Genomic DNA, 230,686 nt, shown 5'->3' with positions numbered 1-230,686 from the left:
CCGTAATTGTCTCGATTGACTTTAGTCAGGACTTAATGCGTTCATTGCAACGAATCGGTCCAAACTTTGGGACACAATCCAATCCGTATGTAGTAAAGGCTGGTGACAAAACTCATATCATTTACTCATCTAACCATGACGAGAATCAAAGATCTCTATGGATGACCACCATCAGTCCATTTGAAAGGAATAAGACTGAGAAAATTGCTGGTAGTGGTAGAGCAGGGGGTAACATCATTAAGGTTAAGAAGAACTACTACATTAATAATGCAGGAAAGATCAGCAAGCTGAACCTTGGGTCGAAAAAGCTAACCGCAATCGAGACCAACTTTACTTTCCGCAGATCGATGCGCAATGAATTCGAACAGATTTATTACGAAACCTGGGCGGGAGTAGAAGAGAATTTCTATAATGAAACATTCCACGGACAGGATTGGTCAAAGCTGAAAACACAGTACGCTGCTTTTCTTCCACATCTTAAGTCACGCGCTGAATTGCGTGTTTTGCTCAATGATCTATTGGGGGAGCTGAACTCTTCGCACATGGGTTTCAGCTCGTTTGGTGCTGAAGAGAATACTTTCTACAGAACTCGTAGCCTCAATTTAGGTGTGCTATTCTCTAATGAAGATCCTTATAAAGTAGAGCGAGTTGTCAGTGAAGGGCCAGCTGATTATCCTGATATGGATTTAAGAGCTGGTGACCAGATAATAGCCATTAATGGTGAATCCGTTGATCCGAAGATCAATAGAGAGTTCTACTTGGCTAAGCCATCTATCGATGAAGAGGTGTTCTTAACCGTGAAAAGAGGAAAGGAGACTGTCGAATTAAAGGTGCATCCCGCCAGTGATGGCTTAATGCGAGTTAACCTATATGACGAATGGATTGCGGGTAACCAAAGCAAGGTAGATGCTGCTACAAATGAGAAGGTCGCTTATGTGCATATGAAGAATATGGGAGGAGGATCGTTACAGCAATTCCTTATTGAGATGACATCAGAAGGTTATAATCGCGATGGACTGATTCTGGATTTGAGGTATAACACTGGAGGGAATGTGCATGATGAAGTTCTGAAGTTTCTCTCAAGAAAACCCTATTTGAAATGGAAGTACAGGGAAGGAAAACTCACTACGCAGGCCAATTTTGGAGCAGGTGCCAAGCCGATCGTTTTGTTGATCAACGAGCAAAGTTTGAGTGATGCAGAGATGACGGCTCAAGGTTTTAAAGAGTTGGGCTTGGGAACGGTGATAGGAACTGAGACTTACCGATGGATCATCTTTACCAGCGGTGCTGGTTTGGTTGATGGTTCGTTCTACCGACTACCATCTTGGGGTTGCTATACCTTAGATGGAAAGAATTTAGAGAAGGTAGGAGTAGCTCCAGATATCTTTGTGGAAACTGACTTTAGTGACCGAGTCAATGGGAGAGACCCGCAACTTGAGAGAGCAATTCAAGAAGTAATGAAGCAATTGGGTAATTAATTGTCTAGTGATTGAATCTCTATCTTGTAAATGGTTAAAGATGCTTTGACCCTCTATGTCATCCTCCAAAGGACAATGATATTTTGGCTCTCAAAGGATTGCCATTTGGTCTGAAGAGCGTGTAATTCACATCAAAGGTTAAGACTTGACCTTCAAAATATAGGTTTTCTCCCCAGTTGACCTTCACGAAACTGGGTTCTTGTTTATTGCCTTTTTTGGTGTAAAGTGTTTTTTCGAGAGCGGTCATTTCTGCTGCCATGTCTGTTCTGGCAGCATCGACTATACCGGTGCAATCAATAACCAGATTAAAACTGAGTAGGTGATTGAACTCGATGTGGCTGTTTGGAAGTGTCTGGTCCGGATTTAGCTGCCGATTGAAACCCATGACCTTTTTAGAATCAATCGACTCTGGATTGATCATTACAGTATAAGGTATGGTTTTTAATGGGGTCAAATACTCTGGATCAGAGTACCCGGTTATCTTCATAAACTCCATGGCCTTATTGTCTTACATTAAAATATGTGTAGGCCAATTCAATGGTTTCTATGGCAAGTCTATTCTCATCGGATTTTAGGTCTGAGACCGAATACTTTACTGGATAAGCATTGTGAAAAGTCCATATTACTTGGGCATCACCTTTAGCATTCAGCAAGCTTAGTGTGACGTCCTTCGTCTCAATTCCATTATCTAACCCTCCATCGATTGTTTCTGAACACCAATCAATCAATTTTGAACCAGCTGGAACCAAAGCTCTTTTCAAAACTAAGTTCTGACTTTTAGCTACAGTGGGCAGTCGATAATTAAATCTATTTTCTCCACCGCTCGGAACTTCCTCTAAACCGAGTTCCTTTGAAATTCCGGTTACTTCATGGAAAGCGGCATCCTCACCTTCGAATGAAAGTTCAAAGTAAAAACTAACCGGATAATTAGCCTCAGGCACCATTAGTAATGGTCAGTTTTTCATGGGCAATTTCTAAGGTATCTACCGCAACTTCATTCCCATCTGATTTTAGGTCTGTGCCGCTAATTTTGGTAGGCCATGCATTGTCTAGCTGCCATTGCATAGTCACTTTTCCGTTTTCATCTAAGAGTTTAATGAGCACTGTTCTTCGCGCGATAGTGTTCATTGATATTTCCTCAAACCAGTTCCAGAAGGTATTGTCATTAACAAAAATCCCACGTTTCATGATTACGTTTCCGTACTTCACCAAACCAGGCATCTTCTCGGTTGTAAATTCTTTACTATTGCTTTTTCTATATTCTATTATTTGGGCTTCAGCCTCCATTCCGGATACTTCTTGAAAAGCAACCCCTTTTAATTGTGTACCTAAGTCTACCTCAAACCTAAACTTAGGCATTGGCCACGTTGCATTTTCTACGCTTCCATCTTTTGCCATAATATTCTTTTAAGTGTGTTTAAATAAATGTCCTGAATTTTTCCGAGCTTTTCTTTACCAGAAATATAGCTAAATAGATACTAAGATGAATGGCATGCGGAGATTGATCCAAGTGATTTCCATTTATTGTGATTCGAAAGTGACTATTGGAGCTAGTTTGGCTGTAGGCTCTTAATACCCCCGATTAGTAAAAAGGAATTTTAGGATTCATTTGACTCACGTACTTCCTGAATTCCATCCAGAATCCATGGCATAAGCTCTGAAACTGTAGGGTGTACGAGTACTACTTTTCTGTACTGTCTACAGGGTATTTGAGAGTGTATGATGGTTGCAAACATATTGATGATCTCATCTCCGCCTATACCTAAAATTGAAGCTCCTAGAATCAAGTCTGTCTCAGCGTCAACCAAGAGTTTTGCAAAACCTTTTGTTTCTCCCATTTCTTTGGCTCGGCTGATGCGATTCATTGGTCTTGTTGCCTTCAATACTTTCCTGCCAGAGGCCAAGGCTTCTTTTTCTGTCATACCAACCCTTCCGAGCGGAGGGTCGGTGAACAAACCATAAATTGTATTTCTAGTATATAGTGTTCGATCGCCTCCAAACAATTTGTCCAAGACTATCTCTGCATCATTCACAGCAGTATGCGTGAAACCACCATGACCATTAACATCACCCACGGCATAAACATTCGGCACATCGGTTTCGCAATACTTGTCTATTTTGATATATCCTCGGTCATTGGTTTTAATCCCGGTATTTTCAAGGTCCAGAGTGTCACTATTTGGAAGCCTACCGGCAGCCACTAATAACTGATCTCCAATGAGCGACTTTGACTCACCATTTACCTCAATCATTACTTCCTTCTTACTATCTATCTGACTGACTTTGACGGTATTTGCCCCACAATAAACATCAATTCCCTCTTCTTCAAGAATGTTTTGTACGGCATCCGCAACGTCTTCATCTTCTCTTGGCATGAGGTGCTCGCTGCGTTGGATAATGCTGACTTTGGCTCCGAAGCGCCTAAAGACCTGAGCAAATTCAACACCTATATATCCGCCACCTATTACTATAAGGTGTTTTGGAACCTCTTCGAGATCCAGCAGCCCGGCACTATCTAGCCAATTGACTTGATCAAGCCCGTTAACAGGAGGAGCTGAAGGTTTGGTTCCTACGTTGATGTAGATGTTATCAGCACTATAAATCTGGCCATTCACCGAGACTTCTTTTTCACCAGTAAATCTCGCTCTTCCAATAATCAAATCTACATTGGGCGTATTGTTCATCCATGATGACAAGCCGTTGCTACCCCCATTGCGAATCCCATTCATTCGCTCTCGTACTTTGGAATAATCGAGGGTAAGATTTTCAGCACTGAAGCCATAAAAGTCGCCTCTTTTAGCTTGGTGATAGGCCTTAGCGGAGGCTACTAGCGTCTTGGTAGGGGTGCAGCCATAGTTGACACAACTTCCGCCAACCTTATCTGCTTCAATAACACCGATTGAAGTCTTAGTAGGTATTAATTTTCCGAGTAATGTACCGGTGGCTTGACCTGTGCCAATTATGAGGTGATCAAAGTGTTTCATGATAATGAATTTTGGCTGACCACTGAAGGTAAGAAAATATGGCTTTTCTTGCTCTTCAATTTTGTTAGCTGAGAATTATGACCTTCTTATTTCTCTTTTAAAATCCATTTTGAATCAAGGCTAATGGTTTTATAAGGTCAGTATTGGAATGGCAATAACTACAGCTTTGTATGGCACTTGATTAAAACAGAATGGCGGTGAGTTTAACCTCAAACCGCCATTGTATTTATTCTACTAGCAAGTGTTCGTTTATTCTATATGAGTGAATATTTTATTCACGATTTTCCAGTTATTGTCAATTTTGGTAAGGGACAAATAATCGTAATAATTATAACCCAGCATAGGAACATGTAGTTTTGCCATGGCAATCTTTCCCATAATGTCAATTCCTATGATTTTCATTTTTAAACTCTCGTTTAAATCTTTAGGGCTTTGCCTGTTTTTAACCCCTTCAATATACTCGTTCAAACTTTTGGAATAATCAGCACCCTGGATGTCTCCATAGATATTCACATCTCTATGAAAACAGGCCTCAAGTTTTACCACATTTCCGCTAAAAATACCCTCGAAGTAATTCGTAACAAGACTTTCGATTTCTTTTATATTCTCTTTGTACATAATTTTTTTAGATGATATGACCAACTGTATGTCCACCGGCTACATTAATTGTTTCTCCAGTTATGAAGCTTGATGTAGCCAAATAATATGCGGTTTCTGCGATTTCATTTACTTCTCCAATTCGATTTAACAAGTGTAACCCGGCTAAACTGTCAGCATCTTCAATTCCAATTTTACCCTGTAATGGACTTCGGATAATCCCTGGAGCAATTGTGTTAACTTTAATATTATTCTTTCCAAATTCTGCTGCCAATTGTCTTGTTAAAGAATGAATAGCACCTTTACTGGTTAATGGTGCAGTTGCAGGAAACCCACCTATAGCATGTTCTACCAAAACAGTACCTAGATTTATTATTGAACCATTTTGTTGTTTTATCATTTGAGGGATGGCTGCTTGAGAGGTAAAGAATGTTCCCTTCAAGTTCACGTTCCAATAGAGATTTAAATCTTTTTCTTCAACCTCTAAAAAAGGTTTTGGCGCAAACATTCCAGCATTATTAATTAGAACATCTACAGAATTAAACTTTTCAAGTGCCAGGGCAACAAGCTTTTGACCTGTTTCTTGTTTGCTTATATCTCCAGCCAGGTAAATAGCATTAGAAGGAGAATCAAATTCATTGTAGGCCTCTCTTAATTTTTCTTCATTGGAAGAGTTCATTACAACGTTACTCTCTCGCGCTATAAAATATTTTGCAATTTCTTTACCAATTCCTGTGGATGCTCCTGTAACGATTACGGTTTTGTTTTTCATCTTCTTTATTTTTTAGTTCCTAAATATTGTCTTCCACTGACGCCCCAATTTTCCTTAGGAATTTCATCAATTACTACGTGGGTCGTTTTTGGGTTTTTATCAAGGATGTCAACCACGAGCTGTGTGGCTCCTTCTATTAATTGACGTTTTTGTTCTTTTGTTACTTGCTCGTCAGTGACTCTAATGTTAATGTATGGCATAACCTTTTTATTAAATTTTGTGTCATACAAAAGTCTCGAGAACCGAGTTTTTTGGGAAGGAGGTATGTCACTTCCTTGAAGTGATCCAGGTCACATTTGGTGACAAATGGAAGAAATAGAACTATGTGTTTAATCGACTGAGGGTTTCTCTGGAAACACCTAAATAGGAGGCGATCATTTTTTTCGGCACACGTTGAAAAAGTTTTGGATACTGTTCTAGAAGTAAGTCATAACGCTCTTTGGACGAGTTTTTCAACAATGACAAAATTCTATTTTGAAGTGCTATTCTACCGAGCTTACTTTTCTTTGCCCAGAAGCGCTCCATTTTATGCATTTCTGTTGTGAGTTTTTCTCGATTTTCAAAAGTGATATAGAATAGCTCACTATTTTCGATACAGTCAATAGAGGTTTTAGATGCAGTACGCTTTGTGAATGATTCATAATCGGTAATCCACCAATTTTCCGTTGCAAATTGTAGTATATGCTCTTTTCCTTGGTTATCAACGAAATAACTTTTCAAACAACCTTTTAGTACCCAATATTCTTTAGTGGTAATCTCTCCTTCCTGAACGATATATTGATGCTTACGTTTTTTTGTTTGACCAAAATGGCTCAATATAAATTCGAATTCTTCATCTGTAAGGTCAATTAACTCTTCAATATGTTTTCTGAGCGGATGTGCCATTTTAACAGTTGCCTAATGCTAATGTGGGAATTGCTGTGATTCAAGGTGCCTTTTTTCGGTGTGTCACAATACGACAAAAAAGTACAACCTTCGGGTTTGTACTTTCCTAGTCATTATGACTTGTAGCAAATTTGTTGTATGCTATTTTATTTGCACGGTTCGTATTCTTAAAACATTTATTCGACTAACAAATCTATCATTTTGATTGCAACATCAGAGGCAGATGCTGGATTTTGTCCAGTGACTAAATTATCATCAACTGTAACATAAGGATCAAAAGGTGTTGTGTGAGAAAAATTGGCACCCTGATTCTTTAGTTCAGTTTCAAGTATAAAAGGAATAACATCCCCTAGTGTATGCTTGTCAATGATCTCCTCACTGATTGTAAACGAATTAATATGTCTAGCCTCCAATAAGTTTTTTCCGTTTGATAAAGTGACGTTGAGTAGGGCTGCTGGACCATGGCAAACGGCTCCTATTATATGTCCTCTCTCATAAACCTTTTTGATTGTTTCTTTAATCAGGGGATTGTTGACCATATCTGTCATTGGACCTAGGCCTCCAGGAAAGAAAATGGCGTCATAGGCGTCTACATCTACATTAGATAGCTTATGACTAAAGTTAAGGCGATTAAATGCCTTGCTTTCTCTAAAACCTCTGCTTGATTCTTGAGTTTTATCATAACCTACGTAAGGGGGAGTACCTCCTAAAATACTGGCAAAATCAACAATATACCCACGACTCGTAAATTCAAAGTAAGGATCTGCTACCTCAGAAAATTCATAACCGGCTGCATGTTTTCCTGTACCCGTAACACCACAACTGGTAATGATGAATAGTATATTTTTCATTTCTTCTGTTGTTTTTAATTACTCTTTTTGTTCAAAGGGAGCAGGCGATGCTCCCTTTGTTTGATTCGATTTTCAAGAAATGCTTGCTTATTTTTTTGATGTAGCAATAGTATTTAATGCATTTGCCAGTTCACTTGGAGCAGTTTCTAGAGGTACATGACCATGTTCTAATGTTACAGTTTCTTTGATCCCTGCCTTTTTTTGTACATAGCGCTGATGCTCTAAAGAAATTATTCTGTCTAAGGTAGTTTCTACATATGCTTTCGGAACTCTTCCAAAATTCTTCTCGGTTGTGATAACGCTTTCAAAGAATGGTGCAGTTGGTTCCTGAGCAACAAGTTTTGGTAATACCGCATCTATTTGAGCTTCCGTAGCGCCAGTAAATACTATATTCAAAATAGTTTCCCTCGTCATAGTTGCAGTGGTCTTGTCTTCAGAGAAGATTAGATTTTCAAGAAACTCACTTTCGTTATCCTCTTCAAACACTTCAACTGCCGTTTTTCCATCATAGGGTATAGCTGAAGCTACAAACACTAATTTTTCAATCTTTTCAGGGATTTCTTCAGCGACCTGAGAGAGAACATAGCCTGCAAAACTGTGTCCAACCAGTATTATCTGACCTTCCGTTTTGTTTAACTCTTCCTTTACGCGGTTTACATATAGGCCCAAAGTTATTTCAGAAACAGGTGTCTTGTCATTACCATGCCCAGGCATGTCAATAGCTTTGACAGTGTGCCCGCTTTTTTCTAAATATGATGTTGTGTCTTTCCATGACCATGCGCCTTCCCAAGCGCCATGAACTAGCAAAAATTTTTTATTCGAATTTTCCATGTCTTAACTTTTCAATGATTTGTTTTAATATCTGGATCAAAGCTCGGGCTGTTTTGAAGCTTAAAAGTTGTCATATGACAACCTTTAAGATTGTTCTCTTTTTTTCTGAAAAGTGATGATGTTCCAAGCCAGAGTTTAACCATGCGATCCAGCCTTATTATTTACGCTTAAAAACACGAGCTCTCATTTGTGGTGAGAGCTCGTGTTTATTGGCACAATTGTTTTTGGTTATCCTCTTGAGATAGCCTCAACAATTTGTTCGTTGGTCATGGCAACTCCGCCAAGATTCCATGCACCATCTACAGCATGAACGACATTCACATAGATTTTATCCTTGGGTTGTTTTCCTCCAGATAACTGGTGAATAATCTCTGTGACTTCAGCAAAATGTTGCTTTGTAACATCTTTGTCCGCAAGCGCAAACGAAGGGACTTTCCATTCTGCCCATGCTCCTGAGAATTCCTTTCCCCCGGAGAAGGATGAGCCCTTAGGAACTATGTGCACAGTGGCAGTAACACTAGGTGTCATCACGGTGTTGCCTGTTAAACCATGTGTCTTTAATAAGGAATCCGAAATTTGCTTTACGGCCTCTCCTTCTGAACCTTTAGGCAAAATGCCTTCTGTCAATGTTAATGTAAGTGGCATAATATATATGTTTTTAAATGATGAACTGAAGTGTTCATCAACGGTACAAAGATGCCCTCTTACGAAAGGTTAAAAGTTGTTATATGACAACGCTTTTAGGTGCTGTCTGTATTTATAAGACCCTATAATAATTGACCATACTCAAGTAGTGTGTAAATGAATTGAGTGAGAAGAATTTTGGAAATAATGGAGACAATTGATATCAATTCCTCATGAAATAGTAAGGAGAGGGGGATTGCATTCGTTAGGTAAACCCTACAATTTTGCCCGTAATTTACTTAGTGTAGAGTTTGTCATTCCTAAATATGAAGCTACAGCTTTACTCGAAATGCGTGATAGTAATTTAGGTTCGTGTTCCATAACCCATTTGAGTTTGTCAATTCCTTCCATTCCTAGAAAACTATAAATTCTCATTTGGGAATGAATAAAAGCAAACTCCATGAATTTGTGGTAAACATTTGCAAACTGCGGGATGGTATCAACCAATTTTAGAAAGTCTTCTCTATGTATGACGAGTAATTCAGAAGGTTCCAGAGAAACCAGACAATCCCTGGATGGTTTTTGTAAGATAAAACTAGTGTTCGCAGAAATGATGCTATCTTCTAGTGCAAAGTACCCCGTGACTTCATTCCCTTTGGCGTCTATTTCGTAAAGCCTCAAACAGCCTTTCCTGATGTAATAGAAATGCTTACATACTTGGCCTATGTTGCATAACATTTCATTTCTAGCTGTTTTTATCGGTTTGAAAAGCTTGATTATTTGTTGTAATTCTTTCTCTCCAATACTTCCGTGCCTTTTTATGTTTTGCTCTAATTCTTGATACATATCAAATTTAATATTCATGCTTTCATAGCAGGAATGTAAGAAGTCTTAATTGTGAAGGTATTGTCTTATGACCACCTTTTGTCAATTCCCCATATTTTTTTAATCGTTGAAATGGTCTATTAGAGATTTGGTATTAACTCTCTTTGTTTAAAAATCGGATATGGAGGACTGAATAATTTATTCCTACCAAAGTACCTATTACTTAACCTACACTAAATAATGAGATAGGTAGGCTTGGCTTGAGAAGAAAAATGGCCAATATTTTCTGCCTATACATGCACTCGCCTAACAAAGCCTGATGCTAAAAAACTGTTAGAGTAGTCATACTAAAAAGACTACTCTAACAACTGTTTTACTTCTCCATACTGGCGTAGATCTTTCTCCATTCTGAGGCATCGTAGATCAAATGAGATTCTTGGATGATGCCATCTTCCAGACGGAACCACTCTGTAGCAACATTGGATTCAACACCAGATATTGAAGATTTAAAAATATACATGGCAGCTACCCAGTCATTCGTTTCGGCTATATGCAGTACTTCTACTCCTGTTAAAACTTTTCCAATTTCTTGGGCTAAGGCAATGAATTCCACTTTGGACTTAAGTTCTACCATTGGATTTTTAAAATGATAGTCTTCGGCCAGTAGGGCCAAAGATTCATGGATCTTTTCAGTTTCGTTAAATCCATTTAGAAACTTTTCAACTACTTCTCGATTTGTCATATTCTTTTGATTAGTCTGTGAATAGATGCTGCCGGACAAAGTCAAAATTGCCATCAGCAGAATACTGCTTACTTTTTTCATAATTCATTTTTATTGATGAATCAAAGCACGGTGATCTACTAATCAAAATTCTTGGTATATACCAAGAAGTCAGATATGAATTCGATTAATCAGCTTGCTGAAGTTGGTAGGATCAATGCGTAGATAGGAAGCGAGATCCTTTTGTGGGATTAATTGAAGTAGGTGAGGGCTTCTGCTAACGAATTCCTTAAACCGATCTTCCATACTTAAGGCCATTATTTCATGTTGACGTTGTATAACGCCATTAAGAAAGAATTCAACGGTCTTTCTGAAAAGTGTTTCGATTTCCCTATGATTCTCTATGAAACTATTATGTTGCTCATAGGAGATTCTCAAAAAGTGGCTATCGGTAATTGATTCTAAATAGTATCTCGAAGGCGTTTGGGTAAAGAATGACTCTGGGATCCCACTGAAAGATGGTGCATAGGCAAAGGCTATTACATGTTCTTTGTCTTCATGCATGTAATATGATTTTTGAATACCCTCAATTACATAATAAAGATATTTCTCGGTTCGTCCTGGTACAGTAATTGTCTGTTTCTTAGAAACCTCGTACTCTTTCCAAAGTGAAACGTATTGGTTGAGAGTAGCCTCACTTACCGGGTGTATTTGTTTAAGGAAAGATTTGAATGAATCCAATGGCATGCCTATGTAAGGATGGGTTTATGTTGAATAGGTTATTCGAAGGCTTGAAATTTCTTTATTTGACTATTCTTTCATTATTCGCTCTATGACATCGGCATAAGCTATTTCGATTAGAGAACCGATTTTTTCATCATCGTATTGCCGATCGGGAAAGAGCTTTATATGCCGCATTCTTTTTCCATTTCCCTCAAGCAAGCCTTGTTCATCGGGAAGTTCCGCTCCGTAGAAGAATCCTAGGTTTATATGTGCTTTGTAGACGTTTATATATGCAAAGGGTGTGTTTTCAACACAGGCTACCGGGTGTCCATCATGGAATATGGTGTCAACCAGTTCACCACATTGTTGTATAACCCTAAACCATTTAGTGGCCAGGGGCTGTAAGGCTTTAGGTTTCTGATCCAGCCACTCTTTAAAGTCAATGTTCTCAATGTCATTACCTGTAAATCGAAGTAACTCTGTCATTCAATTATCCAATAGAATAGGTTGCTTTTTTGGCGGAATGACCAAATCCATGTTGTAGTTGGGAAGCATTACTTGCACATTTTGCATTGTTATCTGAGCTGTATCAATAAAGTACCATTTTAGCCCTTTGTCTTCTGAGATAGCTAGGAGATAGCTCTCTGTTTTTATTTTCCCGTTTGGCATCTTCATAACAATCGTTTGTGGTACTAGGCTGAATAGATTGTCATCACCAGTCGTATATATATCACTGGGTTCACCAATGTCGGCTGAAATAAACTCGATCTGTTGCTGTTCCATCATGTTTATTAATACTGATGTCATTTGCTCTTTGCCCCCCACCATTTGAACAATCTTAGGGTAGGTATATTCAATCACCGTATCCCAGTCGGAATTAACTGTTGCTGTGGCTACTTCTGTGGCTTTTTCTTTTATAATCGCTTTGCTGTTCTGAGCAATGGCCGAAGATGAGAATAAGAAAAGGAGGACTGCTATGAGTTGTTTCATGTGATGTTCTGGCTAAACTGTGTTTTAATGTAGCTTAAATTTTGCTGACACCAGTTTCTACTTTTTTTCTTCGCGCAAAATTTTCTCCATTTTACGACCCCTTGCCAATTCATCAATCAACTTTTCCATCTGTCTGCACTGTTTATACAATTCGAATTCATCCTCGATCTCTTCAATTCGATAGCCACAAACCACTCCTTTGATCATATGCGCATTGCGGTGAATCTTGGCTTTTTGAAAAAACTCTCTAAAAGATGCTTTTTCATCAATAAGTGTCTGTAAAGCACCTTGATCAAAACCAGTAAACCATTTAATTACTTGGTCGAGCTCTTCTTTTGTTCTGTCGTTTTTCTCCAATCTATTGAGATAAAGAGGATAGATGGATGCGAATATCATATTGGCAACCTTTTCATTTTTTTCGGCTGTAACCTTCATTTTAATTTGATTTCTGCTGAAGACAAGTTGCTAGGAGTGGGCAAAAGCAGGTCTTTGCCTTTCCTTTTACACATTGCATTGCTTTATAAATTTAAAACTTGTGGCGGACTTACCAATATGCATTTTCGGCTTTACTCCAATTCTAATTTAAAGCACTCTTTTACTTTCTCTCTATAGCTGCGACCGATAGGGATTTGCTCTGTGCCTACATGAATAAAGCCATATTCAATAACATCAGCTTTCTGTACATTGACTATATAAGACCTATGGGTTTGGATAAAATTCAAAGGCCCTAAATAGTCGCATAAATGTGAAAGTGAGTGTAGCGTAATAAGCTGGCCTTTGGCTGTGTGCCAGACCACATATTCTTTCAGACCCTTGATATACAGAATTTCGTCAATATCTATTCGATGAATTTTTTTACCCTCTTTTATCGAAATCTTCTTGTTATCCGTGATTACTGTATCTGGAGGGTTGGTAAATGAGTTTACCTTTTCTATAGCTTTCGAAAATCGTTCAAAATCAAAGGGTTTTAACAAGTAGTCTGTCGCATTTAAATTGAATGCTTCTACCGCATGCTCCGCAAAAGCTGTTGTGAAAACAACCCGACAATGCTTGGGCAACATACCAGCCAGAGTAATACCATCCATATTTGGAAGGGCAATGTCTAATAGGAGTAAGTCATATTCAACATTGTTGGCTTTTTTGATGAATTCTTCTGCACTGACAAACGATGCTACCAGTGTTAGGTGCTTATGATCGTTGACATATAGTTGTAGTTTTTGCCGGGCTAGACGCTCATCTTCTATGATTACACAATTAAGCATCATTCTTGAGAATTAAGAGTTAAAGTAGTTTTCGCCTTGTTCATAGATTTAGTAAAAACGAAGGTATGGGCATTTGGATAATACATGTCCAATCTCTTCTTCAGGCTATCAATACCGAAGCCCTTTTTCTCGCTATCAAATTTTTGCGAAGAAATGGAATTGTTCATTTCCACGTGCAGTGAACCCAGATTTTCTTTCACAATCATATTGAACTCAAAAACCTCTTCTGTACCCATTCCGCTATGCTTAATGCCATTTTCTAAAATCCCGAATATCAGCAATGGTGGAATTTTCAATGCTGAATTTCCTATTGAGACATTGAGATTATCACTTACGATGGAAGTACCGATTCTAAAATCGACCAAAGCCACATATTTTTTAATGAGATCAATCTCTTCGCTCAATGTGATGAAATCCTTATCCGTTTCATAGATCATAAAGCGAAGCAGATCGCTCAGTTTTATGACATAGTCGGATGCCTGTTCTTTGTCTTGCAGGATAAGTGAATGCACATTGTTGAGTGAATTGAATAAGAAGTGGGGGCTAATTTGAGACTGTAAATATTTGATTTTGGTTTGGGCATTTTCCAGTCGCAGCGCACTGGCTTCCTGGTCGTCACGATTTTTTTGCCTGACGGCTAAAAAGATTGTGCTGCTCAACAGCCCCAAGGTATAAGGGGCCGCACCATTCATGATTCTCCAGAAAGAAGTTGGCAAAGCATACACATCAAAACCCAGGTCTTTTTGTTGACGATCCGGATGTAAAAAGTTCATCCATTCCACAATGATTATCTCACCCAAACTAAATATTAGGTAAAGAAAAGTTAGCGCCAAAAAGCTGTATAGCCAGTACCTTTTTGTGCTGAAGTACTTCGGGAAAAGCCAACACCAATTGATGTACACCAGTACAATTGTCGGAAGAACTACGGATAGGTTTCTTATTAAATATTCATCAAGTCGACTTCCTTTACTTGCCCATAATGACATAATAAACCATGAAAACAGCCATACAAGTAGATGTCCGAGAACAACTTGTTGCTTTTTATCAATTAGACTTTTCACTGTTGCAAAATAGCATGATGTCGAATAGGGTTTTTGCTGTTAGTTCCGAAATATTGGTCATTAGTTGAATAAAGATTAAGGCTGAAGCATGTGTCCGTTAGTTTGGAGAAAAGATCCTCAAAACATAGCCATAATGTATTCAAAGTCTCTACTTATCGCACTTTTTGTCATCTCGAACATTGCTGTGCATGCGCAAACCACAAAAGCCCATTCTGAACTTGATGGAAAAATAGATGCCCTTTTCCAGAATTATGAGGGCAGGCCAGGTGTTGCTGTGGCGGTTGTAAAAAATGGCGAGACACTATTTCAAAAAGGCTATGGCCTTTCGAATTTGGAGTATAATATTCCCATTACCCCCCAAACCATATTTGATGTTTCAGCTGTCGCCAAGCAATTAACGGCTGCTTGTGTCTTTCTTTTGGAAAGCGAAGGTAAGCTCAGCCTGAATGACCCCATACAAAAGTTTTTTCCTGAATTCCCAGAATATGCTGAAGGGCAAGTGACTGTTAAAAACCTGATATATCAGACGAGCGGTATTAGGAGCTATCTGGCAATAATCTTTAGCCAGAATAGATATGCCGGAGATAGAATGGATAATGAAGATGCGCGCCATATGGTGATGAAACAACGAAACTTAAATTTTGAACCTGGAACCAGGCTAGACTATAGCAATTCTAACTACGCATTGTTGAGTGATATCGTGGAGCAAGTAAGTGGTAAAAAGCTGACTGAATATGCGAAAGAAAAGCTGTTTGATCCACTGAACATGGTAAACACTAGCTTTGTGGACAGGGCAGAGCAAGTGATTAAAAACAGAGCAATAGCCTACCAAGAAGAGGAGGGTCAGTTTGTACTTAATCACTTTTTTAATTCAGCTGTGGTTGGTGACGGCATGCTATATATCAACCTAGAAGATTTAATCCGATGGAGCAATAACCTAAGTACGGGAGCTGTAGGAGGGAAAGAGCTGATTGCGAAAATCATTACACCAGGTAGGCTGAATTCTGGTGCAGCAACTAATTATGGCGGAGGAATATATAATCAAAACCACTACGACATAGAAGGTTTGCCGAGTATACGCCATGCAGGAGCTTCTGCTGGTTTTCGATCATTGTATTACAAGTTTTTAAATCAAGATGTAGCCTTCATCATTCTGAGCAATAATGCGGATACAAACGTTTGGGCTCATTTAGATGAACTGACACCACTCTTTCTTGAGGACGAGATTGGTGAAGCACAAACATTGGCGGCTGCCAATGCTGTCTCATTGACCACCGCCAGTGTGAAGCTCAATAGAAAGGAAAAACAACGACTTTCAGGAAGTTTCTACAATACCATAAATGGTAATCTTAGATGGGTGGAATTATTAGATGGCAAGTTGTTCTATAAGCGATCTGTTGATGCTCCTGGGACCCCACTGGTCGCTATTAGCTCTAATGAATTGGTGTTTGAAGCGCTCCCTTTTGTAAAGCTATCTTTTAATCAGGGGCATAAACAAATGATTTTTACAGTCAATGACCTGGACCCGATAGCTTTTGATCGATACGAAAGTGTCGCCTATGAGCAAGCTGACTTGAAAGAGTTTGAGAACAATTACTATAACGAAGACTTGGAAGTCACCTACCAAGTTAAATCCAAAGAAGGCCAGCTGCAATTGTTGATAGAAGGAGAAGAGCTGGTAGTACTCACTCCCTTTTCACAAGACATGTTTAGAGAGGAACACTTTGGATATATAAAATTCCAAAGAGATAATTCAGGGCGAATTAGCAGCTTTTCGAGGACCGATAATACATTTACGAATTTGGTTTTCCACCTCTTGAAAAACGCATCCTGATAGCTTGTATGACCAGACGATAAAATGAACAAAATGACTTCAGAGCTTATGAGAAATAAATTATTCTTTTCGTTGATCCTATTTATAGCAAGTGTTCAAATCACAACTGCTATTACCCTCAATGACTTCCCATTTGATCAAACCCAAAAGGATTCAGTCCGCATGGCTGAAATAGATCGTTTTTGGGAGCGATTAAATCAATCTGTAATCGAGGGTGACTTTGAAGCATACAAAAAGTGCTTTCATAAGGATGCTGTCATTGTTTTTGCTTCAGGAGAATACAAGACTTCAGTGCCAATTGCTGTTGCGTTGAAAGGTTGGGAGCAAGGATTTAAAGATGTCAAGGAAGGGAAGACTAAGGTGAATGTAGAATTTCGGTTTTCACAAAGAATGGGGGATGAAACTACAGCTTATGAAACGGGAATGTTTATATATACCTCTACTGACAATGCGAGCAAAGCCACCAATAAGTTTATCATTCCATTTGACATGTTACTTGTAAAGCGAAATAATCAATGGTACGGAATGATGGAGGTTCAAAAACCATTGGCCACTCAAGAAGAATGGGATGCTTTAGGATAAGCATTTTTCAAACCTCTACTAAACTGGTTAAAAAGACTTGAGGATTCCGGCAATACTGATTGAGCATTCACTGCAAGCTGGCTAATGTGAGCGGAGGGCTAATGTCTAGATAAGCTCAGTTTGCTCATTGAGCTTATTGTTTGTTAGCAGCTATTATGTACTTTTTATTTTCTCAAATAAACTTTCAATTTTTGAATCGGGAAATTCTTTAACGGACTCATATTTTTCAGGAAGAAGAACTTCGACCATTTTAAAAAATTCATCCTTATTGTCGCTAATAGCCCAAGCATCAGCAATGGTATTCATTAGGCTTGCCCTTCTCGTATTGAATTCCTGAAATTTTAAAAAAACCCTTATCATGAATAAAATCAATACTAGAAATACCGTTTTATTAACGATTAAAAGTATTACTTCATTAGTTTTCTCCAAATCTATTTCTTCAGGAAAACTTCTCACAAGAAATAAGCCTCCAATGATTATTAAAATGACGATAGCAAGGTTCGCATATTCATAGAAAATGTATTTTTTAGCTCTTTTTTTAAAATGTTTTGCAACTGAATCTTCTTTTAGTACATGTTGTTCGTTCATTTTCAGGCTCCTTGTTGATGCTAACGGTAAATATAAAAAATCGTGGTTTTGGCTGTGTGTCAGCCTTGTGCGACCATGTTTTTTATATAATGTTGTAGCACGTATTAATTTAGATATTTTTCAATTTGTTCTCTTTTCTTCAAATCCACTAGTTCGAGCGAATTCCAATCCATTAAAGGAGTGCTCCATTCTTGACCAATTTTATTAAGGACTTCTATCACTTTTTCATTTTCAGTAGGAATTGGCCCGGCTATCCAAATGCCTGTCACAGTATCAGATTCAAAATCAAAACTCCGACAACTGCTGGTATCCAAGGTGTTACCCTTAATATCCCAAATTGAACATAATGACCTATAAATCCTATAATACTACAAATCAATAAAATAACAGAATGAATTTTAGTCATAGCATAAAAAGAGGGAATTTTTAACTCCCTCTTTTTTGATTTATGCAACCGAATAAACTCGAACATCCGGATTCACTTTTAAATAAGGTTTTAAACCCTCTACAACGTCTTTAACGAATAAATCGCTTGACAGATAGGCATTGGCATTTTCAGCATTATCAAATCCGTGAATTACTTGCACGTCTTCGTCTCTAACGAGAAGTTTTTTTGATTTTGCCCCTGTTATATTATCCAGAAAAGGTTGTTTGTACTTTGAGTAAACGCTAGAGGCAGATGCTCTGTCCGCATTTTCTACTTTTAATGTAATTTCTAAATATGCATTTGGCATAATTTCTAATTCTTAAGGTTAAACAAAAGGATTTTCATCTGCTGATGGTCCATAAATAGATGGAATTTCTACATCGAGCATTTTTAAGTAAGTACTCAATTGTCCACGATGATGGCACCAATGGTTGAGCATTAAAAATCGTAGCAGTGTCGGTCTTGGCCAATCGATGATTTCTTTTCCATCAAGTGTACAAGTCCAGTTTTTAGAATCCCAGTCTGAATCAGAGCCATTCAATATTTCGATAGCTGTTTTTATACTTTCGTCAAAATTGTTCAGAATGTCCTGTTTGTTTTTCGAAAGAGGATGTGCTACTAGAACTTCTGCTGTGGTTTCTCTATTGTTCGCAAATGTGGCGATCCTGCCAGCAATAGTTGCTACGTGTAAGGCAAGCTGACCTAAAGTCATTGCTTTTGGGTGTGGTTGCCAACCGAGCTTATCTTCTGGAAGACGTTCCAAAAGTTTTTGGGTAGATGTTTTTTCAAACTCTATCTCTGCAATTAATTTTTTTGAACTCATTTTCGTATGTTTTAAAATTACAATACAAAGTAAGTTCAAGCGGTTGGCTCAAAACGGTATCAAAAGATACAGAAGAAAAATATTTATAAAAGTTCTATTGCACCACGATTAAGTTTGACTTTCCTATCGAGTTCAAACTGTTTAAGAATTCTCGAAATAACCACTCTTGTTGTTCCGAGTTCGTTAGCCAGTTCAAGATGTGATATTTTGACTTTTTTGTCCTCTTGCCTTGAAACTCGACATTCAAGATATTCCATTACTCTTTTGTCTATTTGGTTAAAAGCGACACTTTCAAAAGTGTTCAAGAGTTCGTCATATCGGTTTCTAAACGTTCGAATTACAAATTGATTCCAAGATGCATATTCTTTTTGCCATTTGGTTATCAGTCTTGTAGGTACAATCAAAACTTCTGTTTTATCAACGGCTACGGCTTGTGATGGGCTTTCATTGTTGAAAAAACAAGCCGATAAAGACATCATGCAGGTTTGTTTTGGCTCGACATAGTACAAAAGTATTTCCCTGTCTTGCTTTGTTTGAAATACTCGGATTATTCCCGAAACTACGATTGGGACAACCTTTACAAACTGACCCTCACGAACGATTACATCGCCTTTTTTAAAAGCTTTGATTTGGCAATTCGCAAGTATTTCCTCCCGAAGTTTAGGCTCGGTGAATAGGTTAATTTTATTTAAAATATCGATTGTTAATGTCATTGTTCAAATTGCACACAACGTCTAGCCAAAGTGCATATACCCACACTTTGCTACTGGCACTAAACTAGGTGATCTGCGCCACACGCACAACTGATTCCAAACACCGCTGCGTTCAGAAAGAAAAATGCCAGAATTGCAAAACTCGCAGAAAGAAACAGTCGCTTGCAGAAGGCGCAGATTGGTGGTCGGATGGCACAAAAGCTTGCTATAAGCACTTTGGTATATGCAGCTTTAGCGCTTGTTGAGTGCCGTCTTAGTCCCAAGTTCCATTACAGTTGCTACACCACCAATATTCCTTTTCAGAATCCTCAAGTTTAGATTTTGACTTGGTGCCACACTCGTTACAGAGTTGTTCCTTGGTTTCATCTTCGAATGCTGTATAGCCGCAGTTTCTGCATGCCCATTTTGTAAGTTGAGATTCTTCTTCATCTATTGACCAACTAAATCGTTCTTGTTCACAAGATGGACACTTGAGTTCAGCCATTTCAGTGTTCAGATTTAAAGGTCACAATCTCAACCTTTGGCTTTTCGTTCGAATATGACTCAATGGCTTGTTGAAGAGCAAGTGTTGCCAATAAGTAGTTTGTCTCCTCGTTTGTTAGTCCAACTGCGGCAACTTTCTCAGTCAAGATTTCAGTTAGTTCGTTAAATGCAGCCTCTAGATTTTCTTCAGGTGTTCCCAGATCAAAGTGGTTATGGAGTTCGTTGATACCAACCATAAACCCGTCTTCATCTTTGGCTATCCAAGTGTTATAACGAGGGTTCAAAAAATTCAGGGTTATGGTAGTCTGATGTTCGTCTGACTCAGTTCTTGCCTTAGTTATCAGTTCTGGAAATCTTCTCTTGAATTCAGTTTGCAGGTTCATATGCGATTTGCAGTTGTGGCATTCAACGTTGAGTGTAAAATGCGTTTTAATGCATTTTTACATAGTGTTGTAGCACGTTTTAATTTAAATATTTTTCAATCTGTTCTTTGTCTTTCAAATCAATCAGCTCAAGAGAGTTCCAATCCATTAGAAGTAAGCTCCATTTATTGCCGATATTATTTAGAGCTTGAGCAAATTCTTCATTTTCAACACTGGGGGATCCAGCAACCCAAATCCCAGTAACAGAGTCAGATTCGAAATCAAAGAATATTCCATTATAGTTTTCACCGTATCCAAAAGTATTTTTGCTTGTCATTTCTCCAGGTCGAATTCCTGTTGAAACCTCTGTATATCTTTTAATGGGTAACTCTGATAAAATCAAATCAAGTTCTCTCGTTTTTATTCCTCGTTGTTTTAGTTTAAATCCATTTTCTTCTCTGACCATCATATCCGTATATCCACCTCCATCAAAATGCTTTTCTGCAAAGTCTTGAACGTTTTCAGCTTGTTTTATCAATTCGCTGAAGTTCTCATCAGGTATTATTTCTACTTGTCTGTAATCATCCTCGTGGTAAAAAATTGAATTGGACATATCAATTTGTTCTTTTTTAGGTTCACTTCCGGATTGAGTGTTTGATGACTTTGAACGCCTCTGAGATAACATCACAATTATTAACCCAACTATGAGAACTGCTATGATTATTACGATTTTCACTCTTTATCGAAGATTTTGGCTATTGTAAAATTTGGATTCCACTCTCGTAGTACATTAATTTCATTATCATCTGGACATTCAATTAGAATTCCAATATTCGGTTTTTCAGGTGTTGAACGAATCCCTTCAATTCCAGTGATCCTTCTTCTTATGAGTTCCCCATTAAATTCGAATTCAATTATGTCACTAAGATTAACAATCCCTTCCATGATTTTTCCAGCAAAAACAATTCCTCTTCCAGTTATTTTGAAAGTATCTTCTATTTGATATGTCGCCTTTGGACTGCTCATTTCATGTGCTACAACGTTTAGTATATGGCAAGTAGGGCAGTAGAAAGCGATAAACTTTCAAGGTTGTGCTGAGCCAAAACGTTGTATTTTGTTTTTAATTTATTCATTCTTAAAAGCCAAATTTTAAATATTTCCCTTCGGGTAATCTAACGATTTGGCGGTGTTGGTAAATAGTACTGGACTTTCGTAAGCTACTGAAAGTCCTATTTGTTGTTTACAGTGTTAGCTACCGTTTTATTATTTTCTTTTTTACAGTTTCTTTGTCAAAGTCTGTCGAATAGGTCATTTCGATTGCATGGTCGCTTGAATTAATTTTCACTGTTTCAAAGTCAATCGGACCTTCGCTTTCAAATTCCCCATAATCTTTTTCAAAAATCAGAAATTGTCTTTCTTTTATTTGATATGAACAACAAGGTGCTATAAAACCTTGAAATGGTGTTGATATAATTATCTCATCATTTTCAAATTCCTTTTCATTTGGAACTATGGGAAAGAGAATTAATGAGATTATTAATGCTCCGAATATTCCACGAAATATTAACCCAATTATTAGAAGTAACGCGGCAGTAGCATAAATTGAGAAGTAGATATTTATTCTCTTAAACGGCTTTAAGTAGAAAAAGAAAAGTGCTAGGCCACTTATTGCTGTTAAAGTCTCAATTCCAAATTCTATACTCCCTTGGAGACTATAAACCGATAGTTTTTTGACAAGAATATTTAAAATCCCAATCGTCAGAGTGACAAGATGAATTCTTATCAATATTTTCAACGGTCTTGTTTTCATATGGTAGCGAACCATTGTAGAAACGGAAATTAGCGAAAACCGATAGATGCCATTAACTATTAATATAAAAAAGCACTATTAGTTTAATGGTGATGATTATTCCACATTTTAAGGAAATACTGGTGGCTAAACGCTATTAACCAAACAAATCAGAACTCAGGTAGCGATCGCCCCGGTCGCAGACAATATGGACGATGAGGCCTTCTTCGATCTCATTGGCAATTTCCAAAGCGGCAGTTAATGCCCCTCCGGAACTCATACCAGCAAGAACACCTTCTTCTTTGGCAAGCCTGCGGGTCATATTAGTGGCGTCTTCCTGACTTACATCAATGACGCGATCTACCCTTGAGGGATCGAAGATCTTTGGTAGAAACTCAGGTGACCAGCGTCTGATGCCTGGGATGCTTGAACCATCTTTGGGTTGTGTACCCACAATCTGAATATTCGGGTTTTGCTCTTTCAGGTAGTGCGAGACGCCCATAATGGTGCCTGTAGTGCCCATAGCTGAGACGAAATGAGTTATCTGCCCGTCAGTGTCTTTCCAGATTTCGGGACCTGTAGTTTTGTAATGCTGGCCGTAATTGTCTGCATTCCCAAATTGATTCAGCATATAATAACCTTCTTCATTGGCCATTTGCTCAGCAAGGGTTCGTGAGTATTCAATGGTCTGTTTGGCGGGGGTGAGGATGACTTTAGCCCCATAAGCTTCCATGCTAAGGACCCGCTCTCTGGTGGAATTATCGGGCATTATCAACGTCATGTCAACGCCCATGATACTGGAAATCATAGCGAGGGCTATACCTGTATTGCCACTGGTAGCTTCCACTAGTTTGTCACCTGGCTTGATATCGCCTCGGTCTAGTGCTCCTTTGATCATACCATAAGCGGCTCGATCTTTCACGCTTCCACCAGGGTTATTGCCTTCTAGTTTACCAAATATCCTAACCTTAGGATTGGGGCTAATTCCTTTGTATTCGACAAGGGGAGTGTTGCCAATTAAATCTTCAATACTCATGCGCTTTCGCCTTTAAATATAATGGTGTCTGTGGTGCCTTCAGAAGTTGACATTTGGGCTTGATAATAGATTTTGGAAAAAGGAGGGATGCTGTTTGTGAGCCAGACATTTCCGCCAATAATTGAATCATGTCCGATTTCTGTATTGCCTCCCAAAATAGTAGCTCCCGCATAAAGGACCACGTTGTCACCGATGGTGGGATGCCTTTTCAGTGTGGCGTCCTTTTTATCAACACTAAGAGCGCCAAGTGTCACACCTTGATAGATCTTTACATGATCGCCAATAACAGTGGTTTCACCTATTACCACTCCAGTGCCGTGGTCTATACAGAAGAACTGACCGATATCAGCTCCTGGGTGAATATCAATGCCTGTCTTGCTATGAGCATATTCAGAAATGATCCTCGGTACAAGTCCAACACCCAAAACATGTAACTGATGGGCTATTCTATGTGCTGCTGTTGCCATAAATCCAGGATAGGTTCTGATTACCTCTGTTCTACTTTTTGCAGCTGGATCACCCTCGAAAAGTGCGGTAATGTCTTGCTCCATTTGTTGATAGGTCGCAGGCAATTCTTCGAAGAAACGTTCTGTCACATGAGCTGGATCTAGTTCTCCCTTGGTTGGGTTCTTGGATAAGATTTGGTCTAATTGAAGTTTCAGTCGCTCGATATAGAGTTCAAATTCTCTTTGGGTATTGAACTGCTGCTTAGCAAAGTCGGGAAATAGCACGCCCAATAACTCGTTGAACCAGTTGGCTACTGTTTCTGGTGATGGGCAGCTAGGACAGGCTTGCTGTCGAATGTATAGACTGTTGATAAAGTCGCGATCCATGTATTTCTAAGTGATGATTTGTACAAACGGTTCCTTTTGAATGTTTAACTCAAAAGGCTTTGTCCTTAGAACGACACGATAAGGAGAGTGTAAGGTTGTCTGTTTTGTCTATAATTTTAGTAGGGTGTTAACGAGGTGTTAATAAATACTGTCCTTTAACATTCTAATAACCTTTTATGAAGCGCGAAAAGCCTCAATTACTCTTGTTAACAAATTGAAGTCCTGCCACAAATGCGGGCGCCATTGATGCCATATGTGAAGCATCAAATTTTTGAGATTTCAAGACGATATCTTGAGCTGCTTTGTTTTTCAAAACCTTGATAAAGGCTTTATAAGCATCTGCAAATGTTTGTTTCTCTTTGGTTCCGTAGGATGTAAACACCCTTGCGGATTTATTAGGAAAGGACTCAATGGAATTAAGTTGGCTCAGAGCATATCCATTGTCTTCATCTACTGAAGGGCTAGTGATAATATAGCCATCGAACATCTCTGGTTTAGTCATCAATGCATACAAGCCAAACAGTCCTGCTGTTGAGTGTCCGTAGATGATTTTTTCTTCCGTGGTTCTATATTTCTCTTTGACCTTGGGAATAAGCTCCTTTTCAAGAAAGGCCATAAACTTATCGGCTCCGCCAGACCCTGGGGCGCTAATTACCTTAGATGGCATATAGTCTCGAGCCCTTTTCTGAATCCAGTTGCCGAAATCTTTGTATCCAATACCCACAATTATCATGGGAGGGTTTTCTGGTTCAAATGATATAAGTGTTTGGATGTCATGTGCCATGCCGAAGGTCACATTGGCATCCAGAATATAAAGCACCTTATAAGTCGTTTCAGATTGTGCATATCCAAAAGGAAGGCTTACCGATATTTCAAAATCGTCATCGACACTGCTTGATTTGATTGTGAATTGCTCGGTGTTTGCCAATTGAACTGGCTTGGTTTGGGCCGAAAGTGTACTTTGACCAAAAAGCATTAAGACCATGCAGCTGAGCACAGCAATTTGAGTTTTCTTTAGTTTCATTTTAGTTGTTTTAGGAGAATCTACGCATGCCTTTCATAAACTGCTTTCTCTCTTTGAACTGGTGGTTTGTCAATATGAAATAATAGAGCGGTCCAATGAATAGGCCATGGAACATGGGGATCTGTTGCTTACCTACTCTCGTTCGGTTGGATTTATAGGCATCTACAAAAATGAAGGCATAGGAGACTAATAAAAGACTTCCAAGGACAATCCAGAGTGTTGTGTTCATAAATAAATTAACGCCTGAATTGGCCAAAGTGTTATGCCGTAGGCATAGAAGCAAGCATCCGATCCAATGCATATACTCTGTGAGTACCTTCTTTTCCTTTGGCTTCGATTTCATAGGTACCACTGATGGTACACCACTTATCGAACTGTCGATAGAGCGCTTCGGAAATAAGAAACTTAGTATTTAAAGCCTTATTGGCTTGCTCTATACGGCTGGCAAAATTCACAGTATCACCAATGGCAGCTTCTTTTTCCATTCCTGTGATGCCGATAGTTCCCCAAATGACATTACCAGTGTGCGCACCAAGCCTGATTTTAAAATCACGATTGACCAAGGCATGTATGTCGTGATCAAACTTATCTACTGCGTCCTGCAAGGCAAAGCCTGCGCTGATCAAGTTGCCTGCATGTTTTGGATCGTCATCAAGACCGAAAATGGCCAAAAAACCATCTCCATAGTAGTCAATAATTCTGCCATTGTACTTCTTGATAATGCTACCCGCAATGTAGAAATATCGGTTTAGTACATGAACCACGTCATAAGCGGGTGTTTTCTCTGTGAAAGCGGTGTAGTCCGCTATATCTACGAAGAGCACCGAGGCCTTTTTTACCTGTCCCAGACTTCTGGGTTTTCCTTCTTCTCCATGCTGGAGAATTACGTCCTCGTCCACTTTGTCCATCACCAATCGTCTGACTTTTAAATCATGCTGAGGTTTTGTCTGGCAGGCCAAACGGATCTCTTCAGGTAGGCCCAGCTGCTTGGCCAAGGCCAGTTCTTTGTCATTTCTTTCTGGCAGTTTATCAAGCCCCTCTTGAACAAGTACGCGACAGGTAGAGCAAAAGGCATTACCACCGCAAGCATGAACATGCGGAATATCATGCTTCAAGGCAGCATCGAGAATCGTTTCTTCCGGATCCGTTTGAATACATTTTTTGTCACTACTGAACTCTAATTTTGCCATGCTTATGCTAATCCTTTTCACCGATAACCTCTAATGACGAGTCGGTTCTATGAAGTTAGCAATTAACGCACGGGGAGTGACAGATTGTTCCCTGAATTCGTGGAATCATCTAAAATTTATCTTCCCCACTCAGGAATGTCTTGCTCAATTTGTATAAGCTCGTTGAGGTAATATTCTCGTCTTACAATAGTTGACTCATCATAAATACTGAAAATGTCACAGTCATTGCACATCATGCTCGCAGGTAAGCCGTTGGGAAGCTTGGTGTTATTAGTTAGTCTGTCGAGCAAAGCTGCTCCAAACTCTCGAAATAAAAAGTTTTCGCGTTGTTGGTCATTTCGAGATTCCCAACAGTCGTCATGTCTCGAAATCTCGATTCGAGCATTGCCCTGATTTTCGTAATTCTCAAAGTGGCGACTACAAACACGCTGTCCGTTGAAGAAAATGTCTGCAATAAAGACCAATTCTACTCTTGATAGATCAAGCGATCCACCCCGGTTACTAACCTCCGCATCGAAACTGTCAAGGTGGACTTTTAATTCCTCATTTTGAAAAGCCGATGTGAAGTCATCAATATCTTCTCCACATGCGAACAGAGACACTAAAATCAAAACTGTGCAAAGGAGGCTAAAAACTCTGTTTGTCGATCGTGTTGTTGTAGAAGTCAAGGTCTAGTCGTTTAAAAAAAAATGATCTGCGCTCTGGTATTAAAAGCTCAGAATTATACACTAAACGACTTTTTCTAAATAAAGAAACACTCCGTCACATCAACTCAGAGAGCTCGAGCCAACGCATTTCTTTTTCATCAATCCGGTTTGTCAGGTCTTCAATGGCAGAAGACCATTGTGTAAGTTCCTCATGATCATTCGATCCTTGGTTGAGTTTTGAAATCAGCTCAGCTTTTTCTTTTTCGAGCGTTGGTATCTCTTTTTCAAGTGCATCGAACTCTCTTTTTTCATTGAAAGTTAGCTTGCGAGATTTAGCCGACTCCTTCGGTAGGGGCTTAGCAACAGGTGCTTCTTTAGTAGGTTTGTTAGTAGGTTTGTTAGTAGGTTTTGACTGGTTCTCGGTTGCTCTGAAGTCGGTATAGTTACCAGGAAAATCCTTGATGTTACCTGAGCCATCAAATACGAAAAGGTGGTCCACCAGTTTGTCCATAAAATACCTGTCATGAGATACAAGCATTAGGCAACCTTCAAAGGCCTCTAAATAAGCTTCGAGGGTATTAAGGGTGATTAGGTCTAAATCATTGGTAGGCTCATCAAGTACTAGAAAGTTGGGGCTCTGAATCAGGATTTGAAGCAGTTGAAGTCTTCGTTTTTCTCCACCACTCAGCTTTCCGATTGGTTTGTACTGTACATCCGGAGGGAAGAGGAAGCGTGTCAAGAATTGAGATACAGGCACAGTTCTGCCTTTTCCCACTTCAACCACTTCTGCGATGGATTTCGCAAAGTCAATGATCGTTTGCTGATTATCAAAGCTCAACTCCGTTTGCTTGTAGTAGCCAAACTTAGTAGTTGCACCTTTATCGATAACTCCTGCTTTTGGTTCGAGTTCCCCCATAAGGAGCTTGATAAATGTTGTCTTACCTGAACCATTAGGTCCGACAATGCCCACTCTTTCCTTTCTGGGGAAGACATAATCAAAATCACTTATTAACAGGTTTTCATCGAAACCATGGCTTAATCCATCTACTTCTAGTACTTTTTTACCCTGTCTCTGCGCTTCGGCCTTAAGTTTGAGGTCTTGTGAGTTCTCTTTGCTGAAGGCCTTGCTTTTCGTATCCTGAAATGCGTCAACTCGGTATTTAGCCTTGGTTCCCCTTGCTTTTGGCTGCCTTCTTATCCAGTCTAATTCCTTTCTATAAAGGTTCTTAGCTTTGTCAATTGACGAGTTTTCTGAAAGCTCACGTTCGGCCTTTTTCTCTAAAAAGAAACCATAGTTCCCTTTGTAGTGGTGTGTCTGCCCCTTGTCTAATTCTATTATCTCATCTGTTACTTTCTCAAGGAAGTACCTGTCGTGCGTAACAAGAATAAGGGCCATGTTAGATTGGCTCAAATAGTTTTCTAGCCACTCAATAGTTTCAATGTCCAAGTGGTTGGTTGGCTCATCAAGAATCAACAGGTCAGGCTTTTGGATAAGCACGCTTGCCAAGGCAATGCGTTTTTGTTGTCCCCCAGAAAGCTTTGAGACTTCTAAGTCAAGGTCATGTAGGCCGAGCTTCCCTAAAATTTGCTTGGCCTGGCTTTCCAGACTCCATGCATCGGCTGCGTCAATTTTCTCTATTAGTGATTCAAGAGCATCACTATCGGAATTGAGCAGGGCCCGTTCATAAGCTATCAGTAATTGTTGCGTTTCATCATTCTCATCAAATACTGCATCAAGTATAGTCTGGCCAGCTTTAAAGGCAGGGTTTTGCAGCAGCGACCTGACTACAATGTCGTTACGAAAAACAACCTCACCAGAATCTGGACTTTCGATGCCTGTCAAGACCTTTAATAAGGTGGACTTTCCTGAACCATTAATACCCACCAGGGCAACTTTCTGGCCTTGGGAAATGCCCATTGATAAGTCATTTAAGATAGTTCTGTCACCAAATGTTTTGGAGATACTTTCGACCGACAAGTAATTCATTGGGTCAAAATTAAGACAGTAACCGAGACTTATTAGATGTCGAGCCAAAGAATATGGAATTGGGGAATTTAGATTGGTTCAAATCAAACAAAACATCGCTTCCGTTCATCCTTATTAAGAGCAGTTTGAATAAATTTTTTGAAGTATTCCTGAATTAGTGTAATGAATCTTCACGAATCACGTACGTAGTTATATAATGTTAAATAAGGGTTAAAAATTATTAATATAATTTGAATAAACTATTTTTTTAGTTAAATAGGCTTCAACTCAAAATCTAAACAACATGAAAAAACGATCGCTCCTCATAGTCGTGGGTGTCTTTATCGCGGCTGTGATATTTTTTATCACAAAGGTCAATAAAAGTTCGGCAGAGACCGGTGAGATATTTGCCACTGTTCAAAGGGGGGAATTCAGGTCTGAAATTATTGCCTCAGGAGAACTCTTTGCTAAAAGCTCGGTTCAAATCAGAGGACCTGGGGGAATGCAGTCTGCTGGTATTTTCCAAACGAAAATCGAACATATCATTGAAGAAGGCACTGTAGTCAACAAGGGTGATTATGTTGCACGATTAGACCAAACTGAATTAGGTACCAGACGCCAGCAGCGGATGTCAGATTATACTGTGAGTACTTCACAGTACACACAAGCTAAGCTCGATTCTGCGATTGAATTGCGAAAGGCCAGAGATGCCATGGATAAACTTTTGTTTGATATTGAGAAGAAGAAGTTGGTTCTAGAAAATTCTGAATTTGAACCTCCGGCAGTTGTAAAGGAGAAGCAGATGGACCTTGATCGTGCCGAGAAGCAGTATCAGCAGGAGCAAGAAAACTATGAACTGCAGAGGCAAAAGTCCGTGGCTAAAATGAAAGAAGCCGAGGCTAAGATGAATGATGACAAAGCAAAACTGGATGCGCTCCTTGAATTGCAAAAGCAATTCACCATTATGGCTTCTGAACCCGGTATGCTGATTTATCGCAGAGACTGGAGGGGAAACAAGTTAGGGGTAGGCGCCCAAGTTAGTGCATGGGACCCTGTAGTAGCTACACTTCCGGACCTGACGAAAATGGTGTCTAAAACTTATATCAATGAAGTAGATATTAACAATGTCAAAAAAGGTCAAAAAGTGGATATTGGTTTGGATGCTTTTCCAGACAAAAGACTTACCGGCCTAGTAATAGATGTTGCGAATATGGGGCAGCAAAGGCCTAATTCTGATTCTAAGGTTTTTGAAATATCAGTTCAAGTTCATGAGTCGGACACTACACTTCGTCCAGGTATGACTACCAGCAATAAGATTATTGCGGAGGTGTTATCTGATGTGATTTTTATTCCGGTAGAGGCAATTCATAGTCAAGGCGATTCCATTACTTATGTTCTTACTAAGGATGGTAGTAGTACTGTACGTCAGGAGGTACTTCTAGGTAAGTCAAACTCTGATGAGGTGGTTGTCTTGAATGGCCTTGATGAGGGCAGCATGATTTACTTGTCAGACCCTGATGGTATGGAAAGTAAACCGCTCAGGCTGATCAATAACGGGAGTAAGGCCATCGCCAAAAAGGATTAAAATGATCCAGAGGATTCTCTTAAATATGGCCATAGCCTCAGAGGCTGTGCTTGCCAATAAGATCCGCTCTCTCTTGACGGCACTAGGTATCATTTTCGGTGTGGCCGCAGTGATTGCTATGCTGGCTATTGGTTCAGGTGCTCAGCAAGAGATTCTGGAACAAATTGAGCTTGTTGGTGTGAATAATATTGTGATTAGCCCTGTGGTCGAACAAAGTGAAGGAGATGTTGAGGCAGAAGAAGGTACCGTTGGAACACAAGAGACCAAAAAGAATCTTTCGCTCGGATTGAATTTTATGGATGTCGAAAGCATTCAGAAAATTGTTCCTGGGATAGAAATGATCAGTCCAGAAATCGTTTTGGATACAGAGGTGACACGTGAGGGCTTTCGAAGAACGGCTAAACTGGTAGGTGTGGATAATACATTCTTTCAGATATCAGGTTTCGACTTGGATGAGGGAGAGTTTTTTAATCAAGAGCAAATACAAAAGGGTGTACCTGTGTGTATTATAGGTAAAGCCATTAAATCCAAGTTTTTTAGCCGAGAGGAGCCGATCGGTAAATACATTAAAGTTGGCAAACACTGGTTAAAAGTGATAGGAGTGCTAGAAGAGAGGGTAATTTCCGATAAGAGTATTACTAACCTTGGAATAAGGGACTACAATATGGATATATATACGCCATTAAGCACTGCTCTAATTCGCTATGAGAATAGGTTAATGGTGACCAATTCATTGATTCAAGAAGCGAGAAGAAACCGTAATCAAGATCAGTCAGGTATTAATTATCACCAGCTTGACAGATTGGTGATCAAAGTGAGCAATACAGACCAGATTAATTCCATTGCCCAGGTGATTTCAAAGATGCTGAGTCGAAAGCATAGCGATGTAGTAGATTATGAAATCACTATACCGGAACTATTGTTGAAACAACAACAACGGACTAAGAATATCTTTAATTATGTTTTAGGTGGTATTGCAGGTATCTCTCTTTTAGTTGGTGGCATAGGTATTATGAATATCATGCTTGCTTCAGTATTGGAACGAATCAAGGAAATTGGCTTGAGGTTATCCTTAGGTGCTAAGAAAGTAGATATCATCTATCAGTTCTTGTTAGAAGCGGTGATGATCAGTTTTTCGGGAGGAGCAGTAGGTGTTATACTGGGGCTTACGATTGCCTTTGGAATAGCCGAATTGGCCGATATTCCTACGATTGTAAGTGGCTTCTCAATCTTACTGTCTTTTGGTGTTGCCGTCACAGTAGGCATTATTTTCGGAATTGCACCTGCTAAAAGAGCTGCTAATCAAGACCCAATTACCTCATTGCGATATGAATAGATGTCACTTTCGACTGCTTATAACGTTGTAGTGACATAAGTCATGATTTCGGCTCTGGCTTGGTTTTTGAACGAACAGTTCTGAAATTGACTTAAATTTGATCGTTATGCATATAAGAACAGTAGTAATCCTAATGCTTTTCACTATGTCATTGAGTGTTCCGGCACTTTATGGACAAAAGACTGAAAAAGCCAAATCAGAAAAACCTTTATCAAAAAAGGAAAAGAGAAGGCTTGCCAAGGCCAAGAAGCTTGAGGATAAAATTCAAGATGTGATTGCGAAAGTTGAGGCACGTGATTTCGTGATTAAAGATGATGGTGTCAGTAGTGGAAGTAGTAGTGGTTTGTATCCACAGTCCGGCTTGGTTAACTTCTTTAGGATCAAGGATGATACAGTTACTTTCCAGCGCCTCGGTGCTAAACCTTTGGGTACGGGTATTCAGGAAGAAGAGGTTATCAATAAATTTCAGGGAATTATCCGCAGTGTACAAGTGGTTGAGGCAAACGCAACAACACCACCAAGGATTGTAATTAGTTACCAAGACCGAATTACTCAAGATTACCGAAGGACAGTCATTTTTATTTTCCCAAGCCGTGTTGAAGCAAGACGTGAAGATGGTACAGGTCTGGTTATAAGAGGAAAACATTATTCTATTGCCAAGGCCAGAGTACGTGAATTGGGAATTAATTCTGATAGGATTTTGGTAGAGACTGCACAACGCTATTAGCTCTTAAATCAATCTGCTTGGAATGGTCTAGTGGAAACTTTATAGGAGTAAGCATGAGAAATAGACGCTGAGATTAATTCAGTTCAAGAAATATTTAATAATCCTCATACGGTTCAGTGTGAGGATTTTTTGTGCACATATGAGACTTTGGAGAAGAATTATCTAAACTTGTGTCAGGTATATTTGTCAATGAGTTGTTATTAATGTAGGGTTAGAAATTTTAAATTTTCTATATTGAGACCTAGATAAATAAAAAAGCTGGTTCTCGTATAGAACCAGCCCTCTAAACAAATTACATACTGACTAAACGAAAGCGAAGTATGTTTCTTTAGTGCTCTTAGAATAGCAGAAAGAGGCCAATTGTAGTCTTTTTCTGCCAAGCACTTATCTCTTTTATTTCTTCGAAGCGTAGTTGTTCGTTTAAGGCACTGAAGTTTTCATTGTGACAGTCATCCAATTCAATAGATGATTTCAATCACCGATTTTTTCTCAGTTAAAACTCTTCTTGAAATACCGGAGTCCTCATAATTCTACTTTCATCGTCAGATTAATTTGTTGATGAGAGATGCTAGAATAACACCCCTCATCAATCCTTTATTTCTTATTCAGATCCGTCAGGGTTTCCAAGTCCACCAAAAGTGTAGTTAGGAATTCCTAGTGCCTCCAACTCAGAAGCAGGAACTGGCAAACTCAATGGAGTACCAGGAGGAAGCTTCAAGTCTTCAACAGTCGTAATCCTTCTCGCCAAATATCCATTAGTGGAAGAATGCCAGCTTAGCTCAACCAAGCGTTCATATGTTACTTCTCTGAGTAGTACATCATCACTTTCTGCACCAGTCAAAGGAGTCAGGCCTCCACGATCTACTCGTGTGGAATTAATCAACTGAGCGGCTTCTGCTTTATTGCCACCTGTTCTAATCAAAGCCTCAGCTCTCAACAAGTTGTTTTCAGTAACTGTGAAGTGAGGCATTGGGCCTACCAAATTGTCATTCACAAAGTAGATATAGCGGCTATAGCTATAGTTTCCGAAAATGTAGAATCCACGATCAGATCTGAATGGTACATTACTATTATAAGTAAAGTCTGTCAAGATTCTCTGATCTCTTGGAGTCGTAATCTCAGGATAGCTCAAGACATTGTCTTGCCATGGATATGGAGCAGTAGGATGATTGGGGTCTGTATCAGCTGGGTTGAGAATATCTCTTCCGCCAGATCCACCTTCCATCATGTTAATCAATCGCTGTGGTATACGAACCCAGCCAGCAAATTGACCATTCCTCAATGCTCTAGTCCACCATTGGTTACCACCGTCACCATTTGGTGCGATGTCCATAGTCAAGCCATTCGTAGTCAATTGAAGTACTTCATTCCAGTCAGTTTCGTTTACTGTCTGGTCTGCATTTCTAGCAGAGAACACTTCAATTTTTGCAGCATAAGACCGTGCAAATCTTGCTGCTTCTACAGCAGGTAGCGTTACACCGTTAAATCCGTTGAATGTAATATCTGGATTAGCATCAAATATGGTGGCAGCTTCTAAGAACCTCGCCTTAGCAGCGTCCGCACATTCCCGGTAGTTCGAAAACTCCAGAGAACCGAGCTCTTCATCCGTTAATTCCTCACTAACAATGAAGCCGCGATCGAAGATCAACGATACCCAGCCGAGTGCAAGACCCTGCATCATTCTCGCATTCGCTAGAACAATAGGGGTATTGTCTTGTCCTGTAACGGGATCAATAGCCTTACCTTCAAAATTGGCGTTCATTACCTTGAGTACATCATTCACAGGACCAATAGAGTTGTAAATTCCTCTCCAAGGGTTTCTGTTCACAAGTCTGGTAGATGCCGTGTTTGAGTTGACAAAAGGTCTTGGCGGTATTCTGCCGCCATCAAACATCGCATAATTAGTCCATGATGATGAGAATACTTGGGCCGCAACGCTCAAGTACATATTAGGATAAGATATCTGCGTTTGATTCCACCACTGCCCGTAAGCCCCCTGCACTAGGGCAGGGAACTCAGCAGGATTAGATAAAACACCATTAATATCTAATGCATTTAAGTTTTCAACTTCTAAGTCTTCGCAACTGACAAATCCGATTAGGAGTACTGCTGCTAAGACTGATTTTATATTTCTTTTAAGTTTCATAAAAGTCTCGTTTAATGTTATCAATTGACTAAAAGTTCATTGAGATAGAACCTGAAAATGTTCTGATCAATGGGAAAGCATAGCCATCAAACCTCGCATTGATTCCACCCATAGTTGGGTCGAAACCACGATACTTAGCAAACAGCAAAACATTGTTTGCGATAAAGCTGAGTTGAACACTCTTGAATACATTGGCCATTCCCAATTTCTCAAGTGTGTTATTACCTAGTTCATAGTTGACAGAGAGTTCTCTCAAACGTACATGAGATGCGTCTTCGACATATTCTGCATTCAATCTTCTACCATTGTAGATAGACTGACGGAAAGCTGTCCAGTGTCTTTGACCTTCTGGTCTGTCTGCCTGGTCGTAGTCAGGACCAAGCCCGTCTCTATCGAGTGCTTGAAGCCCAGAGTTATATACATCTCCTCCGATTTGAGCCTCCCAGAGCATATAGATGTTTACATTTTTCCATCTGAATGCCGTTCTTAAGCCAAGGTTAAGGTCAGGGCGAGCATTACCGATTACAAGCTCTTGCTCTTCTTCGCCATCCTCATTTACTAGTGGTACTACGCGTTCGTTATTAGTAAACTGAGTGCCCGCTGGAATTACGAATCCTAAATCGTTGATTTCATAATCATCAATAGTAGAAGTGTTTCCAAGTCCAGCAAACTGACCGTTTAATACTATGCCGTTCTCGTCCACAGTAAGTTCAGACAAAGATTTTGCGTACCTTCTTCCGTACATCTGAGTCAACTCACTACCTTCTCTCCAAATACCTGCGCCAGCGGCTAATACCTGAGGTGCGTTGAATTCAGTAATGGTTTGAACAGTTCTATCAGCAACTAAGTCAATCTTTAAACCCATATCCTGCTTTTGAATGGCGTTGTAACCAAGCGTAAACTCAAAAGTGTTTGTAGATAAGGTAGCAGCATTCTGTACTTGAGTGGATCTACCACCTGTTGCTGCTACAGAGATTGGTACTGTCAATACCTGATCTCTGTTCTCTTGCTGAGAGTATGAAGCCAAGAAATCAAATCGATCTAAGAACTCACCACTTAAGGTAAACTCTGTCTCAGTAGTAATATTTGGCTTAAGATTCGGGTTTGCTAATTGCTGAGGAAATGAGATTAAACCATCATTTACATTTGCAATTTCAAATCTATCGTTGAATAAAGGTCTACCACCTGCTGTTCCTAATGAAGCTGATAATTTCAGCTCTTGGAAGCTAGGAATGTCAAAGTCTTCTGTGATTCTATATGCAGCAGAAACTCTAGAGAACCATTGCCATCTTTCGTCCTCTCCAAACAGAGAAGAACCATCATAGCGTACTACAAAGTCAAGGATATACTTATTCAAATAATCTCCACCTACTGCAAAGGCATAACTGTCAGATCTAATCTGGATATCTCTTGTGTCTGTAGCTGATAAGAACTGGTAGCCTAAACCGCTTGTATCAGCTCTTGCTGCTGCTAGATTATTGAAGTTGCTAACACCTAAAAAGTCGGCATCAATAGTAAAGCCTTGGTCTTGACGATCCTCATACTGGTACTTCAATGTAGATCTTAGGTTGAAATCTCCAAAGTCCTTCACATATGTCATTGCCGCACTGGCATTGATTGAGAAGGTTTCAGCAAAACCTCTGTCTATATCACCTTGAGCAGGATCACCTACTACTGCCAAGTAACCCGGGCTCTGAAATGCCTGAGAATTGTCCTGACGCGTATCAAAACCAAAGATACCTGTGAATTTCAGGTCATCGGTGATTGCTAAGTCAGCCTGTGCACTACTAATGAATCTTTTTCTTACACGCTCATTGAAATTGTTACTCAATACATAGAACGGATTGAAGAATGAATCTAGAATGAATGAGTTAGCATCATAGTTAAAAGGACTTCCATCTTCTTCATTTGGAGCAAACCAATCTGCATCAGGAGAAGCAAATATCAAACTACCTATATTTCTAGGTCTTCTGTCATCTCTATCCCAGATGTATCTAGCTCTAATTTTCAAGTCAAGACGATCGGAGAAGTTTTGGTCTACGCCAACAGCGAAGTTGTAACGCCTGTTACCCTCATGTAAGTCAATACCACCTGTCGCGTTTTGTTGCTCAAATGAGACGCTTACATTACCATTAACAGTTCTGTTACTCAGTCTTATGTAATTTCTGAAAGATGTACTGCCACCGAAGAAATCCTCCAAGTGATCTCTATAATTTGCAAAAGGAACATCATTGATAGAAGGATTCTTATCTAAAGCAAGTCCATCATTATCCGTAATAATGTTACCATTAGCATCGGTCTGCTTGTTATGGAACCTGGCTTTTTCTGGGTGACGGCCCCTGTATGTATTCTCAGAGATAACCTCACTTCTGAAGAAAACATTGGTTTGACCTACAGCTAGTCCCTGTCCAGATTTGGTGTAAATAGCAATTACACCATTTGCTGCACGAGACCCGTAAAGCGTGGCTGCCGAAGCTCCTTTCAGTATCTCATATCGTTCAATATCTTGAACACTAATATCAGATAAACTGCCTTCCAGGATAGCACCATCTAAAAGCACTAAAGGACCATTGCCGGTTCTTAAGTTTGTGGCGCCTCTTAATAGAATTGCTGGACCAGCACCGGGAACATTACTAGGGGAAACTCTTAGGCCAGCTACTTTACCAACTAAAGCGTTGCCGGCATTTGCTGCAGGTGCTTTGGTAAGTACATCGGAATTAACAGATGCAATGGTAAATGAGAGTTTTTCCTTTGGAGTGGCTGCTGCTACACCGGTAACAACAAAATCATCGAGCTCTTTAGCATCAATCTGCATTACGATGTTAAAAACAGCCAGATTCCCAATGGCAACTTCTTGTGTTTGGAAGCCTAAGAATCTAAACTCAAGTGTTTGCGCATTGTCAGGGACTGTAAGGCTAAAACGACCATCCAGGCCAGTCTGAGTACCTATTGTTGTGCCCTTAACTCTTACCGTAACTGTTGGAAGAGGTTGGTTGTCCTCCGCGCTAACTACTCTACCGGTGAGTGTTTTTTCCTCTACTACAACCACTCTGTCGACATTGTCTCTCGGGTTGTTGATGACTTGAGCTACAGAAATATTCTTATCAATCTGCTTGAAGTTCAGTGCTGCACTTCGAGAGATTGATTCTAGTATATCTGCTACAGTATATTCGCCCTGAGGAAGATTGATTTTTACCTTACGGTTGATGTCTTTCTTCTTGTAGAAAAACTTGAAAGGTGAGATGCCTTCGATGTTTTTAAAGGCCTCAGTAATGCTGACCTCTCGAAGTTCTAAGTTAACTTTGTAATCCCTAATGCTTTGAGCACTAGTACGGTTAGCCATTAGTGATGATATCAAAAAAACTTGTAGCACTACCCCGTAGAGACAGTACTTCACACTTCGCTGCAACGAAGCCATGTATATATTTTTCATATATTTGCTCGTGTTTTTAGTTAAACATATAGATAGTAAGTCCAAGGTAGTCCTACTGCAATAGGCTGCCTTGGCATTTTTTTGGACTAGTTTTTCTTCATTGGCATTCCTTTAGTTTGTCAGCTTAATCATAATTTGTTTTTCGTTTATTGTACTCTCAAAGCCCATTGTATAACCTAGGGTGTTGAGTATATTTTCTAGGCTCTGTCTTTCAAAACTTCCCGTTCCCTCATAGGTCAGTTTTTCAAATCCTTCACCTCTAACTTCAATATTTACATCATACCATCGCTCAAGCGTTCTTATAATGCGAGCAAGAGACATGTCTTCAAAATTCAGACTATTGTCTTTCCATGATAGCACTCTTTCGGGCTGAAAAGTGCTTTTAGACCACTTTTGGGAGGCTTTGATCAGAACAACCTGTTCATTAGGGCTCAAAAATATTTTGAATTTGTTCGTTGGATTTTTACTCCTTTTGACTTTTACCTTCCCTGTAGCCAATGCAATGGAAGCACTATCTTCATCACCATAGTCGCGCACATTAAACGAGGTTCCTAAAGCTCTAGTGATAAGATTTTTGGAGGTCACTATGAAGGGGAGGTTCTCATCTCTGGCTACTTCAAAAAAGGCTTCTCCTTCTAAAGTGATTCTTCGATTGTCGATACCGAAGTTTTCGTCATATGTGATCTTAGTCTCTGAATTGAGAATAACTCTTGAGCCATCTCTTAAATTGACAGTACTTCTATGGCCTCTAGGGGTGTTCTTTTCAATTTGCCCAGCGAGAAAAGGTTCTTGGTCTGTTACAGTATTTTGAGATGTGATAAAGTAACCTGCCGTAATCACCAGCGCAAGTATGGCGGTGATAATTACCCAAGAGTTATTTCTTCTGTTTCTAACGATGACTCTCTTTTTAGGAGTTTTCGTTTGAACGAAACCATTTTTCGAAGCGATTTCAGATCGGATTTTAGTGGTTAGACCGGCTTCGTCAATATCATGGATGTTGCCATCATGAGTTTTCTTCCACAAAGACTTGAGTAGGTCATTAGTGGTTTCCTCATCAAGGTCGCTGATTAACCATTCGTGTAGCTGATCTAATTCCTCTGGGGAACAGTCCTCTTTTAAAAAATGATATATCAGATTTTTATCTTCCAAATGGTTAAAAAATAATGGTACCTACTTATAAATACACTAAGAATGGAGATTGCCGTTACTCTCCACAAATAAAATGTTGTTCACCTATATTGAAATTGAATCAGTATAGATGTGTATTGACTTTATAGCTTTCCTTATTTGTCCTTCTACCGTGTTGATAGAAATATTGAGTCTCTCACTAATTTCTCGATTGGATAGTCCCTGAAAGCGGCTCAACTCAAATATGAGTCTTCGCTTAGGAGGGAGCGCCTCTATGGCCTTATGGAGTGTCTGCTCCATTTCGCGAAAGAGTACGTCTTCCATAGTGCTATTGCCCACTAGCAAGCCATCAGTTACTTCTAATGACCCTTTGTATTTCTGATTATCACGGATTTTATTGAGTGTCAGGTTTTTTGCTATCCTGAATAATAGACCATCCACAGACAAGTTTAAGTCTAGTTTATCTCTATTATTCCAGAATTTCACGAATACGTCCTGACAGACCTCTTCCGCTTCTTCCCTCGATTTTAGTAGGGCATAGCAGAAATTGAAAACCTTAGAAAGGTTTAAGTACACGAATTCATCCAGAGACTTTTCATCTCCGGCTTTTAGTTTTTCTAGCAACCGCTTCATAAAGCCAATACTTTAAGTACCGAGAAATACTACGCTGCTAGTCTGAAGTAATTTGTTTAGAGTGTGTTGTTTGTGTAACGAGTTTGACCAAGAAAAGAACATATGCTGTTGATTGAGTTTTGAATAATTGACCTAAAATGCTAACGCATACTGTAGATTCGAGTTTTACAAAACCTAATATTTCGTCAAACAATCTTTAAAACCTACCTATTCTACACAATTCAACCTATGAACTCCCCTTATGTGGGAAAAAAGAAAGGTCTCGAAATTTCGAGACCTTTGAAACTATCTTTATTTAAATGGTGGTATTATTTCACCTCAGTAATCATTTCGTCAACTTCATCCATGTGAAGTTCTTTTGTGTCGTCATTGATCACTTTAAGATCATCAGCATGTGAACCAGTTCCGGCAATCTCTCCCAAGATAGGAGCGATAACAAGACCAATCAAACAAGTAAGTTTGATAAGAATGTTCATCGAAGGTCCTGAAGTATCTTTGAATGGATCACCAACAGTATCACCAGTTACAGCAGCTTTATGAGCTTCTGATCCTTTGAAAGTCATCTCACCGTCAATCTCAACACCAGCTTCGAAAGACTTCTTAGCGTTGTCCCATGCTCCACCAGCATTGTTCTGGAAGATGGCCCAAAGTACACCTGAAACAGCCACACCAGCCATATAAGCTCCAAGAGGCTCAGCACCCATAGCGAATCCAATGATGATAGGGAAGATGATGGTGATGGCACCCGGAAGCATCATTTCTCTGATAGCCGCCTTAGTAGAGATATCAACACATTTTCCGTACTCAGGTGTTGCAGTTCCTTCCATAATACCTGGAATCTCTTTGAACTGTCTTCTTACTTCTTTTACCATTTCCATGGCTGCTTTACCAACTGACTCCATAGCGAGTGCAGAGAATACAACTGGTATCATACCGCCAATGAACAATGCAGCAAGTACGTCTGCTTTGAATATGTTAATTCCATCAATACCAGTGAAAGTTACATAAGCTGCAAACAAGGCAAGTGCTGTCAAAGCAGCAGATGCAATGGCAAAACCTTTACCAATTGCAGCAGTAGTGTTACCTACTGAATCAAGAATGTCTGTTCTTTCACGAACTTCGTCAGGGCAGTCGCTCATCTCTGCAATACCACCAGCATTATCAGCGATCGGTCCGAAAGCATCAATAGCCAATTGCATGGCCGTAGTTGCCATCATAGCTGAAGCAGCGATACCTACACCGTAGAAGCCGGCTAGTTCGTAAGCTCCCCAGATAGCACCTGCAAATAGAAGGATAGGAGCGAAGGTTGATTTCATACCAGTTGAAAGACCAGCAATAATGTTTGTTGCTGCACCAGTTGATGAGTTTTGAATAATACTCATTACTGGTTTTTTACCTATAGCAGTATAATACTCTGTGAAGTAGGAGATAGCAGCACCTACAAATAGGCCTACAAGGACAGCTCCAAATACTCTAAGTGAAGTGATTTCAACAATACCTTCACCAAACAATCTCATTTGCATTGTGGCAGGTAGCATCATGTCGATAAGGAACCAACATGCAATCGCTGTCAATATAATTGAGCCCCAGTTACCTTTATTCAAGGCTGCCTGAACTTCAGATTCTTTTGCGTCATTATTACTGATTCTAATGATCATTGCACCTAAAATAGAGAAGATGATTCCTGCACCAGCGATAACTAATGGTAATAGAATTGGTCCAATACCACCAAAATCATCAGTAATAGCACCACCCATATCTTGGATCACATAGTTACCAAGTACCATTGATGCTAGCACAGTAGCTACATAAGAACCGAATAAGTCGGCACCCATACCAGCAACGTCACCTACGTTATCACCTACGTTATCAGCAATTGTAGCAGGGTTTCTTGGATCATCTTCTGGAATACCAGCTTCAACTTTACCTACAAGGTCAGCACCTACGTCAGCAGCTTTTGTATAGATACCACCACCAACTCTGGCAAAAAGGGCAATTGACTCAGCACCTAAAGAGAAACCTGCTAGGGCCTCTAATACTACTGTCATATCACCTGTATTGGTCCACTCTCCATCCATGAAGAATTGGAACAAGAAAATAAATAGCATACTAAGGCCGAAAACCGCTAGACCGGCAACACCAAGTCCCATTACGGTTCCACCTGTAAACGATACTTTCAAAGCCTGTGGAAGACTTGTTCTTGCAGCTTGTGTCGTTCTTACGTTAGCTGCTGTGGCGATTCTCATACCGATGTTTCCTGCAAGCGCAGAGAAGAATGCACCAATAACAAATGCTACTACAATAAACCAGTGTGTAGTTTCTACTAGTGTAGAGATGACGCCTAATAAAATTCCAGCAACTACAACAAAAATAGATAGTACTCTGTATTCAGCACTAAGGAATGCAAGTGCTCCCTCACGGATGTAGTTAGCAAGGTCCTGCATTTTTTGATCGCCTGCATCTTGTTTGTTCACCCATCTTGATTTGATGATCATGACTAGCAAGCCGATTAGACCCAGAACGGGTACTGCATAAATTAGATATGACATATTTTAAAGTCGGTTAATTTTTAAGACCCGCAAAGATAAGAGAACCCCCTAAAAAATGAAAACATGTTTCAGATTATATCTTAGACATGTTTTAATGATTTAACTGCTTGATTGAAAGGGAGTTGTGTGTTTTTTACTATGGCTTAAGGGCGCCAACGCCACCATCAATTCCAATGATTTGACCTGTAATCCAGCTAGACTGGTCTGATAGTAGTAATAATGCCGTGTGAGCAAGATCTTCCGGTTGGCCAAATCTGCCAATCGGGTGTCGTTTGTTAGACGCTTCTTTCTTGTCATCATTGGCCAGAAGTCTCTCTGCTAATGGTGTCTCGGTTAGCGATGGAGATAAGACATTTACACGTATCTGGTGCATGCTCCATTCGGCTGCCAGAGACTTACCTAAGCCTTCAATGGCTCCTTTGGATGTGGCAATGGAAGAATGAAAGTTCATACCTAGTTTGGCCGCCACAGTGCTGAATAAGATGATCGAAGAGCTATCGGCTTTCTTCAGACTTTTAAATGCACCCTGCAATACTTTTATGGCGCCCATCAGATTTATATCAAAATCGGCTTGAAAGTCTTCTATCGACAGCCTGTGGAAGGGTCGAAGGTTAATCGTGCCGGGGCAATAAACCAATCCATCGAGAACCTCAGGTATAAACGATAGATCAGGGGATGGCTCAGTGATATCAAGGTTGTGATGGATGACATCAGATAGGTTCGGATTATTTCTGGATGCTGAAATTACTTCTGCACCTTGCTTCAAGAGCAATTCAGCAAGACTTCTACCGATACCAGAGCTGGCCCCAACAATTAATATTTTCTTTCCTATCATATCCTTTTTTTAAAAATCTATTACCACACCGATGGACGGCAAAACACTCGCATTGTCTATTCCCATGATTTCGACTAGACTTCGAGGTGATAGCTCCAGACCATCCATATCTCGGGCGAGACCAAATTCAGGTTCTTCTGGTATCTGTGATCCAAGAATGTTTTGAATCTCTAGGAAGACGTTCAAGGTCCATTTTGAATAATTCCATTTTTTGTCAATTCTCAAATCAACCTGATTGAAAGTATCCAGAGTCTCTGTACCGAGTTGCGAGTAGTCTCTAATAATCGCTGGGTAATTGGCTAGTGTAGCCGCTTGATCTACTGGAGCAAAAGGTGTTCGTCCGAGGTAGCGCATTCTACCACTCAGCTCCCAGTTATTACCGAATTTATATCCACCTGTCAATGTAAGTAGGTGCCTACTATCCCATGAACTTGGCAGGTAAACCTTAGTGTCAAATGCCGTATACTCACTTTTATAAAGGGTGTAAGCAACGATGAGGTAATAGTTATTTGTAAATTTCTTCTGGTAGAGAAACTCCAATCCATAAGTTCTGCCGAGCCCAACACTCGCAATGGGCTCATTACCGAGCACAGAGAAATCCGCACCAAGATTGGCCAAAGAGACTCGATCGGTTATTGAAACTGGGTAGTTATCATACCTTTTGTAAAAACCTTCGAGCGTAAAGCGAGCTGAAGGAGTTACTAGATATTCTAAACCCAATACCGCATGATCGCTTTGAATATACCGTGCTGATTGGTTGACTTGATTTCCGGAATTGTCTGTGAAACCTAAAATCGTATATGGAGGGATTTTGAAGTATCTGCCGAGAGATGCATTCAGTGACCACTTTCTTAGTTTGTCAAAGGTATATGAGCCAGATATTCTCGGGCTGAAGGTTTCAAAGATATTGTTACCATTTTCAGTAAAAGTATTGGCATCTAAGCGTATGCCCACGGATAGGCTCAATCTTTCATCATAAAAGGTTCTGTTCGCCTGACCGAAAAGCCCATAGCGTAGAAAGTCTAAGTCGGCACTGTACTGAAAGTTATTGACCAGGTCAATGGTTTCATTTTCATAATTGACTTGTTGAAGACTCAATCCACCACTTACTGTCCAATCCTTTAAGAATTTGGTATAGTTATATCGCAACTTGGTTTCCATTTCGACAGACTTATTCTGTAGGAAAAGGCCTGTTTGGTTGATGTTGTTCATGAATTGTCGAAAGTCGTTTTCTAGACGGTTACTACTTAAAGTAGTGGTCATAAAGCCTGAGCCATTTTTGAAACGATTTTTCCAACTCACACCAATCGTATTGGTCTGTTGCTTGATGATGGGTACCTGATCTTGTGTAGCCTGTTGCTCTTCGTCAAACTCGTCAAGCTCATTCACCCGAAAGTCATCAACTGAACCCACGCCAGTAACAATCAGTTCGTTGTATTTGTCAAACTTGTGCGTGAGCTTATATTGGTAATCCCAATAATCAGGAAGGATCGGAAGGCCGATTAGTTCGAACAGTAACTGTAAATAAGAGCGTCTAACCGAGGCAATGAACGAAGTGTTGCTCTCTTCTCTACCGCCCTTGAAAAGTGGAGACTCTAAGGTCAGAGCAGTTTCACTACTTCCCACGCGAACATTCGTTTTCATTTCACGATTGTTGCCGTTTCGCTGATCGAATTGAAGCACTCCGGAAAGCACATTGTCATACTGGGCACCGAAAGCACTTGTGGAAAGTGTAACTCCTTCAAAGAAGCTCACATTTAATAGACCTACGGGTCCACCAGCACTTCCTTGTGTAGCGAAGTGATTGATGTTCGGAATTTCAATTCCATCAAGGTAATAGACATTCTCGTTCGGGGCACCACCTCTAATGATCACATCATTGCGAAAACCTCCAACAGAACCAGATACTCCCGGAAGGGATTGTACAACCTTGGCGATATCATTGTTCCCGCCAGGATAAGTGGCGATTTCTTCTCTTGATAGTCTCTGAATAGATAGGGGAGTCTCTTCAATTTTCTCAAAAGGGTTGGCAACGACAACTATCTCGTCTAGCTCAGAGATTGACTCCTTGAGTTCGAAATTTAAATCGGGAATACCTCCTGACTTGATTACGATGCCATATTTGATCACGGTTTCATAACCAACAAAAGATACCTGCACACTATAAGTCTGTGGAGGTATGTTGTTAATGGTGTAAAAACCTTCAGGGTTGGTGTTAGTACCCAATTGTGTATCTAACAAGCGAACCGTTGCCCCAGGGATCGATTCCCCTGTCTTAGCATCTTTGACGTAGCCTGTGAGTTTCCCTTGACCTTGAAACGCAATTGAAAGGTGAAAGCAAATAAGCCCGGCCAGGCTCAACAAATATCTGAATTGCATTATAAGTTAGTATCGTTTACCTCAGTACGACATTAACAACAGTCATGGATTAGAACTGTTTTAAAAATTGTAAATATTATCAATCAATTAAGGCAGGCTTGAATATCCGTTTGTCTGCCACAAAGGTTCCAAAGGGTAGAAGAGAGGCTACCCCGGCTAACATCATGGTTTTAAAAGACCATTTCTTTTCCAGGGTGACGATCAATACAAAAATGCAATAAGCTACAAATAATACGCCATGAGCTAAACCAAGGGGATAGGTAGGCTCCGGAATCTCGAAGATATACTTGAGTGGCATACAGATGCCTACTAAGAGCAGATAGCTTATTCCTTCTAGCACGGCTAGAAGGCGAAGGGTTTTCAATGACTTTGAGGGTGAGTTACTCATGCGTTGGCGAAAATAGTACTAAATTCGGCTCATCGAAAAATCAGTTGAATAATACTATGAAGAAGTCTTTGCGTTCCGTTTTATGCCTAGTGGCGATTTGTTATTCCACGCTGGCCAGCTGCCAACAGGCAGCAGTTATTGATCAGGCCGAAGTGACCAGAATTATTACCACACTCGCCTCTGATGAAATGGAAGGCAGAATGATCTATACACCCGGTATCGAAAAGGCTTCAGCCTTTATTGAATCAGAGTTTGAAAAAATTGGTCTTGAGTACCTAGATGGCCTTAATAGCTACAAACAGCAATTTAATATGTATTCTCTCTCCAGTGAGAGTGCTTCAGTCACCATAAATGGAGAGTCTATCGCAGCGGACAAAGTAGTTGGAATGATAAGTTCAGCATCTATGACCATCAATGCTGTAGCTGATGCCAACATTGTAGTGGTTGGTGCAGCTGATAATATGCAAGCCAAGTTTGGAGAAGCCAGGGGCAAGGAGGGAAAAACTATTATGCTCGTAAACACAGCACATGAAGCCCTTTTTGGACGTTTCAAACAGTTCTTCTCAAGACCAAGCAGTGTGATGGAATTAGATGACACTAATGGAATGGTAATAGCTTTGACAGACTTAAGCGAGGTAAAGTCCTTAAGTGTTGAGGTTAAGAATAACATTGAGACCAAGAGTCTCAACAATGTAGCTGGCCAAATTACAGGTAACCGACCTAATGAAATTGTACTTTTTAGTGCTCATTATGATCACTTGGGTATTCGAGGAGACGGTGAAGATAAAATTTACAATGGGGCTAATGATGATGCCTCAGGTACCACTGCCGTAATGACTTTAGCTAAGTACTTTAAAGACACTGGCAAAAAGCCCGAACGAACCATCATGTTTGTGGCTTTTACAGCTGAAGAGAGTGGAGGGTTTGGTTCTAGACACTTTTCTCAAAAACTTAACCCAGACGAAATTGTAGCCATGTTCAACATCGAGATGATTGGAACTGCTGCCAAGGAAGGTACCAACTCCGCATGGATTACGGGCTTCGATAAGTCTAGTTTCGGAGCGCTTTTACAAAAGGCAGTCGAAGGCACGGGTTATAAGTTCTATGCAGACCCTTACGTCAAAGAAAACCTTTTTTACCGATCCGATAATGCCACGTTAGCACGTCTTGGAGTGCCAGCTCATTCTATCAGTACGACTCAAATTGATGTTGATCCATACTACCACCAAGCTTCTGACGAAGTAAGTACAATTGATCTTGACCATATGACCAATACCATTCGGGCACTTGCCGCTGCTGCTGTTCGAATGATCTCAGGTGAGGACACCCCAACAAGGGTTGACCCCGCTAATGTGAGATAAGCTTCTCCATCACGACATATGACTGCCTGTTCTTGATAAAAGTTCGGGCAGTTTCTTTTAGTCCAAACTTGTGGTAGAAGGAAGTTTTGTCAATTCTGGCATTACACCATACACGATCGATACTAAGCGCTTGAGTTTCTTTCATTAAATGGGAGAGAAGCATTGTTCCGTAGCCATTGCCCTGAGCCCCGACTGCCGTAGCAAGCTTTCTGAATTGAGCCTCTTGGTCATCTGCAAAAAGGGAGACTACTGAAGTCAGTTGCTCACCAACAAAGAGCCCATAGTGAATGCCTTCCTCATCATTGGGAAGTTTGACATAGTCCAATGGCATATCGGGCCACATAACCTCGTGACGAAGTGGCCAGGTTTGAGAAGCTGTGATCTGACGAATTGAGGTTGACATTATGAACTATGAGTTGACGCTCAAATTATGGAAATGACTCCGATAAGCAGCTTATAAATTCGAGTTTTATTAAGTCATCAAATATTCCTCATTGGTTTTATCGGCCTTTATAGGTAAACTCGTCAAATCAATCTTCAACACTATGCCTAACGTATTTCGCATTCGTGCTTTTCTTTCCGTCTTCTTAATTTTTTCGGTAACAACACTTACTGCTCAGCAGATTCCAGCATCAGCTTATCAAAACCTTGAGTATAGAATGATAGGTCCTTTTAGAGCGAGCAGGACCGTTGGGGGAGTTGGCATTCCATCACAGCCCAATGTTTTCTTTATGGGAGTGAATAATGGTGGCGTTTGGAAAACAGATGATTATGGCCGCACCTGGAATCCAATTTTTGATGATGCACCAACCGGCTCAGTAGGAGATATTGCGGTAGCGCTGAGCAATCCAGATATCATTTATGTAGGCAGTGGAGAAGGACTTCATCGACCTGATTTGGGTGTTGGAGATGGTATATTTAAAAGTGTCGATGGTGGCAAAAGCTGGGAGCATGTTGGCCTGAAGGATGTACAGCAGGTCGGACGCCTGATCGTTCATCCAACTGATCCTGATATAGTTATTGTGGCAGGTTTGGGGCATCCTTATGGCGCTAATGAGCAGAGGGGCGTTTTCAAAACTACCAATGGAGGTAAGACCTGGAAGAAGGTACTTTATATCAATCAAAACACAGGCGCTATTCAGGTGGAATTCGACCCGAATAATCCCGAAATCCTTTTTGCCGATATGTGGGAACACCAAGAAGGACCATGGGAGAATGCGAAATTCTCTGGACCAAATAGTGGCTTTTATAAGAGTACTGATGGTGGTGAAAACTGGAGGAAGATTACCAAAGGATTGCCAGGGGCTGAGCAAGGCTTAGGAAGAATTGGAGTGGGCATTGCACCAAGCAATTCGAACATCATGTTTGCAACTGTCGATGCCAGGCAGAATGGAGGGATTTATAAGAGTACCGATGCAGGAGAAAGCTGGGCTTTTCTTCATGGAAATAGAAGGCTGTGGGGCAGAGGAGGAGATTTTGCAGAAGTCAAAGTTCATCCAACTAACCCAGATAGAATTTATGTAGCCAATGTGGCTTCTTACACTTCGGCCGATGGAGGAAAAACTTGGTCATCGCTCAAAGGTGCACCGGGAGGTGATGACTATCATCGTATTTGGATCAACCCGATCAATCCTGATATCATGCTTTTCGTGGCGGATCAAGGGGCAGTGGTTACGGTCAACGCAGGCCGAACATGGAGTTCTTGGTACAACCAACCAACTACCCAACTTTATCATGTAAGCACGGACAATGATTATCCTTATATGGTTTATGGCGGTCAGCAAGAAAGCGGTGCAATCGGTATTGCGAGTAGAGGAGATGGCGGACAGATCAGTTTTAGAGAATTCATGGGTGTTGGGGCCGATGAATATGCCTATGTAGCGCCAGATCCAAAAGACCCAAATATCATTTATGGAGGCAGGGTGATGCGTTTTGATAAGAAAACAGGTCAGGCGCAGAATATCACGCCAGAAGCTGTGCGCTCTGGTGATTATCGTTTTGTAAGAACAATGCCATTAATGTTTCACCCGGCAGACGACAATATGTTATTGTTTGCCACCAATGTGCTTTGGAAGACCATGAACGAAGGACAGAGTTGGGAGATCATTAGCCCCGATTTAACCTATGAGCAGCCAGAAGTGCCACCGAGTGTTGGACACTACAAGACCAAGGCAATGGAGACCATGGCAAGAAGAGGAGTCATCTATGCTGTTGGGCCTTCGCCATTAGATGTTCAGACCATTTGGGCGGGTACGGATGATGGTAGAGTTCATATCACTGAGAATGGGGGTGCAGACTGGACTGAAGTGACACCACCAGCTATGTCGACATGGGATAAGGTGTCTCAAATTGATGCAGGGCATTTCGATCAAGGCACTGCCTATATCGCCATCAATGCTATTAGAAAGGATGATATGACCCCTTATGTTTATCGTACCCATGATGGTGGTAAAACATGGAAACTAATCACCAAGGGCTTGAACCCGAATGGCCCTGTTAATGTGGTGCGAGAAGACCCAAAACAGCAAGGTCTGCTATACGCTGGTACTGAAAGAGAGGTCTATTTCTCCGTAGACGATGGCGAGAACTGGCAATCACTACGCAATAATATGCCTGCAACTTCTATTCGAGACCTGGTCATCCATGAAGACGATTTAGTCGTGGGGACACATGGCCGTTCAGCTTGGATCTTGGATAACATTGCACCCTTAAGAGAAATGGCAAGGTCAAAAGCTGAAGGGGCTTATTTGTTTACACCTTCACTAACGACACGGGTACGCGATAACATGTTCCATGATACGCCACTGCCTCCAGAAGAGCCTACGGGACAAAATCCACCAGATGGAGCCATTTTGGATTATCAGCTTAATGCTAATGCGAGTTTCGTACAGCTTGAGATTTTGAGTACTGATGGAACTGTGATCAGAACATACCGCTCTGATGATAAACCGGAGTTAAGAGATAGTACCACTATGCCACATCCCACTTATTGGATCAAGCCGGAACAGAAATTAGGAACAGTAAAAGGACACCATAGATTTATTTGGGATTTAAAACATGAGCCTCCAAGAGGTTCGAGAAGGCAATTCTCTATTGCCGCAGTGTACAAGAGTACACCAAGTGGACCACATGGACCTCTGGTCAATCCAGGTACTTACAGAGTAAGATTGACAGTTGATGGCAAGGTGAGTGAAAGCCCCCTAACCATTAGAATGGACCCTAGAGTTGTAATTAGTCAAAAGGCATTAAATGTGCAGCATGATTTGAGTATGGAATGTTATTTGGCCTATCATGAGTTGCAAGACATTGTGGAGGAGATAGACGCTATGGCTAATCCATCAAATGGGCAGATGGCTTTTAGAGGAAATGGATCGGTTGGTGATCCAGATACTATGTATGGAAGCATTCGAGCCACTCCCATTGAACGGGAAACACTTGTAAGCTTGCAGAATAAGTTGCTCTTTTTGCACAACGTTATTCAAGCAGCAGATGTGATGCCTACAACTCAAGTGATAGAAGGGGTAGAGGCCTTGATAGCGTCTGTAGAGGGAATGAAGCTGCGGTGGGCGAAGATGAAGTAAGTCACAACTCCTTAGTGTCTCGTCATTCTGAGCGAAACGAAGTGCAGCGAAGAATCTCGTTCAGTAATCATGAAATCAGTGTTGAATGTTCAATTATGAATGAACAATGTTGAATTTGAGAATGAAGTCATTACAATACGTACTACTAATACAACAACTGACCTATCAAACTCTTTTTCGTCATGCTGAACTTGTTTCAGCATCTTATCAAAATGGGCCCTGATCCCGAAGCCTCGGGACAGGGTGACGTACCTTTTTAAATATGGTCATTCCATTTATTCCGTCATTCTGAGGAAGAGCAATTCTTTATAGAGAATTGATCGACCGAGAGAATCTCCTGATCGCGATGAGGAGACTCATTCGGTTCCTCGTGCCTCACAACACTCAGAGTGACGATCCTTATTTAGTTCAGTAGCTGCGAGATGAGCGATACTGAAAATATGGTCAACATAAACCAGCCGATAAAGCCTTGAATAATCGCCAAATAGCGGGGCAGGCCTTTAATGGGAATCTCCCCAAAACCAAGGGTAGTGAAGGTGTTAATGCTTAGCATGAGCGCATTCAGCATTTTGATGAAGATGTCGTAGAGTAAAGCGATCAGAAAAGCTGTGATCAGTAAAAAGGACTTACCACCTTTTTTTGAGTCTTCAGTTTCTGACCATTTGCCTTTGAGTACATCTACTTTAGAGAGCAACCAAGAAGCACTTTTAGTACCGGCTATTGACCAACGATAAAGCGGGAGGGCAGTAGCCATAAAGAACTTAGGTGCCGTTTTGCCTTGTTCTTGCAAATAACGTTTAAAGTCTTCTGAGGCCAGTAATTCAGGTTGCTTTTCGTCCAAATAGACTTCATGCATGCCTGAATCTTTGTTCACATATTTGAGAAAGAAACGATAACGATCCATAATGCGATTCTTCCCATGGCTGTCCCAATGGTTGGGAAAGAAGAGGTAAACAAGTGCAAAAGCCAATACGACATAAACCGACATGGTGATGGCCCGTGCTGGCTCTGTACCATAGCCTGAAAAGAGTTTGAGGAATTGGTTGATCTTCCACTTGAAGAAAGTGGTAAAACCTGGGTTTTGATTATAAAGAAAAGCCAGTCTTTGGGTTTCTATGTCTTTGATCTCTTCATAGACTGCATTGGCAGCTTCTGTTTCGTGTCTGCTTTTGTAATAATTGTAAAATCTACCCCTTAGGGCCAGTTCTGCATTATAGACATCAATGTCTTGCACTCTTACGGTATCGAGATAATGATTTCTATTCTGCTCTCCCCACTTGTTGCCGCCAGGGACGAAGCCTTTCAAGTCAAATACTTCATCATCGTCAAACCAATAGCGATAAATTTCACTATGAATAAGATTATTTTGAAACTGAGTCCATTGAATCCAACTGGAGGCAGCCATCAGGTTATCTACTTCGATTGCTACGGGGCTGTTGAAGTTGTTTCTGGCAACCTTGATGAAATCCACACCATCTGTACTAAAACTTAGCTTTATGACCCCTGAGCTATTAAAACTGTTGTTGATTAGCTCATAGTTACTCAGAATTTCAGATTTGGTTCCACGATAAAAAAGTTCGACTTGGTTTGAGGTCACGTCATTATTTCTAATAACCAGATTACCTCTTGATCCAACCTGGTTAAAAAATGCCGACTTACCATTGACCTTATTGTTATTGATAATTACCGTTGTATAAAATTCAGGTGCAAAAAAAACAACATTGATACTACTCTTAAAAACATTTTCAATCAATAGATTCAGGGTGCTGAAACCATTTTTATCACTATTCAGTATGTTATCTACTCCCAGTTTAAACACATCTTGAAATGTGCTTTTAACTAGAATCGGGTTAAGGCAGTTTTGAAAGTTGACTGTCTCGTGAAATGTCATTAAAGAAAACCCATAGAGTACCTTATCGTTTGGATTAAAGTCAACATTAGTAAATTCAACATGTTTATAAACATGTATTGTATCTACTCTGAACTGCTGTATGTTGTTTATCCCTGACCAAGAAGCGTCTAATCTAAAAAGAGAATCCGTCTGCGAGTCCACTACTATTCTTGCATTCTCTAGCCTAAAGACTGCACTCTCTTCGGCTTCGATCATGTCGAATAGTTGAGTCCAGGAGTATTCTTTAGGCTTGATGCCGGCCTGAGCAGAACAGAGAAACGGAAATAGAAGAGTCAGTATAAGAAGGAGGTATCGCATAAGGTTGATGGTTGCTTTAAGGTAAGCAGAATATCCAAACCTTCGATAAATCTACAGTTGGCGATGAGGTAAACAGGAAATCTATGAGTTAGTGTAGAATGCTTAAGGGTGAATGTTGAGTTTTCGTACATCGTATATCGCAATACCCAATACGCATTACGCTCTACTCCCAAAAAACCATCCGAACAATTAGCACTACTTTTTTCGGCATGAAAGTAGTAGTATTAGGCCACGAAGAATAGAAATGGTATTCCATAAAGTAAAACCTATGAAAACTAAGTATACGCTAACCTTAATGTTAGCAATAGCATTTACTCTTGCAGGCTTCCAAAGTCAAGCCCAAGACAAGCTTAAAAATATGCCTGGCTATGAGCAGTATAGCAAAGTAGCCCCTCAAATCAGAAGATCCGTTAAGCCGGGAATCATTTCTGCTAACTGGGCAGATGACAGTAAGTCTTTTGAGTATATCAAAGATGGAAAGCTCTGGAAGTATGATGTGAAAAAGAAGGCATTCAATGATATGGGTGACCCACCGCCACCGCCACCAAGAAGAAGATTTAACAGACCAGCACGTGGTCGTCAATATGCCTCTGCAGATTCTCCTGATGGCAAGTTAAAAGCCTTCACGAGAGACCGGAACATGTACATCAGTAACCCTGATGGCAGTGGAGAAATTGCTATTACAACTGATGGAAATATGGACAACCTAGTAAAATATGGTATTGCTACTTGGGTATATGGTGAGGAACTGGGGCAAACAACTGCTATGTGGTGGTCTCCAGATAGCAAGAAGGTTGCCTTCTACCGATTCAAAGAGGAGGGCGCTAAGCGATATTATGTATTGCTAGATCAGCTTGCACTTTATGATTCTCTGGAAGTAATGTCTTACCCAAAAGTTGGTGAGCCTAACCTCCCTGTTGACCTCATGGTTTATGATCTTGAGTCAAAGAAGATCACCGAATTTGATGCCCGTGATGGTAAGTCTTTTGCCGATGGCCCATTAGGTACATACTTGTATGGGATGGCTTGGACTCCTGATGGTAAAGAGTTTTTATACCACAGCACTAATCGTAAGCAAGACATTATGGAATACCGTGCTGCAGACCCTAATACAGGAAAAACCAGAACTGTAGTTCGCGAAGAGTGGCTACCAAGTTTCACAAAGAACACTCCAGAAATGAGAGTCTTGGCCGATGGTCAACGCTTTATTTGGGCCTCTGAAAGAACAGGTTTCAACAACTACTATCTCTACAATTTTGACGGCACTTTGATTACCCCGCTTACGCAACATGGTTTCGAAGTCAGTAATATCATTAAGATCGATGAGAAGGCAGGCTACTTATACTACATGGCCAGAAGTGGTGAAAACCACATGAAAATGCAGCTTCATCGAGTGAAGTTGGACGGTTCGAAAGATACTCGTCTGACCGATCCAGCATACAACCACAGAGTGAACATTGCACCTGACGGTAAGCACTTCATCGACATCACACAAACTCATAATATTCCTCCATTTACTAATCTGATCAATTCGAAAGGAAAAGTAATTGCTGAATTGGCTAAGAGTGATATGACTAAATGGGATGAGCTAGGTTTGAAGAAAGTAGAAGCATTTACTTTTACTTCTGCTGACGGTGTAACAGAACTTCATGGGCTGATTCACTTCCCATCTAACTTCGATCCGAGTAAGAAATACCCACTAATCCTTGCCAACTATGGCGGGCCGGCTACAAACGAGTTTAGAGAGACTTTTGCATTCCCTAATCCATTGACTGAGTACGGATTCTTAATCGTTGATATCGATGGTAGAAACGTTCGCGGTAGAGGTAAGCGACTTTTAGATCAACTGTATGGAAACTTAGGTATTGTAGAGCAGGACGACTTTGCAGAAGGTATTAAGTCCCTTTACGATCGTCCTTATTTCGATAAGGAAAGAGTAGGGGTTTATGGCACTTCTTACGGAGGAACTACGGCTGCAATGAGTCTTTTAAGATTCCCTGATGTATACCATGCAGCTGTTGCAAACTCAGCAGTTACAGATTGGATCAATTATGATAATATCTATACTGAGCGGTATATGAATACGCTTGAGAATAATAAGGCAGGCTATGATGCCTTTAACCTAATGAACTATGCTAAAAACCTTAAGGGTGAAATCATGGTGTATTATGGTACTGCTGATAACAATGTACACCCATCTAACTCACTTCAGTTGATCAAAGCATTGCAAGATGCTGGCAAGAGCTTCGAGGTGCAGGTTGGTCCGGATAGAGGCCACACAGCTGTTTCTACTGATCGCATGATGGAGTTCTTCATCGAGCATTTGGTAATGTCAAACGGCATGGCCATGCAGATTAAGAGATAAGATTACAAGATCTTTAAAGTGAAGGTGCTGCCATGGTAGCACCTTTTTTATTTGACCTTCTTCGCAGTCAAAAGATTGTTGTTGTTGTAAATCGTAAAGTCGATGATCTTGCCCTCAGCATCTTTGTGGAAATTGAAGATAGGTCTGGCATTGATAGCGTAGAACTTTGTTGGAGAAAGCGGAAACAATTCACGAGGTGGCTGCCCATCTCTGTATAGCATTAAATGCCCTTCGTCAAAGCTGATTTCTATTTCAATTCTGTCTTGAATACGGTAAGTACCGGGTAAGTCTTGATACAACAATCTTGGTATAACAAAGCGCTTTTCAATCGGTTTAGTCGGATCTACCAAAGCAGCAATTCCCAAATAGCTTTTTATAGCATCGGTTCTGTATTGCTTGATGAAAGGAAGGTGGTTTTGCATTGAAATCACATTATAAGTCACCACCTCGTTCTTGTAGAAAGGGCTATTCAAAAAGTAATCATAGGCAGAGTCATCAGTAAAACCAGTGAATAATTCTGAATACCATTCGTATTGCCGAGACCACTTTTCCAGTACCGTATTGGCCACATCAGAGATGCTATTATTGTAAAAGTCTACCTGGGTTTTATCATCGACATATACCTTGTTGAGTCCCTCTATCAAAGGTTCAAAGCGTTCTGGAATATTATCTATGTTACGCATAAGGCTGTTATAGCCATTATTGGTGGTTACCAAGTCTACGACATTGGTGACAATGGAGAAGAGACCACTACTTTGATCTTGATAATCAACAAGCGTAACCTTATCATTAAGCACAAGAGAAATCAAAGAATCCTTTACCCGGTAGTATTCTATAAGATCCGTGGCCTTATTAATGTCGATGGCTAATTCTTGTTGAATCTGTAACAAGGTCGAAACTACCTTGTCTTCATTTTTTCGGGCCTCATTGGTATTGTTAATATTAAGGGCGATCAGGATACCGACAATCACCAAAACGATTTCCCCAGTCAAATACAAGAGATACTTCAGGAAACTATTTTTCGATAAAAGACTTTTACGAACTTTTCTTAGGGCGTTGATCATGGTCAGCAATTTCTCCCTTCAAATTGATCAAAAGTTTTGATAAATGCATGATTTTGGACCAAAAGGGAAGGTTTGACATGCCTAAATAAAAATATTACTACAATTAGGAATTTATTATTTAATCCCTTTGCTTTGCAAATACTACAATTAGGAATTTATTATGAAGAGAACACAGCTTGGTGAATTTGAAGAAGTAGTAATGCTTGCCGTTGGTATTTTGTATGAAGAGGCGTATGGGGTTTCAATCAAAAAGGAGATCGAGGGCCGTATGTCTAGAAACGTGAGTGTGGGCGCCTTACAGTCCGCGCTCAAACGCCTAGAAGAAAAAGGCTTTTTGAAATCTCGCGAAGGAGAGGGTACTGCCGAACGAGCCGGACGTCCAAAGAAGTATTTCTCAATTACTGCTGAAGGGAAGAAGGCATTAGAATCTGCTCGAGACATGCGCAATGCGATGTGGAATGACATTCCGAATATGTCCTTCGATTTAAAGATTGCTTTTTAATGAGCAATACACCCAATGACCTAAAGCCTCCTTGGCTTATCATGAGGTTCTTTCGCTGGTTCTGTAGCAGAGAGCTTCAGCTATATGTCGAAGGAGACTTAATAGAGCTTTACCAAGAACGAGTGAATCAAAAAGGTCGATTCTTCGGCAATTGGAAATTCTTAATCGATGTGATGTTGCTCTTTAGGCCGGGCATCATTGGTTTTGCAAAAGACATTTACTCAAACAACAACATAGGGATGATTAGAAATTATGTAAAAGTAGGGGCTCGAAACCTCTGGAAGGATAGATTTTATACGGGTATCAATCTGTTCGGACTGTCAGTCGGTCTGGCGTTTAGCTTTTTGGTACTGCTATTGGTCAATTATGAGTTCTCATTCGAGAGCTTTCGGCAGGACACTGACGTGGTAAAAAGGCTTGGTGTCCATTACAATATTGGTGGCAAGGAAGATAGTTATGTGAATGTGCCAAGGCCATTGGCACCTACCATGCTTGAAGAGTTTCCGGAAATAGAATACTTTACTCGCGTTGGAGGAATGAATGGTCTGGAGACCCATAAGGCAAGCTTTGAATACAATCAAGTTTTGTACACTTCTGGTGATGTATTCATTGTCGATTCAACCTTTTTCAACGTCTTCGATACCAAACTACTTGAGGGTAATATCAAGTCTGTATTGAATAGGCCGAACACTATGGTACTGTCAAAATCCTTTGCAGAAACGGTCTTTGGAGATGTGAACCCAGTGGGTAAAAGTCTGGAGGTATTAGAAGATGGTAGGAAGTTTGAAATCACCGGTATTTTCGAGGACGTGCCTTCGAATACACACCTTCCATATGAGGTATTAGTTTCGTGGAATGGGTATTATGACGAAGAGGTGAATACTCGCTGGTTTGGTGCACATACTTACGCATATGTAAAGCTTGGAGAGGCTTATCAGGTCAATAGCCTGATAGAGAAATTCTCGGGTTTGTTTGATGCTCATATGAAAGAGACTTTCGATCAAATCAATGGCAGCGCTGACCTGATTGTGCAGAACATTGAAGACATTCATTTGAAGTCTCATCTTACTTGGGAGGTGAATCAAAATGGTGACCTCGCAAGTGTCTATGTACTTTTAGCCATTGGGGTTTTCCTAATTCTGATCGCCTTGGTGAACTACTTAAACCTATCACTGGCCCGAAATTCTCTCAGAAAAAAAGAGATATCCGTGCGAAAGGTAATTGGTGCTTCACGTTTCAATATTACAGGGCAGTTTCTTGTTGAGACTTTACTGTTTGTAACGCTCGCCTTTGCTTTTGCTCTGTTGGTTGTTAAGCTCATCTATACAGAATTTCAATCTGTTGCTGGTGTAGATGTACTCCCTTTTTCTCTTCAAAACTTATTGATATTTGCTGGAGCAACCCTGTCATTGGGCTTTTTGATAAGTGTTTATCCTTCGGCAATACTATCTGGTATTCGATTGGTTGAAGGCCTAAAAGGACGAAACAAAAGCACTAGAGAGAGTAATCGCCTGCAGCAAGGACTTGTTGTGTTGCAGTTTGCCATTTCCACCATTGTAATCTTGTTCACTTTTGTTGTCAGAAATCAATTGGACTATATGTCCAACATCGATTTAGGTTTTGAAAAGGACAATGTGGTAGTCTTCCAGTTAGAGGACTCAGTACTATCAGCAAATAGCGAACTCATTAAAGAAAGGATTAAGACAATTGCCGGTGTCAACGATGCTTCGTTTTCCTCTAATCGACCTGGGGTGAACCTGAATCATACCATTCTGAGTGTTGAAGATAATGGAGCGTATAATGCTGTGGGCTCTCAGTTTATGCAAGTCGATCATGATTTTGCAAAAACAATTGGACTTCAAATCTTAGAAGGGAGGTCGTTTATCAAGGGGTCTCAGCAAGATTCCGAATTTACATTTATGATCAATGAGTCTGCAAAAGCCAAATTTGGTTGGAATGATAATGCTATTGGGAAGAAGATGTATTTCCAGAATGACGAAGAGGGTAATCCCATCTATATGACCTTAATCGGTGTCTTCAAAGATTTCAACATCGGGTCACTCCATTCTGCAATAGAGCCTATCAGCGTCTTCTATAATAGAGAATTTGGAGATCAGATGCTTGTGAGATTATCCTCAAGCGATCATCGGATGGCTGTTACAGAAATTGAGGGTATAATGAATAGCTATGCTCCTAAAATACCTATTGCCTACGATTACTTGGCTTTGGAACTGGATAGACAATACAGTGATGAGAACCGACTGTCAAAAGCCATGGCATACCTGTCGGTATTGACTATAGTCATTTCCATTCTTGGGTTCATTGGGCTATTGAGCTTTGCAATCAGCAAGCGTGAGGCAGAAGTTGGTGTAAGAAAAGTGCTTGGGGCATCTGTGAAAAGTGTTGTTTTACTCTTCTATAAGCAGATATTGATTTTGATTCTTATTGCAGAGGTCATTGCGATTCCTGTCAATCAAGTGATATCAAATCAGTGGCTGAATGGTTTTGAGTACAGAGCGTTCCCAAGCTTTTTTGAACTAGGCTTAATTCTCTTAGCAATAATTGTCTTGTCCCTCGGTATTATGGGCTTTCAAGTGCTGAAAGTAGCATTTATGAATCCGGTGGATGTAATTAAGGAGGAGTAAGCTCTATTGAATTGCCCAATCTACGGCCTGTTGAATATGCACCTTCGTGGTATCAATAGTGACAATGTCGACATCACTGTCTGGCACTAGAATGGGCAATTCAGTACAACCCATAATTATTCCTTGCGCCCCTTGAGATGCGAGTGATTCCATAATACTCATACATTTGATCTTAGCAACTTCAGTGAATTGACTTTTTACTAACTCATTGTAAATGATGTCATGTATGGCTTGGCGATCGTCTTTTGAAGGAATAATGACATCTAGCCCGAATCGCTCTGATAGGATGGAGGTATAGAAATCTTTTTCCATGGTGAATTTTGTTCCTATCAAGCCTACTTTTTGAAGTCCTTTGTCTTTAATGGACTTCCCTGTGGCTTCGGCAATATGGAGGAAAGGTAGGTCAGTGCTTTTTTCTATGTAGTCGCTCACCAAGTGAATGGTATTCGTGCAAAGTACGATGATGTCTGCACCAGCAGCTTCTAGTTGCCGAGTGCACTTGGCCATCATTTCTCCGATTTTATCCCATTGACCAGCAAAAGTGTATTTTTCAATCTCTGCGAAGTCCACAGAGACCATTACGCATTTGCAAGAGTGTGATCCTCCCAAACGATGCTTTACATATTCGTTAGCATACTGATAGTACATCTTAGATGATTCCCAGCTCATTCCACCAATTAATCCTACAGTCTTCATAGATATCCTATTTAATTTTTGACATGTCTTCGGCACCAGTAATCACAATACTTCTAAGATAGTCAGTCAACAGATTCAAACGAACCTTTGCTCCATGATTGGTCTTAATAGTCTCAATTTGACAGCAGTCTGTGTATGATGTTTCGCAGTTCATATCCATTCATTTTTTCAAATCTAGTGTGTCAGTGAATACCCTCTGAATTTGATGAATGAATGGTCTTGCCATACTAATTGAATTTTTTTCAGCTACAACTGATTATAAACAGTAGTAAATTGAAGCTATGGAACTCAAGTATTTTCGATTGATTAAGACCATTGCCGAGGAGGGTAATATTGCCAATTCTTCGGAGAAGCTGTTCCTTACCCAATCTGCATTAAGTCATCAATTGCGCGAATTAGAAGAGCGCCTTGGTTTTAAAGTATTCCATAGAACTAGGAATAACTGGAAACTCACAAAAGAGGGAAAGGAGCTCCATAAACTAGCAAACGAGCTCTTTGAGAAGATTGACCTAGGTTTTAGCAATATACAGCAGATTAAAGAGGGCTCGAAGGGAAGCATTCGTTTGAGCGCAGAGTGCCAATCCTTCTTTCATGGGTTGCCAGCTTTTGTTCAGAAAATGGCTGTTCTCTATCCTGAAATTGAGATTGACTTAAGTCTTGATGGCTCTCAGCGTACTGTTTCTCAAGTGCTTTCTGATGAAGTGGATATAGCAATTGTCACTTCAGAGCCAGCGACTGATTCTCTCTTCAAAATGAAGGTGCTGGAAGATGAGATATTTACCATAATGCATCGCGAACATCGGTTTGGCGACTTGCCATACCTCGATGTTAGTCATTTTGCCGATTTACACCTTATTATCAATTCGTTTCCGTTGGAAAGTGTTTCTGTCTATGAACACTTTTTGAAGCCCAATAAGATCATTCCTCAGAAAGTAACAGCAATTCCTTTTACCGAAGTATCCTTGGAGATGGTCAATGCTAATATGGGCGTTGTTTGTCTACCTAAATGGAGCCTGAAATCCTATAAGCTTCCAGAAGACCTTGTCTTTAAGAAAATTGGTCGAAATGGCTTGAAGCGAAGCCACTATTTAGTGGTGAAAGAGGAGCAAAGAAATCGGAAACATATCAATGCATTTATAGAGAACTTTCAAGAGGAGTTTGTCCGCTAATCAAACTCAATCTGCATTTTTTCAATTTGATCAGATAGCTTTTCCGAGGTATAGCGTTCGCGAAAACGATCGACCATAATCGGGAAACATAGTGGAGTAGGTTTGAGTAGCTTCTTTACAACAATTTCTTGCTGGTTAATACGTGCCAAAGACTCGTTCAATCTAGACTTTTCAAACTGAAGAGAGAGCACTTCTTCATTAGCTTGCTTCATCAACAGATTATCAGGGTCATAGTCTTCAAAAACCTTAAAAATCATGCTGGAGGAGGCTTGTAAGTGCTTATTGGTAATTCCTTTGCCCGGATATCCCTGAAATATAAGTCCAGCGATCGTAGCGATATCCCTGAACTTGCGCTTGGCCATTTCCGTGTTGTTAATGCTGGCGTAAATATCTTCTAAGAGGTTCTCCTCAGAGAATAGATCTAATTCTAGAAAGTCTTCAATCTCTATTTCCTGATCAGTGAGTAGCTCAAAGCCATAATCATTGGAGGCAATAGAAAAGGTAATAGGTTGACTGACGCTAATTCTGTAGGCGCACAGAGCCGCGAGCACCTCGTGAATATATTTCCCCTCCAGAGGGTATATAAAGAAATGAGTGCCTTCATCGGATCGCAACTGTTCAATCAGCAATTGGTCAGACTTAGGCAAGGCCGATAATTCTCGCTGCTTTTCTAACAAGGGCTTAATTGCCTTCATTTCAGGACCTTTGTAGACACCCTTTGATGCATCTTCAAGCTTGACTCTTAAACCATGAGAAAGGAGTGATGTGAAGGAGGCCTTGCCACCTCCCCAGCGTGGAATAGGTCCTGTTTTCTTCTTTGATTTCCGCACTTGAGCGGTCATGTCCTTAACTCTGATTAGCTCCAAACTGCGTCCGGCAAACCAGAAGGTTTGTCCAGGTTTTAAGCCAGCAATAAAAATCTCTTCAACTGTACCTATATAGCCGCCTGTTTGATATTTGACTTTGACCATGGGATCAGAAACTATCGTCCCCATGGACATTCGGTGCCGCATGGCAATCCTGCGGTTATTCACTTTGTATTTGCCATCAGCTTCGATTTCCACTTTGGCATATTCATCATAGGCGCTTAGTGTGCTTCCGCCTGTGGTGATAAACTCTAGACACCATTGCCATTCGGCTAAAGTAAGATCTTGATAGGCATGAGATGATTTGACTTGCTTGAATGTTTCTTTCTCATAAAAGCCCGGGCCTACTGCCAGGGTCACCAAATACTGAATAAGTACATCATAACATTTGGTTAAGGGGATTCTGCTTTCAAACTGCTTCTTGTCGATCGTTTCCTTCAAAACAGCAGCCTCAATCAGTTCTAGTGAGTGGGTAGGTAGAAAATATACCTTACTCGTTGCGCCAGGCCTGTGTCCACTGCGACCTGCTCGCTGAAAGAATCTGGCCACACCTTTTGGTCCTCCAACCTGAATGACCATGTCTACGGATCTAAAGTCCACACCCAAGTCAAGGCTTGAGGTACAGACCACGCATTTCAGTTTACCTGTGTGTAGTCGATCTTCTACCCATTGTCTGACACCCAGGTCTAGAGACCCATGGTGCATGGCGACTAGCCCGGCATACTGCGGAAGCTGCATCATCATCTTCTGATACCAAATCTCTGTTTGCGACCGCACATTGGTAAACATAAGAGTAGAGGTATGATCCTCCAGAATGGGGACAATTCGGGGGAGTAGGTGAATTCCCAAATGACCTGACCAAGGTAGTGTTTTGACCGACTCAGGAAGGATAGATTCTATTTCAATCTTCTTATCAACATTGGCTCGTATGGTCTCACAAGTTTCATATTGCTCACCCAGCAATACTTTAGCCGCCTCTTCTAGATTACCAATGGTAGCAGAGATGGCCCAAGTCTTTATAGGTTGGTCTTTGAGATGCCGCATATAGGCCAATGCCAGTTCCATTTGAACACCCCGCTTGCCACCGATCAACTCGTGCCACTCGTCCACAATGACGGCTTTAACGGAGCTAAAGGTTTTAACTGCATCTTTTTGCGCTAAGAGAATATGAATACTCTCGGGAGTGGTCACCATCACTTCGGGCATGTGCTTCTTTTGTCTTTGTCGCTCCGCTTGCGGGGTGTCACCTGTGCGCAAAGCTATATTCCATCCAAGTTGTAGGTCATTACTAACCTCCTGCATGGCGGCTTGAATGTCTTTGGCTAGGGCCCTCAGTGGCGTGACCCAAATGATTTGGAGTCCCTTAGCAGGTTTGGGGTCATTGAGTGCCTCTAAGACACAACCCAACCAAATGGCATAGGTTTTTCCACTTCCAGTCGGAGCATTGAGAAGACCGCTTTTACCTGACAGGTAGGCTCTCCAAGTCTTTCTTTGAAATGGGAAGGCACTCCATTCTTTAGACTGGAACCAATTTTCGGCTGGGGAAAGATCAATTACTTTTTGTGGCAATGCGTAGAGCTAAGCCATCAATTTCGCTGATTCTTTTGAGCAATGGAAGTAAAGTATGGACTTAAAAAGTGGCCTGATAATCAACGCGCATATCAAGCTTACGCGTGACTCCTCCAGGAGACGGAAGGGTACCGAGTCCACTTGGATAGTAGCCTGTTCTTTTGTTGACGCAAATAAGTGCTAGGTAGTCGGCATCATTTGGATCGAATTGATAAAAGCCACTTTTATTGGGGGTAATGATGAACTTTGGCTTAACGTCCGCCTTTTTTATTTGCTTGAGGTTATAAAAGACTTTTCCGTTCTCGATATATGAAGCTGCATCTATAGCTTCTTTTTTGCTAGTCTCGAATAATAGAATTTCAAAACGGGCAGGTACAGGTTGCTTAACATTGGCTGAATCGGTTGCAGAGAAGTCACCTTTGTAAAGGTTCATTGTACCGTAGTATCCATTGATAATAGTTGGTTCAGTAACTCTTTTGCCGATTTTTACATTGAAAGTAAAGAAGTAGTTCTTTTGAGGAACATCCTTCTTGTTACAACTCGCTGCAAGCAGTAAAACAGAAATAGCCAACACCAATTTATTCAAACCTCTCATGGGATATGCTTTTACGGGCACGAAGTAAATAAATATTTCGGGCAATTGGGAAGGTGAGGCGTTAAAGATTCATAAACTGAGATGCAAAATAGGATAGGGTTTACCCAATGGATCCAAAGGTGAGCGACTCACAACCCTAAACCCGCAATGCTGGTAGAACTTTACTGCTTCTGGGTTTTGCTCATTGACATCGACTTTATTAGCACCAAAGGTTTCAATTGCGTAGTTCAATAATTGTCTACCGATTCCTTTTCCAATAGCATCTGGATGCAGGAAAAGCATTTCAATACTCTGGTCTACCACCCCTAAAAAACCCAAGATTTTGCCCTTGGAATCCTTGATACAACGTAAGTCGACAGCATCTAAATAGGTGTTGAGAATTAGCGGCTTAAAGTATTGAATGTCTTCTGCGCGAAGGAAATCATGTGTAGCCCTTACGGAGGCTTCCCAAACCTCGACTATTTCAGGGTATTCCTCTTTCTTAACCTGGAGTATTGCAAAGCTCATATCAGACACTTCTTAAGACCTTTCTTCTTTACTTATATCGATAGATGGCATGTGGACCAAAGTCAAGAAGTTCAATCGTTTGGTCATACTTAGCACCCAGTCGAGTGGCGAGCTGTACCGAAGGCTGATTTGACGGATCGATATAGCTTACAAGTGAATCGAATTTTAAGGTGTCAAGCCCATAGTCTCTTACCGCTAAGCCCGCCTCAACTCCATAGCCTTTACCTTGTGCTTCTGGTAGTAACCAGTAGCCGAGTTCTTTTTCTGGCCAAGGTTCAGACTTCCATAAACCCACTGTGCCTATAAGCTTTTCTGTGCTTTTCTCAGTGATGGCGAGGTATGAATAACCTTTCAAGGTATAATGGCCAATATAAGTTGCCATAAGTCGCCAGGATTCCTCTGGACTCTTTTGGCCACCAACGTATTTTGCATGTTCTTCTTGAGCATAGAATTCAGAGAACTGCTTGTAATCGGAATTCTGCCATTGTCTGAATACCAGTCTTTCAGTTTCAAGTCCTATCATAACTATTGTTTATCAAGTGGATGCTAATGTACTAGAACATAAAAGAAAAGCCCACTCTGCTCAGCAGAGTGGGCTTTATAATAGCATGAATACTTACTTATTAGTCCAGTGATCTTTTAATACAATCGCATCTTTGGTGATGGTTTTGCCGCCAGATTCTAATACTACTTGGAAAGTTCCAGGGCCAACCGGACCTGTAATATACTTAGCACCTTCCATACGCTGAGCAATCTGAGCATCAGACATGCCAAAGCGTTTGAATCTGGCAGCCATATTATCAAGGTCTCTTTGAGAGCGCTCGCTTATAATTCTCGAGAAAGGCCATATCGCATGATTCAAGCCTGCTTTGGCATCAATCTCCATCACATATAGCTCACGTTGGCCTTGCATTACCTTGACCGTAGCCTTGCCTGCATTAGCACTGTAGAAATAGATGTGTGAACCCGGTCTACGGCTTTCTCCATTGAAGTTGGTATAGGCAGATACATTTCTAAGACCCGTTACGTACTGAACACTTGGTGTAATGTCAAACAACTCTATACCATTATTCATAGCCTCAGAAGTCATGCCCTGTAATGGAGAAATGTCCGCGATGAAAATACCACGACCGTGAGTTGCAACTATCAACTCATTTTCTCTTGGGTGGATTAGCATGTCATAAGCTGGGTTAGTTGGCATATTGGTCATGAATTTTGTCCAGTTTTCACCACCATCTATACTCGCATGAGTTCCTAGTTCAGTTCCTACAAATAGGAGGTTAGGGTTTTTGTGATCTTCCCTGATTACATTAACGGCCTCCGCAGGAATACCATTGGCGATGGAAGTCCAAGTTTTACCATGGTCAGTCGTTTTATAAACAAATGCAGTGAAGTCATCTCTTCTCATTCCATTGAAAGTCACATAAGCAGTACCAGGGAAATGATTTGATGCTTCTACACGGGTTACCCAATATTCTGGGTTATTTGGAATGTTAGCATTTAGCAATGTCCAGTTTTTACCGCCATCAACAGTTACCTGTACATTACCATCATCAGTACCTACCCATAGCTCATCAGGGTCTAACGGAGACTCATCCATTGTCGTGATCGTTCCATACTGGATATTTCCTGTGCCAGCAGCTTTAACCGCATCGTTTTTACTTAGGTCAGGACTGATCTCTTCCCAATTCTCACCACGGAAAGTCGATTTCAAAAGTTTGTTACCAGCATGGTAAATTACGTCTGTGTTGTGTTGAGACACCATAATAGGGGCGTTCCAATTCCAACGCATGCTGCGATCAGGGTATCTAATTCCTTTAGAGGTGCCCGTATGCATATCCATTCGTCTTAATGGACCAAACTGTGACTCATTGTATAAGTATCTGTTATTGCTTGGGTCCACCACGTTGTACATACCGTCACCACCACCAACACGAGCCCATTGCTCATAATTGATCGAACTACCATCTTTCATGGTACTAGGTCCTTTGACTGAACCATTATCTTGAAGACCACCATACACATTGTAAGGATAATCCATGTCCACACCCACAGCGTAGAATTGTGCCAATGGAATTTCATCAGGGTGGTACCAAGTTTTTCCAGCATCATAAGTAATTCCCATTCCATGGTCATAGCCAAGAATAAAGTGATCAGAGTCCGCAGGATCGATCCACATGGCGTGGTTATCTCCTCCAAAGCGGAAGGCTGTTTCCCAACTATCACCACCATTTCTAGTTTCCCAAACGCGGATACCGATAACGTATACATGGTCTTCGTCATTCGGATCAACTCTCACCTGCTGATAGTAGTATGAAGGAGCACCACCAATGTCAACACCTTCTGGACTGATCATTTTCCAAGTTGATCCGCCATCATCTGAGCGATACATTTGAACGCCATCAACACGTTGGCCTCTCTTAGGGGCAATACCAACTTCAAGCATATTTCTACGCTCCTTATTATTAATGCCTTTGATGTTGACATTTTCAATGTTAGCATAAACTACATTTGAATTTCCTGGTGCATAAGCAACTCCTATTCTACCAAGGAAACCTCCCGGTAGACCTTTGGACAACTTAGTCCATGTCTTACCAGCGTCAGTCGACTTGTAAATGCCACTGCCTTCGCCACCTTCATTGAAGGTCCATGGTCTTCTGATTTTATCATAAGCAGCCGCAATCAAAGTGTTTGGATCGTCTGGGCTCATCGCCATATCGACAACACCGATATACTTGCCATCTTTTCTTTTAACCTCAAGACTCTTGGTCCATGTTTTACCACCATCTGTTGTTTTGTACAGGCCTCTTTCAGGGTTTTCAGAGTACAAGTGACCCAATGCAGCCACATAAACAACATTAGAGTTGTTCGGATCAATCAGAATTCGTCCCACGTGATGAGACTCTGGAAGCCCCATGTTTGTCCACGTCAAACCACCATCGGTAGATTTGTAGACACCATTACCCCAATAAGAACTTCTTGAGTTATTGGCCTCTCCAGACCCAACCCAAACAACACTGGTATCTCGTTGATCTACGGCAACAGCACCAATAGAAATGATATTCTCATTGTCGAAAAGTGAATTCCAGGATTGGCCGTTATTTACAGTTTTCCATAGACCACCAGATGCCGTAGCGGCATAAATCACCTTAGGTGCTTTGTCTACCACTGCAAAGTCCACGTAACGTCCACCTTGACGGGTGGGGCCAATTTCTCTGAACTTAATACTTTCTACTACTTGATCAGGGATTTTTTGTGCTTTCGCGTCCTGTGCTCCAAGTAGTGCTACTAGCGCCAACAGCGCCAGAAATCTAATATTGTTGAGGGTTCTAATCATCATAATTTTAAGGTTAGAAGTGTCTGAAATTAATTCAAAAAGCCTTCATGGCAAAAGGCCTAATCCAAGATTATATAAGTGGTAACCTGGCCTCAAAATTGGATTGTTCAAACCTCCTAAGGGTAAAGGCCGTATGAACTGTTTATGAGTCAGAAAGATGATTTGGAAAACCCTTCATCTGGACTACCAAATAATTCCAGCCCAAGCTGGAATTATTTTTTTAGCCTAATTTTGTCGATATGAAGTTAATGTATCTTGGCTTGGCTTTAGTCTTATCTTTCGGCCTGTTTGCCCAGGAAGAGTTGACCCTTCAGGACTATTACACCGCTGCCACTGAGGCCTATGAGGCCAAGAATTACGAACTCTTTTTAGAAAATATTCGCAAGGCTGATGAAATGCGACCCAATCATCCTGCCATTGTTCCAAAGCTGGCTGCCGCCTGGGCACTTACGGGAAGAAAGATCAGAGGAGTCCAAAAGCTGAATCAAATGATTCTGATGGACGCGACATTCAATTTCAAAGATAATCCAGACTTCGATAACCTTCGGACACATAAGAACTACAAGAAGCTTGTTGACCTTCAAGCCAAGCTCAATACAGAAGAGGTAAATGACGAGGTATTTAAGACCATTGATGCAGGACACTTACACCCGGAAAGTTTTGTGCTTTTAGATAATGGAGAAATCCTTCTGGGCAGTGTGCGCCAAAAGAAGATCGTAAAAGTAAGTGCTACAGGCGCTATTTCAGATTGGGTAGAAACGCCTTATGCCGTTCTCGGTATGAAGGCCGACTATGAAAGAGGGTTTCTTTGGGCGAGTACGGCAGCCATGCCTGAGATGGAAGGTTTCGAGCAGTCAGAAAATGGTAAATCAGTCGTTTTGCAAATTGACCTAAACACTGGTGAAATCATTCAGGGCTTTTCATATGACGAAGAGTCTATCATTGGTGATGTAGAAATCGATAGTGAGAACAGGCTTTGGCTTTCCAATAGTATGACGCCTTTCTTAAGTAGAGATAATACAGATTCAACTCGTTATTTGGGTGCATTTAACATGAAACAGTTCGATCTCTCTGATGGCTATTTCAACCTACAAGGACTGACCTTAACCGAAGATGAGAACTACTTGTATGTTTCAGATTACATAAAAGGCCTTTTTAGAATAGACATTAGACGAACCGATATTGACGATGTATTCGCACCAGAAACCACCTTACTAAAGGGTATTGATGGATTGTACTCCTACAAAAACAGCTTGGTAGCGATTCATAATGGTACAAAACCCTATAGAATAGTACAGTACTTTTTGGACGCCTCAGGATTGAAAATTGAGTCAGAACGTATCATTAATAGAGGTGGGGCAAGTCTGGGGGAACCAACCTTGGGTCAAATCAAAGATGGTTACTTCTACTATTTGGCTAATAGTCCTTGGCAAGCCTATGACCGGGAGAAGAATCTAGACCTGAGTAAAGTTAAGCCGATCGAAATCAGAAGGTTCAAGTTAGACTGATGTCTAAACCAAGGAAAGATAAGCCATTAACAATGCCTCGCTATCGCGGTGGGGAAGCCGCACTCAAATCATTTGTTGAGGCTAACTTGAAATATCCCGAGGTGGCCATTGAGCAAAAGATCGAAGGGGTTGTTGAGGCTTCCTATGATGTGGATGGTTTAGGAAGAACTTTCAATATTAAGGTTTTGACGAGTCTTGGTTATGGTTGTGACGAGGAAGTCATTCGCTTGATTAAACTTCTAAAGTTTGAGAGGGCGTTCAACAAAGGCAGAAATGTAACGGCTCACAAAAAGTTGAAGGTTGATTTCAAATTACCAGCGGCTAAACCTAAGACTCAACAGATTAATTATAAAGTAACATCCAAAAAGAGTGATCAAAATCCCCAAAATCCCTCGCAGGCTAAGCGGTATACTTATCAAATCAACATAAAGAATTGAGCATAGGGTTGTCGAATTTCACTGAGTTTTAGAAAAAAACTATCTTAGTAAAGAATCAACCGCTACACACAATGACTGGATTAGGATTTCTCGACCTAGTAATCGGTATCATTTTCATTTATTTTTTATTGAGCATTGTTGTTTCCATTCTTCTGGAAATTAGATCAAAATCGTTGAGTCTAAGGGCAAATAATTTAGAAGCCTGGCTTAAGGATACTTTTGCCAAAGAAGGCTTGTCCGAAAAGTTGTTAGAACATGATCTAATCAAAACGCTGGTAAAAAAGGGTAGAAAGCCAGCTTATATTCCAGACCAGAACTTTGTAGATGCGCTATTCGACATTGTTAACCAGGAAGAAGGGAATAAGCTAACATATACTGTGGATGAGATTAAAGGAGCATTCGAGAAATCTCAGCTACTGCCTAACGATTTAAAGAGAAACATACTTCAACAGATTTCGGAAGCTGAGACTAAAGCGCAAAGCTTTATAAAAGCAAAAAAAGACGAGGTAATTGATGAGTTACTCGAAGTCAAGAAAGGTGTCGGTGACTGGTTTGATAACTGTATGATTAGAGTTGGAGGAACGTATCGGAACATGCAGCAAAAATGGCTCTTACTATTCTCATTTACTGTTGTGCTACTTTTCAATGCCGATACAATTACGCTTTCGAAATACCTCTACAATAACAAAGATGTTCGTGATGCTTTGGTTGAGCAGGCCTCGAGAAGTACTCAAGACTCATTGACAGTGGCATTCTATCAACAAATAATGGAGAGTTCGACTGCTGCTCAAAATACCGACTCCGTGGTGATCGGTCAGGACGGAATGGTTTTGATTAATGAAATCAAAGGTAGCGTGTCCAACCTCAAACAAGTTAATGCAGAACTCGAAGCATTGAGTTTACCACTTGGGTGGGAATCTTTTGTTCTTTCGTTTAACGATATGAAAAAGGAGGGAGGATTTTGGAACTTTGTTCTACTCTTTCTAATGAAAATTGTCGGTCTAACGATCACCGGGTTTGCCGTTTCTATGGGGAGCCCATTTTGGTTTGATATTCTAAATAAGCTGGTTAACCTAAAAGGAACTGGAGGAAAGCCAGCAGCTAAAAAGTGACACTCGAGTTTGGACGCGTAGATGTGTTCAAGCAAGGTGACTTAGCCCAGTATTATTGGGTTAATGCAGTGTAATTCGAGATTCGTGTCAACAAAATGTCAACATCAGAGTTCGGTGAGTTTTTCGAGTATTAATGCCTTGAGTGCCCTCATGTCTACGTTTTGGTGATTCTGTGAGGTCTTAGGATTACAGTTTACCTTGGATTGCTACCAAAAGTATTATTAGCTTCATACCAGAGCCAAGACACAATGGAACAAAAGAAGATTTTAATCATAGATGACAATCGCGATATCATACGTATGATTGCCAATGAGTTAAAATCTCACCACATCAACTTTAATGTCATCAATGCGAACAATGGCCTCAATGGCGTTCGTGTTGCCAAACAGGAGTTACCAGACCTAATTCTCATGGATTGGGATATGCCCATTATGGATGGCTTGGAAGCTATCCGGATTCTCAAGAATGAGCAGAGCACTCGAGATATTCCAGTCATTATGGCTACTGGCAAAATGACCAACTCAGAAGATTTGCAGACCGCCTTAGAAGCTGGTGCTGTAGATTATGTGAGAAAGCCCGTTGACTTCATCGAATTAAGCGCACGTATCAACACGGCTTTAAGGTTGAAGGCTCAGCAACAGGCCATCAATGAACTGCTTCAAAGCGAGATAGATCTCAAGAATAGAAAACTCAGTACAACTTCCATGTTGATTGTGGAAAAGAATGGCCTTCTAGGACAACTCCACAATAAGGTAACAAAGCTAGAATCTTCCCTAGCAGAAATCCCAGATGAGGAATTGCGCTATCAAGTAAAGCAGCTCAAACGTCAAATTGCTAACCACCTGGATGTAGATAGTAGTTGGGATACTTTCAAAATGCACTTTGAGGAAGTGAATCCTCATTTTTTCTTACGACTCAACGAGATTTCTCAAGAGCTAAGTCATAAGGATTTGAAGATCTGTGCCTACATCAAGTTGAGAATGGACAATAAGGAAATCGCTCGGTTGCTGAATATTACTTCTGGTAGTAGCAGGACGGCATTGTATCGACTCAAAAGGAAGTTGCATATTCCTGAAGAAGAGAATTTAAGAGAAGTGATCGAACAAATTGATTAACCATCTGCTATGACACGTCAACCTATTAAACGCATAAGTCTTTTAGTTTTGCTTATGCTGGCCACTGTGCTTCATATCAGTGCCCAGCAATCCTACTCCTATGGCTTGCCCTATATGCAAGTATATAACCCTAAAGACTATGATGGCTTGGGTCAGAATTGGGATGTATTGCAAGGAGATAATGGGTTGATGTATTTTGCGAGTAAGACTGGTGTCTTAACCTTTGATGGTACACATTGGAATACAATTCGACTAAGCAATCTAGGTACTGTCAGATCGCTTGACAAAGATGAGGAAGGAAAAATCTATGTTGGCGGCATAGGTGATATGGGGTACTTGGAAACAGATAGCCTCGGGGGTCAGAAGTTCACATCTCTGATGGACTTACTTCCGGAGGATATTCGCAACAGCAATCCTGATTTTTATCGCACAAACATCTCCGATGAAGGCGTGTTTTTTATGACCCCGTATTTCGCAGTGCGATATTTTGAAGGGGAGATAGAGATGGTCACTTCTACTGAAGAACAAGGTAATTTTAATCGCTCTTATGTCGTCAATAATCAAGTATACTATTTACTTCCAGTTTCTGGACTACATACATACAAAGGCGGCAGACTTCAACTTGTTTCTGGTGGCGAAAAGGCAGCAAATTCCCGATCTACTACCAGTGGATTAATTCCATGGGGAGACAATGAACTTTTGTTAATAGAGTATACGGGAGACGCCTTAATACTGAATGATGAAGGGGCCAAGAAAGCCACCGGCCCTGCCTTGGATAACCTAAAAAGGATTCTGAGCCAAGTTTTTGTTGCAGAAGTTATACCTGTCGAAGGATTAGGGTATGCACTAAATTCGGCTAATGATGGTTTGATCATCACTGACGAGACATTTAATGTTCTGCATCACATTAGGAAGCGTGATGGTCTTTCAGATAATGCTGTAAGGCGAGGTATGATTGATCAATCTGGTAATTATTGGGCGGTGACGAACAAGGGTATTACATATATTATGCTCAACAGCCCGTTCACAAAAGCGGATGAAAAGACGGGGATTGATGCTGGGTTGCTAAGCGCAACATTAAAGAATGATACGCTTTTTTTAGGGACCACATGGGGAGTGAAATATGCGGAAGGAAGCACATTCAAGCAAATAGAACCCTCAAGCCTTGAAACATGGGATCTTGATGTGATTAATGATCAATTGTATGGTTCAGCCGGAAATGGAGTTTATAAGATTAATATGACTTCTGAGAGTGAACTACTTGTTCGTGGTGAACCATGGGGTTTGGTACCATTGCCTAGTCGTCCAGGGAAGTACGTCTTACATGGCTTTAATAATTACCTGTCTCTTTTAGAGCTAGACGACAAAGGAGAATTAGCACTAGAGGCCCAGATCCAGGGCTTTTGGGGTAATGTGCCCAGAATGGCTGAGGATAGTGAAGGCTATTTATGGCTAGGCGATGGTCTTGATACATTGAGAAGAGTTAAACTCAACGACAAACTGGATTCCATAGTAGAAATGAGGACGTTCGGGCCTGCCGATGGTTTGCCCAGAGTTGACGCAAACATAGTATTGAATTTTAAGGAAGCGAAGAATGGAGTATTGTTTATTGGGGCTGATCATTATTTCGAATACCATGCCGAGCAGGACACATTTCTGCTTTATGAGCCACTGGATGGACTGGTCGAAGGCGATAAATTCAGGACATTTGAACAAACCCCAGACGGTAATATTTACACAGTCGCTGGAAGCCAAAAAGTACGCTTTATAAAAGGGAATGATGGATATTTTCTTGATACTACCTCTTTTGCCAAAATCAGTGAATTTCCAGCACAAGAGATTTACCCTCTACCCAATAATTCTGTATTGTATGTAGGGCCGGAAGGCTTAATACAATATCATCCTGATCGAGTGCCAAAAACAACTTCCACTTTTAGAACTAAGATTAATGAGGTTAAATCCTCGGAGACCGTTTTGTTCGGAGGTACTTCTTCCTCCCAAGCTTTCTTAGATAATGGTTCAGGGCTTGAATACAAGAATAACTCGCTTGCCTTCTCCTTTGGTGCACTTTCGTTTGAGGAATCAGATGGAAACCAATTCAAGTATCAGTTGGTAGGTTATGATAAGGAGTGGAGTAGTTGGAGCACAACTACCTTCAAGGAGTATACAAACCTGCCTGAAGGTAACTATACCTTTAAAGTTAGATCGAAGAACATCTACGGCTTGGAGGGGGAAGAGGCTCAATTCAATTTCAAAGTTTACGCACCATGGTATCGTAGTAATTTGGCATTTGGAAGCTATGGAATGCTTGTCATTTTGCTTGTGTGGATTATTGTAAGAGCATATACACATCGGCTGTTGAAAGAGAAAGAACGCTTAGAAAGGATTGTTGAAGAGCGTACTCATGAGATTAGCATGCAAAAAGATGAGATTGCTATTCAGGCCGAAGAACTAAAAGCCAACAATGAAAAATTAGTTGAGCTGGGCCAATTCAAGGAAGACATGACCTCAATGATTGTACATGACTTAAAAAACCCATTAAGTGTGATCATTCGTTCGGGAGAAAAGAAGATTTCGAGTGTCGCAAAACGCATGCTTAATCTTGTGCTGAATATTCTAGACGTACAAAAGTTTGAAGAAACTGACGTGCAACTCAGCCTAGTAGAGGGTAGTTTCAACAAGGTAATCAAACTGGCCGTGTCAGATGTTCAGGATGGTATAGATGAAAAGAATATAGAGTTCCAGGTGGTTGCTTATGAAGAGCTGAAGACAAAGATGGACAGCGAACTTATGGAACGAGTTATAGTCAATTTATTGACTAATGCCATCAAGTATGCTCCAATAAACTCAAAAGTGACGGCTGAAATATTGGTCAACAATGAAGGAGAATTATACTTCTCTGTAAAGGACCAAGGCCCTGGTATCCCAGCAGATAAGTACAAGGCAATATTCGATAGATATGTTCAATTATCTGGTCAAAAGTCTGGTGGTTCGCGATCGACTGGGTTAGGTCTAGCATTCTGTAAACTAGTAATTCAGGCTCATAAGGGTCATATTGGTGTGATTTCTGAAACAGGAGAAGGAGCGAAGTTCTGGTTTACCCTGCCAAGTGTCAATGCACAAGTATTAAGTGATCAGCCATTGGTCATTAATCAAGATGAGAACCTAAGCCAGTCAGACTACGCGCAAATTCGATCCCTCATACCGCAATTGCTTGAATTAAGAGTCTATCAAAGTACCGAGATTGAAGACCTGTTAAAACAGCTGAATGCACCAGAAGGAGGGGCTTTAAGCCAATTGATCGAGCGAATAATCAATACCGCCTTTAATGGTGATGATGACACTTACAGAACTATTCTTGAGGAAATCCAGAACGGTTCTTAAGAATCTTTACTTCCTTTCCAAGGTATTGACTCCGGTCAATTCCCAATGTCCTAGTGAAGTAGGAATACTACCAATAGAATTCATTCGATCAAAGAACTCTTTGATTTGGAAAGGCTCGGCAGAGCTCTCTTTAGTTTTCGCGAACTCGGCCAGCGCATTTTTTACAAGGTGCTTACCTGTTATATAACTGGTGCCATAACCAGGTTGTCTCAGGTAGAGGTGTTGCTCAAAGATGAGTAATTCCTTTTCTGTCTTCATCCAGCCGCGTGGTGTGTATTCAGAATGAATCCCACCAGCTTCTTCCATGGTCATCTCATTGGCATGTGCATATAGCGACCCAAGGCCACGTGCCGCACGTTGGGCAATCATTATGTATACAATTTCTCTTGACCTTGGAGAATCCTCATACAGACCAGCATCCATAAAAAGCTCCTCAACTGCAGTTGCCATCCCTTCATTTCTAGAATCGAAAATGTTATAAAGAAGTGGGCTTCTTCTTATCACACTTTCATGAGGTTCATTATCCATGATGGCTAATTCAAACCAGTGATAAAAGTGTGAGTATAGTGGTCTCGGATCGTTGTGTGCTGTAATCCAAAAGAAATTTCTCCTGTCCTCAGGGACAAAAGATCCTAAGTGTTCTCTAAGTGCCGGTTCGAAGTAATCCTTGACTGTAACGATGTCCTTTTCTTCTAGAAAGGTCATCAAACTGGTAGCTGCTTTATCCGCCAACTCATCGTATGCTTCAGGCGAATCTGCAGCTTCTAATTGTGGTAAGTCCCTGTTTTTGTGTTCTTCGAGCTTCAATGCAGACCATGCTCCGGCTAGCTCAGTTTTCAATAGCATCACTTCATCTTCCCATGTCATAGGGATTAAGTGTACATTTTGCAAATACCATGAGTAGGCATCTTTGCCAATGCCTGAAGGGCCTGTTTTGGAGGAGGACTCATCTTCTAACCAGCCTACCAACTCATCTGTCGAGGTAATTGCTTCATCAATGGCAGAAGTGATTTCATTATCCCCTGCTATTCCCGGTAAGTCTTTAAGGCCCTTCAAGTTTAGGCTTTGAGTTCTAATGTCTCTGATTCCTGTGACCCAAAGATCTTTGGCATTTCCAGTTAAGTTGTTCTTTGCCTGAGTATTGAGAGGCGGAATAACAGCTAAGTCGCTCAAGAACTTACTGCGTTGATCACCAGTTAGCGGAAAATCATAAGTCCATACCTCCGTGGTACCGTGATGGGTGGGCCCTTCATGGGCAGGTACGTCACTTCGAGCCATCCAAACAGACTTGTAATAGGCAGGATCACGAACCCATGGCTTCAAAGTTCTGTAGTTGAACTCATAGCCATTCATTTCTGCCCATACAATCATGAAGTCGACTTTTTGATTGATAGCCCAATTGCTAGTATCCATTCCATTAAGTCTGTTTCTCAGGTCTAGAAAATCGTCCCAACGCTTGTCAAAAGTAGAGGCCGTGTAGTCCGGGGCACCGTCTAGTAGTGGAGGGTTTTCAAATGCTCTCCAATCGTTGAATAGAGTGGTTAGATCATTATAATCGCTGCTGATCACACTAGGTCGTTCATTGGATTGGCAGCTAACAAATAGTACTAAAGCTAGAAGATAGAGGGATAGGAAGTTGGCTTTCATAGTCTAAGGTTATCCTTAAAAATAAGGAATCGCTCAAACTTTGAAACTATTCACTCATTCGACAGAATTATTACTTAGATATTCTTTTGGAGAACTACCCATCAATTGCCTAAACGACTTATTAAATGTCGTTTTGGAGTTAAAGCCAGCCTCTTGCGCCAAGGCGAAAAATGTCAAACTCTTGGCTTTATCAGTTTTGGCAAGGGATACAAACTCTTTAATCCTGTGATAGTTCACGTATTCAAAGAAATTCATTCCTACTTTTTCATTGAGTAAACGAGCCATCTCAGGGTTGCTAACGCCTAGCATTTCTGCCAATTCAGACTTCAATAGTTTATTGTTAAGGAAGGGTTTCTTCTCTTCCATAATCACTTCTAACTGAGACTTCAATACGTCTAAATCAGCATTTGAAAGTTTTGATTGTGCATACTTCTTCGGCTTAATAAGGGGAGCAATTTGATATAGTTCGGGTGATCTTATGCCGTAGTAAGTGATAAGCAGAATAATGAATGTGATACCCAACCATATAAACTGCCGGGCATTGCGTTCAATCATCTGATCTCCAAAAATGCTCAAGAAATAGAGGGTCGTCCAAGAGAGTAAGCATATCCCAATGGCCACTAAGAAGTTGGTAAAGAACCGAGATTGGACAGAGTAACTGAGCTCGTTTTTCAGTTTCTTTTGAAATTGAATGAAGATGTTTAAGCTCATGAGCCAATAGGTGATATTAAAGGCCAAAGCAGTCCCCATAAAAAGTGTAATGGTCCTCTGCAATTCACCACTATTTGCCCGTGCACCAATTACCTCATTGGAAGGAAGGATGAAGACAAAGACAACGAAGATTATATAAACTACTCCTGGAATGAAGTGTCTTAAGTCTTTGGTTACAAAACTCTTACCATTAAGTGATGACCTTGTGAAAAGATATATAGTTGCCCCGAAAAAGAGTGTTGCGAATTCAGAGAAGGCAATGAATCTAAAGTCAGTACCAAAGACTTCTGAGATATTGATAATACGGCCAATCAGTCCAATGGTAAGTGAGAAAATTAGAAAGGCGATATAGCCATTTATACTTTTTCTAAGTTTCTTCGAGAAAAGAAAAACCAGGAGTAAAAATAGACTTTGAAAGAAGCCAAAATAGACGAGTTGGTTAATGAAGGTTTCCATTTTAAAATTCAAGTGGGCCACCTGAATAATCAAGTAGCCCAAACTTGATTATTGAATAATGAATTGGTTCACGTGTTTGACCCCATCATGTTTCATCTCCAGATTTTCTTTTAGAAACTTCTCGAAGTCCGATTTACTGTTCCATTGGGTAATCACCATGTAGTCTGGATTGTAATAGTAACCAAAAGGAGATTCACCATTGGTTAAAGCTAGAATTTCTTTTCCACCAGTCCTCTTAGCTAGAGCATCCCAACTCTTTTTGAACTTCCCGAAGTCTCCCTCATCGCTTTTCCAATAGGCAGTGGCAACATTGAATTTGTCCGTATCTACAGTAAAGGATAAGTCACTTTTCATTTCCCAGAAAGTCATGTTGAAGCTTGACCAAATATTTCGTCTGGCTTGGTGAAATTCAGGCATGACATCCTCAATGTTTGTAAGAAAGTCTTTTCTCTGTTTTAGACTGTTCCAAACTCCAAATATGAGCGACTCTGGATGATAATTTCCTTGTGAAGGACTTGATTTTAGTGCCAAACCACCTTGGCCTTTATAGCCATACTTTGTAGCTACAGGCAGTGCTGTTTTGAAGTAATAGGCCAATTCCTCCTGGGCCTCAGGCTTGGTGTTTAGCAGTATGATATCCAGTACCTGTCCCTTTTTATAAGAGTAGGTCTTAAGGTTTGATTGTGCCTTAATTGTAAGTGCACTTGAGAATAGCAGTGCAATGATCACAGATGTTCTCAAGAGAATCGATGTTTTTAAAATGCTCATAAATGTTTCGTTTAACAGTTTCAATTCTGCCAAACTAGAGCAACGGTCTTTCTCAAGGAAATAGATTGCATGCTATGAGGTACGCTTACGGTAAACGCACCAAATTTTAAAGAAAATAGGTTTTAATAGCTGAGAAAGTGTCGCTTAGCAATTTCCTCCCTCACAGCCACAGCTGCTGCCTTCGGTAGCTGAGACCTCCTTAGAAACTGATTCTAAGACCTCTGTAAAGACTTCTGTAGGTTGTGCACCGCTTACGCCATACTTGTTATTGATAATAAAATAGGGGACACCACTGACACCCATTTGCTGATAGTGGGCAATTTCACTTTTTACAGCATATGCAATTTCATCATCTGCGATTATTTGCTCTACTTTTTCTGAGGACCACCCAAATTCAGACATGATTTGGTTTAAGACATCATTGTCATTCAAGTGTTTCGCCTCTTCAAAGTAAGCCTTTAAGAAACGTTCTTTGAGCTTATCTCTGAAGCCTTCTTGGCCTGCTACGTGAAGCAGCTGATGCAAGTGAAGCGTATTTACAGCCAGCCAATTCGGACCAAAATCGAAGTTGATACCCACTTCCTTACCAACATTGGTAAGGCGATCGGTCATTCCCTTAACGTTTTCTAAGCTTCCAAACTTATTGATTAGGTAAGTATCCCGATTTAAACCCTCCTGAGACATATTTGGGTCTAACTGATAGGGATGCCATTCAACCTTAACAGGCGTGCCTTCCCACTTTTCCAAAGCCGATTCTAATCTCTTTTTGCCAACGTAACACCATGGGCAAGCTACGTCAGATACAATGTCAATGGTAATTACTTCTGTACTCAAAATACTGTCTGCTTAAATGTTCAATCCTCTAATGCTATCGCTTCCAAATTAGTTCAGGGATTGATTGTCCTTTTTCAATGATGTTAGCTGTTTCCAAATGGAAGATGACACTTTTAATCATTTTGTCGCTTACCCAACTATCAGGTGCCCACTCTGTGCTGTGGTACCACCTTTCAATATCTTCAAGTTTCTGATTGTAGCGTTGACTTGCAATTGGAATTACACTTTCATCTTGCATGAAATGATGACAACTGGCCTGAATAATATCTAAGAGCTCGTCAATGGCTTGAGGATGTTCGTTTAATATTTTATCTGAAGCTGCAATCACAAAACATGGCCAAGGAGTAAGGTACTCTCCAACCCTCCGAATTTGACCCGCATCTACATAAGGTTTAGTCGTATACTTTTCCCAGTAGAAAACATCCGTTTCTAAAGCGTTCAAGGACTTAAGCGCACCATCAATATCATTGATAACAGTGAATTGAGATTTATCAATTGACTGCCCTTTGCTATTGGCGTTTACAATGGAAATTAGATGAGATCCAGAGCCATACCTACTAATGGCATGTTGCTTGTCAAAGACATTGTCATGGGGTTGAAGGCTGTTTTCAAGCCCAGTGTGAATCCCCCAAGTTAAAGGAGTGATTACATACTCACTTATGATCTTGCTCGGGTTGCCTTTGATGATGTCAGTGATCATCCCTTCAGTAAGGAGGATACACAAATCGATTTTGTCTTCTCTTAGTGCCTTGGTCATCTGACCAGTTCCGCCAGGGAAGTCTGTCCATTCTAGATTTACGCCACTTTTGGCAAAATCTCCATTCTCATTTGCGAGATGGATGGGAAGATTGAAGTGCTCAGGTACACCACCAATACGTATGGTAATTTCGCTCATAAACAGGGTAGCTAGGCTTACTGATTTGAGGGAGCGAATTTAGTGTTTTACTTAAAAGAATATTGCCCTCTTTTTTAAGAGTTGTTTTTAATTCTTTCTAAGGTCATTCGGAACACATTTAGATCGCTATCATTAGGCGTGTGTAGAAAAGCTTTGCAGAGTTTGTTCGATTCTCTTACTGCTTTATAGCACTAATGCACATAAAGGCAGGGAAGGTATTGAGTTCTTTAAAATGTTTGGGGTCGAGTTTTTCAAAGGCAGCTACAGGTTTTGGTTCGAGTATTTGGTTTAGCATGAAGCCATTTTCAAGGAGTGGGTTTGTACACTCTTGCAAAGGCCTTCGGTGACTGTGAATTTTCACTGGTTTGCCAAATCCTGTCCAGGTACAATTCACCTCTTCTATCTTGAAGTAGTGCTCAGACTTGAAATAGGTGTACTCGAAGAATGGGTGTTCTATTGAAATCACCAGTTGACCATGTGGATTAAGTACTCTACAGAATTCTTGAATAGTCAGTTGCCAATCTTCAATATAGTGCATCGCCAAGGCACATAGCACTGTGTCGAACGTCTCATTTTCCAGAGAGTTGAATGGTTTGCTTAAGTCTTGGATAAAGAAGGTGCCATTTTCAGGGTTGCGATCTTTGGCATGCTGGATCATTTTCGGACTTAAGTCAAAACCGGTTACGTTGGCGCCCTTCTCAATGAGTATTTGGGCATATTTACCCGGTCCGCAGGCAGCGTCTAAAACCTTCTTGCCTTTGACATCACCAACCAGCTTTAAGGTGTTAGGCCTGTCGTAGTAGGCATTATGAGGTTTGTGATCAATAAGTGCGCTGTAATCATCCGCTAATTCCTCGTAGGCTTGTTTGATCTTCTCCTTTATCATGTTGTGGTTTTGAAGGAGCAAAATTGAGAAGCCTTTGTAGTAAGCGGACTTGATTCAAATCAATAAATCAGTTCTTTATTTCAAGGCCCCATTCAGCGATACTTTGAAGGAGTTCGTATGCTGTCCAGTCAAATTTTAATGGCGTAATAGTGATGAAGCCTTGCTGGTAGGCATAGGTGTCACTGTTTGAGTCTTTGGCTTTGGCAAGTGCGAGTCTTTGCTGGTAAACGCTTGTGTTTCCAGAGTCACTTCTCAAAACATAGTTACCCATATCAAGATAGGCATCACCCATTGGGTTGATCGAAACTCCTTTTAACTCACCTGCAGGGATGTTGATGGATATGACAACTCCTTTTGGTGCACCATTTTTTTTGTATTTAGATACCACCTGAGACACAAATTCAGCTGAGACTTTTGTATTGACTCCACGTACTTCTTGTGAAACAGCAATAGCTGGTATACCATGGTATATGGCTTCCATAGCGGCACCAACAGTGCCTGAAAGGTGGGAGAGCTTTCCAACATTCGAGCCCCTGTTGATTCCAGAGATGACAAGGTCAAAAGGCTCCTCTTTACCCAAAACTCGTAGTCCAAACCTTACTGCATCTGCCGGCCTTCCAGATACCGCATAGCCGAAAAACTCATTGTCCTTAGATATTTTTTCAACCTTGAGCGTTCTCCCATCTGTTGATTGGCTACTACCTGACTGATTCTCGCTTGGTGCGGAAATAACTACTTCTACATCTGGGAGCTTGGCGAGTTCTTCACTCAGTGTCTTAAGGAGAGGAGATTCAATGCCGTCATCATTGGAGATGAGGATTCTATATTTCTGGGCCGAGGCCGACTCTATAAGAAAGAATAGGAGGATGCAAATGCCGAGCGATCGCTTTAGGTTTTTCATGCTTTTTGATTGTTAATCATTCACTATGTCAAACCCTGCTTTCTTAATTCCCAAGAAGCGCCACTTCCCATTTCAAAGTCCCAATTGCTAATTTGACTATCAATTTTACCTATAATTTTCTCCACTTCAGTATAGACCAGGCCTAAATTCTTGAAATGTGCGAGTACTTCATGGTTTTTTGGATCTAGGTAATGATCCCTAGTCCACTCTAGATAGTCGGAAGATTCGTTGTAGTGTTCTAGCTCACGCAAAACAAGACAAAGGTTGAGAAGGGGATAGTTAAGACGGGCGTCATCTCTTTCATCTTCTACAAAGAAATTGAAGACCTTTCCTTCTAGCTTGAACTCTACAAGTCGGTAATCTTCTTTATCTGTCAGAATAGATGATGTAGAAAACTGTATCTCTACTTTATGATCAATGTAGATACGATTGAGCGCGCCAATTTCAGGATAATTACTCATTTAACGGAGGCCACCCTCGATGTAGTAAACACTAATTCTTTGATTTGAATTCTTCGACAATGCCTGCCGCTTTTTCTAAGTCGCCTGGCGATATGAATAGTTTACCAGTTCCTGTAGGCCCAAAACCTGAAACAAGTGCAGCATTGGTTTCACTTTTTAATAGTGCTTGAATACCCACAGATGCCAGTTGGTCTTTGAGAATTTTAGACTCAAAGTCAGTTCCTTCGAAAATTAGAGTTAATCCGTCCATAGTTCCATTTTAATGAATCTAACGGAGAATTGAAAGTTGCTGTTATCAGATTACTTAGTAAAACCTGATTACGTTTCCATTGTCCTTGCCCATTACACTTCGTACATAGGCATTGACCACTACATCCATTGGCACTGGATTGTGACCTGGGAAATAGCTTTTATACTTGTCATAAGCGTCTTCTACCATACCTAGTGAAACGGCATTGATGCGAATGCCTCTTTCCATTTCTAGAGCGGCAGCTTGAACAAAGCTGTGTATACCTCCATTGACCATTGCTGCGCTAGCTGTTTTGACTACGGGATCGTCTGCGAGAATTCCTGTCGAAAGGGTTATTGATCCTCCGTCATTTAAGAAGTCTCTTCCTATTCGGGCTACGTTCACTTGACCCATTAACTTACTTCGAAGTCCTACGTAATAGTCATCCTCTGACAAGTCGTTGAAATCAGCCCATTTGGCTTCACCAGCAATACAGACAATAGCATCCAACTTACCTGCCTTCTCTAAGCCTTGTTGTATCGATTGGCTATCCACAATGTCAATGGTGATATCTGATTTACTTCGTCCTGCAATGACGATTTCATGGTCTTGGGCGAACTGCGTAGCCACGGGTTTCCCAATTGTTCCATTTCCACCGATGATGAGTATTTTCATAAGGCTTAGAATTAAAAAAGTGTTTGATTAACGTAATCGATATTCTATTGGCAAAGTTCCATTTAGAAGTGATTCTTAACAATCAAAATCTATACTTCTCTCGATGCGATTTCAGATTTAATTTTCTTCATGGAATTCAATTGCAAGGGTATCATAGCTGAACCTGAAAGTGCCACTATAAATAAAGGAAGATAAACTGAGTTGTCTTCCTTCGTAAGCATGCCAAAAATGGTGATAATCATTAAAAGGGAAAACACTAAAATTAGTGCGCCAAGAATGATTTTAATGGCTTTCAAGTTGTTATGAAGCTGTTCCGTACTCTGGTTTTCGAAAGTGTTTTTCTTCATCTGCTAATGTTTTTTAAACTTGTGTTTGACTGGGTTAATTCAATCCAGCCTTATTCCTTATCACTCCAGGCGACACTAGATATTTTCCATTGACCTTCCACTTTGATGAACTGAATGCTCTTTTTACCCTCAGTTTTGAAGTCTTCACCATTCAGCTTTCCTGACTTTTCATAGACACTAAAGCGTTGCGCAATATTTCGGAATATTGATGTTTCATGCGAGACTTCCCCTTCTCTAAAATGCGTTAGTGTTCCGTCACTTAGCATCCTGATCCTTGGCTCAATAAAGCTATCTAGATTGTAAATGAGGGGAACGTCAGAGTTATTGCTAATAATGATTCCCTCTTTGATGAAAATACTCTTCAAACTGTCGAGGTTGGGAGCCCTTAGAGTATTGTCAAATGCGCTGAAGAATTGATCGGTCAGTTTGTTGATTTCAATAAGGTCTTCATTCATGATTAGCCTCTTGTTTCATATCACCCTGTGATTGAGGGGATGATATGCCATGAATGTAGGTCATAAGTCAATCAATGTCTACTATTCCTGTATCAAAGACAGAGAAGGCTCAGACCATTAATTGCGACAAACTTTAGATAGCCAGAGTACCAGAGTAGAAAAATGCCAAGGAGTAGAGAACTGATGACAGCCGTACGAATGGGACGTTTTATTCTTAGTTTGAGTGCATAAACTCTATCTACGGGTTTTAAATTAAGCATGTAGCCTCTTTTGGGCACCGTGTCAATGGAAATGCCCGAGTAGAAATTTTTCTTCAGGATCTTTCTCAAATCTGCAATGGCTCTAGTCAACGATTCATCATTTACCACAGTGTCTTGCCAAACATTATTGACCAAATGACTTCTTGAAACTATGCGATCCATGTGTAGCATTAGTACATACATCAGTTTTGAAAGTCTGGGCTCCAGAATTACGTTTTCACCCTCGGGGTTACTGAGCGTTCCATGGGCTGCGGAAAATTTCCAGCCGATTAACTCAATGTCTTCTATCTCCTGTGTTTTCTCTTCTTTCATGTTAATAGGACCAAAATTTCATCTGTTTTTCAGGTTTTCAGCAGGATGCATATCGATCCTTGTCTTAAGAAAATCACAAAAATCTATTCATACAAAATCTTAACAGTCGTTAACTATGAAAAAACTATTAATAGCAATTGTCTTTTTGTTTTTCACTTTTGGAGGTCAGTGTCAGAGAACGATTACTAGTGGCACCATTATTCCTATTGATATGAGCTCGCACCGACCAGTTATGGATGTAATGATTAATGGGAAAGGTCCTTACAAATTCATCTTCGATACGGGATCTTCAACAAACGTGGTGGATGCTGGTTTGAGCGATGCACTTGGATTGGAGGTCGTGGGAGAGGACCCACTGAGAACTCCTGGCTCTAAGAATAGACTTATGTCAAAACGGGTTGGAGTCAAGAATTTAGCCCTTTCGGGATCCGATATCATCAAGGACACTGAAATGAATGTCATTGAATTGAGGAAATTGTTGCCTGTTGATGGAATTTTGGGAGGCTTCTTTTTGGAAGACTATCTGGTAACAATGGACTATCCAGGCTCACAACTCATTTTAACAAAGGGTGAATTGAGTGCCACAGACAAAGATGTTATTCCCTTTGTTCAGGATGCTCGAAATCTAAATCTCCAAATTGACATAATGGGGAATGAAGTAGAAGCACACCTCGATTCTGGAAACCCATTTACCATTACAATTCCCTATTCATTTAAAGACAAACTGAAATATAAAGGAGCTCCTAAACGAGGGCTTCCTATGAGAACTCCTGTGGCCACTTTTGAGAGCTGGGATGCGCAGCTTGATGGAGAAGTAAGTATTGGTAATGCTGTATTTAATGATCCTCGAATCAGGCTTTCTGAAGGGATTGAGTTTGTCAACCTTGGGTATGCAGTAATCAATGAACTTCAGATTACCATTGACCGAAAAAACAGCTTGATTAAGTTAGAGAAGGGAGTAGACGGTAATTCTACGACCAGAGTGGTAATGGAGATGAGCACCTCAAGGTCGCCTTTTATTGGCACATATACTGGAGACAGGAAAATATTCTTAAATGATTCTGACAAGTTAATGTACGAACGTGCTGGTGCTCCTATGGCTCTGGAACTGGTTCGAGTTGAGGAGGATCTCTATCAGATCACTGTTCCAGAAGGGGTTTATGCTCCGCAGGAGATCCCAAAGGTCCACTTTATTAGAAATGAGAATAATGAGGTTGTGGAAATAGAAATGGTTTTCAAGGACGGTAGAAAGGAAGGCCCTTACAAACGGGTGTCATAATAACACCTTTGTTGAAAAAGTGAATTGGTGTTTGTCAATGGTTGGTTCATTGTGGCATCTACAATAAGTGGGTGCCATTTTGATATTTAAGTGGAAGTGGACTCATGCTTGGCCCAAATATTTTCCATTTTCCTACCACTGGCCGGCTCATCTATGAGTTTATCCAAATACCTTGGTTGCTGGCTCATGGGACTCGTGAGCTTCTACTCAACGACTTCACTAATCTGAAGTAAAGGTTGGGCGTTCGTATAGTTTGGAATATCTCCCAAAATCTTTTGTGCATTGGCGCCAAAAGACTCGTGATAATCAGAAAGTTTGTCAAAGTACAAGTAACCAATAGCTAAGAATGGAACCGGCTCATCTGGCGTTCTTCCGCCTATACCCTTATCTATTTTATAAAACTTCATAGGTTTTAAAAGGCCCGCCAGCATGGGCATATGTTTATTCATATAATAGTCCATGTCAAATGTATTTCCATCTCCATTAGGGTACATGATGGTTACTTTGATCATTCCTTTTTTATCCTGAAGTGTATCGGTGGATTTAGTTCCTGCATAGCTGATTAACAGCGTACTAATACTAAGTACTAGGAGTGTAGCTTTGAATTTCATTGTGGTAGGTTTTGAGTTTCAAAAATCAGTTCAGAGCGATTAACCCTGACTTTGTGCATTAGGAAGATGATAAATAGTTGTGAGCTAATCAACCCCTGAGAGAGGGAGTGAAAGTATTGTAGTATTACAATTTTGGGCCCTGGGGTTGGGCCTAAACCGAAGGGTAGTGCCCAGTTGAGTCATTGCTTTTGTCAATGATGTGGTATTATTTCGATTGAACCAAAGGTTGGAATCCACCATAGACCATTCTGGAAGCATCAAAAATCAACCTTGACGAGTCGGTCAATGGTGTGACTAAGTCGCTCATTCTCGGATCATTTGGAACCTCAGCATTCGCTCGGTCACGCACTTCTTTAGAAGGAAATACAACCCAGCCGAAAACGATGGCTTCATCATTTTTTGCCTCAACTACCTCTGCGAAAGACCGGACACCTTCTAAGGTTAAATCTTCACCGACATATTCAAAGTAGGCAAGAGCACCATATTGCTTCCAAATCTCTGCAACTGATTTAGCAACTTCTCGGTATTCGCTCAAATAAGCTCTTGGGATTGGGAGAACGAAACCGTCTATATAGCCTGTCATGGTTTTCCTTTTACTATGGTACAAAACTTTTGTAAACGGAAGTTCTAGATAAATCTTTAAAAATCAAGGATGAGACTGACAAACGATAATTAAGAAAAAGCCAAGAGGAGTGCTATGATTTCAAAAAGCCAAATGTGCTCAGGAACTCCACGAATCTGCCATCTTTTCTAATCTCTTCCTGAAAGCGAGGGTCTTTGATCAGGTTGGGGTAGGTCCAGGGTTCAGCACAAATAGCCTCAAAACTGATGAAAGAAACAGAGTTGTCAGTCACCTGCTTGTAATAGGTATAGACTTTGTCAGGGTCAATCATATCCGAGGCTTGTACAAGAACAGCACGTTCAACTGCGCCTGTAGGAAAGCTCTTATTCTTAATCACTCGTAATACTACTTCATCTAGCTTTTGTTTTGCTAACTCCGTATCTCCTTTGAGAAAATCAAGCTTGGGAAGGTAGATGTCTGGATCAAAAGTGCATACTGAATAAAGGTTTATGGGCTTCAGGACAATGCTTTCTACCTCGTTCAACATCTTTTGACCTTCAGTAGGATCTCCCATAGTTAGCATAAGCCTTGCTTGATTAAGGTTATCATTGGCTACCATGGGGCAAACCCATCCATTATGTCCATCGGCAGTATGAGATGCCATGTGACCTTCCCATTTGTCATGATACTTCTCGAATTCATTGTTGAACATGGCCACCACCATTTCTTTGTTTTTCACTGCTCGTTCATCCCACGGAAATTCAGTAGTTGTACTCTCGAGTGTTGCTTTGAAATCGTTAAAGGAGGAAAGTTTACCATCTTTCAGGAACTGGTAATATTTGGCATCCACTAAGTAATGCTTTTCCTTAGGATAGTATTTGGCCAGTTTCTCCAGAATAGGAACCATTTTTTCGTATTCACCGAGTACCTCATAGGCAAAGGTGAGCTGAAAACTGATTGGTCCATTGTCCTGAGTTAAGGCAAAAGCCTTTTCTAATGCTTCTTTTGACTTAATAGGTTGATCAAAGAAGGTGTACAGAAATGCGGCTTCCTTTAAAGAGATGTAGTCACTAGGATTTTGTTCAATGGCCTTTTCAAAAGCTGAGAGTGCTTTAAGAGGATCTTGTTCAATGTTCTTGAAAATAAATGCCTGTGTTGAAAGGAGATCTGGGTTATTTGGTGCTAAGGCTTGGGCAACCTTAAAAGCTTCATAGGTAGCCTCCTTAGCCTTTTCGGCCTCTTCTTGGTTATTAGGGTCCCTTTTCAGTATGTCATACCTTACACTGTGTATCTCGGCAATCAGCGTCCATGCATTTGTGAATTTAGGATCCGCAGCTACTGCTCTTTCTAAAATTATAAGCCCTTGATTGAACTCATCATAACCAGCATTAGGCTTGGTAACGGTATGTCTGGCCAATAAATAGTCTTCATATGCTGAAATATTATCGGTAGGAAAAGCTTTTAATTCATCCTTTTCTTCCTCACTTAAATTGGCTTCTAGCTGGTTAGCAATCTTTATGGAAATGTCCGACTGTAATTCAAAAACATCCGATAGTTCTCCATCATACACATTGGACCATGCGGTTTGATTGTTTTTCGCATTGATCAAAGCAGCGGTCACTCGTACGCGTTGACCATTTTTTCTAACCGCAGCCTGAAGAACATAATTAGCATCAAACCTATCACCGATAGTTCTCAGGTCACCCTCATAGTTTTTGTATTCAGCCACAGCTGAGCTTGCAATGATTCTGAAGTCGTGAATATTAGAAAGGCGTGTCATTACATCGTTATGAATCCCCGAACTGAAGAACTCTTCTTCATCTTCACCTTCGCTGGTAAAAGGTAAGACTACGATTACCTGTGTGGAATCAGGCTTATTAACTATGTTGCCCGTAAAATCAAAAACACGATCAGCAACCAATAGAATAATAAGTAGGAAGAGCCCCGCTATGATGTAATGATTCAGCTTTTTGCTTGTTGCCTCATGTATACTCTTCTCCTCCGCAATAGAGTCTGTCTTTTTGAAACCAGAGGGTGTCCATTCGTAGATATATGCAAAGACGATCCAAAGTGGTAGCGCTATGATGAGGACAATAAGTACTATTTTATTAATCCCTTTGTCTAATTCTAAAATGCCGATTAATAAAGAGGCTATCTGAAGTATTGCGTAAGAAAAGACAACATAAGAGATCGTTGCCTTAATGACATTTCGTCTTTTTAACTCTTGAATAAATTTGAACACTGCTACTTAGGAATTATATAAACATAACACATTAGGTGTCAGTAAAAAAGCACAGGCTCATTCGGATGACTTTTCATTGATTCTGGGAAATATGAATATCTGGTATAATCGGGTGATATTTAAGTAAGCCTTATTCATTCGGGATAGCTTCAGTTTTTTGATCTCAATTTGAGCTTTTCAACCACTCCGTCCATTTAGTCTATTAAAACGATAAGGCTTTCGCTAGGACACCTCTCCTTAGAAGGAGAGGATTAGGTAGTGGCTTAGTTCGACAATTCGCAATCTCTACTTAAGTGCGGCCCATTCCTCTTCACTCGCTTCGGTTTTTTGATATTCCATAAGTGTGAGCCAATTGTCATTGACTTTGACTAATAATGTCTCAAAATGGATATAACTATCTCCCAGGCTTTTACCAGTTGAAGTTTTTACAGAGGTATAATGGTAGATTCCTTCTTCATAGGCGGTGATGTGATTGCCCACACGTTTGGAGAAGCGAAATTCTAGTGTATTTGCACGCTTTCCATCCCTTACTTCTAGAATTTCCTTTTTCCAACGAAACTTGAATGCCTCCGAAATGGCGATGGTGGTATCTTCTTTCACCAAGACTGCATCTTCATGATAAAGAGATCTCATTCCTTCAAAATCCCCTGCTTTGGCTGTTTTGGCTAAGGCTTTCCAATAGCGGTCTAACTCCTCAGTACGCTTGTTGTCTTGAATGACAGTATTTGACTGAACTGAGGTAAATACTAATACTAAAATTAGACTGAGGTTTTTCATCTTCAAGTACTCATTGATGTACTTGAAGATGACTATAAGTTATTGAATAAACAATCAAGGGATTTGGGAAGGAGGTGTTTGATAAACGGTTGGGTTACGCCAAAGCAAACTAGAAGGACATGGCTTATGCAACACTAACGATTGTTATGTCTAAGACTTTTGAACTAATGCGACATAGTTCAGAACGGTAAGTTTCCCAGTTGATAAAGGCTCAACATATCGTTTCTAGATTTCTTTTCCAGCGAGATTCAAAAGCTTCTCTTTTATCAATTTTCCTTGATCATTGTATATGTAAATAGTGTAGGCAAATCCTTCTTCAGATTCCGCGATTTCACCCTGTTTGTTGTAATAGGTTTTCTTTTTTATAGACATATTCCTATTGTATTCCAGGACCCCATACCTTATCGGATAGCCCTTTTCATCCATAGAATAAAACCGTTTTGGAATACCGTACTTATTGAACTCTCGATATTCTACTCTCGAAAACTTAGCAGTAGGGTGCATAATAGGTTGGTGGTTTTCATCCCTGAATTCTCTTGAAAGGAGTGTTCCGTTTTCATCAAAACTATAGGCTACTTCGGCTACACCCTGAGGGCCATTTTTTAGATTACCATTGGCATCAAGATTTTGAGTAAAAGCAATCTGACCTTGCTCATCAAACACATAATTTGTCTTCTTTATGCCATTGAAGTAGGGAATAGTCTCCTTCTTTAGGTTATATCTTGTCCATGAAGTCAATTCATTCTTATTGTTTCTAGTCACTACTACTTGGGCAACACCATCAGCATCGATCATCTTGCTATTGAGATCAAAGTACTCTTTACTCATCCAGTGGCCAGACTCATTTAAATGATACTTGATTAGCCCTGTGCCAGATGCATTCGCAACTGATTGTCCTTCCGTATTCTTAAACCTTACCTGTATGATTTTATCCTGGTAAACTCTATTTAATTCGAAAGCACCAAAGCTTCCATGGTTAGATGGCTTACCGGATAAAAAATACTTTACACTGGTTACCCGGTTTTGGTCATCAAATTTGACGTAATAGCAATTAATCGTTTGTGCCTCTTCTATGGAAATTGGAAGGCTCGGCTTAATTTCCTTTTGAGTTCTATCGATGTTCCAGTTGATGTAAAACCCATCTCTGGTTTTTAATTTACTGGTTGCTGTTTTATCTACTATGAACCACTTCTCTTCAATTTTCATCAAATTGACATAGTCCGTATACAATCTCTTTGTGGTTTCTATTTCACATTTCGCAGAAGCGACATTACCAGTAACATCTATTTCAATAATTCTTAGAGCCGAATTCTCTTTTCTTGGCCCAGGTTCAAAGGACCTCAAATAGGTGGTTCGGTCGAACGCCAACACCTTGTCATCTTTTACATTTTTGATCTGGTAATTTGCATGCAGAACTTTGCCTAATAGGGTAGTGTCTCCAGTCATCCATCCTTCAAAATGAGTTTCAAGGGTGTTTGAAATAAGCCCTTTTTCGTCATTCTGGAATATTTCATGTTGCCCGTATGAAACGGTCTGGGTTAATAGTAGGAGAGGTAGAAGGATTGAAATTGATTTCATGCTTAGATTTTTAAGGCTTTGATTTATGACCTCGATTTGGAGTTTTGGCCCAATGTAAACCTAAGCATATGTGTTTGATCATAGGTCTCTCATGATCAGTCTGGACTTCGGATTTATAAACCTGAAGTGATAGACCTTAGTAGTAGCGATTGTTGTGTTTAGTTTTTATTTATTTCTGGCCAATTAATTGTTTCATCGTCAATAAATAGTGGTCCCCATTGAACTTCACTTAGTCGATTTTCATCAAACCAGAAATTGATTCCCAATGAATCTGAAGAAAGTAATTCATGCGAAGGACTTTCTATTGATGACCAATCTTCAAATTCAAGGTCACTTATCCCGATAGTGTCTAGTTTATTCTTCAACTCATCTTTGGTCAATCCAATTGGCGAAAATCCTTTGAAATTATATTCCGTTGAAGTGATGGCAATAGTCACTAATCCCCAATCATCATCTTCGTCAAACCCTAGAGACAAATCTAGGTTGTCATAATGCCAACTTTCGGTTAAGTCTTCTTCGTCTTTCGAATAAGAGTACTTCTCTTTTTCATCAGGCACACCAAGAATCAGTTCAACAGCATTCCTTTCAAGTCCAAACTTTAGAACGCCTAAACCTTGTCCTTCTTCTATCAAGTTAATATTTGAATTGCTCTTATTCATTAATTAAACACAACACCGTTATATACGGAAGTTGTCAAATAGTTCCGAGGTAATGAATCATACTTCAGGGTAACACTGTTCTAACAGTAGATCGCTTTTTGTTCAAGTTTATTTTTGATGGCTTGTCCGGTCGGTGTGGCAGCAAGACCTCCAAGTCCTGTGCAGGTGAGTTCATGGGCCATCATATCACCGACTTCCTTCATGCTTTGTACTACTTCATCAAAGGGGATGAGATGTTCATAGTTGGCTAAAGCCATATTTGCACAGCTGAGTGCATTTGAAGCCGCCATAATATTTTTTCCCAAGCAGGGAGCTTCTACACGATTTCCAATAGGGTCACAAATTATACCTAGCGAATTCTGCAATGCGAGAGAAGCGGCTGAGGTAGCCTGTTCTAAGCTACCATTCATAAGGACCACTAGACCAGCGGCTGCCATAGCTCCGCCAGCACCAGTTTCGGCCTGGCAACCTGCCACTTCCGCAGCGAATGTTGCATGTTCTGCAATGAATAGACCAATAATGCCTGCAGCCATAAGGGCTTTGTTGACTAGGTCTTCACTTGCATTCATATGGTCTGCGACTCCCAAGATGGCTCCGGGGAGTGCACCACAAGACCCAGCAGTAGGGGCTGCTACGAAAACCTCCATGCTACTCTTTACCTCCATCATGGCTGTGGTGTACAAAATGACTCTGTTCAACATACCTGCATCAAGTAATTGCTTGTCAAGCATCTTGTCTCGAAAGCCAACGGACTGTACAGGTAGAATTCTATCGTCAAATTCTTTTCCTTTTAGTCCGGTCTCTATGCCTTTTCTCATGATGCCCTGAATATGAGTCATCTTTTGAAGTACTTCTGGTTCAGAGATACCTCCTCTGGCTGCTTCATATTTAATGGCCAACTCCCATATTGAGAGGTTTTCTCGTGAGCCAATCTCCATCATTTTTGAGCAGGTATTGAAAGGGACTGTAAGGTCTTTCCTTGAGTGGACAGGCAAAACTGGGCTTAATACAACCGACTTAAGAACTTCCTCTTTCGAGGATAATGCTTTGATAAGGTCATTCGGAAAGGACTGACTACTTCTTAAGTGGATAAAGGCTCCATTTCGGGTGACCTGAACCTCATGGCTTAATTCTGGTAAGTCGAATGATTCAACGCCCCCTTTTACGTACATCAGCAACTCGTAATAGTCTCCGCATATTGACAATTGCACACCATCGACTTCAGTGATTTCCATCATACCGCCACCGGTACTTATGGCTGTAATGCTGTGTGTAAAGTCTTGATTAGTCACATTGATGCGGTACTGATTCGGATGTGTGGCGCCATAGCTCAGGTAATTGACGTGGACTGTTATGCCTGAATTTGAGAGGTGAGACTCGTAATCCACCATTCTCGGATCGTCAGCTTCCCATCCCATCAATCCACCATAAAGCCCCATGTCTGTACCTTGGCTTTTGTGTGTAGTGACTAGAGAACCATTAGGATCATAATCTACAGAAAGGCTTGAGATATCATGCTGCATTAAATCCCGAATCAACAGCCCCATACGACATGCAGCAGCACTATGAGAACTTGAAGGACCTCTCATTACCGGTCCGATAACATCATTGAAAATACTGGCTGCAGACATATACTTATCTAATTTCTAATAAGTTAGCTGCAAATCACTTGAAGTTCAAAAAAACCTCAGCCCGATTAGGACTGAGGTTTTTTATGAGGACTCTTTAACCTCTCCGTCCCTTCGACTTTTCGTAGTGAGAAAGCTTTTAAAAGGACGCCTCTCCTTGAAAGGAGAGGATTGAATTAGCTAGCAGCTTGCTGTTTGATTAAGTTCAATGCTGAGCCAGCTTTGAACCAACCAATTTGGGCTTCATTATAAGTATGGTTAGCCATGATGACGTCTTTGCTACCATCGGCATGTACAAACTCTAAGGTCAGAGGTTTACCAGGAGCGAAGTCAACCAAATCAAGGAAGTTGATGGTATCATCTTCTTGGATTTTGTCATAGTCTGCCTCGTTAGCGAAGGTCAAACCCAACATACCTTGCTTCTTCAGGTTAGTTTCGTGAATACGGGCGAATGACTTCACCAGTACTGCTTTCACACCTAAGAATCTCGGCTCCATTGCAGCGTGCTCACGTGAAGAACCTTCACCGTAGTTGTGGTCACCTACAACAATAGAAGGAATGCCTTCTGCTTTGTACTGACGGGCAGTAGCTGGTACTGGTCCGTACTCTCCAGTAATTTGGTTTTTCACCTTGTTGGTATCCTGATTGTAAGCATTCACTGCACCAATCAAACAGTTATCAGAAATGTTATCTAGGTGACCTCTAAACCTCAACCATGGACCTGCCATTGAGATGTGGTCCGTAGTACACTTACCAAATGCTTTAATCAAAAGCTTAGCGCCAGTGATGTTATTTCCGTCCCAAGGAGCGAAAGGAGCAAGGAGCTGAAGGCGTTTTGAGTCTGGCTTTACAACCACCTCAATGCCAGAACCATCTGCTGCAGGGGCCTGATAACCGTTGTCCTGAACATCGAAGCCTTTGTCTGGTAATTCATCACCCACAGGTGGATCAAGTTTTACTTGCTCACCGTTCTCATTGGTCAGCGTATCTGTGATAGGATTGAAGCCTAAATCTCCAGAGATCGCAATTGCTGCTACCATTTCAGGAGAAGTCACAAAAGCGTGAGTATTCGGGTTGCCATCTGCTCTTTTAGAGAAGTTTCTATTAAATGAGTGAACAATCGTGTTTACTCTTTCATTGTTGCCAGCTCGTTCCCACTGACCGATACACGGTCCGCAAGCATTTGTGAAAATCGTAGCGTCCAGGTTTTCAAATATCTCAAGTAAACCATCTCTTTCAGCGGTGAACCTCACTTGCTCAGAACCTGGGTTGATACCAAAGTCAGCCTTCGTTTTCAATCCTTTATCTACTGCCTGCTTGGCAATGGAAGAAGCTCTAGAAAGATCTTCATAAGATGAGTTGGTACAAGAACCAATCAATCCCCATTCTACCTTGGTAGGCCATCCATTAGCCTCAGCCTCGGCTCTCATTTGAGAAACAGGAGTAGCTTTGTCTGGCGTAAATGGTCCGTTTACATGTGGTTCCAAAGTACTCAAGTCAATTTCTATCACTTGATCGAAGTATTGCTCTGGACTAGCATACACTTCATCGTCACCCGTTAGGTGAGGTCTCACCGTATTGGCTAAGTCTGCTACATCTGAACGATCAGTAGCTCTTAGGTAGCGCTCCACAGAGTCGTCATAACCAAAAGTTGAAGTTGTCGCTCCAATTTCCGCACCCATGTTACAAATAGTTCCTTTTCCTGTGGCAGATAAAGACTGTGCGCCTGGGCCGAAATATTCTACAATAGCACCTGTGCCACCTTTTACAGTGAGAATACCAGCTACTTTAAGGATTACATCTTTGGCTGAAGTCCAGCCATTCATCTTGCCTGTTAACTTCACACCGATGAGCTTAGGGAATTTAAGTTCCCATGCCATACCAGCCATTACGTCTACTGCATCAGCACCACCAACACCGATGGCTACCATACCCAGACCACCAGCATTTACTGTGTGAGAATCAGTACCAATCATCATTCCACCTGGGAAGGCATAGTTTTCAAGTACTACTTGGTGAATGATACCTGCACCTGGTTTCCAAAATCCGATGCCATATTTGTTCGAAACCGACTCGAGGAAATTGAATACTTCACCAGAAGCAGTCAATGAATTTCTTAGATCTTGTTCTGCGCCTTGTTTGGCAAGAATCAAGTGATCGCAGTGTGCAGTCGATGGTACGGCTACTTTATCTTTTCCGGCTTGCATAAATTGCAATAGGGCCATTTGAGCTGTCGCATCTTGCATTGCAACTCTATCAGGTGCAAAGTCTACATAAGACTTGCCTCTTTCAAATACTTCAGAAGGAGTACCATCCCATAAGTGGGAGTAGAGGATTTTTTCTGATAAGGTAAGTGGTCTTCCGACTAAGTTTCTGGCTGCTTCAACCCGGGCGGGCATTCTTTCATAAACAGCCTTTATCATGTCAATATCAAACGCCATGGAAAAGGTTTTAATGTTTTCAAAACTACACTATGAGTATAACCCTCATAGGGGTCGCAAAGTTATCAAAAAAGAGAGGAAATAAAACTTGAAGTAAGCTTAGATATGATAGGAAAATGTCATTCAGAAGGCAAGCCCAGTTCTTTCCGAAGTAGATTCTTCATCGCCAGCAGGTGCCATTGCATTGGGTTCTCAAAAAAGATGACATCTTGAACTGTGTTAACCCGCAAATATACTAGGTCAATAAACTTCCTGTCTCTAAGCAGTTGGCGTATCATTCTATCTTTTTGATCGTTTGAAATGTTAATCTCATCGAGGTCGGTATGAGGCTCAAGAAATGAAAGGAGTTGCTTGTCTATTAGGTAAGGCTCTAACTGATCTGAGATAAGTCTAACGTCTCTATCTTCGGTGCTGGGAACCCTGGACAGGGCTCTGCGATAGTTCATTAGCACCCTTTTAAATGCATCAGACTTAATAATTCCAAGGTTGCCCGATGAAACTAAGTCCTGATAAACTGCATCTGTAGGAGAGTAAAGTCTAATCATAAGCAGAACATCCATGGCTCTCCGAATTGTGTCTGGATCAACTTGGCGCAATGGAGTCTCCAATAATTTCCTCAGGTACATGACTTGCTCCTTACGAGCATCCTGATCGGCAAGCAATTCACCTTCATTAATGGCCACCTCTTCTAGAAGTTGCTCGAGATAACTTTGCTCAAGAGCTGCCTTGTTTTTAGCCTCACGATTGTTTTCTAGCTGAAAAGCAATGTAAATCCCAATTACAATGATTATCATTTCAAGAAGAACTCTTAGGATCATTCCAAAAGGGTTTCGTCTTCTGTCGTCTGAAAGGCTATAACGGTTTGCCAAGGTCTTCTTGAGATTGTTTACTAGAGGCTAATTTAAATATTTATAATCAAATGGTTATCTCCTTATGGCCTTGATAAATACCCTGATATTATCAGGGCGCCCGTTGACAAACCTAATCCTGACTTTACCATCTTCGGTCATGTCTATCGTACCTGGAATAGAACTGGCAGTAAGCATCCAACCTTCGGGAAGAATGACAGTATTGCGGTTACGTCCAAAACTTCTGTCCCAGATCAGTTGATCATCGACTAACAAATACCGATTGGGGTCGGTATAAGTTTCTGATATTCTCAGTCTTTTGGTCTCACCTTTTTTGATGGGGTCAAACCAAATCACGATGGCTTCAGTCTTATCGGTTAAGCCGTTAACTTCAATTCCTTTTCTGCTTATCTCATTTCCAACAAGAGTTTCTACTTTCAATTGCTCACCAGTATCCAATAGGCGAGCAGAAGGACCAGAAGCCTTGCTACCAGCTCTCACTACATTTACATATTTATCAATGCCTTCTCTGGACTCGGTATAGTCATGGTAAAGAAAGAAGGAGTTTGTTTCTGGTTGCTGTAAAAAGTACATGATGTCTCGGTTTTCAAAACTACGTTCTCCAAAACTGTACGTAACTCTAGCACGACTCTGATTACTGGGGACCATCGGAACCGTAAGTCTTTCCCAAGGATTCTGAGGGCTGGGTCGAAAAGTCATGTTATCGGCTGGACGCGCTACCACTTTGAAAGGAACACTGGATGGCCCACTATTCATAAAACTCACTTTGATTCGACCATCTTCCTCCTGAATTACCTGAGAAGGGTAGTTACTACTGATCAGTTCGTATCCTATAGGAAGGACCACAGAGTTTCGTTTAATGCCTAATGATCGGTCAAATACGATTGTTCCGTTTTTGGTATAATAGCTGTTTACGTCTTGATAAGTTTTATCAATTCTTAATCTAGCTTGCCCGTCTTTTGGAACTGGCCTAGCGAGACTTACCATAAGGTACTCTCCAGCTTCTTGTGCTGATGCAAGACCATTGGCTCGTGCTTCATTTCCACCTACGATTTTCCAAATCAATTCCTTGCCCGTCATTAAATCCCAAACGGCATCCACTACATGTTCACTCCCTGCTCTAAGGGTATTGAAGTATTTGGTAGCCCCGGCATTAGTAGCACTGACATCATAAATGATTCGGAAGCTTTGGCTTTCTGGAGAAAGTAATTCGTAACGCGTATAACTATCGGTTTGAGTTTGTCGAGGTGCTTGTCCACATAAAGTGGAGGCAGTCAGGGTCAGAAGTGCAAGAATGAAGTGTCTCATATGAAATCAAGTCAGGTTAAAAAAGCAGTAGGCTAAGGATAAAGATGATTAACCCAGTGGTCATAATGATAAGGCTGTAAGGCAATATATCTTTTGCTTTCAGCTTGGTAATGCCCAATAGAGGCAATGCCCAAAAAGGCTGAAGCATATTGGTCAGCTGATCGCCATATGCTAATGCCATCACAATTTTAGGAACGGGTACGTTGAGTACTTGTGCCGCTTCAACTACAATTGGCCCTTGAACTGCCCATTGACCACCGCCACTAGGTACAAAAATATTGACCAGTCCAGCGCTTAAGAAGGCAAAGATGGGCAGTGTCAGTGCGGTGGAAATATCGACAAAGGCATAGGATACACCTGCTGCGAGGCCGGAATACTTCATGATACCCATGATGCCAGCGTATAGGGGGAATTGAATGATGATGCCCGCTGCACCCCCAATTGCTTCTTGGATGGCGGATAGAAATTTCGAAAACGACCCATGAAGTAGAATGCCCAGTCCGAAAAGGAAAAAATTGATAAAGTTGAGATTAATAAAGTCTAGTCCAGTACCGGTAGGTGTGGTGATTATTTTTCGCAAAGCGATAAAAGAGATAATTCCACCTAAGAGAATTGCTGCAAGTCTTGAGTGATCGATCCTTTCCGCCCTCGGAAGCTTACGAGCTTCTTGGCTTGAATTATCAGAACTTGATTCGCCTAGATCCAATAAGTTCAATTCACTGCCATGATTTCGTTTTCCTAAAACATAAAATACCAAAGGGATAACAACCAAGAGCATCAGGCTTGTCGTAAGGTTCATAGAAGACAAGAGCGTCTGTTCAATGCCAATTTGCCCAATCTGATCGGCAAGAAAATGATCGGAACCAGCAACAGTCAAAGGTGCTGAACCCGAAAAGCCTCCGTGCCAGCACATCATTCCACTATAGCCAGCCGCACCAATTAGCGGATAGTTGAGTTTCCATCCATTAGCCTTGGCTTTTTCGGCTACTTTTCGAGCGAAGATTGCACCGAAGACAAGGCATAGGCCCCAATTGATAAAACTAACGGCAATTGTCAATAGACTCACCCACAAAGCAGCGGAGGCAGTATTATTGCAATACTTTGTAAACTGGGAGATGATCTGGTTAAAGAAAGGTGTCAAAGCCAATGTGTGACCCAGCACCAAAATTAGAGCCATCTGCATGGTGAATTCCAAAAGCTCCCAGAAGCCTGTTTCCCAATACTCCAGAATGATAAGTGGGTAGGCGGAACCTGCGTTTTCAGGTCTTTGTGTAAAAATTAAGGCAAGGATGAATGTGATCAGTGTTAGTAAAACAGCAATGGAGAATGGAGAGGGAAGAATGTTTCGAACAAACTTAAGGTACAGGCTGTTTTCTCGCATGACTAAAGTTGTGTCAAAAAGAAAGATTAGGCAACTATATTGTGATTAGATTCAGTAAGCCTTGAAAAAGTGTCTCGTCTTTGTTCTAATCATTATCAGTTGCTCTATGCTTGCTTGGAAAATTAGGATCAGTATGGGTAGCAGTAAGGAGGTTAGAGCTTACTATACCAATTGAATTAAAGCCCTTCTAAAAACTCAAGTGTATCCACTCCATCAGCATAATCCCATAGTTCAGGGGTTTGTGCTGAGCCGAAGTCTAAACTTCCTTCATACCAGGCATCTCTTGAAACCATGCACTGAATCTTTTCTCGATTTGCAGACAGCTTCAAGTCGAGTGCTGCTGGACTATCATAAACTTCATAATAGATAACTGAGATAGGAGAGACCAGGTCTTCACTTTCTCGCATCAAGAAGAAGCCAGAATCCAAGTGAGGTTCTCCATTGACCAAGTAAATGGACTTGTTGTAGTCGTAGTTGTTTCTATACTTATGATGATCCAGAATTGGTCCGAAGGCTTCTAGCGACTTGATAAGTTTTGGCAATTCAAAACCTTTGGGTACAAAGACTTTAGATACATTTCGGCAACCTAAACCGAAGTATTGGAAAGCATCTTGTCCAATTTTAGCTAATTCTTCTTCGGTTTCATTCCCGTCTAATATGCCGATGGAAACTCTATTTTGCCTGATGATATGGGGGTACTTTGAAAAGTAGTGTTTGAAATACCTCGCACTATTGTCAGATCCTGTGGCAATGATGGCATCTACATCGTTGAGCCTATCAATTACTTTGATATGTTCTTGGAAACCAGGATTAATTGTTGTCAGCTGATTCACCACGGCACTCATCAGAGCTCTGTCTTGAGATGAATATTTGATATGAGCAGCATTCCCTGATATCAGCACTGTCAAGAGGTCATGAAGGCCAACCAAGGGGATGTTTCCAGCCATGATCAAACCAATTCTTTTTGCTGAGATGGGGTTTAAGGTTTGACCCGATGTCCACTGTTCAATTTTCTCAGCGTTAAGCACTTCTGCCCAAGCAGCGAATGCATTTTTAACACTTTCGGGAGTGAACCAGCTATTTTCATTGCCAGCCATCATTACTAACTGATCTAACTCACTGGTATTAATGGTGCCAAACCAGTTTCCTAGTGCTGATAAACCTTCTTTTCGCTCTTGAATAGTCATTTTTCAATCGTTGCTGCAAAAATACGCCTTAAGTTTACTTCTAAGTGAATTTGAGTATTACTTTTGCGACTGAAAAAAATCTTATTTCGTGAAACTTCATGCGCAAAATGTTGTTGAAATAAGACTGAGAAAAAGATATAGAGGATATGGCGATTATAATCACTGATGAATGTATTAACTGTGGGGCTTGCGAGCCGGAGTGTCCTAACACAGCAATATATGAAGGCGGTATGGAATGGACGTGGGCCGGAGGTACTGACTTAAAGGAGATTGAATTAGAGGATGGTAGCAAGGTAGATGGCAATGAGCCTCAAGAACCGGTATCTGACGAGTTCTATTATATCGTTTCTGGCAAGTGTACTGAGTGTATGGGCTTCCATGAAGAGCCTCAGTGTGCTGCAGTTTGTCCAGTGGATTGCTGCGTGGATGATCCAGATTATAGAGAGACTGAAGAAGAGCTATACGCCAAGAAGGATTGGATGCACGTATAAGTGAATTAGGAGTTAAGAATTGATAATTAAGAATAAGGCTTCCGAATGGAGGCCTTTTTTATGACATCTTACCTCTCTTAATCAAATAAGATTTGAGTATTTGGTCGAACCCTTCATTAATATCAGCCTCTATCAAGTCAATTTTTAGTTTGGCACATTTTAGGTAAAGCTCGTGGTAGTAGCTGTCCATTTGTTTTTTGAAGTCCTTCTTGATAGTCGCAGGATTTAACCTAACCCTTTCCTTCGTCTCGGAATCTATAAATTCATAAGGGCGGTCTTCAAACTCGAAATTGAATTCAGTCTTATGGTCTGTGACATGAAAGAGTAAAACTTCATGCTTTTTGTGCTTGAGATGTTGAAGTGCAGACATCAACTCTTCTTCATTGTTCTGGTTATCGAACATGTCACTGAATATCACAACCAGAGATCTTCGGTGAACCTTTTGTGCGAGCTGATGAAGTATCTGTGCAACATTAGTTCTCTTTTCGGTTTTCTCTTTTTCTAGCAAGCCATTGAGCTGTAGAAATAGCTTATGAATATGAGCAGGCGAAGACTTAACCTGAGTCTCCAACTCTAGCTTGTCACTGAAAGTATGTAGGCCCACGGCATCCCGTTGTTTATGCAAAAGGTAGGTGATGGAAGCTGCTGCCAATACCGAAAAGCGCATTTTACCGTAGTTCTCAGTAGGGTAGTACATTGATGAAGACTGATCTAAGACCAATTGACATCTGAGGTTGGTTTCTTCCTCGTACCTTTTTGTATAAAGACGATCAGTCTTCGCAAAAATTTTCCAGTCGATGTGTCGTGTACTCTCACCATTATTGTAGAGCCTATGTTCTGCAAACTCAACGGAAAAGCCATGATAGGGCGATTTGTGCAATCCGGTAATGAAGCCCTCTACCATTTGCTTAGCGAGTAATTCGATATTACCAAACTTCTTAATTTCTTCGAGCGAGAACTGCATCTTTCCTAGACTTGTTTAATGTTGAGTTAAAGGCGTTAAACAGCCTTTAAATGGTACTCTATAATTCAACCTGAAGTTTCTCCTTTTATTTCTACGGTTATTGCAATAGTAATTATTAATGGTTTATATTAGGCCATACTTTTTTAATAATTCGACCTTTAAAGGGATTTAAAACGAAGACTGTGGAAGAGCAAAAGGACCGGAATGAAATTTTTTCGAAGAGGGTAAGAGCAGGGAAGAGAACCTATTTTTTTGATATCAAAGCTACACGCTCAAACGATTATTACCTTACTATTACAGAAAGCAAAAGGAAATACAAAGAAGATGGTTTCACATATGAGAAACACAAAATCTTCCTGTATAAAGAAGACTTTGCAAAATTTGTAAATGCCTTGAGTGAAACTGTAGAGCATGTTAAGGAAGAGTTAATGCCCGAATTTGATTTCGATCAATACGAAGAAGACCAAGAGTTCAGCATGCAGAATGCTGCCGATGGAGATTCAGATAGCCAGCTGAGCTGGGACTAACTAAAGAGATTTAAATGAACCCCTATCTTGTTTTATCAGGGTAGGGTTTTTTTATGTCCTATAACTCAGGCTTACATTTCTGTCGAAAGCAATAATCGTTATCTTTGCGCGCGATTTTAAATGAAGTCATCAGATAAAAGTTAATAAGACTCATGGGATTACAATGTGGTATTGTCGGACTTCCTAATGTTGGAAAATCTACACTATTCAATGCACTTTCTAGCGCTAAAGCGGAGGCTGCTAATTTTCCATTTTGCACTATTGAACCTAACGTTGGAGTTGTTACGGTACCCGATGTGAGGTTGAATGTTCTGGAAAGCTTAGTAAGTCCTCAAAAGGTTATCCCAACTGTGATCGAATTTGTGGATATCGCAGGTTTGGTAAAAGGAGCGAGTAAAGGAGAGGGGCTTGGTAACAAGTTCTTGGCAAATATCCGAGAGGTGGATGCGATCATCCACGTTATTCGATGCTTTAATGATGACAATGTAGTTCACGTAGCTGGTAGTGTTGATCCAGTTTTTGATAAAGATGTGATTGACACTGAGCTTCAATACAAAGATCTGGAATCCATCAACAAGAAAATTGAAAGAAATCAAAAGGTTGCTAAGTCTGGTGACGCCAATGCCAGAAAGCAGATCGTTGTACTTGAGAAGTTCAAAGCTGCGCTAGAAGGTGGAGCGAATGCAAGAGCCATTGAAGCGAACGAGGATGAGTTGGAAGTTTTAAAAGACCTTTCATTACTTACCATCAAGCCAGTGGTTTATGTGGCGAATGTAGAAGAGTCTGCGATTCATACAGGTAATGATCATGTCGAGGCACTGAAGGAAGGTATCAAAGATGAAGAAGCTGAGATTATTATGATTTCGGCATCAATAGAATCTCAAATTGCCGAATTGGAAGAGGAGGACGAGAAGCAAATGTTCTTGGAGGAGTATGGACTTACTGAGTCTGGCTTAAACAAACTGATCAGGGCTTCCTATTCCTTGCTTGACCTCATTACTTATTTCACAGCAGGTGTAACCGAAGTAAGGGCCTGGACCATTAAGAAAGGCTGGAAGGCACCACAAGCAGCAGGTGTTATTCATACTGACTTTGAAAAAGGCTTTATCAAAGCTGAAGTGATCAAAATACCCGACTACGAAGAGTATAAGACAGAAGTAGCTATTAAAGAGGCAGGTAAAATGGCTGTAGAGGGTAAGGAGTATATTGTCAAAGACGGTGATGTGATGCATTTCCGTTTCAATGTTTAGTGATCTCCAACTGACATTTATTCTATTTTTTTTCTAGCAATTGAACAATCTCTAATATCATTCAGTTATGCCAATGACTTGAACACATGTATGTGCTTGAGGATTAGAAGGTATAGTTGAAAAAGGAGTGTCGTGAGAGTTAGAATAATTTTTAAGCTGAAGAATAGGGGGGCATATCTTCCATTTCATCACCAACATATTTTAGCACAGTTTTTAAAAGGTGTATTGGTAAAAGGGGGCAATGAAAAGTACATTCATTATCCTTACTTCAATTTTTCAGGCCTTAAAGGTCAGACAAAGATTTCCAGAAACGGGCTACATTACTATTCGAGCCTGGTGACACTGGTAATCTCCTCAGCTGATCAGGCATTTCTAGATTACTTATTGGAGCAGGTATTTGAGTTCGATGATGTCCAACTGGGCAACCTTGAGGTTTCACCGATGAATACTGAGGTAGAAAAGGCTATTGACCTGACAGATGAAATGAAGTTTATCTGCATTTCACCAGTAGTTCCGACCAAGGCTGCATTCAACGATACAGAAGGTAAGAGATTTATCTTACCTGAGACAGACGAATTTTCTGACCTCTTATACGATTCTACAATGCAACGCATGGAATCTACAGGACTCTATACAGAGGCACAACTTGCTAGTTTTAATAAGTTCCAGATTGTTCCTGATGTTGCTTATCTCAACCGACTTAGGGAAAAAGAGAAGAAGTTTGCGCGTATTTACTCAGTCTTTGATATGGATGTCAAATATGAAGTGAGAGGTTATACACTTCCCTTTAAACTGTATGCAGCGAAAGAAGTACAAGAGTTTCTATTTAACTGTGGCTTAGGGAATTACACCTACAAGGGCTTTGGCATGTTGGATATTGCCAATGCAAACCCAATTGACAGAACAGAGCAGTACAGTTTTAGCAAGGAATTGGTAACAGTCTAACGCCTTGAGTTGTAATTGATCCTGCTGTATCCGACCAGTTGATCGCCCCTTCCACCCATGGGCTTGAAGTAGACTAAAACCTCATACAGGTTTTCGGTTTCAAAAAAGCTTTGTTCCACACTCTGCGGGTTGCTTGAATCTACAGTATACAGGTAGTTATACCAGCCTTGTTTCAGAAGTTGATTGGAATAGTAGTTTTTGTTGACTGGATCATAGCGCATTAATGAACTCTCATTTCTAATCCATTGATTAAACTGCCCAACCAAATAAATTGATTCGCTTGTCTCGGGATAGTCAAGCGTGAATTTGACATCTACATATTCGGCTGTAAGACGGCCATCACGACCTGTTTCTAGGTCTCTGATGTAATACTGTCCGTTAACGTCAAGAACTTGAAAATATGCCGGGTCTCGCACTCTGTCGGGAATCAATTGAGCACGCGGCCTATTGTTTGTGAAACCGATTTGGGCAACATTCCTCCCTGACCCATTTACTGTACTGATATCAAAAAACCGAAATTCATTCCAGCCAGGAAAATCATTTTCCTCACCTAAATTCTGGTAACGGATAAGCTTGGCATTATCATCTATGAAGGTATGGTCAAGGCCTAGTTTGGTTACATCTGGTCTCTGGTTTTGCCTTACCACCACAGTGAAGTCTTTACTTGGGTCCATTGCATTGAGACCAGCATAATTTAATGTAACCTCAACCCTTTGGTTTTTCAATCGATTGGCCACATCTGACGATCGACTGATATTTCCGCCAACGGCCACTTGATTTTTATAGAGTGAGAATCGCTTAGATAAGATGATGTCTTTCTTTTTTCTATCGCGGTAGACCACAGCGAGATAATTCCCCGTTTCCTTAAACTTTGGGAGCTCAAAGCTATAGTGCACATAGTTGATCTTTGCCTGTGAGCTGAATTCAAAATTCATTATTTCAAACTCATTGTATCCTGTCATATACATGGGTGCCCTAAGGTCGGATGGTTGCCAATCGGCATTGCAATGAATGAAGTAGACAAAGTAGTAGTCTGCATCTTCACGTAAGTCATCAAACTCTAACAAGAGCTTTCGGTCATCGTCAATGTCTTTAATAGGGGGTGATAAGGAAGCTTCTATTGACGGATCATTTGGGTAGAGTTGGATTGTCTTTATGGTAGACTCATAGGCCTTATCTTGGTACAACAATTGCTTTTGTCCGAAAGTAATCGATACAAAAAGGACCAATAATAGGACAGTGAGACTAGTTTTTTGGGTATTCATTAGTGTTAATAACCTTTTCGCATGAATTATCTTGCCTTAACAACCTTTTAGTTCTTTGTTGTGTCAATATTATCAAGAGAAGCGGATGCTCTGCGTCAATGATTCAAGATATAGAATTAATTAATAAATGTGTTAAAGGTGAGCTGAAGGCGCAGCGCGAACTTTATGATCGCTATGCTGCAAAACTGATGCCAGTGGCTATGCGGTATGGGAAATCGCAAGAAGATGCCGAAGATATCCTTCAAGACGCATTTGTAAAGATTTTCAATAGTCTGGAATCGTTTCGGCAAGAAGCACAATTTCTTACTTGGTTGAAACGCATTGTGATCAATACCTCAATCAATCACAACAGAAAGAAGCTTTACCAGCAACCAATGCTGGATATTGATAAAACGCCACTTCATGTGGAAAAAGAATTGATTTTATCCAATCTACATTTCACCGAAATCATGGCAATGCTGCAAAAGTTGCCTGTCGGTTGTAGAACGGTGTTTAACCTCTTTGCAATAGAGGGTTATGGCCATAAGGAAATTGCGAAACAATTAGAGATCTCAGAGGGAACTTCTAAGTCGCAATATGCCAGGGCAAGAGCGCTTTTGAAATCTATGATTGATGAAGCAAATGGAGTTGTTCAATCTAATATGTTAATGTCATGAGCAGTTTTGAAAACGATATTCAAAATGTTTTTGAGGGAGCAGAATTTCAACCGTCCGATAGGGTCTGGACGGGTATTGAAGCTGCCTTAACAGCCAAAAAGAAGAAAGGGTTCTTCTTTATGTGGCAGACCTATGGAGTTGCAGCTGGTTTGGCTGTGATATTCACTTTCGGTTTCCTATACAATGATGGGTACTTTAATAGTAACTCAAATTTACCGGTCAAGGAACTGTCTAAGGTCGAAGGAGAGGACAATGAACAAGAGACAAAAGACCCTAACACGAAAAATAACGATGCTCCTAAAGAAACAGATGCTGGCAGCAATGACCAGTTAGCTTCTAACAAGGATGAATCAGAACTAAACACTGCGGATAACTCAAGAGAATCGATCAAGGACCCAATTTCTTCCAATACAGAGCTGAGTAGTTTACAGGCCAAGACTGAGAACGTAATACCTAAAGAAGGAAAGAGTGAGGAAGTCACTGGAGGAAACGATCCGGTTTCGGATATGCTTAAGCCGATTGAAAGTGTCGGACCATTTGAAGTGCTCAATCCATCCATCATGGTACTTGCTGAGCCTAAACCTTATCGCAATAGCCTTGCAGCAGAAATGCTGATGTTCAATGCTAAAATGGAGTTGGAACCTATGATGGAACTTGAGTTGGCAAGTGCAGAAAAAGTTGTTCCAAGAAGAGCTGATTTTAGTGGTCAGAATAGCCTTAATGGTTCTTTGGGTAATAGCGTAATGAATTTATCTTCAACGAGTTTCTCAACGAGTGCTGTACAGGCAGAATTGAAGGACCCAAGCAACTTGAATGCTTTGGCTGCTGATGTTGAGTCTAGTGAAGACCAAGCGGTAGGTGCTATTAGTGCTGGTTTTGGTTTTACTATGGATCTTAGCAGGAGGCTTTCTCTGAATCTAGGTGCGAGGTATTCCGAATTTAGATTCAGGAATAGATCGAACGCCTATTCGGTTGAGGATGGAAGGTCATTGCCAATTTATGCACCGATTGGTTTTGATTCGGAAAACGTATTCTTTGTCGGAGAATATGATTTAGAAAACACTGTTCAGAGTCTATTTCTACAGAGTACTTTTAGCTATAAGGTTGTGACTTTTGGCAAATTTGATATTGCGGTAAGAGCTGGTCTTGGTCTTGATTATTTCTTAGCCTATAAGATTAAAGGTGATCTTAACTTTCTCGAAACCCGAAAAGTTAACCCCTCAGAAAGTGATTTCTTGAACAGAACTAACATCAGTGGGGTCTCCGGTTTAGGCTTAAATTATAGACTAAATAGTCAGTTTGGAATTAGCGGAGATATTAGCTACAGAAGATTTGTTACTGGTATTGGTGATGAAGTAAACTCTAGTCCTGCCTCAGTATTAGGCTTTGGACTATCATTGAATTATTTCTTGACGAGAAAAGAGGAGTAACTAACCCTCGATAGTATCAATTTTTGTAGCGAACTCCTCCCACTCAATGTGCAGTGCCTCAAGCTTATCTTTTGACACCTGATGCAATTGACTTTTTTCAGCCAATAGGTCAGGGTCTCCGAATACTTCAGGTTTGCTGAGTTCTTCTTCAATACTTGAAACTTCCGCTTCCAGAACCTCAATTTTTGTTTCAATGGCACTAAGTTCTTTTTTCAATCGCTTGAGTTCCTTTTCTTCTTCGTTATCCCTTGGTTTTGGTTGGCTGACTTTAGGTTTTGTTTCAGTCTTTGGCTTTGTGTTTTGAGCTACGGTTTGCTTCTCTTTCTGAGATTGCCAGTATTCATATTCATCATAGGTTCCTGGGTAAACCTTTAACTCTCCATCCTCTATGTACCAGATTTTATTGGCGATTTGGGATACAAAATGCCTGTCGTGAGATACGATCACGAATGTACCTTCGTATTGTTGAAGTGCCTGTGTCAGAATGTTTACTGAAAGAAAATCCAGGTGATTGGTAGGCTCATCCATCATTAGGAAGTTGGCCTCTGATAGAAGGGTTTTGGACAAAGCTACGCGAGACTTTTCACCTCCAGAAAGGACTTTGATCTTCTTAAATACCTCATCGTTTTGAAAAAGGAAACAACCTAAGATGCCCCGTAATTCTCCTTCAGTTTTACTACTACCAGCCTGTTTGAGCTCATCCAGAATTTCATTCTGTAGGTTTAGGGCCTCTAATTGGTGCTGAGCGTAGAAAGCCGTAAGGACGTTGAAACCTTCTTTTCGCTCCCCTTCAATTGGCTCGGTGCCTGCAATGATCCGTAGCATAGTAGACTTCCCTTTTCCATTAGCACCAATAAGTGCGATTTTGTCACCACGTTCTATTTGAGCACTGGTATTCTTTAGGATTTGCAAGTCGCCATAAGCCTTAGAGATATTATTTAATTCGATGATATACCTACCTGATTTCTGCTTGAAACCGAACTTAAAGTTCATGGTCATATTTTCATCAACCACATCTTCAATCAGGTCCATCTTTTCCAAGGCTTTCACTCTTGACTGTACCTGACGTGCTTTAGTCGCTTTAGACCTGAATCGCTCTACAAAACGTTCCGTTTGTTTGATGGCCTGCTGCTGGTTTTCAAAAGCGTTCTTTTGAATCTCTTCGCGTAGTGTCTTTTCCTTTAAGTAAAAGGAATAGTTACCTGCATAATGTGTAAGACTTTGCCTAGCAACTTCGACAGTGGATGTAATCACATTATCAAGGAACTGCCTATCGTGTGATACTACTATAATCGCACCTTCATAATTTCTAAGGTAATTCTCAATCCATTGAATTGACGGAAGGTCAAGGTGGTTGGTAGGCTCATCAAGCATCAGGAGGGAAGGCTTCTGAAGTAAGAGCTTAGCCAGCATTACACGCATTCTCCAGCCACCAGAAAATTCTCTCAATGGGCGTTGCAAATCTTCTGTACGAAATCCAATTCCTTCGAGGATCGCCTCAGCTTCAGACTGAAGGCTATACCCACCAAGTGCTTCATACTCATCCTGAGCCTTAGTCAACTTATCTACAAGTTGTTCCTCGTAGTTAGTTTCCATCTGCTTAAGGATAGAATCAATTTTTCGCTGAAGTTGATTAGCCCGCTCAAATGCCTGCATCGCCACGGCTAATATGCTTTCATCTGATTGGTAAGAGAGCAGGTCTTGGTTCAAGAAGCCTATGGTACAATCCTTACTTTTTGAGATCTCGCCACTAGTTGCCTGATAATTGCCAATGATCAAGTGCAGAAGGGTGGATTTACCCTTGCCATTCAAACCAATCAGACCGATTTTATCATTGGGTTTGATATGCAACGAAGCATTGTCATACAAGGCTCTGTCACCGATAAGATAGGAAAGGTTGTTAATGGCAATCATGCCGCAAAATTAGCCTTCCCTAACACAAATCAAACCACAGCCTTTGATAAAATAGCATTCATGGAAATCCTTGTTTTTTGATACCTTCGGGAAAACGAATACTTCTTCCATGAACAAACTTGTCCTTACCCTAAGTCTAGCCTGTTTAATCAGCCTTTCTGCTGCATGTCAGTCTGCTGGGCAGCAAACAGATACCGAGTACAGTGCCAGACTAGCCAAGATAAATCTTCCCGATGGCTTTAAAATATCTATGTACGCCACAAACATTGTTGATGCCCGTTCACTAGCCAGAACAGATGATGGAAAAACAGTCTTTGTCGGTAATCGAAGAAGAAGGAATGTCTATGCTTTGACGGATACTAATGGAGATATGGTGGCCGATAAAGTAGACACGATCGCAACTGGACTCAGAATGCCTAACGGTGTTTACTTCCATAATGGTGATTTGTTTGTGGCCGAAGTGAGTAAAATTCATCGGTTTCCAGATATTATGAACAACCTAGCGTCACCTAAATCAGAAGTGATTTTCGATGGGTACCCCACTGAAACGCATCACGGATGGAAGTTTATTTCATTTGGCCCTGATGGAAAGCTCTATGTTCCTGTCGGTGCTCCTTGTAATGTATGTGATAAGTCAGAAGAAAATGAAGTTTATGCCTCCATTACCCGAATGAATCCGGATGGTTCTGATATGGAAGTATATGTAAAGGGAGTACGTAACTCTGTAGGCTTTGCATGGCACCCTGAGACGGGTGATATGTGGTTTACAGACAATGGAAGAGATTTATTGGGAGATGATGTCCCTGCCTGTGAATTAAATCATGTTTCAGCCAAAGGGGACCACTTTGGTTTTCCCTATTGGCATCAAGGTGATATTGCAGACCCTGATTTCGGAAAAGACCATGCCAAAGCTGACTATAGAGAGCCAGCATTCAAGTTTGAGCCACATTCGGCACCACTAGGCCTGAGATTCTATCAGGGGAATATGTTCCCCACTAAATACAAGAATAACATTTTGGTAGCGCAGCACGGTTCATGGAATAGGACGAAAGAAGCTGGTCATATTGGTTATCAATTGAGGTTTATTCAAGTTGAAGGTGATAAAGTGGTGAAGAGTGAGATTTTTGCAGATGGTTGGTTAGATGAGGAGACGAATAAAGGTTGGGGTAAGCCAGTAGATATTATGGAAATGCCTGATGGCTCTATCCTAGTTTCTGATGATGTTAACCACTGTATCTATAGAATCAGTTACGAGAATTAATTCGAAATTAATTTCGACAAAGGCCGCCCATTGGGTGGCCTTTTTTGTTAATTAGGACCAGATGCTTGAAGTCAGAAACATTTCTAAAACTTACCCGGGGGAGGATTATGGTGCTGTGAATAATGTCAGTCTCAGCATTGTCGAAAACCAGATCATAGCCCTAGTTGGCAAAAGTGGCTCAGGCAAGAGTACTATGCTGCAGATTATTGCGGGACTCATGAAGCCGGACCAGGGAGAAGTTCTTTTCAAAGGCATCCCCTTGCAAGACCCTGATGAACAGCTAATTGCTGGTCACCCAAAAATCAAAGTAGTCTTTCAAGACTTTCAGCTTAAGCCTAATATGTCGGTGGAGGAAAACATCCGATATAAACTTCTTCATTTCGACAAGGAATATCAAATGGAGAGGACAGCAGAGTTATTGGCCCTTTGCAATATTTCTGAACTGGCTGCTAGAATGCCCAAGGAACTCTCGGGAGGACAAAAGCAAAGACTTTCGATTGCCAGAGCTCTGGCGGATGATCCGGAGCTACTCTTAATGGACGAGCCCTTTAGTAATCTCGATCCATTGACTAAGCAAGATTTACTTATCGAATTGGTCGATATCGTTAAGTCAGAGAATCTAGGACTGATTTTCGTTACGCACGATACGAGAGATGCTATGCTGGTTGCCGATCGAGTGGCCTTCTTATCGGAAGGGGAGATGATTCAAAATGACACAGTCCCAAACATATACCAATCACCTAAAAACTTAGAGGTAGCCAAATTCTTTGGTCGTGTTAATGATGTAGCTTCACTCACCAATAAGGCCAATGCCTATGTGCGTGCAGAATGTATTGGCCTTGGTGCTCAATTTGATTACCAAAGGAAGGTGAGGCTTCAGAAGTCCATTTTCTTAGGAGGTAAGTATTTGATAGAAGCCTTTGATGAGGATAATCAGGAGCTGTATTTCTTGTATTCTGATGCTGCTATCAATATCCAAAATGGAACTTTTATGATCGGCTTTAATGATGCTGAAATATTGAGGTTTTAGTATTCGGTTCTTGTAGAAGATTTTTTCGTATCTTAGCTTCGTATAGTTTCTATACATCCTCAACACAACCATCGACTTTTTCGACTTACCTTTCACGGTACATAGACACTATTTTTATACAACTGACTAACTAAACGATGAAAAGATCAGCACTTTTAACATTGGCATTCATTGTCATGTGCAGCGTTGCCCTAAAAGCACAAAACCTTAACAAGGTTTATGGAGCAATGGAAGAAGAAGATTGGGAGGTAGCCTTAAGCTACTTGGAACCAATCATGGCAAAAAAGAAAAAGAACTATGAGGTAAAATGGCTGGCCGCTATTTGTCATTCACAACGTTATCGCTTTGATAAGTCTTACGCCCTGTTCCAAGAAGCTCTACCTTATGCAGAAGATGACCCCTCATTTTGGATTCCTTATGCTGAAGCATACCTATTTGGTGGAAGAGTAGATGATGCCGAAAGAACTTTAAGAAGGGTTAATCAAAACTTACTAGAGGATTATGCAAAACCGCGTTATTTTGAAATATTCAATAACATTCAAAACGCCAAACTCTACCTGCCTCAGCCGAAAGAGATTATTGTAAAAAATCTGGGAGCAAATGTTAATACTGTTGGTAACGAGTATAGTCAAATTGTCACCTCTAATCAAAGAGGTATATTCTTTACCGCGAGAAGAGAAGGGCTTGGTGAGGTTGCCGATGATGGTGAATACTATGAGCAGGTATTGACTGCTGATATGAATGAACTTGACGACTGGAATAAGGATAAACCTCTTGCTGGGTATGCCTCAGATGGCACTTTTGATGCTCCTATTCAACTTCTTAATAATGATAGTACGCTGATTACTTATAGAGAAGAGGACCTCTTTATGTCTCAACTAGGAGCTGATGGTGTTTGGGGACAAAGAGAAGAACTTCCTATTAATACAGGTAAATGGGAACCGCATGCATTTGTATACAACAATGGGAATTCGATTATCTACGCCTCAGACTTTGGTAATAATAATGAAAACTCTGACTTATACATTGTGCACAAGTCAGCAGATGGGAAATGGTCAAAACCATATTTCATTGAAGAACTGAATACTCCTAAGAAAGAAGACGCTCCTTATGTAGCAGAAGATGGAACACTTTATTTTTCATCAAAAGGACATGATTCAATGGGAGGTTACGATATTTTCACTTCAAGACTTGATACGGCTACCGGCTTGTTCTCAAAGCCAGAAAATATGGGAGCACCGATCAACCTACCAACTGATGACACTTTTTTTACCCTTTATGGTAAAAACGCATACTTCTCTTCTAGCCGACCAGGTGGATATGGAGAGGTTGATATTTATCGTGTGATCATGTTCAACAACTCTCAGATCCAGGGTAAAGTACTCGAGTGTGATAATGTAACAGCAGTAGGTAATGCCACTATCTCGGTCGTAGGCCAAGAGGATAAATACTCTGCAGTGACGAATGAATATGGCGTGTACTTTATGAATATGCCAATCGAGAGTGATTTCACTCTTAGAGTTGAACGAGATGGAGAAGTGCTCTATGAAAAAGAGCATCAAATTCGAGTATTGTTTAGAGATGAGTTTGAAATAGAACAAGATTTCTTTATTGGAGAATGTGGTCGAAATGAAAAGGAGATCTATGTCAAAATGATCAATAGCTTTGATTTAGATCCGAACAATATTCCAGTAGATCCACCATCAACTGAAGGGGTAGTGATTCCAGTGGTTGAAGAAGAACCTGAGCCTGTTGTAGAGGAGGTAGTCGAAGCTGTGGAAGAAGTCGTGGAAGCTACCGCAGACACAGTGGTCGAAGAATCTCCAGTAGCTGTTGTTGAGGAAAAAGCAGCTGATCCGGTTGTAGTTGCTGAGGAAGAGTTAATCGAATTGCCTAACGTTTTCTTTGACTTCGATAAACAGAATATCAAGGCTGAGTTTTTTGAAAGACTTAATGAGGCAGCAGAGCTACTTCAAAGAAGAACAGATCTAAGAATCATGGTAGCTGGCCATACAGATGCCTATGGTACGAATGAATATAATGTTGCTCTGGGGCAGAGGAGATACACTGCAGTTTTCAACTATTTGAAAGACAAGGGAGTTGATGCTGACCAAATGGACGTGCAGACTTTTAGTGAGGACTTGCCGATAGCTTCGAACAGAACTGTCAAAGGAAGAGCCTTTAACAGAAGGGTGGAACTCTACTTCGTAGATGAAAATGGAGAGAGAAAGAAATAGAACGTTGTCTAGAAAAAAGGGAGTCATTAATGACTCCCTTTTTTTATTTCATATTTGAGAAGAATACGAGAATCTTGAGTTCTTCTTCGATTTCAAAGAACCTATGCTCAACATTGGCTTTCACATAAAGGACAGCACCTTCCTTTACAGCTGTTTCATTTTGGCCTGCTAAGAATTTAGCTTTCCCCGAGAGGATGTAGTAAACCTCATCATGTTCGTGAGGCTGCTGAGTGTCCTCAGATCCCTTTGGTAGTATATAAAGTCCAGTCCTTAGCTTATCGACATTGAGAAAAGGGAGGTATCTGCGATTCCCTGATTTAAGTTCTTTTTCAAGAGATGCTATGTCATAGAATTTTGAATTCATAGTCTGTTTTTTTGAGCCCACTCTGCCAAGTAGTCTGACTGGGTTGGTAAATAAAAATAAACCAAGTGTAGCTATAAATGATCTTCTCTGTGACATATTCATCAGTTTAAGGTTAAAACATTAATAAGCTCAAAACGAATTGTGTTTTGGGAAACCCCGGTAAGATTTTCCATTCACTCACTATGAAACCTGACTATAGAGGGATCTTCTATAGTCAGAAGGAGATTGCCCAATTCTTTTCTTAAAGGCATTTAGGAAGGAAGTTTTATTGTTAAAGCCTGCATCCAAGCCAATGGCAATCAGTTTAGCGTTTTGGTATTCTTCCTCTTTCATGAGTCTAATGGCTTCATCTACTCTTAACTCATTTAGATAATCTGAATATTTCTGTTTTTTAGCCACATTGATGACCTGTGAGACTACATGAGGACTATGTTCTAGGAGAGAGGCAAGCTGGCTTAATTTCAAGTCACCGTTGGTGTACAGCTTGTCCTTCTGCATTAAGTCATCAAGTTGCTGTGCAATGAGCTTTATAGCCTGATCGGTCAGAGATGACTTTTGATATTTCTCTTGGGACAATTTATTATCAGATGCAACTGGATGCTTAAAGCCATGGTACCCGATAAAGTAAATGAATAAAGTCATACCCATTGAAACCATATAGTCGTGCTGGATTTGTAAAACTCCTGTCCAAACCAATATATAATACGTCAAGAGGCAGATTGCATAACCTAAGAAGGAAAGAGCGACTTGCCTTACCCACTTGTTATTGTTTTCTAATCGGATAAAGAACAAGTTGTACAATGCATAAACCAATACATGAAGGGACGCAAAAGCACTAAAAAGGTAATATGATTGAAAATCAGGTTGGATGAATTGAATGCTATACATCAATGCATTGACCAACAAGAATGGCAAGAAGTGTAAGCCATAAAACCTTGGTAATTTTTGACGTAACGAATAATAGAGATAGAAATAGGCAAGTGGCCCAAAGAGTAGAGTGAACTGCAGAATTATACTAAGAATTGGACTTAGCTGACTAGAAATACCTGTCCAGTACGTTACGTAGTAGGCAATAGTGATTGTGAATGTCAGCATCAGAAGTGCCAGTAAGTACTGTGCTTTTTTTGCTGTTTCAACCCTTGAGGGTTTTAAGAAGAGCATTGAAGAAAGAAACACACCTTGTGCCGCGGCAGCAATAAAAAGTACAATCCAAATATCCAGTTTGGCTTCCATGAATATGCTTACGTAGGTTGGCAAGATAAGGATAAAGGAGAATATCCTTTGATCACATGTTTGTGTGAGATCTCCGGAGTGGCAATGTGGAACACCTCAATAGTCCACTCAATTTTGAGGTCTCTTTGAACTTTACATCTACGGTTTCTATTCCTCTGCTAGCCAGTTCTTCTTTCAGTCTGTGAAACTGCTCCTCGACAATGACTTTAGTAGGTGACACTGAGAATATGTTAGGAAACATCCTCTGTTTTTCTTCTAATGAAACTCTAATGAAATCATCTTCATCGAAAAGATCATAGAGTACTTCTGGCCTCGATTTGAACCCTTCTTCATAGATGATTGCAGACTTTTCTCCTACAGGTTGAAAAGCACAATCTAGATGAAGAATATTTGTTTGTGGGCTGTCAGTCACCTCTAATGGAAGCGCGTGAACACTTTTATCCTGAAAATGATTTTTAAGGAATTCATATCCTGCCATATTGGTTCGCCTACTAATACCGACAAATACATAATCATTGTGTACGATTACATCACCTCCTTCGACAAGCACATCATCTGGAAGTCTCAATACATCTGACTTAGGAACATCACTTAAAAGTTGTTCGATACCTGGAAACTCTTTTTGTCTTACAGGCTCTCTCATGTTGGCAATAACGAATTTGTTGTCAATGGCAAAGCCTATATCTCGAGTGAAGATTTGTTCTACTCCTTCGAGATTTCTGGGTCTAAGCACTTGTACATTGGCCTCTAGAAGCGCCTTTTCAAAAGTTGCCAACTCATTAAGTATGTCTGACTCCACAGGGTAGGTACCATTGAGCATATGAGATTTACTGACAGGATTGATGTCCAGAGGTGCGCCCATATCGTTTGCGATACCGAGAATCACCACTTCAAGAGGGGCTGTTTCGTTAGAGACTTGGATTTTCAAATTGAGATGTCTTTCAAAGTATCCTCAATTTAATCATTCAGTCCGCTTTGAAATTGTTTTGTAAATAATTGTTCCGCTAACGATTGAAAAGAGCGCTGCTAAGGCAAAGGCAGCTCCTGGGAAATAGAAACTAGATGTGGTAGTGAAGTAAAAGAAGATTCCAGTCATAATTAGGGGTCCAAAGATATTACCAAGGTTCTGTAGACTTGTAATGGCCCCCATGAATTCACCTTGTTCATTGGCAGGCACTTGTGAAGACATTATACCTTGAAGAGTAGGCCCCGCCAGTCCACCCATAACATATACTGCTAGGAAGGAGTACATCATCCATTCTTGAGAAGCCATCGCAAAGAGGATAAAACCAGTTAGGTTGCAAGCTAGGCCAATGTAGATGGTTTTACTCTGACCAAACTTCTTGACCGCTCTGCCAATGAGTACAGCCTGAACAATGGCTACAAAGAACCCAACTACTGCTAGAGAGATTCCAATATCTAATTCGGTCCATTCAAATACTTCTTTGCCGAAAAATGACCAGTTGCTCTGCACAGAGTGGCTGGCCACATAGATGATAAAGAAGGCAATGAAAAGATTCTTTAAGAAAGGATATTTGGTGAGGCTTTTGAGTGATCCTATGGGATTTGCCCTTTTCCATTCAAACTTGCGCCTGTTCTCTTTGCTAAGTGATTCGGGTAGCACAAAAAAGCCATATATGAAGTTTAGGAAAGTTAAACCAGCTGAAACAAAGAAGGGTAGTCGTATGTCTACCTGGCCTAACAAGCCACCTAATACAGGGCCAAGTATAAACCCTAGCCCAAAAGCAGCACCGATCATTCCAAAGTTCTTGGGTCTGTCCTCTGGGGCACTTATATCTGCAACGTAGGCAGAAGCCGATGAGAAACTTGCCCCACAAATACCTGCGACTATTCTAGCACCAAATAACCATACGATTGTTGGTGCAAATGCAACAACGACATAATCGATTGTCAAACCAAAAAGGGCTATAAGAATGACCAACCTTCTTCCATATTGATCGCTCAGTCCACCGAGTATTGGCGCAAACAGAAATTGCATGAAGGCATAGGTGAAAAGTAGTAATCCTCCTATGAAAGAGGCTTCTCCGGCATCTGGATAGCCTAATTCGCCTAAAAGGCCTGGAATAATCGGAATGATTATTCCTATGCCAATGACATCTAGTAAAACGGTAAATAGTATAAAGCCTAGGGCAGGGGTACGCTTAGCCATGGTTGATTAAAGAGTGGCTGAAGATAGATAAAAACTCTGATTTAAACCTCAGTCCGATTCCCTACTATTAAACCGAGTCCTACGATGATGGGCCCATAGACAATCAAATAAGAATCGCCCATGTTAATGACACCAGTATAGGTAAGCACTGTGGCAAGTACGCCAACAATCAAAAGAAACCATCCCACCATTAAGTACTCTCTTCTATGACTTTTATATGCCCCATGGAGCGCATTTGTTAGCAGGTTATCGTCAACATACTTAATAATCTGGTTAATTTCTTGAGGTTCCAGATTGAAGGCTTGTAGCTCTTCCCGTAGTGTTCCGAAGTCTTTACCTTTTCGAGCTTCCTCTAGACAATAATCGATGAGTTTTCCCTTGTCCATGTTAGATAATATTTACCTCAGGGGTTAACTCAATGCCAAACTTTTCGCTTACACTTGTTCGAATTTTGAAGGCAAGGTCTTTCAAGTCGACACCTTTACCCTGTCCGTAGTTGACGAGTACCAAGGGTTGATTTTTATGAACGCCAATTTGGCCAAATGTCTTTCCTTTCCACCCCGCTTGCTCAATCAGCCAGGCCGCAGGAATCTTCACTACATTATTGGGCAATTGGTAACCCGGAATATTAGGAAATTCAGCTTTAAGGCCCTCAAAGTCGATTTTTCCAACCTCTGGATTCTTGAAAAAGCTACCGGCATTTCCAATTTCTTTTGGATCGGGGAGTTTACTTTGCCTGATTTTGATGACAGCATCACTCACTGCCTTGATGCTTAATTCTGAGATGCCCAATTCATTAAGTGTATCTTGAATTGCACCGTAAGAAATATTGAATTCAGGCTTTTTATTCAACCTAAAAACTACTGACGTGATAATGTACTTGCCCTTGTGAGATTTTTTGAAAATACTCTCTCTATATCCAAATTCGCATTCTTCCTTATTGAAAGTATGTACAATTCCTGTCTCGATCTCAACTGCTTTTAAGGACTCAAAGACTTGCTTGATCTCTACGCCATAAGCGCCAATGTTTTGCATTGGAGCTGCACCGACAGTTCCGGGAATAAGAGATAGATTTTCAACCCCTGCCCAATTATTAGCTATGGCATGTAGTACGAATTCATGCCAGTTTTCACCTGCTTGGACTTCAGCGAAGATGTGGTCCTTGTTTTCTTCAATGACAGAGATGCCTCTAAGCTCGTTTTTCAGCACGTAGCCCTCAAAATCCTGAGTCAGCAGTAGGTTACTTCCACCACCGAGTATTAATAATGGTGAATCTCCAATAGACTTTAGTAAAGCTTGAAGTTCACCTAGCGATGAGAATGTCTGGAACTTCCTCGCTCGGGCATCAATTCCAAAAGTATTGAATGGTTTGAGAGAAACGTTTTCTGAGAAATTGGCCATTATTGATCTAATAACCTTCTGTGATAGTTGAGTTGGCCTAAGTGATAATTCAAATGCCCGTAGAGGTGGTTAATAAAGAAAATGGTTGTCATTTCCTTTCCGAACACATTAACCGGATAGTTTTCCTCAAGTTGTTCCTCGTTCAATGCGCTGAGCGTTTCAGAGACAACCTTCTTTGTCGTCTTAATCAGGTCTATCAGCTCAGATCTTTTAACATCCTTAAGGTTGAATTCATCATCTCTTTGTCTGATGTAACCAGATCCACCAAGCATAGCACCAATAAAGTGTCTTAAGTTACCACATAAGTGGAGGGCAAGATTACCGCCAGAGTTTGTGATTTCACCTTCTACTTTCCACAAGTTGGCTTCATCCTTATAAGCTTTAACTTCTGTTAAGAGCTTGTCCAGGTCCCTTTCGTAGAGCCCATTGAGAGATTCGATTACTGCTTTCATAGGTCCAAATCCTTTTTAATGGCTTCGATTCTGGCCATTAAAGAAGCTTTTACAGATGCTTGATCTTCTTTTGCTTCCAGTGGCATGTTTACACTAATATAAAACTTGATTTTTGGTTCTGTACCGGAGGGTCTGGCAGAAATTTTAGCACCATCTTCTAGTATGAACTGTAGTACGTTTGATTTGGGTAAATCAATTACTGCTGTAAAACCATTAACCAAGTCCGTTTCCTTAGATGTCTGATAGTCGCAAACCTTATTTACTCTGCTGCCAGCGATTGCTGTTGGAGGATTTGATCTAAAACCAGACATCATTGCCTGTATTTCTTCAGCCCCTTGCTTTCCGGTTTTTGTCATTGAAACTAGTGCTTCTTGATAGTAGCCAAATTTCAGGTAAACTTCGGTTAGTAGATCAAAGACAGTAAGTCCTTGGTCTTTCGCCCAAGCGGTCATTTCGGCAAGCATAGCGCAGGAGGCAATAGCATCTTTGTCTCTTACAAAGTCGCTGATCATGTAACCATAACTTTCCTCACCACCTCCAATGAATTCTTTTTTGCCCTCTAATTCTTTGATTAATGATGCAATGAATTTGAAACCAGTGAGTGTGTTTGGACAGTCTACACCAAAACTTTCGGCAATTCGGTCTAAAAGATCTGAAGTAACGATTGTCTTGATAATCATTTGATTACCATTGAGCTTTCCATTTTCCTTCCATTTAGAAAGAAGAAAGTAAATCAGCAAAGCAGCGGCTTGGTTACCATTAAGTAATTCAAACTCGCCATTCTTATTCTTTGCAGCAATGCCCACTCTATCTGCATCAGGGTCAGTCGCCATTACTAAATCGGCATCCAGCCTTTGTGCTTGCTTCAAGGCCATGGTCATGGCTTCTTCCTCTTCCGGGTTAGGATATACTACCGTTGGAAAGTTACCATTGGGTTCAGCCTGTTCTTCTACTATCGAAACGTTTTTGAAACCCTTTCTTTCCAAAACTTCAGGCACAAGTGTGATCGAAGTTCCGTGAATAGGAGTGAAGACAATTTTTAAATCGGACTGCCTATCAATAGCATCTTGAGCCAGTGTAAGGTCTAAAATGGCATCAATATATTGTTCGTCCATCATTCTACCGATCGACTCTATTTTACTCTCGTTTTTGTCAAAATTGACTGCTTCGAAACCAGCAATGGCCTGAACCTCGGCAATGATATTTTTGTCATGAGGCGCAATGACTTGGGCACCATCATCCCAATAAGCCTTATAGCCGTTGTATTCCTTTGGATTATGAGAGGCGGTTAAAACAACACCACTTTTGCAACCCAACTTCCTTATAGCATAAGATAATTCTGGGGTGGGCCTTAGGTCTTCAAATAAGTAGACATGAATATGATTAGCTGAGAAAACGGCAGCCGTTGTTTCAGCAAAGAAACGACTGTTATTTCGACTGTCGTGTGCTATAGCCACTTTAATTTCTTCACCTGGAAAAGACTTTAGAAGATAATTGGCAAGGCCTTGCGTAGCCATGCCTATGGTGTACTTGTTAATACGATTGGAGCCTGGACCCATTACTCCACGTAGGCCACCTGTTCCAAATTCTAGATCTTTGTAGAAAGAGTCTGTCAGTTCATCTTCAGACATGGCCCTGATAAGTGCTTTGCTTTCCTCATCTATAGCACTATTGAGCCATAAATCTATTTTTTCCTGTGTCGATTGATCAATCATTACTGAGAATTAATTGGTCACTTCTAGCAAAATCAAAACTGTAAGAAGTAACTATTGCAACAAAAATAAGAGGCTTATTCAGGTGGTGAAAGCTATTCTACTTTTTGTCAAAAATAAAGTACCTTTTCATCAATATGCTTGTATGTTTTAGTTGAACTAAACTTCTTTGCATTAAAGTTAACGAAGCATGAACGTAGATAAGTTAAATGAGGATTTTGTACTCATCGCTGACAAGATAAATGAGTTAGACGAGATGGATTATAGCGATGAACGCTATGATGATCTTGAAGAAGAACTTCATGATTTGGAAGATCAATTTCTAGAAGATTTTGGTCAAGACTTAGAAGAGGCAATTGCCGAAGTTCATGATGAGTTTTGTCCAGATAATGATGTGTTACTTCCGGTAGCCTATTTTGCAAAAAACTACATTCGTAACCAGAAGGATCATAAAGGGCGTTATAGCTACGATATCGAATATGGAGAAGGTGTTCCAGTTACAGTAGATGACTTCCCAGATCAAGAAGTAAGAATCGTTTTAGTACCTGGACCAACAAGGCTCATTGTTACAGTGGGAGACACTGCTAAGCAAGTGGCTTGGAGGGCGAAGAAATAACTAGATATCCTGATACCTGACAGGGAAGCCAGATTTCCTACACTGTCCTGTGATAATTAGATAATCTCCATCGATAGAAAATCTTTCAAAAGAATTGATCATAGCCCCATTATCTGGTGCTTGACCATCACAATACCAGTGTATGAGCATATCAAAGGCAAAGAAGTCCATGAGCAAGTCTTTTAGTCTTTCAGAGGTATTTGAAAGTAGATTTTCGGCATCGGTGGACCATCCATAAGCTTTAAGAAGGTTGTCCATTTCATCATCTTCATCAGGATCAGCGATCGCGTCCTCAACATACTCTTCAAGTTGAGTATTCAAATAGTCTATGACAAAGGCTAATGGAATTTTAGCTTCGTATGGAAAGTTTTCAACACCTTCAGTTCTCCAATGCTGGCCAAAGTTCATTGATCGGATTCTCATATCCTCAGGTGCTAATTCTGTGCCATCTACAGACTGAATGCTTTTGAGTTTATAGCATTTACGAACCTCGGTTCCCCACTTTCCTTTAAAATCTAAGTGCTGGCTCATAGAATTTCTTATAACTGTTGATTAGTATTGTTAAAAATACTCAGATTGCTATGAAAAAATGCCACCTCCCTTATTTCCTCACAGTCTTATTTCTCTTTACAATAACCGCTCTTTCTCAAGCCCAGGTTGATAGAACTGAAAAGAAGCTGGTCAATTGGGTAGATGAAAATAATGCCAGTGCACTGCAGCTACTCAAAGACATCATCAACATCAATAGTGGCACGATGAATTTTGAAGGCGTAAGGGCTGTAGCTGATGTATTGATGCCTAGGTTTGATGCTCTGGGCATGCAGACCGAATGGTTAGATGGTCGTTCTTTTAACCGTGCCGGGCACTTGGTCGCTAAAATTGAAGGAGGTAAGGGACCGAAAATAATGCTGATCGGTCACTTAGATACAGTCTTTGAACCAGATAGTCCTAATCAGGAATGGAGACAGGTGGACGAGAACACCATCAAAGGACCGGGTATTGCAGATATGAAAGGTGGTGATGTCATCATTTTGCAGGCACTATCGGCCTTGCATGCTCAGGGCATACTTAAGGACATGAACATCTGGGTGGTGATGACAGGAGACGAGGAACTTAGTGGTAAGCCACTGTCTGAATCTAAGAAAGCATTAATAGAAGCCGCTAAATGGGCAGATGTAGCCTTAGGGTTTGAGAATGGAGATGGCAACCCAGCGACAGTAAATGTGGCTAGACGTAGCTCGTCTGAATGGAAGCTCACCGTCACCGGAAATGCGGCTCATTCAAGTCAAGTGTTTAAGCCTGAAGTGGGGGCAGGGGCTATTTATGAAGCTTCCAGAATCCTTTATCAGTTTTATGATGAGTTGGCAAGTGAGGAGTTTTTGACCTTTAATCCAGGTGCAATTGTGGGTGGAACAACTGTGACTTACGATGATCGTGAAAAATCCGGAACCGCTTTCGGTAAGAACAATGTGGTTTCTAAAGATGTGACAGTCACAGGTGACATTCGTTGCTTGACGCCAGAACAATTAGCCAAGGCACAGGCTACCATGAAGAGGATTGTTTCAAAGCACTTACCTCAGACAAAGGCCATTATTGAATTCGCAGATGGGTATCCTCCTTTTGCACCAACAGATGGTAACTATCAGTTAATGAATGCTTTCAGCAAAGTAAGTCAAGACCTTGGCTTTGGCGAGGTAGGAGCAGTCAATCCTGCCGATGCTGGCGCTGCGGATATATCCTTTACCTCTGCCTATATCAGTATGGGCATTGATGGAATGGGAATGAGTGGTGCCGATGATCACACAATCAATGAAACTGGAGACATACGTGCTTTACCCAAACAAAGCAAGCGAGCGGCTGTTTTGATGTACCGTTTGATGAAAGGGATTAAACTTGAAAAACGATAAGAGCTAAATCGATTCAGGCTATCAATCTTTAATCTCCTCACGACCATCAGCATGCAGCGCAAAACGACCACGCGCTGGATCGTGTGTATGGCTGCTGCTAGGCCATGGCCAGCCTCCAAATTGAGTCCTTTGAAATTGCATCATAGCTTCTTGGATTTCGGCATTCGTATTCATTACAAAAGGTCCGTATTGGGCGACAGGCTCACCGATCGGTTTTCCTTGAAGAAACAAGAACTTGGCTGTCGAATCACCATTCACTAATCGGGTAGCTTCGTTAGCTGCAAGTTTGGTCATATAGCCTTTTGGGAACTCTTGACCATCAATTAAGACTCCATCACCTTCATATAGGTAAAGACTTCTGTTTGAAGCCTTATCAGCTAGTGGTAATTCCCACTGCGCATTGCCTTCCATTTCAATTAACCATACTGCCACATCATTGTCGGCATTAGCGGCAAAGGAGTCTGGCGCTGGACTTGGACTTACAATTTCTCCCAACTTTCCAGAAATGACTTTTACTGACGTTGTATTTCCTTCTCCATCCGTGTGTTTGTAAATGGGTATGTCTTCATTCCAAAGCATTGCAAAATGAGCTGGTACATGCTTGCTGGCTTTTGGTAGGTTGAGCCAAATCTGAAATAGCAATAAAGGATTCTCCTCATCTTCCTTCAATAGAGGAAACATTTCTGAATGTTGAACACCACCACCTGCAGTCATCCATTGCACATCGCCATTACCAAATCTTCCAGCAGCTCCCAATGAATCAGAATGATCTACCAAACCTTTTTCGGCAATAGTTATCGTTTCAAAACCTTTATGAGGGTGTGATGGGAAACCCGGTACTTCCTGACCGTGGTACATACTCCAACCATCCTTTCCACTAAAATCTGAGCCTATTTGTCTACCCGATAGAGAATCTACAGGTCCCAACTTACCATTTCCCTTGGGATAGTGGTCATCATGGAACGCACAGAACAAGAATGGATCTTGTGTTTGCCATGGAAAACTCAGTTTTTCGATAGAGATGATTGAAGACATAATTTCAGTGTTTATGTACCAACATGTAAATAGCTCTTTTGGTTTCTGTTTCCCTAAAAACCAGAGCTCTCTGTAATTTTTTAATTTAGTGAATAACTCTTTATTCATTTCTGAGTTCTTTTAGCATGTGCATGCGTAAACTTCTTTTTTTGAGTGTCCTTGTTACGGCTATATCCTGTAGTCCTAATCTGAAGGAAAAGACCGAGAGCCTTGTCTATTTATCAAGTCGGGATGGAAATTTTGATTTGTATACCAACGATGTCTTAGGGCAATGGGAGAGAAGGCTCACAACCAATGAAGGTTGGGATTGGAGCCCAAAATGGAATGAAGGGTTAGATAAACTGGTTTACTATACGAACGATACGGCAAGAAACTTTTCAGTGATTGCAATAACTTTGAATAGCAATGAAGTAGATACACTACCCAATAGTCAGTTGTCGAACTTTCAGTTGACTCCTAATGGAGAGAGAATTGTTTACATCGAAGGAGACAATGAAAATCAGAATATCTGGTGGTGCAAATTGGACGGGAGTGATCGCCAGCAATTAACCAATAGTCAGTCATATAATGGAAGGTTTTCCGTTTCTCCCTCTGGCAATAAGTTACTTTTTGTTTCTGATCGATCTGGAAGTAACGAACTCTATTTAATGAATCTTAAGACAAAGGAGGTAGATAGATTGACGGATAATAATCTGATTGAAAAATATAATACATGGTCTCCTGACGGAACCAAAATTGCTTTTACCATGCGGGAAGATAAGGAGGGAGGCAAAGAAGATATTTATATTCTGGACTTACAGAGCAAAGCACTTAAGCAACTAACCAATACTCCTTATGCTGAGCAAGAGATTGCATGGTCACTAAATGGAGATAAGATAGCATTTCATGGTACCACGGATGATGGTGATCATATCTATACTATTGACGTTGTAGATCGTAAGTTTACGAAAATCACTTCTGGTAATACTTACCATGGTGAACCAGCCTGGATACCAGGTGACTATTAGTTCTTTTGAAAAGGATCGAAAGTGAAACTGATATAATAGAAAGCATTGATCTCCGGTCCTCCAAAAGTGTTGAACTGATCAATGTTATAGACGTTATTTCCACCAATTCTAATCTGAGAATCGAGCTCAGGGAGTCTGTACGTGAGCTGAATATCGAATGTAGAGAAGCCCTCTACTCTGCCATCTGCGAATGGGCTTTGCCAGTCAAAGGCTGATCTCGATCTCCAAGTAAATGATCCACCTAGGTTTCTACTCATTCTCCGATGTCCCAAGGTTACATTCCATTTAAAAGGTGCCGTATTAAAGCCTGGAACAATTGGGTCGTTAGCATCTTGAATTATGTTTGAGAATGTGGCATTAACACTGAAGTTGATTCCTGAAAGCCCAGTAATGTCATAAAGTAATTCCACTCCCTGCGTCACAATATCGCTTTCAGAATTGTCTGCCACAAAAATCAGGTCGCTAGTAGCAGGATTATTCCCTTGATCAATGGCTCGCTGTAAGTCGATGCTAGGACTGGTTCTCGGTAATACTAATCGTCTATTGCCAATAAAGTTCTGATAATAGTTTCGGTATACCGTCACCTCAAATATTCTTCTCTGTTGAACAAGGCTCCTATAACCAAACTCGATGGTTGTTATTCTTTCAGGTTCTAGACCATCGAAATCCGCTGTAGTCACAATGTCATCTCGTACTATATCTAAAAACTGTGTCTGAGCCTGAGTATATCTTTCGTTGTTTACATTAACTGCCTCAAAGACTCTATCATTATAGGCTAACAATGCACTTTGCGAGAAAGCATTGCCAATAAGTCCATAGTTCTCAGTTACTTCCGGAAGACCACCTACTAGGAATACATCTCCCAAATTCTGGTTTTGAAACTGCTCTCTAACGTTTGGGAATCTGAAGCCACGACTGAATGAAGCTCTGAAATAGTGATCGTTTTTATAATTTCTTACTACTGATATTCTTTGATTTAGTTTGGGGTCAAAATTTTCATTTTGATCGTACCTCAATGACACTGTCAGGTCTGTCTTATCATCAATTTCCTTTACACCTTCCAAATACACACCATATTCGTAATTAGTAATGTCGTTAGCTGCCGAATCGACAAAGACAGTTCCGTTTGACTCAGGGTCATAAAATCGATAACTGCCGCCTAAAAACAGGTCCTTGAAAAACTCCTGACTTTCCTTAAAACTGTATCTAATATCCAGATGACTCAGGCTAGATTCGTCTTTAATTCTGACTCCGTCAGAAAAATTAGCATTGTTAAGGATAGCTGTTCTCGTAGAATCAAATTCTGCCGATTCAGGGTCTAGCCGACCTGGGTGGAGTCCTGGGGTCAATGATTCGGCTCTTATTCTAGCTATTTCTATTCCTCTTCGTCCTCCTAAGGTATTTGTGTAACCCGTGCGGTATCGTTGAAACCATTGCGCATTTGGCTTTCCTGCTTGAACCAATGCTTCACCTAGTGCTCCCGCATTATAGGTATTACCGGAATTTTGTTGTGTAGTGTAGGCTCTTATCAAGAAACGAGGGCTCTCGAGTTCAGCCTTGTACTGTGTAATTTCGAAATCCCTTAGGGCTATTCTATCAACTCCAGTGATCATCGCATCGGCAATTCCATACTGAGCGGTTAGACTGAACTCAGTCTCAGGAGCGATTTTGTAGGCAATCTCCGCGTTGAACTTATAGTTGCGCGCGTCATAGTTTACAATGTTCTCCTCACGGTAACCTGTTCGCGTGAGGTAAAAGGCCGTGTCTAATGCGCCCGGATTTACATTGTTCTTTGGAAGGACCATGATTATTGGCCTGTCATCGCCATAAACATTGATGCCATCCACACCCTGATTTTGATTATCATGTACTTGCTCAAACCGAAAACCGGTTCCTTTATTATCGTAATTTCTAGCTCTAAAGTCTACTCCTCTAAAGAAAGTACCACTTACTTTTACGCCAATTTTATCTTTATATGCATAAGCGTATCTAGCCGAAATTTCCCCTGTATTATTGGCAAAACTTATAAAATCCTTATTCGTATCTTCAATGGCAGCAGTAGCTCCTTTAGCCGAGAAGGAGAAGCCTTGGAAATCGAACGGGCTCTTGGTTTGCATATCAAGGATTCCATTGAATGCACTAGGACCATAGAATGATGTGGAGGGGCCAGGAATAACTCTGATTGATTCTATGTCTAGTGAACTGGGCCCAACAATGTTTCCAAGTGAGAAGCTCAAACCTGGTGCTTGTGTATCGATTCCGTCTATAAACTGTCTGAACCGAGGGTTTGAGTTGGAATTGAAGCCTCGCGCGTTCACATTATTAATAATAGTACTCTGTGTGGTAAGGTCTACACCTTTGAGGTTTCCAATTGCGTCATAGAAGTTGAAAGAGGGGGTATACTGGATTGTTTTCAGGTCTATCTTTTGAATATCTATTGGAGCACGTAGTTCTTCAACTGTTACTTTTTCACTGGTTACAGTTACGTCATCGAGCTGTGTGAAGTCTTCCACCATCTCAACCACTAAGTCGTCCTGAAACCTAGTGATGAGCACTCGTTTCCTTAAAAAGCCAACCCGAGAAAACTCCAATTCGAGTGGCAGGGTGGAATTAATGACTATCGTGAATTCTCCTTTTTCATTGGCAGAGGTACCGGTCTTTGCGGCTATGGTATTGATAGAAGGAATGGTAACAGTAGCGAAGGGTATTGGTGCTTTGGTTCTAGAGTCAATGATTTTACCAGAGACACTCTGCGCTGATAGTGTATAAGAGCTAAAAATCATGCTTGCAAAAGCAAGCATGATCAGTAATATTCTTACGTTTAACAACTTGTGCATATGAGACGAATTAGTTCAGCATACAGGCGCGAGCTTGACTCTAGTTATTTGTAAAGACTGTACCCGGCAAATTGTTTGGGTTTACCTGTCTTAAGTTTCCATTTAAGTTATTGTTGATCGCACTGACGATCGTATTCACAATGATTGCATTTCCGACAGGATTCAAATTTAAACCATCTGTAGAAAACACGCCAAATCGACTGATACGAGGCTCTAATACAACACCATCAACATTCAATCCATCTGCAGCGTTTCCTAACAGCTTGTTGAAACCATTAGTCATTTGATTAAAGACAGTGTAAGTGTCTGCTACCACTAGTCTGCCGCCAGAATTATTAGCAACATCTTGGATTATGGCATTGTAAGCTGCGATTTTTAGTTTTATCTCTTCGCCTTTTTCGAAACTGATAAATCCATTGTTTGGAACAGGGTTGGATACCTGCATGCCATACCCGGTTCTTAATCGTTGTTCCTCTTTGTAGAACATGTAGTCGTCTATCTTCAACTGTCTTACTTTAGGAACCACATTGCCATTGAAGGTGACATCGGCTAAAGTCTGGTCTTCTACCATTATTCCCCAATTGAACCTAGAATCGTTGCCATAGTCAATGAATGGTCTTCTATCTGCCGATGGAATACCCGGGTTCTGTTGATAGAATCCAATCAAGGAGTTATTAAATAGGGCTGCTTCACCTTGAGCAGCCGAAATTATCTGTCGTTCAGATATCACAAATGGAGTCACGTCATATGACGTTCTTACAAAATATGGGAAAAGTGTAAAGTCAGGAATATTGATCAACACACCTTTTGCAGATGCATTCTGGTTAAGAAGAGCATTTGTCGCTTCCTCAAGTTTGGTTCTAAAAAACGCTTCGCTAGGCAAATCAGCAACACCAGCCGTGGCTAGTCCTGCATTCATATCTCCTGTTGCACCATTCAAAACGAAGTTTAACATGTCCTGATAGCCAAGATCTAACACAAAGAAAGATGGGTTAGCACTAGTGGCCCTAGCCAGAATTGATTGTGAGTTATCAAAAAAGGCATTGGTATAAGGATTTAACGATCTGCCAGATTCAGTCACATCTAAAATTGAGGCACCAGGAAAGCTAAATGAATTTAAATCTCCATCACCAGCATTTTCAAATGCTAAGGCAGTGCCAGTTGTCAACTCTCTTTTGAAGAACACGGTGTCGGCAGAGGGAAAGAAAACTCGGTAGGCACCCGTTGTTCCATTGATATCTGCATTTTCGTAAATATTGAAACCGTTTTCAGAGTTGACCCGTGGAGTCACTACTTGGTCTGTATCTACAAAACCCAATTCTTTCAAAAATAGGTTAGGGACGGCATATTGATTGCCTCGAATAGATAGTGCGCCATCTTCAATGCCAGCGAGTCTCGACCCACCAACAAAGACAATGTTTGAGAAATCTGCATCTGCAGATGGCTCTGATATAGCTACAGGATCTGGGAATTCGTACTCACATGCTGTGAGAACTAAAATCGTTAAGAGCAGAAGTGTTACTTTTTTCATCATGACTTTATTTTATCTGCTTTGGAATGGGTCGAATGTAAAACTAACGTAATAAAATGCATTGACTTCAGGTCCTCCAAATGAATTAAACTGATCAATGTTGTAAATATTATTGCCACCAAACCTCAGCAGAGAGTTGGCCTTTGGAAGCTTGAATGTCAACTGAATATCGAATGTACTGAATCCACCAACATCACCATCAGCAAATGGACTTTGCCATTCGAAACCTGTTCTCGATCTCCAAGTTAGTTCGGCTCCAAAGTTTCGACTGATTCTTCTATGCCCGACTTTCACATTAAACTTGAAAGGAGGGGTGTTAAAACCTGGTACCAATGGGTCGTCAGAGTCTTGAATGATGTCGGCAAAAGTCGCATTAACTGCAAAATTGACTCCTGATAAACCTGTTATATCATATACCATTTCTAGACCTTGGGTAATGATTTGCTTTTCGGAATTTGCCGTCACAAAAATCACTTCACTTGTTCCTGGACTTGCGGCTTGCTCAACGGCCCTTATCAAATCAACAGAAGGACTCGTTCGCGGTTTAACCACTCTGAGGTTACCAATAAAGTTTTGGTAATAATTTCTATAATAATTGACTTCAAAGACTCTTCTATCTTGAATAAGACTCTTATAGCCAATTTCGAAAGATGTTATTTGTTCTGGTTTTAGCCCTCTAAATTGGTCTTGACTAATAATTCCACTCTGAGCAACATCTAAGTGTTGAAGCTTGGCAAACTCTAGCTGTGCATTATCATTGATGACGCTATTTGCAAGAGCATCTTGGTATTGCTGAAGTGACTGCTGAATGAAGGCGTTGCCTTGTAGGTCATAAGTGTCGGTAACTTCTGTCAAACCACCAATGATAATCTTATCACCTAAATTCTGGTTGTAGAACTGCTCGCGGATATTTGCAAACCTGAAACCTCTTTGGAACGATGCTCGAAAGAACTGATTTTGCCCCCGTGACCTAACCACAGATAACCTCTGGCTCAATTTTGCATCGAAGTTTTCATTTTTATCTATTCTTAATGAGCCACTGACATCAGTACGGTCATCTAAGGCTTTGGTGCCTTCAATAAAAGCACCGAATTCAAAATTGGTTAAATCATTTCCTATGGTGTCTGTAAAGATTGTTCCTGCAGACTCTGGGTCGTAAACCCTATAGTTACCACCAATTGTCAGTTTACGAAAATAATCTTGAGCGTCCTCCAATTCATATTTACCCTCAATGTGGTATAACTTTGATTCGTCAAAGATTCTAGCACCTCCTTGGGTGATCTCCGTAGAGATAATCTTGCTTCTGATAGAATCATACTGTTCCGTTCCGGGTTCAAATTTGGTAAAGAACTGTCCTGGGAATCTCGAGTCAGCAAGATTTCTTGCACCTACCACGCCTCGACCGGCAGTATATAGCCTTGTGTACTGATCATACCATATTTCATCAGGTTTAGCTCTCTGAACAAGTTCATCAGCTAATAGACCAACGTTATAAGTATTGCCAGCATCTTGTTGAGTGGAGTAGGCTCGTACTAATAACCTTTTTCCTTTAAGTTCAGCCTTTTGTTGGTATACCTCAAAATCTCTCAGTGCAATCCTATCTTCACTTGTTATCATAGCGTCTGTTTTGCTATAGAATGAAGTAAGAGCCAAAGACATTTCTGGTGTTATCCTTACTGCAATTTCAGCATTGAGTTTTGTATTTGTGGCATCGTAATTCACTAGGTCTTCTTCTCTGTAACCAGATCTGGTTACAGTAAATGCCGTATCCGTTTGAGTTGGGACAAGGCCACCGCCTTCACCACCAGCAACAAGGAAACCACTTGGCACAACTAGAAAAGCTGAACGATCATCTCCATAGGCATTTACTAAATTCACACTTTGGTTATCGCCAGAATGGACATTTTCAAATGATTTACCAGGTCCGAAATTATCGTAGTTTCTAGCCCTGAAATCAACACCATTCAAGGAAGCGGCACTTATCTTGACGCCCACTTTATCTTTAATAGTGAATGCATAACGTCCTGCAACATCTCGAATAAAATTATCTCCAATATTCAAGAACTTCGAATTGTCTTTTAATACTGAAACTGTTGCTCCCTTGGCCGAGAAAGTAAAGCCAGGGTAATCAAAGGCATTCTTAGTATTCATTTCCAAGACCCCATTAAATGAAGATGGACCGTAGAATGCAGAAGAGGGGCCAGGTACAATTTCGTAAGATTCAATATCGAGAGTTCCTGGTCCGACTATATTTCCTAAGGAGAAACTAAGCCCTGGAGCCTGATTGTCTATACCATCACTGAATTGTCGGAATCTCTGATTTGTACTGGAGTTGAACCCTCTCGTGTTGACGGTATTAACGACCACACTTTGTGTTGTTAAATCGACACCCTTAAGGTTACCGACTGCATCAAAGAAGTTGAATGAAGGTGTACTCTGTATCTCGGTTATATCTACCTTGATAATTTCAATAGGGGCTCTTAGGTCTTCCTCACTAATTTTTTCAGCTGTAACGACAAATTCCTCTAGTGCTTTTGAAGACTCCTCAAGCTCCACAACCAAATTGGTGATTGATTCGGTAATTGTGACTTTCTTTGGTTTGTAACCTAGAGCACTTATTTCTAATTCGACTGGAAAGCTTTTTACAGCCAAAGTAAATTCCCCTTTTTCATCCGATGATACTCCGACTGAACGGTTTGAGTAATTAATGCCCGAGAATTTTACGTTGGCGTAGCCGATGGGTTCTTTGTTGTCTTTTCTAACGACTTTACCTACTACTATTTGGGCCAGTGCACTGCTTTGTGCTATAGCCAAAATGACGAGTGTCAGCGAAATGGACTTCAGCAGTCTATTCGCGATTGTGCGAGATGTCAATTTATAATTTGTTAAGAGTTTTAAGCCTGCCCTTTTAGGCACTGCAAACAAAACGCTCTCCTTGACAAAAGTTACTACCGTCCAAAAAGTTTTTTTGCCATTGATCTAAATGAAAATCAAAGAGGTCAAGAAAGCGACACATCATCTTTTGATAGGAGAAGAGACAGGGCCTTCGAATTCACAATCCTGGGTATAAAATCGTCCTTTAAATAAGCCAAAAGGGAAGTTTGCTTGACTAATTCCCAATATCAAAGGGTGTGTTGGGAAGATTATTGGGGTCCAATTTGGTCAGATTACCATTGAAGTGTTGATTGATTGCCTCTATCATTCGATTAATGATAACTGCATTACCTACGGGATTCATATTAATGCCATCACCGGAGAAAATCCCATCCCTACTTATTAAAGGCTCTAGGCGAACGCCATCAATGTTTAGTCCTTCTGTAGGGTTACCCAGTAAACGACTGTAGCCAACGAACATCTCTTCAAAAAACTTAGCCATGTCAACTATAGCCAACTTGCCGTTAGACGCATCGGCCACTTCTTTAATGATGGTATTGTAAGCCACTATTTTCTCTTGTATCAGCTTTGCTTCATCTTGATCTAAATAGCCGTCTTCTCTTATTGGGTTCTCAACCAAGCTTCCAAACCCCGTCCATAGTTGTTGCTCGTTCTGATAAAATACAAAATCAAGTAGTTCAAGTTGCTTTAATTTAGGGATCGTTAGACCATTTAAAACAAGGTCTGTCAGTGTCTCGTCCTCAGCGACCAAACCCCATCTATCAGCATCGATCCCTCCTCCAAAATCCAATAATGGACGCCTGTCTTCATCTGATACACCAGGGTGCAGGTCATAATAATCAAAGATTAGGTTATTAAAATCTACGGCTCTGAAGTGGGCATCTATTCTGAGACTTCCCTTTGATCTAACATGGTTGTTTATAGATGTGGGCATCAGAGAGAAGAAGGGGTAATCTATAATATCAGGAATGTTAAAGAGCAGCCCTTTGACTTCAGTACCTGTGGAAAGCAATTCATCCACTGTATTTTGAATTCTTTCCCTAAACAAATCCTCGCTGAGTAAGTCTCCTTTGTTGAAGTTACTCATCACATTCACAGCCATGTTACCTGTTATTCCACTCTTGGCGAAACCGAAAATGTCGTCAAAACCCATGTCGAGCACAAAAAAACTAGGTGATACTGTTTTTGCTCTCTCTAACAGTGAAGATGAGTTATTAAAGAATGCGGATAAATAGGGGTTAGTTGACTGAGTGCCTTCTGTGATCTCAAAAATAGTCGCGTTTGGAAAGCTAAACACTTGCAGTTGATCAACTCCCTGATTTTCATAAGTCAAAGGTGTCCCCAATCTAGTTTCTCGTTTGAAAAAAAGTGTGTCGTCTTGCGGAAAGAATAAACGAAAAGATCCTTCATTTCCACTGAGGTTGGTGTTTGTATAGATGTTAAAACCGTTTTCAGAATTTACCCGGGGCGCGACAATCGCATCGGAGCTGACAAAACCTAGTTCTTTTAAGAAGAGGTTGGGCACAGAAAATTGATAACCGCGAGAGGAAAGGGCGCCATCATCAATTCCTGCAAATCTGGAGCCCCCGATAAACACTATTTTTGAGAAGTCAGCATCTGCTGTAGGCTCTGGTGTTATAATTGGGTCAGGGAATTCAAACTCACTACAACCATAGAGGAAGAGGAGCATAAAGAAGAGGAAGTGTTTTCTATTCATCTGCTTCATGGTTTATCTACTCTGAAATGGGTCGAAAGAAAAGCTTACATAATAAAAGGCACTGATTTCGGGACCGCCATACGAATTAAATTGGTTGTTGTTCGTGACATTATTCCCTCCAATTCTGATAAGAGAATTGGCTCTTGGTACTCTGAATGTTAGTTGAACATCGAATGTGCTAAATCCTGTTACACGACCATCGGCAAAGGGGCTTCTCCAATCAAAAGCTGTGCGTGATCGCCAAGTGAATTCAGCACCAAAGTTTCGTGATATTCTGCGATGACCCACCTTCACATTAAACTTAAAAGGTGGTGTATTGAAACCAGGAATTAAAGGGTCATCAGCATCCTGAATGATATCTGCAAAGGTGGCATTAACGGAAAAATTGATGCCGGAAAGACCGGTAATGTCGTAGAGGACTTCTAGACCTTGTGTGATAATCTGTTTCTCGGAATTAGCAGTAACAAAGATGAGGTCACTGGTGCCTGGACTAGAAGCCTGGTTTACAGCTCTAATTAAATCAAGTGAAGGGCTTGTTCGCGGCTTTACTATCCTGAGGTTACCGATAAAATTCTGATAATAGTTGCGGTAATAGTTGACCTCAAAAACTCTCCTGTCCTGAATAAGGCTCCGGTATCCAAATTCGAAGGAAGTAATCCTTTCTGGTTCAAGCCCACGAAACTGGTCTTGTCTGACAATACCATTGGCCAAGATATCGATGTGCCTTAGTTTTGCCAGTTCAATCTTAATATTGTCTTCAATAATTGTATTGATGATTGCCCTCTCATAGTCTCTCAGCGATTGTTGGATGTACGCATTGCCTTGGAGCTCGTAAAAGTCTGTGACTTGTTCCAGACCACCAATCAGTACCTTATCGCCTAAGTTTTGATTATAAAATTGCTCTCTAACATTTGGAAATCGAAAGCCCCGTTGAACCGAAGCTCTGAAGAACTGGTTGGCCTTTGCCTCGCGCACTAGGGAGAGTCTCTGACTAAACTTTCCATCAAAGCTTTCATTCTTATCATACCTTAATGATCCACTGAGGTCAGTTCTAGGGTCCAGTTCCTTTTTAAACTCTCCAAAGACACCATATTCAATGTTAGTGATATCAACATTGGCAGTGTCAATAAAAATTGTTCCTGCTGATTGAGGATCATACAGTCTATAGTTTCCACCAAAGGTCAAGTTTTGGAGAAATGCTCCAACTTCACCTACATCATATTTGGCTTCGAAATGATGTAGTTTCGACTTGTCAAATATTCGAGCGCCTCCATCCGCCACTCTAGTCGTAATGATATTATTCCTTATAGAGTCATACTGCTGTGTACCTGGTTGAAACTTGGTGTAAAAGTCCCTGAAAATTGGAAATTGAGATTCCGCAAAATTCCTAGAGTTGATGATCCCTCTGTTTGCCATGTAAAAGCGCAAATATTGCTCAAACCAAACCTCATCGGGTTTTGCTCTCTGTACTAATTCATCAGCTAAAAGGCCTACGTTATACGTTTCACCCGCGCTCTGTTGTGTAGAGTAAGCTCTCAGTAGCAATTTCTTTCCCTGTATTTCAGCTTTTTGCTGAAATATCTCAAAACCTCGTAAAGCCATTCTATCCTCATTTGTAATCATCGCACTGGCTTTTGCATAGTTGGAAACGAGGGTGAACATCATGTCCTCATTGATTTTGAATTGCAGTGTCCCTTGAAGTTTGAGGTTAGAAGCATTGTAGTCTACAAGATCTTCTTCGCGATAGCCAGATCTCGTTACAGTAAATGCGGTATCATTAGGGTTGGGAATAAGAACCGGCCCTGCATTCTCATCTTGAAAAACGGTAAATCCACTAGGTACGGTAAAAAGTGCTGATCGGTCATCTCCATAAGCATTCAGTAAGTTTATACTTTGATTTTCAATTGTGTGAACACGGTCAAAGGAGTTACCAGGGCCAACGTTATCAAAGTTTCTAGCTCTGAAATCCACTCCATTAAGTATTGATGCATTGAGTTTAATGCCAAGCCTATCTTTTATCGAAAATGAATATCGACCTGCCACTTCGCCTATGAAGTTGTCTCCAATGTTTAAGAATTTGGAATTGTCTTTATCCACTGAGGCGGTGGCTCCTTTAGCGGAGAATGTTAGTCCAGGGTAATCAAAAGCATTTTTTGTCTTGAGTTCTAAAACTCCATTGAATGAAGATGGACCGTAAAAGGCCGATGAGGGACCAGGAATGAGTTCAATAGATTCAACATCTAAAGAGCTTGGTCCGGCAACATTTCCAAGTGCAAAGCTTAAACCGGGTGCCTGTTGGTCCACTCCATCTGTAAATTGTCTAAACCTCTGATTTGTTGTAGAGTTGAAACCTCTGGTGTTTACATTGTTGATGACCACACTCTGTGTGGTGAGATCAACCCCTTTTAGGTTACCGACAGCATCAAAGTAATTGAAGGAAGGCGTGCTTTGTATAGCGGCAAGATTCACTTTGATAGTTTCGATAGGAGCCTTTAGCTCTTCCTCGGATATCTTTTCTTCTACCAAAATGAAATCGTCAAGCTGTAATGATGATTGCTTGAGTCTTATAATCAGATCAATCTTAGTCTCACTTAGTTTAATCTTTTGAGAGATGAAACCCAGAGCGCTAACTTCGATCTCAACAGGGAATTTTTTTACAGCCAAAATAAATACGCCCTTCTCATCTGAAGAGACTCCAACTGCTCTGTTTAGATATTCAGGTCCGACAAGCTTAACATTTGCAAAGGGAATGGGGGTGTCTTTGCCATTTTCCATTACGACCTTTCCACCAATCACCTGAGCGGAGACGTCTTTCATTGAAAACAAAAGGACGATCAGCAAAAAGCAAAAGTGCTTAAGATAGATACTGCTAGACCTAAAGTCTCTGAATTTGGCAGATAGTGTCAATGGTTGAAGTTGATAGAGAATAAATCATTCTCTATCCTAAAACGATTGACTAACGCAAAAGCAACAAAGCGCTATTAACCTTTCGGCCTGAAGACCGAGATTTTGTCAGGATTAGTTTCAAGAAAAGGCCCTTCAATAAGATCGATACAATAGGGAATAGCAGGAAAAACTGCATCTAGACATTCCCTGATAGATTTCGGTTTTCCAGGAAGGTTGACGATTAGTGAATTTCCACGAATACCGGCAGTTTGCCTTGATAGGATAGCGGTGGGTACATATTGAAGGCTAACTTGACGCATCAGTTCTCCGAACCCGGGCATCATTTTGTCACAAACAGCTTCAGTAGCTTCAGGTGTCACATCCCTCAATGCAGGACCAGTACCCCCTGTAGTTACAATGAGAGAGCATTTTTCCTTATCCGCCATCTGTTTGATAGTACTCTCGATTAAGTACTGTTCATCAGGAATTACCTGATAAATTGGTTCCCATTTGGTGATCAAATAGTCTTTGAGGGTATCTATGATGGCCTTACCAGAGAGGTCTTCATAGACTCCTTTGCTTGCCCGGTCAGACACAGTGATGATGCCAATTTTAACAGATTGTATGCCATCCAAATCCATCCCCAAATAAACAACCCACTTAAGACTATTCCAATGCTTTAATGCGAAGTATTCGTTCTACCTTTGTCAGCTAAAATATAAATCGTGGCTTCATTTTCTGAATTAGGTATTTCCGGTAAGCTCATTAAAGGTCTTAATGAGTTGAACATTTTTGAACCAACTGATATCCAACAATCGGCAATTCCTTTATTGCTTAATTCATCAGAGGATTTTGTGGGTCAGGCGCAGACAGGTACGGGCAAAACGGCCGCTTTTGGATTACCTCTTCTACAAAATATTGATGCTAGTAAATCAGAAGTGCAAGGTTTGATCATTGCGCCAACAAGGGAGTTATGTCAACAGATTGCTAAACAGCTTTTCAAATTCACCAAGTATACGGACAAGATATTTGTGGAGGCCGTTTATGGTGGTGCTGATATTAACAATCAAATACAACGTCTAACAAGACCTACTCACGTAATTGTGGCAACTCCTGGACGTTTGATGGACTTGATAAAAAGAGATGCTGTTGATCTAACAAGAGTTAGACATGTTGTGCTTGATGAAGCAGACGAGATGTTAAGTATGGGCTTTAAACAAGACATACATTATATCCTCGGTTATGTTCCAATCGAAAAGAACGTTTGGCTTTTTTCTGCTACTATGCCTCAAGGCATTCAAGAAATCATCAAAAAGTTTCTGCGTAAAGATTTTCGAAAGGTAGAGGTGAGCAGAAATGCTGGCGTTAATTCTAATGTTACTCATGAATATATGGTGTGTAACTCAAAGGATAAACTTCCCGAGTTGATGCATTTTTTGGCTTACCATAAAGAAGAGAGGGGAATGATCTTCTGTCAGACCAAGAGGACTGCCCGTACTTTAGCAAAACAATTGTTGGCTAAAAACCTTCTAGTCGATGTGATTGAAGGAGATATGGGGCAAAGGGATAGAGATAAGGCTATGCGTAAATTCAAAAGTGAAAAGGTCGACCTTTTAGTTACAACTGATATTGCCGCTAGGGGAATCGATGTCAAGGGGCTGAGCTTTGTAATACATTATGAGTTACCACAGCAAACGGAGTACTATACTCATCGAAGTGGAAGAACGGGAAGAGCCGGTCTTAAAGGTAACTCAGTACTTTTTATCAGTGATCGTGAAAAGGAGCATATCCATACACTTCAAAAGGAATTAAAGATCAAAATTCAACCATTGAGCTAATTTTAATAAGTTTAGGGAAACGGATTCATATGAAAAAGGCCCTTTTCTTACTATTTGTTATCACTTCAACAGCCTGTGCCCAAGACAAGACCTACGAAGTTGGTCAGATTAAGACGCCAATGGGCGAAATACTTGTTTGGTTATACGATGAAGCGCCCAAACATAAAAAGGCTTTTATAGAGTTGGCTAATGAGGGCTATTGGGATGATTACACCTTCAATCGGGTTATCGAAAACTTCGTTGCTCAAGGTGGTTGCCCTGACACACCTGAAGGGTTTGCTTACTCTGTTCATTTGTTAGAACCAGAGTTTGAGGCGGGCAAAAAGCATATCTATGGAGCTTTTGGAGCTGGTAGAGATGACAATCCTGGTAAACTATCTGCCGCATGTCAGTTTTATATTGTTCAAAATAAGGATGGCTTGGCTCGCTTGGATGGAAACTACATGATTTACGGCCAGGTATTTAAAGGGATGGATGTTGTGGATCAAATTGTTAAAGTAGAAAAGGATTCTAGCAACAAACCATCAACACCAATTACTTTAGATGTTAATGTAGTCCGTATGACTGAGGCCGAAATCTCGGCTTATGGATTTGAAATACCCAAGGGAAGTAAATAGTTAGGCAGGAAAAACTTCCTCCAGTACCTTATATCGATGAGTGAAAATCTGTGTAAGCTTGTTCTTTACCAATATCGGATGGATCATTCTTCCCAGAATGCCAAATGGTAGCTTATAGGACACTTTATCCCACATCATTAAGCCTTTATCAGTTACCTTGAATATATGTTCGTGATGCCACATACTGTAAGGACCAAAGCGTTGTTCATCGACAAAGAACTCATGATCCTTCACATGTGTGATTTCTGTAACCCAGCTTGCTCTTACACCGGGAAAAGGAGAAACCTTATACGTAATGATCTGACCAGGATACATAGGCTTGGCTTTGCCTGATGTTATTTCAAAGGCCATATGCTCTGGGGTGATTTTGACTAGGTTATTAGGAGAGGAAAAGAACTCCCATGCCGTATTCAAATCTGTGTTGAGTAACTGTTCTGTCCTGAGGGTGTAAATGCCTGAGTGACCTTCTATTGATACCATTTTCTTAAAATATGGTATCACAACTTTAGATTGATTGAAAGTGTTTGATCGAAGTCGTCATTTGCGTAATCGAAAAACTGATGAGACAAATGACGACTATTGAATGTACTAGTTTATGCCCTGAACTACCCTGATAGGCCGGATTTCGATTTTCCATGGTCCATCCTCAAACCTCGGGTCTTTTCTGATCACATCGGCAACTTCTTCGATTGAATCTGCCACCAAATGATAGTATCCTCCTATGATTTCCTTGGTTTCATTGAAAGGGGAGTCATGCAAATTGTCCTTTGTCCCAGAAATGGTAATGCCAGACATTTCAAGCGGCTGGGCCCCTTTCATTGTGCCATTTCCCATAAGGCTTTGGATGTATCCCCCAACACGCTCAACATGGTCTTGCTGTTCGGCAGGAGACATCTCTGCCATATGGTCTCCTTGGGTGTAAATAAATGCCATAAATTCTTTCATAACTTTCTTTTTAAGTGTTTGACCCTACTACAATTTCACAAATGAAATAGGGACAGTAAACTGAAATTTATTTTAGACCTTGACTACAGACTTCGATTCTGTTCGTTATTAGCTGTTTTTCTTTGTTGCTTACTTTCAATTTAAGCGCTTCTTGAAACCAAATAATGGCAATGTCGAACTGTTCCGTTTCCATATACAATTCTGCCAGGGTTGTGTGAAAGAGGTGATAGGCAGGGGGAATGGTTTTCTCAATATTCAGTAGTTCTTTGATACCTGCTTTTGCACCTTCAACTTTAGCCAATGCTATGGCCCGGTTGAGTCTCACAAGGGAGGAGTTATCAATAGATATCAGTACATCGTACATTTTCAGAATACCTTCCCAATTAGTGCTTTCGTAGTTTTTTGAAGTACAGTGGTAGGCGGATATTGTAGCCAAAATATGATAAATGCTTACTTCATTGTGGTCTGGAATCTTTCCTAGGTGCTGTAAGCCTAGGCCTATGAGCCTTTGATCCCACAAAGATCTGTCCTGATCGACCATTCTTATAATTGCTCCATCGTCAGCCATTCTCGCTTTAAATCGAGAGGCGTTCAGAAGCATCAAGGCAAGTAGGGCATGTGGAGATGAATGACTGGCGAATTTCGGATGATTGCTGATTAATTCTGTGAGTCGAATTGCCTCTAGGCATAATTCATAGTTGATCAACTGATCGCCTTTAGAAGTACTATAACCTTCATTGAATAGTAGAAAAACGGTTTTATGAACTGCAATTAAGCGTTCTTCTAACACTTGATCATTGGGGATTTCAAATGGCGCCTGTATGTCTTTCAGCACTTTTCTGGCCCTGACCAAACGTTTATTTATAGTCTCGTTAGATGTTACGAATGCATTGGCAATTTCTCCTATGCTAAGTCCGCAGAGCGTCTTGAGAATGAGACTTATCTGAGCATCTTGAGAAATGGCAGGGTTACAGCAGGCGAACATCATTCTTAGCTGATCATCAGCTATTTGCTCTTCAGAAAACGTTGTTTCTGATGTGAGCAAAGGGTAGGTTGTCGATTCAATGTATTTTTTCTCAATCTCTATTCTCTTGAGACTATTGAGTGCTTTGTTTTTGGCAACCGTATAGAGCCATGCAGCAGGGTTATCTGGAATGCCCTTGTATTCCCAAGTATGAATGGCCTCCAACAGTGTGTCTTGAACAATGTCTTCTGCCAGATCTATCTTACTTAGACCAAAGTATGGGGTAATCACTGCGACAATCTTTGCATATTCCAGTCGAAAGAAGTGTTCGGCTAAGGCCTTGCTTTCTTTACCACTTGTTTCGGAATTCATCTAATCAATTTTCTAGTATGGAGCAATCCAAAGATAGGACCTATTACTAAGGTAAACAGAAGCCAACGAGTATCCATCTGTTCAGTTAAGAGACTTAATAACTGAATACTCGGTATTGTGAGTAAAAAACCAATGCTTACGGCAATTGTAAGTGCCGTTCCTTTAAATTCAGGAGGTGCTGTGAGGGCATTAAGTGATGAGAATTGTGCTGAATCGCCTATGACGGCAAACCCCCAAATAAGGAATATCCCTAGAAACAGAGGTTCGGGTAATTGATAAAAAAGAGGGGAGGCCAGGCACAATACACCAGATAAGAATAAGAACCTGAGCGCTACTTTGGCGCTTCCTAGCTTAACTGAAAATACTCCTCCTAAAACGCAGCCAATGGATCCCATTGCAATAATCAGAAAGGTCCATAAGCTAATGGGAATATCAGTAGAGTGTGTCTCATTATAGTAGAGTAGTATGACTGGTATAAATGCCCAAAGCGTATAGAGTTCCCACATATGCCCGAAATAGCCAAAGGCAGCAGACCGGAAGTCTTTTTTACGGAAAACATCAATCATTTTCCCTGGTTCGAAACGGGCACCTAATACGCGGTGAGGACCCTCTCCAACGAAGAGAATCATAGTGATACCACCCAAAAGCGCAAGGATAGATGTGCCAATGAGAACAAACTCCCAGGAGAGTGATGTGCCAAAATGATTCAATAGATGCGGAAATGCCGAGCCAATCACTAAAGCTCCAACCAAGTAGCCTAGGGCCTTTCCAAGTTTGTTTCCAAACCAGTCGGCTGAAATTTTCATCCCTACAGGGTAGATGCCAGCTATGAAAATTCCTGTCATGAAACGCAGTAGGAGTAGATTGAAATAACTATTCGGTAGGAACATCAGCATCAGGTTGAAGCTGGCTCCTAGAATAGAGCATGCAAGAAAGACTCTGCTTGGTTTGAATCTATCTGCTACCGAAAACAATGCAAAAAGGAAAGTGCCTGTGATAAAACCTAACATTACCATTGAAGTAACATTGGCCAGACTGCTCTCTGGCAGATCCCAGGAACTTTGAAGCTGAGGTAGTATGGCATTGCCAGCAAACCACAACGAGGTTCCCGCAAACTGCGCGAAAACTATAGCGGGCAATATGCGCTTGGGTACCTGACTCAACTTTTCACTAAGCCAGCACGCCTTAACAACGCCTTCACATCTGGTTCCTGTCCTCTGAACTTTTTATACAATATCATCGGATGCTCGGCTCCACCTCTGGATAGTACGTTATCCTTAAACAGGTCGGCAACTTCCTTATTAAATATACCATTTTGCTTAAAGTACTCAAATGCATCAGCATCAAGGACTTCTGCCCACTTATAACTGTAATATCCTGCGGAATAACCACCCTGAAAAATATGAGAGAATGCACAACTCATATTTGTGTTTGGGATTGAAGGCAGTACGTCCGTTTTGGACATAATTGATCGCTCAAATTGTGCGACTCCTTCGATATTAGAGTTGTCTTGTCCATGCCAAGCCATATCCAGCATACCGAAGCTGAGCTGCCTCATTGTTTGGTAGCCTTCCATGAAGTTGGCACTGTCCTTAATCTTTTGAATCAACTCTGTTGGGATTGCTTCTCCAGTTTCATAATGTTTAGCAAAGAGGTCAAGACATTCCTTTTCATAACACCAGTTTTCTAGTATTTGAGACGGAAGTTCCACAAAGTCCCAGTATACGCTAGTCCCACTAAGACTCTCGTATTGACCATTGGCTAGCATGCCATGGAGTGCGTGTCCGAATTCATGAAAAAGCGTTGTGACTTCATTGAAAGCTAGGAGGGATGGGGTATCTCCAGTAGGTTTAGTAAAGTTGCAGACGATAGATACAAGTGGTCGGTGGTCACCGTCCTGATCTTTATATTGACCCGCGTAGGAAGTCATCCAGGCCCCAGCACGTTTCCCAGCTCTTGGAAAGAAGTCCGCATAAAAGACTGAGACATGCTTACCCGAAGAATCTTTGACTTCATATGTCATTACATCAGAATGGTACTTATCTATCTTATCTGTTCTGACGAAGTCAAGATCAAATAAACGTTTAGCTGTCTCAAAAACTCCATCAATGACGTTTTCCAACTTGAAGTAAGGCTTGAGCATTTCATCATCGATGGTGTACTTTTCTTTCTTAAGTTTTTCAGAGTAGTAGGCGAAGTCCCAGCGTTGTAGTTCTTCTATACCGTCTAACTGCTCTGCATAGTCAGCGACTTCCTGAACATCTCTTTCGGCTCCTCCTTTTCCGTAAGTGCCTATTTCAGATAAAAAGGACATCACCTTTTCCGGAGACTCGGCCATGCGCTCTTCTAGTATAAAGTGAGCGTGTGTATCATATCCCAGTAAGTTAGCTCTCTGATGTCTTAATGAGGCTATTTGTTTGACAATGTCCTGATTGTCAAACTCGTCTCCTTTGAAAGCTTTGGAGCCTGCAGCAATGCTAAGTTCTTTTCTCAACTCGCGGTTGGCAGCGTAGGTGACAAAGGGAACGTAACTTGGATAATCCAGAGTGAAGACCCATTTACCTTCATGCCCTTTCTCTTTTGCAGTTTCGGAAGCTTGATTGATAACGAATTGGGGTAGGCCGGCTAGATCTTCGTCATTATCAATGATCATTTCATACTTATTCGTCTCTGCAAGAACATGCTCTCCAAATGTCAATGAGAGTTGTGCCAGTTCTACATCTATCTTTCTGAGCTGATCTTTTTGATTATTGTCTAATAAGGCTCCATTTCTGACAAAACCTTTGTAGGTCTTATCAAGCAGTGTCTTTTGTTCCGTATTCAGAAAGGATCGCTCTACAGTATCATACACCGATTTGACTTTGTTGAAGAGCCTTTCATTCAAGAGGATGTCGTTTGAGAACTCGGTAAGGAGTGGTGAAACCTCCTTAGCAATCGCCTGAATTTCGTCATTAGTCTCAGCACTGTTCAGATTAAAGAATATAGAAGACGCCCTGTCTAATTGCTTTCCCGCTTTTTCTAATGCCTCTATTGTATTAGCAAAGTCAGGAATATCTATTCGCTCAATGATTTCATCTATTTCTGATTTAGCCACCTCAATTAATTGCTCGATGGCAGGCTTGAAATGTTCATTCTTAATGGCCGAAAATGGCGGAGTCTTGAAAGGAGTATTGGGTATGTCAACAAGTGGATTACTCATAGGTCAAATTATTCGTTGCAAGTATAAACAAGATTGTCTCGAATAATCGTTCTCTAATCGAAAGAATATTCAAAATAATCTTGATGACCAGCTCTACAGAAGAGATAATCCTGATAAGGGAATCATAAAATCATAGAGGTATGGTTCAATAAAAAAGATAAAAAATACCATAAAGAAAGAAGGGTATTATAAGGCTAAAGGTTACTAATAAACGAAAGTGGGGCATGGAACGAGTGAGGGAGTTGGGTAGGTTTATTATGATTAGAGGGCATTTTTGAGTATTTTCAAGTACTATTTCTACGCGCAAACTCTAGACCTATCGTTTTGCGACTAGCTATCCTTTTGGGTTAGCACAATCTCCTTTACTAGAAGTCACCTAAATATTACTCAATCACCAGTGAGAGTTGGTCTAGTATACATATTGTTATTATTGTCTTTTCCCATGTGGGCGCAGACTACTTTTACTAGCACCGGAGGTGGCGGTAATTGGGACGATGGCACTACCTGGGATCAGGGCGGTTCTACACCAGGTTCGACCGACAATGTGATTATTGCCACTGGTGATGTAGTGACAATGGCCAATACGGGCACAAGGAACATCACCAATCTTACACTTCAAGGCTCTGGGCAACTGGACTGGACGGCCAATAGACGATTGAATGTTAGTGGAGATCTAACCATGTCTGGCACCTCTAGCCTGACGGGGACATCTAATAACCAGCGCATCGATGTCACAGGGAACTTTGGTATTACTTCTGGAACGGCCACAATCGGAGGTATTCGATTTAACGAATTCGGCACAACTACAATTGACGGCACATTATCATTTTCAAGCGCTACAGGAACTAAAACCTTTACCAATATTACTGTTAACTCAGGGGGCACCTGGGACAATGGTAATGTCACAGAGGTATTCAATATAGACGGAAGTATTGTTCATAATGGGGATACTTGGAATGGTTGTTCAAATACAACTGGCTGTCGATATACCTTCCGAACCAATGGTTCAACCATAAGCGGTTCCGATACGGTTTATATTACTGATATCCGTGTAAATAATGGTGTTACGCTAACCAATAATGGCTTACTAGTGGTTACCGATAATATTGATGGGGCTACTGCACCAATAACTGGAGTATTTGTAAATGGAAGTACTGGCGTGCTCAACCTAAGAGATAATGGAGCTTATTCAGAATTGACCTTTACACTCAATACAGTTGGGAACACCGTTATTTACGATGGTACAGGAAATGAAAACATTACGCTCGGACCCTTCTACAATCTAACAGTAAATAAACCTAATGCTACTACTCGGGTGGATGTAAACCTTGCTGATGCTACCGTAAACAATAATCTTACGTTGACAAGAGGAAGAATGCGTCTGCAATCGGCCAATACGCTTACTGTTTCAGGTAATTTGACCATTACGGCAGACAGTGAATTAGAGCCTAACAATGTCGGTGCTGTCGCCAATATTTCTGGTGATATTATTATGACTGGTGGACTTTATGACCACAATAATGGCGATGTAAATATTACAGATGATTTCTTGATCTCAGGAGGTACTGTTACATATACTGGGACCTCTACTCTGGACGCAGATCAGATTATAATTGAAAATGCTACAATGACTTTGGCCGGTGGCACGGTGAATGCCACCAATGCCGGCTCTGATGGAATCACACTGAATGCAGCTGGGGTTTTAATACACAATGCAGCAACCCTCAATGTCACCAACGATTTGAATATTGCAAATGCGACTGCTGAATATTCTCCAAACAATGTGTCTGCTGTTGCTAATATTAGCGGTGACTTATTGATGTCCGCTGGACTTTATGATCACAATAATGGTGATGTGAATATTTCTCGAGATATGACCTTCACGGGTGGTACCATGACTTTGAATGAAACGACAAATCCTTCGACCGTAGATGCCACAGATATGACCGTTACTAATACAACAGTAACACTACCTGAAGGTACCTTAACCCTTTCTAATCCCAGTGGTGGGCTAACGATTAACACAGGATCGATAGTATCGGTCACGACTACCTCCACATTGGAGGTGACTAATAACATTTCTATTAGTGGTGGCGAACTTACCTCAAATGCGACCGGTGCCACTACTAATGTGGGTGGAGATATAGTCATTAGTTCAGGAGAGTACGATCACAATAATGGAGATGTCAATGTGACCGGAGATATATTGATTTCTGGTACGGGCCTTATGAATATGGGGGGCGAGACAAGTACGGTTGATGCCACGGACCTTACCATGACCGCAGGTACAGCAAACCTTGCAGATGGAACCCTGACACTTTCGAATGCCACGGGAGGAATGACCATTAGCGGGGGGGTAGTCAATATTAATGGTGATCACCTTCTATCCATTACTAATGACATCACAATTTCAGGAACTGGAGAATTTCAGCCTAATAATAGCGAGGCCGTTATCAATGTTGGAGCCGATCTGACAATGTCCAATGGCACTTTCGATCATAATGATGGAGATCTGAATATCACAGGGGATATTATTATCACAGGCGGTACCATGACAATGAATGAGGCTACAACTCCGGTAAATCCATCTACTATTGATGCCACTGATATGTCAGTTGCTACTGGCTCGGTAACACTTTCTGAAGGGACACTTACCTTGTCCAATGCCACTGGAGGATTGACGGTTTCAAGCGGATCGTTTAATAAAAACAATGCGGCCAATACGCTGTCAATTGCAGGAGACTACGATATCAGTGGTGGTACAAACGATATCAATTCGGGAATAATCAGTTTTGTGAATATGGATATTACTGGAGGAGGTACAATTAATGTTGCTAGCCCGACAATCACCTCAACAGGCATTATAACAGTAACCAACGGTACATATACAAGTGATGGTAATGGAGGAACATACAGTTACAACAATATTTCAGTAGGTGCTAGCGGGTCTTGGGTGGCTACTTCACCTTACGATCCGACTATCAATGGTAACTTGGCAAATGATGGTACTTTCACTGGTTGTAGTACAACAAATGGTTGTAATTACACATTGACTAGTGCAACAGGAACTATATCTGGCTCATCGATCATGACTTCTATGTCAGATTTTATTATAAATGATGGAGCTAGTTATACCAACACCAACACAGGTGGTCTGAATATTACAGACAGACTTGCCACTACTTCTGGTACGGGTACTTTTATCAATGGATTGAATGGAGTGATGTTATATGGTGGTTCAACGGGTAACTTCTCTATCACCAATTTTACTGCTTCTGCTAGCCCAAATACTGTTACTTATAATCGCACAAGTGCAAATCAATTAATTGAACCGACAACTGATGGGTTTTATCATAACCTTACGATTGATAAAGCTGACGGAGTGGATGTTACCACAAACACAGTGTTTACAATCAATGGAGTACTTACTCTGACAGCCGGGGATTTCACAATGGGTAACCAAAATTTAATTATTGCAGATGGTGCGACCATTTCTGGAGGAAGCTCAACCAGTTACATTCAGGATTCAGGAACTGGAGTTTTGAGGCAATTATATTCTTCAGCAGGAGCGACATTAAGTTTTCCAATGGGTGATGCGGATGATTATTCTCCAATAAACTCATTTACGATTAGTTCAGCCACTTTTGGAGGTAGCCCATTTTTGGACTTCTCAATTACTGATGCTGACCACCCAAGTAGAGATACGGACAATACTGGTGCTGGTGGTGATGATGATGGTACGGCTGCTGTTGCGTTTATCAGTAGGTTCTGGACAGTCAGCCCTAGTGATATCTCTGGCCCACGTTTCAATGCTTCTTATACTTATGTAGATGCTGATGTAACGGGAACCGAAGCGAGCATGGTAGGCACCGTATATCGAACGCCTCCGGGAGAAGCATTTTTAGACTGGCATGTTGCAGGTACGGTCAATCCGGTTACCAATACAGTTTCAATTACCAATGTAGATGCTTTCGGAGATCTATATGCTATGGATAACACAACTGACAGGCTCCCAATCGTATTGCTTAGCTTCGATGTGCGTTTGACAGAGTCTACTGTGGAATTGGAGTGGGTGACTTCTTCAGAAGAGAATAATGACTTTTATACTATTGAGAGATCTATTGACGGGATTAATTTTTCACCGGTGCTTACTCTGGCAGGCGCTGGTAACTCAGAAGAGTTGATCACCTATAATGCTACAGATAGAAGTCCATTGCGAGGCAGGTCATTCTATAGGTTAAAACAAACGGATTTTAATGGGCAGTTTGAGTATTCTGAGATTAGGTCGGTTTTTTATGATGGAAGTACTCAGCCCTTCGAGATTAATGTATACCCAAACCCAGTGATTGTTAATTCAAATTTGACAATTAAGCTGCCATCAGTTTATGTGACGGAATACCTTCAATTGCAACTAATCGATCAATTTGGTAGAGAAGCTAATGTTGATCATAGACTTGTTCGGGATGGCTTGTCTGTCAGTACATCTGGCTTGAAGCCAGGTATATACGTTATCAGGTTGACGGATGGAAGTCGTCAAACAAGAAAAAAGGTAATTGTGAGATGAGGTCTAGTTTCCGAAGTCGGAATTACAAATTGTAATAGATTTTAGGCCATCCAAGTAAGCCTGATTTCCAGAAGTATTAATTCCAATATTCACAGCACCCAAGACTTCGTTTTCAAGAGGTCCCGAATCTTCGAAATGAACCTTTACACTTCCGTTAAAATTCAAGAAACTGGAATAATTAAGGGTCGTGTTGTCTTCCAGTGCATCGAGGATGGTAACACTTCTTCCAATGCCATTTTGTTCGGTGAGTCTTTCTAACAATAACACCACATCTCCATCATCATCTAAGCTGCCTACGTGCAAGTGGACCGGGTGATCCGCATTGGTTAAAACATTGTTCAGGCTAATCTCTATCTGTGCCTGTCCATTGCTTCTTTCACGAATTAAGAGTGTTCCTGTAGTCGTATTGCCTTGTACCGTTCCAGGAATCATTTCAAGTCTAACCTCATTACCAGTAAATTCGGAAGAGGAATCATCATTGTCGCAAGACAAAGTGATCAGCAAGGTCAGAACCAGAGATAATGAAATGGAGAACTTTTTCATTGGATTAAGTTTACGAATATGAAACGATATTTCTAACCATTTGGTGCACTTTAAACCCTGAAAAGATTTCAATGTTCAAAGTTTCAAGCAAAGCCTAAAGTCGATTTAACTCTCGACAACACCTCTCTAGCCACTACTCGTGCTTTTTTCTCGCCTTTTGTGAGTTCTTCTTCTAATAATTGTGGGTTTTCCATATAGTAGTTGTAGGTCTCCCGTTCCTTCGAAAACTTATCAAGAATGAGCTCGTAAAGGGCTTGCTTAGCGTGACCATAACCATAGTTGCCACCCAGGTAATTCTTCCTCATTTCCTCTATCTGACTGTCGTTTGCTAGCAAAGAGTACAATGAGAAGGTGATATCACTAGCAGGGTCTTTTGGGTCTTCTAAAGGAGTGCTATCTGTCACAATCTTCATGATGTTCTTTCTAAGTGGTTTATCAGCTTGAAAAATATCTATGATATTGCCATAAGACTTGCTCATTTTTTGACCATCAATACCCGGTATTGTCATGACCTCCTCGTTTATCTGGGCTTCAGGTAGAACGAATACTTCTCCATAAGAGTGATTGATACCACTCGCAATGTCTCTCGTCATTTCAAGATGTTGCCTTTGGTCTTTTCCTACGGGTACAATATTGGCATCATACAAGAGTATGTCACATGCCATTAACACGGGGTAAGTGAATAGTCCGGCATTCACATCAGACAAACGGTCTGCTTTGTCCTTAAAGCTATGCGCATTTGCGAGCATGGGGAAAGGAGTAAAACAGTTCATATACCAATTCAATTCACAGACCTCAGGCACTCTTGATTGTCTGTAAAAGGTGTTTTTTTCAGTATTGAAACCACAGGCGAGCCAGGCCGCAGCCACAGCATTGGTGTTCTCAATCCTGGTCTGTGGGTCTTTGATTGTTGTCAGGGAATGGAGATCCGCTATAAAAAAGAATGATTCGTTCTTGGGATCGTTAGATAAGTCGATGGCCGGTTTCATAGCACCAAGGATGTTTCCGAGGTGTGGTTTTCCTGAACTTTGGATACCGGTGAGTATTCTTGCCATTGGTAAAATTTTGGGCAAATTAAATAATAATGGCATGCTCAATTCAACAAATCAACGTTTAATTTTACTGATCAAATGAGGAGTATGATATTCAGGTCGCGAGTGAGCAGGTTAATCCATTTTCTATTCTTTGGGTTCTTCCTTTTTTTCTTTAATGTAAGTCATGCTCAAAACCTTGAATTTGTTGACCTGGGAGTAGTTGAGGGTGAATTTAAGCGCTATAACCGCACGCTCTCATGGACCAACATGAGTAATGACTCCATTAGAGTGAAGTTATGGAGTAGTGATGAAAGTTTGAGCTTCAAACCTTTTGAAAGACCCATCGGTTCTGGCGAGGAGATTGAAATACCCATTAGTATCACTTTACCGACCAGTGCTGGTGATATGGAATATGAGTTGCGCCTCTTGGACCAAAATGATCTGGTATTACACGGCTTTCAAATGAGCTTTAAGGTTTTGCAAAGTGAGCTGGATGTATTCAAGGCCTATAGAAATATACATTTTCCGTTTAGAGCCAAGGAGGAAGTTTTTAACCTCAAATCAGGTCAAAGGGAAGATACATTATCCGCAACTTTCGATGTCTATAACCTTGGAGGAAGCAATATAAAAGCTAATAGTCTTTCTGCCGGAGACTCCATTAAGGTGAGTTTTGCCACAACTGAAGTGACCCATAATGCATTTACGAAAATGAGAATAGACTTTGTTACAAATGATCAGAGTGCTATTGGCTTTCAAAAGCGTCAGATAAAGCTTTATAATGAAGGAAAATTGATTACTGTTCTGCCTGTGCAATACACACTAATTCCTCGCACTAATGTCAATGCGGTTGGACCGAGGTTGTCAACTAATCTAATAAATCATGATTTTAAAGTGGTGAAAGTGGGGCAAACGAAGGAAGTTACGGTTTCACTTGCCAACCGAGGAGAGCAAGCATTGATCATAGAAAAGATAGAATCTAACTGTGACTGTCTGGTCTATAATGATGTAGAGCGTATAGAAAGTGGAACCTCACAATCGTTAAGGGTGCAATTCAATGCAACGGATAGGATTGGTTTAGAACGAAAGACCCTCGCAATTTTCTCTAATGATTCTGTAAAACCAGTACTTGTTCTGACGTTTCGGGCGCACGTCAAATAATATCTTGTTCAATTGATGGGAATATGACATAGATCATGTCTATCTAACCTTCATATCTTCCGTGAATTTATTAACTTCGAATCCCCTGAAAGAAGCCAAAAATGAGTGAATTCCTTATTACCGATGATTCCGTAAGAGATCAATTCAATGTTGATAAAAAGATCACAAACGAAGATCTGGCAAAAATCAATAACAGAGAGGACCTCGAGCGTATTCTAAAGGCAAAAGGTCGCAGTTTCAACAAGGCGCTCAGTAATCTTGATTACGAACATCAATTAGAACAGCTTCAGATTGAATTAGTTAAATGGCAGCGTTGGGTGGCGGATACAGGTCAACGGGTTGCGGTTATTTTCGAGGGAAGAGATGCTGCTGGTAAGGGAGGAACAATCAAGCGTTTTGTGGAACATATGAATCCACGTTCTTTGAGAGTTGTAGCCTTGAATAAGCCGACAGATTTGGAAAGAAAACAGTGGTATTTTAGAAGGTATATTAAGGAATTGCCGAATGCCGGTGAAGTCGTTTTCTTTGACCGTAGCTGGTATAACAGGGCTGTAGTTGAGCCAGTTATGGGTTTTTGTGATGAAGACCAGTACCAACAATTCATGCGTCAAGTACCTGAGTTTGAGCACATGCTTTTTGAGGATGGAATCCACGTTATCAAGCTCTGGTTTTCCATCAATAAAGAGGAGCAAAGTAAACGCTTTGGCGATCGAAGAAATAATCCCCTCAAACAATGGAAGCTTAGCCCTGTAGATGAGAAAGGGCAGGAGATGTGGGATAGCTACACCTACTACAAAGAGCAGATGTTTGCTAGAACGCATACCAACTTTAGTCCATGGACCATATTGAAAACAAACGCCAAGAAAGAGGCTCGGTTAGAGGCTATAAGACATGTGCTTTCAAAGTTTGAATATGAAGGTAAGGCCAATGCGAATACCAATGTCTTGCCTGATCCTAATGTGGTTATGAGGTTTCACCGTTCAATTTATCACTTGATTTAAATGGAAGAGCAACCGAATTTTTCTATAAAAGACTTGAAGCTTCTTAATTCGAATTTGGGAATTAAGTTGCTGTTGCAACAAGGTGATAACATCAACCCGGATAAAGTTCTTAGAACTGTTAAGTCTGAAAAAACCTTGGAAGACCTTCAGGTGGAACTGATCAAGCTTCAGCAATGGGTAATTAAGAATAACCAAAGAGTTTGTATCCTTTTTGAGGGACGAGATGCTGCAGGCAAGGGCGGAGCTATTAGGCGAGCAACTCACCACCTAAATCCAAGGAATTATAAGGTAGTGGCTCTACCAAAACCTACCGATCAAGAACGAGGGCAATGGTATTTTCAACGGTACATCAACAAACTTCCCAACCCTGGAGAAATGGTCTTCTTCGATAGGAGTTGGTATAACCGTGCAGTTGTAGAGCCTGTGAATGGCTTTTGTACTCAGGAGGAGTATGAGAGATTTATGGCAGAGGTGAACAACTTCGAAGATATGATCACCAATGATGGCATCATCTTGATCAAGTTCTATTTCTCCATTACAAAGGAAGAACAAGAGAAGCGATTCGAAGACATTAAGAACAACCCCCTGAAACGTTGGAAGATGTCTCCTGTGGATGACAGAGCTCAAGAGTTATGGGATGTCTATACTGAGTATAAGGAGCGTATGTTCGAACATACCAATACCGAAAAAGCGCCTTGGGTAATACTTAAGGCAAATAGGAAGACTGTGGCAAGAGTCAACGTGATTCAGCATATGTTAGATGCAATTCCTTACAGCCAAGAAGAAGCCTAGTTCTTAAACCCCAGTGTTTCCGTCATTCTCATGAACTCGCTTTGAAGCTTTGCTTCAATCAGTAGCGGCTGTTTTGTGACGGGATGCTCTAGGAGTAATGACTTGGCATGGAGTAACATGGTGTTCATATTCCACTTTTCCAGAAAGAGTTTGTTCTGTTTGTTACAACCATGTGGACGATCTCCGATGATTGGATGCAGAATATGAGCAAAATGCTTCCTCAATTGATGCATTCTTCCCGTAGTGGGTTTCGCCTCCACCAACGAATACCTTGAAGTGTCGTGCTTACCGAAGGGAACATCTATTTCAGTTTTTTGTAAGGTTGAGTAGTGAGTGACTGCATCTTGTGATTTCCCTTTGTCATTGGTGAGTGCGTAGTCTATAGTTCCGGTCTCTTCTGTATAACCCCTCAAAATGGCCCAATACGTTTTCTCAATGCTATGCTCAGCAAATTGAACTTGTAGTTTGGGAAGTACTTGTTTGTCTAAAGCGAATAGAAGAACGCCTGAAGTTTTTCGATCCAACCTATGTGCGGGATAGACATGCTTGTCTAGCTGGTTTCTAAGCTCTTGAACGGCAAAAGTGTCGGTGTTTGTGGCAATGTGGGAGCGATGCACCAATAAGCCATGAGGCTTATTTATAGCAACCAAATAGTCGTCTTGATAGAGAATCTCTAACATCGGTCGCTATTGCTCAATCACTTCTTTGACACGACCGATTTGCCCATCCTCTAAACGCACTTTGATACCATGGGTATGCTTGGGAGCACTTGTGAGAATATCTTTGACAAAACCATGAGTGAGCGTTCCGCTGCGCTGATCTTTCTTGAGCACAATGTTGACTTCGCTACCAATTTGGATGTTTTCTCTCAGTTGACCATTCATTTGGCAAAGCTAAAAAGAATAGGAGTTGATTTAACTTTTGTCTGAGTAATAATGGATGAATTTGCTAACAAAGCCCTGCCTCAATCAGAGTCTTCTGCAAGAGACTCGGATTATAAAGTATAGAGTCCCTTCGGCTACGCTCATGGTAAGAAGGGGGCTGGTTAAACTTCTTCTAAAACAGATGTGCCTTTGGACAGGTCACCAGAAGTCCATTGCCAAGATTCATGGAGTCTGATCTTTCCATCTTCCATGACTTTGCCTCAATCAGAGTCTTCTGCAAGAGACTCTGATTATAAAATTGAAATTAATAAGATGCTGAACCAAGTTCAGCATGACGAAGAAATAGAGAACGTCACCCAGAACTTGTTTCAGGGTCTCTAGTTCACTATTAACGTTATCTCCCTCAATCAGAGTCTTCTGAAAGAGACTCTGATGATAAAGTAGAGTCCCTTCGGCTGCGCTCAGGGTGAGAATAGGGAGTGCTTGAGCTTTGCGATTTTACAATAAAACATGTCACTTTCATCACTCTCTCTTAATCAGAGTCTTCTGCAAGAGACTCTGATTATAAAATATAGAGTCCCTTCGACTACGCTCAGGGTAAAAAAGTGTAGGTTATACCTCTTCTAAAACAGATGTGCCTTTGGACAAGTTACCAGAAGTCCATTGCCAAGATTCATGGAGTCTGATTTTGCCGGTTTCCATCAGGTGAGGAGTGGAGGTACAGATACCCGTCATAAGTTGGCCTTTGGAATCGACTTGATGATACCGCATATCGATCACTCCATTTGAGTCTACCAGTCCAATGAGATGTCCTTTAATGATGTCACCCCCAGAGTAATTGCAGGAAAGCACATTCCCTTCTTGGTGATAATGAAAAACCAGGCCTTCAGCGACCTGACCATTCTCAGAGTTCTGAATGGCCCGGAAACGCTTGTTATTATAATCGATCAACGCTTATAGGTTTTTAACTTCGCTAATCAGCTTTTCCAATGAGTCCTTAGCATCACCAAAAAGCATTCGGTTTTTATCATGAAAGAAGAGCTCGTTCTCGATACCTGCATAACCTTTGCCCATCGATCGTTTCATTACAATGATGTTCTTGGCTTTGATTACGTCAATGATCGGCATACCGTAGATTGGACTTGAAGGGTCGTTTTCGGCTGCAGGGTTTACCACATCATTCGCTCCAATGACTAAAACTACATCCGTATTGTCCATGTCATCATTGGCATCTTCCATCTCCATCAACTTAGGGTATGGTACATCTGCTTCGGCTAGAAGGACATTCATATGGCCTGGCATCCTGCCTGCTACAGGGTGGATTGCATAGTTCATTTCTACCCCTTTGTCATCCAGAATTTTTTCTAGGTTATGTACTGTGTGCTGTGCTTGAGCGACAGCTAAGCCATAGCCAGGTACAACAGATACTTTATTCGCATAAGCGAGTAAAATAGCTGCATCTGTTACGGATATTTCTTTGACAGTTCCCTGTTCTCCTGATTGTCCTGAAGCTCCAGCACCGCCACCACCGAATGATCCTATCAGTACATTGGTGAGCGAACGATTCATAGCTGTGCACATCAACACTGTCAAGATTGTACCGGCAGAACCTACTAAGATACCACCGGTGAGCATTGCCTGATTACCATAGAGGAAGCCACCCAGAGCGGCTGCCATACCAGTAAAGCTATTTAACAATGAAATCACCACAGGCATATCAGCACCTCCGATTGGCATTACGAAGAGCACTCCATAGAGAAGTGAAACACCTAACAGAATATAGATGTATAGAGCTTCCTGAGTATCGGCCATGGCAATGAATACTCCAAGGCCTATCATTACTAATAACAGCACGATATTGATGACTTGACCAGCAGGGAGTGCTTTGTCACCAATTTTTCCTTCGAGTTTACCATAAGCAATGATACTTCCTGAGAAAGAAACTCCACCAATGATAAGACCTAGTATAATAACGATCAGCATGCTCATTTCGACTTTGCCAGTATGAAGCAGGTGGTCAAATTCTACCAACGAAATGACAGCGGCACAAGCACCTCCCATACCATTGAAGAATGATACCATTTGAGGCATTGCCGTCATTTTTACTTTCAAGGCCATGCGCGTTCCGATGACTGTTCCTACAATCAATCCAGCTAATATCAATGCATAGTTCAACCATTTATCAGCTGTCAATTCTTCTTTAAAAAGAATGGTGGCTAAAATGGCAATACCCATACCGTAGGCTGCTATCAGGTTTCCTTTCCTTGCTTTATCTGGACTACTGAGCATTTTAAGGCCCATGATAAAGGTGATTGAAGCTGCGATATAGCAGAGTTCGAGAATGCTGAGTCCTAGTAATTCCATCATGCTACTTCTCCTTTTTCTTAAACATCTCTAACATTCGATTGGTGACCACAAATCCACCAACCACATTGAGGGTGCCCAAGACTACGGCAAAGAATCCTAAAATCAGTGCAAAGTAGTTGTCTGGAGAGGCCTCGAGCATGATGATAATGCTACCGATGATGACCACACCATGAATGGCATTGGCGCCCGACATTAAAGGCGTATGCAATACGGCAGGTACATTTGATATTACCTCGATTCCTAAAAAAATGGATACGATAATTAGAAAAATGAATTCCCTGTTTTCGTAAAACAGTGATAGAAGGTCTTGCATGAATTAGGCTGTTTCGGTTTGGAAAAGAATATTTTTGACGCGTTCGCTCATAATATTTCCATCGTGAGTTACGCAGGTATTGGCAATGATGTCATCTTCCCAATTTAGGTTTAGACCTCCCTCAGCATCGATCATTAGCTTTAAAAGGTTGACAATGTTCTTGCCGAACATTTTGCTAGCGTCCATTGGCATGGAGGAGGGAAGGTTAGAGTTACCGATAATGGTTACTTCATGCTTCTGAACGGTCTGGTCATTTTCAGTCAATTGGCAATTACCACCTGTCGAGGCTGCTAGATCGACAATAACGCTACCAGGCTGCATATTGGCAACGGTATCGGCAAGGATAAGTGTAGGTGCTTTTCTACCCGGTATTTGGGCTGTGCTAATAATGATATTGGCTTTCTTAGCGTGATCTTGGATGAGTGCCTGTTGCTTGGCTTTGTATTCATCGGTTTGTTCCACCGCGTAACCGCCAGCAGCAGCATCGTCTTTGGCACCCTCAACTTTTACAAATTTGGCACCTAAACTTTTTACCTCTTCTTCAGCTGCGGCTCTCACATCGAATGCTTCTACTACAGCTCCAAGTCTACGAGCGGTGGCAATAGCCTGGAGGCCTGCGACTCCGGCCCCAAGCACCAATACTTTAGAGGGAATAATGCTCCCTGCAGCTGTCATAAACATAGGGAAGAAGCGAGGTGCAGTTGCAGCAGCTTGTAAAACCGCTTTATATCCTGCCACTGTAGCCATAGAAGAAAGCACATCCATGGATTGTGCTCTTGTTGTTCTGGGTACATTGTCAAGGCTGAAGCTCGTAAGCTTTAAGGACTGTAGTTTCTCAACCAGCGACTTATTGGAAAGTGGTTGAAAGATGCACAATAAGGTTTGCCCTTCGTTTAACTGATCAATTTCATTATCACTAGGAGGGTTGATGCCGATAATCATATCAGCCGATAGTACATCTTCCCGAGTTGTAGATGTGGCTCCTATATTTTGGTAATCTTCATCAGAACTGAATGCAGAAGCTCCAGCACTTTTTTCGACTAGGACGGTGACTTTTGAATCGATTAATGTTTTTACGCTTTCAGGAAGTAATGCTACCCGATGCTCTCCTTCGGGTTCTTTTAAGAGACCTATGGTCATAGATAGTAAGTTTTAGTCTTACTAAGATATTGATTCTGAGCAGTTAAAAAAGTGACGGCTATTAGATTCCTTAAACGGAAGACTTTGCTAAGAGACAAAAGGGCATAAAAAAGCCCTAAATAAAATTCAGGGCTTGGTGGTATATATTCGTTTGCTGTTTATGCAACCTTTACATCCACAGCATTTAAGCCTTTTCTACCTTCTTTGAGATCAAAAGTTACGCTGTCGCCTTCACGAACTTCATCGATAAGACCTGACACGTGTACAAAGTACTCTTTGTTGTCTTCGCTATCTGTGATAAAACCGAAGCCTTTTGAATCATTGAAAAATTTTACTGTTCCTTCTTTCATTTTGTTATTCATTAATAATCGCGCAAGCTAGAGATTAAATTCCTGATAACCTGCACATTTCGCAATAAGGTTAGCTACTTGCTAACCACCTTGATAACGGGTGGAAGTAATTATGGTTCAATATTTTACAGGATAAATTGATAAATCGATGACTTTTCTTCGGTCACTTTGATTGCAATAACTAAGCACTATATTTATCTATAGAATAGGTATTGATTGATAAATCATCTCTCAATGCGTTTAAAGACACTTTATGAAGCGAATCAAGTTTCCATCCCCATTCACAGTTTTATACATTATCATTATTCTTAGCGCTCTGGCAACATGGCTTCTACCTGCAGGTAGTTTTGACACTTTGGCCTATGATAATGACAAAAAAATATTTTTAGTAAATGGGTCAAATGAGGTAGAATTGCCAGCGAATCAAGAGGTTTTAGACAGTTTGGGCCTCAATATGGAACTCTCCAAGTTCGAAGAGGGGAAGATTCGAAGACCAATTTCAATTCCAAACACCTATAATGAGCAGGACTCTGCACCACAAGGATTAAGAGAAATCTTGTATGCACCGATTAAGGGAATCTATCAGTCAATTGATATTATTCTGTTTGTTCTGATTATTGGCGGCTTCATTGGAGTATTCCAACACTCGGGTGCGCTGGATAAAGGAGTTGGTTTATTGGCAAAGCGCATGGAGGGTAGGGAGAAGTGGCTTATAATCTCACTAATACTATTGATCGCGATTGGTGGAACTACCTTTGGTATGCAAGAGGAAACTATCGCTTTTTACCCCATTCTTGTTCCTATTTTCTTGGCAGCAGGCTATGACTTAATTGTCCCTGTTGCGGCCGTCTATGGTGGTTCCTGTATCGGGCTGATGGGTGCTCTGATCAATCCATTTGGAACTATAATCGCTTCTGATGCTGCCGGTGTTAGCTGGACTGAGGGGATTGAGAGTCGAATTGCAATGCTCGTGCTCGGGTCTATCGTCTTAATATGGTACATAGTTCGGTATGCCGAACGCGTGAAACTAAATCCAGAAACATCTATTCTCTATGGCCTAGGGGTAAAGAATCCTTTTGAAGGTAAACAGAAGTCGGTAGAAGCGGGCAGTATGACTACCGGTACATGGGTGCTCTTGGCTTTGTTCGCCATGACCTTTCTGGTGATGATCTATGGCGTATCTACATTGGGTTGGTGGTTCGAAGAAATGACCGCATTGTTTTTGTTGGCGGCCATCATCCTAGGGGTAGTTCAACGAACTACAGAAAGTGATTTTGTAGCAGCCTTTGTGAGTGGTGCAAAAGATTTGCTAGGGGTGTCCTTGATTATTGGCGTGGCAAGAGGGATCACGATCGTATTGAACGAGGGTCTTATATCGGGAACCTTGCTCAATGAAGCATCAAGCCTGGTATCAGGAACTTCGCCCTTGATTTTTCTACCAGTATTGATGATCGTGTTTTTTGTTCTGGCCTTCTTTATCAGTTCATCCTCTGGTTTGGCACTTGTGAGTATGCCGATTATGGGAGCACTTGGAGTAGTTGTGGGTGTACCAACAGAGGAGATTGTCAACGCCTATCTCTTCGGCTTTGGCTTAATGCAATTTATTACCCCCTCCGGTCTAATTCTGCCATCTTTGGCCATGGTCAATGTGCCTTACAATATCTGGCTAAAGTTTGTATTCAAACTGCTGATTCCGTTGGCAGTTTTAGGAGCAGTAATATTGATTGTAGGGTATTTGTTTTAGTCCCTTCGGCTATGCTCAGGGTAGAAAGGGTATTTGGTGATTCTTTGACTCTGCGACATCTGTGTCTTCCCCAAGTGAACGCTTGTTGTTATGACAGATTAAGAGCCTTAAGACGTCTATAGAATAGGGCAGATTAAATATGGATTCTACTTACAATCTAAGCGAGCGTCCATTTTTCTTCATTCTTAGATCTAGCAATGTGCCTAAACCTATCAAGGTAATCGCTAAAGCGGCAATTCCAATTCTAGTATTTAAATCAAAGTGATCATTTACTATAAAACCACTTGCGAAAGGTATAGCAAACATTAGCGTAATGGCAGTATAGAATCGATGAGGAACATATCTGAGTTTAGTTTTTAAGTACCTTTTGAATTTTATCAATTTTTCATCAAATAATTCGTTGCTGTGAGAGGGGATTTTATCGAGTTCTAAAAACACAATATATGCCTCAATCTCTCCCTGCTTTTCTTTACTTAGTTCCTTTGATTTTAAGTCGACAAGAATAGTAATAAACCTTTTCAGGGTACGCTGTTCAGATTTGACGTGTGTTTTAGATAGTTGCCTTTTCAAGTAGACAATCGTTCCCTTTAGGTCACTGGTTGGGGTAGCAGTGTCAGTACCTACAAGCTCGTGCATTTCGACATCAAGTGCTGTGGATATCCTCTTTATAGTCTCACCAGTGGGTATTGATTCTTCATTCTCTATTCTCTGAATAGTTCTTAGGCTGACTTGTGATTCTTCAGCGAGAAACTCTTGTGACATTCCTCTAAGAACTCTGAATTCTCTTAATCTCTTTGCTAAAGTATTGGTGTTCATATCAATTGTAGTTATCGTCTAGAGCAAAAGTAGATTGTAGGTGAATAGTTTCTTACGACATGATACCGTCATCTCTACGTCACCTTGAGAAAGGTGCCTCTAATGCAGGCTTTGACTTATTTGATCCGAAGAAATCGATTTTGAACAACCTTGTCTGCAAATCGCTGTGTGTTAGCACACTCAAAAATGAGAGTTTGATTCACTTCGCCAAATAGGGGGTGACCACCACCTACCAAGACTGGGATGGTTGTGATGATCATTTCATCAATGAGGTCTTCCTTTAGAAAGCTTTGAATTGTACTTCCTCCATCAATGTACAGTCGTGAATGCCCTTGTTTGTGAATATTCGCAAGCACTTCCTTAAGTGGTCCTTTAATCAGGTGGGCTTTGTCTTCATAATCTGCAGGAAGTTGTTCCAGTGTATTACTTAGCACGTAAACAGGCTTTTGGTAAGGCCATGGAACATTAAAACCTAAGACTGTCTCAAATGTAACGCGTCCCATGACCAGGGCATCAATGCGATCCATAAAAGCATAGTAGCCCATGTCTTCACCTTCAGGGAATGTAAAGGTGTCTAAGAAATCAATTTTTCCGTCTGAATCGGCTATATAGCCGTCAAGACTTGTCCCAATGTAAACACTGTTTTTCTTCTCCATATCTAGAAACTTGCGTTCGTTCTAAGATAGGAAAAATGAAATTCTAATGTCTCACTGATTCATCCAAACAACGACATCTTCAACAATCTTTTCAGGTGAGCTGACTTGGTCTGGTATTATCTCCTCACCGAACTTGTTCGTATTACGGTCTGCCATATAAGACACAGTAAGGTGTAACGATGAGTCATCCTTAAGTGTGAAACTTTTGTTGGCTGTACTAGCACCACAAGAGGCTGAGCCAAACAGTTTGGTGTCTTCTCTTCCAATAAAGCTAATGGCTACTGCTTCTCCCGAACTAGCCACCGCGCCATCAATAAGTACAGCGACTCTGGGTGTTGAATTAAGGAGTTCGTATCTGTCACTTGCTTCTGCGACAGGTCTTCCATCTAATGTAGATTTGTGATCTGTATATCCCCAAGTTGTGGCAGACCCATCAGGGTCAATGAAATGACCTGCGGTACCCTCACCTAAAATAGGGCCAATACCTGCAATCATCGGATACATACTGCCACCCAGGTTGCCCCGAATATCAACTACCCATCCAATTAGGTTTTCCTTGTCCTGTGCTCTTATTTGGTTTCTAATTTCCTGTATGTAAAACTGACCCTCTTGAGTATCAGAGCTGCCACTGAACGTCCTGACCTTTACATAGCCAATATTGTCGGGTAGATTATGAGTATTAGCATTAGTTCCTGAGCAACCGACAGTGCGAGCAAATAGGTGAGTGCCATCTGGCCTTACTATAAGACTATGATTGTCATTGAGCAAGCGAAGCGCCTCTTTAAGCGGAGCGTTTGCCTCGGATATAAGACTGTCTGTTCCCATCACATTTAATACTCTGGTCCGCAGATTATCCCAGTCAATAGTTTTCCTATTAATAGAGTTGATTTGCATCAGGTTTATTGTGGATTTGAGATAGTCTTCCAACTCATTTCCAGGCCGGTCGAATACTGGAGTGAATTCTTCGGGTTGACAACTTACAATTACCAGATTGAAAGAGACTATTATTGCAAATTTACTTAGTCTATCCATAGTTGTCATTGGTTGAGTTGAATCTTTCTCAATGATTCAGAAAGAGAAATTAATTAATAATTAGTAGATATCATTTCTTTAAAGTAATAAGCAATTATCGTGCTGTTATTTGCCACCAAGTTTTTTAGCCTTCTCAGTATATTTTACTGCGATACCAGTAAGTACCATAGCATCATAGACATAATTTCCTTCTGTGAATACCACTGAGCCAGCTTCTCTGGCCTCAGCGATTCTGCTGACTTCAATAATAGCATCAGCTCCATATTTAGCGGCTTCCTTTTTAAGCAATAGAACAAGCTCATCCATTGAGGCGGCATGTTCACCTGTTGCCTCGAGGTAAGAGAGTTGAATATAGGGCTGGGAAGGTTTTGTGTTGACTCCAAAGAAGATTTCGATCTTATCGAGTTCTTCTTGGGTGAAGTTTCTGTCTTTGGAAGAACTGCCATTGATGGCGTAGGACATAATGCCATTGCCGTAGCCGATGCAGCCTGAAAGACATAAAACGATTAGGGAAGTAGAGAGAATTTTCTTCATTTCAGATTGAGTTTTTAACCAATCTTCTTGTGGCAAATCGGATGCCAAATCCCCACTAATGGGCAGAAAAAAAGCACTTTTTTCAAAGTGCCTCTGACATTTATGCTTTATCGCTTACTGACCACCTGCCTCACTTACCATTTCTACAACGCCAGCCATCTCTTCTAGCGTTGAAATGTCCATTGCCGTGACCATAAAATATAGACCCCTTCTGTGAACTAGCAGATACTCACTCAAATTTTGAGCAAGGTCCCTTTTGAAGAACTTATAGTTTCGGGTATTGGATTTAGCCCTCATTAGGAGTGTGTAGTCATCGAGGTTTGCCTTTTTAATGAAGGAATCAATGAACCAGTCGTTACCGTTACGAATGCTTGCTTGAATGTTGACCACATATTTAGTCTTCTTGAAGTACTCGAGCATCCTCGGGTCTGCTTCTTTTTCGGCTCTTTTGGACATTAACTTGAACATCTCTTCGGTGGTTTCAAAGAAGCTGCACTCTTTATTATCGGCATAGCCTTCTATAACCTTTATGAGTTTCTCATTTCTGGTTTGCCCCATGGTGGAACTTTGGAAAGTAAAAATTAATGCCAAAAGGATGGCTGATCTAATTAGCTTATTTGTCATCATTTTCATCATCGAGTATTTGTTTTGTTGTTTCATTGAGTTGTTTAAAATCCTTAAAAGGAGTAGAAAAGTCTGCTCCGGAATAGATATCATTAATTCCTTCATTCAGCATGGTTGAAAAGGCTGAAAGTGTCTTTAAGGATTCCGCATAGGTTTTATCTAATTCTTTGTTGCTCAAGAGTTCCATCTTTTCGGTATTGAGTTTTGGAATCAGAAGGTATCCCGCACTTACAATGACTAGAAGGATAGCCGCATAGCGCCAAGAGCTGTGGCGCTGTCTTGTCTTAAGCCCTTGCAATACCTCCTGACGACTTACCTTGATATCAGTATCATTTTTGGTTCTGTCTACCCATAGAAAATAAGCTCCAAGAGGGTGGGAAGGGTTCTCCTTCAATAATCCCTTCAGTTCCTGAGTCTCTTTCTCATTAAGAGTACCTTCTTCAAATCTTTCCTCCAGTATATCTAGTCTATTGCCACTCATGTCTTAGTTGTTCGGTCAGAAATTTCCTTGCCCGGGAGAGGTTAACCCTCACATTGTTGACTGTCATATCCATTATTGCTCCGATTTCACTATTACTGAAACCTTGAAAATCTTTCAATTCAATGATCATTTGCTGTTTAGTCGGTAGCTGCTTCATGCGGACCTTTATTTGGTGAATCAGGTCTTTCGACTCAAAGTCTTGTTTTGTATGAAGTTCAAGCTCATTTATGCTTCGATCGATGTATCGCCCCTCAAGCCTTATCAAGTCAATACACTTGTTTTTAGTGATTGTCATGGCCAGTGATTTTATATTCCCTTCCTTCTTAAGTTTTCGTCTTCTTTTCCAAAGCTTTTCAAGCGTATCCTGATGAATATCCTTGGCTTTCTCCTGATCATTCAACAGTCGAAAGGCAAAGCCTAAAATGGACGGGTTTAGGGGAGCAATAATGTCCCAAAACTCTTTTTCACTCATCAAGAATAGAATTCATCCAATTGATCGATTTGAGAGTAATACGGAGTTGTGCCTGATTCATTACAAGCTTTTGAATTTAATTGAAATCTACCTTGTCTAAGATCAATCCAGATGCAGGCGCTATAAGACTCAAATGCTCCGAGAAGTTTGGTAAAAGTGATGCTTTAAGATCTTCTAGTGAGATTTCATTTCTTCCCAATCTAATCAGTTGTCCCATCATGATACGTATTTGATTGCGCATAAATCCTTTACCACTGACTTTTAAGGCATAAGATGGACTGGGGAAGAAGCTAGCTGTGTAGAAAGTATTGGGTATTATCTCACAAGTGTCAATGGTCCTTTTAGTATTGGTCTTTTCTGAAGGTTTTTTGCAATAGGCCTTATACTCATGTGTACCCTCGAATAACCTTGCACCTTTTTTCATAAGTGGTATATCGAGCTGGTCAGTTAGGGTTGTTAAGAAAGGTGCTGAAAAGGGATGCGCCTTCTCTCCGTAAGAGAAGAGATAGAGGTATGTTTTAGACTTTGAGTTTTGGATGATGTTAAACTCAGCATCTGTTTCCTCTATGGCCAAAGCTCTTATGTCAGCAGGTAAATTAAGGTTGAAGACTTTTAGGAACTTCTCTTCGCTCTCAATGGGAGTGTTTAGAAACAACTCAAGTACAAAGTGGTCTGCAGATACCATTGCATCTGTACGGCTTCCTCCTAGAGTTTTAAATTCAGAATGGTCGAATACATAGTTAAGTGTACGATCCACCATATGGTGAACAGTCTTAACCTGAGGCTGCTTGGCCCATCCGTGGAACCGAAACCCTAGGTATTGAATATGCAGAAGATAGTAGTGCTTACTTTTCATCTATTCAATTGGTCATTCCCGCCAAGGTGGGAATCTCATAATCTTTAGAATTCCGGAATGAGGGAGGGTTTAGAGCTCCTTGATACGGATATTACGATAATAGACCTCGTCTCCATGATTTTGAAGGCTAATTCTTCCAGTTGTCGAAGCTGCGTAAGAGTCAGCATTTGCCCATTTTCCGGCCGCTTTTTTTGCTAACCAGTCTTCGCTGCCTTCCTCAAACTCCAATACTTTTTCTCCATTTAGCCAGTGCTCTACATGACCTTCGTTATAAATAATTTTTACTTTATTCCATTGCATGTGAGGGTTGGGCTTCTTAGTAGCTGCTGCTGGATACATGGCGTAGCTTGAAGCTACCATTTTATAAGGCTCAGTTTCTGAGCGAGAAAACTCATCGTCAAGGACTTGATACTCTGGGCCACTCGCATAGTCATGTCCCCATTCTTCTTTTTCCACGACATGATAGAAGATACCACTGTTGCCTCCTTTGGCAATCTTGTATTCCAATTCTAATTCAAAATTACCATAGTCTGCTTTGGTCATAACGGACCTAAAAAAACCTACATTTTCCTCGCCAATACCAGCGTTACAAGCTATTGCTCCGTCAACAATGGACCAATGTTCAGTGAATGGCTCTTCTCCATACATTTCCCACCCATTGAAACTTTCACCATCGAATAGAGAGACCCATTCAGAAGGCGCTTCTGTACTTTCGGTTTCATTACTTTTTTTATCTGCCATGCAGCTTGACAATAGAACTGATATGGCTAATAATAGGAGAGTGGATAATCTTGAATTCATTTGTTAAGGTTTTGCCCTAAGATAATGAATTCGCGTGATTTGAAATGGTTTTAGTTTGGCATTAGGGAAGATTCTAATTGTTCTTCCAGACTACACCGATCACTTGAGCATTTTGGCTAAAGTCTGGGCAGGTATTCATTCCGGCAATACCACCAAACTGGCATACAACTTCGCAGTTTTCATTGACTACTGTCGTCATAATATCTGGATAGACCACCCCTGGATCGAAGGAAAAGACGTTTTGCCCATTATATAAGTATTGAGTAACGGAGGCTTCGCTAGATCCATTTTTAGAAGCATTTTCAATATCTGCTTGAATGCAAGATGGAATATCTTCTAGTCCTTGTTCATTCTCACATGAAGAAAAGACAAGTAGAATAACTGATAAGCTTAGGATGACCTTTTTCATAATTGACCTTTCCTTCTTTGACCCAGATTAGATTAAAAGGGTTGGAATTAAGTCAAATCTGAGGGACGATTAAGGTTCTTGAAAGATCCTGAGTCAGTTTGTATGGAGACGCCTTGTCCATGAAGATCTAAAAAGCTTTTAATGGACAACTGGTTGGTAGAGAAATGTGATTTAAGTTCACGGATGGAAGTTTTAGGCCAATAAGAGGGCAGAGGTTCCCACTTATTGTCATCTGTTTGATATGCTCGAACGAATTTTCCGGGAATGATTAATTCTTCAAGTAATTGAGCTCCTACCTGTGGCATATCCACTGCCATTACTATGAGATCTTCCTGAAGAAATTCCAGGGCCGAAAGTATGCCTCCCAATGGCCCCATGTTTTCATAACGATCCTCAATGCACTCGTATTCAGCACTCAGAACTTTGTGTTGATCTGAATTGACAGACAAGTACACTTGATCAGTAATGCCACTAAGTATTTCTACTGAATGCTCTAAAAGCGACATGTCTTTCCAAGTCACAAAAGCCTTATCGCTTCCCATGCGGGAGCTCCGACCCCCGATAAGAATTAAGCCTTTGACGGCTGATTCAGACATCGTTGAATCAATCTTTAAGCTTGTCTAGTGGGGCTGTTTCCATACCTGCACTTTGAGAAGTCTTCATCAACTTATTCACACCTTTAGATTTCCTAATCTTAACGGCCACTACCTTGTATTCAGGGCATTTTGCTTCAGAGTCATGAACGTCTGAGGTGATTAAGTTGACCATGATCTCAGGGAAGTGGAAGGTAGTACTCATTACCCCAGGTTTAACCTCATCGGTAATGCGTGCTTTGATATCAACTTTGCCTCGGGCTGAGGTCACACATACCATATCTCCATCCGAAATACCATTGTCAGACGCGTCTTTTTCATTGATAAGAAGCACATCCTCTTTGAGGATTTCACCATTACCTGTTCTACGCGTCATTGCACCACAATTGTAATGCTCAAGCTCACGGTTGGTAGTGATGATATAAGGATACTCTTCGCCATGCTCCACGATCTCTTCGGATTCACGCCAATCGAAGTAGGTAAAGAGACCCTTTCCTCGTTTGAACTCTTCAATATGGATGATTTCGGTACTAGATCCATCCTCAGGCACTGGCCATTGCTTACCATTCTCAGCTAGTTCTTCCCATTTGATTCCTCTGAAGAAAGGAACGATCTGAGAGATCTCCTCTAGCATAGTATCTGGTGCATAATCTGCTTGATCGTAGCCCATGCGTTGCATTACATCAACAATGATTTGGCCATCAGCTTTGGTGCCTGGAACAGGCTCAACCACTTTGTTGACTCGCTGAACTCGTCTTTCCCCATTCGTAAATGTTCCTGATTTCTCAAGGAAGGAAGCTCCTGGAAGGACTACATCGGCAAGCATTGCTGTCTCAGTCATAAAGAGTTCTTGGACAATGAAAAGATCTAAGCTGGTTAATGCTTTTTTGACTTTGCTGGTATTAGGATCAGTCTGAACTACATCTTCACCAATAATCCACATGACCTTCAAGTCACCTGCTATAGCTGCATCGAACATTTCAGGAATTTTATAACCTATGTGGGATGGGATCTTATCAGTCTTATAGAAGTCGATATACTTCTGGTTGATCATTGGATCTGTAATATCTAAGTAGCCTGCTCCTTGATGAGGCTGAGCGCCCATATCCGCAGCTCCTTGAACATTATTTTGTCCACGAAGTGGATTTACACCAACACCTCTTCGACCAATGTTACCGGTGATCATTGCAAGATCTGCAATCTGCTGAACGGTGAACGTTCCTTGAGAATGTTCTGTAACGCCAAGCCCATGGAAAGACATGGCATTTGGTGCAGAAGCATAAGTGATGGCTGCAGCTCGTACTTCTTCACGGTCTACACCCGTAATGGCTTCCATTGCATTGATATCGAGCTTCTTAATGTTAGCTACAAAGTCATCATAGCCTTCAGTACGGTTATCAATGAATGCTTTATCTGCTAGTCCTTCATCAATGATGTAATAGAGTAGCATGTTCAATAGTGCCACGTTAGTACCTGGCCTCAATTGCAGGAAGTGATCGGCATACTTAGCTAGTTCAATTTCTCTAGGGTCAATCACTATAAGCTTAGTGCCTTTCATAGCAGCTTGCTTCATTTTGGCACCTGTAACTGGGTGTGCTGCTGTCGGGTTGGCACCGATCACCATCATACAATCAGTATACTTAATGTCGATCACCGAGTTGGTGGCAGCACCAGTTCCAAATGAGCGCTGCATACCCAATGCTGTAGGGGAGTGGCACACACGAGCACAGCAATCAATATTGTTTGTGCCGACTACAGCGCGAATGAATTTTTGCATGAGGTAATTCTCTTCATTCGTACATCTGGCAGAAGAAATACCCGCTATAGAATCTGGACCATGTTCTTCTCTGATATTGGTAATCTTATCGACTATGTAATCATACGCTTCGTCCCAGGACACATTTTCTAGCTGACCTTTCTTTCTCACCATTGGTGAGCGTAGTCGCTCGGGATGATCATAGAATTTGAATGCATATCTGCCTTTAAGGCAAGTATGGCCTTGGTTTACTTCTGCATCATAAGGAGCGGTAATACTTACGATATCACCACTCGAAGTTGCTACATCCAGGTTACAGCCCACTCCGCAATAAGTACAGACTGTCCTAGTAGTTTCTTCAGCCTCATTTGTCTTGGAATCAAAAACATCGGTAATGGCTCCCGTGGGACAAGCCTGTGAGCAGGCTCCGCAGGAGACGCAATCGGACTCCATAAAGCCTTCATTCATTCCCATGACAATCTTACTATCGAAGCCCCGACCTTCCATTGTCAATACCATTTCTCCTTGGACCTCATCGCATGCTCTCACACAACGGAAGCAATTGATGCAAGAAGACAAGTTGGCTCGCATATAAGGATGTGCAGTATCGGCCGTGCGATCTAAGTGGTTTCTTCCAGGAGCATAGCGTACTTCCTCCATTTTGATTCCGACATCGTAGGCCACCCGCTTTAACTCATTGTTTTTGGGGTTGTCAGTCTCGAATTTCTCCTTTGGATAGTCCGTCAAAACAAGCTCAACAATATTTTTTCGCAGGCGCTCCATCTTCTCAGTATGAGTATAGATGAAAGAGCCTTCCATTACTGGTGTATGACATGATGCCTGTACTCTGGTTGGACCATCTTGCTCTCTGGCTACTTCTACGCTACACACTCGGCAAGAACCGAAGGGGTCTAAGTTGGGCGCATCACATAAGGTGGGAACAGGATTGTCACCAAAGTTTCTCCTTAATAGTGAAAGAATGGTTTCACCACTCTCGAACTCGAAGGGCTCATTATTGATGTAGGCGATGTTTTTTGAATCACTCATATAAATCGTGTTTATAGAAAGTAGCTTCTAAGTTCTTCTTCAAAATATTCTAAAGCATTCTTTATACCTAATGGCAATCCTCCACCTAAGGCACATAGTGAGCCTATTTCTAAGGTTTCGAGTAAGTCATCCATTAACTGGCGATCCATTTTCTCTCCATTTCTAGAGTTGGCGATCATTTCCTTACCGCGAACCGAGCCTATACTGCATGGAAAACATTTGCCGCAGGATTCATCAGCAGTAAACTCGAAAAGGTGTTCTAGGTACTCGATCATTGGAAATTTCTCAGGAACCGAGACGATTCCGGCATGACCTAAAAGAAAGCCACCATTTGCAAAGCTTTCAAAGTCAATGTTCAGATCATCTATCTTATGGGTCGGCACAATTCCACCCAATGGGCCACCGACATGAACAGCCTTAACAGGCTCTTTAAATCCGCCTCCAGTTTCATAAACAAGTGATTTGAAGGAGTGACCCATTTCGACTTCATACATTCCCGGTTTATTGAAGAATGAATCGAGACAAACCAATTTGGTTCCTGTGGACTTTTCTGTTCCAAGCTTGGCATACTGATCTCCACCGTTTCTAATGATCCAAGGAACCGCAGCTAATGTCTCAACATTGTTGACAATAGTCGGTTTGTTAAAGAGTCCTTTTTGTGCTGGGAATGGTGGTCTTACTCGAACCTCAGGTCGTTGACCTTCTAAAGAGGAGAGAAGGGCGGTTTCTTCACCACAGATATAGGCTCCCGCACCTTCAATTACTTTAAATCTATAGCTGAAATCTGTGCCGCCAATATTATCGCCATGCATACCGATAGCCTCAAGTGCTTTGACAGCATCAGCACATGCTTTCACCGATTCAGGATACTCACCTCGAATGTAAACGGCTCCGTGGTCAGCTCCTACAATGTATCCGGCAGTCATCATTCCAAAGAGGACTAACATGGGTTGCTCTTCTAAAAGGTAGCGGTCTGAATAGGCTCCAGGGTCGCCTTCATCTGCATTACAGACAATGTATTTCTGAGGCTCTGCTTCATTTCGGCAGGCATTAAGCTTGAAGCTCATTGGGAAGCCAGCGCCACCTCGGCCACGAATATTTGAAGCTTTGATTTGTTTTAAGGCCCATTCAGGCCCATTGGCTAAGATTTTTGAGAATTCTTCTTTAAACTGCTCGGCCGTCATGGCCGCACCAGTTAGTACACGCTCGCCTGTGGCGCCAACAGCATAGGTATCACTAAGATCTTTGTCTTTTTTTTCAATGATTGTTTCCAGATCATTGATGGCATCTCCGGAATAGTTGGTGCCATTATAATTGAAGGCACTGTTTTCATGACAGCGACCAAGGCAGCACATATGACCAACTTCTTCGTCTTTAAAGTGTCTTGAGAGTTTTCCTTTGACACTGTCTTGTGTTCCAGCGACCAGACAGGCACTTCCGTTGCAGACATGGACTTTTACGCCTTCATGTTCTTTCTTCATGAAGTCATAAAATGAAGCTGTACCATAGGTAATTGCATCACCCATAAGGTATTTTTCGGCCAGAGCCTTTAACTCTTCATTGTCTGGGGACCCTGTCACTTTGGACTTTTCCACCAGTTGCTCGAAGAGGTTATCTTCTAATCCTTTTCTACCTGATAGTGCACTAAGATTTTCTGACATCTTATTTTATAACTGTTAATGACTTTCTTTTGGGTTTGGAAACATATCGCTCTCATCTTCGGAGCGTGCCGTCAAACACTTGAAATCCTTTTCAACTAAAATACTCAATTTATCCCCGTTTTCTAGGGGTAGTTCTCCCTTGATTCCCACTTGATCTGATTCAATCCAGCTTTCAACGCTTGCTTGAGGGAGGTTAATGGTGATGACTTCATCATTAAAATAACTTCCTAATTCAGCCTGTGTGACAAGTCGATAGGTCAACGATTTTCCGTTAGGGAACTCTAACCTTGCTGAACAGACTCCTTCCTTTCCGAAGTTGCTTACCTCGGTTTGCGTGAGCCTCAGTCGAATGCTATTTCCTTGGATTCTCAACTTCATAAGGTCACTCGTTCTTTACCTGTATAAACGTTAAACCGATCATCTTTCAGAAAGCCGATCAAGGTCATGCCGAACTCTTCAGCAAGATTGACGGCCAAACTTGAAGGAGCTCCTACAGCCGCAATCATTTGAATCCCTGCTCTTAATGCCTTTTGTACCAGCTCGAAACTTATGCGGCCACTCAAAACCAATACGGATTTTGATAATGGCAGTGTCTTCTTGATTAGTCCTTCTCCGATCAATTTATCCAGTGCATTGTGTCTGCCAACATCCTCTTGATGGGCAATTAATTGACCTTCAGTATCAAACAATCCGGACGCATGTAAGCCACCTGTATGCTTGAATACGTCCTGGGCCGACCGCAGGCTATCGGGGAGGCCAAAGAGTACTTTCTTATCTACCTGAATAGACTCGCTGGATAAGGCCTCGCAGCTTACTTTAATTGAATCTATCGATGCCTTTCCGCAAACGCCACAACTAGAGGTAGTGTAGAAATTTCTTTTGAATTGCTCATCGCTAATCTCTACAAAAGGTTGTAACTCAACCCGCATCAGGTTTTCCATGCCTTCAGCACGACCAAGGTCTTCGCAATACTTTACACTGATCACTTCGTCCATAGAGTTGATAATTCCTTCAGTAAAAAGAAAACCCAGACAAAGGGCCTCATCGTTACCCGGAGTTCGCATCGTCACAGAAACGCTGAATTGCTTACGATCATCACTCTCGCCATGTCCAATCCGAATTTCTAAGGGTTCTTCAGAAACCACCAAGTCAGGTTTGGTCTCAGGCGACTGAGATCCTACTCTTATTACTTCTACTGGCTGAACAGGAACGCCCATATATTAGATTACGATACTATGACAATCCAGATATTACTCCATTGTCATCAATGGACATGCCTTCTGAAGCAGGTATTGCTGGTAAGCCAGGCATACGCATCATTTGACCGAGTATTGGGATAATAAAACCCGCACCGGTGGCATATTCAAACTCTCTCACATTTACAACGAAATTCTCAGGACGTCCATGTCTGAATTCATTGTCGCTTAATGATTTCTGGGTCTTAGCCATACAAATAGGAAGGTCACTAAAACCTAGCTTCTCAATGCGCTTCATCTGCAACTTTGCTTTCTTGGAAAACTCGACAGCGTCAGCGCCATAAATCTCTTTTGCAATGATTTCAATTTTGTCTTTAATAGGAGAGTCCCAATTGTATAACGGCTGAAAACCGTTGTCATAATTATCGATGGTGCTCACTACTGCTTCGGCAAGTTCTATCATACCATCACCACCTTCGGCCCAGCCTCTGGCAACTACGGCATGTACTCCCTGACTCGCACACATTTTCTTAATCAATTCAACCTCATTCTCAGTGTCAGATGGAAAGGCATTAATTGCTACCACAGGGCTGAATCCAAATTTCTGAAGATTTTCGATGTGCTTTCCAAGGTTAGCGAATCCAGTTTTCACACGATCCATGCTTGGTGTATTGTACTCTTCTTTCGGTGCTCCACCATGGTGTCTCAGAGCTCTAATTGTAGCTACTAAGACTACTGCCTTTGGCTTAAGCCCCGATGATGCACACTTGATATCGAAGAACTTTTCCGCTCCTAAATCTGCTCCAAAGCCTGCCTCAGTTACGACATAGTCTGAAAGTGACATTCCCATTTTAGTAGCAATAACAGTGTTGGTTCCTTGAGCAATATTGGCAAAAGGGCCGCCATGGATAATAGCAGGGTTGCCTTCAAGGGTTTGAACTAGGTTAGGCTGAATAGCATCTTTCAATAGAATAGCCATAGCGTTCTCAGCTTTTAAGTCACGCGCATAAACCGGCTCCTTTGTGAATGTGTAGCCAATAAAGATATTGCCTAGCCTACTCTTTAGGTCTGTGAAGTTCTCTGCCATACACAGAATTGCCATTACCTCAGAAGCTGGTGTAATGTTAAAACCATCTTCTCTAGGAATGCCGTTAGTTGTTCCGCCTAAACCTATAGTGATTTGACGTAACGATCGGTCATTCATATCCATTACTCGTTTCCAGGCAATGGTTCTAGGGTCGATGTTAAGGTTATTGGTTTTGCTTTGAATGTTGTTGTCAATCAATGCAGAAAGCAGGTTGTTGGCTTTTTCTACTGCAGAGAAGTCACCAGTAAAATGGAGATTGATATCCTCCATAGGAATTACCTGAGAATAACCACCACCGGCAGCACCCCCTTTAATACCAAAAACAGGACCCAAAGAAGGTTCGCGAAGTACTACGCAAGTCTTCTTGCCAATTTTGTTCAGACCTTCAGAAAGGCCAATTGATGTGGTTGTTTTGCCTTCTCCTGCCGGAGTAGGGGTCATGGCTGTGACCAGTATGAGATTAGCCGAATCAATATTGTCTTGATTCATCAGCTTCATTGGAAGCTTGGCCTTGTATTTACCGTAGTGCTCTAAATCGTCTGGTGAAAGACTTAGTTTGGCTGCAATTTCATTAATGTGCCTGATCTCCGCTGCTTGGGCAATGTCAATATCAGTTAGGTTGTGGGTTTTCTTATCCATTCGAAAAAGTAGTTTACGGGCCTGAAGTTAATGTTTTCGCTGACATTTCAATCGTTTGCAGAATGAGCTTCAGTAATTTTATCTGAACGGCTTCTTGTGGGTATTGAGTATTGCGTACCAAGTATCACGTACCATGAACCAAGAACTCAATATTAATTATAACGTACGCGCTACGTATTACACACTACGCACTACGCACTACGCAATACCCAATACTCGCTACGCCATACGTATTACGCACTACGCTCACGCAATAATCTGCTTCTTCTTCCAGGTGCCTGTCTTATACCAAATAAAGGTGATAATGGCTGGTAGTACATAAGAAACGGGAAATGACCACCAAATGCCTAGGTAGCCCATAGATTCCATGTTAGACACCATCCAAGCGAAAGGAAACTGAATCACCCAAATACCAATGATGGTGAAGAGCATTGATTCGACTGTATTACCAGATCCCCTCAGGGTTCCGACTAGGGCTAACTGTACACCCATGAACCCGAAAGAAGGTGCCGTGATTTTTACGAAGGACACACCCATTAAAACTACTTCGTCTGTCGAATCGAGGAAGGTTCTAACGATGGGTTCAGCAAAGGCAAAGAATAGGATACCTATCAAACTCATAGAGACAAATGCAATAGTGGCTGCATAATTAGAGGTCTTCTCGGCACGCCCCATTTTTTGTGCTCCAATATTCTGGCCTACTAAAGTGGCATTTGCCTTCATGAGTCCTAATGCCACTATAACAACGAAACTGATCAGCCGAGCACCTACACCATAGGCAGCTAGCACCTCAGTTCCGAATTTGGCCGCGACACCGGTTAATAATGTCAATCCTAATGCTCTGGCGGAGATTTCCATAGAGGAGGGCATACCTAATTTGAATGCCTTTTTTAACAGAGGAAAATCGAATCGAAAGCCCTTGAGTTTTAAGTTGAAGCCGGTCTTGCCATAGAACAAAATATAATGACCAATCAAGGCAGAAAGCCCCAAGGTGGCTAAAGTGGAGTAGGCAGCACCCGCAACCCCATAGGCCGGAATCGGTCCCCAACCGTAGATAAAGAGCGGATCGAGGAGGAAATTGAGGCTCAGGCTAAGGGCGTTGATATACAATGGAACCCGAACCTCTCCGATACCTCTTAAGAGTGATTGAAAGAGGATAAAGCTAAAATTGAAAACGAGGCCGATAAAAATGACACGTTGGAATAGGTTTGCTTCGGCAAAAATCTCTTGTTCGACCCCAAGCCAAGTCAGTATTTGTGGGGAAAGGCCATAAGCTACAGCTGATAGAACCAATGACATTATGAAAACCATCACCATAGACTGAATGGCTACATGGTTAACCATTTTTAAGTTTTTGGCACCTGCATATTGGGCAACAAGAATGGTTCCGGCAAAGGCAAAACCAGAGGTCAGAGATATCAATAGAAAGTTGACCGGATAGCTCACCGAAACGGCTGCTACAGCATTTGCACCTAGTCGTCCCACCCAAAAAGCATCCACTAGCTGGTAGCCAGTTTGCAAGAGGTTCGCTCCAATAATAGGGAAGGCAAGGGCAATTAAAGCCTTTAAGATATTGCCTTCGGTGAGCGATGCTTTAGCTTGCTTCATGGGTAGAAGCGAAAGTAATAAGTACCGTATGAAGGACAACCGAAATATCTGATTCATATTTCTATCTTCAATAGAGTGTATAAATACTCAAGAGTCAATTTGATGTAATGTTTTAGAGTCTTAAACATAAGTTTATGTGCTTCGACCAATATTTGATCTGAACTTGAATTGCACTGATAGCTCGATGTTAGCAGGAACAGAGCTTTTGGATTTGTGTTTTTGAAATTCCGAATGGTCTAATATGTCTCATGAGTGTTTTGGATGGTTCATGAGTATATACAGCTGCAAGTTATTCACCCTACCTAGTAGTCAGGAGACAGTTGTAGCTAGCCTTTCTCCTTTTGAATCTCTTCTAAAGTCACAGCTTCAGTTAGCAAGAGTTCTTGTATCAAACCATAGACCTCGCCCAGATTCATTGGGGCCATTAGTCGTTTTATTCTATCCAGTGAAAGTACTTCACTACTGTTTAACTGTTTGACTAATTCCGTTAGTCCCGGATGGTCCTTTATAGGAATGCGGTGACCTCTTGCAAAGAGCAATACTTTTTCAGGGGTTTGAATCTCTAAGTGGATAGGGAATACTTTCTTGCCTTTGATGGAGAAGGTACCCATTGAGGGAATAGTGGTAGTTGAGATTTTTGATTTTCTTCCAATGCCACCATTGCTTTTTAAGCCCATCATTTTTCTTCTCAGAGAGGTTTCGAGTTTTTTCTGAATTGAATTGAAATTGAGTATGCTAGATAAGTCAGACAGGGGTGCCTCCAGTTTTAAAGGGTTCTCGTATTCATTTTGATTTACGAGCCCTTCTTCTCCAGTTTCTTTAAGAAGCTCATTCTCGAACCGATCTTTTGGAGGATTAATATAGTCCAATACAAAACTCATGGAGAATTTGGGTGTATTGGCCACATGATAGACATAATGTGGAATGAACATGGCATCACCAGGTGCCAACTCATGCGCTTTACCTTCTGGAAGCATTTCAGGGATATTATGAAAAACTTCTGTGTTATGTTCTATGGCGTTGTACTTTGGGTCATCCCATGTATAGAAATGTTTATGCTCTGGCCCTAAATGAAAAAGAACACCATCCTCTCCGGTAGCTTCCTTATGAATTCCAAAAGGCGTGAAGCCATAATTGCCCATAAAGAAAAGGAAAGAAAGTCCATTAAGTGGTAGGCCTGCAGTTTCTAGTAAGGGACGAACAATGGTAGCCGCTTTTTCAGCAAAGGCATTACTGTATTGCTCCAAGCCAATGAGGATCATACCGAACTTTTGATCGCCAAAAATCTCATGGGACCAATCTTTTAAAGAAGCCTCTGCCGATGGTGGATTCATTGCCATTTGATCAATGAAATCATTTCGGAGTTCACCATTGACATAGGTTTTTAAGCCCATGTGCAGATTTTCTTGTGTTAAAAAGCCTTTTAGGACATCATTGAGTAACAGTTTGGTTTCTGTGACATCTTGCTCTGATATAATTTGCTGTGCTCTGGCTGGTTTACTTAACTGGTTAGAATCATTCAGGAAATTGCTCCAGGAATTTGAGTTCATGTTGTGTGCTTTTACTATTGTCCTTGTGGCGAATGCTACTTGATCCACTGATCGTAGAAAGTTGCCTAAAAGTTGTTAGATAATCAACTTAAATGACCGGGTTGTGGTGTTGGAGAACTCCCTTTATCTATTCTCTTTTCCCCACGTCTGCATTCCCTGAATAATTGGCATTACAGACTCACCCGTTTCGGTCAAATAATATTCAACTCTTGGAGGGATCTCTGCATAGATTTTTCTGACAATTATTTCGTCTCTTTCGAGTTCCCGAAGTTGTGTGGTTAACATTTGTTTACTGATCCCTTGAATTCTTTTATGCAGCTTACCAAAGCGATTGAGTTTTCTAGAAATTAGATAGAGAACTATTGGCTTCCACTTTCCTCCAATCTTTGACATGCAGTAGACAACCGGGCAACTTTCATAAATTATTTTGTCATCAGTCATAATTTTTATGTCACTTAAAACATATTTAATTCTATTAGTCTATTTTAAAGACTAGGTACTTGTAAAAGTAACTACTTGTAAATACTGAGGCTATTATCTAACCTTGAACTAAAGTAATGAAAAAACCATAATGAAAGCAATCAACCTTATAGAGAAATATAACTCGTTTCACGATTACTGGAACCCCAGAGTTGTGACGGAATTGAATGGTCAACAGCTTAAACTAGTGAAGGTAAAGGGAGAGCTTATTTGGCATAAACATGAACTCGAAGATGAGCTGTTTTATGTTATTAAAGGGGAACTCAAAATCTGTTTAGAGGACTCTGAAGTGATTATCAAAGAAGGAGAGTTGTTTACGGTTCCTAAAGGGGTAGAGCATAAGCCGATTGCTAAGAATGAATGCTGGCTAATACTGTTTGAGCCATCTGGGACAAAACATACCGGGGATCAACATTGCGAACAAACAGTGTCCACATTTAAATGGGTTTAACCCTTAAGAGAATATGAAAAAAATCATTGATTACTGGATTTCCAGAATTGTCCTGGGAATTATTGCCTGCGTCTTGGGCACGTTTGTTATTAAAGAGTTTGTGACACAACCTTTACTTCAACTAATGTTGGATTCTGAAGAGCTGAGAAACGGGATACAACAATTACTATCCGGGGTTCTAATTATTGCCATCTACTACTTTGTTTATAAAGGGTTGGAGAAAAGAAAGCTTCAAGAGTTGGGTTTAGATACGTTTGGAAAAGATATGTCTTTGGGTCTTTTAATCGGATTTGGGCTCATTTCACTTTGTATGTTAATCTTATATGGACTGGGTTATTACCAGATAAATGGCATGAATTCACCTTCTGTTATTTTACTTCCTTTTACACTCTTAGTATCAGCCGCACTATTAGAAGAGTTTGTATTTCGTGGCGTGATTTACAGGATTCTAGAAGAACGTTTTGGAACGAATATCGCATTATTTCAGGCTTTGATCTTTGGAGTGGTTCACTATGCTAATGTAAATGCTACTGTCTCTTCGGTGGGATTCGTGATTTTGTTTGGCGTAGTCCTGAGTCTGATGTATACCTATACCCAAAAACTTTGGCTACCGTTTTCCTTTCACTTAGGATGGAATTTTGCCCAGACAGTTTATGGGACAACCCTTTCCGGAGACACGAGTTTTGATGCCTTTTTATATACTGAGTTTAATGGCTCTGCATTTTTCATAGGCTCTGAATTTGGGATAGAAGATTCATTTTTCTCCTTTCTCTTTATTTCAATATTGGCCATTTACCTTTATTGGGTATGTAAGAAGAACGGAAAATTGAAATTCCCAAACACCAAACTTCACCCTCATACGAGCAACTAATAATCTCTTGTAATGAATCACCTGTTATGAACCTTGGATAAGCTCAAAGTTAAAGTTTGCCAAATTTGGCTGCGAGAGCCTTTGGGTGTCGTCATTCTTGATAGTTTTGTCATCCCGAAAGGATTATTGACCTATGACGAGATTTGTATTTGCCATACTATTGTGCTGTGCTTTTTGCAGTCTTGTACAGGCTCAGAAAACATGGGTGGATGAAGGCGTGACTATAACTAAGCTCGATACCTTAGCCGATGGCTATGAAGCATTGAGGGGCTCTTTCATTATTGAGAATTCCAGCATTTACGAGGTTATGAACCTGATACTAGATGTAGATGGCTATGACTGGGTAGAGGGAGAGAGCAAATCGAAGATGCTTTTGGTTGATGAAGCAGATTCTTCTTTCACGTTTGACTTCTTTGTTAGAATTCCATGGCTCTTTGTAAAGAAAACTGGGCGAGTAAAAGTCGATGTACATTATAAAGACGAGACTCTCTATACAAAATCACATCAGATTAGGGAATACGATAGAGACGAAGACTACGACCTGGTGGATTTCTACTCAGCACAATGGAGGCTACAAAAGCACGAGGAGAATGATGTAAAAGTCACTTATCTGGGTGTTTATCAGGATCAGAAGATGCTCATTAATATCAATGGCATTATCATTAATAGAATCCGAAAACGACTGAACGGAACTTTCCATAATTTGATGGTTCGGGCTTCGGAAAAAAACACTCCGGCAGGTTTACTGATTTGGCCTAAGACTGAAATAAATGAAAGTCTTAAATCCGATAGGTAAACTTTAATAGGTGTATGGTATCACTGAAAAAGGTAGGTTATCAAGTTCCTAGGGTCGAAAACACCTAGAATGTCAATAAGCCCGTTTGGAAGCCTAAGTTTGCCACTTTTGTTGCTCCTACTCAAGCGTTTCTATATCCTTTAACACCTTAATACCACTTCTTTTCATTAACTCACTGGCGTTAAAGTCTGTGCAAATGCCTTCTTCGAGTTTGTAGTTAAAGCTCAATTCTCCACCTGCTATTTTGCTATTGAAGCTGAGGTTGGAAACAATCATATGCTTACCCGATAGTTTTGCCAACTCCAGATCGTGTGTAGACACAATGCCAAATGCATTTAACTCATTGAGTTGCTTTATTAAGGATACTCCACCTTTATAGCGATCCTCCGAATTGGTGCCCTTGAACATCTCGTCCAACATAAAGAAGATAGGTTCACCACTTTTGATCAAAACCAGCAGCTGTTCAACCCTTTGAAGTTCGGCATAGAAGGAAGAAACACCTTCTTCAAGGTTGTCTTTTGTGCGCATACTGGTAAACATCTTCATATGCGATACTTGCCCTGATTTGGCGCAGCAGGGGGCACCCATCAAGGCCAAAACGAGGTTTGTGCCCACGGTTCTAAGAAAAGTACTTTTTCCGGCCATATTGGACCCAGTAATCATAGTGATCTGTCCACGCCCTGTTAGGTTGAAGTCATTACAAATCCTGTTTTTAGACTGGATCAATGGATGACCGAGCGTTTCGAATTTGATATGAAAAGGTTCTTCTTTGACCTCGGGGAATGAGAACTCTGGGTTGGAATAGGCAAAACCTGCTAGGCTATTGAGTGCTTCGAACTCACTGATGGCCTCAACCCATAGTTGGATATGTTCCCTGTTTCTATTCTTCCATTCTTCGGCCTTGAGAATGCAATAGATATCGAAGAGTAAGAACAGATTGAAAAAGCTATAAAACTTGTTGTTGTCGCTCCGTTTAGTGCCTCTCAGTTGAAAGAAGGTCAGTATTTTCCTCAGGTTTCCGATTTCTTCAATGGCAGATGAATCTTTTTGCAAATCTGCTTGTAGTGCTTGAAGTCTTTCTGAACTAAACTGCTCTGACAATATAGTTTGCGCCAGCATTTGATAGCCCCCTAAGGTTTGAACATTTTGATGCGTACTATCTATGATGTCTTCTGCCAGAGGCGCTACTTTTCTCAGAACCTTAAAATTGATGAACATCACAATCAGAAAGGGAGGAAGAAAGAACTTTAGGTCTTCTGAGGTGGAGTTGAAAAAGGAAAAGAGCCCTAGCACTAGAGCTAGTAATCCCAAGACCACACTACCAGCGAGGTAGATTCTCTTTTTTGAAAGCAATTGATTCTCTCCAGAAGCCCATTGTAGCAGCTTTTGATATTCGCTATTAGCATTTACAAAGGGTAGACCAGCTGCTTCAAATTGCTGCCGCCAGTCCAGCTTAGGCTTTAATTCTTTGATGGCTTCCTGCCTCTTGAGAATTATGGGTGTAGCTGCAGGAGTTGATAACCATTGTGCCAGACAAAGACTTCCTGACTCTGTCGTAGTTCTGTTTAAAAGTTGGAACAGAGAGTGCGATCCAAAAACATCCAGATCAGCCATATAGGCGTGTTCCTCGTTAAGCTGTGATGAGCCCTTTTGGAAGCCTGAAAGCTCATTTTTAAGTCTGAGTAGCTCGTTTTCGTTGACCTGTTTTAAGAAAGCTGCCCTTTGCTTTTTCTGCATCAATTCATTGTAATGCTTCAACAAGGACACAAAGGCTAAAATGCAGATAGGGGCTACAATCCAAACAACTTCTAATAGCTTTTCATTGGCCAGAACGATAATCAGAATAAAGGAGAGGATAAAAGCTACTAACCTCAGAAACGAAAAATTCTTTGTCTGTTCGTCTAGTGCTGAGACCTCTTTTTCATACTGCTCAATATTGTCTTGGTAAACCTTCATCTTGGGCTGATCAATGATAGTGTTCTAGTTTGTAATTCATCGATATCAGGAAGATGATTAAAACCTCAGGAATAAGCAACTGAAATGGGAGCGAGGTATGGGATACAAGGTCTTAATTTGTAGATAAGATCGGATAGGGTCCTTCTAAAAATGTTTCTAACTGAGGCTTTGACTAGTTGGATTATTTTTTAATTGCTTGGGATTTAGTTCTTTTGGACTATGTCCAAAAAATACCATGCAGAAATTTGGCGTACAGGAATTGAAGTTTCTGAATTAGCACTTAATAAAGACAAAGAAGAGATTGTTAGCAGAATTCTTCTTCCTTTTCTTAGGAAACAAGTTGTTTTGATTGACTTAAATACAAGTAGAAACTTGATTAATATGTCTGCAGTTTCATCAGTCAAGCTCTATCGCTCTGATCGTGAAATAAACGAAGCGGATTTTGGGTTTGGTAGAAATGGTCCACCATCTTATGTAGAAGATTGTACGGATATGATTTTGAATGAGATTCAATCGGAGATTAGGGGACCAGATGCCAAGTCACTTCTGGAGCTTTCAGTTGTAGAGCCTGAGAATTTCCTTTTTGTTATTATGCAATTTGACAATAAAGATTTGAAGTTTGTGCATGATAAAATTATCAAACCACTAGCAGCTCAATATGGCCTTAGGGCTATACGGGTTGATGAAATTGAAGATTCCGGTCCAATCAATGATCAAATCCTTGAATTGATTGCTAGGAGCAAAATAATCATCGCTGATTTAACAGGTGAACGTCCTAATTGCTACTATGAAGCCGGTTTTGCCCATGCAATGGGCAAGGAGATTATCCTGACAATCAAAAAAGGTGAAAAAAAACATTTTGATTTGGCGAATCATAGGTTTATCGAATGGGAACATTTTGAGGAGCTAGAGGATAAGCTAAAAAAGAGATTTTCAAGAGTTTCTGATGTTTTCGGTTTAACCCAGAGGTAGGTGTAGGTTGGTGCCGGATGTTGGAGCTAAAGATATGATCAATTCATTTGATCTGCTGAGTAAATGAGCTGATTTAACGAACATAGTAAATATTTAATTGGATGACAATGCCTACATGGCTCAATTATCTTTTCACTCTGAATTCTTCAAAATAGTTTTTCTGTAAGCTCTCCAAGTCTAATTGATGTGTCACGAGTAATTCCTGTACTTTAGTATCAGATATTGAATCAAGTTGATAGACCTTGAACTCTTTGAAGAAGGACTTCATGTTCACCTTAATCTTTCTTAATCCATTAGGTCGTAGAATTTTGATATCGTAAGCAAAATTTGAATCATGAGAAATTGTTTTTGTAGGTATAACCAGAACTCTGGTTACGCTTGAAGTCTTATACTCAGAATCAAACCAAGCACAATGCGTATTCATTTGGCTAGCTTCTGACTTATTAATCACCTCTCTATTGGTGTTGACTTGGCTCTTGCATTCAAAAAGAAAATAATGATTATTGACACCACACCATAGGTTGTCAGGACCTTTTTTGATCTCCTTATCGGGTCTTTCACTTAAAAAACCTAACATGATTCCTAGATCTTTCAGTGCTTCCTCAAATTGCTCTGCAGAGGTACCGAATTTTAAGTTGGAGTCTACTTCATTGATTTTTAACATCAAATCATCGAATGAATAGATCGTACCATTTTTAATCCAGTTCTTGATGCGTTTTATTCTATCCTCATTTATGAACTCCAATTTCTCGTAAGAAATACCTTCGCGAGGGACCATCAGTCCATGGTTTTTACGAAATGCACTCTTTTGAGAACGGTTGGAATCGCTTTTACTTAAAGAGTACTGAGATCGGGCTAACAGCTGCAAGTACCAACCTTTTTCTTCATCCTCGTCACAATGAGAATCGATAATACTTTGAAATAATTTGGACGCCTTCTCATAGTCATTCTGGTAGTAAGACATGAGAGCTTTTCGCTCTAGACTAAGAAGTGACGCTAGGTTGTATTCATTAGTTTCATCCTCAATCTGGTTCATTTCTTCTTTATAAAATTCTTTCCACCCCTCATCTCTCTCTAGGGACTGCTTAATTAGGCTTTGTACAACTAGAAAGGGTTGTTCATCTTTCGCTATGTCATTCTTTGCCATTTCGGCAATTTCCATTCCTATGTCAATCTGTTTACGAGTTTGGCCAGAAAAGTATTTTTTTGTATTTGAACCCTTTATGAACCTGATGAGATCATTCCCAATGACTAGGATCAGACAATAATCCTTTTCACCCCTCACACTTCTTCCTAAACCTTGCTCAATTCTTTGGGCAATTTTAATGTTTACAGAATCACTTTCTTTTCTGTTCTCTTCTTCATATTTATCTGATAAGGAGTTAAAAAAAGGTTTACCATCGACAACAAGAATACGACACGTTTCATCAGGAAGGTCTATCCCATCATACCTATTTGCGAAAACAACAGTCTCGGAGAAATTTCCTTTCTTCAGGTGCTCAACAATCTTCCATATATTATTATTGTCCACACCTTTGGCACCATACTCTGTATAGAATTTTGCTTTTTGGAAGGAGGACACCAAGGCAGCTATTCCATATTGTTTTTTAAATGGCTGTGCAATTGCTCTAACTATTCCCTCCCGTTCTAGTCTTTCATCTATCAAAGAGGGGATTACCAACATTTTTTCTCCAGACCATTTTCTTTTCGGATTGGTAATAGGTGACTTGATGGATTCTTCGCTAAAACCGAGGCCTTTTATAAAAAATGAATCATCTTGAGTAGTTGCCGACATGAGAATTCGATGACGAGAATTGTGAAATGTGGCGAATTTCTCAATGGGAAGGTGAAGCGGGGTGATCTCTAAGAATTGTCCTGAAATAAAGCAAGTACAGGAATTGATCATATCCTTAAGAAGTGGCCAGGTGAAGGCCAGGGCCATGGTTTCTCTATGTTCCGATAATACTTCTAGGACTTTTTCTGCTTTGTCAACCCATGACCAGTAAGGGATCGGAAGGTAACTATTATGTTCACCTCCTAAGATTTCTAGAAAAGTACCTTCACCTTGAGTTCTTATATCTTCTTCGAAAAGATCAAATATCTTAAAGAATGCCTCATCTTCTCGGTTTAGTCTAATTGTAAAGGCTTTCTTAATTGAATCAATGCATGCATGCGAATCATCAAGTATAATGGATTCAGAGTGGGTATAATTGTTATTTATTCCAAATATACTTTTTCCATTGAAAGCTTTTTGTACGTGAGTGATTAGGATTTTTTCGCCATCAATGAACTCAGCAGGAATAGTATTGTCTGCGGCAATCGTTGTATATGAGATTCCAAACTTTTTCGCTTCTAAGCAAGCTTGAGTTACCAAAAACTTATTTGGGCATATATATAAAGATGGGCCTTTACCCGCATTAATTCTTGATTGTAAAATGAGCAATCCAATTAATGTTTTGCCTTCACCAGTATGCAGCTTAAGAACAATGTCTTTTTTGTTTAAGTAGTTGGTGTACCATTCAGTCAGTACTTCAATTTGAGGTTGCCTAAGTGGGCCCGCTTGGCTTCTACGGTCAAGTGTCTCATAGATTTCAATAGGATTAGTCTTTTTCGCAATACTGGGGGTTGAGAGCCTTTTTTTGAAATCTACCATTTTTGAGTCTTTTAGTGATTGTCAGTTTATCCACTGATGCGGATTATGGCTGACTTAGTGTGTTCTAATGATAGTCAGGTAGATGCTGAGTTGGAATACCCATTTACAGGTATTTTTCTCTAGTTTGATTTGGTAATCTCCTCGCAGTACGAGAACGTACTTGCTTCAAACAGATGCCAGATTGTTATTCAGGAGGGAATAGATAAAATATTTGATAGTGTTAATTCAATGCTAATACTTTTTTAATGATTGCTCTAGCTAATTATTCAAGCCTTATGTTTAATAAACTCAAAATCTGAGACTAGTTGGAGGGAAATAATTAGCATTAAACTCCTTATCGAGCGTCATTATTTAGATTCAGAGGGGTTTACTTAAAAGCAGGTATTCCAGTAATCTCAGCACCAAGAATTAGCAAGTGAATGTCATGCGTTCCTTCGTAGGTAACTACTGATTCTAGGTTGGCCATATGGCGCATCATTGGGTATTCACCAGTGATTCCCATGCCGCCATGGATTTGTCTAGCTTCTCTTGCAATGTTCAAGGCTACTTCCACCGCATTACGCTTTGCCATGGAGATTTGCGGAGTGGTTTGTTTGCCTTCATTGAAAAGCTGACCTAAGCGGAGGTTGAGTAACTGTGCCTTGGTGATTTCAGTGAGCATTTCAGACAGTTTCTTTTGCTGCAACTGGAAAGACCCAATCGGCTTATCGAATTGAATACGCTCCGCGCAGTATCTTCTCGCTGATTCGTAACAGTCCATTGCTGCGCCAATCGCTCCCCAGGCAATGCCGTAACGAGCAGAATCCAGGCACATCATCGGTGCACCTAGGCCACTTTTGTTAGGGAGGAGGTTTTCTTTAGGAACTTTCACATTATCGAAAACAAGCTCACCAGTGGTACTGGCTCTTAAAGACCATTTGCCATGGGTTTCGGGCGTTGAGAAACCTTCCATGCCACGTTCTACGATCAAGCCATGAATTCGACCTGTTTCATCTTTGGCCCAAACAACCGCGACATCAGCCTTCGGGGCGTTTGAAATCCACATTTTGGCACCATTCAAAAGATAGTGGTCACCCATATCCTTGAAGTTGGTGGTCATGCCTGAAGGGTTAGAGCCATGGTCTGGCTCTGTTAAACCAAAGCAGCCTAGCCACTCGCCAGAAGCAAGTTTTGGCAAATATTTGTTGCGCTGCTCTTCGTTACCAAACTTGTAAATAGGGTACATCACTAGAGAGCCCTGAACAGAAGCTGTAGATCGCATACCCGAATCGCCACGCTCAATTTCTTGCATGATCAATCCGTAGGAGATATAATCCATGCCACCGCAGCCGTACTCAACAGGCAGTTGAGGACCGAAGGCACCGATTTCTCCAAACTTCTTAACCATTTCGTAAGGAAAGTGGTTGTTCTCAGCCCAGCTTTCGATGTAAGGAGAGATTTCTCTTTTTACAAAATCACGCACTGCACCGCGCACCATAATGTGCTCTTCTGTTAGTAAGTCATCCATGCCATAGAAGTCCGGATGTTCAAAAACGTCTTGCTTAGCAGATTTTTGGATTTTTGAAGATGAATCAGTGCTCATAGTGATTTGTTTTCTGAATTAAATGTGGTCAATTTTGAGCCACTTTTTAATGTATGCAAACGTATGAACAACTCGGAAATCGACCAAGACATAATTGACAGAATTAAGAAGCTGGAAGCTAAGTATGAGGCGATGGGTCAAGACATGTCGTCTTATCTGGATGGCTTGTTGCATGCTGACTTCTTAAAATACTGGGATTATATCAATCTTGATTCGCTTCTAGGGCTTCAGCAACCGAAGACTGACTTTCCTGATGAAATGATCTTTATCATCTATCATCAGTCGACTGAGTTGTACTTTAAGTTAGCCTTATGGGAGCTGAAACAACTTCATGAGCATGCTCATCCTGACATAAAATTCTTTACTGCCAGAGTGAAGCGTTTGAATAATTATTTCGAGCACTTATGCCACTCCTTTAGCATTATGACGGATGGGATGGAGCGGGAACAATTCCTTCAATTTAGGATGTCATTATTGCCATCTTCGGGCTTTCAATCAGGTCAGTATAGGATGATTGAAATTGGTTCTACCAGTCTGTTTAACCTTGTCAATAGGGACAAGCGAAATGAAATCAATGTAGATTCTTCTTTGGAAGAGCTTTATGAGGCGATTTATTGGAAGACTGGAGCTACTGAACTAAAGTCAGGCAAGAAGACTTTGACCCTTGAGCATTTCGAGGAAAAGTACTCGAAAGAGTTTATGCGATTGGCCGAAGATGTAGAATCTACAAATCTATATGCACTCTACTTGAAGCATTACGCTAATGCTGAAGGCAACGAAGACTTAAAAGAGGAACTAAGAAAATTTGATCTACTGGCCAATGTCGATTGGCCATTAGCGCATTATCGAAGTGCAGTACGCTACTTACATAAAGACCCTGTTGACATTGCTGCTACGGGCGGAACCAATTGGCAAAAGTATTTGCCACCTCGTTTTCAAGGCGTTATTTTCTTTCCCGAATTGTGGAGTGAAGAGGAGAAAAGAGATTGGGGTAAACACTGGGTAATTAAGCAATTAGGGGGAAAGCATTAGAAAAAAATATCCCCGCTGGGGGTTGTGGGTAAGACTCTAATTCAACTGTAAAACCCCCTTCTGTCCTTCGGACACCTTCCCTAGGGAAGGAAATTAGACTTTAGCCATAAATAGGCTACACCATTATGATAAAGACAGTAAAAACCATCTTAAGCCCAGAACAGGCTTACAATCCAGAGCTTTTCGAAGAAACTATTCTTAAAAGAGCCCAAGTTCACTCGCCTGATGCGGAGGTAAGACCTATCAGAAGATCGATTGATGCTCGTTCTCAGCGCGTGAAGGTTAATGTGGAGGCCATCGTATCGGTGAAAGAAGATCTGCCACCATTGATTTCCTACAGGCGAGACTATCCAAATGTAACCAATGCTGAGCCTGTTGTCATTGTTGGTTTTGGTCCTGCTGGTATGTTTGCTGCCTTAAGACTAATAGAGCTGGGGTACAAGCCGATCGTTATAGAACGTGGTAGTGATGTACAGAAGAGGCGAAGGGACATTGCTGCGATTAATAAGGATCATGTTGTCAACCCAGAATCGAACTACTGTTTCGGTGAGGGTGGAGCTGGTACCTATTCAGATGGTAAGCTCTATACACGATCTAAGAAGCGAGGTGATATTCAAAAGTCATTAGAGATTCTTGTAGCTCATGGCGCTACCGAAGATATTTTGGTGGATGCACATCCACATATTGGTACTAACAAACTCCCAAAAGTAGTTCAAGAGATTCGCGAGTCTGTTTTAGGAGCAGGGGGAGAAATTCATTTCGATACTAAAGTCGCTGACTTTATTGTAAAGGATGATGAGATGAAGGGCGTGGTTTTGGAAGATGGTGCCAAGGTTGAAGGCCTAGGTGTGATTTTAGCCACTGGCCATTCGGCTAGAGATATTTTCCAGCTATTGGACAAGAAAAAGGTACTGATTGAGGCTAAACCTTTTGCACTAGGTATAAGAATTGAGCACCCACAACAGTTGATTGACAAAATTCAATATCACTGCGCAACCGATCGTGGTCCATGGCTGCCGGCTTCATCCTACGCAATGGTACATCAGACCAAATATGATGGGAAGCAAAGAGGTGTTTTTAGCTTCTGTATGTGTCCGGGAGGCTTTATTGTGCCTTCAGCTACAGCTCCGGGAGAAGTGGTGGTCAATGGCATGAGTCCATCCAGAAGAGACTCTAAGTTTGCCAATTCAGGCATTGTAACGGCTATAGAATTAGAAGATTTAAAAGAATATCAGCAACACGGCAATTTGGCCGGGCTCGCCTTCCAACAGGAAGTCGAACAGCGTGCCTGTGTGATGGTTGGCGGAACACAGGCCGCTCCGGCTCAAAAAATGTCGGATTACATCAATGGGCATGTTTCAGGCAAGCTGAATGAGACTTCGTATCAACCCGGCCTTGTTTCAGTAGACATGAGTGAAGTCCTCCCAGAAGCCGTGCATATGCGTATGAAGGAAGGCTTAAGAGCTTTCGGGAAGAAGATGAAGGGTTACCTTTCGAATGAAGCACAAATCGTAGGAGTGGAGAGTAGAACCTCATCACCAGTGCGAATTCCAAGGGACAAAGAATCATGTGAACATCTCCAAATCAAAAGGTTGTTTCCTTGTGGCGAAGGGGCAGGTTATGCTGGTGGAATCCTATCAGCCGCCATGGATGGAGAAAAGTGTGCCGATCGATTGATCGCTGCTTACGGGAAGGTTAGAAAGAATTAAGAATTAAGAATTAAGAATTAAGAATTAAGAATTAAGAATTAAGAATTGTTCTTTTCTAGAAGTCAGAAGTCAGAAACTCTCTCGAATGCTTAATGAGGGATTAATAATGAATAGTTGCCAAGGGGTTCTAAGTTTTGAACTTCACCTAATCACCTAATCACCTAATCTTATCCTTCCTTCATCATTTTGACGGCATCGGATAGGCTCTGAATAATTTCCAGTTCTTCTTCGCCTTTGGCTAATGATTTGGCGATTTCGATATACTTGTCTGCATCTTTGTAGTCACCCAATAGTCCTTTGGCATAGCCAATAATCGAGTTTAATTCAAAGTTCTTTTCATCTATATCCAAGGCTTGTTTCAATAGCTGGGTCGAGAATACGATCATCTCCTCAGATGCATAATTCTCAATTATATCATAGGCGGTTGATAAGGCAAAGTCGGCTTTGCTGTCTTTCGAGAGATGATTATTCATATAGGAGTTAACCTCCAATTTGAAATTGTCAAACTCTCCTCGCTGTCCGTAATACACCGACTTGGTCGAATATCTGGCACTAGGTAATTGATCGTTATCTACAAACTGAGGTAGAACGTTGGTGACGATGTCGTTCATGAGTTTATCATCTCCGTATTTTATCGCCAATTGAAGGTTGTCGTTATAGACAGCACTCATATAATCATTGAGTTCGTTCTGGCCATGTGCAGCAACCATCAGCTCTTTGTGAGTTGAGATGTAGAGGTATGGATAGCCGTTCAACTGATTTTGATGTCTAGATAGGAGCCAGATGTTTTGAATGTCAAGAAAGTCTTCCTCCTTCATCTTTTCCACATAAGCCTTTGCAATACGCTTTGCCTTGATTTCATCTGTGCCTTCTAAAATGCCAATCAATTCCAGGTGCTCGTCTTTGGTAATCTCACCAGCATCGAATTTTGCTTCAAGATCGGGCAGTGTAGAGATCATGCGAGATATGCCTTTACCATAGGCCAAGAGTGCCTCGGCTGGCACAAAGCCATCAACCACTTTAAAGACTTGGTCATGAGCGGTCATAAAAAGCAAAGTAGGATAACCTGAGATATTGAGTTGGTCGGCTTTTGGGTACCCAAAATCACTCTCAGCATCAAACTTGACATTGATGAAATTCTCTGAGTAATAGTCTACCACAGATTGATCGGTATAAACCTCTTTGTCCAGTTTATGGCAATAGCTACACCAATCGGTATAGGCATCTACAAATACCAACTTGTTTTCAGCCTTGGCCTGAGCGAATGCTGCCTGCCATTCCTCCGTATTGGTTACCTCAAGAAATGGAATCTGAGCCATGTCATTTGCTCTGACAAGGCTACATAGTAACAGTAATATTCCAACCAGGTGAACTTTCATAACTCCTCTCAATGTTTCACAATCAACGTTAAGTGTTTACATTGATTATAATCAGTGACAAAAATAGCCAGAAATAGTTCCATCTGTTGTTAATTTAGGTTAATGGGTAAAACGGTGATCATAGGTAGTGTGCCAAAGCCATACAGGTATGCACATCAGGCCGCGGTAATGTTAGAAGAAAGAGATTTTGACTTTATTCCATTAGGAATTCAAGAAGGAGAAGTGCTCGGCAGAGAGATTTTAAACGTCAATGATAAGCCCAATATCGAAGGCGTAGAAACTTTGACTTTATACATTAATCCTACAAGGCAAAAAGACTGGTATGACTACATGCTTTCACTCGCTCCAAAGCGCATAATTTTCAACCCTGGTACTGAGAATCAGGAGTTTAAATTAATGGCTCAAAAAGCAGGCATCGAATGTATAGAAGCTTGCACTTTAGTTATGCTTTCAACTGGCGTTTACTAAGCTTTTTTTCCTTATATTCGTGCTTTGTTTTTGGGTAGTCCGAACCCACTTTTTCTTGGGATCAGCCAAGACGGATTTTAACCCTAAAAAATATTGTTTTCGAAAGATCTATGAGCGAAGAAAAAGCGAATCAGAATAAAGATTATTCAGCAGGTAATATTCAGGTTTTAGAAGGATTAGAGGCGGTTAGGAAGCGTCCTGCTATGTATATAGGTGATGTAGGAATCAAAGGTCTACACCACATGATTTGGGAGGTGGTTGATAACTCTATTGATGAGGCATTAGCAGGTCACTGCGATACCATATCAGTAGTGATTGAAGAAGATAATTCTATCACCGTCCAAGACAACGGTAGAGGTATCCCTACTGGGATGCACCCGAAGGAGAAAAGATCGGCACTAGAAGTTGTAATGACAGTGCTCCATGCAGGAGGTAAATTCGACAAGGATACTTACAAAGTTTCTGGTGGATTGCACGGTGTGGGTGTGTCATGTGTGAATGCACTTTCTTCCATGCTAGAAGTGACGGTTCACAGAGAAGGAAAAGAGTTTAAGCAAGAATATTCCAAAGGGATTCCGAAATACTCTGTTAAGGAAACTGGTAAATCCAGCTCGAACGGAACGAAGGTTCACTTCCTACCGGATACTGAGATTTTCAACGTTAGTGAATATAAATACGAGACGGTTGCTTCACGCTTGAGAGAATTGTCCTTCCTGAATTCTGGAATTACGATTACGCTTGAAGATAAGCGCGAGAAAGATGATGACGGTAACTTCTTGTCTGATACCTTTCATTCAGAAGGTGGCTTAACTGAATTTGTTGAGTACTTGGACGAGACTAGAGAGAATCTTGTTGATCAACCCATCTACATAGAAGGAGAGAAGAATGGCGTTCCGGTTCAGGTAGCCATGACATACAACACTTCTTATTCTGAGAATGTAGTGAGTTATGTGAACAACATTAACACCATCGAAGGAGGAACTCACGTATCTGGTTTCAGAAGAGCTTTGACCCGAACCTTGAAGTCTTATGCTGACAAATCGGGTTTATTAGATAAGGTAAAGATTGAAATCAGTGGTGATGACTTTAGAGAAGGGCTTACTGCCGTAATTTCCGTTAAAGTTGCAGAACCTCAGTTTGAAGGTCAAACAAAGACTAAACTTGGTAATTCGGACGTAACTGGTGCCGTAGAAACCTCTGTGGGAGAGACCTTGAGTACATACCTTGAAGAGAACCCTAAGAGTGCTAAGCAGATTGTATCCAAAGTGATCTTGGCTGCACAAGCCAGACATGCTGCTAGAAAGGCACGTGAAATGGTTCAACGTAAAAATGTACTGTCAGGTACAGGCTTACCAGGTAAACTAGCTGATTGCTCCGAAAAAGATCCAGCACTTTGCGAGATCTACCTTGTAGAGGGAGATTCTGCGGGTGGTTCTGCCAAGCAGGGAAGAGATAGAAACTTTCAAGCCATTCTACCATTAAGAGGTAAGATTCTTAATGTGGAAAAGGCTCAGGAACACAAGATTTATGACAATGACGAGATCAAGAACATGATCACAGCATTGGGTGTTTCTTTCGGTACAGAAGAAGATGAGAAGGCCCTCAACATGGAGAAGCTTCGATACCACAAGATCATCATCATGACGGATGCTGATATTGATGGTAGCCACATTCGTACTTTAATCTTGACATTCTTCTTTAGATATATGAGACCACTAATTGATGCTGGTTATATCTATATCGCTTTACCACCACTTTACTTATTGAAAAAGGGTAAGGATCAGCGATACTGCTGGGATGAAGCACAGCGTGCTATCCTGACCAGAGAAATGGCTGGCGAAGGAAAAGAAGATGCAGTGAACATTCAGCGTTACAAAGGTCTTGGAGAAATGAACCCAGAACAACTTTGGGAAACTACAATGGACCCATCACACAGAAGTTTGAAGCAAGTGACGATTGATTCTGCGGCTGAAGCTGATCATTTGTTCTCAGTACTAATGGGAGATGAAGTTGCGCCAAGAAGGGAGTTCATTGAGAAGAACGCCAAGTATGCAAAAGTGGATGTTTGATATTCTTAAGAATAGATGAAAGGGGCTTTAGCCCCTTTTTTTATGTCCTTAAAGCCCAAGTAGGGAGTCGGGAATGTGTTTCTCATAGAGCATTTGCATTATGCCATCTTTAAGGCCGACATCTGGAATGAGTATTGTTTTGGCATTAGCAGCTTTCATAGCATTTAGGTAGATGTTTCCAGCGGGAACGATAACATCAGCCCTGTCGGGGTTTAACCTTAGCTTATTAATTTTATCGTGATGTGATAGGTTTTTTAAGTACTCCAATGTCGGTTCCAGCTTGGTGATATCGGCTAGCCTTTCTTTTGTCGATTTGTAACTCAATTCATAGAGCTTTTGAATATTACCTCCAGTACCGATCGCTTGAATGTTTGTAGCATGTTCACCTAGTTTAACGCTTATCCAAGCGGTCATTTTACCCGTTTCAGAGTGAGCAGAAGTCTGTTCGAGGGTTCTTACAGATCCTAGTTTAAATGATTGAGAGTCAAGGTTTACTCTATTTTGAATGATGTTGAGTTCGGTGCTACCGCCACCAACGTCAATATGGAGAAAAGTATCTTGGCTCAGGTCTTTTAGGACAACATTGTTAATGAATTTAGCTTCCTCATCGCCATCAATGATGTGTATGTGAAGGCCTAACAGTTCTCTGACTTTTTGAACAATATTTCGACCATTGTTAGATTCTCTCATGGCAGAAGTTGCACAAGCATAGTAATCATCGACTTCATATAAATCGATCAATAACTTGAAAGCATTCATCAATCTGAAAAATCGATCTTCCTTTTCAGTCCCAATTATATGATGTTTAAAAACATCATCCCCCAGTCTTAAGGGAAACCTGATGTACTCTAACCGTTTATAGGATAGTTCTCCATCATAATTAATCACATTGGTAACCTGAAATCTGATGGCATTTGAGCCAATGTCAATTGCGGCTAATTTCAAATATTATAGTTTACAGCTATGAATTTATTCATTTCGCGTTTCTTTTCTGATTGAGCATTGTAAATTATTAATGCAACATTGTTGCGCCTTTTTTAAAAATGTTAGTTATTCATATATGAAGCATTCTCATCTCTTCGCACTTGTTGCTTTTTTTGGCCTCACAAGCTGCTTTAATAGTCCTCCTCCCAGTTTTCCAGAAGGAGATGTGGTAGGGTATGAACCCGTTTACCTGACAGAGATTGATAATAGTATTGAGTTGACAAGTGCTCGTGCTGTCGAAGACCCAGGTCAAATCTATGTTTTGGGAGACTTGGTTTTTATCAATGATGTGGGTAAAGGAATTCATATTGTCGACAATACTGATCCATCAAACCCTGTTAACCAAGGTTTTCTTCAAGTACAGGGTAGTGAGAATATGGTCATCCGAAATGGGATTGTATATGTCAATCAATACAACTCTTTGCTAGCTATTGATGTGAATGACCCAGAGAACATTCAGGTAATATCTAGAGATGTAGATGTGTTGAAGTCGGGACAGTATGATGATCTATTGCCACCACTTTCTGGTTACTACTTCGAATGCCCAGATGAGTCATTGGGCACAATAGTCGGCTGGCGCTTGACTACAATTTCAAACCCTAAATGCTACAGGTGATGAAGAAAGTAACACTATTCTTATTCCTACTTCTTTGTTTCGCATGTGACAATGATGCCAATGACTTTTCTCCAAACTTATCTGGGACCGGCTCAGGAGGGTCGCTCGCAAAATTCACGGTCTTGGGTAATCATTTAGTGATACTCAATGGTCAGAATGTTAGTAACTATACCATTGAGTCTGATGGACAATTAACATTTGTCAATGACATCATAGTAGGAGGGCAATTGGAAACCATTTTTCCTTATGGAAGTGATAACATTCTTGTTGGTAGCAGCAATGCTGTACACTTCTTAACTATTCTAAATGATGATAGAATAGCTTACCTGTCAGCTTATGAGCATCTGACTGCCTGCGATCCTGTGGTAGCACGAAATGGTATCGCATTTTCAACCTTGAAAATTTCCGACTGCAGATCGGGGACTATTGATTTCTTAGAGGCAATTGATATTACCGATATTGAAAACCCAACAGTACTGAAAGTATATGAAACCTCATCACCTTTTGGCTTGGCTATAAGAGAGTCACGACTGTTTGTTTGTGAGAAAGGAGGCCTGACCATGTACAGTTATACAGATAGCGGAACTTTGACGGAGATGGATTTCAAAGAGCTTCCCAATGCTGTACCCTTGGATATAATAGTCTCGGATACCCATCTAGTTATTAGAACTGATAATGGTTTTTATAACCTGTCTTATGGCGATACAGGTCTTAGTTCAGTATTAGGAGGAATTACTGCGGATTGATATGGCACGAAGCGTTCTGTTTGTCATCTTAACCTTGCTGGCTTTTAACCTGCACGCTCAAGAGTATTTTGAGGTTGAAAGGGATAGTCAGCTTGTTAGACCGAGATTTGCTATCAAGATCGTACCCACGCAACTAGCCTGGAGGTTCCCTGCATATACGGCAGCATTGGAGCACCGAATTGGTGAAAACTTTAGTGTTGAGTACAAGTATGGCTTGGTCAAAGGTTGGGACGTTTTTGAGGATGATGCGATTTATTTTGCTGATAAATCAGGGTTTAAAAGTGCTATCACATTGAAAATGTACGCGAGTGAAACCAGGAACCTTTCTGGGATGAGTAGTTGGTTCTATGGTGATGGACAAAACTCATCTATCTTACCTTTTATAGGTTTTGAACTACTTTTCAATGAGATCAATTTCGACAGGACGAGAATCTTCAGAATAGACTGTAATAACGGTTGTGAGTATTTTGAGAAGGCAACTTATGGAGTCTCTAGGCAAGAAATTGGTATTCGTTGGAACCTAGGGTTTATAGCCAAGTTAATTGGGTCCTTAAATATTGAAATGTCCGGTGCTGTGGGTTTCGTCAATCAAGATTACACGCCAGATAGTAGAAGGCCCAAGAACTTTGATCGTATGTACGGAAGAAATTACGATGAAGAGTTTAATGGAATTGTCCCTTCACTCAACTTGAGTATGAAACTGATGTATTCCTTGAAATAATCAGGAAACTCTGTAAAGTATTTAGCTTAAATCATTTTATTTGCAGTGCTTATCAAGAAAGACGGAGGGACTAGGCCCTAAGATGTCTTAGCAACCTGGGTAATACCTGGTGCTAACTCCTAGCCTCGAGCCATCGAGGAAAAGATGAGGATAGATAACTCTCCAACTTTCTTGATACGCCATAATAAAAAAGGATGGCAACAAAGATTCAAGAAGCCCTTAGAGAAAGGGTATTAGTGTTAGATGGTGCGATGGGTACCATGATTCAAAGGCATTCCTTAGAAGAGGAGGATTTCAGAGGAGAAAGATTTAAGGATCATGAACATCCCTTGAAAGGGAATAATGATTTACTTTCCATAACGCGACCTGATATAATCAGAGAGGTTCACAGCCTTTACTATGATGCAGGTGCGGATATAGCAGAAACCAACACTTTTAGTGGTACAACTATAGCCCAAGCGGACTACCACTTGGAAGATGCAGTATACGATATCAACTATCAATCTGCCAAGATTGCTCGTGAAGTAGCGGATGAATTTACAGCTCGGGAGCCACATAAACCAAGGTTTGTGGCAGGGTCAATGGGACCTACAAATAGAACTGCTTCTCTTTCTCCAGATGTCAATGACCCGGGCTTTCGCGCGGTCACCTTTGACGATCTTGTAAGGGCATATAAACAACAGGCAGAAGCATTGTTAGATGGAGGAGCGGATATCTTATTGGTAGAAACAGTATTCGATACTCTAAATGCCAAGGCCGCAGTTTTTGCCATCCAAGAAGTGTATGACGAAAGAGAGCAAGAGTGGCCGGTAATGGTTTCGGGTACCATTACGGATGCTAGTGGAAGAACTCTGTCGGGGCAGACTACGGAGGCATTCTTAGTCTCTCTATCACATATACCTCTGTTAAGTATTGGCCTGAACTGTGCGTTAGGTGCGGAGCAGCTGAGGCCTTATTTACAGACGCTTGCCCAAAAGGCCCCGTTCCATGTTAGTGCACACCCGAATGCTGGGTTACCTAATGAGTTTGGTGAGTATGACCAATCTCCAGAAGAGATGGCCGAGTTAATCGATGGCTTCTTGTCAGACAACTTCTTAAATATTGTAGGAGGATGTTGCGGAACTACACCTGATCATATTCGAATGATTGCAGAGGTCGCTTCAAAACATCAACCACGTCCTATCGAAAACCTTATTGAAGCTTAATCAGATGAGTAGAGTTACACTAAGACTTTCTGGCCTTGAGCCGCTAATTGTTACTCCAGAGACAAACTTTGTCAATGTTGGAGAGCGAACCAATGTTACAGGTTCTCTAAGGTTTGCACGACTTATCAAAGAGGAAAAATATGATGAAGCGCTCGAAGTGGCGAGAAATCAAGTGGAAGGAGGAGCACAGATCCTTGATGTCAATATGGACGAAGGAATGCTCGATGGTAAAGAGGCAATGGTGAAATTTTTGAACTTAATTGCCGCTGAACCAGACATCGCTCGCATTCCAATTATGATAGACTCTTCTAAGTGGGAGATCATCGAGGCGGGGCTTAAATGTATTCAAGGAAAGGGAGTTGTAAACTCAATTTCGCTGAAAGAAGGAGAAGAAAAGTTTATTGAGCAGGCGCAAAAGGTTAAGCGGTATGGTGCTGCTGTCATTGTGATGGCTTTTGATGAAGACGGCCAAGCTGATTCCTATGAGCGTAGAATTGAGATTTGCGAGAAGTCTTATAGAGTCCTAGTGGACAAGGTTAATTTCCCTAAGGAAGACATCATTTTCGATCCTAATATATTTCCAGTAGCTACCGGGATTGAAGAGCATAATGACAATGCTACTGATTTCTTTCGCGCTACGCGGTGGATTCGAGAAAACTTACCAGGAGCACATGTGAGTGGGGGCGTTTCTAATGTGTCATTCTCTTTTCGCGGCAATAATCCTGTACGTGAAGCAATGCATTCAGCCTTTCTATATCATGCCATCAAGGAAGGTATGGATATGGGTATTGTTAATCCGACAATGCTGGAGGTATACGATGATATTCCCAAGGACCTATTAGAGCGTGTTGAAGACGTTTTGTTAAACCGAAGGTCTGATGCCACCGAAAGGCTACTTGAATTTGCTGAAACTGTAAAAGGTGATGGAAAAAAGCAGGTAAAGGACGATTCATGGAGAAAAGAACCTGTTGCCAAAAGACTGGAGCATGCTTTAGTTAAAGGTATTGTTGAGTTTATTGAGATAGATACGGAAGAAGCTCGGCAACAGCATGAAAAGCCTCTGCATGTGATTGAGGGTCCATTGATGGATGGGATGAATGTAGTAGGTGATCTTTTTGGAAGTGGCAAAATGTTTTTACCGCAGGTAGTAAAGAGTGCTCGGGTTATGAAAAAAGCCGTGGCCTATCTTCTTCCATATTTAGAGGAGGAGAAACGAAAAAATCGCCCCTCCTCAATCCTCCCCAAGAGGGAGGACGGCAAGCCTGCATATCAAACAGCAGACCCAATGCTCTATAGGCGTTTGAAGGAATTCGTGAGAGAGCTTAAAAAGAAAGAAACTTTAGCTGAATCAGTACTTTGGGAAAGACTGAGAAACAAACAACTGGACGGCTATAAGTTTAGAAGACAACATATAATAGGTCAGTATATAGCAGATTTTGTATGTCTGACTAGGGCTTTAGTTGTAGAAGTGGATGGTGGTATTCATCAATTACCTGATGTTGCGGAGAATGATGAGGTGAGAACAGCGTGGCTAGAAGAGCAAGGTTTTAGTGTTATCAGGTTTACCAATGATGAAGTCTTGGCTGACATAGATTGGGTTGAGTCAGAAATAAAAACTGCTCTGCAAAAAGTCTCACCCTTAGGGGGAGATTTAGAGGGGGCTCGCAAGGTACTGTTAGCAACAGTAAAAGGAGATGTTCATGATATAGGAAAGAACATTGTAGGCGTAGTGCTGGCTTGTAACAACTATGATATTGTCGACATGGGGGTTATGGTACCAGCCGATAAGATTCTAGACAAGGCTATTGAAGAGAATGTTGATGCCATAGGCCTCAGTGGCCTCATCACGCCTTCGTTGGATGAAATGGTCACTGTAGCAAAAGAAATGGAACGTAGAGACATGAAACTTCCGCTCATGATTGGTGGAGCGACTACATCCAGAATTCATACAGCCGTTAAAATCGATCCAGTTTATTCAGGTTCAGTTGTGCATGTTTTAGATGCTTCCAAAAGTGTTCCAGTAGCTGGAGAATTAATCAGTAAAGAGACTTATGAGGAGTTTCATGGTAGAACCAAAGAACAATATGCCAAGCTAAGAGAAGATCACGCAAACCGTAAGCAAGTCAAAAACTATATTCCGTTTGCTGATGCTCAGAAGAATAAAGTCAAAGTAGATTGGGACACCAAGGAATTTGCGAAGCCTAGACAATTGGGTAATCAGGTCTTTAAAGACTACTCAATTCAAGAAATTCGTCATTACATAGATTGGACTCCATTTTTCAATACATGGATGTTGAAGGGGAAGTATCCAGCAATTTTTGATAATCAAGTTGTTGGGGAGGAGGCTCGGAAGCTTTTTGAAGATGCTCAACGTGTTTTGGACGAGATCATCGAGAAAGACTCGCTCTATGCCAATGCGGTCATAGGGCTTTACCCAGCTAATGCTGTTGGAGATGACGTGGAAATATATACAGGTGAATCTCGTCAGGAGGTACTGAAGACTTTCCATATGCTACGCCAACAAGGAAAGAAGGGTGCCGGATTACCCAATTTATCATTAGCTGATTTTGTAGCACCTAAAGAAACTGGTAAACATGATTACATGGGAGCATTTGCGGTCACTGCTGGCATTGGTATCGAATCATTGATCGAGAAATACGAAAAGGATCATGACGATTATAACTCTATAATGATCAAGGCTGTGGCTGATCGTCTTGCAGAGGCTTTCGCTGAACTAATGCATGAGAAGGTTAGAAAAGAGCTTTGGGCATATGCCGCCAATGAGTCTTTTGACAATGATACTTTGATCAAAGAGGCTTACCAAGGCATTAGACCTGCACCGGGATACCCGGCCTGTCCAGATCATACGGAGAAAGAGACTCTTTTCTCTTTACTAGAGGCTGAAAAAAATACTGGAATTAGTCTCACAGAATCCTTCGCTATGTATCCTGCTTCTTCGGTTTCAGGCTTCTATTTCATGCATGAAGAAGCCAAATACTTCGGCTTAGGTAAAATTGAAAAAGATCAAGTGGAAGATTACGCCAGTAGAAAGGGCTTCTCCTTAGAGAAAGCTGAAAAATGGTTAGCTCCAAATCTTAGTTACGATATCTAAATATTCACACTACTCCTTAGAATTAAGACACTTATGAAAGTCATCGAACATATAAAAAAGGCCAAGGGAAAGACGCTCTTCAGTTTTGAAATACTTCCTCCACAAAAGGGAGAGAGCGTGCAGAGTATCTTCAATGCTATCGATCCTCTGATGGAGTTTAAGCCCCCTTTTATCGATGTGACCTACCATCGCGAAGAGTACATATATAAGAAAAGAGAGAACGGTCTGTTAGAAAAGGTTTCCACAAGGAAGCGCCCTGGTACGGTTGGTATTTGTGCCGCTATTATCAACAAGTATGGAGTTGATGCCGTGCCTCATATCATATGTGGAGGGTTCAGCAAGGAAGAAACCGAAAATGCTCTTATCGATTTAGACTTTCTAGGCATTGACAATGTGTTGGTGCTAAGGGGAGACGCGATTAAGTCTGAAGGTCGTTTTGAGGCAGATCCTAATGGACACTCATATGCCAGTGATCTATTACAACAAGTGTTAGATCTAAACGATGGTGCCTACCTGCATGAGGAAGTTAAGCGTAACAAAACGAACTTTTGCATAGGTATAGCAGGATATCCAGAAAAACACTTTGAAGCTCCAAGCTTGAAGTCGGATTTGAAATACCTAAAAATGAAGGTTGAAATGGGTGCTGAATACATTGTCACTCAAATGTTTTTCGACAATAAGAAGTATTTCGATTTTGTTGAAAAGTGTCGAGAGAACGATATCAATGTGCCGATCATTCCAGGTTTAAAACCTATTACAACCCTTAAGCAAATGAATGTATTGCCGAGTATCTTCCATGTAGATCTTCCAGACGATTTGGTAGATGCACTCGAAGGATGCAAGGACAATGCCACGGCTAGAGAAGTGGGAGTAGAGTGGGCCATCCAGCAGTCTAAGGAATTAAAAGAAGCAGGAGTGCCTTGCTTGCACTACTATACCATGAGTAAGTCGCTGGTGACTAAAAAGATTGCCGAAGCACTTTTTTAGGCCATGTCTTTCAATGCGTCTACAAATACATCCAGTTCATTTGTGATAGTATAAACATTGGGTGAAATACGACACCCATGAACACCGGCACCATCGATAGCTACTGTGAATATTCTATGTTCATCCATGAGGGTTTTTGCCATTTCTGCTGGTTTCATGCCCTTGATACCCACGTTTGCAATACCGCATGACCGCTGACGCTCTTTCGGTGTATTGACAATGATGTGTTCTAATTCACGGACCCGGTCAGTCCAGTAGTTCTGAAGGTATCTCAGACGAGCTTCTTTTCTTTCAGAACCAATTGTGTTGTGATAGTCAATGGCATCGGCAATGGCAAGGTCAGTGTGGCAGGGATGAGTACCTGTATGGTTTAGTATAGAAATATCATCAGGCTCTCTCGGGTCTTCGGCAAACATGGGCCAGACCTTGGGTATATTCTCTTTCTTAACATACAGAAACCCAGCTCCTAAAGGCACACTTAGCCATTTATGCAGGCTGGTGCCATAATAATCACAGTTTAAATCATTGATAGAGAAGTCGAAGTGTCCGAAGGCATGTGCACCGTCTACCATTACATCAACTCCTTTTGAGTGAGCCATATCGCATATTTTTCGAATAGGCAGAATCTGACCCGTGACATTGATGATATGACAGACCATTAACAGCCTTGTTTTGTCGGTAATGGCTTTTTCATAAGCAGAAACAATATCCTCATCACTGTTGGGGTGAAGAGGCACATCAATACTCATGGTTTTAATGCCATATCGCTTTTCGACTAGCTTGAACATATTGCGCATGGCACCATAGTCGGTATTGGCCATTACCGCTTCATCTCCTTTATTCCAATGGATGCCACCAATCACAGTGTCCAAAGATTCTGTGGTGTTTCTTGTGATTATGAGCTCATCATCACTACAGCCTGCCATTTGAGCCAGTTTAGCAGCAATTTTCTTTTTGTTTTCCCATTGAACAGTTCTCATGTAATATGATCCTTGATAATTGACCTCTCTCACGTGCTCAATATAATGTTCTAATGTGTCCTGTGGAAGAAAACAGTAGTAACCATTTTCCAGATTAATGTAGTCTGGTTTGAGTCTATATGAAGCCCTGATTTTCCCCCAGAAGTCCTCATCACTGGCAAGTCGATTGGGGTTCAAAGACTCGACAGATGATAACAGCTTCTCAAGACTGTCAATAAATGGTGAAGTGCTCAGGCCAAGAAGAGAGGCTTTCTTCAGAAAATTGCGCTTGTCCATATCAGTATGATTTCTCTTAAGTTAATGTAATTCAATTGAATAGTATAATAACCTCTTCGATTCACAACTGGCTAAATAAGAAAGTATATCATAAGAGGAGAGCTGTTTCTCAATGCTTAAGTATTGATTTTATTATCTTCATGGGAAATTTAAGAAAATGAGAAATTCTGTCACAAAATTCGCATTCCTGTTCTTCCTGTCAGTTCTTATAGTTGCTTGTGCTGGTAATAAAAAAGCAGAGTCATCTAATGAGGTCTTGACTCCAAAAATTGTTGGAGAAGAAGTTTCCTATTCAACTGACTCTACTAATCTGGAAGGCTACCTGGTTTTGGATGAAAATCAGAGTGGTAAGCGTCCTGGTATTCTAGTAGTTCACGAGTGGTGGGGACATACTCCTTACATGAGAAAGAGAGCTGAAATGTTGGCTGAACTAGGTTATGTGGCGATCGCTGTCGATATGTACGGTGATGGAAAGGTAGCGGAGCACCCAGGGGATGCCCAAAAGTTTATGAGACAGACATTTTCCAACATGGATGAGGCAAAGGCTAGGTTTGAAAAGGCCATTGAAGTTCTTCAAAACCATCCAGATGTTGATCCAGATAAGATAGGCGCAATTGGTTATTGTTTTGGTGGAAGTGTGATTCTCAGCATGGCAAATGCCGGTTATGACTTAGACGCTGTTGCGGCCTTTCATGCGGGTGTGCAATTGCCTATCGCACCTTCGGATGCTTTAACAGCGCGCGTATTAGTAGCAAATGGTGCCGATGATCCATTTGTCCCATTGCGAACGGTGGAAGCCTACAAAGCCGCAATGGATGCCGTAAACGCCAACTACGAATATGTGTCTTACGAAGGAGCTGTGCACGGATTTACTAACCCAGATGCTGATACTTTAGGGGTTCAGTTCAATATGCCTTTAAAGTATCAGAAAGAGGCAGATGAAGATTCTTGGGCCAAAATGACATCTCTTTTCCAAGAAGTATTTAAGTAAGGCTATCTATATATCAAGCTATGTACAATAGACTTGGTTAGAATTAGTCTACCTTTGTGGCTCACCCGGAAATGGAGCTTCAGAAAGAGTTGTCATTTCATTAACAACTCTTATGACATTTAAATCATTGGGTCTTTCGACCTCTTTGCTTCATGCTATCAACAAAGTTGGGTATGATTCACCATCACCCATTCAGCAAAAAGCCATTCCTGTTATTCTAGAACGAAAAGATGTTCTTGCATCGGCCCAAACAGGTACTGGAAAAACAGCTGGTTTCGTTCTGCCAATTCTTCAAATCCTTTCTGAAGAGAAGCAGCTTCGAAGAAAACCAATCAGGTCGTTAATTCTCACTCCAACAAGAGAGCTGGCGGCACAAATTCAAGAAAATGTTATTGCCTATAGCGAATTTCTTCATTTAGACTCGACTGTAATCTTCGGGGGGGTGAAGCAAGGCGCCCAGGTAAAAGAATTGAGGAATGGTGTCGACATTTTGGTGGCCACACCTGGTAGACTCTTGGACTTGCATCAGCAGGGCCTTGTATCATTAGCACATATTCAGGTTTTCGTTTTAGACGAAGCCGACAGAATGTTGGATATGGGTTTTCTTCGCGACATCAAGAAGATCATGTCCCTGATTCCTCAAAGGAGACAAAATCTTCTTTTCTCAGCTACTTTCTCTAAAGAGATAAAGCTATTAGCGGGGTCGTTTATGACCGATCCCGTGACTGTTGAAGCCACTCCAGAGAATACAGCAGTAGAAATAATTGTTCAGAAGATTTATAGGTTGAACCGTGAGGACAAAGCAGAATTTCTAATCAAGCTTATAGCTGATGGTGAATGGCAGCAGGTGTTGGTGTTTTCTAAAACCAAGCATGGTGCTAACCGGTTGAGTAAAAAACTAGATAAGAGAGGAATTACCTCTGCGGCAATTCATGGTGACAAGAGTCAAGGGGCCAGAACCAATGCCTTAGCTGGCTTTAAGAAAGGAACCGTCAGAGTCTTGGTGGCAACAGATATAGCAGCAAGAGGACTCGACATCCCATTACTACCTCATGTTATTAATTTTGATTTGCCCAAAGTTGCCGAAGACTATGTGCATAGAATAGGCAGAACAGGGCGTGCTGGAGCCAGTGGCGAGGCCATTTCTCTGGTTTCTGCCGAAGACATACCGTTGGTTAGAGGAATCGAAAAACTATTGGGAGAAAGAATTCCATCTGAAATTCCTGAAGGTTATAAAGTGGCAAATGCACCGGTCGAACAAAAGCCTAAAAAGGACCCCATAAACTGGAAGAAAAAGGAAGGAGGGCAGAATGGTCAGAAGAAAAATCGCTACAAGGGAAAAGGGAGTTTCAATAACCCTGATCAGAAACCTAGAAGAAAGAAGAGGCGTTGATTGTGCTTTTTGTTTGGCTAATGAATAAAAAGAGTAAACAAAAATAATGGCTTGTGTGTTTGTCATAGAAATCGCAAAACCTTGTCACTCTCAGTTCAACAACTTACGATGACCCCCACAATCGAAAGTAAAATAAGCCATCTGCTTGCAGAAAGGAATAAGGAGGCAATCGAATTGGTTTTCACCCACTATGGTTCATTACTGCTCAATATAATCAACCGAGTTCTGCGCGATGATGAAATGTCTGAAGACGTTTTACAATCCGTTTTGTTGAAAATATGGCAGAATGGACATAATTTTGATAGTTCAAAAGGCTCTCTTTTTACTTGGCTTGTTCGCGTTAGCAAAAACGCTGCAATTGATAAGACGAGAACTAAAGACTATCGACTCTCTCAGGAATCTAAGAATGGTGTTGAAGTCGTAAGTATAGCAGAGAGTATTTCGACTGGTGATGAGATCGAGAAATTGTATGCTAAACAACTGATTGCTCAGCTTCCTGGAGATCAGAAGGTTTTAATTAATATGTCTTTCTTTGAGGGATATTCGCACAAAGAGATTTGTGAAAACCTTGGTATACCACTAGGTACCGTCAAGACCAGAATTAGGACAGCTATAAAACACTTGAGATCGATCATATAATGGATATCCAAGCGTACATATCATCAGGAATATTAGAAGCCTACCTAGCGGGTGAGCTTAACGAGCAGGAAATGCTTGAGGTTGATCGAGTAGCAACAGAGTATAATGAGGTGCGCATAGAATTAGATGCACTAAGAGAGAGTCTTTTGAAATATGCTCAAGTGGAATCAAAGGCTCCAAGACAAGAAGTTTTAGATGGTGCCCTCAAATCCATTCAGGAAATTGAGAAAGAGAAATTTTTCGAGGTACTCGATGATGAACCTGAAGTAAGGATACAACGGGTGAATATCGTACCTGTTTGGACGATTGCAGCCACCATTCTTCTATTCCTTAGTTTGGGATTCAACTACGTCTTTTATTCTCAGTTTAAGAATACTAAAGATCAATTGGCGGCATTGCAATCTGATCAGACATCACTCGCCAATAGAGTAAGCGAAACGAATGAACAACTGCAGTATGCCGAGTTGAGAATTGCCCATTTTATGAGTGAGGACAATATTCATATTAGAATGGATGGACTTGATTTGGCACCTGAGTCCTTTGCTAATGTCTTCTGGAATAAAAAGAGCAATGCTGTGTTCATCAGTGTTGACAACCTACCAGAACCACCACATGGTCATCAATACCAACTTTGGGCGATCAAGCCTGGGGTTGCTCCGATTGATGCAGGAATCTTTGACCACAATCAATTAGTTCAAGAACTGAAGATCGTAAGAGGCAATGTCGAAGCCTTTGCCGTGACGCTCGAGAAGGAGGGTGGCAGTCCAATTGCTACTGTTGATAAAACCTTTGTTAAAGGTTTTTTGAAAAAAAGTTAACAACCGAAATCCAAGCCGCCTTGGCAGGTCGTATCTAGGATAGTTTTAATCAAACATTGAAAAATTATCCAATTATGAAAACTCAAAAAATATTTAGATCACTTGCTGCATCCTTCTTTGCACTCTTATTAACAGTTTCTGTTGCGCAAGCACAGTCAAAGAATATTGTAGAGTTAGCCGTTGGTGCTGACAATTTAAAAACTTTGGTGGCAGCTGTAAAGGCTGGGGGCTTGGTAGAAACTCTTCAAGGAGACGGCCCATTCACAGTATTCGCTCCAACTGACGAAGCATTCGCAGCACTTCCTGCCGGTACTTTAGAGATGCTTTTAAAGCCAGAGAATAAAGACAAATTAGTAGCTATTCTTACCTACCATGTCGTTGGTGGTAAGGTTATGTCTACAGATTTATCCAATGGACAAAAAGCGAAAACTGTACAAGGACAAAATGTATCTGTATCTATTAGTGGAGGTACCGTTAAGATAAGTGGAGCGAAAGTTATCGCTGCAGATGTTAAAGCTTCAAATGGTGTTGTTCACATTATTGACAAGGTGATTTTACCACCTAACATGTAAGCGTGAAGTTTAAGGTTGAAAGGGCTCCGATTTATCGGAGCCTTTTTTATTTATATGCTAATGAGCTGGGTCGCTCTAGATGTGATTACTCGTTCCCTAAAATCTCCACTGGGTTCATCCTCGAACGTTTATAAACCTGAATGAGAATGATCACCAAAGCAAGTAAAAGCGATAAGCAGCTGATCTTGACAAACAACATCCAATAGTCAGCAGGGTCAATTCGATAGGCAAAAGTAGGAAGCCATTTGTTCATGGCTACCAAGGCAAGAGGAATGGCCAGTATATTGGAAATGATAATGATCCAGTAATACTCTTTAATCAAGCCCCAAAGTATCTGCTTTATTTTAGCCCCGAGTACTTTTCTAATAGCCACTTCTTTCATCCTTTTGGTAAGGCCATGGCCAATGAGTGCGACTAAGCCAACAAGAGAAATTAAAATGGTCAATATGCTGGCATAAGAAATTAGAGAGGCATTTCTTTCGTCAGCTTCAAACATATTGTTGAAGTAGTCATCAAGGAAATAATAGCCGATTTCATAATCCGGGTCTACTTTTTTTAATGAAGACTCAACATGGGCAATGGTCTCTTGAATGTTAGATGTGTTGATTTTTAGAGATAATTCAAGCCTATATGGGCTTCCAAGACTTATAACCACTGGTGAGATTTGCCTTTTCAAATTAGTGTAGTTGAAGTCCTTTACTACGCCAATGACTTGGCCTTTTCTTCCAGCAACCACAATTGACTTACCGACAGGGCTTTCTTCTCCAGCGAATAGCAGTTTTTTTCCCGATTCGTTGATTAGGAATGCGTCCTTGTCGGTAAGTAAGTTTTTTGAAAAGTCTCTTCCTTCTGTGATTTCCAAACCATAGGTTTTAATAAAGTTATGACCCGTTCTCAGCTCCCCTATGGGTTGAGCGGTATTTGGGCTTTCACTTGCCAAATGTGCAGTTTGACCACTTGATCCCCTGCCGAGGGCTGACTGTGAAGAGGTCAATTCCAAAACATTTGGAGAGTTCAGTATTTCAGCTTCAACAGTTTCATAAGAGCTCCTGATTTTGGTGGAAAGGTTATTTACAACCAAAATTTGATCCTTTGAGAACCCCAAATCAATGTTTTTGATATAGGATATCTGTTTGTGGATGAAAGTAAAATTAATGACCAGCACGATGGCAATCACAAACTGAAGGGTGACTAGAACTTTGCTTCCTATTGTTCCTCTCTTAAGGCTTGAGAAGTCTTTCTTTAAGATTTTCGATGGTTTAAATTTAGAGATGAATAGGGCAGGGTAAATCCCTGAAATAATACCGATCAAAATAACAGCACAGACCATCCCGAGTATAACCAAAGGTTGAGACCAGTAAGTCACTTCGGCCTCTATCTGCATGATTTTTCCGAATGGTTCAATCAAGAATTGTGTGATGCCCAGGGCAATAGCGAAGGCTAGCAAAGTTATTACAGTAGATTCACCAAGAAACTGCACAATTAAGCTGTTTCTATTAGCCCCAATGACCTTTCTGACACCTATTTCCTTAATCCGTTTTTCGTACTGAGCCGTGGTAAGGTTGACATAATTTATAATTGCTATAAGCAGGATAAGAATGTTAATTCCGGTCAAGACATACATGGTTTGCCTACTGCCTACTTTTATATTGTTAGCAATACCTTGAGAGTTAAGGTATATGTCGTTAAATGGTTGAACGTAATTGTCCGAGGCCGATGTAAAGTCTGCAAAACGTTGGTCCATTTGATCATTGTATAGTTCACAGATTTTTGTGTCTACGGTTGAATGATCAACACCATCTGCATACATACCATAACTGTGAAAATCTAATCCACTTTTATATGCCCAGTCATGCAGATCTGGAAACCCATTGAGTGAAACTATCAAGTCAAACTTCAGGTGTGACTTTTTCGGTACATCAACTACTGATACTATGGTATAGTCTTGTTCAAGGATCTTGATTACTTCTCCAATAGGTGAGGAGTCTCCGAAGAGCGTTTTGGCTAGGATGGCACTGACAACTACTCCATTATTTCCGAATGCCGTTTCACTAATTTGTTGGCTATAGAGAGGTTTGAAGGAGAAAATCTCAAAAAAATCATGATCAGAAAAGTACATTGTCTGATCCTTAAACTTGGTTTGGTTTAAGGAGATTTCCACATTCCCAAAGTTGTATATCCTGGTGGCGTATTGTATCTCTGGAATTGCTTTGACCATTTCAGGTACAACCGAGCCGAAAGTAATTGCAGAACTATTGGTATTACCTTTTGTCGTTGTATAGCGAGATACTACTCTAAAGATGTCTTCTCGGTTCTCGTGGAATTTATCGTATTGTATTTCATTTTGTATGAACAGGAATAACATTAGTGAGACCGAGATTCCAACTGCAAGTCCTATGATATTAATAAACGAGAATGCTTTTTGCCTCTTAATTGACCTGAGAGCTGATATTATGAAGTTTTTGAACATTGCGGTTTGATTTATACGTTGATTTATTTTGAGGTTTTTTATTGACCAGGGCTTGATGAAATTGAACACTTGAAACCAGAAGAAGACCTTTCTTTTCCATGCTGGTTTTCCTTTTATCTCAGAGCTGTATTCATGGAGATCACCAATTATCTCTTCTATATATTCCTCTTTGCAAATCCAATTCAGAATTAGCCTAGCGGCTTTCGGTATTTTAGAGCTCTTATTCACTTTATGGCAAGTTCAGGTATTTGCATCCAGAGATTCACTTTGATATCACGGCTTCTTTCCAATGCCTTCTTCCCAGAAGCTGTGATGGTAAAAATCCTTTTACTCCGACCGCCTCTTACCTCTGTAGCATCACTGTAACAGGAAGTTACGAGTCCCTTTTTTTCCAGTCGATTCAAAGTGCCATGTACAGACCCTATGGTCATGGTTCTATTGGCTTGTTCCTTTAATGCCCTTCTGATTGAGAGTCCGTAAGCATCATCTTTAAGGGTAACGATTAGAAGAAGTATGAGCTCTTCCAGTTCTCCGATGTATTCTTTTTCCATAGTGATATGTTCTACTAAGTAGATCAAATATATTGAAAAACTTCGTATTAGTTCTATTTAGTAGAAGTAATAGAATGAATTTCTAACTTTGGTCAGTAGAGAAGATAGGTTTACTATTAGGTTTAAACTGTTTTGCCTTCGGAAGAACTCGAATGTTCAAGTAACATGTTTTAATGACTAAATCATTCGATTAGTTTGGATGTAACCTATCAAGGGCATAAACTTACTCAATGAAAATAATTGAGTGTCCTAGAGATGCCATGCAAGGTTTGCATGAGTTTATACCGACTGAGAAAAAAGCGCTGTACATCAATCAGCTTTTGAAGGTAGGCTTTGATACAATCGACTTTGGGAGTTTTGTTTCACCAAAGGCCATTCCGCAGCTTAGAGATACGGCTGAGGTATTAGACCAACTCAATCTTTCTGATACTCCAACAAAGCTTCTTGCCATAATTGCCAATGTTCGAGGGGCTGAACAAGCCATTCAATTTGAGGAAATAGACTACTTGGGCTTTCCGCTGTCGATTTCTGAGCAATTTCAACTAAGAAACACCAACAAGTCGATCCAAGAGGCTCTCCAAACGGTGGCTGATATTCAAAACCTTTGTGTAAAGCATAATAAGGAACTAGTTGCCTATATCTCTATGGGTTTTGGAAACCCCTATGGCGAACCTTTTAATGAAGAAATTGTAGCCGAATTTGTCGAAAAGCTAACGGCTCTAGGTATTGGGATTATCAGTTTGTCTGATACCATCGGTGTTGCCGAGCCTGATGTGATTGAAAATGTCTTTGGTAGGAGTATTTCGGCTTACCCAAGCACTGAGTTTGGAGCGCACTTTCATTCTACTCCAGACAAGACTTTGGAGAAACTTGAAGCGGCCTATGCTGCAGGCTGCAGACGATTCGATACGGCAATTAAAGGTTTCGGTGGTTGCCCTATGGCTAAAGATGATCTCACGGGTAATATTGCTACCGAGCGTCTACTGAGCTATATGCATTCCATTAGTCAAGAAACCGGTTTAGATAAACAAGCGTTTGATCAAGCGATGTTAATGAGTTTAGATGTATTTCCTCAAAACTAATGATGGGTATTAGAAGCGTCTTTTTGTTGTTTGTACTATGTACTACCGGCTTTCAGGTTTGGTCACAAGACGAACCTGTATTTATTACGCAGAAGCAAGTAGTACGTGGTATCAATAGGGCGGGAGATGGTCTTCGCTTGGGGCTCCCCGATGTTTTTCAGATTGATGGGGATAAGTTGAATGCGGGGATAGAACGCATAATGAAGCAAGCAATTGACTCGATGGCTTTTCCTGGTGCTCAGGTTTTGATTGCCAAAAGTGGATTGGTCTTCTATCATCAAGCTTTTGGATATCATACTTATGACAAGGTCAATCCGGTTGATACCACTGATATTTATGATCTCGCTTCGGTTACCAAGACTACAGCATCGACTTTGGCTTTGATGAAGCTCTACGACATGGGTCTATTCGATCCGGACAAAACGATGGGGTACTACTTTCCTGATGTTGCTAAAGGCAAGAAGAAGAACTTGATCATGCGTGATGTATTGGCTCATCAGGCAGGGCTTAGGGCATGGATTCCTTATTGGTCCGAGTCACAAAAAAGAAACGGGAAATACCGAAATAAGACAGTGAGTAAGGATTCTTCTGCCAATTATCCCTATCGAATTTCTGAGACGGGATTGTTCATGCACAAAGACTTTATACAAAAGAAGATCTACAAAATGATCCGCAAGTCGAAAGTCAGCAAGGATAAGCGATATGTGTATTCTGGCTTGACCTTCTACCTAATTCCTGAGCTTGTAAGGCGATTGACGGGTAAGTCTTTCGATCAGTTTTTATATGATGAGTTCTACGTTCCAATGGAAGCAAAGACCTTGCGCTTTAATCCCACTGAAGAGTTTGAGTTGGAAAAAATAGTGCCGACCGAAGTAGATAGTTTCTTTAGAATGCAGACGCTTCATGGTGTTGTGCACGATGAGGGGGCCGCTATGATGCTCGGGATTTCAGGAAATGCCGGTCTTTTCAGTAGCGCAAGTGACCTAGCAAAAGTATATCAAATGCTCCTGAATGGGGGCAGGTTCGAAGGTAATACCTATTTGAAGGAAGGTACAATCAAAGAGTTTACTGACTGCCAGTTCTGCGAGGTGGGCAATAGAAGAGGACTGGGCTTTGATAAACCTTTGGTAGAATACAATGCCAATTTGAGTAGTGTGGCAAAAGGAGCCAGTGAAGCTAGTTTCGGTCATACGGGATATACCGGTACGCTAGTTTGGGCAGACCCTGCCAACGATTTGCTTTTTGTCTTTCTTTCCAATCGAGTGCATCCTACCAGGAATAATAGTAAGATCTATCAGCTTAATGTGAGGCCTAATATCCATAATCTTGTCTATGAGTTGCTACGGGTGAAAGAAGGGACTTACACCATGGGCATGCACTGGGAGTAGTATGTTAGTCTATCTTCTTTGACTTTCTCAGAGGAAGTATCGCAATGGATAAATTCATGCTTACCTTACTGATATCTCTTAGGCTTCCTGAGCCTGATATTCTACCAGAATAGCCAATTGTAAACCTAAACGGGTAATTACCAAACCCCATGAAGGGCGATAGGATAAAGGTCTGGTCTTGGTAATCCGTCAGGTATTTGGCCTCTCCACCTAAAATAAAGCCCCAGAAACCCAGCCATAAACCGGCTTTAGAACCATGTATGACTTTGTTAGAGGCTAAGCCAAGTTCTTGGCTAATGTAGAATGTAGAGCTGGCCGGATGATTGTACCTGAAGTTGACAGACTGCCATAGAGATACTTCTAACGAATGATAAGCAACGGACTCTGTAGTGGGTGAAGGATTTCTGTTGAAGCCTACGGCAAGGTCTAAATGATCAAATTTACCCCAGTCTTCCCTATAAGGTTTGTCAGTCGCCTCTTGGCCTTGTAAGGCCACGGGAAAAACAGCGAGAAGGAGAAGTGCAAAGAGCCTGCTCATGGTTGAATTTTAGTAAACAACGAAGAAATGTGTTAGCCTAGTCTGTATTCTTTCCCTGGTAATGGCTTAATAATACCTTCAAACTCTAACTGTAGGAGTAGAGACGCTAATTGATTCAAAGGAATCTGGCTTTGCCAGCTAAGGTCATCTAGTTGCATTTGTTGACCATTGGTTAAAAGGGTGTTAACAACTTTCTTTTCCAAGCCAGTTAGCTTTTCTAGTTTGGACGCTATGATCTGTACCTTTTGTTCTTTTTCCCTATCCCAGTTCAAGGCCTCGGCAACATCTCGAAAACCTGTGTAGATAGAGGCCTTAAAGTTTCTAATCAATTGATTACAGCCCTCTGAGTTAGATTTATCAAGCTGACCGGGTACAGCAAATACTGGTCGTTCATAGCTATGGGCAATGTTGCCAGTGATCAAGGCACCACCTTTCTTAGCTGCTTCTACCACAATTAAGGCATCTGAAAGCCCAGCAATGATTCTGTTGCGCGCAGGGAAATACCGAGGGTCGGCTTTTGTGCCTATTGGGTATTCGCTCACAAGTCCTCCAAACTTTAGCATTTTCTTTGCCGTTGCTCGATTGCCCGCTGGATATATAGTGTCCAGACCGCAAGCTAAAACCGCAACGGTGGGTAGGCCTTCGGACAGCGCTACTTCATGAGCTTTTACATCAATTCCATAGGCTAGACCAGAAATAATAGTTGGGCTATTGGATTTAGCGTCTGCTATAATGCGCTCAGTGGTTGAAAGTCCATATTTCGTAGCTTTCCGTGTTCCGACTATTCCGGTTGTTTTCTTTGGGTTCAGATCAATATTACCCTTGCTATAGAGAACAATCGGTGCATCTGATATTTGTAAGAGTCTTCTGGGATAACTAGGATCTGTGAAGCAATGAATGGCAATGCCAGCCTTTAGCGATTGCTCTATAATAGCATCGGCCGAAGCGAGGAGCTTATTCTCATTCGAAAGTAGGGAGGACAGCTTGTTTCCAAAGCCGCTTACTTTGGCAACCTTACCTTTAGATGCCTTAAAGACCTCTATTGTACTTCCAAAATGATTAATGAGTTGTTTGGATAGGACAGGGCCTATACCAGAGATAAGCGATAGCGCCACTTGGTAGCGCTGCTCGGAATTCAAGGCAAGTTATTTTTCATCTCTTCAAGGAAAGTTCGAACTCTCTGAAGAGATTCCACCAATTCCGCCTTGTCATCAATACTATCTTTGCTGCTTTTAATGTGGTCTTGAGCACCTTGAAGCGTGTACCCCTTTTCTTTAACTAAATGATAGACCAACTTTAGTTTTTTGAGGTCGTCTTGTGTGAATTTTCGGTTGCCTTTTGCATTCTTTTTGGGTCGAATGAAATCGAATTGGGTTTCCCAAAAACGGATCAAAGAAGTAGCTACGCCAAGCTCTTTTGCCACTTCACCAATGGTGAAATATTTTTTGACAATAGGCTTCTCTTTGTACGGCATATCAGAAAGTTACAAAATATGTTGAAAGAATAACTTTAATCCCAAAGATTAAATATCAACCGTTACAAAAGAAGTAATTATCGATTAGAATAAGAACCGAGTGATTGGTTTTCAATGGAAGAAAGCCTTAAGATTTCTTCAAACTCGTTTGCGTCTAAGTCTTTGTAGAAATAATACACAGGGTTAACAGCTTTGCCATTAATGTGAACCTCGTAGTGGAGGTGAGGGGCAGTAGACTTTCCAGTATTTCCAACGTATCCAATGATGTCACCTCGCTTTACCTTCTGTCCATTCTTGACTAGAAACTGACTCATGTGTCCATATAACGTTTCAAAGCCAAAGCCGTGATCAATCTTGATATGATGTCCAAGTCCACTAAGGTCTTTTCTTGCTCTATTCACGGTACCATCGGCAGTGGCATAGATAGGCGTGCCTCTTTCTGCTGAGAAGTCAGTACCATAGTGCATCTTCTTTACTTTGAGGATTGGGTCAATTCTTCTTCCAAACCCAGAAGAAAGTCTTCTTAACTCTTTATTCGAAACTGGCTGAATTGCCGGCATTGCAGCATAATAAGCTTCTTTATTTCTGGCCAAGTCCAAGATTTCGTCATAAGACTTAGTCTGGATGTACATCTTTTTCTTTACGCGATCGATTCTTTCCAAGGTACCTACTACAAGGTCCTTGTTGTCAAGGTCGCTTTCTAATAAGTTCCTGTATTTAAGTACACCTCCAGAACCGGCTTCCCGAACCGTACTGGCAATAGGTTCAGCCTCAAAAACTGTCCTGTAAACGTGATCGTCCTTTTCTTGCAAAACACCCAGCATGTCATCCATACCGGTTAATTGCTCCTGCATTAGATCATAGTAGAGCTTTAGCTCCTCATTTTCTTTGATGAGAGCCATTTCTTTAGGGGATTCGAAGTACTTAGAGAGCACTACAATAATGCCTATAGCGAGCACCACTGCAAGGGATGTAAAACCCAACGCATTGATGATAATATCGCTTTTTTTCACCTTTACCCGCTCATACTTGCAGGTCTCGGTATCGTAGTAATATTTTATTTTAGACATTAAGAATCCTTTTTGAAATTCTCCTAATTTTGTGCCTTTGCTTTTAATGCCAAGACCTAGCAAAATTAATAAAATTAATCAAACGCGCTTTAGCAGATAACAGTTCCGGTATGCAGTCGAGAGAGATAAGGTCAAAGTTCATAGAATTCTTCGAAAAGAAGCAGCATAAATATGTCCCTTCGGCACCTATGGTGTTGAAAAATGACCCTACGCTGATGTTTACTAATGCTGGTATGAACCAGTTTAAGGACCTTTTCCTAGGCAATGCCAAGGCTGATTATTCTCGTGCTGTTAATAGTCAAAAGTGTTTACGTGTTTCTGGTAAGCACAATGACCTAGAAGAGGTAGGTATTGATACTTATCACCATACCATGTTCGAAATGTTAGGGAACTGGTCTTTTGGTGATTATTTCAAAAAAGATGCGATCAGCTGGGCTTGGGAGTTATTGACAGAGGTTTATGGCTTACCTAAAGAAAGACTGTATGTAACAGTTTTTGAAGGGGATAAGGCCGATAACTTAGCCTTTGACCAAGAAGCCTTTGACTATTGGAAGGCTTTTATTGACGAAGCTAGAATCTTGAATGGCGATAAGAAGGATAACTTCTGGGAAATGGGCGATACAGGGCCCTGTGGTCCTTGCTCAGAGATCCATATCGACCTTCGATCAGAGGAAGAGATAGCCAAGGTTCCTGGAAAGGACCTGGTCAACATGGATCACCCACAGGTGGTTGAAGTATGGAACTTGGTTTTCATGCAGTTTGATCGCAAAGCTGATGGCCATTTAGATAACCTTCCAGCACAGCATATAGATACTGGAATGGGCTTCGAGCGTTTGGCGATGGCTTTACAAGGAAAGCTTTCAAACTACGATACCGACATCTTTATGCCGTTGATTGATCACTTGTCTCAAAAGGCAGGAGTGAAGTATGGCGTTAAGGAAGAAACAGATATTGCCCTTCGTGTGATTGTAGATCATATTAGAGCAATTTCATTTGCTATAGCCGATGACCAGTTGCCGTCTAATAACAAAGCGGGCTATGTGATCAGGCGAATTCTTAGAAGAGCGGTACGCTACGGTTATACTTTCCTCAACTTGAAAGAGCCATTTATGCACGAACTTGTAGAAGTTTTGGCTGGTCAGTACAAAGGATTCTTCGATGAGTTGGAAAGCCAAAAAGACCTGATTGCTAAGGTTATTCGAGAGGAAGAATCCTCATTCCTAAGAACTTTGGAGAATGGTTTGAAGCGACTCGATCAAATAAAACAAAGACTTGAAGAAAGTGCTACTAAAACTATTGATGGTCAGGAAGTTTTCGAGCTATATGATACTTTCGGTTTTCCATTGGATCTTACTGCATTGATCGCCCGTGAGAATGGTTTGACTATTGATGAGGCTGGCTTTACGGCTGCTATGGAAACCCAAAAGCAACGCTCCAAGGCTGATGCAGTTTCAGAGAAAGGCGATTGGATAGAAGTACATGGAGATGACTCAGTGGAGTTTGTGGGATATGACCAGGAAACGTCAGAGACCCAAATCATCAAGTACCGGGAGATTAAGGAGAAAAAGGGCAAAGTCTTTCAAGTTGTTTTGAACAAAACTCCTTTCTATGGAGAGAGTGGTGGTCAGATTGGAGATACTGGCGTTTTGACCAATGATGCGGAAACGATCAAAGTAATCAATACGCTAAAGGAGAATGACCTGATTGTCCACTATACTGATAAAATACCGAGTGATCCGAAGACAACTTTCAAGGCAGAAATCAACAGCGATAGGAGGACTTTGATTAGAAGTAACCATAGTGCTACTCATTTACTGCATGCAGCCTTGAGGGATACACTAGGTACTCATGTACAGCAAAAAGGGTCACTTGTCTCTGATAATGTGCTTAGGTTTGATTTTTCACACTTCTCGAAGGTAGAAGATGAGCAGATCGAGGAAATCGAGCGAATTGTGAATGATCACATCCGTCAAAATATCGCACTGGATGAAAAGAGGAATGTGCCAATTGCCGATGCGAAGGCATTAGGTGCTATGGCACTCTTTGGTGAAAAGTATGGTGATAATGTTCGAGTAATCACTTTCGGCCCAGAATATTCAGTTGAGCTCTGTGGAGGAACTCATGTGAGCGCTACCGGAGATATCGGTTTGTTCAAGATTGTATCCGAGAGTGCTGTTGCAGCAGGGGTGAGAAGAATTGAAGCTTATACTGGGCCTAAAGCCTTTGCTTATGTGCAGGGTCAAGACAAAGAGTTGAGTGAGATTAAAGGCTTGCTTAAGAATCCAAAAGAAGTCACCAAGGCCATTTCTAGTTTGATCGATGATCAGAAAAGACTGACCAAAATAATCGAAGAGCTGCACAAAAAACAGTCAGGTTTAATTAAACAAGATTTAGCTAGTCAAATAGTTAAAGAAGATGGCTTTAATTCATTGGTAGCTAATGTTTTATTGCCAAATGCTGATGTGCTGAAGAAGCTTGCTTTTGAATTGAAGAACGAGGTAGATAACCTGGTAGCCGTCATTGGTGCTGATATTGAAGGTAAGCCTCAAATTGCTGTTATCATTGCAGAGAACCTTGTTGCAGATAAAGGCCTGAATGCTGGTCAGATGGTAAGAGAACTGGCTAAGGAAATCAAAGGTGGTGGAGGTGGTCAGCCTTTCTTTGCGACTGCCGGAGGTAAAGACCTTTTCGGTCTCGAGCAGGTAGCCATCAAGGCGAAAGAAATGATCGCTTCTTTGTGAACAAAGTCATTACCAAATTAACCAAGGCGGGTTTTCAGACTGTTGTTGGTCTTGAAGTTCATGTGCAACTCAACACGGCCTCCAAGATTTTTTCGTCAGATCCTAATACATCAGACGCAGCACCAAACGAGAATATCAGTGTAATCTCACTGGGGCATCCTGGAACACTACCTGTTTTGAATAAAGAGGTAGTAGAAAAGTCCATTTTGATGGGTTTGGCTTGTGGGAGTGAGATCACCAGAGTCAATCACTTTGCACGGAAGAGCTACTTCTATCCTGACTTACCAAAAGGCTATCAAACAACTCAGGACAAAACACCCATCTGTATGGGAGGCACGGTAGAACTGTTTGGAGAAGATTTTCAGCAGCCCCGAGTAGAACTCCATCATATCCATATGGAAGAGGATGCTGGCAAGTCGATACACGATGAGGAAGGTTCAACGCTCATTGACTTGAATAGGGCGGGGACACCTTTGATCGAAATTGTGACGAATCCTAGCATCAAGGGTCCAGACGAAGCGGCAGCCTTTTTACAGGAAATCCGCAGGATTGTACGCTTTTTAGGGATTAGCGAGGCTAATATGGAAAATGGTGAGCTCCGATGTGATGCCAATATCTCTATTATGCCCATTGGTGCTACTGTATTGGGAAACAAGGTTGAAGTAAAGAATATGAACTCCTTCGGTAATGTGCGTAAGGCAATTACACATGAGCTGGAGCGACAGCTAGAAATGGCTCTTTCCGATCAGTATATTGATATCGAAACAAGAACCTTCGACCCTAGTACAGGCAAAACAGCTAGCATGCGATTCAAGGAAACGATGAACGACTATCGATACTTTCCTTGCCCAGATTTACCGCCAGTTGTAATAGATGACCCGTATTTGGAGTTGTTAAGGTCGAATATGGCCCAGGCACCACAGGCTTTCAGGAAGTTATTTAAGACAGAGTATCAGCTGTCTGACTACGATGTGAGCCTTTTGACAGAAGAGAGGGAAACTGCTTTATACTTTCATGCGTTGTGTGAATTGGTAGCCAATAAAAAAACTGCCGCTAACTGGCTCAATGGTGCAGTTAAAGGCTTGTTGAACGAAAAGGACCTCACTATTGATCAACTGGGTATCTCGGCAGAACGAATGGCCGGATTGATTGATCTGCTGGCTGAAGGGCGTTTGAATAATACAGTTGCCACTCATACCGTTTTGCCTGCTATGCTGGAGAATGATTTGAGTGCTTTGCACATCGCAGAAAGCCAAGATTTGCTTTCTGTTGACAATGCAGACACTTTAGAGGACATGGTAAACGATGTATTGTTATCTTTACCGAAGGAAGTGGAAGCCTTTAAACAAGGCAAAAAGAAATTAATGGGACTGTTTATGGGCCAGGTGATGAAAAAAAGCCAGGGCAAAGCAGATGCAAAACAGGTCCAGGAAATATTGAATAAGAAGTTAAACGGATAGGAATGAAGAAGTTTTTAGGCCTTTTGATACTCACAGCAATTGTAAGTGCTTGCGGTAGCTCGAAAGACGGTATGATCAAAATTACCGGGAAGATTGAAAACCCAATTCCTCAGGGAGAGGTGATTTTGGAACGTTACGAGACAGGGCAAATCACGCCTGTACTTACGGCCTATTCTGATCACAAAGGCAATTTCGAAATCGAGACCAAGATAGATGGCCCCGGATTTTATCGAATCAATGTTTATGGACAACAGTTCGAGACAATTGTTTTGGACAAAGAAGATTTAAATGTTGAGGCTGAAGGACAGGGCGGCAGCATGATTAAAGTTACTGGTTCTGACGATGCCGAGTACATTGAGCAGCTTTATGACTATTTAGGTGAATATCGAGAAGTTGTAACTGCTTTTAATCAAAAGTATATCAATGCCCGTAATTCGGGCGATGGAGCACTTTTAGAAGAGTTGACTTCCGAAGGTCTAGCCCTTGAGGCGGGTAAGATCGACAAGCTGAAGAAAATGGCTTGGGACTTCGATGGATCGCTTGTTTCGCTGTTAATCACTGATTACATCCCGAACAAGTCAGATGAATTCAATTTTCTGGATTCATTAGCCACTAAACTTCAAAAAGAGATCCCTAATTCTCAGGATGTAGAATACTTTACCTCAAACCTTGAATTCTTTAGACCTGCAGTGGCAATGGGAGAGGTTGCTCCTAACATCACACTACCCACGCCAGCAGGCGAGACGGCTAGCTTAGAGGACCTGAGAGGTAAATATGTACTGTTAGACTTCTGGGCAGGCTGGTGTAAGCCTTGTAGAGCCGAAAACCCTAATGTGGTCAACATGTACAACAAGTATAATGACAAGGGCTTCGAGGTCTTTAGTGTAAGCTTAGACAGAACAAGAAACCAATGGGTAGATGCAATTGCAAAGGACGGTTTGGTTTGGCCGACACATGTGTCAGATCTCAAATACTTTCAATCTGCAGCTGCTATGACTTACAAGGTGAATGCAATTCCTTTCGCACTATTGCTTGATCCAGAGGGACGAGTGATTGGCAAGAACTTAAGAGGAAGAGCTTTGCAGAATAAGCTTGCGAGTATATTCGGAGAGACTGAATAGACTTTAGTCTACAAAAACATCTCTTGAAGCGCTTTCCATAGCGCTTTTTTCTTGTCCACATTTGAAGCAATCTCGGTCAGCGAGTCAGCCTTAAGCATAGCTACATACTTTGGTTTGTGGATTTCGTAAGCTTGAACACTGCTGAGTTCCGTTAGAACATCTGTACCAAAGGCGAGGATGTGTTTGTGGTTGTTATTGGCTAACAAGGCCTCAATTTGATCCTTTCCGGCATTCCGACAGTTGGTCAGTAATACATCCTCAGGCTTTCTCTTAACAGCTCCTATAATCTTGTACAGTAATTCTTTTAAAGGCTCTTCCAATAACTCTTCATCAGAATCTACCAAGACAATACAGTGTTTGAGATTATCACCAGCTGTCGGAAGAGGTTTGACATAGACTGGTTCAGGTTCTTTAGCAACCAATGGTTCTGGAACTTCAGTCTGAATAGGAGTGGGCTCTGGCTTCTTTTCTTCAGTCTTTGGAGGCTCAGAAGTGTCAACAGGGCTTTCGGCTACTGCATCTTCGGTTGTGGCCACTTGATCTTCCTTGATCAGGTAAATTGGTTCTTCAATAAACTGGGCTAGGAAGTTCTGATCACTCATATAATCAAAGATAAGTTGAAATGGACATTTACCCAGACTTGGAATGGAAAAGATTCCGAGACCTATTCGTCATTGCGAGCGAAGCGAAGCAATCTCCTGATTATAAAACGAATCCCTGAAGCGATTAGGGGATTCTTTCGGTCGTGCCTCCCTCAGAATGACCTGTGGTTTTATACCTGTGTCTCAAAAATACTTTTAAGCTCAGTAGCATCCTCAGGCTTCATGCGCTTGGCGAGAACTAACCTTAGCTGTCTTCTTCTTAATGCACCTTCAAACAGTTCTTGCTCTTCAGAAGTCTCTGGCTTAAGCTCAGGCACATCAATAGGGCGACCACCTTGATCAACTGCTACAAAGGTAAAGAAGGCGCTATGGCTCTTGAAACGCGTTCCAGAGGGGATGTTTTCCGCATAGACCTCTACATACACTTCCATAGAAGAACTGAATGCTCTCGTCACCTTGGCTTCGAGCGTCACTACATCACCTAACTGGATAGGGTTACGGAATGATATGTTATCTGCTGAAGCGGTAACTACAATACGATTAGAGTGCTTTTGTGCTGCAATTGCCGAAACTACATCCATCCAGTGCATCAAACGACCACCCATAAGATTGTTGAGTGTATTGGTGTCATTAGGGAGCACCAATTCTGTCATGGTAACACATGAGTCCTTGCAAGTTTTCTGCTTCTTCGCCATAGTAAATTCTGTCTAGTGCAAAATTAGCGATTGGAGCAATAATATCTTTGTTCTGGAGTGAGAATCTTAGTTAAATATTTTATATGAATAAATATAAATATGTATGTATAATAATATAATACTATTCAATATATAGTCAATACCCATTTTACTTCGCAATACGCAATACGCAATACGCAATACGCAATACTCAGTACGTACTACGCCTTACTTCCACCCATCATCACCGAGTAGGGGCACAAACTTAAAATCCTTGAAGACCTCGCTCTTGATTTTGCTTTCGCCCGTTTTTGTGATGCGCATCATCTGCTGCGTTTTCTGATTTCCAACCGGGATCACCAGACAACCACCAACCTTAAGCTGATCGATTAAGGCATTGGGGACAGTGGGAGCGCCAGCTGTAACTATAATCTTGTCATAGGGTGCAAAACGACTCAAACCTTGAGAGCCGTCTCCATAGAAGAAATTGGGTTTATAACCCATTTTGGGTAGGAAGGACTTGGTGTGCTCGTAAAGGGTTTTCTGATATTCTATGGTATACACCTCTGCACCAAGTTCTAGGAGCACAATGGCCTGATAGCCTGAACCTGTTCCAATCTCAAGGATTTTGTCTCCTGGTTTAATTTGAAGGAGTTGGCTTTGAAAGGCTACAGTGTAGGGCTGCGATATCGTCTGACCCGCACCAATAGGGAAGGCTTTGTCCTCGTAAGCGTGTTCCACTAGGGCGTTTTCAAAAAAGAAATGACGTGGGATTTTGCCGATCGCTGCGAGGACTCGTTCGTCTGTAATACCCTGCGCTTGTACAGTTTTAACCAACTGTCTACGCATACCTTTGTGTCTGTAACTATCTTCCATTTATGCTAGGCGAAGATAGTTTATGATGTGAGAAATGCTGAGGTTTTGTGCGAAAATGGTTTACTCATCTAGGCAGTCAGTCCTATGGCCAAAGAGGCAATGGAATTTGTCCATTGCCTCTTTCACATCCTTTTAGATCTTTCCTTTCAGTTTTTATGGGCGATCGTCTATTTGATGTTAGCCCCACTAACCCGATCCTCACTGTTAGGGTAGAGGTCTTTCAAGTCAAAGCTATCAAACTTAAAGTCTGTTACCCTTAGCTTATGAACATGCCTTTTCTCCTTCTTTTTTACTCCATTCAAATAGACAATTTGTTCGTGAGGCACCATTACCCCCATAATGTTTCTAAAGTCTTTCATTTCTATGGCTCCATAGAAAGCCTTATAACCAGGTATCTTAAGGTAGTTATCTCTTAGTGTGTACTCGGAATATTCCATCATTCCTGTCTTTTGATTGATCCATGCAACATACTGATCGTCTTCCATGTGTGGTTCTGCTGAACCCCAAGTACAAATTATAAGATCATATTTCTCTCCTCTAAATTCTTTTTCGCCTGCATAGCTAATTATAGATGCCGTTTTGAGACGATCTACCATTTCAAAAAAGTAATGATATGCGGGGAGCGCAAAATTTATCTTCTTATTGACGTCTATAAATTCTGCACCCTTACCAGGTTCTATCTCGTAGTACTTCCAGTTTTGCAGACCCGCTGAGATACCCTCTCTTTTACCATCGAGAAAAGTAACCTGACTATTGAAAGTGCCTACTTCAAATTTGAAGCTAACATTGGATTCAGCCTCTGGCCATGGCTTGCCCATTCTTCCCATTAAACCACGCCATGTATCCGTAGCTTTGAAAGCATAGGTTTTATGCTTGCTTAGGTTTTCGAAACCATGCTTTTTCCAGGCAGAATCGAGTATGGCTTTCCCCTTTGCCACGTTTTCTGATGTAATTCCTTCATTCTTGATTAATGCTGTTCTCATATCAGCCATGCAGCCATTAAGCAAGATGATCCCTGTAATGAGCATGCTGTATAGTATGTTTTTTTTCATGTTAAGTATGGGTTAAGTGGATACCTTATAAGTTTCTGTTACCTGATGATATTGATGTTTTCTTCTTCATTTATTGTATGTACTGATCTATTCAATTATTGATAAAAAATTACTTACTCATATTTTCGATAGCCATGTGTAGTCCTTTATTCATAACTTTTCCATTTTGCTGTAAACGGGATAGAATAAATCCTCCATACAATTGACTATGATAGTATTCGGCTAATTCTTCTGAGGGAATGTCCGACCTGATCTCATTCAAGCTTTGTCCCTCAGCGATGCACTCATTCACCACTGTCAGTAGTCTGTTCATTTGGTTATTAATAACTTGCCTTAAGCCATCGTTTATACCAGCGCACTCAATAGAGAGTTTCTGGATCAGGCATTCCGAGGTGAATTTTTTTTGTACAGACATTTCTGTCAACATTTGTGCAAAATGCTTTAACCGATCTACCGGACTACCAATCTTGCTATTCATCAATATATCTCTGTACAGTTTCTCTGAGTTTGCTCCATAATTTTCAAGCACTTGAATAGCGAAACCTTCCTTGCTTTTAAAATGATAGTAGAATGAGCTTCTGGGATACTCAGATTCCTTAAGGATGTCTTCTGTACCGGTGTTATGATAACCCTTGGACCTGAATAGCTTTTCGCCAACTGAAATGACTTGTTCCTTTTCGTGTTTTTTCATAAACTGTACTGATCAGTACAAATATATTTCATGTTTCTTATTAACCAAACAACTTGCTCAATCTTTTCTTGATGGGTGTAGATTAGATGACTATTGGACAGAAGGCCTTGCATGTTCTACGACCTAGATGAAATAGAAAAGAGCCAATGGATAAATTTCCATTGGCTCTTTAATACTCTCTATAATGCGATTCTATAGGCTCGCTAGTGCCGCATCGTAATTAGGCTCTTGACCAATTTCTGGTACTTGTTCGGTGTAAGTCACTTTTCCAGAAGGGTCGATAACAACAATGCATCTTGAGTGCAATCCTTCGAAGGCGCCATCCATAATCTCTAAACCATAATCCTTTCCAAACTGACCAGTCTTAAAGTCAGACAACATTTCTACATTCTCAATGCCTTCGGCTCCGCAGAATCTACTTTGCGCAAAAGGAAGGTCTCTTGAGATACAAAGGACTACAGTATTGTTCAAGTCAGCTGCAGTTTTGTTGAAGGTGCGTATCGAAGTGGCACATACACCTGTGTCAACGCTTGGGAAAATATTGAGCACAATGCTCTTTCCGCTATAATCGCTGAGTGTTTTAGTTGATAAGTCTACTGCCGATAAAGCAAAGTTGCTTGCTTCACTTCCGATATTGGGTA

General features: G+C 41.0%; 211 protein-coding genes and 1 riboswitch (2 of these 212 running past the window's edge). Of the genes, 61 read left to right on the top strand and 150 right to left on the bottom strand.

The window, feature by feature from the left end; translation table 11 throughout:
* Positions 1-1,478 carry the final stretch of a S41 family peptidase gene (locus tag J4E76_RS04760; RefSeq protein WP_208501643.1) on the top strand. 1,627 nt of this gene lie to the left of the window's left edge, so 1,478 of the gene's 3,105 nt are visible here — the last part of the coding sequence; its start codon lies beyond the left edge, outside the window; its stop codon occupies positions 1,476-1,478.
* A gap of 58 nt (positions 1,479-1,536) precedes the next feature.
* On the opposite strand, the gene J4E76_RS04755 is transcribed toward J4E76_RS04760, so the two are convergent.
* From J4E76_RS04755 to J4E76_RS04665, 19 genes are all read right to left on the bottom strand, one after another.
* On the bottom strand, positions 1,537-1,974 hold the full coding sequence (locus tag J4E76_RS04755; RefSeq protein ID WP_208501641.1) for a hypothetical protein: 438 nt from the start codon (positions 1,972-1,974) through the stop codon (positions 1,537-1,539).
* A gap of 4 nt (positions 1,975-1,978) precedes the next feature.
* Positions 1,979-2,422 (bottom strand): phage tail protein, encoded by a 444-nt coding sequence (locus tag J4E76_RS04750; protein WP_208501639.1) that lies wholly within the window; start codon positions 2,420-2,422, stop codon positions 1,979-1,981.
* Positions 2,412-2,876, bottom strand: a complete 465-nt coding sequence (locus tag J4E76_RS04745) for a phage tail protein (protein WP_208501637.1) — start codon at positions 2,874-2,876, stop codon at positions 2,412-2,414. The genes J4E76_RS04750 and J4E76_RS04745 overlap by 11 nt, the downstream gene beginning before the upstream one ends.
* Before the next feature lie 200 nt (positions 2,877-3,076).
* Entirely contained in the window at positions 3,077-4,462 is a 1,386-nt protein-coding gene (locus J4E76_RS04740) for a mercuric reductase (RefSeq protein ID WP_208501635.1), read from the bottom strand.
* Positions 4,463-4,711: 249 nt separating this feature from the next.
* Positions 4,712-5,080 carry a nuclear transport factor 2 family protein gene (locus tag J4E76_RS04735; protein ID WP_208501633.1) on the bottom strand — a complete coding sequence of 123 codons (369 nt, stop codon included), beginning with the start codon at positions 5,078-5,080 and terminating at the stop codon, positions 4,712-4,714.
* A 7-nt stretch (positions 5,081-5,087) separates the two neighbouring features.
* The gene (locus tag J4E76_RS04730) at positions 5,088-5,831 is read right to left on the bottom strand and encodes an SDR family NAD(P)-dependent oxidoreductase (protein ID WP_208501631.1); all 744 of its coding nucleotides are present in this window, start codon (positions 5,829-5,831) and stop codon (positions 5,088-5,090) included.
* Positions 5,832-5,836: 5 nt separating this feature from the next.
* Positions 5,837-6,031: a 4-oxalocrotonate tautomerase family protein gene (locus J4E76_RS04725; protein WP_208501629.1), complete on the bottom strand. Its 195-nt coding sequence runs from the start codon at positions 6,029-6,031 to the stop codon at positions 5,837-5,839.
* Between the two features lie 121 nt (positions 6,032-6,152).
* A complete protein-coding gene (locus J4E76_RS04720) occupies positions 6,153-6,716 on the bottom strand; it encodes a Crp/Fnr family transcriptional regulator (RefSeq protein WP_208501628.1) in 564 nt (187 codons plus the stop codon).
* 176 nt (positions 6,717-6,892) lie between these two features.
* A complete protein-coding gene (locus J4E76_RS04715) occupies positions 6,893-7,567 on the bottom strand; it encodes a type 1 glutamine amidotransferase domain-containing protein (RefSeq protein WP_208501627.1) in 675 nt (224 codons plus the stop codon).
* Positions 7,568-7,654: 87 nt separating this feature from the next.
* Positions 7,655-8,398: an alpha/beta fold hydrolase gene (locus tag J4E76_RS04710; protein WP_208501626.1), complete on the bottom strand. Its 744-nt coding sequence runs from the start codon at positions 8,396-8,398 to the stop codon at positions 7,655-7,657.
* 228 nt (positions 8,399-8,626) lie between these two features.
* On the bottom strand, positions 8,627-9,043 hold the full coding sequence (locus J4E76_RS04705; protein WP_208501625.1) for a hypothetical protein: 417 nt from the start codon (positions 9,041-9,043) through the stop codon (positions 8,627-8,629).
* 255 nt (positions 9,044-9,298) lie between these two features.
* Positions 9,299-9,886 carry a Crp/Fnr family transcriptional regulator gene (locus J4E76_RS04700; protein ID WP_208501624.1) on the bottom strand — a complete coding sequence of 196 codons (588 nt, stop codon included), beginning with the start codon at positions 9,884-9,886 and terminating at the stop codon, positions 9,299-9,301.
* A 334-nt stretch (positions 9,887-10,220) separates the two neighbouring features.
* Positions 10,221-10,670 (bottom strand): nuclear transport factor 2 family protein, encoded by a 450-nt coding sequence (locus J4E76_RS04695; RefSeq protein WP_208501623.1) that lies wholly within the window; start codon positions 10,668-10,670, stop codon positions 10,221-10,223.
* 69 nt (positions 10,671-10,739) lie between these two features.
* Positions 10,740-11,309 carry a Crp/Fnr family transcriptional regulator gene (locus J4E76_RS04690; protein WP_208501622.1) on the bottom strand — a complete coding sequence of 190 codons (570 nt, stop codon included), beginning with the start codon at positions 11,307-11,309 and terminating at the stop codon, positions 10,740-10,742.
* Between the two features lie 69 nt (positions 11,310-11,378).
* Positions 11,379-11,777 carry a DUF1801 domain-containing protein gene (locus J4E76_RS04685; protein WP_208501620.1) on the bottom strand — a complete coding sequence of 133 codons (399 nt, stop codon included), beginning with the start codon at positions 11,775-11,777 and terminating at the stop codon, positions 11,379-11,381.
* Positions 11,778-12,281, bottom strand: coding sequence for a hypothetical protein (locus J4E76_RS04680; RefSeq protein ID WP_208501618.1), 504 nt, complete (start codon positions 12,279-12,281; stop codon positions 11,778-11,780).
* 57 nt (positions 12,282-12,338) lie between these two features.
* Entirely contained in the window at positions 12,339-12,716 is a 378-nt protein-coding gene (locus J4E76_RS04675; RefSeq protein ID WP_208501616.1) for a DUF2200 domain-containing protein, read from the bottom strand.
* Positions 12,717-12,847: 131 nt separating this feature from the next.
* Complete coding sequence (locus tag J4E76_RS04670) at positions 12,848-13,546, bottom strand: LytTR family DNA-binding domain-containing protein (protein WP_208501614.1); 699 nt, start codon at positions 13,544-13,546, stop codon at positions 12,848-12,850.
* A complete protein-coding gene (locus J4E76_RS04665; protein ID WP_208501613.1) occupies positions 13,543-14,604 on the bottom strand; it encodes a histidine kinase in 1,062 nt (353 codons plus the stop codon). The genes J4E76_RS04670 and J4E76_RS04665 overlap by 4 nt, the downstream gene beginning before the upstream one ends.
* 133 nt (positions 14,605-14,737) lie before the next feature.
* On the opposite strand from J4E76_RS04665, the gene J4E76_RS04660 reads away from it, so the two are divergent.
* Together J4E76_RS04660 and J4E76_RS04655 are read left to right on the top strand one after the other, a co-directional pair.
* Positions 14,738-16,438 carry a serine hydrolase gene (locus tag J4E76_RS04660; protein WP_208501612.1) on the top strand — a complete coding sequence of 567 codons (1,701 nt, stop codon included), beginning with the start codon at positions 14,738-14,740 and terminating at the stop codon, positions 16,436-16,438.
* Between the two features lie 48 nt (positions 16,439-16,486).
* A complete protein-coding gene (locus J4E76_RS04655) occupies positions 16,487-17,020 on the top strand; it encodes a nuclear transport factor 2 family protein (protein ID WP_208501611.1) in 534 nt (177 codons plus the stop codon).
* Positions 17,021-17,173: 153 nt separating this feature from the next.
* Here the strand turns inward: J4E76_RS04655 and J4E76_RS04650 are convergent, their stop codons facing one another.
* The 16 genes from J4E76_RS04650 to J4E76_RS04575 all read right to left on the bottom strand — a co-directional run bounded on the left by J4E76_RS04650 (position 17,174) and on the right by J4E76_RS04575 (position 28,922).
* Positions 17,174-17,608: a hypothetical protein gene (locus tag J4E76_RS04650; RefSeq protein ID WP_208501610.1), complete on the bottom strand. Its 435-nt coding sequence runs from the start codon at positions 17,606-17,608 to the stop codon at positions 17,174-17,176.
* Positions 17,609-18,054: 446 nt separating this feature from the next.
* Complete coding sequence (locus tag J4E76_RS04645; RefSeq protein ID WP_208501609.1) at positions 18,055-18,342, bottom strand: hypothetical protein; 288 nt, start codon at positions 18,340-18,342, stop codon at positions 18,055-18,057.
* An 18-nt stretch (positions 18,343-18,360) separates the two neighbouring features.
* Positions 18,361-18,858 carry a DinB family protein gene (locus J4E76_RS04640; RefSeq protein ID WP_208501608.1) on the bottom strand — a complete coding sequence of 166 codons (498 nt, stop codon included), beginning with the start codon at positions 18,856-18,858 and terminating at the stop codon, positions 18,361-18,363.
* An 83-nt stretch (positions 18,859-18,941) separates the two neighbouring features.
* Positions 18,942-19,571, bottom strand: coding sequence for a Crp/Fnr family transcriptional regulator (locus J4E76_RS04635; RefSeq protein WP_208501607.1), 630 nt, complete (start codon positions 19,569-19,571; stop codon positions 18,942-18,944).
* Between the two features lie 231 nt (positions 19,572-19,802).
* Positions 19,803-20,000, bottom strand: coding sequence for a hypothetical protein (locus tag J4E76_RS04630; RefSeq protein WP_208501606.1), 198 nt, complete (start codon positions 19,998-20,000; stop codon positions 19,803-19,805).
* Between the two features lie 56 nt (positions 20,001-20,056).
* Complete coding sequence (locus tag J4E76_RS04625; RefSeq protein WP_208501605.1) at positions 20,057-20,437, bottom strand: hypothetical protein; 381 nt, start codon at positions 20,435-20,437, stop codon at positions 20,057-20,059.
* A 79-nt stretch (positions 20,438-20,516) separates the two neighbouring features.
* The gene (locus tag J4E76_RS04620; protein WP_208501604.1) at positions 20,517-21,152 is read right to left on the bottom strand and encodes a hypothetical protein; all 636 of its coding nucleotides are present in this window, start codon (positions 21,150-21,152) and stop codon (positions 20,517-20,519) included.
* Positions 21,149-21,442 (bottom strand): hypothetical protein, encoded by a 294-nt coding sequence (locus tag J4E76_RS04615; RefSeq protein WP_208501603.1) that lies wholly within the window; start codon positions 21,440-21,442, stop codon positions 21,149-21,151. Before J4E76_RS04615 ends, J4E76_RS04620 begins: the two co-directional genes overlap by 4 nt.
* A 226-nt stretch (positions 21,443-21,668) precedes the next feature.
* The gene (locus J4E76_RS04610) at positions 21,669-22,226 is read right to left on the bottom strand and encodes a hypothetical protein (RefSeq protein WP_208501602.1); all 558 of its coding nucleotides are present in this window, start codon (positions 22,224-22,226) and stop codon (positions 21,669-21,671) included.
* Positions 22,227-22,362: 136 nt separating this feature from the next.
* Positions 22,363-23,241 (bottom strand): cysteine synthase CysM, encoded by an 879-nt coding sequence (cysM, locus tag J4E76_RS04605; RefSeq protein ID WP_208501600.1) that lies wholly within the window; start codon positions 23,239-23,241, stop codon positions 22,363-22,365.
* Positions 23,238-24,074, bottom strand: coding sequence for a serine O-acetyltransferase (locus J4E76_RS04600; RefSeq protein WP_208501599.1), 837 nt, complete (start codon positions 24,072-24,074; stop codon positions 23,238-23,240). Before J4E76_RS04600 ends, cysM begins: the two co-directional genes overlap by 4 nt.
* Positions 24,075-24,267: 193 nt before the next feature.
* The gene (locus J4E76_RS04595) at positions 24,268-25,098 is read right to left on the bottom strand and encodes an alpha/beta hydrolase (RefSeq protein ID WP_208501598.1); all 831 of its coding nucleotides are present in this window, start codon (positions 25,096-25,098) and stop codon (positions 24,268-24,270) included.
* Positions 25,099-25,108: 10 nt separating this feature from the next.
* Positions 25,109-25,327 carry a hypothetical protein gene (locus J4E76_RS04590; RefSeq protein WP_208501597.1) on the bottom strand — a complete coding sequence of 73 codons (219 nt, stop codon included), beginning with the start codon at positions 25,325-25,327 and terminating at the stop codon, positions 25,109-25,111.
* Positions 25,328-25,358: 31 nt separating this feature from the next.
* The gene (locus tag J4E76_RS04585; protein WP_208501596.1) at positions 25,359-26,288 is read right to left on the bottom strand and encodes an adenylate/guanylate cyclase domain-containing protein; all 930 of its coding nucleotides are present in this window, start codon (positions 26,286-26,288) and stop codon (positions 25,359-25,361) included.
* A gap of 116 nt (positions 26,289-26,404) precedes the next feature.
* Positions 26,405-26,956 carry a hypothetical protein gene (locus J4E76_RS04580; protein ID WP_208501594.1) on the bottom strand — a complete coding sequence of 184 codons (552 nt, stop codon included), beginning with the start codon at positions 26,954-26,956 and terminating at the stop codon, positions 26,405-26,407.
* A 94-nt stretch (positions 26,957-27,050) separates the two neighbouring features.
* Positions 27,051-28,922 (bottom strand): ABC-F family ATP-binding cassette domain-containing protein, encoded by a 1,872-nt coding sequence (locus J4E76_RS04575; protein ID WP_208501592.1) that lies wholly within the window; start codon positions 28,920-28,922, stop codon positions 27,051-27,053.
* 283 nt (positions 28,923-29,205) lie between these two features.
* Between J4E76_RS04575 and J4E76_RS04570 the strand changes: the two genes are divergently transcribed.
* The 3 genes from J4E76_RS04570 (at position 29,206) to J4E76_RS04560 (ending at position 32,549) form a co-directional block, all read left to right on the top strand.
* Positions 29,206-30,486: an efflux RND transporter periplasmic adaptor subunit gene (locus J4E76_RS04570; protein WP_208501591.1), complete on the top strand. Its 1,281-nt coding sequence runs from the start codon at positions 29,206-29,208 to the stop codon at positions 30,484-30,486.
* A gap of 1 nt (position 30,487) precedes the next feature.
* On the top strand, positions 30,488-31,822 hold the full coding sequence (locus J4E76_RS04565) for an ABC transporter permease (RefSeq protein WP_208501590.1): 1,335 nt from the start codon (positions 30,488-30,490) through the stop codon (positions 31,820-31,822).
* A 106-nt stretch (positions 31,823-31,928) separates the two neighbouring features.
* On the top strand, positions 31,929-32,549 hold the full coding sequence (locus J4E76_RS04560) for a hypothetical protein (protein ID WP_208501589.1): 621 nt from the start codon (positions 31,929-31,931) through the stop codon (positions 32,547-32,549).
* Positions 32,550-32,886: 337 nt separating this feature from the next.
* On the opposite strand, the gene J4E76_RS04555 is transcribed toward J4E76_RS04560, so the two are convergent.
* The 9 genes from J4E76_RS04555 to J4E76_RS04515 form a co-directional block, all read right to left on the bottom strand.
* A complete protein-coding gene (locus J4E76_RS04555; RefSeq protein ID WP_208501588.1) occupies positions 32,887-33,024 on the bottom strand; it encodes a hypothetical protein in 138 nt (45 codons plus the stop codon).
* A 126-nt stretch (positions 33,025-33,150) separates the two neighbouring features.
* Positions 33,151-34,695, bottom strand: a complete 1,545-nt coding sequence (locus J4E76_RS04550; protein ID WP_208501586.1) for a RagB/SusD family nutrient uptake outer membrane protein — start codon at positions 34,693-34,695, stop codon at positions 33,151-33,153.
* A gap of 28 nt (positions 34,696-34,723) precedes the next feature.
* Positions 34,724-38,128 carry a SusC/RagA family TonB-linked outer membrane protein gene (locus tag J4E76_RS04545; protein ID WP_208501583.1) on the bottom strand — a complete coding sequence of 1,135 codons (3,405 nt, stop codon included), beginning with the start codon at positions 38,126-38,128 and terminating at the stop codon, positions 34,724-34,726.
* A 111-nt stretch (positions 38,129-38,239) separates the two neighbouring features.
* Positions 38,240-39,277 (bottom strand): FecR family protein, encoded by a 1,038-nt coding sequence (locus J4E76_RS04540; RefSeq protein WP_208501579.1) that lies wholly within the window; start codon positions 39,275-39,277, stop codon positions 38,240-38,242.
* Positions 39,278-39,361: 84 nt separating this feature from the next.
* The gene (locus J4E76_RS04535; RefSeq protein WP_208501577.1) at positions 39,362-39,889 is read right to left on the bottom strand and encodes an RNA polymerase sigma factor; all 528 of its coding nucleotides are present in this window, start codon (positions 39,887-39,889) and stop codon (positions 39,362-39,364) included.
* Positions 39,890-40,197: 308 nt separating this feature from the next.
* A complete protein-coding gene (locus tag J4E76_RS04530) occupies positions 40,198-42,438 on the bottom strand; it encodes a sodium-translocating pyrophosphatase (RefSeq protein ID WP_208501575.1) in 2,241 nt (746 codons plus the stop codon).
* A 136-nt stretch (positions 42,439-42,574) separates the two neighbouring features.
* On the bottom strand, positions 42,575-43,273 hold the full coding sequence (locus J4E76_RS04525; RefSeq protein ID WP_208501573.1) for an SDR family NAD(P)-dependent oxidoreductase: 699 nt from the start codon (positions 43,271-43,273) through the stop codon (positions 42,575-42,577).
* A 9-nt stretch (positions 43,274-43,282) separates the two neighbouring features.
* Positions 43,283-45,652: a TonB-dependent receptor gene (locus J4E76_RS04520; protein ID WP_208501571.1), complete on the bottom strand. Its 2,370-nt coding sequence runs from the start codon at positions 45,650-45,652 to the stop codon at positions 43,283-43,285.
* Between the two features lie 79 nt (positions 45,653-45,731).
* Positions 45,732-46,040 carry a DUF3817 domain-containing protein gene (locus J4E76_RS04515; protein WP_208501569.1) on the bottom strand — a complete coding sequence of 103 codons (309 nt, stop codon included), beginning with the start codon at positions 46,038-46,040 and terminating at the stop codon, positions 45,732-45,734.
* Between the two features lie 56 nt (positions 46,041-46,096).
* Between J4E76_RS04515 and J4E76_RS04510 the strand changes: the two genes are divergently transcribed.
* Positions 46,097-47,401 (top strand): M28 family metallopeptidase, encoded by a 1,305-nt coding sequence (locus J4E76_RS04510; RefSeq protein ID WP_208501567.1) that lies wholly within the window; start codon positions 46,097-46,099, stop codon positions 47,399-47,401.
* Here J4E76_RS04510 and J4E76_RS04505 read toward each other — a convergent pair.
* Positions 47,388-47,804: a GNAT family N-acetyltransferase gene (locus J4E76_RS04505; protein ID WP_208501564.1), complete on the bottom strand. Its 417-nt coding sequence runs from the start codon at positions 47,802-47,804 to the stop codon at positions 47,388-47,390. The genes J4E76_RS04510 and J4E76_RS04505 overlap by 14 nt on opposite strands.
* Before the next feature lie 142 nt (positions 47,805-47,946).
* On the opposite strand from J4E76_RS04505, the gene J4E76_RS04500 reads away from it, so the two are divergent.
* The gene (locus J4E76_RS04500; protein WP_208501562.1) at positions 47,947-50,982 is read left to right on the top strand and encodes a sialidase family protein; all 3,036 of its coding nucleotides are present in this window, start codon (positions 47,947-47,949) and stop codon (positions 50,980-50,982) included.
* A 403-nt stretch (positions 50,983-51,385) separates the two neighbouring features.
* Here the strand turns inward: J4E76_RS04500 and J4E76_RS04495 are convergent, their stop codons facing one another.
* The gene (locus J4E76_RS04495) at positions 51,386-53,191 is read right to left on the bottom strand and encodes a potassium channel family protein (RefSeq protein ID WP_208501560.1); all 1,806 of its coding nucleotides are present in this window, start codon (positions 53,189-53,191) and stop codon (positions 51,386-51,388) included.
* Positions 53,192-53,459: 268 nt separating this feature from the next.
* Here J4E76_RS04495 and J4E76_RS04490 point away from each other — a divergent pair, with 268 nt between their 5' ends.
* Positions 53,460-55,556: a DPP IV N-terminal domain-containing protein gene (locus J4E76_RS04490; RefSeq protein WP_208501557.1), complete on the top strand. Its 2,097-nt coding sequence runs from the start codon at positions 53,460-53,462 to the stop codon at positions 55,554-55,556.
* Positions 55,557-55,603: 47 nt separating this feature from the next.
* On the opposite strand, the gene J4E76_RS04485 is transcribed toward J4E76_RS04490, so the two are convergent.
* Positions 55,604-56,620, bottom strand: coding sequence for a DUF6090 family protein (locus J4E76_RS04485; protein ID WP_208501555.1), 1,017 nt, complete (start codon positions 56,618-56,620; stop codon positions 55,604-55,606).
* Between the two features lie 160 nt (positions 56,621-56,780).
* Here J4E76_RS04485 and J4E76_RS04480 point away from each other — a divergent pair, with 160 nt between their 5' ends.
* Complete coding sequence (locus J4E76_RS04480; protein WP_208501553.1) at positions 56,781-57,122, top strand: PadR family transcriptional regulator; 342 nt, start codon at positions 56,781-56,783, stop codon at positions 57,120-57,122.
* Complete coding sequence (locus J4E76_RS04475) at positions 57,122-59,767, top strand: ABC transporter permease (RefSeq protein ID WP_208501551.1); 2,646 nt, start codon at positions 57,122-57,124, stop codon at positions 59,765-59,767. Before J4E76_RS04480 ends, J4E76_RS04475 begins: the two co-directional genes overlap by 1 nt.
* A gap of 3 nt (positions 59,768-59,770) precedes the next feature.
* Here the strand turns inward: J4E76_RS04475 and J4E76_RS04470 are convergent, their stop codons facing one another.
* Together J4E76_RS04470 and J4E76_RS04465 are read right to left on the bottom strand one after the other, a co-directional pair.
* Positions 59,771-60,463, bottom strand: coding sequence for an aspartate/glutamate racemase family protein (locus tag J4E76_RS04470; protein WP_208501549.1), 693 nt, complete (start codon positions 60,461-60,463; stop codon positions 59,771-59,773).
* 7 nt (positions 60,464-60,470) lie between these two features.
* Positions 60,471-60,617, bottom strand: coding sequence for a hypothetical protein (locus J4E76_RS04465; protein WP_208501547.1), 147 nt, complete (start codon positions 60,615-60,617; stop codon positions 60,471-60,473).
* 127 nt (positions 60,618-60,744) lie between these two features.
* Here J4E76_RS04465 and J4E76_RS04460 point away from each other — a divergent pair, with 127 nt between their 5' ends.
* Positions 60,745-61,632: a LysR family transcriptional regulator gene (locus J4E76_RS04460; RefSeq protein ID WP_208501546.1), complete on the top strand. Its 888-nt coding sequence runs from the start codon at positions 60,745-60,747 to the stop codon at positions 61,630-61,632.
* Here J4E76_RS04460 and J4E76_RS04455 read toward each other — a convergent pair.
* From J4E76_RS04455 to J4E76_RS04435, 5 genes are all read right to left on the bottom strand, one after another.
* Positions 61,629-64,067 carry a ligase-associated DNA damage response DEXH box helicase gene (locus J4E76_RS04455; protein ID WP_208501545.1) on the bottom strand — a complete coding sequence of 813 codons (2,439 nt, stop codon included), beginning with the start codon at positions 64,065-64,067 and terminating at the stop codon, positions 61,629-61,631. The genes J4E76_RS04460 and J4E76_RS04455 overlap by 4 nt on opposite strands.
* Before the next feature lie 61 nt (positions 64,068-64,128).
* A complete protein-coding gene (locus J4E76_RS04450; RefSeq protein ID WP_208501544.1) occupies positions 64,129-64,662 on the bottom strand; it encodes a hypothetical protein in 534 nt (177 codons plus the stop codon).
* A gap of 69 nt (positions 64,663-64,731) precedes the next feature.
* Entirely contained in the window at positions 64,732-65,169 is a 438-nt protein-coding gene (locus tag J4E76_RS04445) for a GNAT family N-acetyltransferase (RefSeq protein ID WP_208501543.1), read from the bottom strand.
* 28 nt (positions 65,170-65,197) lie between these two features.
* On the bottom strand, positions 65,198-65,692 hold the full coding sequence (locus J4E76_RS04440; protein WP_208501542.1) for a GNAT family N-acetyltransferase: 495 nt from the start codon (positions 65,690-65,692) through the stop codon (positions 65,198-65,200).
* Between the two features lie 93 nt (positions 65,693-65,785).
* Complete coding sequence (locus J4E76_RS04435; protein ID WP_208501541.1) at positions 65,786-68,509, bottom strand: hypothetical protein; 2,724 nt, start codon at positions 68,507-68,509, stop codon at positions 65,786-65,788.
* 236 nt (positions 68,510-68,745) lie between these two features.
* On the opposite strand from J4E76_RS04435, the gene J4E76_RS04430 reads away from it, so the two are divergent.
* From J4E76_RS04430 to J4E76_RS04410, 5 genes are all read left to right on the top strand, one after another.
* Positions 68,746-70,014 carry a hypothetical protein gene (locus J4E76_RS04430; RefSeq protein WP_208501539.1) on the top strand — a complete coding sequence of 423 codons (1,269 nt, stop codon included), beginning with the start codon at positions 68,746-68,748 and terminating at the stop codon, positions 70,012-70,014.
* A complete protein-coding gene (locus J4E76_RS04425; protein WP_208501537.1) occupies positions 70,014-70,451 on the top strand; it encodes an energy transducer TonB in 438 nt (145 codons plus the stop codon). Before J4E76_RS04430 ends, J4E76_RS04425 begins: the two co-directional genes overlap by 1 nt.
* A 71-nt stretch (positions 70,452-70,522) precedes the next feature.
* Positions 70,523-71,563 (top strand): hypothetical protein, encoded by a 1,041-nt coding sequence (locus J4E76_RS04420; protein ID WP_208501535.1) that lies wholly within the window; start codon positions 70,523-70,525, stop codon positions 71,561-71,563.
* Between the two features lie 248 nt (positions 71,564-71,811).
* The gene (locus J4E76_RS04415) at positions 71,812-72,678 is read left to right on the top strand and encodes a response regulator (RefSeq protein ID WP_208501533.1); all 867 of its coding nucleotides are present in this window, start codon (positions 71,812-71,814) and stop codon (positions 72,676-72,678) included.
* A gap of 9 nt (positions 72,679-72,687) precedes the next feature.
* Positions 72,688-76,062 (top strand): ATP-binding protein, encoded by a 3,375-nt coding sequence (locus J4E76_RS04410; protein ID WP_208501532.1) that lies wholly within the window; start codon positions 72,688-72,690, stop codon positions 76,060-76,062.
* Positions 76,063-76,068: 6 nt separating this feature from the next.
* Here the strand turns inward: J4E76_RS04410 and J4E76_RS04405 are convergent, their stop codons facing one another.
* The 13 genes from J4E76_RS04405 to J4E76_RS04345 form a co-directional block, all read right to left on the bottom strand.
* The gene (locus J4E76_RS04405) at positions 76,069-77,709 is read right to left on the bottom strand and encodes a hypothetical protein (protein ID WP_208501531.1); all 1,641 of its coding nucleotides are present in this window, start codon (positions 77,707-77,709) and stop codon (positions 76,069-76,071) included.
* 54 nt (positions 77,710-77,763) lie between these two features.
* Positions 77,764-78,876: an AraC family transcriptional regulator gene (locus J4E76_RS04400; protein ID WP_208501530.1), complete on the bottom strand. Its 1,113-nt coding sequence runs from the start codon at positions 78,874-78,876 to the stop codon at positions 77,764-77,766.
* A 48-nt stretch (positions 78,877-78,924) separates the two neighbouring features.
* Positions 78,925-79,644, bottom strand: coding sequence for a hypothetical protein (locus J4E76_RS04395; protein ID WP_208501529.1), 720 nt, complete (start codon positions 79,642-79,644; stop codon positions 78,925-78,927).
* Positions 79,645-79,788: 144 nt separating this feature from the next.
* Positions 79,789-80,478, bottom strand: a complete 690-nt coding sequence (locus J4E76_RS04390; RefSeq protein WP_208501528.1) for a DsbA family protein — start codon at positions 80,476-80,478, stop codon at positions 79,789-79,791.
* A gap of 34 nt (positions 80,479-80,512) precedes the next feature.
* A complete protein-coding gene (locus tag J4E76_RS04385; RefSeq protein ID WP_208501527.1) occupies positions 80,513-81,373 on the bottom strand; it encodes a substrate-binding domain-containing protein in 861 nt (286 codons plus the stop codon).
* Between the two features lie 175 nt (positions 81,374-81,548).
* On the bottom strand, positions 81,549-82,259 hold the full coding sequence (locus J4E76_RS04380) for a class I SAM-dependent methyltransferase (protein WP_208501525.1): 711 nt from the start codon (positions 82,257-82,259) through the stop codon (positions 81,549-81,551).
* Positions 82,260-82,326: 67 nt separating this feature from the next.
* Positions 82,327-83,160, bottom strand: a complete 834-nt coding sequence (gene surE, locus J4E76_RS04375; RefSeq protein WP_208501524.1) for a 5'/3'-nucleotidase SurE — start codon at positions 83,158-83,160, stop codon at positions 82,327-82,329.
* A 23-nt stretch (positions 83,161-83,183) separates the two neighbouring features.
* Positions 83,184-83,621 carry a hypothetical protein gene (locus J4E76_RS04370; protein ID WP_208501522.1) on the bottom strand — a complete coding sequence of 146 codons (438 nt, stop codon included), beginning with the start codon at positions 83,619-83,621 and terminating at the stop codon, positions 83,184-83,186.
* Between the two features lie 31 nt (positions 83,622-83,652).
* Positions 83,653-83,871 (bottom strand): hypothetical protein, encoded by a 219-nt coding sequence (locus tag J4E76_RS04365; protein ID WP_208501520.1) that lies wholly within the window; start codon positions 83,869-83,871, stop codon positions 83,653-83,655.
* A 54-nt stretch (positions 83,872-83,925) separates the two neighbouring features.
* Positions 83,926-84,525, bottom strand: coding sequence for a short chain dehydrogenase (locus J4E76_RS04360; protein WP_208501518.1), 600 nt, complete (start codon positions 84,523-84,525; stop codon positions 83,926-83,928).
* Positions 84,526-84,614: 89 nt separating this feature from the next.
* Positions 84,615-84,872, bottom strand: a complete 258-nt coding sequence (locus J4E76_RS04355) for a hypothetical protein (protein WP_208501517.1) — start codon at positions 84,870-84,872, stop codon at positions 84,615-84,617.
* 50 nt (positions 84,873-84,922) lie between these two features.
* A complete protein-coding gene (locus J4E76_RS04350) occupies positions 84,923-85,327 on the bottom strand; it encodes a hypothetical protein (RefSeq protein WP_208501516.1) in 405 nt (134 codons plus the stop codon).
* Between the two features lie 92 nt (positions 85,328-85,419).
* Positions 85,420-85,899, bottom strand: a complete 480-nt coding sequence (locus J4E76_RS04345) for a winged helix-turn-helix domain-containing protein (RefSeq protein WP_208501515.1) — start codon at positions 85,897-85,899, stop codon at positions 85,420-85,422.
* 115 nt (positions 85,900-86,014) lie between these two features.
* On the opposite strand from J4E76_RS04345, the gene J4E76_RS04340 reads away from it, so the two are divergent.
* Positions 86,015-87,178, top strand: a complete 1,164-nt coding sequence (locus J4E76_RS04340) for a retropepsin-like aspartic protease (RefSeq protein ID WP_208501514.1) — start codon at positions 86,015-86,017, stop codon at positions 87,176-87,178.
* 86 nt (positions 87,179-87,264) lie between these two features.
* Here J4E76_RS04340 and J4E76_RS21120 read toward each other — a convergent pair whose 3' ends face one another.
* The 13 genes from J4E76_RS21120 to J4E76_RS04275 form a co-directional block, all read right to left on the bottom strand.
* The gene (locus J4E76_RS21120; RefSeq protein ID WP_208501513.1) at positions 87,265-87,366 is read right to left on the bottom strand and encodes a DUF2200 family protein; all 102 of its coding nucleotides are present in this window, start codon (positions 87,364-87,366) and stop codon (positions 87,265-87,267) included.
* 15 nt (positions 87,367-87,381) lie between these two features.
* Complete coding sequence (locus J4E76_RS04330) at positions 87,382-87,789, bottom strand: EthD family reductase (protein WP_208501512.1); 408 nt, start codon at positions 87,787-87,789, stop codon at positions 87,382-87,384.
* Positions 87,790-87,994: 205 nt separating this feature from the next.
* Positions 87,995-88,372 (bottom strand): DUF1428 domain-containing protein, encoded by a 378-nt coding sequence (locus J4E76_RS04325; protein ID WP_208501509.1) that lies wholly within the window; start codon positions 88,370-88,372, stop codon positions 87,995-87,997.
* 112 nt (positions 88,373-88,484) lie between these two features.
* Positions 88,485-90,593: a hypothetical protein gene (locus tag J4E76_RS04320; RefSeq protein WP_208501508.1), complete on the bottom strand. Its 2,109-nt coding sequence runs from the start codon at positions 90,591-90,593 to the stop codon at positions 88,485-88,487.
* Between the two features lie 285 nt (positions 90,594-90,878).
* Entirely contained in the window at positions 90,879-91,370 is a 492-nt protein-coding gene (locus tag J4E76_RS04315) for a hypothetical protein (protein WP_208501507.1), read from the bottom strand.
* Positions 91,371-91,595: 225 nt separating this feature from the next.
* Positions 91,596-92,948, bottom strand: coding sequence for a nuclear transport factor 2 family protein (locus tag J4E76_RS04310; protein ID WP_208501506.1), 1,353 nt, complete (start codon positions 92,946-92,948; stop codon positions 91,596-91,598).
* 158 nt (positions 92,949-93,106) lie between these two features.
* Positions 93,107-93,607, bottom strand: coding sequence for a hypothetical protein (locus J4E76_RS04305; protein WP_208501505.1), 501 nt, complete (start codon positions 93,605-93,607; stop codon positions 93,107-93,109).
* An 80-nt stretch (positions 93,608-93,687) separates the two neighbouring features.
* Positions 93,688-95,238 (bottom strand): L-serine ammonia-lyase, iron-sulfur-dependent, subunit alpha, encoded by a 1,551-nt coding sequence (locus J4E76_RS04300; protein WP_208501504.1) that lies wholly within the window; start codon positions 95,236-95,238, stop codon positions 93,688-93,690.
* Positions 95,239-95,411: 173 nt separating this feature from the next.
* On the bottom strand, positions 95,412-97,676 hold the full coding sequence (locus J4E76_RS04295; RefSeq protein ID WP_208501503.1) for an aconitate hydratase: 2,265 nt from the start codon (positions 97,674-97,676) through the stop codon (positions 95,412-95,414).
* 119 nt (positions 97,677-97,795) lie between these two features.
* Positions 97,796-98,494 carry a hypothetical protein gene (locus tag J4E76_RS04290; protein WP_208501502.1) on the bottom strand — a complete coding sequence of 233 codons (699 nt, stop codon included), beginning with the start codon at positions 98,492-98,494 and terminating at the stop codon, positions 97,796-97,798.
* A gap of 105 nt (positions 98,495-98,599) precedes the next feature.
* Positions 98,600-99,853, bottom strand: coding sequence for a hypothetical protein (locus J4E76_RS04285; RefSeq protein WP_208501501.1), 1,254 nt, complete (start codon positions 99,851-99,853; stop codon positions 98,600-98,602).
* A 16-nt stretch (positions 99,854-99,869) separates the two neighbouring features.
* The gene (locus J4E76_RS04280; protein WP_208501498.1) at positions 99,870-101,234 is read right to left on the bottom strand and encodes a short-chain fatty acid transporter; all 1,365 of its coding nucleotides are present in this window, start codon (positions 101,232-101,234) and stop codon (positions 99,870-99,872) included.
* Between the two features lie 176 nt (positions 101,235-101,410).
* Complete coding sequence (locus J4E76_RS04275) at positions 101,411-102,421, bottom strand: acyl-CoA reductase (protein WP_208501497.1); 1,011 nt, start codon at positions 102,419-102,421, stop codon at positions 101,411-101,413.
* A gap of 146 nt (positions 102,422-102,567) precedes the next feature.
* On the opposite strand from J4E76_RS04275, the gene J4E76_RS04270 reads away from it, so the two are divergent.
* Positions 102,568-102,912: a 4Fe-4S dicluster domain-containing protein gene (locus J4E76_RS04270; protein WP_208501496.1), complete on the top strand. Its 345-nt coding sequence runs from the start codon at positions 102,568-102,570 to the stop codon at positions 102,910-102,912.
* 58 nt (positions 102,913-102,970) lie between these two features.
* On the opposite strand, the gene J4E76_RS04265 is transcribed toward J4E76_RS04270, so the two are convergent.
* On the bottom strand, positions 102,971-103,876 hold the full coding sequence (locus J4E76_RS04265; protein ID WP_208501495.1) for a DUF58 domain-containing protein: 906 nt from the start codon (positions 103,874-103,876) through the stop codon (positions 102,971-102,973).
* A gap of 182 nt (positions 103,877-104,058) precedes the next feature.
* Between J4E76_RS04265 and J4E76_RS04260 the strand changes: the two genes are divergently transcribed.
* The 3 genes from J4E76_RS04260 (at position 104,059) to cas6 (ending at position 106,598) form a co-directional block, all read left to right on the top strand.
* The gene (locus tag J4E76_RS04260) at positions 104,059-104,403 is read left to right on the top strand and encodes a DUF3276 family protein (protein WP_208501494.1); all 345 of its coding nucleotides are present in this window, start codon (positions 104,059-104,061) and stop codon (positions 104,401-104,403) included.
* Positions 104,404-104,555: 152 nt separating this feature from the next.
* Complete coding sequence (gene ychF / locus J4E76_RS04255) at positions 104,556-105,653, top strand: redox-regulated ATPase YchF (RefSeq protein ID WP_208501493.1); 1,098 nt, start codon at positions 104,556-104,558, stop codon at positions 105,651-105,653.
* Positions 105,654-105,785: 132 nt separating this feature from the next.
* Entirely contained in the window at positions 105,786-106,598 is an 813-nt protein-coding gene (gene cas6, locus J4E76_RS04250; RefSeq protein WP_208501490.1) for a CRISPR-associated endoribonuclease Cas6, read from the top strand.
* Here the strand turns inward: cas6 and J4E76_RS04245 are convergent.
* Positions 106,595-107,863, bottom strand: a complete 1,269-nt coding sequence (locus tag J4E76_RS04245; protein WP_208501489.1) for a type IX secretion system plug protein domain-containing protein — start codon at positions 107,861-107,863, stop codon at positions 106,595-106,597. The genes cas6 and J4E76_RS04245 overlap by 4 nt on opposite strands.
* A 98-nt stretch (positions 107,864-107,961) precedes the next feature.
* Between J4E76_RS04245 and J4E76_RS04240 the strand changes: the two genes are divergently transcribed.
* Entirely contained in the window at positions 107,962-108,519 is a 558-nt protein-coding gene (locus J4E76_RS04240; RefSeq protein WP_208501488.1) for an RNA polymerase sigma factor, read from the top strand.
* A complete protein-coding gene (locus J4E76_RS04235; protein WP_208501487.1) occupies positions 108,516-109,949 on the top strand; it encodes a hypothetical protein in 1,434 nt (477 codons plus the stop codon). The genes J4E76_RS04240 and J4E76_RS04235 overlap by 4 nt, the downstream gene beginning before the upstream one ends.
* Here the strand turns inward: J4E76_RS04235 and J4E76_RS04230 are convergent, their stop codons facing one another.
* On the bottom strand, positions 109,950-111,863 hold the full coding sequence (locus tag J4E76_RS04230) for an ABC-F family ATP-binding cassette domain-containing protein (protein ID WP_208501486.1): 1,914 nt from the start codon (positions 111,861-111,863) through the stop codon (positions 109,950-109,952).
* A gap of 109 nt (positions 111,864-111,972) precedes the next feature.
* Between J4E76_RS04230 and J4E76_RS04225 the strand changes: the two genes are divergently transcribed.
* From J4E76_RS04225 to J4E76_RS04215, 3 genes are all read left to right on the top strand, one after another.
* Positions 111,973-113,124: a sorbosone dehydrogenase family protein gene (locus tag J4E76_RS04225; RefSeq protein ID WP_208501485.1), complete on the top strand. Its 1,152-nt coding sequence runs from the start codon at positions 111,973-111,975 to the stop codon at positions 113,122-113,124.
* Positions 113,125-113,185: 61 nt separating this feature from the next.
* On the top strand, positions 113,186-114,154 hold the full coding sequence (locus tag J4E76_RS04220; RefSeq protein ID WP_208501484.1) for an ABC transporter ATP-binding protein: 969 nt from the start codon (positions 113,186-113,188) through the stop codon (positions 114,152-114,154).
* 137 nt (positions 114,155-114,291) lie between these two features.
* Complete coding sequence (locus J4E76_RS04215) at positions 114,292-116,391, top strand: OmpA family protein (protein WP_208501483.1); 2,100 nt, start codon at positions 114,292-114,294, stop codon at positions 116,389-116,391.
* A 43-nt stretch (positions 116,392-116,434) separates the two neighbouring features.
* Here the strand turns inward: J4E76_RS04215 and J4E76_RS04210 are convergent, their stop codons facing one another.
* The 8 genes from J4E76_RS04210 to J4E76_RS04175 form a co-directional block, all read right to left on the bottom strand.
* Positions 116,435-116,851 (bottom strand): cupin domain-containing protein, encoded by a 417-nt coding sequence (locus J4E76_RS04210; RefSeq protein ID WP_208501482.1) that lies wholly within the window; start codon positions 116,849-116,851, stop codon positions 116,435-116,437.
* An 84-nt stretch (positions 116,852-116,935) separates the two neighbouring features.
* Positions 116,936-117,988 (bottom strand): AraC family transcriptional regulator, encoded by a 1,053-nt coding sequence (locus J4E76_RS04205; RefSeq protein WP_208501481.1) that lies wholly within the window; start codon positions 117,986-117,988, stop codon positions 116,936-116,938.
* Positions 117,989-118,040: 52 nt separating this feature from the next.
* The gene (locus tag J4E76_RS04200; RefSeq protein ID WP_208501479.1) at positions 118,041-118,916 is read right to left on the bottom strand and encodes a dimethylarginine dimethylaminohydrolase family protein; all 876 of its coding nucleotides are present in this window, start codon (positions 118,914-118,916) and stop codon (positions 118,041-118,043) included.
* A 33-nt stretch (positions 118,917-118,949) separates the two neighbouring features.
* Positions 118,950-120,158, bottom strand: a complete 1,209-nt coding sequence (locus J4E76_RS04195; protein ID WP_208501477.1) for a TCR/Tet family MFS transporter — start codon at positions 120,156-120,158, stop codon at positions 118,950-118,952.
* A gap of 41 nt (positions 120,159-120,199) precedes the next feature.
* The gene (locus tag J4E76_RS04190; RefSeq protein WP_208501475.1) at positions 120,200-120,544 is read right to left on the bottom strand and encodes a hypothetical protein; all 345 of its coding nucleotides are present in this window, start codon (positions 120,542-120,544) and stop codon (positions 120,200-120,202) included.
* A 1-nt stretch (position 120,545) separates the two neighbouring features.
* Positions 120,546-121,559, bottom strand: a complete 1,014-nt coding sequence (gene murB / locus J4E76_RS04185; protein WP_208501473.1) for a UDP-N-acetylmuramate dehydrogenase — start codon at positions 121,557-121,559, stop codon at positions 120,546-120,548.
* Entirely contained in the window at positions 121,559-122,011 is a 453-nt protein-coding gene (locus tag J4E76_RS04180) for a DinB family protein (protein ID WP_208501472.1), read from the bottom strand. Before J4E76_RS04180 ends, murB begins: the two co-directional genes overlap by 1 nt.
* A complete protein-coding gene (locus J4E76_RS04175) occupies positions 122,008-123,726 on the bottom strand; it encodes a phospho-sugar mutase (protein WP_208501471.1) in 1,719 nt (572 codons plus the stop codon). The genes J4E76_RS04180 and J4E76_RS04175 overlap by 4 nt, the downstream gene beginning before the upstream one ends.
* Before the next feature lie 187 nt (positions 123,727-123,913).
* Between J4E76_RS04175 and J4E76_RS04170 the strand changes: the two genes are divergently transcribed.
* Positions 123,914-124,339: a hypothetical protein gene (locus J4E76_RS04170; RefSeq protein WP_208501470.1), complete on the top strand. Its 426-nt coding sequence runs from the start codon at positions 123,914-123,916 to the stop codon at positions 124,337-124,339.
* On the opposite strand, the gene J4E76_RS04165 is transcribed toward J4E76_RS04170, so the two are convergent.
* The gene (locus J4E76_RS04165; RefSeq protein WP_208501469.1) at positions 124,340-124,870 is read right to left on the bottom strand and encodes a hypothetical protein; all 531 of its coding nucleotides are present in this window, start codon (positions 124,868-124,870) and stop codon (positions 124,340-124,342) included.
* Positions 124,871-124,920: 50 nt separating this feature from the next.
* Here J4E76_RS04165 and J4E76_RS04160 point away from each other — a divergent pair, with 50 nt between their 5' ends.
* Entirely contained in the window at positions 124,921-126,246 is a 1,326-nt protein-coding gene (locus J4E76_RS04160; protein WP_208501468.1) for a M20/M25/M40 family metallo-hydrolase, read from the top strand.
* A 21-nt stretch (positions 126,247-126,267) separates the two neighbouring features.
* Here J4E76_RS04160 and J4E76_RS04155 read toward each other — a convergent pair whose 3' ends face one another.
* On the bottom strand, positions 126,268-127,281 hold the full coding sequence (locus J4E76_RS04155) for a pirin family protein (RefSeq protein ID WP_208501467.1): 1,014 nt from the start codon (positions 127,279-127,281) through the stop codon (positions 126,268-126,270).
* Between the two features lie 131 nt (positions 127,282-127,412).
* Between J4E76_RS04155 and J4E76_RS04150 the strand changes: the two genes are divergently transcribed.
* Positions 127,413-128,288, top strand: coding sequence for a DUF5050 domain-containing protein (locus J4E76_RS04150; RefSeq protein WP_208501465.1), 876 nt, complete (start codon positions 127,413-127,415; stop codon positions 128,286-128,288).
* On the opposite strand, the gene J4E76_RS04145 is transcribed toward J4E76_RS04150, so the two are convergent.
* The 6 genes from J4E76_RS04145 to mog form a co-directional block, all read right to left on the bottom strand.
* Entirely contained in the window at positions 128,285-131,125 is a 2,841-nt protein-coding gene (locus tag J4E76_RS04145; protein WP_208501463.1) for a TonB-dependent receptor domain-containing protein, read from the bottom strand. The genes J4E76_RS04150 and J4E76_RS04145 overlap by 4 nt on opposite strands.
* A 40-nt stretch (positions 131,126-131,165) precedes the next feature.
* Positions 131,166-132,656 carry a hypothetical protein gene (locus J4E76_RS04140; protein ID WP_208501462.1) on the bottom strand — a complete coding sequence of 497 codons (1,491 nt, stop codon included), beginning with the start codon at positions 132,654-132,656 and terminating at the stop codon, positions 131,166-131,168.
* Between the two features lie 12 nt (positions 132,657-132,668).
* A complete protein-coding gene (locus tag J4E76_RS04135; protein WP_208501461.1) occupies positions 132,669-135,530 on the bottom strand; it encodes a TonB-dependent receptor in 2,862 nt (953 codons plus the stop codon).
* A gap of 235 nt (positions 135,531-135,765) precedes the next feature.
* Positions 135,766-137,268, bottom strand: coding sequence for a hypothetical protein (locus J4E76_RS04130; protein WP_208501460.1), 1,503 nt, complete (start codon positions 137,266-137,268; stop codon positions 135,766-135,768).
* A 12-nt stretch (positions 137,269-137,280) separates the two neighbouring features.
* Entirely contained in the window at positions 137,281-140,085 is a 2,805-nt protein-coding gene (locus J4E76_RS04125) for a TonB-dependent receptor domain-containing protein (protein ID WP_208501459.1), read from the bottom strand.
* A gap of 164 nt (positions 140,086-140,249) precedes the next feature.
* Complete coding sequence (mog, locus tag J4E76_RS04120) at positions 140,250-140,795, bottom strand: molybdopterin adenylyltransferase (RefSeq protein ID WP_208501458.1); 546 nt, start codon at positions 140,793-140,795, stop codon at positions 140,250-140,252.
* Between the two features lie 84 nt (positions 140,796-140,879).
* Between mog and J4E76_RS04115 the strand changes: the two genes are divergently transcribed.
* Positions 140,880-141,992 carry a DEAD/DEAH box helicase gene (locus J4E76_RS04115; RefSeq protein ID WP_208501457.1) on the top strand — a complete coding sequence of 371 codons (1,113 nt, stop codon included), beginning with the start codon at positions 140,880-140,882 and terminating at the stop codon, positions 141,990-141,992.
* Positions 141,993-142,021: 29 nt separating this feature from the next.
* Positions 142,022-142,609, top strand: a complete 588-nt coding sequence (locus J4E76_RS04110) for a peptidylprolyl isomerase (protein WP_208501455.1) — start codon at positions 142,022-142,024, stop codon at positions 142,607-142,609.
* Here J4E76_RS04110 and J4E76_RS04105 read toward each other — a convergent pair whose 3' ends face one another.
* The 5 genes from J4E76_RS04105 to J4E76_RS04085 all read right to left on the bottom strand — a co-directional run bounded on the left by J4E76_RS04105 (position 142,610) and on the right by J4E76_RS04085 (position 148,089).
* On the bottom strand, positions 142,610-143,089 hold the full coding sequence (locus tag J4E76_RS04105) for an SRPBCC family protein (RefSeq protein WP_236017268.1): 480 nt from the start codon (positions 143,087-143,089) through the stop codon (positions 142,610-142,612).
* A gap of 108 nt (positions 143,090-143,197) precedes the next feature.
* The gene (locus J4E76_RS04100) at positions 143,198-143,554 is read right to left on the bottom strand and encodes a YciI family protein (protein ID WP_208501453.1); all 357 of its coding nucleotides are present in this window, start codon (positions 143,552-143,554) and stop codon (positions 143,198-143,200) included.
* Between the two features lie 67 nt (positions 143,555-143,621).
* Positions 143,622-144,890 carry an RNA polymerase sigma factor gene (locus tag J4E76_RS04095; RefSeq protein ID WP_208501451.1) on the bottom strand — a complete coding sequence of 423 codons (1,269 nt, stop codon included), beginning with the start codon at positions 144,888-144,890 and terminating at the stop codon, positions 143,622-143,624.
* A complete protein-coding gene (locus tag J4E76_RS04090) occupies positions 144,887-146,053 on the bottom strand; it encodes a nitrate/nitrite transporter (protein ID WP_208501449.1) in 1,167 nt (388 codons plus the stop codon). Before J4E76_RS04090 ends, J4E76_RS04095 begins: the two co-directional genes overlap by 4 nt.
* Positions 146,050-148,089, bottom strand: a complete 2,040-nt coding sequence (locus J4E76_RS04085; RefSeq protein ID WP_208501447.1) for a M3 family metallopeptidase — start codon at positions 148,087-148,089, stop codon at positions 146,050-146,052. The genes J4E76_RS04090 and J4E76_RS04085 overlap by 4 nt, the downstream gene beginning before the upstream one ends.
* Positions 148,090-148,531: 442 nt before the next feature.
* Here J4E76_RS04085 and J4E76_RS04080 point away from each other — a divergent pair, with 442 nt between their 5' ends.
* Positions 148,532-152,653 (top strand): T9SS type A sorting domain-containing protein, encoded by a 4,122-nt coding sequence (locus tag J4E76_RS04080; protein WP_208501445.1) that lies wholly within the window; start codon positions 148,532-148,534, stop codon positions 152,651-152,653.
* Between the two features lie 3 nt (positions 152,654-152,656).
* On the opposite strand, the gene J4E76_RS04075 is transcribed toward J4E76_RS04080, so the two are convergent.
* A complete protein-coding gene (locus tag J4E76_RS04075) occupies positions 152,657-153,196 on the bottom strand; it encodes a hypothetical protein (protein WP_208501444.1) in 540 nt (179 codons plus the stop codon).
* Between the two features lie 83 nt (positions 153,197-153,279).
* The gene (gene trpS, locus J4E76_RS04070) at positions 153,280-154,251 is read right to left on the bottom strand and encodes a tryptophan--tRNA ligase (RefSeq protein WP_208501442.1); all 972 of its coding nucleotides are present in this window, start codon (positions 154,249-154,251) and stop codon (positions 153,280-153,282) included.
* 84 nt (positions 154,252-154,335) lie between these two features.
* Between trpS and J4E76_RS04065 the strand changes: the two genes are divergently transcribed.
* The 3 genes from J4E76_RS04065 (at position 154,336) to ppk2 (J4E76_RS04055) (ending at position 157,181) form a co-directional block, all read left to right on the top strand.
* Entirely contained in the window at positions 154,336-155,388 is a 1,053-nt protein-coding gene (locus J4E76_RS04065; RefSeq protein WP_208501440.1) for a DUF1573 domain-containing protein, read from the top strand.
* 101 nt (positions 155,389-155,489) lie between these two features.
* Positions 155,490-156,389, top strand: a complete 900-nt coding sequence (gene ppk2 / locus J4E76_RS04060) for a polyphosphate kinase 2 (RefSeq protein ID WP_208501439.1) — start codon at positions 155,490-155,492, stop codon at positions 156,387-156,389.
* Positions 156,390-157,181, top strand: a complete 792-nt coding sequence (ppk2, locus tag J4E76_RS04055; protein ID WP_208501437.1) for a polyphosphate kinase 2 — start codon at positions 156,390-156,392, stop codon at positions 157,179-157,181. It abuts the gene before it with no gap.
* Here ppk2 (J4E76_RS04055) and J4E76_RS04050 read toward each other — a convergent pair.
* The 7 genes from J4E76_RS04050 to J4E76_RS04015 all read right to left on the bottom strand — a co-directional run bounded on the left by J4E76_RS04050 (position 157,178) and on the right by J4E76_RS04015 (position 162,235).
* The gene (locus tag J4E76_RS04050; protein WP_208501435.1) at positions 157,178-157,861 is read right to left on the bottom strand and encodes a pseudouridine synthase; all 684 of its coding nucleotides are present in this window, start codon (positions 157,859-157,861) and stop codon (positions 157,178-157,180) included. The two genes, ppk2 (J4E76_RS04055) and J4E76_RS04050, sit on opposite strands and share 4 nt — an antisense overlap.
* 6 nt (positions 157,862-157,867) lie before the next feature.
* Complete coding sequence (locus tag J4E76_RS04045; protein ID WP_208501433.1) at positions 157,868-158,065, bottom strand: YwbE family protein; 198 nt, start codon at positions 158,063-158,065, stop codon at positions 157,868-157,870.
* 612 nt (positions 158,066-158,677) lie between these two features.
* On the bottom strand, positions 158,678-159,016 hold the full coding sequence (locus tag J4E76_RS04035) for a n-acetylglutamate synthase (protein ID WP_208501431.1): 339 nt from the start codon (positions 159,014-159,016) through the stop codon (positions 158,678-158,680).
* Between the two features lie 3 nt (positions 159,017-159,019).
* Entirely contained in the window at positions 159,020-160,429 is a 1,410-nt protein-coding gene (locus J4E76_RS04030; RefSeq protein ID WP_208502708.1) for an NAD(P)(+) transhydrogenase (Re/Si-specific) subunit beta, read from the bottom strand.
* 4 nt (positions 160,430-160,433) lie between these two features.
* Positions 160,434-160,745 (bottom strand): NAD(P) transhydrogenase subunit alpha, encoded by a 312-nt coding sequence (locus J4E76_RS04025; RefSeq protein WP_208501429.1) that lies wholly within the window; start codon positions 160,743-160,745, stop codon positions 160,434-160,436.
* A 3-nt stretch (positions 160,746-160,748) separates the two neighbouring features.
* Positions 160,749-161,885: a Re/Si-specific NAD(P)(+) transhydrogenase subunit alpha gene (locus J4E76_RS04020; protein ID WP_208501427.1), complete on the bottom strand. Its 1,137-nt coding sequence runs from the start codon at positions 161,883-161,885 to the stop codon at positions 160,749-160,751.
* A gap of 158 nt (positions 161,886-162,043) precedes the next feature.
* On the bottom strand, positions 162,044-162,235 hold the full coding sequence (locus tag J4E76_RS04015) for a cold-shock protein (RefSeq protein ID WP_208501425.1): 192 nt from the start codon (positions 162,233-162,235) through the stop codon (positions 162,044-162,046).
* A 253-nt stretch (positions 162,236-162,488) separates the two neighbouring features.
* On the opposite strand from J4E76_RS04015, the gene J4E76_RS04010 reads away from it, so the two are divergent.
* Positions 162,489-163,979: a YfcC family protein gene (locus tag J4E76_RS04010; protein ID WP_208501423.1), complete on the top strand. Its 1,491-nt coding sequence runs from the start codon at positions 162,489-162,491 to the stop codon at positions 163,977-163,979.
* A gap of 150 nt (positions 163,980-164,129) precedes the next feature.
* Here the strand turns inward: J4E76_RS04010 and J4E76_RS04005 are convergent, their stop codons facing one another.
* The 19 genes from J4E76_RS04005 to J4E76_RS03915 all read right to left on the bottom strand — a co-directional run bounded on the left by J4E76_RS04005 (position 164,130) and on the right by J4E76_RS03915 (position 182,190).
* Positions 164,130-164,795: a helix-turn-helix domain-containing protein gene (locus tag J4E76_RS04005; protein ID WP_208501421.1), complete on the bottom strand. Its 666-nt coding sequence runs from the start codon at positions 164,793-164,795 to the stop codon at positions 164,130-164,132.
* Positions 164,796-164,911: 116 nt separating this feature from the next.
* The gene (locus tag J4E76_RS04000; RefSeq protein ID WP_208501419.1) at positions 164,912-165,451 is read right to left on the bottom strand and encodes a dihydrofolate reductase family protein; all 540 of its coding nucleotides are present in this window, start codon (positions 165,449-165,451) and stop codon (positions 164,912-164,914) included.
* A gap of 51 nt (positions 165,452-165,502) precedes the next feature.
* Positions 165,503-166,483 carry a S41 family peptidase gene (locus J4E76_RS03995; RefSeq protein ID WP_208501417.1) on the bottom strand — a complete coding sequence of 327 codons (981 nt, stop codon included), beginning with the start codon at positions 166,481-166,483 and terminating at the stop codon, positions 165,503-165,505.
* Positions 166,484-166,588: 105 nt separating this feature from the next.
* Positions 166,589-167,017: a hypothetical protein gene (locus tag J4E76_RS03990; RefSeq protein WP_208501415.1), complete on the bottom strand. Its 429-nt coding sequence runs from the start codon at positions 167,015-167,017 to the stop codon at positions 166,589-166,591.
* 114 nt (positions 167,018-167,131) lie between these two features.
* Positions 167,132-167,677, bottom strand: a complete 546-nt coding sequence (locus tag J4E76_RS03985) for a DUF4252 domain-containing protein (RefSeq protein WP_208501413.1) — start codon at positions 167,675-167,677, stop codon at positions 167,132-167,134.
* A complete protein-coding gene (locus tag J4E76_RS03980; RefSeq protein WP_208501411.1) occupies positions 167,631-168,122 on the bottom strand; it encodes a hypothetical protein in 492 nt (163 codons plus the stop codon). The genes J4E76_RS03985 and J4E76_RS03980 overlap by 47 nt, the downstream gene beginning before the upstream one ends.
* Positions 168,109-168,594 (bottom strand): RNA polymerase sigma factor, encoded by a 486-nt coding sequence (locus tag J4E76_RS03975; RefSeq protein WP_208501409.1) that lies wholly within the window; start codon positions 168,592-168,594, stop codon positions 168,109-168,111. Before J4E76_RS03975 ends, J4E76_RS03980 begins: the two co-directional genes overlap by 14 nt.
* Positions 168,595-168,670: 76 nt before the next feature.
* On the bottom strand, positions 168,671-169,450 hold the full coding sequence (locus J4E76_RS03970) for a tRNA pseudouridine(38-40) synthase TruA (RefSeq protein ID WP_208501406.1): 780 nt from the start codon (positions 169,448-169,450) through the stop codon (positions 168,671-168,673).
* A 69-nt stretch (positions 169,451-169,519) separates the two neighbouring features.
* The gene (locus tag J4E76_RS03965; RefSeq protein WP_208501404.1) at positions 169,520-170,191 is read right to left on the bottom strand and encodes a DUF1080 domain-containing protein; all 672 of its coding nucleotides are present in this window, start codon (positions 170,189-170,191) and stop codon (positions 169,520-169,522) included.
* A gap of 133 nt (positions 170,192-170,324) precedes the next feature.
* Positions 170,325-170,660, bottom strand: a complete 336-nt coding sequence (locus J4E76_RS03960) for a hypothetical protein (protein ID WP_208501402.1) — start codon at positions 170,658-170,660, stop codon at positions 170,325-170,327.
* 47 nt (positions 170,661-170,707) lie between these two features.
* Positions 170,708-171,256 carry a molybdenum cofactor guanylyltransferase gene (locus tag J4E76_RS03955; RefSeq protein ID WP_255552011.1) on the bottom strand — a complete coding sequence of 183 codons (549 nt, stop codon included), beginning with the start codon at positions 171,254-171,256 and terminating at the stop codon, positions 170,708-170,710.
* A gap of 7 nt (positions 171,257-171,263) precedes the next feature.
* A complete protein-coding gene (gene fdhF / locus J4E76_RS03950) occupies positions 171,264-174,056 on the bottom strand; it encodes a formate dehydrogenase subunit alpha (protein WP_208501397.1) in 2,793 nt (930 codons plus the stop codon).
* 11 nt (positions 174,057-174,067) lie between these two features.
* Complete coding sequence (locus tag J4E76_RS03945; protein WP_208501396.1) at positions 174,068-175,717, bottom strand: NADH-ubiquinone oxidoreductase-F iron-sulfur binding region domain-containing protein; 1,650 nt, start codon at positions 175,715-175,717, stop codon at positions 174,068-174,070.
* A gap of 15 nt (positions 175,718-175,732) precedes the next feature.
* The gene (locus J4E76_RS03940) at positions 175,733-176,095 is read right to left on the bottom strand and encodes a hypothetical protein (RefSeq protein ID WP_208501394.1); all 363 of its coding nucleotides are present in this window, start codon (positions 176,093-176,095) and stop codon (positions 175,733-175,735) included.
* On the bottom strand, positions 176,092-176,934 hold the full coding sequence (fdhD, locus tag J4E76_RS03935) for a formate dehydrogenase accessory sulfurtransferase FdhD (RefSeq protein WP_208501393.1): 843 nt from the start codon (positions 176,932-176,934) through the stop codon (positions 176,092-176,094). The genes J4E76_RS03940 and fdhD overlap by 4 nt, the downstream gene beginning before the upstream one ends.
* A gap of 16 nt (positions 176,935-176,950) precedes the next feature.
* Complete coding sequence (locus J4E76_RS03930) at positions 176,951-178,639, bottom strand: formate--tetrahydrofolate ligase (RefSeq protein ID WP_208501392.1); 1,689 nt, start codon at positions 178,637-178,639, stop codon at positions 176,951-176,953.
* Between the two features lie 246 nt (positions 178,640-178,885).
* Positions 178,886-180,247, bottom strand: a complete 1,362-nt coding sequence (locus J4E76_RS03925) for an MATE family efflux transporter (protein ID WP_208501391.1) — start codon at positions 180,245-180,247, stop codon at positions 178,886-178,888.
* A gap of 326 nt (positions 180,248-180,573) precedes the next feature.
* On the bottom strand, positions 180,574-181,797 hold the full coding sequence (locus tag J4E76_RS03920; RefSeq protein WP_208501390.1) for an RNA methylase: 1,224 nt from the start codon (positions 181,795-181,797) through the stop codon (positions 180,574-180,576).
* Positions 181,798-181,920: 123 nt separating this feature from the next.
* On the bottom strand, positions 181,921-182,190 hold the full coding sequence (locus J4E76_RS03915) for a helix-turn-helix domain-containing protein (RefSeq protein WP_236017267.1): 270 nt from the start codon (positions 182,188-182,190) through the stop codon (positions 181,921-181,923).
* Positions 182,191-182,368: 178 nt separating this feature from the next.
* Here J4E76_RS03915 and J4E76_RS03910 point away from each other — a divergent pair, with 178 nt between their 5' ends.
* From J4E76_RS03910 to J4E76_RS03900, 3 genes are all read left to right on the top strand, one after another.
* Positions 182,369-182,728, top strand: a complete 360-nt coding sequence (locus J4E76_RS03910) for a cupin domain-containing protein (protein ID WP_208501387.1) — start codon at positions 182,369-182,371, stop codon at positions 182,726-182,728.
* 13 nt (positions 182,729-182,741) lie between these two features.
* Positions 182,742-183,599 (top strand): CPBP family intramembrane glutamic endopeptidase, encoded by an 858-nt coding sequence (locus J4E76_RS03905; RefSeq protein WP_208501385.1) that lies wholly within the window; start codon positions 182,742-182,744, stop codon positions 183,597-183,599.
* A gap of 133 nt (positions 183,600-183,732) precedes the next feature.
* On the top strand, positions 183,733-184,395 hold the full coding sequence (locus J4E76_RS03900) for a hypothetical protein (RefSeq protein ID WP_208501383.1): 663 nt from the start codon (positions 183,733-183,735) through the stop codon (positions 184,393-184,395).
* Positions 184,396-184,512: 117 nt separating this feature from the next.
* Here J4E76_RS03900 and J4E76_RS03895 read toward each other — a convergent pair whose 3' ends face one another.
* Positions 184,513-186,351: a DNA mismatch repair protein MutS gene (locus tag J4E76_RS03895; protein ID WP_208501381.1), complete on the bottom strand. Its 1,839-nt coding sequence runs from the start codon at positions 186,349-186,351 to the stop codon at positions 184,513-184,515.
* Between the two features lie 219 nt (positions 186,352-186,570).
* On the opposite strand from J4E76_RS03895, the gene J4E76_RS03890 reads away from it, so the two are divergent.
* The gene (locus tag J4E76_RS03890; RefSeq protein WP_208501379.1) at positions 186,571-187,323 is read left to right on the top strand and encodes a hypothetical protein; all 753 of its coding nucleotides are present in this window, start codon (positions 186,571-186,573) and stop codon (positions 187,321-187,323) included.
* Positions 187,324-187,447: 124 nt separating this feature from the next.
* Here J4E76_RS03890 and J4E76_RS03885 read toward each other — a convergent pair whose 3' ends face one another.
* Positions 187,448-189,976 (bottom strand): DEAD/DEAH box helicase family protein, encoded by a 2,529-nt coding sequence (locus tag J4E76_RS03885; protein WP_208501378.1) that lies wholly within the window; start codon positions 189,974-189,976, stop codon positions 187,448-187,450.
* Between the two features lie 367 nt (positions 189,977-190,343).
* Complete coding sequence (locus J4E76_RS03880) at positions 190,344-191,558, bottom strand: acyl-CoA dehydrogenase family protein (protein WP_208501377.1); 1,215 nt, start codon at positions 191,556-191,558, stop codon at positions 190,344-190,346.
* A gap of 63 nt (positions 191,559-191,621) precedes the next feature.
* Between J4E76_RS03880 and J4E76_RS03875 the strand changes: the two genes are divergently transcribed.
* Both J4E76_RS03875 and J4E76_RS03870 read left to right on the top strand, forming a co-directional pair.
* Positions 191,622-192,590 (top strand): tryptophan 2,3-dioxygenase family protein, encoded by a 969-nt coding sequence (locus J4E76_RS03875; RefSeq protein WP_208501376.1) that lies wholly within the window; start codon positions 191,622-191,624, stop codon positions 192,588-192,590.
* Between the two features lie 125 nt (positions 192,591-192,715).
* Positions 192,716-194,299 carry an NAD(P)/FAD-dependent oxidoreductase gene (locus J4E76_RS03870; RefSeq protein ID WP_208501375.1) on the top strand — a complete coding sequence of 528 codons (1,584 nt, stop codon included), beginning with the start codon at positions 192,716-192,718 and terminating at the stop codon, positions 194,297-194,299.
* Positions 194,300-194,466: 167 nt separating this feature from the next.
* Here J4E76_RS03870 and J4E76_RS03865 read toward each other — a convergent pair whose 3' ends face one another.
* Entirely contained in the window at positions 194,467-195,678 is a 1,212-nt protein-coding gene (locus tag J4E76_RS03865) for a thioredoxin family protein (protein ID WP_208501374.1), read from the bottom strand.
* Between the two features lie 102 nt (positions 195,679-195,780).
* Between J4E76_RS03865 and J4E76_RS03860 the strand changes: the two genes are divergently transcribed.
* Together J4E76_RS03860 and gyrB are read left to right on the top strand one after the other, a co-directional pair.
* Positions 195,781-196,146 (top strand): CoA-binding protein, encoded by a 366-nt coding sequence (locus J4E76_RS03860; RefSeq protein ID WP_208501373.1) that lies wholly within the window; start codon positions 195,781-195,783, stop codon positions 196,144-196,146.
* Between the two features lie 110 nt (positions 196,147-196,256).
* Entirely contained in the window at positions 196,257-198,215 is a 1,959-nt protein-coding gene (gyrB, locus tag J4E76_RS03855) for a DNA topoisomerase (ATP-hydrolyzing) subunit B (protein WP_208501372.1), read from the top strand.
* A gap of 48 nt (positions 198,216-198,263) precedes the next feature.
* Here gyrB and J4E76_RS03850 read toward each other — a convergent pair whose 3' ends face one another.
* Positions 198,264-199,160 (bottom strand): Ppx/GppA phosphatase family protein, encoded by an 897-nt coding sequence (locus J4E76_RS03850; protein WP_208501371.1) that lies wholly within the window; start codon positions 199,158-199,160, stop codon positions 198,264-198,266.
* 115 nt (positions 199,161-199,275) lie between these two features.
* On the opposite strand from J4E76_RS03850, the gene J4E76_RS03845 reads away from it, so the two are divergent.
* From J4E76_RS03845 to metF, 6 genes are all read left to right on the top strand, one after another.
* Positions 199,276-199,815 carry a hypothetical protein gene (locus J4E76_RS03845; protein ID WP_208501370.1) on the top strand — a complete coding sequence of 180 codons (540 nt, stop codon included), beginning with the start codon at positions 199,276-199,278 and terminating at the stop codon, positions 199,813-199,815.
* A complete protein-coding gene (locus J4E76_RS03840; protein WP_208501368.1) occupies positions 199,815-200,561 on the top strand; it encodes a hypothetical protein in 747 nt (248 codons plus the stop codon). Before J4E76_RS03845 ends, J4E76_RS03840 begins: the two co-directional genes overlap by 1 nt.
* 1 nt (position 200,562) lies before the next feature.
* Positions 200,563-201,282, top strand: coding sequence for a hypothetical protein (locus J4E76_RS03835; RefSeq protein ID WP_208501367.1), 720 nt, complete (start codon positions 200,563-200,565; stop codon positions 201,280-201,282).
* Between the two features lie 46 nt (positions 201,283-201,328).
* Positions 201,329-201,433, top strand: a riboswitch (SAM riboswitch).
* A 43-nt stretch (positions 201,434-201,476) separates the two neighbouring features.
* Complete coding sequence (locus tag J4E76_RS03830; protein ID WP_208501366.1) at positions 201,477-202,487, top strand: homocysteine S-methyltransferase family protein; 1,011 nt, start codon at positions 201,477-201,479, stop codon at positions 202,485-202,487.
* A gap of 4 nt (positions 202,488-202,491) precedes the next feature.
* Entirely contained in the window at positions 202,492-205,599 is a 3,108-nt protein-coding gene (locus tag J4E76_RS03825) for a vitamin B12 dependent-methionine synthase activation domain-containing protein (RefSeq protein WP_236017266.1), read from the top strand.
* Between the two features lie 33 nt (positions 205,600-205,632).
* Complete coding sequence (gene metF, locus J4E76_RS03820) at positions 205,633-206,586, top strand: methylenetetrahydrofolate reductase [NAD(P)H] (protein WP_208501365.1); 954 nt, start codon at positions 205,633-205,635, stop codon at positions 206,584-206,586.
* On the opposite strand, the gene J4E76_RS03815 is transcribed toward metF, so the two are convergent.
* Complete coding sequence (locus J4E76_RS03815) at positions 206,583-207,842, bottom strand: aminotransferase class V-fold PLP-dependent enzyme (protein WP_208501364.1); 1,260 nt, start codon at positions 207,840-207,842, stop codon at positions 206,583-206,585. The genes metF and J4E76_RS03815 overlap by 4 nt on opposite strands.
* 157 nt (positions 207,843-207,999) lie before the next feature.
* Here J4E76_RS03815 and J4E76_RS03810 point away from each other — a divergent pair, with 157 nt between their 5' ends.
* The 5 genes from J4E76_RS03810 to J4E76_RS03790 all read left to right on the top strand — a co-directional run bounded on the left by J4E76_RS03810 (position 208,000) and on the right by J4E76_RS03790 (position 212,255).
* A complete protein-coding gene (locus J4E76_RS03810; protein WP_208501363.1) occupies positions 208,000-208,833 on the top strand; it encodes a dienelactone hydrolase family protein in 834 nt (277 codons plus the stop codon).
* Positions 208,834-208,945: 112 nt separating this feature from the next.
* Positions 208,946-210,226 (top strand): DEAD/DEAH box helicase, encoded by a 1,281-nt coding sequence (locus tag J4E76_RS03805; protein WP_208501362.1) that lies wholly within the window; start codon positions 208,946-208,948, stop codon positions 210,224-210,226.
* Between the two features lie 108 nt (positions 210,227-210,334).
* Positions 210,335-210,865: an RNA polymerase sigma factor gene (locus J4E76_RS03800; RefSeq protein WP_208501361.1), complete on the top strand. Its 531-nt coding sequence runs from the start codon at positions 210,335-210,337 to the stop codon at positions 210,863-210,865.
* The gene (locus J4E76_RS03795) at positions 210,865-211,683 is read left to right on the top strand and encodes an anti-sigma factor domain-containing protein (protein ID WP_208501360.1); all 819 of its coding nucleotides are present in this window, start codon (positions 210,865-210,867) and stop codon (positions 211,681-211,683) included. The genes J4E76_RS03800 and J4E76_RS03795 overlap by 1 nt, the downstream gene beginning before the upstream one ends.
* A 74-nt stretch (positions 211,684-211,757) precedes the next feature.
* Positions 211,758-212,255, top strand: coding sequence for a fasciclin domain-containing protein (locus J4E76_RS03790; RefSeq protein ID WP_208501358.1), 498 nt, complete (start codon positions 211,758-211,760; stop codon positions 212,253-212,255).
* A gap of 85 nt (positions 212,256-212,340) precedes the next feature.
* On the opposite strand, the gene J4E76_RS03785 is transcribed toward J4E76_RS03790, so the two are convergent.
* Positions 212,341-214,953 (bottom strand): FtsX-like permease family protein, encoded by a 2,613-nt coding sequence (locus tag J4E76_RS03785; RefSeq protein ID WP_208501357.1) that lies wholly within the window; start codon positions 214,951-214,953, stop codon positions 212,341-212,343.
* Positions 214,950-215,276, bottom strand: coding sequence for a PadR family transcriptional regulator (locus J4E76_RS03780; protein ID WP_208501356.1), 327 nt, complete (start codon positions 215,274-215,276; stop codon positions 214,950-214,952). Before J4E76_RS03780 ends, J4E76_RS03785 begins: the two co-directional genes overlap by 4 nt.
* A 230-nt stretch (positions 215,277-215,506) precedes the next feature.
* On the opposite strand from J4E76_RS03780, the gene J4E76_RS03775 reads away from it, so the two are divergent.
* Both J4E76_RS03775 and J4E76_RS03770 read left to right on the top strand, forming a co-directional pair.
* A complete protein-coding gene (locus J4E76_RS03775; RefSeq protein ID WP_208501355.1) occupies positions 215,507-216,358 on the top strand; it encodes a hydroxymethylglutaryl-CoA lyase in 852 nt (283 codons plus the stop codon).
* A gap of 2 nt (positions 216,359-216,360) precedes the next feature.
* On the top strand, positions 216,361-217,746 hold the full coding sequence (locus tag J4E76_RS03770; RefSeq protein ID WP_208501354.1) for a serine hydrolase: 1,386 nt from the start codon (positions 216,361-216,363) through the stop codon (positions 217,744-217,746).
* A gap of 4 nt (positions 217,747-217,750) precedes the next feature.
* Here J4E76_RS03770 and J4E76_RS03765 read toward each other — a convergent pair whose 3' ends face one another.
* The 4 genes from J4E76_RS03765 to J4E76_RS03750 form a co-directional block, all read right to left on the bottom strand.
* A complete protein-coding gene (locus J4E76_RS03765) occupies positions 217,751-218,284 on the bottom strand; it encodes a hypothetical protein (RefSeq protein WP_208501353.1) in 534 nt (177 codons plus the stop codon).
* 32 nt (positions 218,285-218,316) lie between these two features.
* Positions 218,317-219,423 (bottom strand): DNA-processing protein DprA, encoded by a 1,107-nt coding sequence (dprA, locus tag J4E76_RS03760; RefSeq protein ID WP_208501352.1) that lies wholly within the window; start codon positions 219,421-219,423, stop codon positions 218,317-218,319.
* Complete coding sequence (locus tag J4E76_RS03755; protein WP_208501349.1) at positions 219,420-219,758, bottom strand: MerR family transcriptional regulator; 339 nt, start codon at positions 219,756-219,758, stop codon at positions 219,420-219,422. Before J4E76_RS03755 ends, dprA begins: the two co-directional genes overlap by 4 nt.
* A 77-nt stretch (positions 219,759-219,835) precedes the next feature.
* Positions 219,836-220,828 (bottom strand): M23 family metallopeptidase, encoded by a 993-nt coding sequence (locus tag J4E76_RS03750; RefSeq protein ID WP_208501347.1) that lies wholly within the window; start codon positions 220,826-220,828, stop codon positions 219,836-219,838.
* A gap of 110 nt (positions 220,829-220,938) precedes the next feature.
* Between J4E76_RS03750 and alaS the strand changes: the two genes are divergently transcribed.
* Genes alaS through J4E76_RS03735 form a run of 3 tightly spaced genes read left to right on the top strand, consistent with a single transcriptional unit; the run spans position 220,939 to position 226,150 of the window.
* Positions 220,939-223,569 (top strand): alanine--tRNA ligase, encoded by a 2,631-nt coding sequence (gene alaS / locus J4E76_RS03745; protein WP_208501346.1) that lies wholly within the window; start codon positions 220,939-220,941, stop codon positions 223,567-223,569.
* Positions 223,566-225,029 carry an Asp-tRNA(Asn)/Glu-tRNA(Gln) amidotransferase subunit GatB gene (gatB, locus tag J4E76_RS03740; protein ID WP_370592791.1) on the top strand — a complete coding sequence of 488 codons (1,464 nt, stop codon included), beginning with the start codon at positions 223,566-223,568 and terminating at the stop codon, positions 225,027-225,029. The genes alaS and gatB overlap by 4 nt, the downstream gene beginning before the upstream one ends.
* Before the next feature lie 2 nt (positions 225,030-225,031).
* Positions 225,032-226,150, top strand: coding sequence for a TlpA disulfide reductase family protein (locus J4E76_RS03735; protein WP_208501344.1), 1,119 nt, complete (start codon positions 225,032-225,034; stop codon positions 226,148-226,150).
* An 8-nt stretch (positions 226,151-226,158) separates the two neighbouring features.
* On the opposite strand, the gene J4E76_RS03730 is transcribed toward J4E76_RS03735, so the two are convergent.
* The 6 genes from J4E76_RS03730 to tpx form a co-directional block, all read right to left on the bottom strand.
* Complete coding sequence (locus tag J4E76_RS03730; RefSeq protein WP_208501342.1) at positions 226,159-226,752, bottom strand: hypothetical protein; 594 nt, start codon at positions 226,750-226,752, stop codon at positions 226,159-226,161.
* A 170-nt stretch (positions 226,753-226,922) separates the two neighbouring features.
* Positions 226,923-227,447: an acyl-CoA thioesterase gene (locus tag J4E76_RS03725; RefSeq protein ID WP_208501340.1), complete on the bottom strand. Its 525-nt coding sequence runs from the start codon at positions 227,445-227,447 to the stop codon at positions 226,923-226,925.
* A 207-nt stretch (positions 227,448-227,654) separates the two neighbouring features.
* Positions 227,655-228,302: a protein-L-isoaspartate(D-aspartate) O-methyltransferase gene (locus J4E76_RS03715; protein ID WP_208501338.1), complete on the bottom strand. Its 648-nt coding sequence runs from the start codon at positions 228,300-228,302 to the stop codon at positions 227,655-227,657.
* A gap of 167 nt (positions 228,303-228,469) precedes the next feature.
* Positions 228,470-229,354 carry a hypothetical protein gene (locus tag J4E76_RS03710; protein WP_208501336.1) on the bottom strand — a complete coding sequence of 295 codons (885 nt, stop codon included), beginning with the start codon at positions 229,352-229,354 and terminating at the stop codon, positions 228,470-228,472.
* 109 nt (positions 229,355-229,463) lie between these two features.
* Positions 229,464-230,045: a TetR/AcrR family transcriptional regulator gene (locus tag J4E76_RS03705; RefSeq protein WP_208501335.1), complete on the bottom strand. Its 582-nt coding sequence runs from the start codon at positions 230,043-230,045 to the stop codon at positions 229,464-229,466.
* 192 nt (positions 230,046-230,237) lie between these two features.
* Positions 230,238-230,686 carry the 3' portion of a thiol peroxidase gene (gene tpx / locus J4E76_RS03700; RefSeq protein WP_208501334.1) on the bottom strand. 49 nt of this gene lie beyond the right edge of the window, so 449 of the gene's 498 nt are visible here — the last part of the coding sequence; its start codon lies beyond the right edge, outside the window; it ends in the stop codon at positions 230,238-230,240.

This window comes from Roseivirga sp. E12 (assembly GCF_017592825.1).
Lineage (GTDB): Bacteria > Bacteroidota > Bacteroidia > Cytophagales > Cyclobacteriaceae > Roseivirga.
The sequence above is the reverse complement of the archived record's forward strand: the minus strand, read 5'-3'. Positions and strand labels throughout refer to the sequence as shown.

Coding starts and splice junctions, on each gene's coding strand:
- J4E76_RS04755 (WP_208501641.1), bottom strand. CDS start 1,974: ATGGAGTTTATGAAGATAACCGGGTACTCTGATCCAGAGTATTTGACC.
- J4E76_RS04750 (WP_208501639.1), bottom strand. CDS start 2,422: ATGGTGCCTGAGGCTAATTATCCGGTTAGTTTTTACTTTGAACTTTCA.
- J4E76_RS04745 (WP_208501637.1), bottom strand. CDS start 2,876: ATGGCAAAAGATGGAAGCGTAGAAAATGCAACGTGGCCAATGCCTAAG.
- J4E76_RS04740 (WP_208501635.1), bottom strand. CDS start 4,462: ATGAAACACTTTGATCACCTCATAATTGGCACAGGTCAAGCCACCGGT.
- J4E76_RS04735 (WP_208501633.1), bottom strand. CDS start 5,080: ATGTACAAAGAGAATATAAAAGAAATCGAAAGTCTTGTTACGAATTAC.
- J4E76_RS04730 (WP_208501631.1), bottom strand. CDS start 5,831: ATGAAAAACAAAACCGTAATCGTTACAGGAGCATCCACAGGAATTGGT.
- J4E76_RS04725 (WP_208501629.1), bottom strand. CDS start 6,031: ATGCCATACATTAACATTAGAGTCACTGACGAGCAAGTAACAAAAGAA.
- J4E76_RS04720 (WP_208501628.1), bottom strand. CDS start 6,716: ATGGCACATCCGCTCAGAAAACATATTGAAGAGTTAATTGACCTTACA.
- J4E76_RS04715 (WP_208501627.1), bottom strand. CDS start 7,567: ATGAAAAATATACTATTCATCATTACCAGTTGTGGTGTTACGGGTACA.
- J4E76_RS04710 (WP_208501626.1), bottom strand. CDS start 8,398: ATGGAAAATTCGAATAAAAAATTTTTGCTAGTTCATGGCGCTTGGGAA.
- J4E76_RS04705 (WP_208501625.1), bottom strand. CDS start 9,043: ATGCCACTTACATTAACATTGACAGAAGGCATTTTGCCTAAAGGTTCA.
- J4E76_RS04700 (WP_208501624.1), bottom strand. CDS start 9,886: ATGAATATTAAATTTGATATGTATCAAGAATTAGAGCAAAACATAAAA.
- J4E76_RS04695 (WP_208501623.1), bottom strand. CDS start 10,670: ATGAAAAAAGTAAGCAGTATTCTGCTGATGGCAATTTTGACTTTGTCC.
- J4E76_RS04685 (WP_208501620.1), bottom strand. CDS start 11,777: ATGACAGAGTTACTTCGATTTACAGGTAATGACATTGAGAACATTGAC.
- J4E76_RS04680 (WP_208501618.1), bottom strand. CDS start 12,281: ATGAAACAACTCATAGCAGTCCTCCTTTTCTTATTCTCATCTTCGGCC.
- J4E76_RS04675 (WP_208501616.1), bottom strand. CDS start 12,716: ATGAAGGTTACAGCCGAAAAAAATGAAAAGGTTGCCAATATGATATTC.
- J4E76_RS04670 (WP_208501614.1), bottom strand. CDS start 13,546: ATGATGCTTAATTGTGTAATCATAGAAGATGAGCGTCTAGCCCGGCAA.
- J4E76_RS04660 (WP_208501612.1), top strand. CDS start 14,738: ATGTATTCAAAGTCTCTACTTATCGCACTTTTTGTCATCTCGAACATT.
- J4E76_RS04655 (WP_208501611.1), top strand. CDS start 16,487: ATGAGAAATAAATTATTCTTTTCGTTGATCCTATTTATAGCAAGTGTT.
- J4E76_RS04650 (WP_208501610.1), bottom strand. CDS start 17,608: ATGAACGAACAACATGTACTAAAAGAAGATTCAGTTGCAAAACATTTT.
- J4E76_RS04645 (WP_208501609.1), bottom strand. CDS start 18,342: ATGCCAAATGCATATTTAGAAATTACATTAAAAGTAGAAAATGCGGAC.
- J4E76_RS04640 (WP_208501608.1), bottom strand. CDS start 18,858: ATGAGTTCAAAAAAATTAATTGCAGAGATAGAGTTTGAAAAAACATCT.
- J4E76_RS04635 (WP_208501607.1), bottom strand. CDS start 19,571: ATGACATTAACAATCGATATTTTAAATAAAATTAACCTATTCACCGAG.
- J4E76_RS04630 (WP_208501606.1), bottom strand. CDS start 20,000: ATGAAGAAGAATCTCAACTTACAAAATGGGCATGCAGAAACTGCGGCT.
- J4E76_RS04625 (WP_208501605.1), bottom strand. CDS start 20,437: ATGAACCTGCAAACTGAATTCAAGAGAAGATTTCCAGAACTGATAACT.
- J4E76_RS04615 (WP_208501603.1), bottom strand. CDS start 21,442: ATGAGCAGTCCAAAGGCGACATATCAAATAGAAGATACTTTCAAAATA.
- J4E76_RS04610 (WP_208501602.1), bottom strand. CDS start 22,226: ATGAAAACAAGACCGTTGAAAATATTGATAAGAATTCATCTTGTCACT.
- cysM (WP_208501600.1), bottom strand. CDS start 23,241: ATGAGTATTGAAGATTTAATTGGCAACACTCCCCTTGTCGAATACAAA.
- J4E76_RS04600 (WP_208501599.1), bottom strand. CDS start 24,074: ATGGATCGCGACTTTATCAACAGTCTATACATTCGACAGCAAGCCTGT.
- J4E76_RS04595 (WP_208501598.1), bottom strand. CDS start 25,098: ATGAAACTAAAGAAAACTCAAATTGCTGTGCTCAGCTGCATGGTCTTA.
- J4E76_RS04590 (WP_208501597.1), bottom strand. CDS start 25,327: ATGAACACAACACTCTGGATTGTCCTTGGAAGTCTTTTATTAGTCTCC.
- J4E76_RS04585 (WP_208501596.1), bottom strand. CDS start 26,288: ATGGCAAAATTAGAGTTCAGTAGTGACAAAAAATGTATTCAAACGGAT.
- J4E76_RS04575 (WP_208501592.1), bottom strand. CDS start 28,922: ATGAATTACTTGTCGGTCGAAAGTATCTCCAAAACATTTGGTGACAGA.
- J4E76_RS04570 (WP_208501591.1), top strand. CDS start 29,206: ATGAAAAAACGATCGCTCCTCATAGTCGTGGGTGTCTTTATCGCGGCT.
- J4E76_RS04565 (WP_208501590.1), top strand. CDS start 30,488: ATGATCCAGAGGATTCTCTTAAATATGGCCATAGCCTCAGAGGCTGTG.
- J4E76_RS04560 (WP_208501589.1), top strand. CDS start 31,929: ATGCATATAAGAACAGTAGTAATCCTAATGCTTTTCACTATGTCATTG.
- J4E76_RS04550 (WP_208501586.1), bottom strand. CDS start 34,695: ATGAAACTTAAAAGAAATATAAAATCAGTCTTAGCAGCAGTACTCCTA.
- J4E76_RS04545 (WP_208501583.1), bottom strand. CDS start 38,128: ATGAAAAATATATACATGGCTTCGTTGCAGCGAAGTGTGAAGTACTGT.
- J4E76_RS04535 (WP_208501577.1), bottom strand. CDS start 39,889: ATGAAGCGGTTGCTAGAAAAACTAAAAGCCGGAGATGAAAAGTCTCTG.
- J4E76_RS04530 (WP_208501575.1), bottom strand. CDS start 42,438: ATGTCATATCTAATTTATGCAGTACCCGTTCTGGGTCTAATCGGCTTG.
- J4E76_RS04525 (WP_208501573.1), bottom strand. CDS start 43,273: ATGATAGGAAAGAAAATATTAATTGTTGGGGCCAGCTCTGGTATCGGT.
- J4E76_RS04520 (WP_208501571.1), bottom strand. CDS start 45,652: ATGCAATTCAGATATTTGTTGAGCCTGGCCGGGCTTATTTGCTTTCAC.
- J4E76_RS04515 (WP_208501569.1), bottom strand. CDS start 46,040: ATGAGTAACTCACCCTCAAAGTCATTGAAAACCCTTCGCCTTCTAGCC.
- J4E76_RS04510 (WP_208501567.1), top strand. CDS start 46,097: ATGAAGAAGTCTTTGCGTTCCGTTTTATGCCTAGTGGCGATTTGTTAT.
- J4E76_RS04505 (WP_208501564.1), bottom strand. CDS start 47,804: ATGTCAACCTCAATTCGTCAGATCACAGCTTCTCAAACCTGGCCACTT.
- J4E76_RS04500 (WP_208501562.1), top strand. CDS start 47,947: ATGCCTAACGTATTTCGCATTCGTGCTTTTCTTTCCGTCTTCTTAATT.
- J4E76_RS04495 (WP_208501560.1), bottom strand. CDS start 53,191: ATGCGATACCTCCTTCTTATACTGACTCTTCTATTTCCGTTTCTCTGT.
- J4E76_RS04490 (WP_208501557.1), top strand. CDS start 53,460: ATGAAAACTAAGTATACGCTAACCTTAATGTTAGCAATAGCATTTACT.
- J4E76_RS04485 (WP_208501555.1), bottom strand. CDS start 56,620: ATGATCAACGCCCTAAGAAAAGTTCGTAAAAGTCTTTTATCGAAAAAT.
- J4E76_RS04480 (WP_208501553.1), top strand. CDS start 56,781: ATGAAGAGAACACAGCTTGGTGAATTTGAAGAAGTAGTAATGCTTGCC.
- J4E76_RS04475 (WP_208501551.1), top strand. CDS start 57,122: ATGAGCAATACACCCAATGACCTAAAGCCTCCTTGGCTTATCATGAGG.
- J4E76_RS04470 (WP_208501549.1), bottom strand. CDS start 60,463: ATGAAGACTGTAGGATTAATTGGTGGAATGAGCTGGGAATCATCTAAG.
- J4E76_RS04465 (WP_208501547.1), bottom strand. CDS start 60,617: ATGAACTGCGAAACATCATACACAGACTGCTGTCAAATTGAGACTATT.
- J4E76_RS04460 (WP_208501546.1), top strand. CDS start 60,745: ATGGAACTCAAGTATTTTCGATTGATTAAGACCATTGCCGAGGAGGGT.
- J4E76_RS04450 (WP_208501544.1), bottom strand. CDS start 64,662: ATGAGAGGTTTGAATAAATTGGTGTTGGCTATTTCTGTTTTACTGCTT.
- J4E76_RS04445 (WP_208501543.1), bottom strand. CDS start 65,169: ATGAGCTTTGCAATACTCCAGGTTAAGAAAGAGGAATACCCTGAAATA.
- J4E76_RS04440 (WP_208501542.1), bottom strand. CDS start 65,692: ATGATAGGACTTGAAACTGAAAGACTGGTATTCAGACAATGGCAGAAT.
- J4E76_RS04435 (WP_208501541.1), bottom strand. CDS start 68,509: ATGATGATTAGAACCCTCAACAATATTAGATTTCTGGCGCTGTTGGCG.
- J4E76_RS04430 (WP_208501539.1), top strand. CDS start 68,746: ATGAAGTTAATGTATCTTGGCTTGGCTTTAGTCTTATCTTTCGGCCTG.
- J4E76_RS04425 (WP_208501537.1), top strand. CDS start 70,014: ATGTCTAAACCAAGGAAAGATAAGCCATTAACAATGCCTCGCTATCGC.
- J4E76_RS04420 (WP_208501535.1), top strand. CDS start 70,523: ATGACTGGATTAGGATTTCTCGACCTAGTAATCGGTATCATTTTCATT.
- J4E76_RS04415 (WP_208501533.1), top strand. CDS start 71,812: ATGGAACAAAAGAAGATTTTAATCATAGATGACAATCGCGATATCATA.
- J4E76_RS04410 (WP_208501532.1), top strand. CDS start 72,688: ATGACACGTCAACCTATTAAACGCATAAGTCTTTTAGTTTTGCTTATG.
- J4E76_RS04405 (WP_208501531.1), bottom strand. CDS start 77,709: ATGAAAGCCAACTTCCTATCCCTCTATCTTCTAGCTTTAGTACTATTT.
- J4E76_RS04400 (WP_208501530.1), bottom strand. CDS start 78,876: ATGGAAACCTTCATTAACCAACTCGTCTATTTTGGCTTCTTTCAAAGT.
- J4E76_RS04395 (WP_208501529.1), bottom strand. CDS start 79,644: ATGAGCATTTTAAAAACATCGATTCTCTTGAGAACATCTGTGATCATT.
- J4E76_RS04385 (WP_208501527.1), bottom strand. CDS start 81,373: ATGAGCGAAATTACCATACGTATTGGTGGTGTACCTGAGCACTTCAAT.
- J4E76_RS04380 (WP_208501525.1), bottom strand. CDS start 82,259: ATGATAAAGGAGAAGATCAAACAAGCCTACGAGGAATTAGCGGATGAT.
- surE (WP_208501524.1), bottom strand. CDS start 83,160: ATGAAAAACCTAAAGCGATCGCTCGGCATTTGCATCCTCCTATTCTTT.
- J4E76_RS04370 (WP_208501522.1), bottom strand. CDS start 83,621: ATGAGTAATTATCCTGAAATTGGCGCGCTCAATCGTATCTACATTGAT.
- J4E76_RS04365 (WP_208501520.1), bottom strand. CDS start 83,871: ATGGACGGATTAACTCTAATTTTCGAAGGAACTGACTTTGAGTCTAAA.
- J4E76_RS04360 (WP_208501518.1), bottom strand. CDS start 84,525: ATGAAAATACTCATCATCGGTGGAAATGGAACAATTGGGAAACCCGTG.
- J4E76_RS04355 (WP_208501517.1), bottom strand. CDS start 84,872: ATGAAGAAAAACACTTTCGAAAACCAGAGTACGGAACAGCTTCATAAC.
- J4E76_RS04350 (WP_208501516.1), bottom strand. CDS start 85,327: ATGAATGAAGACCTTATTGAAATCAACAAACTGACCGATCAATTCTTC.
- J4E76_RS04345 (WP_208501515.1), bottom strand. CDS start 85,899: ATGAAAGAAGAGAAAACACAGGAGATAGAAGACATTGAGTTAATCGGC.
- J4E76_RS04340 (WP_208501514.1), top strand. CDS start 86,015: ATGAAAAAACTATTAATAGCAATTGTCTTTTTGTTTTTCACTTTTGGA.
- J4E76_RS21120 (WP_208501513.1), bottom strand. CDS start 87,366: ATGAGCCAGCAACCAAGGTATTTGGATAAACTCATAGATGAGCCGGCC.
- J4E76_RS04330 (WP_208501512.1), bottom strand. CDS start 87,789: ATGAAATTCAAAGCTACACTCCTAGTACTTAGTATTAGTACGCTGTTA.
- J4E76_RS04325 (WP_208501509.1), bottom strand. CDS start 88,372: ATGACAGGCTATATAGACGGTTTCGTTCTCCCAATCCCAAGAGCTTAT.
- J4E76_RS04315 (WP_208501507.1), bottom strand. CDS start 91,370: ATGAAAAACCTCAGTCTAATTTTAGTATTAGTATTTACCTCAGTTCAG.
- J4E76_RS04310 (WP_208501506.1), bottom strand. CDS start 92,948: ATGAAATCAATTTCAATCCTTCTACCTCTCCTACTATTAACCCAGACC.
- J4E76_RS04305 (WP_208501505.1), bottom strand. CDS start 93,607: ATGAATAAGAGCAATTCAAATATTAACTTGATAGAAGAAGGACAAGGT.
- J4E76_RS04300 (WP_208501504.1), bottom strand. CDS start 95,238: ATGTCTGCAGCCAGTATTTTCAATGATGTTATCGGACCGGTAATGAGA.
- J4E76_RS04295 (WP_208501503.1), bottom strand. CDS start 97,676: ATGGCGTTTGATATTGACATGATAAAGGCTGTTTATGAAAGAATGCCC.
- J4E76_RS04290 (WP_208501502.1), bottom strand. CDS start 98,494: ATGATCCTAAGAGTTCTTCTTGAAATGATAATCATTGTAATTGGGATT.
- J4E76_RS04285 (WP_208501501.1), bottom strand. CDS start 99,853: ATGAGACACTTCATTCTTGCACTTCTGACCCTGACTGCCTCCACTTTA.
- J4E76_RS04280 (WP_208501498.1), bottom strand. CDS start 101,234: ATGCGAGAAAACAGCCTGTACCTTAAGTTTGTTCGAAACATTCTTCCC.
- J4E76_RS04275 (WP_208501497.1), bottom strand. CDS start 102,421: ATGACTATTCAAGAGCGAAAAGAAGGTTTATCAGCACTAGGAAACTGG.
- J4E76_RS04270 (WP_208501496.1), top strand. CDS start 102,568: ATGGCGATTATAATCACTGATGAATGTATTAACTGTGGGGCTTGCGAG.
- J4E76_RS04265 (WP_208501495.1), bottom strand. CDS start 103,876: ATGCAGTTCTCGCTCGAAGAAATTAAGAAGTTTGGTAATATCGAATTA.
- ychF (WP_208501493.1), top strand. CDS start 104,556: ATGGGATTACAATGTGGTATTGTCGGACTTCCTAATGTTGGAAAATCT.
- J4E76_RS04245 (WP_208501489.1), bottom strand. CDS start 107,863: ATGAATACCCAAAAAACTAGTCTCACTGTCCTATTATTGGTCCTTTTT.
- J4E76_RS04240 (WP_208501488.1), top strand. CDS start 107,962: ATGATTCAAGATATAGAATTAATTAATAAATGTGTTAAAGGTGAGCTG.
- J4E76_RS04235 (WP_208501487.1), top strand. CDS start 108,516: ATGAGCAGTTTTGAAAACGATATTCAAAATGTTTTTGAGGGAGCAGAA.
- J4E76_RS04230 (WP_208501486.1), bottom strand. CDS start 111,863: ATGATTGCCATTAACAACCTTTCCTATCTTATCGGTGACAGAGCCTTG.
- J4E76_RS04225 (WP_208501485.1), top strand. CDS start 111,973: ATGAACAAACTTGTCCTTACCCTAAGTCTAGCCTGTTTAATCAGCCTT.
- J4E76_RS04220 (WP_208501484.1), top strand. CDS start 113,186: ATGCTTGAAGTCAGAAACATTTCTAAAACTTACCCGGGGGAGGATTAT.
- J4E76_RS04215 (WP_208501483.1), top strand. CDS start 114,292: ATGAAAAGATCAGCACTTTTAACATTGGCATTCATTGTCATGTGCAGC.
- J4E76_RS04210 (WP_208501482.1), bottom strand. CDS start 116,851: ATGTCACAGAGAAGATCATTTATAGCTACACTTGGTTTATTTTTATTT.
- J4E76_RS04205 (WP_208501481.1), bottom strand. CDS start 117,988: ATGGAAGCCAAACTGGATATTTGGATTGTACTTTTTATTGCTGCCGCG.
- J4E76_RS04195 (WP_208501477.1), bottom strand. CDS start 120,158: ATGGCTAAGCGTACCCCTGCCCTAGGCTTTATACTATTTACCGTTTTA.
- J4E76_RS04190 (WP_208501475.1), bottom strand. CDS start 120,544: ATGGACAAGGGAAAACTCATCGATTATTGTCTAGAGGAAGCTCGAAAA.
- murB (WP_208501473.1), bottom strand. CDS start 121,559: ATGGCCAATTTCTCAGAAAACGTTTCTCTCAAACCATTCAATACTTTT.
- J4E76_RS04180 (WP_208501472.1), bottom strand. CDS start 122,011: ATGAAAGCAGTAATCGAATCTCTCAATGGGCTCTACGAAAGGGACCTG.
- J4E76_RS04175 (WP_208501471.1), bottom strand. CDS start 123,726: ATGATTGATCAATCGACACAGGAAAAAATAGATTTATGGCTCAATAGT.
- J4E76_RS04170 (WP_208501470.1), top strand. CDS start 123,914: ATGAACGTAGATAAGTTAAATGAGGATTTTGTACTCATCGCTGACAAG.
- J4E76_RS04165 (WP_208501469.1), bottom strand. CDS start 124,870: ATGAGCCAGCACTTAGATTTTAAAGGAAAGTGGGGAACCGAGGTTCGT.
- J4E76_RS04160 (WP_208501468.1), top strand. CDS start 124,921: ATGAAAAAATGCCACCTCCCTTATTTCCTCACAGTCTTATTTCTCTTT.
- J4E76_RS04155 (WP_208501467.1), bottom strand. CDS start 127,281: ATGTCTTCAATCATCTCTATCGAAAAACTGAGTTTTCCATGGCAAACA.
- J4E76_RS04150 (WP_208501465.1), top strand. CDS start 127,413: ATGCGTAAACTTCTTTTTTTGAGTGTCCTTGTTACGGCTATATCCTGT.
- J4E76_RS04145 (WP_208501463.1), bottom strand. CDS start 131,125: ATGCACAAGTTGTTAAACGTAAGAATATTACTGATCATGCTTGCTTTT.
- J4E76_RS04140 (WP_208501462.1), bottom strand. CDS start 132,656: ATGAAAAAAGTAACACTTCTGCTCTTAACGATTTTAGTTCTCACAGCA.
- J4E76_RS04130 (WP_208501460.1), bottom strand. CDS start 137,268: ATGAATAGAAAACACTTCCTCTTCTTTATGCTCCTCTTCCTCTATGGT.
- J4E76_RS04125 (WP_208501459.1), bottom strand. CDS start 140,085: ATGAAAGACGTCTCCGCTCAGGTGATTGGTGGAAAGGTCGTAATGGAA.
- mog (WP_208501458.1), bottom strand. CDS start 140,795: ATGGATTTGGATGGCATACAATCTGTTAAAATTGGCATCATCACTGTG.
- J4E76_RS04110 (WP_208501455.1), top strand. CDS start 142,022: ATGAAAAAGGCCCTTTTCTTACTATTTGTTATCACTTCAACAGCCTGT.
- J4E76_RS04105 (WP_236017268.1), bottom strand. CDS start 143,089: ATGGTATCAATAGAAGGTCACTCAGGCATTTACACCCTCAGGACAGAA.
- J4E76_RS04100 (WP_208501453.1), bottom strand. CDS start 143,554: ATGAAAGAATTTATGGCATTTATTTACACCCAAGGAGACCATATGGCA.
- J4E76_RS04095 (WP_208501451.1), bottom strand. CDS start 144,890: ATGAATTCCGAAACAAGTGGTAAAGAAAGCAAGGCCTTAGCCGAACAC.
- J4E76_RS04085 (WP_208501447.1), bottom strand. CDS start 148,089: ATGAGTAATCCACTTGTTGACATACCCAATACTCCTTTCAAGACTCCG.
- J4E76_RS04080 (WP_208501445.1), top strand. CDS start 148,532: ATGTGGGCGCAGACTACTTTTACTAGCACCGGAGGTGGCGGTAATTGG.
- J4E76_RS04075 (WP_208501444.1), bottom strand. CDS start 153,196: ATGAAAAAGTTCTCCATTTCATTATCTCTGGTTCTGACCTTGCTGATC.
- trpS (WP_208501442.1), bottom strand. CDS start 154,251: ATGGCAAGAATACTCACCGGTATCCAAAGTTCAGGAAAACCACACCTC.
- J4E76_RS04065 (WP_208501440.1), top strand. CDS start 154,336: ATGATATTCAGGTCGCGAGTGAGCAGGTTAATCCATTTTCTATTCTTT.
- ppk2 (WP_208501439.1), top strand. CDS start 155,490: ATGAGTGAATTCCTTATTACCGATGATTCCGTAAGAGATCAATTCAAT.
- ppk2 (WP_208501437.1), top strand. CDS start 156,390: ATGGAAGAGCAACCGAATTTTTCTATAAAAGACTTGAAGCTTCTTAAT.
- J4E76_RS04050 (WP_208501435.1), bottom strand. CDS start 157,861: ATGTTAGAGATTCTCTATCAAGACGACTATTTGGTTGCTATAAATAAG.
- J4E76_RS04045 (WP_208501433.1), bottom strand. CDS start 158,065: ATGAATGGTCAACTGAGAGAAAACATCCAAATTGGTAGCGAAGTCAAC.
- J4E76_RS04030 (WP_208502708.1), bottom strand. CDS start 160,429: ATGGAATTACTAGGACTCAGCATTCTCGAACTCTGCTATATCGCAGCT.
- J4E76_RS04025 (WP_208501429.1), bottom strand. CDS start 160,745: ATGCAAGACCTTCTATCACTGTTTTACGAAAACAGGGAATTCATTTTT.
- J4E76_RS04020 (WP_208501427.1), bottom strand. CDS start 161,885: ATGACCATAGGTCTCTTAAAAGAACCCGAAGGAGAGCATCGGGTAGCA.
- J4E76_RS04015 (WP_208501425.1), bottom strand. CDS start 162,235: ATGAAAGAAGGAACAGTAAAATTTTTCAATGATTCAAAAGGCTTCGGT.
- J4E76_RS04010 (WP_208501423.1), top strand. CDS start 162,489: ATGAAGCGAATCAAGTTTCCATCCCCATTCACAGTTTTATACATTATC.
- J4E76_RS04005 (WP_208501421.1), bottom strand. CDS start 164,795: ATGAACACCAATACTTTAGCAAAGAGATTAAGAGAATTCAGAGTTCTT.
- J4E76_RS04000 (WP_208501419.1), bottom strand. CDS start 165,451: ATGGAGAAGAAAAACAGTGTTTACATTGGGACAAGTCTTGACGGCTAT.
- J4E76_RS03995 (WP_208501417.1), bottom strand. CDS start 166,483: ATGGATAGACTAAGTAAATTTGCAATAATAGTCTCTTTCAATCTGGTA.
- J4E76_RS03990 (WP_208501415.1), bottom strand. CDS start 167,017: ATGAAGAAAATTCTCTCTACTTCCCTAATCGTTTTATGTCTTTCAGGC.
- J4E76_RS03985 (WP_208501413.1), bottom strand. CDS start 167,677: ATGAAACAACAAAACAAATACTCGATGATGAAAATGATGACAAATAAG.
- J4E76_RS03980 (WP_208501411.1), bottom strand. CDS start 168,122: ATGAGTGGCAATAGACTAGATATACTGGAGGAAAGATTTGAAGAAGGT.
- J4E76_RS03975 (WP_208501409.1), bottom strand. CDS start 168,594: ATGAGTGAAAAAGAGTTTTGGGACATTATTGCTCCCCTAAACCCGTCC.
- J4E76_RS03970 (WP_208501406.1), bottom strand. CDS start 169,450: ATGAAAAGTAAGCACTACTATCTTCTGCATATTCAATACCTAGGGTTT.
- J4E76_RS03965 (WP_208501404.1), bottom strand. CDS start 170,191: ATGGCAGATAAAAAAAGTAATGAAACCGAAAGTACAGAAGCGCCTTCT.
- J4E76_RS03960 (WP_208501402.1), bottom strand. CDS start 170,660: ATGAAAAAGGTCATCCTAAGCTTATCAGTTATTCTACTTGTCTTTTCT.
- J4E76_RS03955 (WP_255552011.1), bottom strand. CDS start 171,256: ATGTCTGAATCAGCCGTCAAAGGCTTAATTCTTATCGGGGGTCGGAGC.
- fdhF (WP_208501397.1), bottom strand. CDS start 174,056: ATGAGTGATTCAAAAAACATCGCCTACATCAATAATGAGCCCTTCGAG.
- J4E76_RS03945 (WP_208501396.1), bottom strand. CDS start 175,717: ATGTCAGAAAATCTTAGTGCACTATCAGGTAGAAAAGGATTAGAAGAT.
- J4E76_RS03940 (WP_208501394.1), bottom strand. CDS start 176,095: ATGAAGTTGAGAATCCAAGGAAATAGCATTCGACTGAGGCTCACGCAA.
- fdhD (WP_208501393.1), bottom strand. CDS start 176,934: ATGGGCGTTCCTGTTCAGCCAGTAGAAGTAATAAGAGTAGGATCTCAG.
- J4E76_RS03930 (WP_208501392.1), bottom strand. CDS start 178,639: ATGGATAAGAAAACCCACAACCTAACTGATATTGACATTGCCCAAGCA.
- J4E76_RS03925 (WP_208501391.1), bottom strand. CDS start 180,247: ATGAAGCAAGCTAAAGCATCGCTCACCGAAGGCAATATCTTAAAGGCT.
- J4E76_RS03920 (WP_208501390.1), bottom strand. CDS start 181,797: ATGAACTCAAATTCCTGGAGCAATTTCCTGAATGATTCTAACCAGTTA.
- J4E76_RS03915 (WP_236017267.1), bottom strand. CDS start 182,190: ATGTCAAAGATTGGAGGAAAGTGGAAGCCAATAGTTCTCTATCTAATT.
- J4E76_RS03910 (WP_208501387.1), top strand. CDS start 182,369: ATGAAAGCAATCAACCTTATAGAGAAATATAACTCGTTTCACGATTAC.
- J4E76_RS03905 (WP_208501385.1), top strand. CDS start 182,742: ATGAAAAAAATCATTGATTACTGGATTTCCAGAATTGTCCTGGGAATT.
- J4E76_RS03900 (WP_208501383.1), top strand. CDS start 183,733: ATGACGAGATTTGTATTTGCCATACTATTGTGCTGTGCTTTTTGCAGT.
- J4E76_RS03895 (WP_208501381.1), bottom strand. CDS start 186,351: ATGAAGGTTTACCAAGACAATATTGAGCAGTATGAAAAAGAGGTCTCA.
- J4E76_RS03890 (WP_208501379.1), top strand. CDS start 186,571: ATGTCCAAAAAATACCATGCAGAAATTTGGCGTACAGGAATTGAAGTT.
- J4E76_RS03885 (WP_208501378.1), bottom strand. CDS start 189,976: ATGGTAGATTTCAAAAAAAGGCTCTCAACCCCCAGTATTGCGAAAAAG.
- J4E76_RS03880 (WP_208501377.1), bottom strand. CDS start 191,558: ATGAGCACTGATTCATCTTCAAAAATCCAAAAATCTGCTAAGCAAGAC.
- J4E76_RS03875 (WP_208501376.1), top strand. CDS start 191,622: ATGAACAACTCGGAAATCGACCAAGACATAATTGACAGAATTAAGAAG.
- J4E76_RS03870 (WP_208501375.1), top strand. CDS start 192,716: ATGATAAAGACAGTAAAAACCATCTTAAGCCCAGAACAGGCTTACAAT.
- J4E76_RS03865 (WP_208501374.1), bottom strand. CDS start 195,678: ATGAAAGTTCACCTGGTTGGAATATTACTGTTACTATGTAGCCTTGTC.
- J4E76_RS03860 (WP_208501373.1), top strand. CDS start 195,781: ATGGGTAAAACGGTGATCATAGGTAGTGTGCCAAAGCCATACAGGTAT.
- gyrB (WP_208501372.1), top strand. CDS start 196,257: ATGAGCGAAGAAAAAGCGAATCAGAATAAAGATTATTCAGCAGGTAAT.
- J4E76_RS03845 (WP_208501370.1), top strand. CDS start 199,276: ATGAAGCATTCTCATCTCTTCGCACTTGTTGCTTTTTTTGGCCTCACA.
- J4E76_RS03840 (WP_208501368.1), top strand. CDS start 199,815: ATGAAGAAAGTAACACTATTCTTATTCCTACTTCTTTGTTTCGCATGT.
- J4E76_RS03835 (WP_208501367.1), top strand. CDS start 200,563: ATGGCACGAAGCGTTCTGTTTGTCATCTTAACCTTGCTGGCTTTTAAC.
- J4E76_RS03830 (WP_208501366.1), top strand. CDS start 201,477: ATGGCAACAAAGATTCAAGAAGCCCTTAGAGAAAGGGTATTAGTGTTA.
- J4E76_RS03825 (WP_236017266.1), top strand. CDS start 202,492: ATGAGTAGAGTTACACTAAGACTTTCTGGCCTTGAGCCGCTAATTGTT.
- metF (WP_208501365.1), top strand. CDS start 205,633: ATGAAAGTCATCGAACATATAAAAAAGGCCAAGGGAAAGACGCTCTTC.
- J4E76_RS03815 (WP_208501364.1), bottom strand. CDS start 207,842: ATGGACAAGCGCAATTTTCTGAAGAAAGCCTCTCTTCTTGGCCTGAGC.
- J4E76_RS03810 (WP_208501363.1), top strand. CDS start 208,000: ATGAGAAATTCTGTCACAAAATTCGCATTCCTGTTCTTCCTGTCAGTT.
- J4E76_RS03805 (WP_208501362.1), top strand. CDS start 208,946: ATGACATTTAAATCATTGGGTCTTTCGACCTCTTTGCTTCATGCTATC.
- J4E76_RS03800 (WP_208501361.1), top strand. CDS start 210,335: ATGACCCCCACAATCGAAAGTAAAATAAGCCATCTGCTTGCAGAAAGG.
- J4E76_RS03795 (WP_208501360.1), top strand. CDS start 210,865: ATGGATATCCAAGCGTACATATCATCAGGAATATTAGAAGCCTACCTA.
- J4E76_RS03790 (WP_208501358.1), top strand. CDS start 211,758: ATGAAAACTCAAAAAATATTTAGATCACTTGCTGCATCCTTCTTTGCA.
- J4E76_RS03780 (WP_208501356.1), bottom strand. CDS start 215,276: ATGGAAAAAGAATACATCGGAGAACTGGAAGAGCTCATACTTCTTCTA.
- J4E76_RS03775 (WP_208501355.1), top strand. CDS start 215,507: ATGAAAATAATTGAGTGTCCTAGAGATGCCATGCAAGGTTTGCATGAG.
- J4E76_RS03770 (WP_208501354.1), top strand. CDS start 216,361: ATGGGTATTAGAAGCGTCTTTTTGTTGTTTGTACTATGTACTACCGGC.
- J4E76_RS03765 (WP_208501353.1), bottom strand. CDS start 218,284: ATGAGCAGGCTCTTTGCACTTCTCCTTCTCGCTGTTTTTCCCGTGGCC.
- J4E76_RS03755 (WP_208501349.1), bottom strand. CDS start 219,758: ATGCCGTACAAAGAGAAGCCTATTGTCAAAAAATATTTCACCATTGGT.
- J4E76_RS03750 (WP_208501347.1), bottom strand. CDS start 220,828: ATGTCTAAAATAAAATATTACTACGATACCGAGACCTGCAAGTATGAG.
- alaS (WP_208501346.1), top strand. CDS start 220,939: ATGCAGTCGAGAGAGATAAGGTCAAAGTTCATAGAATTCTTCGAAAAG.
- J4E76_RS03735 (WP_208501344.1), top strand. CDS start 225,032: ATGAAGAAGTTTTTAGGCCTTTTGATACTCACAGCAATTGTAAGTGCT.
- J4E76_RS03730 (WP_208501342.1), bottom strand. CDS start 226,752: ATGAGTGATCAGAACTTCCTAGCCCAGTTTATTGAAGAACCAATTTAC.
- J4E76_RS03725 (WP_208501340.1), bottom strand. CDS start 227,447: ATGGCGAAGAAGCAGAAAACTTGCAAGGACTCATGTGTTACCATGACA.
- J4E76_RS03715 (WP_208501338.1), bottom strand. CDS start 228,302: ATGGAAGATAGTTACAGACACAAAGGTATGCGTAGACAGTTGGTTAAA.
- J4E76_RS03710 (WP_208501336.1), bottom strand. CDS start 229,354: ATGAAAAAAAACATACTATACAGCATGCTCATTACAGGGATCATCTTG.
- J4E76_RS03705 (WP_208501335.1), bottom strand. CDS start 230,045: ATGAAAAAACACGAAAAGGAACAAGTCATTTCAGTTGGCGAAAAGCTA.